Below are 230,686 nucleotides of genomic sequence, written 5' to 3'. Positions count from 1 at the left end.
GCTCGTCGACGCCGGTCGCGTCGTCGTCGGCGCCGCAGACACGGCGGGCGCCTGGTCAAGTCCGCAGGTCGCGAACCTCTCCAGCCCTTCCGGCTTCTCCGCGACCCTGCCGATGGCGGTCTCGATGCGGTTCAGCGCCGCGACCCGCTTGCTCGCCAGCGGGCCGAGGATCGCGTTCTGCACGAAGTTCGGCCCGCCTTCACCGGCCGACGTGCGCAGCCGGTTGTTCGCCTCCGCGATCTGCTTGTCGAGGTTGGCCAGTTCCCGCTGGACCTCGGCCTGCGCCGCGGCCGGCACCGCCGGGACGACCGGCTGCGGGCACGCGATCGCGCCGGTGGCGGTCTCCCCGCCGGCGAGGGCGACGGCCGCGGTCACCGCGGTCAACGTCGCGGCGACGGCGACTCCGGCCACGAGCACCCGCTTGCTCCGTTGCGGTCGTGCATGTGCTCTCGACATATTCGAACCTCACGACTAGGGGACGGTTTGTGCCGGCACAACGGGATACGGACCGGGAAAGCAAAAAGTTCAACCACTTGTGAGCGTTCACAGCTGCTGGCATGCTCTCGACTCATTCCGCAGTACCGCACCTGCGAAGAACCGGGGAACAGCCATGCCATCGGCAGACAGAGTCGTCCACGAGCAGATCCCGTTGCGCGTCCTCGGGGTGAACCTCAAGGTCGCTTCGGTGCGCCGCGGGGGCGTAGACGCACCTGTCGTCTTCCTGCACGGGTTCGGCACGAGCAAGGAGGACTACCTCGACGTCCTCCAGCGGCACGAGTTCGCCGGGCGGCCGTTCCTCGCCTACGACGCACCGGGCTCGGGCGCCACGGAGTGCGCCGCCCTGGGGGAGGTCGACCTGCCGTTCCTGGCGGAGACCGCATGGGCGGTGCTCGACCGCGCGGGCATCGGCCGGTTCCACGTCGTCGGGCACTCGACGGGAGCGCTCACGGCGCTTCTACTGGCGCACAAGGAACCTGGCCGGGTGCTGAGCTTCGTGAACATCAAGGGCGTGCTGGCGCCCGAGGACTGCGTGCTGAGCAGGGAGGCGCTGAACCACCGCGATCCCGGCGACTTCCTGTTCAGGCTCGCAGAGCGCAGCCGGGAGACGCCCTGCTACGGCGGCGGCCTGTACGCGGCGAACCTCCCCGGCAAGATCCGCCGCGGTGTCGTGCCGACCGTCTTCCGGTCGATGGTCGAACTGGCCGACCACGGGAACCTGCTGCAGAAGTTCGTCTCACTGCCCTGCCCGAGGATGTACCTCTACGGGGAGCAGTGCGCCAACCTCTCGTACCTGCCGCTGCTGGACGCGAACGGGGTGGAGCTCGCGGAGATCCCGCACAGCGGGCACCTCCCCATGTACTCCAACCCCGTCGCGATGTGGCGGCAGATCGCCGACTTCCACGCCCGTCAGCTGATTCCCAGTGCCAGGCGGTGGTAGGCGGAGTTCCAGCGCAACCGGTCGGTGAACGAGGCCGGGGTCGTCTCGGAGTCGATCAGCACGAGCTCCGTGGCGGCCATCGTCGCGAAGTCGCGCAGCACCTCGGCCCCGACGGCCTGGGTCATCACCGTGTGGTGCGGGCCGCCCGCGGTGAGCCAGCACTCCGCCGACGTCGACAGCGACGGCGCCGGCTGCCACACGGCCCGCGCGACCGGCAGCTTCGGCAGCGGCTCGTCCGGCGGCACCACCGTGACCTCGTTGGCCACCAGGCGGAACCGATCACCGAGGTCGGCCAGTCCGACCACCACTGCGGGACCGGACGCCGCGTCGAACACCAGCCGCACCGGGTCCTCCCGGTCGCCGATGCCCAGCGGGTGGATCTCGCAGGACGGCCGGTCCGCGGCGATCGTCGGGCAGACCTCCAGCATGTGCGCGCCGAGGATCTTCGGCTCGCCCGGCCCGAAGTGGTAGGTGTAGTCCTCCATGAACGACGTGCCGCGGCCGGTGCCCGCGCCCATCGCCTTCACGGCCGCGAGCAGCGCTGAGGTCTTCCAGTCGCCCTCGCCGCCGAAGCCGTAGCCGTCGGCCATCAGCCGTTGCACGGCGAGACCCGGCAGCTGCCGCAACCCACCCAGGTCCTGGAAGTTCGTGGTGAACGCCCCGAACCCGCCGTCGTCCAGGAAGGACCGCAGCCCGATCTCGATGCGGGCCGCGTACCGCAGCGAGTCGTGCCGCTCTCCCCCGCGCGCCAGCTCCGGCGAGAGCCGGTAGGTCTCGGCGTAGTCGGCGACGAGCAGGTCGATGCTCGCGTCGGGCACGGCGTCGACCACGGCGACGAGGTCGTTGACGCCGTAGGTGTTGACCGAGACGCCGAACCGCAGCTCCGCCTCGACCTTGTCGCCCTCGGTCACGGCGACGTCGCGCATGTTGTCGCCGAACCGGGCCAGCTTCAGGCCGCGCAGGTGCGCGCGGCCGGCGGCGGCACGGGCCCAGCCGTCGATCCGCTCGGCCACCACGGGATCACTCGCGTGCCCGGCGACCGTCTTGCGCGCCACCCCGATCCTGGTCTGCACGTAGGCGAACTCGCGGTCGCCGTGCGCGGCCTGGTTGAGGTTCATGAAGTCCATGTCGATGGTGGACCACGGCAACGCCTCGTTGAGCTGCGTGTGCAGGTGCAGCAGCGGTTTGCGCAGCAGGTCCAGCCCGGTGATCCACATCTTCGCGGGCGAGAACGTGTGCATCCACGCGATCACACCGACGCACGACGGGTCGTTGTTCGCCTCCTGCATGATCGCGCGGATGGCGCCGGAGTCGGTCAGCACCGGCTTCCACACGATCTCCGCGCTGATCCGGCCGGAGTCGGTGAGCATCCGCTGGATCTGCTGGGACTGGGCCGCGACCTGGTCGAGCGTCTCGGGGCCGTAGAGGTGCTGGCTGCCGGTGAGGAACCAGATCTGGGGCTTGTCCGGCATGTGCTCTCCTTCTGGGCTCACTGGCCGTAAACGTTCTGGTAGCGCTCGTAGAGCCGGTCGACGTGCTGTTGCTCGATCACGTCGGGCTTGCCGAGCTGGAGTGCGAAGTGGACGGTGCGGGCGACGTCTTCCACCAGCACCGCGGCTTTGACGGCGGCGCGGGCGGTCGCGCCGACGGTGAACGGGCCGTGGTTGCGCATCAGCACGGCCGGAGACCTGCTGGCGCTGAGAGTCTCCACGATCCCCTTGCCGATCGAGTCGTCGCCGATCAACGCGAACGGCCCGACCGGGATGTCGCCGCCGAACTCGTCCGCGATCATGGTGAGCACGCACGGGATGGGCTCGCCGCGCGCCGCCCACGCTGTCGCATAAGGAGAATGCGTGTGCACGACACCGCCGACGTGGGGCATGTGCCGGTACACGTAGGCGTGGGCCGCGGTGTCGGAAGACGGTGCGAGCTCACCCTCGACGAGGTTGCCGTGCAGGTCGGTCACGACCATCGCGTGCGGTCCCAGCTCGTCGTAGGACACCCCGGACGGCTTGATCACCATCAGTTCCTGGTCGGGCACCCGCGCGGACACGTTGCCCGCCGTCCAGCTGACCAGCTCGTAGCGGGTCAGCTCGCGGTGGAGTTCGGCGACCGTGCGGCGCAGTTCTGCCGTTGCGGACATCAGCTCTTCCCCTCCAGGGCGGCGCGGCGGTACTCGCGCAGCCGGTGCATGACATCGTTGGCACCCCTGCCGAAGTAGTCGTGCAGCTCCAGGTAGTCGTGGAAGAGCCGTTCGTACGCCTCGACGTTCTCCTGAACGGGGGTGAAGACGTTGCGCCGCACCGATCCCATCGCGTCCGCCGCCGCACGGATGTCCTCGTACGCGCCCGCCGCCACCGCGGCGTGCATCGCGGAGCCGAGCGCCGGTCCCTGGGCGGAGCCGATCACCGACAGCGGCAGGTTCACGACGTCGGCGTAGATCTGCATCATCAGCGTGTTCTTGATGAGCCCGCCGGCGATGACGAACTCGGTCACCGGCACGCCCGCGTCGGTGAAGGTGTCGATGATCATCCGGGTGCCGAACGCCGTGGCCTCCAGCAACGCGCGGTAGACGTCCTCGGCCTTCGTGGCGAGCGTCTGGCCGACGACCACACCGGACAGTTCGTGGTCGACCAGCACGGACCTGTTGCCGCTGTGCCAGTCGAGCGCGACGAGCCCGTGCTCGCCCACCTCCTGCCGCGCCGCGAGCTCGGAGAGCAGCTCGTGCACCGTGATGCCGCGCTCGCTCGCCTGCTCGTGGTAGGCGGGTGGGACCTGGTTGCGCAGGAACCACGCGAAGATGTCGCCGACGCCGCTCTGCCCTGCCTCGTACCCCCACAGCCCCGGCACGATGCCGCCGTCGACGACGCCGCACATGCCGGGCACCTCGCGCAGCACGTCTCCGCTCATCACGTGACACGTGGACGTGCCCATGATCGCGACCATCTGGCCGGGGCCGACGGCCTGCGCGGCGGGCGCCGTGACGTGGGCGTCGACGTTGCCGACCGCCACCGCGATGCCCTGCGGCAGCCCGGTCCACCCAGCGGCCTGCTCGGTCAGCCCACCGGCCCGGTCGCCGAGCGCGGACAGCGGGTGGTCGAGCTTGTCCGCGACGAAGGTCGCGAAGTCGGGGTTGAGCTCGGCGAGGAAGTCGTCGCCCGGGTAGCGGCCGTCCTGGTGGATGCCCTTGTAACCCGCGGTGCAGGCGTTGCGCGTGTAGGTGCCGGTGAGCTGCCAGACGATCCAGTCCGCGGCCTCGACCCAGTGCTCCATCGCCGCGTAGACCTCGGGTGCCTCCTCCAGCACCTGCAGGCCCTTCGCGAACTCCCACTCCGAGGAGATCAGGCCGCCGTAGCGCGCGAGCCACGGTTCCTTGCGCTGATGCGCGAGCTCGTTGATCCGGTCGGCCTGCGGCTGTGCGGCGTGGTGGCGCCACAGCTTGACGTAGGCGTGCGGGTTCTCCGCGAACTCCGGCAGGTCGCACAGCGGCGTGCCGTCCGCGGTCACCGGCACCATCGTGCAGGCGGTGAAGTCGGTCCCGATGCCGATCACCTGGTCCGCCGAGATCCCGGCCGCCTCGACCGCCTGCGGGACGGCGGTGCGCAGGACGTCGAGGTAGTCGGCCGGGACCTGCAGCGCCCACTCCGGCGGCAGCGGCCGGCCGGTCGCGGGCAGCACCTGGTCCACCACTCCGTGGCGGTACTCGTGGACAGCGGTGCCGAGCTCCGCGCCGTCGCGGACGCGCACGACCACTGCGCGGCCGGACAGCGTGCCGAAGTCGACACCCACCACGCACGCGTCGCGGTCGATCGTCATGTCAGTCACGACCTGAGTGTTATCGCTAACAATCAGGGAGTCAAGATGTGCCCGATACATCGTGATTTCCCTGCGAGCGCGGCAAATGGGTGGGACGTGAGCGCACGACAAACCGGTCCACGCCGGGACCGGTGCGGGCGCAGGGGAACACCTGGTCGCGCAGCGCCCCGCCGACGTGGGCGCCCAGCTGCCGCGTCACGCCTTCGGCGGGCACCCAACTCCGCCGCGCCCCCTCGCCCGCTTCACGCGGGGGCCTCTACGTGCCGTCAGAACGCACGAAAGCTCCCCGCGTGCGCTCGGGGCGACGGCGTGCCGAGGCCGCGACACGCCGGGCGAGACGGAGAAGGGCAATTGAGCGTCGTCGGCCGCGAAGCGCACGCGGGGAGCTTTCGTGCGCTTCGACCGGACGGAAGGGCCCTGCGTGCGGCAGCCGGGAGCGGGTGCCGAGGCCGTGTCCCGGAAGTCCCGTCGGGCGGCAGTGGCGGCCTAGGGCCCCGGAGACACCGCCCGAACACGCCCAGGCGGCGTCTCCGGGTCTCCCGCCCTGCCACCGGACGAACTCCCGGGACGCTGTCTAGCGGGGTGGCGGCGCCACGCTGTCCCGCTTGACCAGCTTCGGCGCGACGGTCCGCTGCGGCCGGGTCGTCTCCCCGTCGCTGACCTGCTCGAGCAGCAGGCCGAGCGTCTCGCGCGCGACCGCGGCGAAGTCCGGGCGCACGGTGGTGAGCGGCGGGATGAAGTACGCGGCCTCGGGCACGTCGTCGAAACCGACGACACTCACGTCGTGCGGCACCCTCCTGCCGCGTTCGCTCATCGCCCGCAGCACGCCGAGGGCGAGGTGGTCGTTCGAGCAGAACACGGCCGTCACCTCGGGCATCCTGGCGAGCATCTGCCCGGCCCGGTAGCCCGACGCCGCGCTCCAGTCGGCCGCCACGACCGGGGGCACCTCGGCCGAGGCGGCGTCGAGCGCCGCGCGCCAGCCCTCCACGCGGCCCGCAGCGTCGAACCAGTCGGCGGGGCCGGAGACGTGCCAGACCGTCTCGTGGCCCGCGTCGAGCAGGTGCTTCGTGGCGTCGAACGCGCCCGTCGCCTGGTCGACGGTCACGAGCGGTGTGGGACGGTCCGGGTCGCCGTCCACCGTCACCAGCGGGACACCTGCCGGCACGTCGGCCAGGGCGTCGGCCGCCGACGAGTTCGGCGCGATCACCACGATGCCGGCGACGCGCTGGTCGCGGTGCCGTTCCACGGCCGCGGCGATCGAGTCGCGGTCCAGCACCTTCACCCTGCCGACGCTGACCGCGAACCCGGCCTCGCCCGCCGCCTCCTCGAAGGCGGACAGCAACGAGGCCGGGCCGTACAGCGTCGAGTTCTGCGCGACCACGCCGATGAGCTGCGTCTTGCCGGTGACCAGCGCACGGGCCGCGCGGTTGGGCCGGTAGTCGAGCTCCTTGATGGCCGCCTTCACCCGCAGCCGGGTCTGCTCGCGGACGTTCGGGTGGTTGTTGAGCACACGCGAGACCGTCTGGTGCGACACCCCGGCGAGTCGTGCCACGTCGGTCATCGCGGGGTCACGCGACGTCTTCTCCACGAGCGGTCTCCGATCTTCGATCTGAGCCGGTGATGTTAGCGATAACACCAGGTCGGCTTCGATGCAGTGCTCATTGTCCACTTATTCGAGTCGGAATGTGGCACGTCGGCGCGCGTCGCGGTCCCTTCCTGGTCTGGACAACACCACGCGACCGTTGTCGTGGGCGAGATACGTGTCCGCGCCGGCACGCAGCGACACCGCGCCGCCGTCCGCAAGTCCTGGCACACGAACGAAACTCGCCGCGCGGCCGTACGCGTCGGTGTCCTCGAAGGGGTCGATGCGGATCACGTCCCCGTCCACCCGCACGTACCGGTCCGGGAAGTTCACCGACTGCAGCGCGACCGTGCCGCCACCGAGGAATCCCGGTACGAAGCGGAACTGGCTGTCGGCCAGCTCGCGGACGTTGCCGTCGACCCGCAGGCGGTACTCGTAGTGCCGCACCACCAGCGAGGGCGCGTCCACAGGCGACAGCCGCACGATCGGCCCGCCACGACCGACGGGAACACCGAACGACGGTGTGCCGTCCGCGTTCCAGTGGAGCTTCTGCACGCGGGTGTGCCGGTTCGGGTCGAACAGCGGGTCGCCGGTGATGTCGCGGTAGTCGCGGGCGTGGTAGACGAGCACGTCGGTGGAACCCACCGTGGTGAACGAGTTGTGCCCCGGCCCGTACTGCGAGGTCGGCACGTGCGTCGTGAACACCGGGTTCGGCGACTTCGTCCACGACCGCGCGTCGAGGAGGTTCGCGTTCTCGTCGGCGGTCAGCAGGCCCATGCAGTAACGGGCGTCGGTGGCGCTCGCGGAGTACGTCACGAACACCCGGCCGTTGCGGACCAGCACCGCGGGCCCCTCGTTCACCTTGAAGCCCTGCACCTCCCAGGACAGCGTCGGCGTCGCGATCCGCACCGGGGCGCTCTTCAGCGCGAGCGGCGAGGCCATCTCGGCGATGTAGAGGTTCGAGTTGGTGGCGATGCCGGGTTCGCTCTGCGCCCACAGGAAGTAGCGCTTGCCGCGGTGCGCGAAGGTGGTCGCGTCCAGGGTGAACGTGTCCCACGCCGTCACCATCTGCCCGCGCAGCACCCAGCCGCCCTCGCGCGGGTCGGCGTTCGGCGACTCGAGCACGTAGGTGCGGATGCGGAACGGTTCGTCCTTGTCGCCCGCGGCGAAGTAGACGTACCACTTGCCGTCGATGCGGTGCAGCTCCGGCGCCCAGATGTAGCCGCCCATCGTGCCCGACGACGGCCGCCGCCAGATGGTGCGCTCACGGGCGGCGGTCAGACCGTCCAGAGTGGACGCCCCGCGGATGACGACCCGGTCGTACTCGGGCACGGACCCGGTCAGGTAGTACATGCCGTCGGTCGGCGGCGTGATGAACGGGTCGGCGCGCTGCTCGACGAGCGGGTTGCGGGTCGGCAGCCCCGCGCCGGGTTCGGCGGCGGCGGTGGCGGCGGGCGCGGCGGAGCTGAGCGCCCCGGTCGCGGCGAGCACGCCACCCGTGGCCAGCAGAGATCGTCGGGTGATCACGAGCGGCTCCTGATCCGGAGGAACGTGACGGAGTTGGGCGGGAACGTGTGGGTGAAGCTGCTCGCCACCCTGACCTGCTCGGCGCGGGCGCGGATCGGCTGGCTGAACTCGGTGTTCACGTCGTCGGGACGGCCCTGCAGCACGGTCGCCCGCGCCGTCGAGGCCACCGGCACGCCGAGGTCGACGCGCGTGCGGGCGGCGTTGTCCTGCGCGTTGACCACCTTGACGATCAGCTCGCCGGTGGCGAGGTCGCGGGTGACGACCTGGCGGAACGGCTCGGCGAGCTTGTCGTCGGTGAACTCGCCCCACTTCTGGCCGTCGAGGAACAACGCGACGTGGCGTCCGCGGACCTCGACGCGCACGTCGTACGTGCGGCCGGTGTCGATGCGCGTGCCGTTGGTGATCAGCGTGCTCTTGGCGCCGCCGACGGCCTTCTCCACGGCGGACTGGGTGTTGTTCCAGCCACCGAGGTTCCACCAGTAGTGGTTGCCGGTGTCCTGGACGCCGAACGCGACGAGGAAGCCCTCGCGCCCCGACTGCTTCGTGGCCTTGAGGTTCAGCGTGTAGTCGCGCCAGCTCTTGTCGCCCGCCGTGACAAGGGTGTCCTCGGCCGCGGCGTCGGACTGGACGTAGGCGCCGTTCACGACGTTCCAGGCGCCACGGCCGGACTTCGTCCACTGCGCGTCGGTGCCGGAGAAGTCGTCGCTGAACAACGCCTGACCGGACGCGCTGGTGACCTTCACGTCGTCGTAGGAGGCCGCGGTCGCCCAGGTCGAGAGCCCGATCGCACCGGTGATCGGCGCCCGGGTGGAAGGCGTGGCGGACGCGGTGCTCGGCACGACGTGGTCGCCCACGTTGGTCATGAAGAGCTTCTGCACCTCGTAGCTCGCCGAGCCCCACGACGCGTGGTTGTTGAACCAGATCATGTCCGGGCGCCACTGGACGTAGTCCTCGTTGGCCAGCAGCGGCGCGTACGAGGCGAGCTTCACGACGTCGGCGTTGCGTTCCAGACCGGTCATGAACGCCGCTTCGCTCAGCGCGTTGAAGTACTTGTTGTCCTGCGAGGCGTACTCGCCGAGGAACACCTTCGGGCCGTTGCGGTCGTAGGAGTCGTAGCGGTTGTTGTTCTCCAGGAACCAGCTCGGGCTGTTGTAGTAGTGCTCGTCGACCATCTTCACGCCGGCCTGCTTGTTCAGCTGCCACAGGCGGTCGAACGTGCCGCCGGTGTCGTCGGGTCCGGAGTTGCTGACGACCGTGATGTCCGGGTACTTCGCGTTGATGGCGTCGCGGAACCGGGTGAACCGGGCCATGAACTCGTCGGGCAGGTTCTCCTCGTTGCCGACCGCGAGGTGGGTCAGCCCGAACGGTGCGGGGTGCCCCATCTCGGCGCGCTTGCGGCCCCAGGTGGAGTCGGCGGGACCGTTGGCGAACTCGATCAGGTCGAGCGTGTCCTGGACGTGCCTGGCCAGCAACGCCGGGTCGTCCGTGGCGCGGTTCTGGCCGCAGCCGGTGACCAGCGCGGGGACGACGGGCAGCGGCATGGCGCCGATGTCCTCGGAGAACTGGAAGTACTCGTAGTAGCCGAGGCCGTAGGACTGGTTGTAGCCCCAGAAGTTCCAGTTGGTGGCGCGCTGCTCGACCGGGCCGATGGTGTCCTTCCACTGGTACGAGCGGCGGCGCTCGAAGTTCGGCGCGTCGTAGCCGTAGTGGCTGCCGGTGTTGACCAGGCAGCCGCCGGGGAACCGGACGAAGCCGGGCTTGAGCGCGGCGATCTTCTCGGCCAGGTCGCGGCGCAGGCCGTGGCCCTTGAAGGTGTCCTGGGGCATCAGCGAGACCATGTCGAGGCGCAGGGTCCCGGTGCCACCGCCCGTGACCAGCAGCCGGCCGGTCGTCGAGGTCTTCTTCGCGCGGATCGTCCCGGTGTAGCGGGCCCAGCCGTCACCGCGGACTTGGACCTGCACCGGGTCGCCGAGGGCGGCTCCGGCGGGGTCGGTGACCGTGGCGGTGAGCGGGGTGCTCGTCTGGTCGGTGCGCGCCCAGACGGAGAAGTCGTAGCGCTGGCCGCTCTGGATCGCGATGCCGCTGTTGTAGCCGGAGTTGATGACCCCGGCGGGCAGGCCCAGCTTCAGGTAGCGGCGGTTGCGCTCGTTCATCCGGCCGGAGTCGTCGGCGAGGTCCACAATGCCGCTGTGCGGCGCCCAGGAGGTCAGGCCGTGGTAGCCGGCGTTGTCGGCCGGGTCGTACTCGAACGAGCGGTTCTGCACGAGCTCGGCGTACAGGCCGCCGTCGGCCGCGCGGTTGATGTCCTCGAAGAAGACGCCGTACATCGAGTCGTCGATGGACGCGCCCTTCTCGGTGGCGTCGATCTTGAGCGTGTAGTCGGTGTCGGCGGCCGCGCCCGAACCGGGAACGGCGACCAGCAGGCTGGCCGCGAGAGCGGCGCTCAGCAGGACGTGCTTGCGGGGCACGGGTTTTCCTCCCCAAGCTCGGAAGTGAGCGTTAACATAGGGCTGCGAACTCGTTACGAGCAAGACCTTGACGCGACAGTTGTGAGCGTTCACTCTTGTCCACCTGACAACCGCGGACACGCGGTCGAGCTCCGCGACACCGTCGTCACCCCGGAGGAACCCCAGTGCTGAAGAAGATCACGACAGTCGCCAGCGTGGTCCTGCTGAGCGCGCTCACCGCGTGCGGCTCAGGAGGTGGTGGGAGCACCGGTTCGAGCACGCCGGGCGGCACCACCACCATGGGCTTCGCCCAGGTGGGAGCGGAAAGCGGCTGGCGCACCGCCAACACCAAGTCGATCCAGGACGAGGCCAAGGCCGCCGGGATCGACCTGAAGTTCTCCGACGCGCAGCAGAAGCAGGAGAACCAGATCAAGGCGATCCGCTCCTACATCCAGCAGAAGGTCTCGGTGATCGCGTTCAGCCCGGTCGTGGAGACCGGCTGGGACACCGTGCTGCTGGAAGCCAAGCGCGCCAACATCCCGGTCATCCTCACTGACCGCTCGATCGATTCCGACGACACGTCGCTGTACAAGACGTTCCTCGGTTCGGACTTCGTCGAGGAGGGCCGCAAGGCGGGCGACTGGCTGGTGGCCAACGCCTCCGGCCCGACGAACGTCGTGGAGCTGCAGGGCACCACGGGCGCGGCGCCCGCGAACGACCGCAAGAAGGGCTTCGAGGAGAAGATCGCCTCCAAGCCGGACATCAAGGTCGTGGCGTCGCAGACCGGTGACTTCACGCGGTCCGGCGGCAAGCAGGTCATGGAGGCCTTCCTCAAGTCCCAGCCGAAGATCGACGTGGTGTACGCGCACAACGACGACATGGGCCTGGGCGCGATCGAGGCGATCAAGGCGGCCGGCAAGGTGCCCGGCAAGGACATCAAGATCATCACCGTGGACGCGGTGAAGGACGGCATGCAGGCGCTGGCCAACGGCGAGATCAACTACATCGTCGAGTGCAACCCGTTGCTGGGCAAGCAGCTGATGGACCTCGCGAAGAAGGTCGTGGCCGGCGAGCAGGTGCCGGAGCGGGTCGTGACCGAGGAGGGCACGTTCACGCAGGAGCAGGCCAAGGCCGTGCTCCCGCAGCGCCAGTACTGATCTCCCTCGGCTCCACTCCAGACCCCGCGGGGCCCGTCATTCGCGCGCATCCGCGTGACGGGTCCCGCGGCCCCATCGACGAAGGCCAGAGCCCATGACCGAGTCACCGCCACCTGTCGTCGAGATGCGGGGCATCAGCCTCGCGTTTCCCGGCGTGAAGGCGTTGCAGGACGTCGACTTCCGGCTGTTCCCCGGCGAGGTGCACGCCCTCATGGGCGAGAACGGCGCCGGGAAGTCCACCCTCATCAAGACCTTGACCGGCGTGCACCGGCCCGACGCCGGCGAGGTCGTGCTGGCGGGCGAGAACGTGGCGTTCTCCTCCCCCGGCGAGGCCCAGCACGCCGGGATCAGCACGGTGTACCAGGAGGTCAACCTCTGCGCGAACCTCACGGTCGCGGAGAACATCCTGCTGGGCCGGGAACCTCGTCGTCTCGGCGGCATCGACTTCCCGGCGATGCGGCGCCGTGCCGCGGAGGTGCTCGCGCGCATCGGCGTGCACATCGACCCGGCGTCGAGCCTCAGCGAACACCCGATCGCGGTGCAGCAGCTGGTCGCCATCGCCCGTGCGATCGCGGTCGACTGCAGCGTGCTCGTCCTCGACGAGCCGACGTCCAGCCTGGACGCGGGCGAGGTCGCGGAGCTGTTCCGGATCATGCGGGTGCTGCGCGACGAGGGCGTGGCCATCCTGTTCGTGTCGCACTTCCTCGACCAGGTCTACGAGATCTCCGACCGGATGACGGTGCTGCGCAACGGAGCGCTCGTCGGCGAGCACCTCACCGCCGACGTGGACCGGCGCTCGCTCATCGCGCAGATGATCGGCCGCGACCTCGGCACGCTGGAGGCGATCGAGGACGCCGCCGAGAAGCGCAAGCCGGGCGGACCGGCGCTGGTGCAGGCCGAAGGACTCGGCAAGCGCGGCGCGATCGAACCGTTCGACCTCGACATCCGGGCCGGTGAGGTCGTCGGCCTCGCCGGTCTGCTCGGGTCGGGCCGCACCGAGCTCGCCCGGCTGCTGTTCGGCGCCGACCGCGCGGACTCGGGCAGGCTGCTCGTGGACGGCACGCCGCTGCGCCTGCGCGGACCGCGGTCCGCGATCGCGGCGGGCATCGCGTTCAGCTCCGAGGACCGCAAGGGCGAGGGCCTCGTCGCGGACCTGTCGATCCGCGACAACCTGGTGCTCGCGATGCAGGCGGCCCGCGGCTGGACCCGCCCGCTGTCGCGCAGGACCAAGGACCAGCTGGTCGAGAAGTACCTGAAGGCACTGGACATCCGGCCCGCCAACCCGGACGCGCTGGTGCGCACCCTGTCCGGCGGCAACCAGCAGAAGGTCCTCCTCGCGCGCTGGCTCGTCACCGAGCCGCGGCTGCTGATCCTGGACGAGCCGACCAGGGGCATCGACGTCGGCGCGAAGGCCCAGATCCAGCAGCTCGTCACCACGCTCGCCGCGGAGGGCACCGCGATCCTGTTCATCTCCGCGGAGCTGGAGGAGGTCGTGCGCATCGCCGACCGGATCGTCGTGCTGCGCGACCGGCGCAAGATCGCCGAGCTGGACGGTTCGGTGACCGGCGTGGACGAGGTCGTCGAGCTGATCGCGGGCGGGGCCGCACCGGAAAAGGTGGTGTCGTGAACAGCCAGGACCGATTCAACGCCGCTCACGGCCCGACCGCACCGGAAGAGGTGACCCCGTGAAGAACCGGTTGCTGTGGCCGCTGCTGGCGCTGGTCGCGCTGTTGCTGCTCAACCTCGCCGTGACGCCGTCCTTCTTCGCGTTGCGCATGCAGGACGGCCACCTCTACGGCGGCCTGGTCGACGTGCTGAAGAACGGCGCGCCGACCCTGCTGATCGCCCTCGGCATGACGCTGGTGATCGCCACCCGCGGCATCGACCTCTCCGTCGGCGCGGTGGCCGCGATCGCCGGTGCCGTGACGTGCGTCCACATCGGAACGTCCGGCAGCGCCGGCACCGCCTTCGCCGGCATGGCGATCGCGCTGGTGCTGTGTGCGGTGCTCGGTCTGTGGAACGGGTTCCTGGTGGCAGGGCTCGGCATCCAGCCGATCATCGCGACGCTGGTGCTGATGACCGCGGGACGTGGCGTGGCCATGCTCGTCACCGAGGGGCAGATCGTCACGGTCAACAACACCGCCTACCGCCAGGTCGGCGCCGGGTTCGTGGTGCTGCCCATCTCGATCCTGATCGCCCTGCTGGTGCTGGGGCTGGTGGCGTTCGCGACCCGGCGGACGGCGCTCGGCATGCTGATCGAGGCCGTCGGGGTCAACCCCGAGGCCTCGCGGCTGGCCGGGGTGCGGTCCCGCACGATCATCTGGACCGTCTACGTGTTCGCCGCGGTGTGCGCGGGCATCGCCGGGCTGATGATCAGTTCCAACGTCAGCGCGGCCGACGCCAACAACGCCGGCCTGTGGATCGAGATGGACGCGATCCTCGCCGTCGTCATCGGCGGCACGTCGCTCGCCGGCGGGCGCTACTCGCTCACCGGCACGCTGCTCGGCGCGCTGATCATCCAGACCCTCACCACCACCGTCTACACGATCGGCGTCGCCCCGGAGGTGACGCTGGTCTTCAAGGCGGTCGTCGTCATCGTGGTGTGCCTGGTCCAGGCGCCGAAGGCCCGTGCCGCACTGAGCTTCCGGAAGGTGGCCGTCTCATCATGACCACTCTCACCCAACGGGTGCCCTCGCGGTTCCTGCCGGTGCTCGCGACCGTCGTGCTGTTCGTCCTCGCGTTCGGCGCCGGCTCGGCGCGCTACGACGGGTTCGCGTCCGGTCAGGTGATCGCGAACCTGTTCATCGACAACGCCTTCCTGATCGTGCTCGCCGCCGGCATGACGTTCGTGATCCTCAGCGGCGGCATCGACCTGTCCGTCGGCTCGGTCGTCGCGCTGTCCACGATGGTCACCGCCTCGGGCCTGCAGGCCGGGTGGCCGGTGCCGCTGGTGGTCCTCGCGGTGCTGCTCACCGGCTCCACGCTCGGCCTGCTGATGGGCCTGGTGATCCACAAGTTCGACATCCAGCCGTTCATCGTCACGCTCGCCGGCATGTTCCTCGCCCGCGGCCTGTGCTTCCTGATCAGCGTGGAGTCGGTGTCCATCAAGGACAAGACGTTCCGCGACGTCGCCACCGCGGCGATCGAGCTGCCCGGCGGCGTCAACATCACCTACAACGTGGTGATCGCGCTGCTGGTCGTCGCCGCGGCGATGTACGTGCTGCACCGCACCCGCTTCGGCCGCACGGTCTACGCGGTCGGCGGCAACGAGTCGTCCGCGCTGCTGATGGGCCTGCCGACCACCCGCGTCAAGGTGGGCGTCTACGTCATCAGCGGCCTGTGCTCGTCACTGGCCGGCCTGCTGTTCAGCCTCTACATGCTGTCCGGGTACGGCCTGCACGCCGTCGGCATGGAACTGGACGCCATCGCGGCCGTCGTGATCGGCGGGACGCTGCTGGCGGGCGGTGTCGGGTACGTGCTCGGCGGCCTGGTCGGCGTGCTCGTGCTCGGCACGATCCAGACGCTGATCTCGTTCCAGGGAACGCTCAGCTCGTGGTGGACGAAGATCGTGATCGGTGTCCTGCTGCTGGTGTTCATCGCCGTGCAGCGGACTATGGTTCGGCGGTGAGACGCACCCGCCCCCTGCTGTTCGTCCTGCTCGCGTTGCTGGTGGCGGTCGTCGGTGTGGTGGTGCTGCGGGATCCGCAGGGCGTCGCGGGCACCCCCGTGGCGGGCCGGAGCGCCGCGCCCACGACCACGCCACCCGCGACCACCACGACCACGTCCGTCCCGAGCACGACGACGACCACCACCACGACGACCACTCGGGCGGGCGCTCCCCTGGCCGGGAGGATCAAGCCGGGCGAGCCCCGTCAGGGAGTCGCGACGTTCTACGACTCCGACGGCGGCGGCGCGTGCTCGTACGACCCCGGCCCCGACCCGCTGACCGCCGCGATGAACGAGGCGGACTACGAGGGCTCGGCCGCGTGCGGTGCGCACGTGCTGGTCCAGGCCGGCGGGAAGAGCATCACGGTGCGGATCACGAACCTCTGCCCCGCGCCGTGCCGTCCGGGGCAGCTGGACCTCAGCGCGGAGGCGTTCGCCCTGCTGGCACCTCCCGTGAAGGGCGAGATCCCGGTCTCCTGGACCCTCGTCAGCCCGGAGACGTCCAAGCCCCTCGCGATCCGCTACAAGACCGGCTCCAGCCAGTACTGGTGCGGGATCCAGGTCCTCGACCACCGCAACCCCGTGGCCCGGCTGGAAGTCCAGGCGGGCGGGCAGTGGCGGCAGCTGAAGCGCGCCGAGTACAACTACTTCCTCTCCGAGAACGGCGCCGGGTGCGGCGGATCCATCGCGGTCACCGACGTGTACGGCGAGCGCCTGGTGGTGAACGCCCTGCCGGTCAGGCCGGACGCGGTCCAGGCGACGACCCTGCAGTTCGCGCGCGCCGGGGAATGAGACCGGCGCGGAGGTTGTTGATCGCAGACATGGCAGATGTGAAGCTCAGCCCGACCGAGTGGGTCCAGGAGCAGACGAAGAAGATCCTCGAGACCGGGACGACCGAGGGCATCTTGGTCCTCGGCAAGCCGATCGTGCTGCTGACCGTCCGCGGCGCGAAGACCGGCGCCCTGCGCTACACCCCGGTCATGCGCGTGGAGCACGGCGGCAGCTACGCGGTCGTCGCCTCCAAGGGCGGCGCGCCCGAGCACCCGACCTGGTATTTCAACATCAAGGCCCACCCGGAGATCGTCCTGCAGGACGGCACCGAGGTGAAGGAGTACGTCGCGCGCGAGGTCGACGGCGCCGAGCGGGCCGAGTGGTGGGAGCGCGCCGTCGCGGCCTACCCCAGCTACGCCGAGTACCAGGAGAAGACCGACCGGCAGATCCCGGTGTTCGTGCTCGACCCGAAGTGACGGACGGCTACCAGGCTAGGGGAAGCGTGGCGAGGTAGTCGCCGAGCTTCCCCGCGATCAGCCGGTGGTCGCGGGCGGAGAAGTGCCAGTCGCACCCGAGGCGGTCCAGCGCCGGGTCGCTGTAGTTCCAGTGGCGGACCCGGCTGTCGCCCTGGCCGTTGCGGTCCTGCACGACCTGGCGGACCGCGTCGGCGAACGTGCCGGAGGCCTCGGGCACGCTCACGACGATCGTCGTGGCGGGGCCGTACCGGGTGCGCAGCTTGTCGAGGAAGCCCTGGTAGGCGCTCTTGTACGCGGTGACCAGGGCGTCCTGGGTGGGCCACTGCTCGCCGGGGTTGAGGGCGGTGGAGAAGTCGTTGGTGCCCAGGCCGACCACGACCAGCTGCGGCCGCCACGTGCCGGGGTTGCGCCACACGTCGCCCTCGACGTGCAGCAACGCCCGGTCGTAGTAGGTGCGGTAGCTGGTTCCGGGCGTGTGACCGTTGTAGTTGCGCACCACGCCCAGCCCGGAGAACGCGTTGACCTGGTAGTCCGCGTTCAGCGCCTTCGCGGCGAGTGCCCCGAAGCTGATGTCGGTGTTGGTGTTGCGGGTGACGCCGCCGTTGGCCGAGCAGTCGCGGGTGGTCGAGAGGTTGCCGTAGCCCGCGGTCAGGGAGTCGCCGATGAACTCGATCTGGCGGGTCCTTGCGGCGGGCTTGTCGAGGACCGCGCCGCCGGCCGCGGCGACGAAGCCGCCGAACTCCCCCGCCGCCCAGGTGCTCTCGGTCCGCTTGACCAGCCGCACGCGGTGCTCGGCGTCGGCGAGGCCGCGCACCCAGTGCGTCGTCCTGCCCGGCATCACCAGCGTCGCGACGGTCGTGCCGTCGACCTGCACGTCGTAGTCGTTCACCGAGTCGTTGAGGACGATCCCGACGCCGGTGCCCCGGAAGCGGCCCTCGAAGTAGACCCCCGGCCAGGTGTACTGGCCGGACGCGGTGACGCGGCCCGCGGTGTGCGCCTGCGTCAGCGGGTCCGGCGCGGGCGGCGTTCCCGTGCACGCCGTGCCGTTGAGCGCGAAGGCGGCGGGGACGGGGTTCGAGCCGCTCTTGGTGCCGGCGAACCCCAGCCCCGCACTCGCCCCGGTGCCGAGGGAGCCGTTGTGGCCGGCGTTGCCGACCGTCACGTCCGCGCCGGTCTGGCGCACGGTCCCGTTCCACAGGTGGGCGACCGTCTGCCCGGCACCGAACGTCCACGTCAGCTGCCAGCCGTTGACGGCGTCACCGAGGTTGGTGACGGTCACGTCGGCGATGAAGCCGCCCTGCCATTCCTGCGTCACCTGGTAGGAGACCTTGCACCCGGCGGCGGCCCCGGCCTGGGGAGCACCGCCCAGCGCGGCCGCCGCGGTCAGGACGAGGACGGCCGTGGCCGCCGACTTGGACCGGTACACCTGCACCTCCGCGGAAAGTCCACTGTGGACAGGCGAGACCGCCCACCTCCCGAACCTAGCCCAGACACCGCCTCGTTCCTAGACATCGTGCCACCGCAACGGTTTTTCAGCGAATCGACGACGGCATTTCGACAACGGACGCGAATCGATCGACGCCGTTCGACGATTCCGGGCCTCGCTCAGCGTTCTGCCGCCGCGAACACCGGGTTCGAGTAGAACCAGAGGTCCTCCCACGGATCCGACCGACCGGCGACGTCGAGCGCGGGCCCCGCCGGATCGACCGCGGCACCGTGGTGTCCCGGTGCGCTCCGCTTGCCGTCGGTGCCGCGGACGCGGAGGTAGAACGGCCCGTCGACGGTGATCTGGTGGACCAGCTCGACGACACCCGAACGCTGCCGGACGTCCCAGGACTTCACGACCTTCGTGTGCGGTGCGTGCAGCACCGAGCGGTCCGCGGCGGGACCGGTGATCCTGCCTGTGATCAGGTCGACCCTGGCGAGCTCCGGCACGAACCCGGCGAAGTTCGCGCCGTCCGCGAGGTCGATCCTGATCACGACCTCCACCACGGCGCCGCGGCGCACCCGCAGCGTGCCGCCCATCCCGGCACCGGGCTCGCGCGACCCGCGCGGGCGCAGCCGCACGTCCAGGCCCGCCACGAGATCTCCGTGGCAGACCCACATCCGGCCGGCCCGCATCGCCCGCATCACCTCGCGGTGCTCGCGCCGGGTGACGCCGACCCACGTCTTGCTGTAGGCGCCGGGCGGGAACGAGCTGTACTCGATGATCGGCCTGCCGGAGTTGACGGGGTCCGGGAAGCGGCCGGTGCTGGTGAACGTGCGTCCCTCGCTGTCGTACGGCACGTTGTCGTAGGCCTGCTGGTCCAGCCGGTCGACGGGGTTCTTCACCCAGTCCCCGCAGCCCTGGTGGCCGTCGGAGGTGGCGGTGATCCACCACGGTCGCCCTTCGGCCAGCAGGCTGTCCCAGAAGCCTCCGACGGTCGCCGCGGTCCAGTCGAAACCTCCCCAGGTGCGGTAGCTCTCGGCGGGATAGCCGGGGAAGGAGAACTTGCCGGGCGCCGAGTCGTACAACCCCCGGCCGCGGGCCATGCCCGGTGCGGGCAGGCCGGCCGCCTGGTGCCCCGGCGCGCCCTCCATGCCGATCACGACGCCGGGGGCGGTGTCCCGCCAGTTGCGGGTCTCCTGCGGGGAGTTGATGCCGAGCCGGGACGGGTGGTTGGGCAGCACCAGCGCGTCGGCGACACGTCCGGTGGCCACCGCGTCGCGCAGGAACCTCAACGCCTCCAGCGCGATCGCCTCGTTGGCGGGCGTGCCGTCCCTCGTGCCGTTCACCCGCGCGTCGAACCTCGTGACGAACTCCTGGAGGAGGTCGCCCTCGTGGCGTCCCGGAGCGAGCATCAGCGTGGTGTGCTCGCCCGCCGGGATGTTCCACTCCAGCCCGGTGAACACGAGCACGTCCTCGTACTGGCGCCGCGCCGCCGCGATGTCCGCGACCAGCGGAGCAACGCTGTGCGTCGCGAACGGCACGTTGCCGTGGTCGGTGATGGTGAGCCAGCTCAGGCCGTGCTTCGCCGCTCGCCGCACCTGGGCGGCCACCGGGTACATGGCGTCGTTGCTGTACTGGCTGTGGATGTGGTGATCGCCGGCGAGCCAGAGGTAGCCGCCACGACGCTCGTCGTGCGCGTGCGCGTGCGCCGGTGTGCCGCTGAGCACGGCACCGGCCGCGAGACCCGTGCCTTTCAGGAATCCGCGCCGGTCGGTCATCAGGAGGTCCTGGTGTAGATCACGCCGAGCGAGTCGATCTCGTCACCGGAACGGCCGTGAAAACCGGCGATCTGCCAGCCCGCGGGCGCGGTGTGGGTGACGGAAGTGGACGTCTCGCTTCCACCGGCCAGGACGCGGCCCGTGCTGGTCGTGAACCCGGCGCGGAAGATCCTGGTGCGGCCGTTGTGCTGGGCCGAGTGCAGGGTGACCGACTTCAGGTACTCCCCCTGCGCCAGCGCCAGCTGCTGTGCGGTCCCGCCGCCACCGCCGTGGGTGAAGGCCGTGCCGCCGGCGAACGTGAGGCCGACCTGGTCGAGCCTCGATCCCGCGCGGAGACCGACTACGGTGACGCGCTGCCCCAGCGGAACCGAGGCGACGTCGGTGAACGGCGTGCCGTGCGGTCCGCCGAACGGGTCGCTGAGCGACAGCGCGGGGTGGAGCGTCCAGCGGAAGTCCGCCGCGATCGGGTAGTGGTCGGACAGCATCTTGTCGTCGGCGGTGCGGAAGGCCGCGTTCTCGTTGGCGTAGCGGCTCAGGTCGAGCGTGATGTACCGGTTGCCGCGGTAGAGGATCTTGTCCACGACCTCGCACGCGTCGGTGACGTTCTGGTCGTCGCACCCGATCGTCGGGCTGCCGGCCGCCGGCGGCACGCCACCGCGTTCCTCCTCGACCCAGGCGTCCTTGAGACCGTTGGCGGACAGCAGTTCGCGGATGTTGTCGGCGGCGCGGGTGTACCGGGTGTTGGTGTCGCCCGCGATGACGACGGCGTTGCCCGCCGAGTTCGCGGTGACGAACCGGGAGAGCTCGCTGATGTTCGCCCGGCGTGCGGCCAGGTCGGCCTCGGCCGAGCCCGCGTTGGCGTGCACGTTGTAGAAGTCGATCGGCACTCCCTCCGCCACCCGGATCCGCGAGAAGGTGAAGCCCTTGGGGGTCAGGCAGTCGGTGCCGTTGCACCTGTCCCACCTGTCGCGGGCGAGGTCGGAGTACTGGTGGTCCGACAACGTGTTGAGGCCGTCGCCGAAGGGAACGCCGCCGCTGGTCGGCGTGCGGAACGGATGGGTGTTGTTGGCGTAGAGCGAAGCGTGGTAGTTGAAGTCCTCCTGCACGTGGACGACGTCGTACGGCCGGATGCGCTGGCCGATGATCGGCGTGTTCACCCGCGGGTTGCCGCTGGACAGCCCTTCCGGCAGGCCGGCCACGTTGTAGCTGAGCACCGAGAACGTGCCGCTGGACGGGGGTGACGCCGTGGCAGCGCCCGGCACCACCCCCACCAGCAAGCCAACGGCAGCAACGGTTCCGGCCAATCGGACCATTCTCATCGCACGACTCCTGACGCCCGTTCGAGCTGACGTCCAGAGGGTAGGACGATGTGAATCCGATTCACATACCGCCGGAGTGACAACAACATGTACACAAAGCAACGAAAAGGGCGATCCTAATTGGACTGTGTGGCCGCACCGGTGACCGCGCTGCCGGCCTTGGTGACGTGGTAGGTGACCTTGGCGCCGCTCCAGTAGTGGAACGTGAGCGTCACCCGCGCGTCGTCCCTGACAGCGGCGAAGAAGTCCGGCGTCAGAGTCGTGTGGCCGTCGGTGTAGTTCGGCCGGAAGGCGCGGTCGTACTCCTTGAAGGACGTCCAGTCGTGCGGCCCCGCGTTGGTGCCGTCGTCGTACTTCGCCTCCATGGTGGCGAGCTGGTCGCCGCGGAAGGCCGTGGGGATCTCGAACTTCTCCGTCGTCCCCGAGGCGGCGGAGAGCACAGGGGTGTCGTAGGTGATGACGTACAACCGCCACGGCACGCCCCGGGAGAAGCGGGCCGTCAGCACGGCGTTCGTGCCGTAGCCGCGGGACCCGCTCAGCCTCGTCAGCAGCGGCGCGGTCAGGGTGAGCTGGTCGCCCGTGATCGTGTAGTCACGGCCGCGGGTCAGCTTCGTGGAGCCGTGGAAGAGGTCGGTGAACTTCGTGCCGTTGAGGTTGAGCGCGACGGTCTTGGCGGTGATGGGACTCGACTTCGCACTGAACACCTGGTCGGTGTGGGCCGTGCCGGAGCGGGTCGTCCAGCTAGACCTGATCTGCGCGTAGAGCTCGGGGTCGTTCCACTGGCCGGAGGTGCGGTTGAGGTGCTGACCGTTGTCCCACAACATGGTGGTGAGCTGCTTGGCGCGGGCGTAATGGCCGAGGTGCTCGAAGAACTTGAGCTTCTCGCCCTGCTCGATGGTGCCGGTGTGCCGGTCGAACCCGAGCAGCCCGTACTCACCGATGATCACGGGGATGCCGCGGGCGACGAAGCTGTCGTGCACGCGGTCGAACGAGTCGGTCAGGTCCTTCTGCGCGGTCGCGTCGTACCGCGTGCCACCGGCGACGTTCACGCTGAACGGCCAGTAGCCGTAGTAGTGCACGGTCGCGATCAGGTTGGGGTCGGCGAAGCCGCGGATCTGGTCCACGAGCGGGTCGACGTACGTCTGCTCGGACGAGGTGTGCAGGGTCGGCAGGACCAGCAGGCGGGTGGCGTTGTTGCCGCCCGACCGCCGCACGATGTCGTGGAACGACGCGTTCAGCTCGCTGTTGAGCTGGATCTCCTGCGGCTTGCCGGTGCTCCCGGTGAACTGCGGCTCGTTCCAGCTCTCGAAGGTCAGCTTGGGGCCGAACTCCGCGAAGGCGCCCGCCAGCTGCGTCCAGACGGAGTTGAACCGGGCGAGCACGGTGTCGTGGTCCGCGGGCATGGTCGAGATCCATTGCCACGAGTCGTGGTGGATGTTGACCATCACGTACAGGTCGCGGGCCAAGGCCCAGCGCACGACCTCCTTGACACGGGCGAGGTACGCCGGCTCGATCACGTGGTCGGCCCCCAGATGCGCGCTCCACGTGACGGGCAGGCGCACGCTCTTGAAGCCCTGCGCCTTGACGTTGTCCAGCAGGGCTTCGGTGATGCGCGGGTTGCCCCACGACGTCTCGTCGCCGCCCGTCGAGTCGAGCGTGTTGCCCAGGTTCCAGCCCGGCTGCATCGCCGCGGTGTGCTGCATCGCGCTCAGCCGCGGGCCGCCGTGGACGCAGGTGACCCCGTTGAGGGAAAACGACAACGGTGCCGTGTTGGCCTCCGCCCAGGTGCCGCGGAAGCCGAACTTCACCGTCGCACCGGTCGCGATCCTGGCGTTGTGGCCGGCGTCCTCGGCGGTGACCTGATGACCGGACTCGGTGATCCTCGCGTTCCAGCCGTGGCCCGCCTCCTGGCCGGACGGCCACTCCCAGCTCAGCTCCCAGCCGTCGAGGGGAGCGCCGCGGTTGGTCACGGCGACGTCGGCGACGAAGCCGCCCTGCCACTGGCCCGTCGTCGAGTAGGTGATCTCGCAGCCGGTCTCGGCGGCCGCGGACGCTGTCGCCGGCACGACGGCGGCCACCAGGGCCACCACCGCGCCGAGCACTGCCCTGCGTGATCCGTTCATGAGCCCTCGCATTCAGTTGAGCCGCTGGTACTCGAACCAGTCGAAGTGGACGGTCCCCGCCGCGGCGAACAGGCCGATGACGCGGCCGGTGAACCCACCGGCGACCTCGGTCGAGAGGTACTTCCCGTCGAGCGTGGCGAGCGGGGTGAAGGTGCCGTCGGGTTCCTCCACGCCGAACGACAGGGTGTCGGGCCCGGAACGCGCGTCCCGCGGCGTCCGGGCCTCGTCCACCCGCACCGCCAGCACCAGCGGTCCCTCCGGCACCGGCCGGGAAGCGACCACGCTGCACACCGGTCCGACGCGCGCGAGAACCCGCACCTCGCCGTACGCGACCTCGATCTCGTAGTGGTGTTCCTCGTCGAGCCGGACCGCCAGGCCACCGCGGCCCTCCGCCGGGTCGAGCAGTGTGCGGGCGAGGCACGACAAGTGTTGCTGGCGACGCCCGGCGAACACCACGGCGGGATCGTCCATTCCGGACCCGCGGGCGTGCAGGGTGAGCCAGCCCGGCCGTTCCTTCGTGGTGCAGTGCTGCTCGGAGCGGTCGCGCAGGGAGATCCAGCACGGTCGCAGCTCGGCGAGGTCGAAGTCGTCCCGTTCCGGTGCAACGGAACCATGCGCACCGGAGACCAGCTCGCCGACCACCGGCCAGCCGTCGGTCCACGTCACCGGCGCCAGGAAGGTCTCCCGGCCGAGCACGTGCCAGCCGGGTGTGCCGCCGCCGGGCCGCACGCCGAGCAGCACCATCCACCACGCGCCGTCCGGTGCCTGCACCAGATCCGCGTGACCGGTGTTCTGGACGCGCTCGTCGGTGCCGCGGTGGCTCAGGACCGGATTGGCGGGACAGGGCTCGAACGGGCCGTCCGGCGACGAGGCGCGGGCGATCGAGACGCCGTGGCCGCGCTCGGTGCCGCCCTCGGCGATCATCAGGTACCAGTGGTCGCCGATCCGGTACAGGTGCGGCGCTTCCGGTGCCTTGGCGCCGGGGGTGCCGGACCAGAGCGGTCGCGGCTCACCGAACGTCTCACCGGTCGCCGGGTCGACGCGGTACTGCCGCACCCCCGCCACCGTGCACCAGCAGGTGCCCTCGTCGTCCCAGGCCAGGTCGGGGTCGATGCCGGCGACCCCGGGCAGTGGCACCGGGTCGGACCACGGCCCGGCGGGATCGGTGGCGGTGAACACCATGTTGCCGCCGCCGTGGCTCACGCTCGTGACGACCAGCCAGAACCGGCCGTCGTGGTGGCGCAGCGTCGGCGCGTAGATCCCCGCCGACGACGGTGTCTCCGCGGTCAGGTGGAGTTGGCTGGTGCGCTCCAGGGCGTTGCCGATCTGCGTCCAGCTCTTCAGGTCCCGGCTGTGGAAGACGGGGATGCCGGGGAAGTACTCGAAGCTGGAGCACACCAGGTAGTAGTCCTCCCCCACCCGGCAGACGCTCGGGTCGGGGTGCATTCCGGGGATCACGGGGATCGTCACCGGGCAGCTCCTCTGCTCGTGAGCCGGTACAGCACGGCGGAGGGTGGCGCGGGCAGGGTCAGCGCGAGCTCCGCCGTCTCCGGACACCACCTGGCGGCCGACCGCGAGGCAGCCGGGTACAGCCGGTCCACGACGACGTCCACATCGGACAGATGCGGCAACGTCAGCGCCGCGGTGTCCTCACCGCCCCGGCGCCAGACGGTCAGGTAGGTGGTGGTGGCCGTCGACAGGGCGAGCGCCGTCCACGGGTCGTCCCAGCCGGGAAGGCCGAGCGGCCAGGCGGGCACCGCTCGCGGCAGGTCGGCGCGGATGTCCTTGTACACGGCCAAGGCCTCGTGGACGAGCGCGAGCGCCGCCGGCCGGAGCTCGGCGATCCGCCCGGAGAGGTGGACGCGGCCGAGCAGCGCGCTCGCCATGGTGAAGGCGACCTCGTCGAGCGAGTCTTCCGGTTGCGGGTAGGCCCAGACCGCGCCCTGCTCCGGCGTCACGGCGGTCGGCGCGGAGGCCGCGATGGGCGCGTACCGGCCGAGGTTCTGCTGGTCGCTGGTCGACTGGAGCTGCAGTCGCGACAGCAGCGCGTGGTCCATGCGCATGCCCCCGGACGCGCAGTTCTCCAGGACCAGGTGCGGATGCCGGTCCAGCACGCCGTCGAGCCAGTCGAGGTGGGCGCGGTTGTGACCGAGCAGGCCGTCGGCCGGGGTCTCGCCCGCACGCGAACTGGTGCCGGAGCCGGGGTTGATGTTGTGGTCCAGCTTCAGGTAGCCGACGCCGTGCTCCCCGGCCAGGCGGTCCACGACCTCGTCGAGGTGGGCCCTGGCCGCGGGGTGGCGCAGGTCGAGGTGGTAGCGGGCGCTGTCGGTGACGCGCACGCCGTCGCGGCGGAAGAACGCCTCCTCCGGCAGGATCCCGGCGACCGGGCTGCGCACTCCGACGACCTCCGGCTCCAGCCACAGGCCGGGAACCACGCCCCGGTCCCGGATGTGGTCGAGCACGTCCTGAAGGCCACCGGGGAACCGGGTGCGGGACGGCCGCCACGCACCGACGGTGTCCCACCAGCTCTCCCCCTCCTCGGCGTACCAGCCGGCGTCGATGACGAAGTACTCCGCACCCGCGCCGGCCGCGGCGTCGATCAACGGCAGCAGCTTGGCGGTGGTGGGGTCGCCCATGAGGCAGTTCATGTAGTCGTTGAACACGACCGGAAGGCGCTCGTGGTCCGGGTGAGGCCTGCGGGTCACGCGCCGGTACCGGGTCAGCGCCGCGAACGCCGCGTCCGGTCCCCCGTCCTCGGTGAAGGCCAGCGCGACAGGCACGGTGCGGAACTCGTCGCCGGGTACCAGCACGCGGCTCCAGCCGTGGGCGCGGTCCTCCGGCCCGGACAGCGCCACGTACCCCGCACCGTCGTGCTCGCCGCACTCCCAGCGCCAGCCGCCGCCGTTGTGCTCGATCTGCCAGACCCACGTCCGGCCGGTGACGCGGTCGGTGAGCCCGCCCATCGGCAGCCGGCCGCAGCTGGACCAGACACCGCGCCCGGTGACGGCGAACGCCGCCTTGGGCCGGGCCGCGCGGTGCCGCCCGTCCCGGTCCGCGGTGGTCAGCCGCACGGGCTCACGCCGCCAGCGGCACTCCGCGAGCCAGTCGTTCTCCGCCCACAGCACGTCGGCCGCGTCCACCGCCGCGAGCTGTCCCTCGACGAGGGAGGTGACCGACTCCAGGCGCAGCGGTGCGTCCCCCTCGTTGCGCACGAGGACTTCGCAGCGCACCACGGGAATGCCCTCCGGCGACCGGTAGGTCACCTCCACCGCCACGCCGCTCACCTCGTCGCACAACTCGACGACGAGCACCTTCCAGTCCTCTTCGGACGACGACCGGTGGGCCCGGTACCTCAGCCGCTCACCGATCGCCGTGCCGACGAGGTTGTCGCTCGACCAGATGCTGCCGTGGCCGGCGGTCATGACCTCCACCAGCGGCAGGGAACTCCCGGCGCGGCGCACCGCGTCGTCGGTGATCTCGAGGTCCCACGCCAGTGCGCCGTGACCCCAGTGGATCGTGTTCACAGCGGACCTGCCTCCTTCAGCACAGCGCACCCACCGGCCGGCAGCTCCCGCACCGGTGCGCCCGTCAGCACGTCATCCGCGCCTTCGGGCAGGGACACGGGTCCGGTGCGGTGGTTCAGCACGAACTGCCAGCGGCGGCCGTCCTCGCCCTCGCGGACGACGACTTCGACGCCGGGCGGCAGGCCGGGCAGGACCGGGCCGACGCCGGCGGAGTCCAGCAAGCGGGACACCAGTGCCCTGTAGTCCGCGTCGTCGAGCCGCGTGGACAGGTACCAGGCGTCGCCCGCACCGCAGCGGTTCCGGGTCAGCGCGGGAGAACCGGCGAGTGCGCCGTGGGTGTAGGTGGCGACGACTTCCGCACCCTGCGCCCGCACCCACTCGCTCCAGACCGTGCCGTGCGAGGAGTCGGAGAGGACGATCCGTTCCTCGTGCCGCAGCGGCCGGTACTCCTCGACGCGGATGCCCAGCGCCTCGCGCAACGGGGCGGCCGGGTAACCGCCGAGCCGGGCGTGCCCGCGGCTGTCGACGACTCCGCTGAAGTGCTGGACCAGCAGCGTGCCACCGTTGAAGACGTAACGCCGCAGGTTCTCCGCGCCCGCGTCGGAGAGCAGGTACAGCGCAGGCGCGACGACGAGCCGGTACCGGCCCAGGTCCGCTTCCGGGTGCGCGAAGTCGGTGACGACGCCGTTGTCCCACAACGCCCGGTGCGCGTTGCGCAGCGCGGAGTGGTAGTCCAGTTCGGACGAGGGCAGGCCGTCGGAGTTCAGCCCCCACCAGGCGTCGGAGTCGTGCAGCACGGCCACGTCCGCGGTCACGGTCGAGCCCGCGAGCCCGCCGAGCCGGGACACGGCCTCGCCCGTCGCCTTCACCTCGGTGAAGACCCGGCTGTCGGGACCCGCGTGCGGGACCATCGCCGAGTGCCACTGCTCCGCGCCCGCCTTCGACTGGCGCCACTGGAAGAACAGCGCGCCGTCCGAGCCGCGGGCGATGTGGCCGAGCGAGTGCCGCAGGATCTCGCCGGGTTCCTTGGCCAGCGTCCGGCCCTGCTCGTAGACAGTGCTGGTGCCCTGTTCCATCAGCAGCCACGGCCTGCCACCGCCGAACGAACGGGCCCGGTCCGCGGCGAACGCCACGTCCGCCGCGGCGTCGAGACCCGGCCGGTCCGGGTAGTGGTCGATCGCGACCAGGTCGACCTCGCGGCTCAGCGCCCACAGGTCGACGTTCTGGTAGCCGGGCTGCATCATGTTGGTCGTCACCGGCCGGTCGCTGTGCGCGCGGATCGCGTCCCGCTGCTCGGCGTAGGCGGCGACCACCTCGTCGGAGAAGAACCGGCTGAAGTCCAGCGTGAGACCGGGGTTGCGGTGCCACTGGGTGGCACGCGGCGGCAGGACCTGCTCCCAGCTGCCGTACCGCTGGCTCCAGAACGCCGTCCCCCACGCCTCGTTGAGCGCGTCGAGCGAGCCGTGCCGGGCGCGCAGCCAGACTCGAAACGCGGCGGCGGTGTGCTCGCACCAGCACAAGGTCACGTACTCGTTGTGCACGTGCCACAACGCGACCGCCGGGTGGTCGCCGTAGCGTTCCGCGAGCGCGGAGGCGATGCGCCGGGCCGCCGTGCGGTAGGCCGGGGCGCTGACGCAGTACGTGTCACGGCTGCCGTGGACCAGCCTGGTGCCCTCTCGGGTGACCGGCATGGCGTCCGGGTGGGCCAGCGTGAACCACGGCGGCGGTGACGCGGTCGGCGTGGCGAGGTCTACCGCGACCCCGTTGGCGTGCAGGCGGTCCAGGTGCGCGTCGAGCCACGCGAAGTCGTAGCGGCCTTCCTCCGGCTCGAGCAGTGCCCAGGAGAAGACGCCGACCGTGGCCAGGTTGACCCCGGCCTCGCGCATCAGCTCGTCGTCCTCCTTCCACACCCGCTCGTCCCACTGCTCGGGGTTGTAGTCCCCGCCGAAGGCCAGGCCGCCCAGCCGATCCGCGATCACGCCTCCTCCCGCACGGGCAGGCGGGCGCCGTCGCGCAGGAACAGCGGGATGCGGTCGAGCGGGGCCGCGACGGTGACCGTGCGCCCGCCGTCGTGCTCCTCGCCGGTCCACGCGTCGGTCCACCGCGCCCCGGCGGGCAGGTGGACGTCGCGCTCGCGGGCGCCCGCCTCGGTGATCGGGGCCACGAGCAGGTCGGGGCCGAGCAGGAACGCGTCCTCGACCCGCCACGCCGCCGGGTCGTCCGGGAACTCCAGGAACACCGGCCGCATCGGCGGGACACCGGTCTCGGAGGCCGTGCGCATCTGCTCCATGACGTAGGGGCGCAGGCGTTCACGCAGCCGGAGGTGCGCGGCGAGGATCTCGTACGCCTGCTCGCCGTAGGACCAGACCTCGTTGGCGAGCCCGGTCATCGCGGGCTCCAGCACCTGCTCGTCGCCGCGGAACCCGTGCAGGCGGAACAGCGGGCAGAAGGCGCCGTACTGGAACCAGCGCACGAGGACCTCGCGGTAGGCGGGGTCGTCCGGGTCGCCGCCGTGGAAGCCGCCGATGTCGGTCGTCCACCAGGGGATGCCGGACATCATCACGTTCAGCCCGGCCTTGATCTGGGTGCGCAGCGTGGCGAAGTCCGTGCCGATGTCACCGGACCACAGCGCGGCGCCGTACCTCTGCGCGCCCGCCCACGAGGAGCGGTTGAGCGAGATGATCTCGGTCTCCCCCGCCGCGCGCAGTCCGTCGTGGACGGTCCTGGCGTTCTCGCGCGGGTAGAGGTTGCCGACCTCCAGGCCGGGACCCGCGTGGTAGCGCAGGTTGTACTGGTGGCCCGGTTTGAGCTCGGGCTCGCCCGCGTCCAGCCAGTACACGGAGATGCCGAGGTCGTGGTAGCCGCGCCGGATCCGTTCCCAGACGTACTCGCGCGCCTCGGGGTTGGTGGCGTCGTAGAAGGCGACCTGGGCGGAGTAGGCGCCGAGCCCCTTGTCCGGCCAGTCGGCGTGCGCCATCGGCCCGAACTCGGTGCCGACGAACAGGCCCTGGTTCAGCATGGGGTGGTAGTTCTCGCTGGCCGGGCTGACCGAGGGCCAGACCGAGACCATCGGCTTGACGCCCATCTCCTCCAGCTCGCGGACCATCGCCGCGGGGTCGGGCCACTCGGCGGGGTCGAACTTCCACTCACCGAGGTGGGTCCAGTGGAAGAAGTCGCAGACGATGACGGACAGCGGCAGCCCGCGCCGCCGGTACTCGCGGGCGACCTCCAGCAGTTCCTCCTGGGTGCGGTAGCGCAGCTTGCACTGCCAGAAGCCCGACGCCCACTCGGGAAGCTCCGGCGAGTGCCCCGTGACGTCCGCGTAGCGCCGCAGCACGTCGGCGGGCTTGCCCGCGGTGACCCAGTAGTCGATCTGGCGGGCGCTGTCGGACACCCAGCGCGTGCCGGTCTCCGCGAGCTCCACCCGCCCGATCGCGGGCGAGTTCCACAGCAGGCCGTAGCCGCGGTCGGAGACCAGCAGCGGGATGGTGACCTCGGCGTTGCGCTGGACGAGGTCGACGACCGCGCCCTTCTGGTCGAGCATGCCGTGGGTGTGCTGGCCGAGGCCGTAGAGCCGTTCTCCCGGGTAGGCGCGAAAACGCTGCTCCAGGCGGTGGTGCCCGTTGCCCGTCGCGGTGGCGAGCCGCGGCCCCGGCCACCAGAAGTGGGGCGCCTCCTCGGCGAGGAGCTCGGAGCCGTCCTCGGTCCTGCTGAACGTCAGCCTGCCCGCGGAGGCCCCCAGTTCCGGGGTCAGGGCGCCTTCGGTGCCGGCGTCGATCCGGACGGTGAGCGCGCCGTGGACGAGCGTGGCGTGGTGCTCGGAGATCTTGACCTCCACCGGGCCGCCTTCCGGGGGCGTGCCGAGCAACGCGCCGGGGAGGTCGTCGAGCAGCGGACCGCCGGGGGTGGCGCGCACGCGGACCCCGTCGGAACCCCACGCCTCGACTCGGAGCGTCTCGCCCCTGGCCCGCCATTCGAGCGCGGTGCCGAGGTCTCGGAAGTACTGGGGCATGCGGAAGCTCCTCACGTTCCTGGATTAGTGCGGAGAAGGTCAGGGCAGCAGCGGCGCGGGTCCCGTGCTCTCGCGCACGGTCAGCGTCGGGATGAGCAGAGCCCGGTCGTCGTCCGGACGGCCGCCGTCGCCCGCCGCGGCGAGCCTGCCCATGATCTGTTCCACGGCGACCCGGCCGAGCTCCTGCGCGGACCCGGTCACCGCCGTGAGCCTCGGCGCGAACTGCTCGGCGAGCTGGTCCTGGCAGAGCGCGATCACCGAGACGTCCTCGGGGACCGTCCGCCCGCTGGTGCGCAGCAGGGTGAGCAACGGCCCGATCGCGCCCTCGTTCTGCACCACGAACCCGGTGGTGCCGGGACGGTCGGCGAGCACGCGGGCGAGCGCGCCCGCCGTGCTCTCGTAGGTGCCCTCGCAGGTCCGGTGCAGGAAGCGCAGACCGCGCTGCCCGGCCCTGTCGCGGAACCCGGCGAGCGTGCGCTCGGCGTAGCCCGCGTGCCGGTGGTAGACCCCGGACCCGTAGCCGATGAACGCGATCTCGCGGTGGCCGAGATCGGCGAGGTGGTCCGCGCACAACGCGCCGGCCGCGACGAAGTCGTGGTCCACGCAGGACACTCCGCGGGCGTCGTCGGCCAGCCCGATCAGCGTGGCCTGGGTGCCCTGCGCGCGCAGCACCGGGATGCGTTCGTCGTCCAGCTCGACGTCCATCAGGATCAGACCGTCCGCCAGACCGCTGGCGGCGATCCTGCGGACCCCGTCCGGCCCCTCGTCGTTGGTGATCAGCAGGACGTCGTACCCGTGCTGGCGGGCCGCCGTGGTCACCGCGATCGCGATCTCCATCATCACCGGGACGTAGACGTCGGTGCGCAACGGCACCATCAGCGCGATGATGTGCGACCGCCGCGCGGCCAGCGCCCGCGCACCGGCGTTGGGGTGGTACCCGAGCTCCCGCACCGCGGTGCGCACCCGGCGGCGGGTCTCCTCGGAGATCGCGCGCTTGCCGCTGAGCACGTAGCTGACCGTGCTGGACGACACGCCCGCGTGCCTGGCCACGTCGGCAATGGTCACCATGGATGTTCAGCCCTTGATCGCGCCGGTCAGGACGCCCGTGCGGAAGTGCTTCTGCACGAACGGGTAAACGATGAGCAGCGGCACGAGCGTCAGCACCACGACGGCCATCTGCAGCGACAGCGGCGCCGTCTGGGAGAACGCCGTGCCGAAGCCGGAGTTGACCGAGCCCGGCATGCCGTTGCCCCGGTTGACGTACGTGTACAGCACGTACTGCAGCGGCCACTTCTCGCTGTCCGTCGGCATGTACAGCATGACGTTGAAGAACGAGTTCCAGTAGCCGACGCCGTAGAAGAGCGCCATCACCGCGGTCACCGCGCGCGAGGTCGGCAGCACGATCGACCACAGGATCCGCCAGTCCCCCGCGCCGTCGATCCGCGCGGCCTCGATCAGGTCGGCCGAGGTGCTCGAGTAGAACGACCGCAGGATGAGGATGTTGAAGACGGAGATCGCGCTCGGCAGGATCAGCGACCACCACTGGCCGTAGCCGCCCAGCCCCGTCACGACCAGGAAGGTCGGGATCAGGCCGCCGTTGACGAACATGGTGACGATCAACAGGGTCAGCAGGAAGCGGTGCGCGAACGAGCGCGACCGCGACAGGCCGTAGGCGCACATGACCGAGACCACCATCGACACGACGGTGCCAGCCGCGGTGATGCCGAGGCTCACCAGCAGCGCGGTGCGCACCGTGGTGTCCTCCAGCATCACCCGGTAGGCCTCGAACGTCAGTCCGTCGGGCCAGATCACGAGCCCCCCGGCGCGGGTCACCGCGCCCTGGGTGGACAGGCTGGTCACCACGATGATCCACAACGGCACCAGCATCACCAGCAGCACGCCGCCGAGGGTGAGGCCCTTGACCGCCTCGCCGGCGACCGTCGGCGGTTCCTCCCACGCCGGCCGCGTGTTCCGCTTCCTCCTGCGCACCGGCCGCGGCGCGGGAGCTTCCGCGACCTCGCGCATGCGTTCGATCGTGAGCATGTCGGTCATCTCCGGTACAACCCGTCTTCGCCGAAGGCGTGCGCCAGCTTGTTCGCACCCCAGATGAGCAGCAGCGAGATCACGCTCTTGAACAGACCCGCCGCCGCGCCGTAGCTGTAGTCACCGGTCGCGATGCCGTAGTAGAACGAGAAGGTGTCCAGCACGTCCGCGGTGTCGTAGCCCACGGCGTTGCGCTGGATCAGGAACTGCTCGAACCCGACGGTCAGCGCGTTTCCCAGGCGCAGCACCAGCATCAGCACGATCACGCCGCGCAGGCCGGGCAGGGTGATGTGCCACAGCCGCCGCCACCGTCCGGCGCCGTCCGCCGCCGCGGCCTCGTAGAGGTCGGTGTTGACGGCGGCGAGCGCGGCCAGGAACACGATGATCCCCCAGCCCGCCTCCTTCCAGACCACCTGGGCGGAGACCAGCAACGCGAAGGTGTCCGGGTTCGTCATGACGTCCCAGGTACCGATGTCGTTGTTGCGCAGGAAGTGGTTGAGCGCGCCCGCGCCGCCGAGCATCTGCTGGAAGATCGTGATGGCCAGCACCCACGAGAAGAAGTGCGGCAGGTAGACGACCGACTGGATGAAGTTGCGCACCCGTTGGGACAGCACGGAGTTGAGCAGCAGCGCCAGCGCGATCGGCACCGGGAAGAACAGGACGAGCTGGACGAAGCTCAGGTACAGCGTGTTCTGCACCGCGTTCCAGAAGTTCGCGTCGCCGAACAGCCGCTGGAACTGGTCGAGACCCGCCCACGTGCTGTACCAGATCCCGGCCAGCGGGTCGTACTCCTGGAACGCGGTGACGAGCCCGAACAGCGGGACGTAGTTGAAGACCAGCAGCAGCACGACAGCGGGCAGCGTCATCAGGATCAGCGACCGGTCGCGGCGCAACCTCACCCGCCAGTGCGGTCGCGCCGGTCGCGTCCCCCTGTCCGGCCGCGTCGGGGTCGCCGTGGTCACTGCCCGGTGCCGTGCTTCTGCAGGACGTTCTCATCGGTCCACTGGATGAGCTTGTCCCCGCCACCGCTGCTCTTCCAGCTCGCCACGGCGTCCTTCACCTCGGCCACCGACTTCTTGCCGTGGATGCAGTCCCTCATCGCGTCCTCGACCTGCTGCGCGGCGTCCGCGGTGGCCTGCGCCTGGGGCATGCTGATGTTCATGTTCCAGAAGACCGGCTTGGCCAGTGCCTTCACGTTGGCGGCCTGCCAGGCGCAGTAGTCCTGGGTGACGAAGTCGACGCCGGGGCTGTTGACCACCGCAGCGGGCGCGGCCAGGAACGGGTAGGTCTGCGCCTGGACCTCCTTCTTGCCGGCCTCGGTGGCCGTCGGCACGCCGTCGACCATCGTGAAGTGGGTGCCCTCGACGCCGAAGTTGACCATCGTGAACTCGGCGGAGCCGTACGGGGCCGCGAGGTAGTTCGCGACGGCCAGGCACTCCTCGATCTGCTCGGGCTTGAGGTTGATGTTGAGGTAGCTCATGATGCTGGCGCCCGCGCCCATGTCGACGCGCGGCGTGCTCTTGCCGTCGGCGGCGATGATGTTGAACGCCCCGCGCCGGTAGTTCGGGTCGGCGGCCCTGCCGGACTGCAGGTCGGCGAGGTTCCACGTTCCCGTGCCACTGCTGGAGATGAGCGTCTTCCCGCCGTAGAACCGCGTGTTGCCGTTGGCGTTGTCGCCCGCCAGCGCGTCGGGGTGCACGTACCCGGACGTCGCGAGCCGGTTGTTCCAGTCGAGCGCCGCGTAGAACTCCTCGGTCTCGTACAGGTGGACCAGCTTCCCGTTGTCCACCCGCCACTTCAGCGGTGCGCCGAAGGAGGTGTAGAGGTAGCGGTAGACGTCGTCGAACGCCCACACGCCGCTCTTGGCGTCGGTCAGCTCCTTGCCGAGCCTCATCAGGTCGTCGGCGGACTTCACCTGGTCGGCGGTGATGCCCTTGGCGTCGAAGATGTCGCGGCGGTAGTAGAGCGTCCCCGCGATCTGGAAACCGGTGGCGTGGGAGGGAATCCCGTAGAGCTTCTCGCCCCAGGCGCCGGTGCGCCACGCGGCGGTCGGGATGGCCGCGAGGTTGGGGTACTTCTTGATGTTGTCGCCGGACAGGTGGGGCGTCAGGTCCGCGAGCTGGTTCCCCACCAGCCCGCCGACGTTCATCTGGGAGTTCCACCAGGTCGGCAGCTGGATCCAGTCCGGCAGCCGCTTCGAGGCGGTCATCGTCGGGATGATGGTGTTGTAGTTGTTGCCGTCCGCCGGCTTCATCTCCAGCTGGACACCCAGGGCCTTGTTCATGGCCGCGTAGAACGCGTTGTCGGCGGGCGGGATGGTGCCCCACAGCGGCGTGACCGCCGAGTACTTCCCGCCCTTGCCCGGGACGCCGGACACCGTGGCGACCCGGTTCGCCGGGTAGCTGAGGAAACCGGGGCTCGTCATCACGTCGGGGCCGCCCGCGACGGACGGGATGTCCGGTTTGATCGACGTGTTCGGCACGTAGGCCGGTAACACGGCCTTGAGAGCGGCTTCCGAACCGACTCCGGCCCGCTGCGCCGGGCCGCTTCCGCAGGCGGACAGCAGTGGTCCCATCGCGACGAGCCCTGCCGCCGAGACGGCGGCGTTCAGGAAGCTTCTGCGGTTCAACTCGTTGCCCATGGCGGAACCGATCCTTCACCGTTGAAGTGTCGAAGCGCTTAAACAGATGTCGGGGAGGTTAGTGACGCAGGTCGCATCAGACAAGACCGTTGACAGCAGAAACCTCTGCGTGACAACGTCGAAACGCTTCAACGCTAGCTCCGAACTGAGGGGTTGCCACGTGGTTTCCGAGTCCGTGCCCGCCGTCGATCGGCTGCCTTTTCGCGACCCCGCGCTGCAGACGCGCAAGCGCGTCGACGACCTCCTCGCGCGGCTCACGCTCGACGAGCGGATCGCGATGCTGCACCAGTACTCGCCGGCCGTGCCCCGCCTCGGCGTGGCCGCGTTCCGCACCGGCTCGGAGGCACTGCACGGCGTCGCGTGGCTGGGGCAGGCCACGGTCTTCCCCCAGGCGGTCGGGCTGGGGGCGACCTGGGACGAGGAGCTGGTGCGCCGCGTCGCCGAGGCCACCTCGGTCGAGCTGAGGGCGTTCCACTACCACCGCCCGGCCGCCGTCGGCACGGGCAGGAACAGCCTGCAGGCGTGGGCTCCGGTGCTGAACCTGCTGCGCGACCCGCGCTGGGGCCGCAACGAGGAGGGCTACTCCGAGGACCCGCTGCACACCGCGCGGATCGGCACGGCGTTCTGCCGCGGCCTCACGGGTGACCACCACCGGTACCTGCGCGCGGCCCCGGTGCTCAAGCACTTCCTGGCCTACAACAACGAGGACGACCGCTGCGTCACCTCCTCCGGCCTGCGCCCGCGCGTGCTGCAGGAGTACGACCTCGCGGCCTTCCGCCCCGTGGTCGCGTCGGGCGCCGCCACCGGTGCCATGGCGGGCTACAACCTCGTCAACGGCCGCCCGTGCCACGTCACTCCGCTCATCGAGACGGAACTGCGCCGCTGGGCGGAGCCGACGGGGCACGAGCTGTTCGTGGTCAGCGACGCGGAGGCGCCGTCCAACCTCGTGGACCCGGAGCACTACTTCGACGACCACGCCGAGTCCCACGCCGCCGCTCTGCAGGCGGGCATCGACAGCTTCACCGACCACGGCGAGGACAGCGGCGTCCCGATCGGCAGGCTCCGCGAGGCGCTGGAGCGCGGGCTGATCGGCGAGGAGGACGTGAACCGGGCCGTGCGCCGTCAGCTGGAGCTCCGCTTCCGCCTCGGCGAGTTCGACCCCGATCTCGACCCGTACGCCACCATCGGTCCCGAGGTCGTCGACTGCGCCGAGCACCGCGCCCTCGCGCTGCGGTCCGCGACCGAGTCGGTGGTGCTGCTGCGCAACGAAGGACTGCTTCCGCTCGACGCGAGCGAGGTGGCGCGGATCGCCGTGATCGGCCCGCTCGCCGACATGGTGTGCGAGGACTGGTACAGCGGCACACTTCCGTACCAGGTGACCGTCGCGGACGGACTCCGGTCCGTCCTGGGCGAAGGCGGCGAGGTGGTCGTCGCGGACGGCTCGGACCGGATCGCGCTGCGCTCGCGCACGAGCGGTGAGCTGCTGGGCAAGACCGCGTTCGACGTCACCGACTGGGGCGACGGGGTGCTGACGCTGCGATCGGTGGAGTCCGGGCGCTACCTCGGCCTCCAGGACACCTCGCTGGCCGCCGACCAGGAGCGGATCAAGAGCTGGGAGGTCCGCGAGACGTTCCGCCTCGTGCCCGTTGAGGACTCGGTGCTGCTGCAGAACGTCCTCACGGGCCGGTACGCCGTCGTCGACCCCGTCGACGGCCGGGTGAGCATCACCGCGGAGACCGCCGACGTCGCCGAACGCTGGGAGCGCGAGGTCCTGCGGGACGGCACGGCGGCGGCGCTGACCGCCGCGCTGTCGGCGGACGTCGCCGTCGTGGTCCTCGGCAACCACCCGCTGATCCACGGACGGGAGACCGAGGACCGCGCGGGAATCGCGCTCCCGGCCGCGCAGGACGCACTGCTGCGCGCGGTCGCGGAGGTCCGCCCGGACACGGCGCTGGTCGTGATGAGCAGCTACCCCTACGCCCTGGACTGGGCGGACGAGCACCTGCCCGCCGTGGTGTGGACGTCCCACGGCGGGCAGGAGACGGGCCGGGCGCTGGCCGCCGTCCTGCTCGGCGAGGCGGATCCCGCCGGGCGCCTGCCGCAGACCTGGTACCGGGGCGACGACGCGCTGCCGCACCCGCTCGACTACGACATCATCAAGGCGGGCTGGACCTACCAGTACCACCGGGCCGCGCCGCTGTACCCGTTCGGCCACGGCCTGTCCTACACCGGTTTCGCCCACCGCGACCTGATCCTGTCGTCGAACACCGCCACCCCGGACAGCGCCGTCGACCTCTCCGTCACGGTGACCAACACCGGCGGCAGGACCGGCAGCGAGGTCGTCCAGCTCTACGTCCGCGCGCTGCAGGCCCGTTACGAGGCGCCGCAGCTGCGGCTCGCCGACTTCCGCAAGGTCGCGCTGGCGCCCGGCGAGAGCAGGATCCTGTCCTTCCGGCTGCCCGTGGACCGGCTCGCCCACTGGGACGTCGTGACCGGTGCCTTCGCGGTGGATCCCGGCGCCTACGAGGTCCTCGTCGCCCGTTCCGCCGGGGACGTCGTGCTCACCGCCCCGCTCTCGGTGGTGGGACCGGCTCCCTCACCTCGCGCGGGCGTCAGCCGTCTGCGCGCCGCCGACTTCGACGACCACGACAACGCGACCCTCGTCGACGCCACGCGCGTGACCGGTGACGCGGTGACGCCTTCCGACGCGGACCGGCCGGCCACCCTGTGGTTCGGGCGGACCGACCTGTCCGGCACCGTCCGGGTCGAGGCGGAGATCGCCGCGGAGAACCCCTTGGCACGACTGGAGTTCAGGACGGACGAGGGTGTGCTGGCGGAGATCCCGGTACCGGCCACCGGCGGCCGTTACGAGTGGAGGACCGTCTCGGCGGAGCTGCCGTCACCGGTGACCGGGATCCACGACCTGCGGGTGGTCCTGCACGGCTCCTTCCGGCTCACGTCGTTCCGCTTCTGCGCCGCAGAATGAAGATCCGCACGCCGACCCGCCTGGAGGAGCCCCGATGCCGCTGACGGACGCCCCGCTCGACGAACTCGTCGTCTACCGCCCGGAGATGCAGGCGCCACCGGACTTCGACGCGTTCTGGGAGGGGACCCTCGCCGAGGCACGTGCGGCCGGTGGCGCGGTGGAGGCCACCGATGTCACCGACCGGCACCTGCTGCGCACCGTCGAGGTCGCCGACGTCCGCTTCCCCGGCTTCGGCGGCGACCCGGTGGCCGCCTGGCTGCTGCGCCCGCGCGGCAGCCACGGCCCGTTGCCCGTCGTCGTCACGTACATGGGCTACAGCTGCGGTCGTGGCCTGCCGACCGACCACCTGCTGTGGTCCTCCGCCGGGTACGCCCAGCTCGTGGTCGACAGTCGCGGCCAGGGCCACGACACCCCGGACAGCGCGGTGGGCGTGGGCACCCAGTGGGCCAAGGGCTTCATGACCAACGGCATCGACTCGCCGGACGACTACTACTACCGGCGCCTCATCACCGACTGCGTCCGCGCCGTGGACGCGGTCGGACACCTCCCCGGCGTGGACCCGGAACGGGTGGTCGTCACGGGAGGCAGCCAGGGCGGAGGACTGACGATCGCCGTCGCCGGGCTGGCACGCGACCGCGTCGTGGCCGCGCTGCCGGACGTGCCGTTCCTGTGCCACTTCCGGCGGGCGGCCGAGATGGCCGGCGAAGGCCCCTACGTCGAGATCGCGGAGTACCTGCGCTGGCACAGCAGGCATCGGGTCGACCCGGCCTTCTCCACGCTGTCCTACTTCGACGGTGTCCACTTCGCGCAACGCGCCACGGCGCCGGCGTTGTTCAGCGTCGGGCTGATGGACCCGGTCTGCCCGCCGTCCACTGTGTACGCCGCCTTCAACCACTACTCCGGCGAGGACCGGACCATGACGGTGTGGCCGTTCGCCGACCACGGCGGCGGGTACGGGTCCAACCCGGTCACGCAGCTGGAGTGGCTGCGCGACCGGGCTCTGACGCCGTGATCTCCCCGAGCGTCAGCCGAAGGAGACGGAGTAGCTGTTGGTGGTGAAGTTGAGACCGCCGCTGGACGACGTGATCTCGTAGCCGAACTGGACGGAGCCGACCGTGACGTCACCGAACCAGCCGCGGTTGCGGATCCAGTCCATCACGGCCTTGATGTTGACCGTGCCGGACCCGGTGTTGGACGTGCGGACGAACGAGAACACCTGGTTCGAGCCGTTCGAGCCCCGGTGGACGTCCCAGGTGTGGCCGCCCACCGACACCGTCGTCTCCCGCGCCCCGATCGGGCCGACGGGGCCGACCTTGTTCATCCACAGCATGATCTCGTAGGCGTGGTTGTCCGCCCAGATGTCGTAGGCGGTCGTGTAGGCGCCGGAGCCGGGGTAGGAGACGTTGAAGCTGCTCGACAGGTTCCCGAGAGAACTGAGCCTCCGGTTCACCTGCCGTTCCGAGTGCGGGTAGGACTTGATGCCCCCGGTGTTGGGGTGGTTCGCCCAGACGCCCCAGTTGCTGTAGGAGTTGGCCCAGACCGTCTGCGGCCCGTACCCGTTGCCCCAGATGTTGTTGCGCACGGTGTAGCCACCGTTCGACCACGTTCCCCACCTGTCGGAGGAGCTCCAGGTCGCGGCGGACGCGGTGCCGGCCCCGAGGGGGATCGCCAGGACAGCAGCCATCACGACGACAAGTGAACGCACGATTTTCATCTTCGATTGTCCTTCCGCACACCGTTGAACGGAATTCGCACCGCCCGAGAGCCGAAGCGGTTCGTTGAATTCAACCTAACATCGAAATCATCGAACACACCCGCGCGAAAAAATTCGACGAGCATTCGGGAACCGGGCCTGAAAGATCCCGGGGAATGCGCGGGGCGCGCCACGTCGCCTTCGACCAGACGCGGGGCGCTTTCGTGCGGTACGGCGGCAACTCACGCCTCACCCGGCGCGCAGGGGCGGTTCACCGCAGCGCGGCCGCCCCGCCCCGAGCCCGGGACCGGCCTGCCCCGTCCGGCTGAGCAGCGTCGGCGGCAGCAGGGTGAGCGCGGGAGGCTGCTGCCCGTTCAGCTTCGCCATCAGCAGCTCGACCGCGCGCCGTCCCAGCACGTCGGCGGGCAGCCGCACCGAGGTCAGCCGCAGCTGGTCGGCCAGCTCGTCCGGGCAGATCGCGACGACGGTGACGTCCTCGGGCACGCGGCGCCCCTCGGCCCGCAGGCATTCCACGACCCAGCCCAGCACCGCCTCGTTGTGCACGACCAGCGCGGTCATCCGCGCCAGTTCCCCGAGCAGCGTCCTGACCACGGCGCGCACGGCGTCGCGGTGCCGCTCGGCGGGCAGGGCGGTCGAGGCGACTCCGCGCCGCATGGCCGCGGCGCTGAACCCCGCGAGGGTGCGCCGCGCGAACCCGGTGTTGCGCTCGTAGACCGCTCCCGGCGCCCCGAGGAAGCCGATGCTGCGGTGCCCGAGCTCGGCGAGGTGGTCGACGCACCGCGCGCCCGCCGCCTCGAAGTCCAGGTCGACGCAGGTCAGACCGTTGGACACGGTGGGATGCCCGAGCAGGACGGCCGGGCGGCCGAGGTCGCGCAGCACCGGCACCCGTTCGTCGTCGAGCCCCACGTCCATCACGAGGAACCCGTCCGCCCTCGACGTACCGGCCACCCGCCGGAGCCCGGCGGCCCCCTCGTCCGCGGTCACCAGCAGCACGTCCATGTCGTGTTCGCGGGCCGTCGTGACGACCGAGGAGGCGAACCGCATCACCACCGGCAGGTGCACGCCCTCCCGCAGCGGCAGGACGAGGGCCAGCACGTTCGTCCTGCTGCCGGCCAGCGCCCGCGCCCCCGCGTGCGGCTGGTAGCCGAGCTGCCGAATGCTCTCCCCCACCCGCATTCGGGTTTGGGCCGAAACCGGCCGTTTGCCGGTCAGCACGTAGGAGACCGTGCTGGGCGCGACACCCGCGTGCTTCGCCACGTCCACAATGGTGACCACGTCGACACCTCCGGTCCCGAAGCGCCTGAGCAGAATGAAATCGAAGCGCTTCGAACGTGGTTTCAGAATGTGACACAGGCGAAACCCGCACGTCAAGCGCACTGCACCTGTTCGACGGGTTCGACGATTACCGCGCCGGCGTTCGACAGCCGTTCGACCACACTCCTCCCACGCACTACGATGCTCGCGACGAACCGGCGCGAAGGGCGGGCATGATCACGATCAAGGAGGTCGCCCACCACGCCGGCGTCTCGATCAGCACGGTCTCGTACGTGCTGAGCGGCAAGCGCAGCATCTCCGAGGAGACCAAGCGCCGCGTCGAGCAGAGCATCGCGGCCCTCGGCTACCACCCGAACGCCGGGGCGCGGGCGCTCGCCTCGAACCGGTCGCGCGTGGTCGGCCTGGTCGTGCCGCTGCACTCCGATCAGAACATGCCGATCATCATGCGGTTCGTGTCGTCGATCGTGGCCCGCGCCCGGGACCACGACTACGACGTGCTGCTGCTGACCAAGGAGGCGGGCCCCGGCGAGGCCCACCGCGTCATCGCGCGGTCCATGGCCGACGCGATCATCGTGATGGACGTCGAGAGCGCGGATCCGCGCGTGCCGGAACTGCGCGACGTCGACGCTCCGGTCGTCCTGCTCGGCATGCCCGACGACCACGAGGGCCTGAGCTGCCTCGACCTCGACTTCGCCACGGCGGGACGGCAGCTGGCGGGCCACCTCGCGGATCGCGGCCACCGCTCGATCGCGCTGATCGGCTCGCCTCCCGCGGTCTACGCGCGCGGCACGAGCTTCGCCGCGCGGTTGCTGGCCGGGTTCCAGGGCGAGACGGCCAAACGCGGTCTGCTCGCCTCGGTGCACTCCTGCGCGACCGGCTACGACGCGGTGTCCGAGTGCCTGGACGACGTGCTGCACCCGGACCGCGGCACCACCGGGCTGGTCGTGCACAACGAGGCCGCCCTCGGCCCGCTGCTGCTCGAACTGCGGCGCCGGTCGCTCGACGTCCCCGGCGACCTGTCGGTGATCACGCTGTGCCCCGACGACGTCGCGGAGACCCTGCCCGTCCCGCTCACCTCGATCGCCGTTCCCGCGGAGGAGCTGGGGGCGATCGCCGTCGAGATGGTGATGGCCCGCCTGGGCCGTGAGCTCGCGCCCGAGGTGCGCCTCCTCCAGCCGCTGCTCACCGACCGCGGCAGCACCGCAGCCCGCTGAGTTCCCGCCGCCGAGCCGGCAACGTTGTTCACCATTCTCACGCGGGCCGCGCATTCGACGGGAATTCGACTCGAAAGCGTCGAAGAACACTTCTCACCGATGCGAAAGATCTTCCGTGCTCCTCCGAAAGGTCGTAGCCTCCCGGGACCACATCGACCGTTCGGGCGTACTCCTCCCGGTGTTCGCCGCATCCCCGCAGAGGACCAATGACACGATCACGAGGCACGCGGCCCGCTCCGGCGACCCGGTGGCCGGTGATCGCCGCGGCGCTGCTGATCGGCGTCGCCGGCTGCGGCGGTGAGCCCGCACCCCCGGTGGCCACCACGACGCCGCCCGCGTTCCCCTCGATCATCGAACCGCCGCTCAAGACCGCGTACTCCGCGACCGTCCAGGACGTCGTGGACGTCCGGACCGTGCGGCTCTCCGACGGTGAGGAGGTGCGGGTCAAGGGGCTCGCCGCGCCCGACGCGTGCTGGGCCGACGCGTCGGCGACGTTCGCGAGGACGATGCTGCTCCAGAAGCCCGTCGCGCGGACACCGGACGGCGAACCGGTCGTGTCGCTGCGCCTCGCGGACGGCACCGACTACGCGCTGCTCGCCGTCGAGATGGGCATGACCCGCGGCGAGGCCCCCGACGACCGCGCGATGCGGGAGGCGGAGGAGTCCGCGTCCGCCAAGCGGCTCGGGCGGTGGGGTCCGCCCTGCGCCGGTCCCGGTTCCACCCCGCCACCGGCTCCACCGGTTCCCACCGCTCCGGCGCCCACCACGCCCGCCGCCCCGAAGCCGGTGACCGGCTGTTCGGTCGCCTACGTCGTCACCGACACCTGGCCGGGTGGCTTCCGCACCGACGTCACCCTCCGCAACACCGGTGGCGCGGAGATCAACGGCTGGACCCTGCGGTGGACGTTCGCCGGCGGCCAGACGGTCTCCGAGATGTGGAACGCGACCCAGCGGCAGACGGGCAGGGACGTCGCCGCGACCGCGGTGCCGTACAACGTGGTGATCCCGGCGGGAGGGTCACTGCTGATGGGGTTCACCGCGTCCGGGACCAGCACGACGCCCCGTGCCTTCACGCTCAACGGGCACGCCTGCTCGCTCGCCTGAGGTGTCCGCTCAGGCCGCCGCGACGATCCGCCACTGCTGGTTGACGCTGTTGCTGTCACTCCACTGGCCGAGGTTCGCGGCGGCCGACGCGCGCCCCATGCCGTCCAGGTACAGCCCGGTGGCGCGGTTCCTGATGCGCACGTCGTTGCCCCTGCTGGTGCCGGTCAGCACCGTCCACTGCTGACTGGTGGCCGTGCTGCCGGCGCGCTGGGCCACGTCCGAGCCGTTGGCCGTGCGGCCCATGCCGTCGAGGTACAGGCCGGTGGTCGCGTTCCTGATCCGGACGTGCGCGCCGGAGTTCTCGACGACCCACCGCTGGCCGGGGCTCGCACCACCCGAACCCTGTCCCGCCGGGGACTCGGTCGTCCTGCCGAGACCGTCGACGTACCAGCCGGTCGCGACGTTGCGGAGGCCGGTGATCTCGGCACCGGCCTCGCCCAGGCCCCAGGAGTAGCGCAGCCGCTGCAGGCCTGAGCGGTTCGTCAGCGTCAGAGCCGTGCCGGCGCTCCTGGTGGTCAGGCTGTACCAGTCGCCGTCGCGCAGGCCGGGCCAGTACACGCTGCCCATGCCGAGGCTGCGCAGCTTCGCGCTGACTCCCCGGACGTAGTCGGCCATGTACGACCCGCTCGGCACGCTGTAGTCGACCGCGTCGAAGTACACGCCGTTCTTGGTGCCCGGCCCCATCGCGCCGCCCCACTCGGTGGCGATGGTGCGGCTCGCGTAGGCGCCGATGTAGCTCGCGATGTGGTCCGCCCACTGGGTCTCGCTCTCGAACCCGGCGAAGAACGAGTAGTCGTGGACCGCGAGCAGCGTGCCGTTGAGCCTGCTGTCGCCACCGACCGCGGGGACGTTCTGGGCGAGGCCCGCGCCGTCGAGGACGACCCTGCCGCGCGGGACGGCCGAGTACCTGGCGAGCCAGGAGTTGTACATGTTGTTGAGGTCTGTCGTGCTGTAGCCGTGCGGCTCGTTGATGACCTCGAAGTACGCGTTGGGGTGGGCGCCGTACTTCGCGACGACGGTGTCCCACATCCGTTCGAAGGCGGCGTGGTTCTGCGGCCTGCCACCGGTGTGGGCCCAGTACGCGAAGAGCACGTTGCCCTTGCCGAGCGCGGTGTCGATCGCGCCGGTGTAGGTGCCCCAGTAGTTCGCGACGGTCGGCTCGTTGATCGGGATCCGCACCGTGTTGGCGCCGGTGAGCGAGTACAGCTGCCCGACCACGCGGTCCGCGACGGCGGCCGCCGAGGAGTAGGTGTCCGACGCGCTGAGCCCGGACGGGTACAGCACGCCGTTGACGAAGTTGTCCCTCTGGTCGGCCCAGTTCACGCCCCTGAACTGGCTCGTGGACGCCTGCGCGGCGGCGGGGACGGCGGTCGCCAGTCCGGCGGCGAGCAGGAGCGACATCAGCACCCGCAACGCGGTAAGCGCTTTCCAACGACGGCTCATCGGCTGCTCCACTACGTCGTGCCACCCGTCCGGTGGGACCATGGCAGCCTGGCCGAGGCACCGTCAAGGAAATGAGCATGCTCATTCTGCGCGCTGAACTGGAGGTAGATCTTGGCCCTGAACAGCATCGACCTCGCGATCGACGGGTTTGCCTGCTCGTTCGATCCCCGCGTGTATCCTCGTTCGACGCGGAAAAGTCTTACTCATGAAGGAGCCGTCCGGTGGACGTCGATGCCGCTCAAGCACCGCCCGCCTACCGGCCCGGCTACGAGGTCGTGGCGGAGAAGATCCTGGAGCTCATCGCCGAGCTGGAGCTGCGCCCCGGCGACCGCATGCCGACCGAGAACGAGCTGGCCGCCCGCATGGGAACCAGCAGGACCGTCGTGCGGGAGGCCGTGAAGATCCTCTCGGCGCTCGGCAGGGTGCGCGCCCACAAGGGCCGCGGGCTCTACGTGGCCGACGACGAGGGGATGCTCGGCGCGTCCCGGTGGGGCGGGTTCTTCCTGCCCACCGACCTCGACCACGTCTACATGCTCTTCGAGTTCCGCCGGGTGCAGGAGACCGCGGCCGCGAGGTACGCCGCGACCCGCGCCACCCCCGCCGAGCTGCACACCATCGAGGCCGCCGCCGAGATGTGCCGGCAGGGCCACCTCACCGGTCAGGCCGCGCTGTTCGACCAGGGCGACGACGACTTCCACGCGGCGATCGCGGCCGCCTCGCACAACCAGTTCCTCGTCGCGGCGGTGCGCGAGGCCCGCCGCCTGCAACGCCAGTCCAACATCATCGGGCTCCACGGCGAGGTGGGCAGCCACACCGCGGAGGCCGTCGAGGAGCACGCCGCCCTCTACCAGGCCATCCGGCGGGGCGACCCCGAGGCCGCCGCCGAAGCGGCCGCCGTGCACGTGGACCGGACGCTCGACGACTACCGGCGGGAGATCCAGCGCCGCGTGTTCGGCTGACCTGGACCCGTCTTCCGGATGTGTGCTACAACCTTCTCGCTGCTCGGTGTGATGTGTCGCACTGAAACGGCCGGCCACTCCACGTCCAGCCACTCGCCGGAACACCCGGTCGCCCTGCCGTGCCCGCACGGCAGAAGACCGTCCACCGTCCACTGAGGACCTCTCCGGATCGCCGCACCGCCGCCGGCTCCGGACATCGGCCGGCGTGAGCCGTGCCGTGAACTCGAACGACCCTTCTCCCAGGGTCGCGATGTTCGGCAGTCCACCCGCGGCGGCCCGTCAGATCGCTCGCTCGCCGCCCTGACCGGCTAGGAGAGCACCTTGTCCACCACCCCTGACGAGAGCCTGCCGCCGCACCGCCGCAGGATCCGCCGGCGCACGCTGCTCGGCGGAGGACTCGCGGCGTTCGCCGTGCCGAGCCTGGCCACACCGGTGGCGGCTGCCCCGCTCCCGGCCGCGGCGGCGTGGCCCGACCCTCCCAACGGTTTCCCCGAGTGGAACAACAACATCGGGATCTTCGCGGTCAACGCTCAACCGGCGCACGCCACGCTGATGCCGTACGCCGACCTGCAACAGGCGCTGGCGCTGGACCGGACGAACTCGCCGTTCCGGCTCGACATCAGCGGCAGATGGCGGTTCAAGTACGCCAACCGGCCCGCGGACCGCGACCTGAACTTCTGGCGCACCGACGTCGACGACAGCGGCTGGGCGACCATCCCGGTGCCGTCCAACTGGCAGCTGCACGGCTACGACTTCCCGATCTACCTCAACATCACCTACCCGTGGTGGGGAGCCAACGGCCAGAACGAGAACACGCAGCCGCCGTTCGCGCCGTCGCGGGTCAACCCGGTCGGCCAGTACCGCACCACGTTCACCCTCCCGCCCTCGTGGCAGGGGCGGCGGGTCCTGCTGCACTTCGAGGGCGTGAAGTCCGGTTTCTACCTGTGGGTCAACGGAACGAAGGCCGGATACCGGGAGGGGTCGTACACGCCGTCGGAGTTCGACGTCACCGACCACGTCCGCGCGGGCTCGAACCTGGTCGCCGTCGAGGTCTTCAAGTACCCGGACGGGGAGTGGCTGGAGGACCAGGACATGATCAGGTTGTCCGGGATCTTCCGGCCGGTCTTCCTCTACTCGCTGCCGGCCGTGCACCTGCGCGACTTCACGATCACCACGCCGCTGCGGGACAACTACACCAACGCCCACCTCGCGGTCGCGGTGGTCCTGCGCAACAGCGGCGGTCAGCAGGCGGGCACCTTCACGGTGGAAACGCAGCTGTACGACCACAACCGGCAACCGGTGTGGCCGGATCCGTTGCGCACGAGCGTGAACTCCCCCTCCCCCGGCCAGGAGACGACCGCGCGGGGCGCGAAGGCGGTGGCGGCGCCGAGGCTCTGGTCCGCCGAGCACCCGAACCTGTACACCGCCGTGCTCACCGTGCGCGATCCGGCGGGCGCGGTGGTCCAGACGGTGTCGGCCCGCGTCGGGTTCCGCGAGTTCGCCCTCAGGAACGGCCTCATGCGGATCAACGGCCAGCCGGTGTCGTTGCGCGGCACCAACCGGCACGAGATGCACGCGGACCGCGGTACCGCTCTGACCCGCGAGGACCTCGTCCGCGACATCACGCTGATGAAGCAGCTCAACATCAACTCGGTGCGCACGTCGCACTACCCCAACAACACCGCCTGGTACGATCTCGCGGACGAGTACGGCCTCTACGTCGTGGACGAGGCCAACCTCGAGACCCACGGGATCCGCGACACCTACCCGGCCTCCAGGGCCGACTGGACCGCGGCCGTCCTCGACCGGGCGGCCCAGATGGTGCACCGGGACAAGAACCACCCCTCGGTGATCATGTGGTCGCTCGGCAACGAGGCGGGCGGCGGCAGCAACTTCGTGGCCATGCGCGACTGGATCCGCGCGGCCGACCCCACCCGGATCATCCAGTACGAGGGCGACAACCGCCCCCAGGTCAGCGACATCCGGTCCGCCATGTACGAAAGCCCGGCGGGGGTGCAGAACCGGGCGAGGGACACGAACGACACCCGGCCGTACGTGATGATCGAGTACTCCCACAGCATGGGCAACTCCACCGGCAACTTCAAGGAGTACTGGGACGTCATCCGGGCCAACCCGGTGCTGCAGGGCGGCTGGATCTGGGACTTCGCCGACCAGGGCCTGACCTGGAGGACGCAGTCCGGCACCACGTACCTCGCCTACGGCGGGGACTGGGGCGACAACCCGAACGACGGTGCGTTCTGCGCCGACGGGATCGTCACGGCCGACCGGCGGATCACCGGCAAGGCCGTGGAGGTCAAGCAGGTCTACCAGGCGATCACCGTCGCGAACGCGGGCGCTGCCGGCACCGTCAGGATCACCAACGAGAACCTGTTCACCAACGTCAACGAGTTCACCGGCAGCTGGTCCCTGCTCGCCGACGGCGTCGTCGTCCAGAGCGGACAGCTCACGGCGGCGCAGCTCGACGTCCCGCCGTTGTCGAACAGGACTGTGCAGCTGCCCGTGCAGCGCCCGGCCGACCCCGCGCCGGGCGAGGAGCACTTCCTGCAGCTGTCCTTCCGGCTGCGGACCGCCAAGCCCTGGGCGGAGGCGGGTTTCGAGGTGGCCAAGCAGCAGCTGCCGATCGACCTCGGCAGCCCTCCGGTCGTGCCGACCCCCGTCACGTCGGTACCCGTGGTGACGGCGACCGAGACCGGCGACCGCATCACCGTCACCGGTCAGGACTTCAGCGTGACCATCGCGAAGGCGACCGGCCTGATCACCGCCTACGACGCGATGGGCATGCGGCTGCTGAACTCCGGGCCGCAGCCCAACTTCTGGCGGGCACCGACCGACAACGACGTGGGCAACGGCCATCCGACCCGCAACGGCACGTGGCGCAACGCCGGCGCCAACCGGACGGTGTCCCGGGTGACGCTCGACCGGCCGTCCGACCGCGCGGCGCGGATCACCGTCAGCGGCACCCTGCCCACCAGCACGGTGTCGACCTACTCGACGACGTACACGATCTACGGCAACGGCGAGATCAAGGTCGACAACACGCTGCACCCCGGATCGTCGAGCCTGCCGTACATCCCCGAGGTGGGCACGATGCTGTTCCTGCCCGGCGAGCTCTCCCGGCTCCGCTTCCACGGCAGGGGTCCGCACGAGAACCACTGGGACCGCAAGACCGGGTCCGACGTCGGCGTGCACTCCTCGACCGTCGCCGAGCAGTGGACCGGCTACATCCGGCCGCAGGAGAACGGCAACAAGACCGACGTCCGGTGGATCGCCCTCGTCAACGGCAGCGGTCGCGGCCTGCTCGCCTACGGCGAACCGCTGCTGGAGGTGAACGCGTCGTACTTCACGCCGGAGGACCTCTCGAGAGGCGTCCGGCACGACTACCAGCTGACCCGGCGCCAGGACGTGGTGCTGCGGCTGAACCTGCGCCAGACCGGCGTCGGCGGCAACGACAGCTGGGGCGCGCACCCGCTCGACACCTACAAGCTCTTCCCCAACCGGGACTACACCTACACCTACCGGTTGCGGCCACTGCCGAACCTCGCCGAGGCCCAGGCGCTGTCCCGCAAGCCCGTCGGCACCGCGGGCGGCGGCACCGGTCCCGTGCAGACCGGGGTGGACTACCGGCTCGTCGCCCAGCACAGCTCCAAGCTCGTCGACATCAACGGCGGATCCGCGTCCGCCGGTGCCACCGCCATCCAGTGGACGGCCACCGGCGGGCTGAACCAGGTGTTCGACTTCCTCGACTCCGGCGGCGGCCACTACCGCGTCCGGGCCCGGCACAGCGGCCTCGTGCTCCAGGTCGCGGGCTCCGGCACCGGTGCCGACATCACCCAGCAGCCCGACTCCAACTCGCCCGCCCAGCAGTGGCAGGTCGTGGACCACGGCCTCGGCGTGATCAGCCTGGTCAACCGGCAGAGCGGGCTCGCCATGGACGTGTGGCAGGCCTCGACCGCCGACGGCGCCCGCATCTCGCAGTGGACCACGGGAAGCGGACTCAACCAGCGGTTCGGACTGCAGCGGCTCTAGGCACCGCGAGCGGCGGTGGCCGGCGAGCAGGCCACCGCCACTCGCTGTTCACCTCACCGAAGGAGAACGTCCTCTGTAGAGATTCACGTTCGAAGTCCTCGCAGGACCCTTCGCGGTCCTGAACGGACTGTCCTCTGCGCACGTTGCTCCGAACGGACCTGTCCCCCGCCCCGCCGCCGCGACGTAGGGTGAGTCGATCACACGGTCTGCCAGCGGATTTCTGGGGAACACCGGCAGATCGTCGCCGCGCGTGACCGGTCGCGTACTAGGAGAAGCAGCCGCATGGACATCGAGACAGCGCTCAAAGAGGCAATGACGATCACCGGTGCCGTGGGAGCCGCGCTCGTGGACTACGACAGCGGCATGTCGCTGGGCTCGATCGGTGGTGGCGACTGGCTGAACCTGGAGGTGGCCGCCGCCGGCAACACCGAGGTCGTGCGGGCCAAGCAACGGGTGATCTCGGCGCTCAAGCTGAACGACGAGATCGAGGACATCCTCATCACCCTGCACCGCCAGTACCACCTGATCCGCCTGCTGACGACGGGCAAGCGGAGCGACTCGAAGCTGTTCCTCTACCTCGTGCTGGACCGGGAGCGCGCCAACCTCGCGCTGGCCAGGCACCACCTCAAGTCCATCGAAGCCGGCCTCACGGTGTGAACGAGATGTCGTTCGAGGTGACGCAGACTTCCGGCGCACTGCCCCTGCGCCGGCGCGGACCGCTGTCGGAGGCCCCGTCCGCGGCGGAGCGGCACGTGCCCGACAGCGTCGCCGCGAAGCTGATGACCGAGGCGCTGCAGGAGGTCCACGGCAGCTTCGACACCGTGGCGATCAACGGGGTGCTGGTCGCGACGCGGGACGGCCTGGTGCTGTGCGGGGTCACGCGCGGCATCGAGGACGACGGCGTCGCCGCGATGGCCTCGGCGGCCGCGGGGCTCGCGACCCAGTTCACCTCGCAGGCCGGTGTCGGCAGCCCTAGAGCGGTGTTCTTCGAGGGCGAGTCCGGCCAGGTCGGCGTGTTCGGGGTCGACGCCGACACGCTGCTGGTGGTGCTCGGCGAGCGCGACACCACGATGGGCATGTTCAACGTGGTGGCCAAACAGGCTCTGACCCTGTTGCAGCAGGCGGTCGCGGCTCGCCGGTGACCGATCAGTCCTCCAGGCTCCGGTAGGTGAAGCTGCCGAAGTCCGCCCACGACGTGCCCGGAGCGCAGTCGCCGGTCACGTACAGTCCGATGTGGACGCCGGTGAACCCGCCCGCCGCCTGCGTGCTGAGCACCCTTCCGTCGAACGGCTCGCCGAGCGGCCGCCACTCCTGCCCGGTGCCGGCGACCAGGGCCCTGCACTCCTGGCCCACGGCCTCGAAGCACAGCCGCACCGGGCCTTCCGGCAGCCGCGCCGTGCCGAGGAGCTCGTCGCGGCCACCGGCGCGGCGCACGAGGGTGACCTCGCGGCCGGCACCGAGCAGCAGCCGGACGTGGTGGTCGTTGTTCTGCAGCAACACGAGTCCGGCCCACTCGGTCGGGCCCGCACCCTCGAACTCGACCTCGCAGGAGGCGTGGAAGTCCCGGTGCTGCTGGCGCCGGACGACCAGGCTCGGCGTCACCAGGTCGTTGATCGACTCCGGGCGCACCGCCAGCCGGAGGTGACCGGGCCGGTCCGTGAGAGACCAGAACACCTCGTCCGGCGTGCGCAGGAACGACCACTCGGGACCGAGCACCGGCGCGTCGAAGTCGTCGGTCGGACCTGCCTGCGGCCACGGGTGCGCGGGCAGGCGGGGAACGTCGTACCGCGCCTCGACACGGCCGGTGCCCGGGCTGAACACCGGGCCGCCCGCCTCCCAGGACACCGGCACGAGGAACGTCTCGCGGCCGAGGTTGTAGAAGTAGCCGCCGTACGGCCGGGTGGCGAGCAGGACGGCGAACCACTGGTCGTCCTGGGTGCGCACCAGGTCCGCGTGGCCGACGGCCGCGATCGGGTGGTCCCGGCCGAGGTGCCGGTGGGTCAGCAGCGGGTTGAGCGGTGAACCGCGGTACGGACCGGTGACCTCGTCCGCCGTCGCCACGACCACCGAGTGCTCGAAGTCCGTGCCGCCCTCCGCGCACAGCAACACGTACCGTCCGTCCACTTTGTACACGTGCGGCGCTTCGAGCCACACCGAGTCGCGCAGTGCGCCGGTCCACAGCACGTGCTCGTCGCCGACCAGCTCCAGCCGCTCCGGGTCGAACTCGCGCAGGTAGACCTCGGTCTGACCGGGCCTGCCGCCGGGCACCTCGCGGGTGGCCGTCCACCAGGCGCGGCCGGTGTCGTCGAAGAACAGCGACGGGTCGAACCCGTCCGCCTCCGGCAGCCACCGCGGCTCCGACCACTCCCCGGCCGGATCGGTGGCGGTGACGACGAAGTTGCCGCTCTTCGCCGTGCCGCCGACCAGCGTGCACACCACGTAGAACACGCCGTCGTGGTGGCGGATCGTCGGCGCGTACAGGCCGCTGGACGCAGGCACCCCCTGCAACGGCAGCTGGGACGGCCTGTCCAGCACGTGCCCGAGCGGCCGCCAGTGCACCAGGTCCCTGCTGTGGTAGATCGGCAGGCCGGGGAAGTACTCGAAGGTCGACGTGACGAGGTAGTAGTCCGATCCCGCCCGGCACACCGAGGGATCGGGGTGCGAGCCGGGCAGGACCGGGTTCTCGAACTGTGCCAAGTGGGGACTCCCGCTAGGGGTTGAGACGGGCGTAGGCCGGCTTGGGCTTCAGGTTCTCGTCGAACAGGCAGGCCGCGCCCTCACCGGGGAACACGTCCGGCACCCACGAGTGGCGGTCGGTGAAGCCCCACGTGGTGAACTCGACACAGCGCCGCACGGCGTGGCAGGCGTCCCACACCTGGCCGAAGTAGCTCGCCTGCGCGTCCAGCTTCTCGGGCGTGACGGGCAACGGGATCCGCACGTCGGCCTCGGTGATCGCGACGTCCAGCCCGAGCGCGGCGAACCTGGCGATGTTCTCCTTGACGCCCGCCGGGAAGCCGTACATCAGCGACAGGTGCGCCTGGATGCCGACACCGTGGATCGGCACGCCCTGCCGCTTCAACGACTTCGCCAGTTCGTAGACCGCGTCGCTCTTGGGGTTGAGCCCCTCGACGTTGTAGTCGTTGATGTAGAGCTTGGCCTTCGGGTCGGCCGCGTGGGCCCAGCGGAACGCGTCGGCGATGTAGCGGTCGCCGAGCTTCTCCTGGAACACCGTCTGCCTGCGGGTGCCGTCCTCGTTGAAGGCCTCGTTGACGACGTCCCACGCGCGGATCTTCCCGCGGTAGCGGCCCGCCTCGGTCCTGATGTGGTTCTTGACGACGTCCCGCAGCTCCGCCGCCTCCAGGTCGTCGACCCAGTCGGGCAGCTGGCTGTGCCAGACCAGCGTGTGGCCGCGCACGGACTTGCCGGTCTTCTTGGCGTACTTGACGATCTCGTCCGCGCCGGACCAGTCGTACTGGCCGCGCACGGCTTCGACGACGCCCCACTTCATCTCGTTCTCGGGCGTGACGCTGTCGAACTCCCGCGTCAGCACCTTCCTGTAGTCCGCCTCGGCGGTCAGGTGCTGGGCGGCCACCGCACTGCCCACGTACCTGTTCGTGACGCTCTTCAACGGCCCCGCCGCCGAAGCGGGAACGGTCTGGGACAGCACCACCAGAACGGCGATGCCGGCAGCTAATCGGGTTCGCATGATTCACTCCCTTGTGATTCAGCCCTTCACGGAACCGGTGAGGCCCCCGACCATGCGGCGTTCGGCGAGCACGAAGAACGTGAGTGCGGGGATCATGGACAGCGCGGTGAAGGCGAGCACCTTCGCGGTGTCCTGCGTGTGCTCGGACTGGAACATGGCCACGCCGAGCGGAAGCGTGAAGTTCGTGGAGTCGCTGAACACCAGCAACGGCAACAGGTAGAAGTTCCAGCTCGTGACGAACGCGAGCACGGACACCGTGATCAGCGCCGGCCGCGAGAGCGGGAGCAGGATCCGCCAGAAGAAGCCGAGCTTGGCCGCGCCGTCGAGCAGTGCGGCGTCCTCCAGCTCACCGGGGATCGCGTTCATGAACGGCCGCAGGATCACGATCGTGACGGGCAGCGAGAACGCCGCCTCCGGTATCGCGACGCCGAGCGGGTTCTCCAGCAGGTTCAGCTGCCTCAGCCACAGGTACAACGGCAGGGTGGCCACGCCGAGCGGGAACAGCAGGCCCAGCGTGAACAACGTGTAGAACCCCTCGCGGCCCCGGAAGAAGTACCGCGACAACGCGAACGCCGCCATCGACCCGAGCACGACCGCCAGCGTGGTCGCGATCACCGCGATCAGCAGGCTGTTGCCGAGCAGGCGCCAGAACTGCAGCGAGGTCGCCACTTCCCGGTAGTTGTCCCACACGAACGGGCCGGGCAACCCCGCCGGTGAGGCGTTGATCTGGGCTGTGGTGCGGAAACCGCCCAGCACCACGAACAACAGCGGCACCACCGTCACGCCGATGACGGCGAACGCGGCGAGGTAGCCGACGGTGTTACGACGTGACATCTCAGCGCACTCCCGTCAACGCGCCCTGGGTGTCGCGACGCAGAGCGAACCTCTGGTACAGCAACGCGAACAGGAAGCAGATGATGAACAGGATCACCGCGACCGCGCTGCCGAAACCGAACTCGTAGCGCTTGAAGCCGTGGTCGACCAGGTAGGTGGCCATGGTCGTCGACGCGTTGGCGGGACCGCCCAGCGTCATGATCCACACCAGGTCGAAGAGCTGCAACGACCCGATCACGGACAGGAACACCCAGATCCTGATGGTCGGTCCCAGCAGCGGAAGCACGACGTGCCGGGTGGTCTGCCACGCGGTCGCGCCGTCCAGCGCGGCGGCCTCCCGCAGCTCGGGAGGAACGCCCTGAAGGCCGGCCAGCAGCAGGATCACGCCGAAGCCGATGTACTTCCACGTGATCACCAGGAAGAGCGTGTAGAGCACGAGCGACTGGTCGGCGAGCCACAGCTGCACGAGACCGCCCAGGCCCACGCCGCGCAGGATCTCGTCGACGAAACCGCCCGGCTGCAACATGAGCAGCCAGATCACCGCGGTCACCGCCTCGGACAGCACGTACGGCGCGAAGACCACCATCCGCAGGAACGTCCGGCCGCGCAGCTTCCGGTTGAGCAGCAGCGCCAGGCCGATGCTCAGCGGCAGCTGCACGACGATGGAGAGCGTGGCGATGATCAGGTTGTGCCCGATGGCGCTCTGGAACACGTCACCGGAGAACGCCTCGACGTAGTTGCCCAGTCCGACGAAGTCGGTGAGCGGGCCGAAGCCGTTCCAGGAGTAGAGGCTGTAGTACGCCGCCACGCCGATCGGCACCAGCACGAACCCGGTGAACAGCAGCAGAGCCGGGGTCAGCAGGAACGCGAGCTCGAGGCGTTGGCGGAGTCGGGACCGCCGCCGGGTGCCCCCGGCCGCTGGCGCGTGCGGCACGGGGGCGGTCGGCGGCCGCGTGGTGATCGCGGCACTCATCATTTGTTCCCGGCTGCTGCTTCGCTCACCGATTTCACGATGGTGTCGGGTCCGCCCTGGCCCGCGAAGAAGTTCGCGATGGTGTCGTTGAGGGCCTGACCGACCTTGGTCGGGAACGCGGTGTCGAAGTAGAACTGCAGGTGCGACGCCTTGGTCATGGCCTCGGCGATCTGCTTGTGCGGCTCGCTCTTCAGCGCGGCCACCCCGGCAGGGGTCACCGGCAGACCGGAGTTGGTCTCGGCGAGGATCTTCTGCACGTCGTCGCTCACGAGGTGCCCGAGGAACTCGGCACACGCCTTGGCCGCGCGGGTGGTGCAGGAGAACCCGTCACCGCCGCCGAGCAGCACGCTCGGATCGCCCTGCCCGCCCGGCACGCTCGGGAACGGGAACCAGCCGATCTTCGAGCCGAGCTCCTTGTCCTCGGTGAGCGCCTGCATCACGTCGGGATCCCAGTCGCCCTGCAGCTCCATGGCGGCCTTGCCGTTGGCCACCAGGCCCGCCGAGCTGCCCGCCCCCTGCTGAGCGGGCGTCCCGACGAACCCGTCCTGGAACGGTTTCGTGTCCAGGAAGCTCTTGAGGTTCTCGCCCGCCTTGAGGAAGCACGGGTCGGTGAGCTCGGTCTTCTCGACCGCCTTCTTCAGCGTGTCGACCGAGCACTGGCGCACCGCGAAGTAGGCCCAGTAGAACGCGTCGGGCCAGCGGTCCTTGCCGCCGAGCGCGATCGGCACGACGCCCGCGGTCTTCAGCTTCGCGACCGCCGCGTTCAGCTCGTCCAGCGTGGTCGGTGTCGAGGTGATCCCCGCGCTGGCGAAGAGGTCCTTGCGGTACCAGAACCCGACCGCGTGCATCAGGTACGGCGCGCCGTACTGCTTGCCGCCGACCTTCCAGCCGTCGGCGTTCTTGGCCAGCGGGCCGATCCAGCCCGACGAGGCCTGCGTGATGTCGGCGATCTTGCCGGACTTCAGCTGGTCGGCGAGTGCTCCGCCGCCCCACTGCTGGAAGAGGTCCGGCGGCGTGTTGCCCTGCAGGGCGAGCGGCACCTTGGTCTGGAACTGCTCGTTCTGCAGCGGTTCGATCGTGAACGAGGTGTTCGGGTGGGTCTTGTGGAAGTCGTCGGCGATCTGCTGCCACTTCGACTTCATGGGCTCGGTGGTCCGGTTGTGCCACCAGGTGAGGGTGACGGGACCTTCGGCGGAGGCGTCACCGCCGCCGCCGCTGCACCCCGCCAGCGCGAGTGCCGCGGCGGCGAAGAGGGCAAGGGGCTTTCTGGAACGCATTTCGGGTCCACTCCTGACGACGTCGGCCGAGTTGGACTGCCTGTGTTGGGGCCAGAGACTTGCGTGAAATCCGGCTCGTGTCAATCGTTGTCGATAACGTTTTACACGGCTAGCCTGTCCCGGTGCCTCCACGCTCTCGCGTCACGATCAAGGACGTCGCCGCTCAGGCCGGCGTCTCGGTTGCCACCGTGTCCAAGGTCCTCAACCAGCGGTACGGCGTCTCCGCGGAGACGTTCGCGCGGGTCACCGCCGTGATCAAGGACATGGGCTACGAGGCCAGCCTCGTCGCGCAGAGCTTGCGCAACCACCGCACGAACGTCATCGGCATCCTGGTCGCCGACATCGAGCCGTTCAGCACCGAACTGCTCAAGGGTGCGGCGGATGCCATCCGCGGCACCGGTTTCGAGCTCGTCGTGTACTCGGCGGGCGGCCGCACCGGCGACCCCCACGGCTGGGAGCAGCGCTACCTCACCCGGCTGAGCGGCACGCTCGTCGACGGTGCCGTGCTGGTCACGCCGGCCGTCGACCTCGAAGGCCTGCCCGGCACGCCGGTCGTCGCGGTCGACCCGCACACCGGTCGCGCGGCGCTGCCCACGGTCGACTCGGACAACCTGCACGGCGGACGGCTCGCGACCGAGCACCTGCTCGCGCTCGGCCACCGCCGGATCGGGCTGCTCACCGGCCGCGAGGACCTGAAGTCCGCGCAGCAGCGCGAAACCGGCTACCGCGGAGCCCTCGCCAGCGCGGGTGTCGCGGTGGACGAGACGCTGGTCCGGCGCGGTGACTACGACGCGGACGTCGCCGCCGCGTCCGCGCGGTACCTGCTGAGCCGGCCCGACCGGCCCACCGCCATCTTCGCCGCCAACGACACCACCGCCATCGCGGCCATCGACGCCGCCCGCGAGCTCGGCCTGCGGGTGCCGGAGGACCTGTCGGTGGTCGGCTTCGACAACATCCCCGAGTCCGCGCTGTGCACACCGCCGCTCTCGACGGTGCAGCAGCCGATCCGGGAGATGGGCCACCGCGCCGTCGAGTTGCTGGTGCGGCTCATCAACGGCGCCGAGCCCGACGAAACCCACATCACCCTGGGCACCGAACTGGTCGTCCGGCAGTCGACCCGCCCACTGAACCCCTGAGGTTGTTGTGACGACAGAAGCGACCACGCCGGACGAGATCTGGCGGAACCCGCACGCCCCCGTGGCCGACCGCGTGCGCGACCTCGTCGCGCGGATGACCCCGCAGGAGAAGATCGCGCAGCTGCAGGGCATCTGGGCCGGCATCGACGCCGCCGGCGAGATGGCCCCGCACCAGCACGAGTTCGCCGTGGCACCGCAGGACTTCGACGAGCTGACCCGCCACGGCCTCGGCCAGCTCACCCGCGTCTTCGGCACCCGGCCGATCGCGCCGGAGGTCGGCGCCCGCACGCTCGCGCGCACCCAGCGGCAGATCATCGAGGCGAGCCGCTTCGGGATTCCCGCCGTGGCGCACGAGGAGTGCCTGACCGGACTGGCCGCGTGGCAGGCGACCGTGCACCCCTCGCCGCTGTGCTGGGGCGCGACCTTCGAACCGGACCTGGTGCGGCGCATGGCCGCGCGCATCGGCGACTCGATGCGCCGCCTCGGCGTGCACCAGGGCCTGGCACCGGTGCTCGACGTCGCACGCGACCTGCGCTGGGGCCGGGTCGAGGAGACCATCGGCGAGGACCCGCACCTCGTGGGCACCATCGGTGCCGCCTACGTCGCGGGCCTGGAGTCGGCCGGGATCGTGTCGACGCTGAAGCACTTCGCCGGGTACTCGGCCTCCCGCGCGGGACGCAACCTCGCGCCGGTGTCGATCGGGCCCCGCGAACTCGCGGACGTGCTCCTGCCGCCGTTCGAGATGGCGCTGCGCGCCGGCGCCAGGTCGGTGATGAACTCCTACTCCGACAACGACGGCGTCCCCGTCGCGGCCGACCCGGCGATGCTCACCGAGCGGCTTCGCGGCGAGTACGGCTTCACCGGCACCGTGGTCGCCGACTACTTCTCGGTGGCGTTCCTGCACAAGCTGCACGGTGTGGCCGCCGGACGCGAGGACGCGGCGGCCCAGGCCCTGACTGCGGGCATCGACGTCGAACTGCCCACTGTGGACTGCTACGGCGAGCCGCTGCTCGAAGGCCTCCACTCCGGCCGCGTGGACGAGGCGGTCGTCGACCGGGCGCTGTCCCGGGTGCTGGCGCAGAAGTTCGAACTGGGCCTGCTCGACCCCGGCTACTCCCCCGCGCCCGACGCGAACCTCGACCTGGACGACGCCGAGTCCCGTGCGCTCGCCCGCGAGGTGGCCGAACGCTCGATCGTGTTGCTGCAGAACGACGGCGTGCTGCCGTTGGCCGGCCGGCGACTGGCCGTCGTCGGCCCGCGCGCGGACGAGCCCGGCGCGATGATGGGCTGCTACTCCTTCCCGTTGCACGTCGGTGTGCACCACCCGGACGCCGAGATGGGCATCGAGGTCGCCACCGTGCTGGAGGCGCTGCGCGAGGACCACGACGTGGTGTTCGCGCGGGGATGCCCGGTGCTCGGCGGGACCGACGACGAGATCGCCGAGGCGGTCGAGGCCGCGCGGCAGGCGGAGGTCTGCGTCGTGGTGCTGGGTGACCAGGCCGGCCTGTTCGGCAAGGGCACGTCCGGCGAGGGGTGCGACGTCGCGGACCTGAGGTTGCCCGGCCGCCAGGAGGAACTGCTGGAAGCGGTGCTCGGCACCGGCATGCCGGTGGTGCTCGTGCTGCTGTCGGGCCGGCCCTACGACCTGTCCCGGCAGGTCGACCGGCTCGCCGCCGTCGTGTGCGGCTTCTACCCCGGCCAGGAGGGCGCGGCGGCACTGGCCGGTGTCCTCAGCGGGCGCGTCAACCCGTCCGGCAGGCTCCCGGTCAGCTTCCCCGGCTCCGGCTCGACCCAGCCGTCCACGTACCTCAGCGCCCCGCTCGGCACGCGCAGCGAGGTCAGCACGGTCGACCCGACGCCGTTGTTCCCGTTCGGCCACGGCCTGTCCTACGCGTCCGCCACGTGGGTGACGGCGGGGTGCGAGGAACGCGAGTGGCCGACCGACGGCACCTGCGCGGTGCACGTCGTCCTGCGCAACGACACGGACGTCGCGACCGCCGAGGTCGTCCAGATCTACCTGCACGACCCGGTGGCGGAGGTCGCCCGGCCCGTCCGCCAGCTGATCGGCGCGGTGAAGGTGGACCTCGCCGCGGGCCAGACCCGCACGGTCACCGCGCGGCTGCACGCGGACCTCACCTCCTACACCGGCCGCGCGGGCCACCGCCAGGTCGATCCCGGCGACGTCGAGCTGCACGTCGGCACGTCGAGCGCGAACATCCACACCTCGTTGAAGCTCACGATGACCGGCCCCGCCCGGCGGGTCGGGTTCGACCGCGTCCTGACACCCGAGTTCGACACACCCTGACGTCCTGACACCCGCCTCCACCGCCCGGTAACGTCCATTGGGGACGGACCGGGCGGGTGGAGGGACTTGCGGTGCTGGAGATCAGCGGACTGACGTGGGCGACGACGATCGGGGTGATCGTCGCGCTGCTGGCGGTCGACCTCGTGCTCGCGGCGTGGCGACCGCACCGGATCGGCTTCCGCGAAGCCAGTCTGTGGTCGGTGTTCTACATCCTCGTGGCCATCGGCTTCGGCGTGTGGTTCGCGAGCGCGCACGGCGGCGGGTTCGGGGCGGAGTACTTCGCCGGCTACATCGTCGAGAAGAGCCTGTCGGTCGACAACCTCTTCGTCTTCGTGATCATCATGACCACGTTCCTCGTGCCCGAGGAGCACCAGCACAAGGTGCTGACGTTCGGCATCGTGCTCGCGCTGATCATGCGAGGCATCTTCATCGCGGTCGGCGCGACGCTGCTGTCGTTGTTCTCCTTCATGTTCCTGCTGTTCGGGCTGTTGCTGATCTTCACGGCCGTGCAGCTGTTCCGGCACCGCGACGAGGACCCCGACGTCGAGAACAACGTCGTGGTGAAGACCGCGCGCAAGCTCCTGCCCGTGACGGACGACTACGTCGGCGGAAAGATCTTCACCCGCGTCGGCGGCAAGCGGTTCGCCACTCCCCTGTTCGTCGTGCTGGTCGCGATCGGCGGCGTCGACCTGCTCTTCGCGCTCGACTCGATCCCCGCGGTGTTCGGCGTGACCGAGGAGCCCTACATCGTCTTCACCGCCAACGCCTTCGCGCTGCTCGGCCTGCGCGCGCTGTTCTTCCTCGTCAAGGGCCTGCTCGATCGGCTCGTCTACCTGTCGGCGGGACTGGCGATCATCCTCGCGTTCATCGGCGTGAAGCTGATCCTGCACTGGGCGCACGTGGACATCTCCGCGAGCGTGCCCGAGGTGCCGACGCCGCTCAGCCTCGGCGTGATCATCGCGATCCTGGTCGTCGTCACGGTCGCCAGCCTCGTCAAGACGCGCAACGACCCGTCGGCCAAGGCGCACGCCGGTTCGCTGCGCGGCCACCGCGACGAAGAAAAGTAACACTTGACTATTTAGTAACAGCTGTCACACGATCTGGCGCATGGAACTGCGCGAGGTCGAGCCGCCACGCGACCGCCGGGTGCGCCGCACCCGCGCGGCCGTCCTGGCGGCCGTGGTCGACCTGGTGAGCACGCGGGGCACGACGGCGATCACGGTGTCCGAGGTCGCCGAGTCGGCCGACGTCAGCCGGCGGGTCGTGTACCAGCACTTCGGGGACCTCGACTCGCTGCTGCTGGAGGCGGGGCTCGACCTCGCCCGCCGTGAACTGCTACCCCGCCTCTCCGAGATGACGCCGCCCGTGGACGCTCGGGCCGAGACGCTCGCCGTGGCCAGGCACTTCGCCGGCCACCGGGTGTTCTACCGCGCCCTGTTCACCGGGTCGTGCGCGTTCGCGCTGAACCGGGGGCTGATCAGCCTGCTCCTGCCGGTCAACCGGCAGGCCGTCGAACACCTGCGCGGACTCTCCGGCCAGGCCGCTGAGGACCTCGCCGCGTTCATCACGGGCGGCGCCGGATCGTTCGTCACGTCCTGGGTGGTCGCGGGAGCGCCCGATCCCGAGACGTTCACCGACCGCCTGCTGGGTGTGCTCTCCCTGCTCCTGGAGCATCGATGATCAGCCGTCTCCTCCAGCGCGGGCTCAAGCTCTCGCCGCCCCTGACCCGCGACGTCGTGGTGCAGCGGGACCTGCGCGTCCCCATGCCCGACGGCGTCGACCTGCTCGCCGACCGGTGGATGCCGCGCTCGGGTGGCGACGGCCTGCCGACGGCGCTGATCCGGTCCCCGTACGGACGGCGCCTGTTCGGGTCGGTCATGGCGAGGCCGCTGGCCGAACGCGGCTACCAGGTGGTGATCCAGAGCGTGCGCGGCGGGTTCGGCTCCGGCGGCACGTTCGACCCGATGCGCCAGGAACGCGCGGACGGTCTCGCCACCCTCGAGTGGCTGGTGGAGCAGCCGTGGAGCGACGCGATCGTGCTCTACGGGCTGAGCTACCTGGGCCACGTGCAGTGGGCGGTCGCCGACCGGCTGCCACCCCAGGTCAAGGCGATGATCCCGGTGGTGACGGAGTCCGCTCTGACGCTGGAGTTCCTGCGCGCGGACGGCATGTCGCTGGAGACGCCGTTCGAGTGGGGCGTGCTCGTCGGCACCCAGCAGCGCCCGCTCGCGATGCTGCGCAAACCGTTCCAGGACAGGAAGACCGCGCGAGCGCTGCACACGCTGCCGTTGCGGGACGCGGACGTCAAGGCGTTCGGCTCGCGTTCCGACTACGTCCAGGACGTCCTCGTGCACGCCTCGGACTCCGCGCGGTGGCGGGAGTTCGACCACAGCCACCGGGTCGCCGGCGTGACCGTGCCGGTCAGCTCCATCGGCGGCTGGTACGACATCTTCCTGCCCGGCCAGCTGCGCGACTTCCAGGCGTTGCAGGACAACGGCCGCACCGCGCGGCTGACCGTCGGGCCGTGGACCCACACGGAGGTCATGGCCGCGCCGGTCCGCGAAGCCGTGGAGTTCGGCCTGGCGCACGCCCGCGGCGAGGAACCGCCGGAGCGCGCTCCCGTTCAGTTGTACGTGATGGGCGAGGGCGCGTGGCGCCCGTTCGACTCGTGGCCGCCGGCGGGCTACACGCCCACGCGCTTCCACCTCGGTGCGGGCGGTGTGCTCGGCCCGGCACCGGGCGAGTCGTCGGTCGACACCTTCCGCTACGACCCCGCCGACCCCACCCCCGCCTCCGGGGGTGTGCGCCTGGCGCGGGACGGCGGCCGCGTCGACAACACCGCTCTGGAGGCCCGGCCGGACGTGCTCACCTACACCACGCCCGTGCTCGATCAGGACGTCGAGGTGGTCGGTGAGGTCGGCGCCGAGATCTGGTTCTCGTCCAGCCTCGCGCACGCCGACGTGTTCGTCCGGCTGTGCGACGTCGATCCGGAGGGGCGTTCGTGGAACGTCTGCGACGGACTGGTGAGCCTCACATCGGCGGAGGAACCGCAGTGCGCCGCCGTCCGGTTGTGGCCCACGGCGTACCGGTTCCGGCGCGGGCACCGCATCCGCGTGCAGGTCTCCAGCGGCGCGTTCCCCCGCTACGCCCGCAACCCCGGCACCGGTGAACCCCGTGCGACGGCCACGAGGATGGTCGCGGCCACCCAGTCAGTCCATTCCGGACCGGAGCGACCGTCCGCGATCGTGCTGCCCGTGCGCTGACGGGGCGTCAGGCCCCGCCCTTCTTGTCCTTCCCCTTGCCGGACTTGGCCTTGCCGCCCGGTCCGGCCGGAGTGCCCCTGTCCACGACCTCGACCGGTGCCGGTGCGACGACCGGAGCGGTCGGCTGCACCACGACGGGTGTGGGAGCGAACTCCGCCTGGCGCGCGGGGTTGGACGCCGGCGCGTTCGTGGCCGGCGGCTCCGACCCCGTCGAGGTGACGCTGTTCCACGTGCTGAGGCCCGTGCCGACGGCCGAGATCAGCACCACGGCCGCCGCGGCCGCGAGCAGTCCTCGTGACCGGGGTGGCTGGGCCACGACGAGAGTCGGCGGGTCCGCCACCGGAGAGCGCAGTGCCTCGGCGCACTCGCGCGCCGTCGGGCGACGGGCCGCGCTCAGTGCCGTCATCCTGGACAGCAGCCGCACGAGGTCGAACGGCAGTCCGTCCGGCATCGCGGGCGGCCGGTGCAGGCGGGCGACGGCGGCCTCGACCTCCGAGCCCTCGTACTCGCGGTGCCCGGTCAGGCACTCCAGCAGCACCAGTCCCAGCGCGTACACGTCGGCCGCGGCGGTGACCTCCTGACCTCGCACCTGTTCCGGGGCGAGGTAGGCGGCCGTGCCGACAACCTGGTCCGTCTTCGTGATACCGCTGCCGCCCACCATGCTGACCAGGCCGAAGTCGGAGAGGCGGGGGATCTCGTCGTCGTCGAGCAGCACGTTGGACGGCTTGACGTCGCGGTGGACGAAACCACGGGCGTGCACGTGGGCCAGTGCGTCGGCCAGGGCCGCACCGACGCGGCGCACGTCCTCGACGGCCATCGGCCCGTCCGCGACGCGGTCGCGCAGCGTCCGGCCCTCGATCAGCTCCAGCACCACGTACGGCGTCTCGCCGCCCGGATCCGCGTCGTAGACCGTGACCAGGCCGGGATGGGACAGGCCCGCGAGCGCGCAGATCTCGTTGTCGATCCGGCGTGCGTCCGCGAGGTCCTCGCCCGGCCGGAACAGCTTGACCGCGACGTCACGGGCCAGCAGCACGTCCCGTGCCCGGCGCACCTGCGCGACCCCGCCGGTGCCGAGCACCTCACCCAGCCGGTAACGGTCGGCGAGGAGACTCGTGTTCGACATGGGCGCGGCCTTTCCGTTCCGGGCGGGACCGCTCAGGGGTGCCCACCCGATCGGTGATCCAACCGTGGAGCAGGCTCCACCTCGGAACACCAGCAGGCTCGATCGATCGATCCGCGCCGCACGGCCATCCTGATCAGGACAGATGTCCGGCGAACGAGAGAAGATCATGCCCAGCTTGAAACCGGCCCTCGTCCTTGCGACAGGTGCCCTGTGCGCCATGGCGATGACGGGAACCGCGGGTGCCGTCGTCAACGGTGACAACTCCACCGAGCGCTACGAGTTCATGGCGTCGATCCCGGAGACCGTGCCCGCCGCGGGAGGCGCGAAGGGCGTGTGCGGGGCGTCGCTGATCCACCCCCGGTGGGTCGTGACGGCCGCGCACTGCGTCGACCCCGAGGGGACGGGAGCGGTGCCGGACGGGACGGTCCGGATCGGCAGCGACCGCAGGACGTCCGGTGGCACCGTGCGCGCCATCGACCGCGTGGTGCGGCATCCGGGCTACCGGCTCGGGCAGCCCAACCAGCACGACATCGCGCTGGTCCGGCTCGACCGCCCGGTGCGGGAACGGCCGATCCGCGTGGCCGCCAGGCCAGGCCCGGTGGGAACACCGACCCGGCTGCTCGGGTTCGGCACCACGGTGGACACGATCGACATCACCGAGACCGTGTTCGCCGAACGACTCCAGCAGCTCGACGCGCGGCGCGGCGCGGAGTCCGAATGCGCGCCGGGCTTCGCCGACGCGACGCGGTTGTGCACGGTCAGCCGGAGGACGGGCGCGATGGCGTGCGTCGGCGACTCGGGCGGCCCGCAGGTCCAGCGCGGCAAGCACGGCCGGTGGGAGCTGATCGGCACGACGCTGGGCCCTGGTGACACGGACGTCCTTTGCGCGAACGGCCCCGGCCTGTACACGAACGTGCCGGCGCACGCGCAATGGATTCGCGCGACGATCAATGGCCCCTCGCACCGTTGAACACCTCGTGACTAATGTCGGCTTGCGGCCGCATTCCGCTCTTTCCACGAGAACGAGGTGAAAATCGTGCGTGCAATTTCGGCGTTCGTGCTGACCGCGGCCGCTACATTGGCCACCGCATTGCCGGCGTCGGCGGCGCCGGTGGAGGCCGCGATGTCCGTCCAGTCGCAGGCCGAGCTGCAGGCGCGGGGCGTCGCGGTCGTCGTGCCGGTGCGGGTGATGTGCCAGAACGGTGCCACCGGCTCGTTGTGGGTGCAGGTCACGCAGAACGTGCGCGGCGAGCTCGCGATCGGCGACAAGTACACGGCGAACGTTCCGTGCACCGGCGATCACCACAGGATGAACGTGACCGTGGTGGCGCGCACGAAAGCGTTCCGGCCCGGCGTCGCATTCACCTCCGCGTCGCTGAACGTCTACCTCCCGCCGGAAGGTTCGCGCACCGTCGAAAGCGACAGGGAAATCCTGCTCGTCCGATAGCGCGGTTCAGGGCCGCCTTTTGATCGCGGTGGACGCCCGGACCACGAGCTCCGGCTGGAACTTCACGTGCCGGTGCTCGTGGTCCGGCTCGTTCTCCGTCAGCAGCAGCTGGGCGGCGGTGCGTCCCAGCTGCTCGCGCGGCTGGCGCACCGACGTCAGCGGCACGGCGGCCGCCGCGGCGAACTCGATGTCGTCGTAGCCCACGACGGCCAGGTCGTCCGGCACGCGCAGGCCCTGCTGCGTCATCGACTGCAGCAGGCCGAGCGCGAGCAGGTCGTTGGCGCAGAACGCCGCTGTGGGGCGGCGCGAGGCGGGCAGGCCCACCAGCCGCTCCCCCGCACCCCGGCCTTCCGCCACCTGCAGGCTCCTGGTCTCGAGGAACGTGAGCGCGTCCGCGGGCAGGCCGGCGTTCGTCAGCGCTCTCATCGCGCCCTCGCGCCGGTCGCGCACCTGCTGGATGGACAACGGGCCGCCGATCATCGCGATGCGGGTGTGCCCGTTCTCGATGAGGTGCGTGACCGCCAGTTCGCCGCCGAGCACGTCGTCCACGGCCACCGAGCAGCGCGTCCCGTCCGTCGCCTCGCGGTCGACCAGCACGACGGGCGTGCCGCGCTCGGCGATCCGCGCGCTCGCCGCGTCGACCGGCGTGATCAGGATGCCCTCGACGCGTTGCTCGTGCAGCAGTTCCAGGTACTCGCGTTCGCGGCCGCCGTCCGAGGCGCTGTTGCACAGGAACAGCGCGAGACCCGCTTCCCTCGCCGCGTCCTCGACGCCGCGCGCCACGTCCGTGAAGAACGGGTTCGCCGCGTCCAGCACGACGTAGGCGATCACCCGGCTGCTGCCCGCGCGCAGCTGGCGCGCGGACTCGTTGCGCACGAAGCCGAGCTCCTCGATGGCGGCGAGCACCCGTTGCCGCGTGGCGGGAGCGACGACGTCGGGCCGGTTCAGCACGTTCGAGACGGTCGCGTTGGACACGCCGGCGTGCTGCGCGACGTCGCGGATGCCCACTGACGGCTTCACCGGCGGCTCCTTTGTTGAAACGTGACAACGAATCGTACCTCGCGACCCTTGACATCGTGACGTAACACACCCAGAGTGCTCGTAACTCAGGCGTTAAAACGTTTCAACATCGAGGAGATGGACGTGGACCGACCTCCCGTGGTGGCACTGGACGAGGTGAGCAAGTCCTTCGGCGCGGTCCGCGCGTTGTCCGGGGTGTCGTTGCGGCTGCTGCCCGGCGAGGCCCACGCGCTGCTCGGGGAGAACGGCGCCGGCAAGTCGACGCTGATCAAGACACTGGCCGGGGTCCACCGCCCGGACGCGGGCCAGGTGCTGGTCGACGGCGCCGCGCGGCGGTTCTCCGGCCCCGCCGACGCCCTGGCGGCGGGCATCGCGATCATCTACCAGGAGCCGACGCTGTTCGGCGACCTGTCGGTGGCCGAGAACGTGTTCATGGGCCGTCAGCCACTCGGGTTCGGCCGTCGCATCGACGTCACCGAGATGCACGCCCGCACCTCGGAGTTGTTCTCGCGCCTGGGGGTGAAGCTCGACCCGGCACGCCCGGCACGCGGACTGTCCATCGCGGACCAGCAGCTCGTCGAGATCGCCAAGGCGTTGTCGTTCGACGCCCGCGTGATCGTCATGGACGAACCGACCGCGGCCCTGTCCGAGCACGAGGTCCAGCGGCTCTTCGGTGTGGTGCGCGCGTTGCGCGAACAGGACGCCGCCGTGCTGTTCGTCTCGCACCGGCTGGGCGAGGTGTTCGAGCTGTGCCAGCGCGCCACCGTGCTGCGGGACGGCGAGTTCGTGTGGTCCGGCGAGCTCTCCGGTGAGACACCGGACTCCTTGGTGCGCCGGATGGTCGGCCGCGAGCTGTCGCAGCTCTTCCCCAAGCAGGACACGACAGCGGGTGACGTGCTGCTCTCGGTACAGCGGCTGACCCGCGAGGGCGTGTTCACCGACGTGTCGTTCGACGTCCGCGCGGGCGAGATCGTCGCCCTGTCCGGCCTGGTCGGCGCCGGACGCAGCGAGGTGGCGCGGGCGGTCTTCGGCATCGACCGTCCCGACGCCGGTTCCGTGCACGTGGGCGGAAAGCGGCTGAAGTACGGCTCCCCCACCGCCGCGATGGCGGCGGGCATCGGGTTCGTGCCGGAGGACCGCCGTCAGCAGGGACTCGTGATGGACGCGTCCATCGAACGCAACGCCGCGCTGGCCTCGCTGGGCCGGCTGTCGACGTTCGGGCTGCTGTGCCGGCGCTCCGAACGTGCTCTCGCCCAGGACTGGGCGGTGAAGCTGCGGCTGAAGTTCTCGAAGCTGAGCGACCCGGTCGGCGTGCTGTCCGGCGGCAACCAGCAGAAGGTCGTGCTGGCGAAGTGGCTGGCGCGCACCCCCTCCGTGCTGATCGTCGACGAACCCACACGCGGCATCGACGTCGGCACCAAGGCCGAGGTGCACCGGCTGCTGTCCGAACTGGCCGGGCAGGGCGTGGCGGTGCTGATGATCTCGTCGGAACTGCCGGAGGTGCTCGGCATGGCCGACCGCGTGCTGGTGATGCACGAGGGCCGGCTGGTCGAGGAGCTGTCGCGGGCCGAGGCGACGGAGGAACGGGTGGCGATGGCGGCCGCGGGACAGGCGGTGGCGCCATGACCACCCAGCTCACCCCCGCCGTCACCCCACCGGCCCGGCGCACCGCCGCCCGCCGTCTCACCAGCCGCGTCGGCCGGGTGCGCGAGCTCGGCATCGTGGTGGCGCTGGCCCTCGTCGTCCTCCCCACCGCGATCGTCAACCCGAGGTTCGTCCAGCCGCAAAGCCTCCGCGACCTCCTCCTCAACGCCTCGATCGTCGCTCTTCTCGCCGTGGGCCAGACCCTCGTCGTCATCACCCGCAACGTCGACCTGTCGGTCGGCTCGGTCCTCGGCCTGTCCGCCTTCCTCACCGCCCAGCACTTCGCCGACAACCCCGGCACCCCGCTCCTGCTGGGCATCGGCTTCGGCGTCGCGGTCGGCCTCGCCTGCGGGTTCCTCAACGGACTGCTGGTGGCGCTGGGCAACGTCCCCAGCCTCGTCGTCACCCTCGGCACGCTGTACGTGTTCCGGGGCATCGACTACGCGCTGGCACAGGGCGAACAGATCAACGCCGCCAACCTCCCCGACGCCCTGCTGGACCTCGGCAGCAGCCGCGTCCTCGGCGTCCCGGTACTCGTGCTGGTCGCCGTCGTGGTGATCGTGGTCGCCGGCGTGTACCTGCGCTCGTACCGGTCCGGCCGTGAGCTCTACGCGATCGGCTCGAACCCGGAGGCCGCGACTCTCGCGGGCATCCCGGTCGCGAAGCGCACGCTCACGACGTTCGTGCTCTCCGGGCTGATCGCCGGACTGGCGGGCGCGCTGTGGGTGGCCCGCTACGGCACCGTCGACGCGGCCGCGGGCACCGGCCTCGAACTCCAGGTCGTCGCCGCGGTGGTCGTCGGCGGCGTCGCGATCTTCGGCGGATCCGGCACGGTGACCGGGGCCGCGCTCGGCGCGCTCCTGCTGGGCACGATCACGAGCTGCCTGGTGGTGCTGCAGATCCCCGCGTTCTGGCAGCAGGCGATCGCGGGCGCGCTCCTGCTCAGCGCGATCACCGTCGACCGGCTCCTGGCACTGCGACTGGCCAAAGCCCTGCGCACCTCCGAAGGGACCAGCCATGCGTAACCTCCTGCGGTGGGAGACCGCGCTGGTGTTCCTGCTCGTCGTGGTCGCGCTCACCGGCCAGGTCGGCACCGACGGCTCGTTCCTGTCCGGTGGCAACCTCTTCTACCTCGGCCTCGACATCGGCGAGATCGCGCTGATCGCCCTCCCGCTCACGCTGGTGATCGTCGCGGGCGAGATCGACCTGTCCGTGGCGTCGGTGCTGGGCCTGTCCAGCGCGCTGATCGGCTGGCTGTGGAACGCCGGCTGGCCGCTGGAGACGATCCTGCCGACGGTGGTCGTCGCGGGCGCGCTGTGCGGAGCGGTGAACGGCCTGCTGGTCACGAGGCTCGGCCTGCCCTCGCTCGCCGTCACCATCGGCACGCTCGCGCTCTACCGCGGCCTCGCGCTGGTGGTGCTGGGCGACACGGCGGTCGCCGACTTCCCGGCGAGCTACACGTCGTTCGGCACCACCCCGGTGCCGGGCACCGGCATCCCGTACCCGGTCGCGCTGGCCGCGGTCCTCGCCGTCCTGTTCGGCGTCGCCCTGCACGCCAGCTCGTTCGGCCGGTCCGTCTACGCGATCGGCGCCAACGAGGAGGGTGCGCGCTTCTCCGGCATCCGGGTCAAGCGCGTCAAGCTCAGCCTGTTCGTGCTCGCCGGGGCCGTGGCCGCGATCGCGGGCATCGTCTACACGTTCCGCTTCTCCAGCGCCCGCGCGGACAACGGCGTCGGGCTCGAACTGGCCGTCGTCGCCGCCGTGCTGCTCGGCGGCGTGTCCATCTTCGGCGGCAGGGGATCGCTCTTCGGCGTGATCGCGGGCGTGCTGCTGCTGGGCGGCCTGCGCAACCTCCTGATCCTGCAGGACACCTCCACCGAGGTCCTCACCATCGTCACCGGCCTCCTGCTGCTGGTGAGCGTGCTCGCCCCGTCCATCACCCGACGCGTCGGAACCCTACGAAAGGCCGCGACATGAACACACGTCTAGTGCTCGCCCTGGTGATGTCCGGGGCCGTCGCGCTCACCGCCTGCGGTGGCACCACGAAGGACAGCGCCGGTGACCAGACCGGCGGCGCCACCAACGCCGCCAAGGGCGACCCCAGCGCGGCGCTCAAGGAGGGCCTGAAGATCACGTTCCTGCCCAAGCAGGTCAACAACCCGTACTTCACCGTGGCGCAGAAGGGTTCCGAGCAGGCGGGCACGGCGATCAAGGCCGAGGTCAAGGCGACCGGGCCGTCCGACGCCGCCGCCTCCTCCCAGGTCACCTACATCAACACCGCCGCGCAGCAGAAGCAGGACGCGCTGGTGATCTCCGCGAACGACGCCAACGCGGTGGCACCCGCGCTCAAGACCGCGCGTTCACAAGGGCTCAAGGTCGTCACGTTCGACTCCGACGCCGCGCCGGACGCGAGGGACGTCTTCGTGAACCAGGCCCGGTCGAACGACATCGCCGCCGTGCAGGTGAAGCTGATGGCCGAGGCGATCGGCGCGAGCGGGGAGATCGCGATCCTGTCGGCGACTCCCAACGCCACCAACCAGAACGCGTGGATCGAGGTCATGAAGACCGAGCTCGCGAAGCCCGAGTACGCGGGCATGAAGCTGGTGGAGACCGCGTACGGCAACGACGACGACCAGACGTCGTTCCAGAAGACCCAGGGCCTGCTGCAGGCGCACCCGAACCTCAAGGGCATCATCTCGCCGACCACCGTCGGCGTCGCGGCGGCCGCGCGCTACCTCAGCTCGTCCGAGTACAAGGGCAAGGTCAAGGTGACCGGCCTCGGCACGCCGAACCAGATGCGCAAGTTCGTGCAGGACGGCACCGCCGGCTCGTTCGCGCTGTGGGACCCGAGCAAGCTGGGCCAGCTCGCCACCTACGCCGCCGCGGCGCTCGCGTCCGGCCAGATCACCGGTGCCGAGGGCGAGAAGTTCAAGGCGGGCGAACTGGGCGAGTACACCGTGGGCGCCAAGGGCGAGGTCGTGCTCGGTCCGCCGACGGTGTTCAACAAGGACAACATCGACCAGTTCGACTTCTGACATGCGCGTCTGCTTCACGCTGCGGGTCCGCCCGGACCGGCTCGAGGAGTACCGGGCGCGGCACCGCGAAGTGTGGCCGGAGATGCGGGCAGCCCTCACCGAGGCGGGTTGGCACAACTACTCACTCTTCCTCGCCGAGGACGGGCTGCTCGTCGGTTACCTGGAGTGCGACGACTTCGACGCGGCCCTCGCGGAGATGGCGCGCACCGAGGTCAACGCGCGCTGGCAGTCCGAGATGGCGGAGTTCTTCGTCGGCGACGGCAACGCCGACGAACGGATGCGGCCCCTCGACGAGGTCTTCCACCTCGACTGAGTTTTGGGGAGAACCAACATGAGCGTGAAGGACGCGCTGCGCGAGCAGCGGATCGAGACGCCGTCGTGGGCGTACGGCAACTCCGGCACCCGGTTCAAGGTGTTCGCGCAGCAGGGAGTTCCGCGCACGCCGTACGAGAAGATCGACGACGCCGCGGTGGTGCACCGGCTCACCGGTGTCGCGCCGACCGTCGCGTTGCACATCCCGTGGGACAGGGTCGACGACTACGGCAAGCTCGCCTCCTACGCGCGGGACCGGGGTGTCGCGCTCGGGGCCATCAACTCGAACGTGTTCCAGGACGACGACTACAAGCTCGGCAGCGTCTGCCACCCGGACGCGACGGTGCGGCGCAAGGCGGTCGGGCACCTGCTCGAGTGCGTCGACATCATGGACCAGACGGGGTCGCGCGACCTCAAGCTCTGGTTCGCCGACGGCCTGAACTACCCCGGCCAGGACAACATCCGCGCCCGCCAGGACCGGCTCGCCGAGGCGTTGCGGGAGACCTACGACCGGCTCGGCTCCGATCAGCGGATGTTGCTGGAGTACAAGCTCTTCGAGCCCGCCTTCTACGCGACGGACGTGCCGGACTGGGGCACGGCGTTCGCGCACTGCCTGCAGCTGGGCGACCGCGCGCAGGTCGTGATCGACACCGGGCACCACGCCCCCGGCACGAACATCGAGTTCATCGTGTCGTTCCTGCTGCGGGCCGGCAAGCTCGGCGCGTTCGACTTCAACTCGCGCTTCTACGCCGACGACGACCTGATGGCCGGGGCGGCCGACCCGTTCCAGCTGTTCCGGATCATGCACGAGATCGTGCTGGCCGACGCGCTGAAGCCCGCCGCCGGCATCGCGTTCATGCTCGACCAGTGCCACAACCTGGAGCCGAAGATCCCGGCGATCATCCGCTCGGTGCTCAACGTCCAGGAGGCCACGGCGAAGGCTCTCCTCGTCGACCACGGCGCGCTGGACGCGGCCCAGCGGGCCGGTGACGTGCTGGAGGCGAACGCGGCGTTGATGGACGCCTACAACACCGACGTGCGGCCGCTCCTGCGGGAGCTGCGCGAGGACATGGGACTGGATCCTGATCCCATGGCCGCGTACCGGCGGTCCGGGTACGCCGAGCAGATCGTCCGGGAACGAGTCGGTGGCGAGGCCGCCGGGTGGGGTGCGTGATGGAGCAGGTCCAAGCGCTGCTGGGGCGGAGCAACCGGCTCGGTGCCGATCCGCGCAACACCAACTACGCGGGCGGCAACACCTCCGCCAAGGGCTCGGAGACCGATCCCGTTACCGGGCAGCCCGTCGACCTGTTGTGGGTCAAGGGATCCGGCGGTGACCTGGGGACGTTGAAGGAGTCGGGGCTCGCGGTGCTGAGGCTCGACCGGCTCCGCGCGCTGACCGAGGTCTACCTGGGCGTGGAGCGCGAGGACGAGATGGTCGCCGCGTTCGACTTCTGCCTGCACGGCAAGGGAGGCGCGGCACCGTCGATCGACACCGCCATGCACGGTCTGGTGGACGCGGCGCACGTCGACCACCTGCACCCGGACGCCGGCATCGCGTTCGCGACGGCGGCGGACGGCGAGGCGCTGGTCAAGGCGTGCTTCGGCGACCGCGTGGCGTGGGTGCCGTGGCGGCGGCCGGGTTTCCAGCTGGGCCTGGACATCGCGGCGATCCAGCGCGACCACCCGCAGGCGATCGGCGTCGTCCTCGGCGGGCACGGCATCACCGCGTGGGGCGCGACGAGCGAGGAGTGCGAGGCGCACTCGCTGGAGATCATCCAGACCGCGCAGCGCTACCTGGACGCCCACGGCCGCGCCGAGCCGTTCGGGCCGGTGGTCCACGAGCCGCTGCCACCGGAGGACAGGCGGGTGAGGGCGGCCGCACTCGCTCCGGTGATCCGCGGCCTGGCCTCCGCGGACAGCCCGCAGGTCGGCCACTTCACCGACTCCGCCGTGGTGCTGGACTTCCTGTCGCGGGAACGGCATCCGGAACTGGCCGCGCTCGGCACGTCGTGCCCCGACCACTTCCTGCGCACCAAGGTCCGGCCGCTGGTGCTCGACCTGCCGCCGAGCGCGCCGGTGGCGGACGTCGTGGAGCGCCTGCGACGCCTCCACGCGGCCTACCGCGAGGACTACCGGGCGTACTACGAACGGCACGCCGAGCCGGACAGCCCGCCGATGCGCGGCGCGGACCCGGCCGTCGTGCTCGTGCCGGGCGTCGGCATGTTCAGCTTCGGCGGGAACAAGCAGACCGCACGGGTGGCGGGCGAGTTCTACGTGAACGCGATCAACGTGATGCGGGGCGCCGAGTCGGTCTCGCGGTACGCGCCGATCGACGAGCGCGAGAAGTTCCGCATCGAGTACTGGTCGCTGGAAGAGGCCAAGCTGCGGCGAATGCCGAAGCCCAAGCCCCTGGCCACGCGCGTAGCGCTCGTCACCGGCGGCGGTTCGGGCATCGGCCGGGCGGTCGCCGAACGGCTGGCCGCCGAGGGCGCGTGCGTCGTGGTGGCCGACCGCGACGGTGAGAGCGCGCGTGCGGTGGCCGAGGGGATCGGCTCCGCGGACGTGGCGGTGCCGGTGACCGTCGACGTCACCGACGCGGCGGGCATCGCCGAGGCGTTCCGCGCGGCCGTGCTCGCGTTCGGCGGCGTGGACCTGGTGGTCAACAACGCCGGTCTGTCGATCTCCAAGCCGCTCGACGAGACGACCGAGGCCGACTGGGACCTGCAGCACGACGTGATGGCCAAGGGCTCGTTCCTGGTCTCGCAGCAGGCCGCCAGGGTCATGCGCGCCCAGGGCATGGGCGGCGACATCATCTACATCTCCAGCAAGAACGCGGTCTTCGCCGGCCCGAACAACGTCGCGTACGGGGCGGCCAAGGCCGACCAGGCGCACCAGGTGCGGTTGCTCGCGGCCGAGCTCGGCGGGGACGGCATCCGCGTCAACGGCATCAACCCCGACGGCGTGGTCCGCGGCTCCGGCATCTTCGCGGGCGGCTGGGGCGCCCAGCGCGCCGCCGTCTACGGCGTACCGGAGGAGGAGCTCGGCGCGTTCTACGCCCAGCGCACCCTGCTCAAGCGCGAGGTGCTGCCCGGTCACGTGGCCGCTGCGGTGTTCGCGCTCACGGCGGGCGAGCTGTCGCTCACGACCGGCCTGCACGTGCCGGTCGACGCCGGTGTCGCCGCGGCGTTCCTGCGATGACGGCGGTCGCCGCGGTCGACCTCGGCGCGTCCAGCGGCCGCGTGGTGCGAGGGGTCGTCACCGATGGCCGCGTCCGCGTCGAGGAGGTGCACCGGTTCGCCAACGGCCCGGTGCACCGGCGCGGCTCGCTGCACTGGGACCTGCCCGGCCTGCACCGCGAGGTGCTGGCCGGGCTCCGGCTCGCCGGCGAGGTCGGCAGCATCGGCATCGACAGCTGGGCGGTCGACTACGGCCTGCTCGACGCGTCCGGCGAACTGCTGGACGACCCCGTCTGCTACCGCGACTCCCGCACCGACGGGATCAAGCCGGCCGACGGCCTGTACGAGATCAACGGCCTGCAGTTCCAGCCGTTCAACACGATGTTCCAGCTGATGGCCGAACCGCTGCTCCCCCGGGCCTCCCAGCTCCTGCTGGTCCCGGACCTGCTCTCCTACTGGCTCACCGGAGAACGGGGCGCCGAGTACACCAACGCCACCACGACCGGCCTGATCGACGTCCGAACAGGACGGTGGTCGCCCGAGCTGACACGGGACCTCCCGCCCAGCCTGCTGCCCGACCTGCGCCACCCCGGTGACCCCGCCGGCACGCACGACGGCGTCCCGGTCATCGCGGTCGGCTCGCACGACACCGCGTCCGCGGTGGTCGCCGTCCCCGCCGAGACGGACCGGTTCGCCTACATCTCCTGCGGCACCTGGTCGTTGGTCGGCGTGGAACTCCCCCGGCCCGTGCTCACCGCAGAGAGCCGCGCCGCCAACTTCACCAACGAGGGCGGGGTCGACGGCACGATCCGCTACCTCCGCAACGTGATGGGCTTGTGGCTGCTCCAAGAATGCCTGCGCTGCTGGAACACCGACCTCGAACCGTTGTTGCGGGAGGCGCGGCACGCGACCGGATCGGTGTTCGACCCGAACGATCCGGTATTCCGTCCGCCGGGTGACATGCCGGCCAGGATCGAGCGGTGGTGCCGCGAGCACGGCCAGCGCGTGCCCAGGACCAGACCGGAGATCGTGCGGTCCATCCTGGACAGTCTCGCGCTGGCGCACCGGGACGCCGTCGAGGACGCACAACGGTTGTCCGGCAAAGAGGTCGACGTCGTGCACGTGGTCGGCGGTGGTGCGCGCAACGAGCTGTTGTGCCAGCTCACCGCCGACGCGTGCGGCCTGCCCGTGGTGGCTGGTCCCGCCGAGGCGACCGCGCTGGGCAACGTCCTGGTGCAGGCACGTGCCCTGGGTGCGGCGCACGGCACGCTGACGGACCTCAGGAAGCTCGTCCGGCGCTCACCGGAGTTGCGGCGCTATCTCCCACAACGCCGAGAAGTTTCGAAAACCAGGTCGTCCGGCTCGATCGATTGACTCCCGTTCGCGCGCACTCCTAGGTTCGTCTTTCCGCTCCTTTTCGAAAGGACGTGAGAGATGCGCAGGCGTTCGTTCCTCGGTCTGGCCGCCACCGGTGCACTCGTCCCCACCGCCGCCCGGGCTGATGCCAGGGGAGGCGAGCGCTGGGTCACCACGTGGACCTCGATGCCCCAGCTGTGCGAACCGCACAACATGCCGCCACCACCGTTCACGCAGGACGGCCTGGTGCTCGCGGACGCCACGCTGCGCCAGACCGTCAAGGTCACGGTCGGCGGGCAGCGGATGCGGCTGCGGTTCTCCAACGCGTTCGGCGGGGCGGCGCTGCCGATCACCGCGGTCACCGTCGCCCTGCCGGCGGACGGCCGCGCGGGCGTCAGCGCGGTCCAGCCGGGCACGGTCCGGCACGTGACGTTCAACGGCAGGACCTCGGCGACCGCGCCGGTGGGCGCGCTGGTGCTGTCGGACCCGCTCGGCTTTTCCCTGACGCCCAACACGAACCTCACCGTGACCGTGTACCTCGCGAGCGGCCAGGCGTCCAACTCGATCACGTCGCATCCCGGCTCCCGCACCACGTCCCACCTGCTGGCGGGCAACCACGCCGACTCGCCGGACCTGCCGGGCGCGACCCCCACCGACCACTGGTACTTCCTCAGCGCCGTCGAGGTGCGCGTGGACGCCGCCGGCGTGGTCGTGATCGGCGACTCGCTGACCGACGGCCGCGGCTCGACCACCAACGGCAACGACCGCTGGCCCAACCAGCTCTTCGACCGGTTGCGGCGCAACGACATCGCGGTGCTCAACCAGGCCGCGGGCGGCAACCGCGTGCTCAACGACGGCCTCGGTCCCAGCGTGCTGGCCCGGCTGGACCGCGACCTGCTCGCGCAGAGCGCCGTCCGGTGGCTGATCCTCTTCGAGGGCGTCAACGACATCGGCACCGCCGCGGCGGACGAGACCGCCCAGAAGCAGGTGACCGACGACCTGATCGCCGCCTACCAGCAGATCGCCGATCGGGCCCACGCGCACGACATCCGGGTCTACGGCGCCACGCTGCTTCCGTTCGGCGGCAGCGGTTACGACGATCCCGGTGGCCTGCGCGAGTCGTCCCGGCAGGCCGTCAACCGCTGGATCCGCACGAGCCACCGCTTCGACGCGGTCGTCGACTTCGACGCCGCCGTGCGCGATCCGGCCGATCCGCGGCGACTCCTCGCCGCCGCGGACGTCGGTGACCACCTGCACCTGAACCCGACCGGCTACCGGATGCTCGCGGAGGCGGTGCCGGCCCGCCTGTTCCGGTAGCCGATGAGCGCTTCGCGGTGCTCAGGAAGCCGGTACGGCCGTCGCAGCCGCTGCGGCGGTCCCTCCCCCGGTGAACCGCCACCGCCCGTGCGGCACCTTCACCACCGCGACACCGCTGGAATGCGGCACGTGCACCTCGGCGGTCGACCCCACCGGCACCTCGACGGTGAGCCGCAGCACGCCGTCCACCTTCGCCCACGCCACGCTGATGCGTCCGCGCACGCTTTCGAACTCGAACCGCGCCCACGACAGAGCGGTCGCGGAAGGCCGGACCACGAACGTCCGGTAGCCCGCGTCGCCCGGCCGCAGACCGGCGACGTGCTCGTACAGCCACTGCGCGACGGTGCCCTTGAAGTAGTGGTTGCGCGAACGGGTGCCGGTGTCCCACATCTCCCACATCGTGTCGGCGCCGTTCGAGAACCAGTGACCCCAGCTCGGGTACGACCGTTCGGTAGCCATGGCGTGCGCGACGTCGGCGTGTCCGTTGTCGCTCAACGCCTGCAGCAGCACGCTGGCACCGAGGCAGCCGACGTTGACGTGGTTGCCGTTCGCCCGGACCTCACTCGCGAGCCTGTCCGCGACCGTCTGGACGGAGCCGGCGGGCACCATGCCGAACGCGAGCGGGATCGCGTTGGACGTTTGCCGGTAGTCCGGGTCCTTGGCGGTGCGGTAGTAGCCGTCCAGGAACGCCTTGTTGAACGATGACAACAAGCCGGCCGCCACCTCGCGGTACCGCGGGACGGGCTTGCCGATCACGTCGCCGAGCTCGGCGGTGTGCAGCAGGGCCCGGTAGAGGTACGCGGTCGCGGTGAGCCGGGTGTCCTCCGGCGGGATGCCACCGGAGTCCGGTGGCAGGAAGTCACCGAGCGCCGTGACCGCGAGGCCGTCGCGCAACCTGCCGATCTCCCAGTCCAGGTACCGGGTGAGCACCGGCCAGTGCTGCTGCGGCAACCGTTCGTCGCCGTAGATCCGGTACATCTCCCGCAGCACGAACGGGTACACGGTCGTCCACTCGGGAGCGGGCGCGAGTTCGCGGTAACCCCAGCCGCCGCTCGGCACGATCACCGGTAGCTGACCGGCCGCGTCCTGGCTGTCCGCGAGGTCGCCGAGCCACTTCGTGAAGAACTTCGCCATGCCGAACTCGGCGAGCATCGACGGGGCGCCGACCTGGGCGTCGCCCGTCCAGCCGTTCTTCTCGTAGGTCGGGGTGTCGGTGGGGATGCCGTGCAGGTTGTTCGCGACCGTGCGGCGCATCGCGGCGTCGTACTGCTCGAACAACGGCTCGGAGCAGCGGAACGTGCTGACCTGCGGCACGTCCGAGTGCACCAGGCGGCCGACCAGCCTCGGTGCCGCGGTCAGGCCGGTCACCTCGACGTAGCGGAAGCCCTTGTAGGAGAACTTCGGCTCCCACGTCTCCGTGCCGCCGGCGCAGACGTACTCGTCGAGCTGGATCCGGCCACCGCTGACGTGTCCGTTCTCCATGCGAACACTGCCGTCGGAGTTCAGCGTCTCACCGTGCTTGAGCCGCACCACGGTGCCCGCGGGGGCGGTGACGGTGAGCTGCGTCCAGCCGGACATCGTGCGGCCCATGTCGGCCACGAAGACACCGGGCTTGAGCACGCTCACGGTCGGTGTGACCGACTCGATCACGCGGATCGGTTCGTGCTCCTGGGCTTTCAGCGTGCCCCTCGGTGCCGGCCTGACGGAGGCGGGCTGCCAGGCGCCGTCGCCGAATCCGGGTTTCGTCCAGTCGCGCGGCGCGAGGCGGGCGTCGTAGGTCTCGCCGGTGTAGAGCGAGTTCGACACCGTGGGGCCATCGGTCAGGCGCCACCGCTCGTCCGACGTGATGGTCGTGCGCGTGCCGTCCGGGTGGTCGATCTCCAGCTGTGCCAGCAGTTTCGGCTCGTCGTGCCACGGCGGCCGCTCCCACCGCCACACGTTCGGCGTCTTCATGCCGTAGAAGCCGCGGCCCAGTGTCACGCCGATCGCGTTGCGGCCGTTGCGAACCAGGCTCGTGACGTCGTGCGTCGCGTACAGAACCGTGTTGTCGTAGTCGGTGAAGCCGGGGTCGAGCACCCGGTCGCCGACGCGGCGGCCGTTGATCTCGGTCTCGTGGTAGGCGAGGCCGCTGACGTACAGCCGGGCACGCCTGACCGGCTTGGTCAGCGCGAACTCCCTGCGCAGCAACGGCGCCGGCTGCTCCTCCACCGTGACGTTCGCACCCCACGGACCCTGGCCGTACGGGTCGAGCACGGTCGCCGGTGCCCACGCCGAGTCGTCGAAGTCCGGGGTCTGCCAGCCGGGCTGCTCGGTCTCGGCGACCTTCCAGCCAGGACCGGTGACCACCTCGCGCTGGCCGTCGGCGAGATCGACCAGGAGTCGCAGCAGGAACCCGGCCGGCCCCGCCGACCTGTTGGTGGCGCGGGCGGCCAGCACGATCCGCCGGCCGGACAGGCGGGTCACGTCGGCGCGTTGCCCGACCTTCCAGACGTCGACCTGCTCGGGCACGTGCAGGACCTCGGACCCGTTGACGTGCAGGGTGAAGTCGTCGTCCGCCGTCGCGACGAGCCTGGCCCTGACCGCGTCCGCGGGAAGGTCGACGGAGGTGCGGAACCACCGGCTCTCGGCCGGTGTCGTGGCCGACCAGATCCACCGCGCGCCGGTGAAACCGATCGACGTGTCCTCGGCGCCGATCCACCGCGCCTGCCACGGCGTGCCGAGCAGCGCCGTCTCCCACCAGTTCGTGGTGCTCCACGCCGACGGCCGGTTCGCGCCGTCCCACACCCGGACGCGCCAGTGGTAGCGGGTGCGCGGCTTCAGCTCCTCGCCCGCGTAGACGACTCCCGTGGTGCGGTCGGAGCCGACCTTGCCGGACTGCCAGACGTCCGCCCGTCCGGGCGCGGTGCCGACCTCGACCTGGTAGGCGGTCTGCCGGGCACCGGTGCCGCCGGCCGCGAGGACCCAGGCGAGCCGGGGCGCGGTGACGTCCGTGCCCAGCAACGTCTCCGCGTACTCCACGGTCGTGCGCACCACGCGCACCCCACCGGCCCGCTCCGGCGGTGCGGCGTGCGCCACCCCGACCGGCAGTGCGGTGGCGGTCAGCCCGACCGCCGACGTCCTGAGGAACACCCGTCTGCGCACGTCGCCTCCACCTTCGTCGCTGGATGAAACGTTTCAATCACGGCAGCGCGCCCAGCGTCTTGCGTGTGCGGAGGTGTGTCAAGGCACACGACAACAGACTGTCCGCAATCGGACAGCCTGTTGAATCGTGCAAATGCGAACTCAGGCGGTCGTGCAGGCGCTCCCGTTGAGCGTGAACGACGACGGCGCCGGGTTGGTCCCGCTGAACGTGCCGTTGAACCCGATGGTCGTCGACGCGTTCGGCGCCAGAGTGCCGTTCCAGGTCATGTTGGTCGCGGTGACGGCGGCGCCGGACTGGGCGAACGTCGCGCCCCACCCGGGCAGGGTCACGGTCTGGCCGTTGGCGTAGCTGAAGGCCAGCGTCCAGCCGTTGATCGCGCTCGTGCCGGTGTTGGTGATGGCGATGCTGGCGGTGAAGCCGTTGCCACCGCCCCAGTTCTGGCCCGAGTAGCCGACCTTGCAGGTACCGGTGCCGCCACCCGCGCTGGTCGTCGCCGACACGATGCCCGAACTCGCCGACACGTTGCCCGCCGCGTCCTTCGCCCGCACCTGGTACCGGTAGGTGGTCGACGGGGTCAGGCCGCTGTCGGCGAACGAGGTCCTCGCCGTCGTGCCGACCTGCGTGAAGGAGCCGCTGCCCACGGCGCGGAGCACGTCGTAGCCGGTGACGCCGACGTTGTCGGTCGAGGCCGTCCAGGTGAGCGCAAGGCCCATGGACGTCACGCCTGACGCCACCGGGGTGCCCGGCGTCGACGGCGGCTGGGTGTCACCCGGACTGCCGCCGTAGATCGTGGCCTCCTTCGAGGTCTGCCGGATTCCGTTGGCGCCGTTGAGGATCCGCTGGCCCCACGGGGTCAGGTTCGCCGGGTCGAAGGAGTTGACCATGTCGAGGTACGCGACGTCGCTGCTGTTGCCGCTCCACGACCAGCCGAGGTAACCGAGGCCGCGGGCCTGCGCCTGGGCGAGGATCGTGTCCTCGTCCGGGTCGCCGTCGCTGTGGTTGTGCCCGAACTCCCCCACCACCAGCGGCAGCCCCGCCGACTTGAACGCGTCGAAGTAGGCGTTGACCTTGTCCGCGGTGTTGTAGACGCCGTACATGTGGATGGAGAACACGGTGTTGCGCTGCGGATCGGCGTTCAGCACCGACGCCGCGTTGTCGCGCATGATGTTGCCCCAGTCCTGGCCCCACATGGGCGCGTCCGCCATCAGCAGGTGCTGCAGGCCGGCTCCGCGCAGCCGGCTGATCGCGCTGCTCGTCGCACTCGCCCACGTGGCACTGACCTGGGCGTTGTTGCCGAACGGCTCGTTGCCCAGGTTGATGACGACGTAGTTCTCCTGGCCCTTGAGCGCGCTCGCCACGCTGATCCAGTAGCTGGCCGCCTGGTCGAGGGTCGCCGCCCCGCTCTGCTCGCCGTACCCGGTGGTGTCGTGGACCTCCAGCACGCAGATCAGCTTCGACTGCTTGCACAGCCCGATGACGTTCCCGACCTCCGCCGCCGGGGTCGGGCCCCACCGCTGACCGCTGCCGAGCACGACGCGCACCGTGTTGGCGCCGAAGGACTTGATGTCCGCGAACGCCCTCGTCTGCGACTGGTACCAGACGTGCGCGTGGTTCACGCCGCGCATGACGAACGGGGTGCCGTTGCCCTCGACGACCCGCGCGCCCTCGACGTGCAGCCCCACCGCGGCCGGGGGTTCGGACCCCAGCGCGGCCACGAGCGCCGGGTACCAGCGGCTCTCGATCTTCTGGATCCCGGTGGTGGTGTTGGGGTGCACGCCGTCGGTGGTGTCGGCCGCGGTGCTGAACCCGGTCCACTGGTCCACCACCGTGATCGGCGAGGCCGCCGTGCTGTTCGCCCGCGCCCAGCCGGGAATCGCGGCGTTCAGGTCCACCACCCGCTGTCCGCACGCGGAGCAGTTCGCCGGGTTCATCGGGATGATCTGGGCGACGACCAGCTTGATCGCCGGGTTGCTCGCCCGCATCTGACCGAGCAGCGTGCTGTAGGCGCCCAGGATCGTGCTCGCGGGGATGTTGCTCCAGACGTCGTTGGTGCCCAGGTGCATGAGCACGACGTCCGGCCGGGCCGAGGAGAGCCACCCGGGAAGCTGGTTGTCCCGCGCGATGTTCGTCGCGAGGTACCCGCCGTGGCCCTCGTTCTCACCGTCGTAGGTGAAGCCGCACCCCGGCGCGGGCAGCGAGCCGACGAAGTCGACGCCGGTGTGCCCGGTGTCCTGCAGGTGCTTCCAGAGCAGCGCCCGCCAGCAGCCCGGAGAGCCGGTGATGGAGTCACCGAGCGCCATCACTCTGGTGGGAGCGGCGGCGTTCGCCGCGGTGGGAGCGAGGGTCACACAGGCCGCCAGTAGCAGGCCGGTCACCACCGCTCGAAGAAATCGCAAGGTCACGACGACCTCCTGGGAAATGTTCGGCTGACCTGGGTAAGAACTGGGAGCGCTCCCAGAATTCGGACACTAGCCAGCCGATCACCCGAGGACACCGCCGAGTGGCCCACCGCCGGAGCCTGTCCGGTCCGGACAGGCCGCTGACCTCGCGTTTGTCCGGCCGGCAACCTCTGTCACACCGTCGAAGGAATTCGTCGAATCTTTCGCGAACAACCGCCGGGCGGTTGACGGCCCCACTCCGCCAATCCAAGATGTCAGCGCTCACATCATTAGCACAACGCCCTTTCCCTGAAAACACCCTGCAAAGCGGAAAGTGAGCCAGAAACAACGATGTTAACGTTCACACGCTTTCTCGTTCTAGCGGTCGCTCTGAGCGCCGTCACCGCGTTCGGCGGCACCGCGGCCTCGGCGGGGCCAGCCCTCTCCCAGAACCAGGTCCGGGTGCCGTCCGCACCGATGGGCTGGGCCTCGTGGAACACCTTCTTCGAGAACATCGACCACAACGTGATCAAGGCGCAGGCGGACGCACTGGTGTCGTCCGGGCTCGCGGCCGCCGGCTACCGGTACGTCAACATCGACTCGGGGTGGTGGAAGGGAACCCGTGACAGCGCGGGCGACATCACCGTCGACGAGGCCCAGTGGCCCGGCGGCATGAAGGCGATCGCCGACTACATCCACGGCAAGGGCCTCAAGGCGGGGATCTACACCGACGCGGGCAGGAACGGCTGCGGCTACTACTTCCCCACCCCCGGTCCTCCGCACGCCGGCACCGGCAGCGAGGGCCACTACGAGCAGGACATGCTGCGGTTCTCCCGGTGGGGCTTCGACTACGTCAAGGTCGACTGGTGCGGCGCCGACGTCGAGGAGCTCGACGCGCCCAGCACCTACCGGGCGCTCAGCGACGCCGCCGCCAAGGCGAGCGCCACCACCGGGCGCGAGCTCGTGCTGTCGATCTGCGAGTGGGGCAAGAACGACCCGTGGAACTGGGCGCCGGGCATGGCCCCGTTGTGGCGCACCGGAACGGACATCGTCTTCGCGCACGAGACACCGTCGATCGACATGGTCTACGAGAACTTCGACAAGAACCAGCGGCCGACCGCCCAGCACACCGGCTACTACAACGACCCGGACATGATGATGATCGGCATGCCCGGCCTGTCCGCCGCGGCGAGCCGGGTGCACATGAGCCTGTGGGCGGTCGGTGGTTCGCCGATGCTGCTCGGCAACGACCTCACGAAGATGAACGACAGCACGATCTCGGTGCTGACCAACCGCGAGGTGCTGGCCGTGGGCCAGGACCCGCGCGGCCTGCCCGCCGTCGAGGTGGCGGAGGACGTCCGGGACCGGCAGGTCTACGCGAAGGTGTTGTCCGGCAACGGACGCCGGGCGGTGACCCTGCTCAACCGGACGTCCTCGGCGGCCACCACGACGGTGAGGCTGGCCGATCTCGGCCTGGCCGGTCCGACGGCGGCGGCGCGCGACCTGTGGAGCGGCGTGGCCACACCGATCACCAACGGCAGCCACAGCGTCACGGTTCCCGCAGGCGACGCGGTGATGCTGTCCATCACCGGCACGGAGGCGAGCGCCGCCACCTACCCCGTCGTGAACTCCCGCGCCACCGGCATCACCGCCACGGCCAGCGGGCTGGCGGTCGCCACGATCGAGTACACCAACGGCGACCGCGTCGCCCGCCAGAGCACCCTGCAGGTCAACGGCGGTCAGATCCCCACCACGCTCGCACTCCCCCCGACACCCAGGGGCACCGTGTCCGCGATCGTGTCGCTGGCCAGGGGGACCAACTCCCTGACTGTCTCCGGAGCCGGGGTGACGGCGGTCGAGGTGCGCGAGCTCCCCGGCACGGCGGGCACCCAGGTGATCGGCGCGCAGTCCGGCCGGTGCGCCGACATCAACGGCAACACCACCACAAACGGCACGCAGGCCCAGTTGTGGGACTGCAACGGCGGCGAGCAGCAGACGTTCACGCACACCGCGCGCAAAGAGCTCGTCGTCTACGGCACCAAGTGCCTCGACGCCTGGGACCACGGCACCACCAACGGCACGAAGGTGGCCATCTACGACTGCACCGGTGGCACCAACCAGCAGTGGAACGTCAACGCCGACGGCACCGTCACCGGCGTGCAGTCCGGTCTCTGCCTCGACGCCTACGGCGCCGCGACGGCCAACGGCACGAAGCTCGTGCTGTGGACGTGCAACGGCGCCGCCAACCAGAAGTGGACGCGCAACTGATGATCAGACCCCTGCTCCTGATCCCCGCGGTGCTGGCGGCGCTCGTCACGCCGGCACACGCCACCACCGGTGGCAGCTTCGAGGTGCTGACCTACAACGTGGCGGGCCTGCCGGAGCCGCTGTCGTCCGGCGACCCCGCCGTGAACACGCCGTTGATCAGCCCGCGCCTCGCGCCCTACGACATCGTCAACGTCCAGGAGGACTTCAACTACCACGCGGCCCTGTACGCGGGGGACGACCACGCCCACCGCACGCCCACGACCGGCGGCGTCCCGTTCGGCAGCGGCCTGAACACGCTGTCGCACAGGCCGTACAGCGACCTCGAACGCACGAAGTGGTCGTCCTGCAACGGCACGGACTGCCTCACGCCCAAGGGGTTCACCTACAAGCGGATCACACTGGCCGCCGGGGTGACCGTCGACCTGTACAACCTGCACCCCAACGCGGGCACCGAGCCCGCCGACCTCGCCGCGCGCAGGTCGAACATCACCCAGCTGTCCCGCCACATCGCCGCGCACTCGGCGGGCAACGCGGTCATCGTCATGGGCGACACCAACACCCGCTACACCCGCGAGGCCGACAACATCCGCGAGCTGGTCACCACCAACGGCCTGACCGACGCGTGGGTCCAGCTCGAACGCGGCGGCCAGGCACCAGCGGCGGGCGCTCCGGCACTCGTGTGCGACCCGGCCGCGGTCACCGACTCCTGCGAGGTGGTCGACAAGATCCTCTACCGCGGCAACAGGCAGATCACGCTGACCGCGCGGGACTACCGCAACGACGACGCGGCGTTCGTGGACGCCCAGGGCAGACCGCTGTCCGACCACTACCCGATCGCCGCGCGGTTCGACTGGACAGCGGACGAGAACATCAAGCTCAGCGCCGAGGCCGGCGGTCCGCACGGAAGCCCGTTCACCGACATCGCGGCGATCGACCTCGGTGCCGTGCGCACGCTCGCCTTGCGCGGTGGCGGCAGGCTGGACCAGATCGCGGCCACGCTCACGAACGGCACCACGCTCACCCACGGCGGCACGGGCGGCACGGCCACGTCCCTCACGCTCGAGCCGAGTGAGCACTTCGTGTCCGCGAAGCTGAGCCAGGGCAAGTACAACGGTCATACGCGCGTGTTCTCGGCCGCCTTCACCACCAACCGGGGACGCACGCTCTCGGCGGGGCAGCCGACCGGGGAGACGGTCACCGCGACCGCTCCCGCGGGCTGGCGCATCGCCGGGTTCACCGGCCGGGCGGGCACCGAGGTCGACCGGCTCGGCGTGATCTTCGTGCCGGCCTGAGAGGTGCCGCCGCGCACCAGGTGACACCGATGTCCGCGCCCGGCACGCCTTGCCGGGCGCGGACGTTCGTCACCGCGGGACGAGCGTCTCGCCGAGCATCAGCTGGACGTCCGGCCGGACCGTCACCTCTGCCGCACGGCCCTGGCACGTCACGACAACCGTCTTCTCGCCGTGCAGACCTCGCAACCCGACCGCTTTCAACTCCCCTCCGTCCCACCAGAGGTCGACCACCACGCCACCGCGTGCCCGCAGTCCGCGCACGACGCCGGTCGGCCACGCCGAGGGCAGCGCGGGCAGCAGGCGCAGCTCGCCGGTGTGGCTCTGCAGCAGCATTTCCGCGATCGCCGCGGTGGCACCGAAGTTGCCGTCGATCTGGAACGGGGGGTGCGCGCACAGCAGGTTGCGGTACACCCCTCCCCCGTGCGGGCTGCCGTCCGTCGCCTCCGTCAGCAACATCGACAGCAAGGTGTGCGCCCGGTCGCCGTCACCGAGCCGTGCCCACAGCGCGGCTTTCCAGGCCAGCGACCAGCCCGTGCCCGCGTCTCCCCTGGCGACGAGCGCTCGCCGTGCGGCCTCGGCCAGTTCCGGGGTGCGCACGGGATCGATCTGGCTTCCGGGGTAGAGGCCGAACAGGTGCGACACGTGCCGGTGGTCCGGCTCCGCGTCGGGCACCTCGTCGGCCCACTCCAGCAACCCGCCGTGCGATCCGACCGGCGGCGGTGGCAGCGCGACTCTGCGCACCTCGTCCACCACGTCGTCGCGCAGCCCCAGCACCTCCGCGACCTCGACCAGACCGGCGAACAGGTCCGCCGTCAACGCCAGGTCCATCGTCGACCCGACACCGACCGCGACCGGTTCTCCCCCGGCCAGGTAGTGGTTCTCGGGTGACGTCGACGGCGCCGTCGTGAGCACCCCGTCGCGCGAGACCAGCCAGTGCAGGCAGAACTCGGCCGCTCCGCGCAGCACCGGCCAGGCGTGGTCCCGCAGCCAGCCGACGTCACCGGTGAAGGCGTAGTGGTCCAGGAGGTGCCGGCACAGCCACGCCCCGGCCATCGGCCAGTTCGCCCACGCCGGGTCGCCGGCACCGTCGCCGACCGGCGTGGTGAGGCACCACGGGTCGCTGTTGTGGTGCGCCACCCAGCCCGGCGCGCCGTAGAGCGCCTTCGCCGTCGCCGCACCGGGCCCGGACAGTCCTGCGACGAACTCCAGCAGCGGCTCGTGGCACTCGGGCAGTGCCGTGACCTCGGCCGGCCAGTAGTTCATCTGCAGGTTGATGTTGAGCGTGTAGTTGCCGCGCCACGGCGGATCGGTGTGCGGGTTCCAGATGCCCTGCAGGTTCGCGGGCAGCGTGCCCGGCCGGGAGCTGGTGATCAGCAGGTAGCGGCCGTACTGGAACAGCAGCGCGGGCAACGCCCGGTCGGGCCGCGCGATCCGCTCGCCGGTCGGCACGTCCGGCACCGGGCCCAGCTGGAAGCTCACCCTGTCGAACAACGTCCGGTGGGCTTCGACGGCCTGCTCGCGGAACGTCGCCCAGCCCAGCCCGCGGGCCTGCTCGACGCGCTCGACCGCCGCGCGGGAGCACTCGGCGGGGTCGTCCACCGGCGCGGCGTCGGGTCCGCGGTAGCCGACCTCGGTGGTGACGTAGACCGTGTCGCCGTCCACCGCCACGACCGCCGCCCAGGCCGTTCCGGACGGCACCACGCCGCGCACCCCCGCGATGCCGCCGGGCGAGGTGAAGTGCTCGCCGGGCAACGAGCCGCGCAGCACCGGACTCACGCCGGAACCTGTCACCCGCAGCGCCAGGACGTGCAGTCCCGCATGGCACACGGCCTCGCGCCGCACCTCCGTCGCCCCGGTCCGGCAGGAGACCGAGTACACGCCGGTGCGGAGGTCGAGCTCACGCCGGTAGGCCTCGGCCCGCTCGGGGCCGCCTGTGAGCGAGAGGTCGGCCAGCGGCAGGTACTTCGCGGTGTCCGGCCCCTGAACGCGGCGCAACACCTCTTCCGCCGCGCGAGGTGAGCCGGCCAGCACCTGCGACCGGGCCTGCTCCACCAGCGCCGGGTCGCCGGACGGCGCCGGCAGCGGCGATCCCGTCCACAGCCGGTCGTCGTTGAGCTGCACCAGTTCGGTCTCGACACCGCCGAAGCACATCGCGCCGAGCCTGCCGGTGCCCAGCGGCAACGCTTCCTCCCACGCTCCGGCGGGGGCCTCGAACCACAGTCGGGTCACCACGGCACCTCCGAGTGTTGAAGCGTTTCGACAACTTTACGGACCTGACCCGTCCTGCGTTCACAGCGGATCGCGGGAACGCGCGCGTTGACGGTTCACACAAGGGCGATCACGGTGGTTCGACGCGTTCGACACTTCCGCCGTCGAACGCGGCGCTCGATTCGACGACGAAGCTGGAAAACGCTTTCCACATTGCACGCCAAGGCATTCGGGACCTTGTGCCGCGCGGTGGAACGGTTCATCGTAGCCGTCGTGGATCTGCGACGAGGGGTTCTGCTGCCGTTGGTGTTCACAGCCGTCCTGGCGGGGCAGGTGCCCGCCGCCGCGCACTCCTCACCCGGCGAGCGCCTGGACCGCGGGCTCGTCGCCGCCTCCGTCGAGGGCGGTGTGCACCTGAGCTGGCGCCTGCTCGGTCAGGAGGCCACCGGCGCCACCGCCACCGGTCTCTCGGGACCCGACTTCGCGGTCTACCGGGACGGCAGGCGCATCGCGACCGTCACCGACAGCACCACCTACGTCGACACCGGCTCGGTACCTGGCGCGCGGTACCAGGTCGCTCCCGTGCGGCGCGGTGTCCCGCTGGCGCGCAGCAGGCCCGTGACGGCGTGGGCGGCGTCCCACCACGACCTGCCGCTGCGCAAGCCCGCGGACGGCGTGACGCCGGCCGGTGAGCACTACACCTACTCCGCGAACGACGTCAGCGTCGGTGACGTGGACGGCGACGGCCGGTACGAGTACGTCGTCAAGTGGGATCCCAGCAACTCCAAGGACGTCTCGCAGGTCGGCTACACCGGACCGGTGTACCTCGACACGTACCGCCTCGACGGCACGCTGCTGCACCGGATCGACCTCGGCGTGAACATCCGGGCCGGCGCGCACTACACGCAGTTCCTGGTCTACGACTTCGACGGTGACGGCCGCGCGGAGCTGATGACGAAGACCGCGCCGGGCACTCGTGACGGCCGCGGGCGGTTCGTCACGATGCCGCGCGAGGACGTGCGCGCCGGGTACCGCGACACCGACGACCACCGGCTCAGCCCCGAGGGCTACCGCACCCACCTCGTCGGCGTGTTCCGCGGCTGGGACTCCCATCCCGAGGTGGTCGCCGGGCGGTGGCCCGCGACGCTGGAGCAGGCGTTCGGCATCGAGCAGCGGTACACCTACCCCCTGTCGGCCGAGGACGCGACCGCACTGGTCGACCACTTCATCGACGTCTACGCGCCGTCCCGCAGCGCCAACAACAAACTGCGCCAGTTCGCGGGCTTCGTCGTCGACGGCCCGGAGTACCTGACCGTGTTCGACGGCGCCACGGGACGCGAGCTGCAGACCGTCCGCTACGAACCCGGCCGCACCGACGACGGGCTGATGTGGGGCGACTACGCGATGCCGCGCATCGAACCCGGCAACCGCGTCGACCGGTTCCTGTCGGGAGTCGCCTACCTGGACGGCAGGCGCCCGTCCGCGATCTTCGCCCGCGGCTACTACACCCGTTCCACGGTCGCGACCTACGACTGGGACGGCAGGCGGCTCAAGAAGCGCTGGCTCGCCGACAGCGGCCGGGTACCGATGACGAACCCCTTCCGCGACACCCCGCACGGCCGCGACGGCACAAGTCCGACTCATGCCGGGCTCACGACGCAGGGCTCGCACTCGTTGAGCGTCGCCGACGTGGACGGCGACGGCAGGCAGGAGATCATCTACGGCGGCGCGACGCTCGACGACGACGGCTCGTTGAAGTACAGCTCGGTCGGCGTGCTGCCGCCGGGCAGCGTGGAACCGGGAGCCACCGTCCGGGTCGGGCACGGTGACGCCCTGCACGTCACCGACGTCGACCCGAACCGGCCCGGTCTCGAGATCTACATGGTCCACGAGGGCGCCCGCTCCGCGCCGTACGGCTACGCGCTGCGCGACGCCCGCACCGGCGCCACGATCTACGGCGCGTACTCCGGGATGGACACCGGCCGGGGCATGATCGGCGACGTCCGCGCGGACGTGCCCGGTCTGGAGACGTGGGCGTCCATGCCGAACGGCTCGGACTCCGCGGGCACCTGGAGCGCCGACGGCCGGCGGCTCGACACCCGTTCTCCCGGAACGAACATGAGCATCCGCTGGGCCGGTGACCTGACCACCCAGATCGTGACCGGCGCCCAGGACGCGACGCCCGCCGTCGAGGACTGGCGGCGCGGCACGCTGCTCACCGCCACCGGGACGCGCACCAACAACGGCACCAAGGGGAACCCGTCGCTCGTGGCCGACGTGTTCGGCGACTGGCGCGAGGAACTGGTCGTGCGCACGCAGGACAGCTCGGCCCTGCGCTTCCACCTGAGCACCGAACCGACGAACCACAAGATGTACACGCTCATGCACGACCGCCAGTACCGCGTCGAGGTCGCTCGTCAGCAGACCACCTACAACCAGCCGTCGTACCCGGGCTTCTACCTCGCCTCGGACGTCGACTGGTCGCGCGTTCCCCTGCCCTCGCACCGATTGGCCGGACCATGATCAAAGGACTTCTCGCCGCGGTGGTGGTGCTCGTGAGCACCGCGGTCCCGACGGCGTCCGCCGCCACCACGAGCTCCCCCACCGACCCGAACGTCCGGTACTTCGGCCGGTGGAACACGAGCACGTCCAGCGCCTACGTCTCCGAATGGGCGGGCGCCTACCTCGTCGTCGGCTTCACCGGCCGGACCGTGAAGCTCAAGCAGCGCCGCGCCATCGACTTCTTCGTGAGCATCGACGGCGGCCCTGACGTGTCCTACGTGAACCGCACCGGCACGGTCGACCTCACCCCGGCGCCACTGGCCGCGGGCAACCACACCCTCCGCGTCTCCTACCGGCCGATCGCGGGCTCCTACAAGGGTGACGCGGTGTACCAGGGCATCGAGATCGACACCGGCGCGCGCACGTTCGCGCCCACCGTGCCGTCGAAGACCATCGAGTTCGTCGGCGACTCGATCACCGTCGGCCAGCTGTCGTCGAAACAGGCGCTCACCGCGTACGGCTGGCTGACCGGTGAGAAGCTCAAGGCCGGCCACACGCAGATCGCGGTGGGCGGCGCGTGCCTGCACCCGGCGGCGGATGGTTGCCTGAGCATGCGCGAGGGGTTCCTGCGCACCGGCCTGGCGCTGAACGCGCCCGCGTGGAACTTCGGGCGGTACAGGGCGAACGCCGTCGTGATCAACCTCGGCACGAACGACGTCGGCCACAGCGTCACCAAGGACGAGTTCCGCTCCTCCTACGTCACGCTGCTGCGGCGCGCGCGGGAGAAGTACCCGACCGCGGCGATCTTCGCCCTCGCCACGTTCCGCAAGCGGTACGTCCCCGAGACGCAGGCGGCCGTGAAGGCGCTCACCGACGGCGGCGACCGCAACGTGCACTTCGTCGACACGCTGGGCTGGATCGACGAGGCCACCGACACGACGGACAACGTGCACCCCAACGACCAGGGCCACCGCAAGATCGCCGACCGGTTGGCGCCGATCGTGGCGGCCAGGATCTAGGGCGCGCGGTCCGTCAGGCGGTGATGTGCCGGACGACCGCGGCAAGGGCCGACTCGCGTGGTTGAGCGGTGTCCACCGCGAGCGCCTCCCCGCGCCAGGAGGGAAAGCTCGCCAGTCTCCGCCGCACGTCGGACCAGTCGCCGGCGTCGTGCCAGCCGGGGATCGCGCGGCTGCGGCCTTCGACTCTCGCACGGTGGACCTCCGGGTCGGAGCACTGGCACACGACCGCACGGAACTCCGCACCGGCCCTGCGAGCCAGGCTGCGCCAGCGTTCCCTGGTCGCGACCTGTTCCGCGGGGTGGTCGAGGATCGCGGACTGCCCGGCGAGGAGTTGCCGCAGGGCGAGCGTGGTCAGGAGTTCTTCGGCCATCTCCATCGGAGCATCGAAGTGACGACCGCCGAACGGGGTCAGCGCGCCGAGCAGCCAGTCGGTCGCGAAGACCGGGATCCCCAGCTCGGCGCCCGCGGCGTCGGCCAGGGTGCTCTTCCCGCTGCCGGGCACCCCGGAGAACACGACCAGCCGGGCACCCGTGGCGGCGGAAAGCAGGTCGTGGTCGGCGAAGTCGGCCGGCAACCCCGGTGTCAGATCGGCCGGCACCAGGCCGGTGACCCACGTGGAGGCGATCCGATGCGGCGGCGCGGCCTCGACGACGCAGGTGACGACATCGGTTGTGCCGTCGTGGCGGCGGATCCGCGCCCGCGCGGTGGTCTCGCCGACGTCGAGACCGACCACGACGACCGGCGCGTAGTGGGCAGCTCGGCTGCGGGTGACCTCGGCGTACCTCTCGGGCGTGACGACGGAGGCGAACTCGGCCGCGAGCACGTCGGCCGCGTCAGCTCCCCAACCGGGTTTCCCGTCCAGGCCGTCGAGGATCCACTCCAGCCGCGCCAGGGCAGGACTGGCCGCGAGACGGTGCACTGTTCCCCCAGGCGAAGCGGTCGAGGCGAGCCGATCGAGCCTAGCGGGGCTGCCCTGGAACAGATCGGACGTTCGCCCACGACTGAAAAGGGGACCGGACTCGCGGACGGGCACCCCGTCCGCGAGTCCGGCGTCCAGTCGAATCAGGGCGAGGCGAAACTCGGGTGCGGCGGCTGGTTGTAGGCGGTGTTCTGCCACGCCACCGCCTCCCGGTACTGCCGGTCCTCCATCAGCGAGGGCCGCCGGATGGTCGTCGGCTCCGTGGTGGAGTAGATCCGCAACGCCCGGCTGTCCGAGGTCCGCCAGATGACCTCCTCGCGCCAGTCCCCGAGGATGTCCGCCTGCAACGCCGGCGTGGACTTGGTGCCGTTGTTGGAGGCCACGCCCGAACCGGTGAGCAGCCGCGTGTCGCCGTTGGGGCCGTACTTGTCGATCGTGGTGCCGTTGAGCAGCTCGCGCTGCGCGTCGCCGTCCCACCAGATCACGAAGTTGGTCGAACCCGGTTTCCGCGCGGAGACCTGGGCGCCCGTGGTGGCGCTGCGCAGACCCGCGACGGACGACGACCAGGCCTCCGCGCCGGGGTTGCCGGCCCAGACGTCCGCGGCGACCCCTCGGCCGTTGTCGCAGCCGCACGACGGCGCGCTCCAGAGGATCTGGCCGGTGCGCGCGTCGCCCATCCAGTGCGTGACCTCGGTCGTCCACTCCGACGGCTTGAAGACCTCCAGGCCCGGCCTGGACGGGATGAAGTCGCCGACGTGCAGGGCGTCGCCGTGGTGGGTGTTGTTCTGCCACAGGCCGCGGCCGTTGTCGTCGATGGTCATCGAGCCGTAGACGACCTCGTCGCGGCCGTCGGCGTCCACGTCGGCGATCGAGAGGTTGTGGTTGCCCTTGCCCTCCCAGGCCGCGCGGTTCGACTGGGCCGCCGAGTCGAACGTCCAGCGCTGGGTCAGCTGCCCGCCCCGGAAGTCCCACGCCGAGATCACGCTGCGGGTGTAGTACCCGCGGGCCATCACGATGCTCGGCCGCACGCCGTCGAGGTACGCGGTGGCGGCCAGGAACCGGTCGACCCGGTTGCCGTAGCTGTCACCCCACGACGAGACGTTCCCGCGTGGTGGCACGTAGTTCTCGGTGTCGAGCACCGCGCCGTCCGTGCCGCGGAACACCGAGAGGAACTCCGGTCCGGTCAGGACGTAGCCGTCGGCGTTGCGGTGGTCGGCGTTCGCGTTGCCGATCACCTGGCCGGTGCCCGACCGCGTGCCGTCCGCGGTCTTCACCGCCATCTCGGCCCTGCCGTCACCGTCGTAGTCGAAGACCTGGAACTGGGTGTAGTGCGCGCCGGCCCGGATGTTGCGGCCGAGGTCGACGCGCCACAACCGGGTGCCGCTGAGCTTGTAGGCGTCCAGGTACACGTTGCCCGTGCGGCCCGCCTGCGAGTTGTCCTTGGCGTCAGCGGGATCCCACTTCAGGACGATCTCGTACTCGCCGTCGCCGTCGAGGTCGCCGACCGACGCGTCGTTCGCCACGTAACCCGAGCCCGGGCTCTGGATCGGGACGTCCCTGCTCGTCTCCAGGGTGCCGACGGAACGCGTGGCCGCCGCCGATTCCACGTCTCCGCTCACCTGGCGCACCGAGTAGGACGCGGTCGCGGGCGCACCCGCGTCGAGATAGCTCGTCGCCGACGTCACCGGCGCGCGGTTGACCTTCACCCCGTCGCGGTAGACGTTGAACCCCACGTCGGCGGCGTCGCTGCCGAGCAGCCGCCACGACACGAAGTTGCCGTCGCCGCGCACCGAGCGGATGCTCACGAGCCCGCGATCGCCCGGCCCCGCCGGTTCTGCCGCGAGCGCGGGAACGCTGCTCGCGACGAGCACCGCCGCGAGCAGCGCGGACATCGTCGTCCGTCTCATCGTCGATCACCCTCCTGACACCGGATGGTTGTTCCTCAGAAGTGATCCGCGGAATTGAAACGTTTCACTGCGAGAAACGGTAGCGTCGAACAGGTCGAATGCGAGGAGGGCAATTTCTTCGACCTGGATTCGACTCACATCGCAGGCGCCTTCGCCAGCACCTCGATCTCGCCGAGGGTCAGGTATCCGGACGGACGCGCCGTGAGGACGACTCGCACGGCGGTCGCCGGTGGCGAGGGGTTCAGCACGACTTCCGTGCGCAGCGCGGTGACTTCGACGTCACCACTCGCGTCGACCCACGTGCCCTCGACCGTGCGCACCTGGATCTTGAGGCTTTGGGCGATGCCGCCCTCACCGTCGCGGTGGGAGTGCACGGCCACCCGCGTGAGATCACGGAGTCCCGGCAAGGTGAAGGTGATCGTGTCGGACGTGTTCTTGGTGCCGGACCTCCAGTTCGACCACCCCTTCTCCTCTGTGAGGCCGTTGCGCAGCCGTTCCACCGAGTAACCGGACTCGGTGTAGGTCGCCGCGACAGACGCCGTGAGCGCCGCGTTGACCTCGACGGGCTCGGTCACCTGGACGACCGCCGTCGCGGCGACTGTGCTGCCGTCGACGACCTGGGCACGTCCGTTCACCGTCACCGTCCCGACGCGGTCGAACACCGCGGCTTCCCACACCACGGGGAGTTCGGCTCTGCCGCCCCGCTTTCCGACGCCCGTGACGGTGGCCGGCAGCTCGGGCCGCCCGCCGACGTAGGTCTTCGCCTGAGCGGGCAGTGTCGAGGCGATCGTGTCGACGGTGACCACGGCCAGCGCGGGCAGCTTGCGCCCGAGCACGTCCGTCGCCGTGCCGTGCACGCGAACGGTGCCCGGATGCCGCCATTGCCCGTCCGGTGGGAGGTCCCAGACCACGGGAAGAGCGCCTCGCGCTCCGTCCGGGTACACCGGCGTCACGGTCTGCGGCAACCTGGGTCGCAGCTTCGGAACCGTGAACACGGCGGTGTCCTGAACCCGTTGCACGGTCTCGTCGACCGGTGTCCAGCGCTGGCTCGCGCCGGAGGTCGGGGTCTTCGCCGACACGGTCTCGCCGGTCGCCTCGATCAGCGTGCCGGTGGCGGCGTTGACGAACGTCCAGCTGCCGTCGCCGGTCGTCGACATGATCCACTGAGCCGAGGTGTCCCCGGACGGCTGGAGCACGACCGCGTCGCCCGACGCGGCCAGCCGGGTTCCGGTCACGGCGCTGACGATCTCGTAGCGCTCGCGGTTCCCGTTGCCAAGCCCCAGTTTCCGCACCGCCCACAGCTGCCGAGCACTCCCGGTGTCGGTGGCCCGCAGGACCGCTTCCGCCCAGTCGTCGGACGGCTGCAGGGACTTCCCGCCCGCCGTGATCCGGTACACGTGATCCGGCTGGACTAGCGCGGCGTCGCCGGACACCCCCGCCACCCCGTCGACCAGGAACGTGGTGACCGACTTCGCCGGCACCGAGAGCGTCGCCGACTTTCCCTTCACCCGCACCGGTTTGCCGCGCACGAGGGCTCCGGACGCGTCGGTGACCACCGGGGTCACCTTCGCCAGCGGCGAGACGAACCCGAACCGGGACAGGTCCAGCGTCACCGCGCGACCGGTGTTGCCGTTGTTGACGTGCACGACCGTCGTGTCCAGACCGAACCGCTTCACCGCGGCGACGCTCGACGGGTCGTCGGTCTTGACGAACCGGTCGCCCGGCCGGACGAAGTGGGTGAAGTTGCGGATGGTGTGGAACTTGGTGTTGGTCCTGATCGGACAGGACTCCAGCGTGTCGTCCGCCGTGCAGTCGAACGGGATGTGGATGCTGCCCCAGTTCTTGCCGGCGGCCGCCTGTGGTGCGGTGTCCTCGACCGGCTGCCAGAACACCCACGCGGACGGTTCGAGCTCGCGGATGTCCTCGAGCATCCTGGTCGCCATGCCCAGACCGGGTTCCATGCTCGTGTAGTCGGTGGTGCCGTTGCCCCAGGTGCCCTCGACCTCGCTCATCCAGAGCTTCTCGCCGGCGCCTTTGGCGATGTCGCGGACGCTGGTGCGCTGGCTCGTGCCGTAGGTGTGCACGTTGAGCTGGTCGACCACGTCCCGCGCGGGGCCGTAGCCGTTCCAGTTGCGCACGAACGTGCCCGGGTTCGTCTCGTCCATCGCGGACACCTTCACCCGCGACCGCAGCTGGTCGAGTGCACGCCGCGTGGCGAGCAGGACCTCCTGCTGCAACTCGGGTCCGGCGTGCGCACCCTCCTGGCGCCCGCCTGTCGGCTGGCCGTCGGGGCCGATCTGCGTGCCCCAGTAGTTGGTGTTGGGCTCGTTCAGCGGAGCCAGCGTGTCGAACTTGATGCCGTGCGCGCGTTCGATCTCCTGGGTCACGCGCGCCAGGTAGGTGGCGAAGTCCCCGACGCGGTCCCGGCGGATCTGGTCGGTGTTCGCGTCGAACCCGCCGGAGACGTAGCCGCTGACGGTCTGGAACCACGGCGGCGAGTTGCTGAACGCCTCCCACTTCGTGACCTCGCGCTTCACCTGGTCGATCCACCAGCGCTGGTTGGCGTCCGCCGTGAAGTCCCAGTGGTCCGGGTTGCCCGGCCGCCACCAGTCCACGTCGCCGCGCGTGGTGCCGGGAGGGGCTTTCCAGAAGCCCTCCATGGTCGCGCCCCTCTTCATGTAGTCCTGGCGGACGTCGGGCGCGTTGCCGCCGCCGATGTTGTACCGCGCGATGTTCAGGCGCAGCCCGTCCTCACCGAACAGCAGGTCGACGAGCCTGCGGCGGATCGGCTCCGGATAACCACCGGTGACGTTCGCGAACCACACCAGGCTGGTGCCCCAGCCCTCGAACTCCGGTTGCTGGTACGACGGGTCGACGCGAACGGTGACCCCGTTCCGCGGCAGGGGGTCGGCGGCAGCCGGCGTGGCGAGACCGGTGGCGACGAGGACGAGAGCCAGCAGGAGCCGCGCCACGTCAGGCTCCCAGCCGGAAGTCGGCGACGCGGATCGGTGACGGCGTGGTGCCGCTGGAGGTCTGCTGGTACTGCACCGACAGGATCCCCTCGGACGCGACGCGGGACGCGTCCACGTTCACCTCGCCGAACGCCCGCAGTGACGGTCGGTCGAACAACGTCGTCCAGTCCGTCCACCCGCTGGCCTTGCTCGCCGCCACGATCCTCCCGCGCGGCTGCACGAGGTAGGCGTTGTCGTCCCGGTCGAACACGATCTTCGTGCGCTGCGTGTGGTTCGGCGGGACCGGGACCTCCCTCTTGGTCCACCTGCCGTCCGCCCCGCGGAAGACGTGGAAGGTGCGGCCGTACTGCGTGCGCTGCTGCGAGTAGTTCGACACGCACTGGGTGAACCGGCCGGGGACGTAGCTGATCACCACGTGCGGACGGCCCTGGGCGTCCACGGCCTGGCTCTCCTGGTTCATCAGGCCGTGGTTCGGGTCGAGCGGATCGGCCACCAGGCCCGGGGAGTTGACGTGCACCGGTGTGCCGCCGGTGGTGCCCACCGCGGTTCCGGCACCGTTGCGCCACGTCCGGCCGCGGTCGTCGCTGTAGACGTAGCCGGTGTCGTGGTTGGTCAGCCCACCCGAGTTGCACAGCACCCCGGCATTGCCCTCACGCCAGGTGAAAGCGGCGTGCAACCGTCCACTCCGGTCGTACGTGAGGCCGTGCAGGTACATGTTGCGGGTGGTGGACACGACACCGTTCGGTCCGGTGTAAGAACCGGTGGCGGAGGACCAGCCGCCGAGCTTGCGCCAGGTGCCGCCGGAGTACTCGGCCAGTTCGTTGACGCCGTTGCCGGAGCCCCCGGAGCGGTAGCTGAACTGCAGCCTGCCCTCGGGCGTCACGACGAACTGCGGGTACGTCATGGCACCGAGCTCGACGCCGCCGAGTGTGCGCTGCGCGGAACCGAACGCGGCGGCGTTCCACTGCTGGGCACCGGTCGCGAGGCCGGGCTGGGAGCGGAAGTAGAACAAGCGCGTGTTGTGCGTGTCCAGCGCGACGTGGATCGTGTTGTCCTGCGGGGAGATCCCCAGCGAGATCACGTTGTGCGAGTCGTCGGCGCTGAGCTGGTGCGGCAGGACCACGGTCTCCCACCGCGTGCTGCCGACGGATCGCCGCGCGACCACGGCGTTGCGGCTCGCGGTGTACCAGGTCGCATACTGACGTCCCTGATAGGTCAGGATCGCGTCCTGTTGGAACGAGTTGTTGTTCACCACCCCGTCGTAGGACACGAAGTACAGCGCTGAGGCGTCGAGCAGCGTGTCTCCGACGAGGCTGACCGCCGGTGCCGCCGCGGGCGCGCTCACCGCGGTTCCCGGCACGCCCAGCAGCACCGCCGCCACCAGGCTCAGGGCTGTCCTCTTCACGGTTCCTCCGGCTGGTCGCGGTTGGGGCTCGTTCCCGGAGCGTGAGGTCGAACAAAATCGAACGCAAGCGTCGAGTTGTTCGATAACAGCGAGTGTTGTGTGAACGGCACGGACCTCGCGGCCCCTTGTCGCCTCTCCGCCTCGACTGTTCACTTGTGTTCGGTTCTGTCTGAACATGGAGGTTCAGCGTGCGGCGCGCGATTGTTCTTGCCACGGTGCTGTTGGTTGCGGCGGGTTCGATGACACCGGTCGCGTCCGCGGCCGATCCACCTCCGGACGTGCACACCTACCTCGAGGATCCGCGCAGGACCGCCGAGGGGCAGGAGCCGCACCACGCGTTGCTGCTCCCCCAGGCGGACGTCGCGTCGGCCGTGCGCGGGGACGAGCGCACCCCGTTCACGCGGTCGCTGGACGGCAAATGGCGGATCTCCATGGCGGACAAGCCCGCCGACGTCCCGGCGCGGTTCTACGCCGACGACCACGACACGTCCGGCTGGCGCACGGTGACCGTGCCGCACACCTGGCAGACCGACGGCCTGGACCACCCGATCTTCCGCAACATCGCCACGGAGGTGCAGCCGGACGACCCGCCCCGCGTGCCCCGCGACGTGAACCCGACCGGTGCGTACGTCCGCGACTTCGAGGTGCCGGCCGACTGGACCGAGCGCGCGACGTTCGTGCGCTTCGAGGGCGTGACGTCCGGCTACTTCGTGTGGGTCAACGGCACGTACATCGGTTACGACCAGGGTGGGTACACCCCGGCCGAGTTCGACATCTCCTCCGCGCTGCGACCGGGCCGCAACAAGATCGCCGTGCAGGTGCACCGCTGGAGCGCCGGTTCCTACCTCGAGGACTACGACCAGTGGCGGTACTCGGGCATCTTCCGCTCGGTCTCGCTCTACTCGACGCCCGCCACGTTCATCCAGGACGTCGCGCTCAAGACCGACCTCGACGCCACCTACACCGACGCGACCCTCACCGCGGACGTCGAGCTGGGCCACAAGCCCGGCGGCACCACCGGCACCCACCGCGTCACCGCCAGTCTGCGTGACTCCAAGGGCGCGGAAGTCGGTTCGGCGAGCCAGGACACCGATGGCAGCACCGCACGCCTGACACTCCCCGTCCGCAACCCGGCCAAGTGGACCGACGAGACGCCGAACCTCTACACCGTCGTGCTGACCCTCACCGCGCCCGACGGCAAGATCACCCACATCACCAGTGACACCACCGGCTTCCGCGAGATCGAGATCCGGGACCGGACGCTGCTGGTCAACGGCAAGCGCGTGCTGTTCAAGGGCGTCAACCGCGCGGAGACCGACCCCGACCACGGCCGGCACGTCCCCCGCGCTGCGCAGGAACGCGACGTGGCGCTCATGGAGCAGCTCAACGTCAACGCCGTGCGCACCTCGCACTACCCGAGCGACCCGTACTTCTACGACCTGGCGGACAAGCACGGCCTCTGGATCGACGACGAGGTCGACATCGAGACGCACAACCACGAGAACTGCTCCAGGTGGTGCCAGGCCGACCAGCCGGAGTGGCGTGACACGTTCCTGGACCGCTTGATCGGCATGGTCGAGCGCGACAAGAACCACCCGAGCGTCTTCCTGTGGGACACCGGCAACGAGGCCGGGCTCGGTGCGCACCACTACGAGATGGCGCGCTGGCTCAAGGCCAACGACCCGTCGAGGCCGATCTACCACCAGTCCAACAACCCCGACGGCGACGCGCCCTTCGCCGACGTGTGGGGGCCGCGCTACCCGTCGCCGGAGAGGTTCGCCGAGCAGGCGAAGAGCACGACCAAGCCGCTGATCTTCGGCGAGTACGCCCACGCGATGGGCAACAGCCTGGGCAACTTCCGCGAGTTCTGGGACATCATCCGGGCCCACCCGCAGACCCAGGGCGGCTTCATCTGGGACTGGGCCGAGCAGAACATCAAGCAGAAGACCCGCATCGCACCCGACAGTTCGGGCAACGACATCACGGCGTTGTTGTCGGGCGCACCGAAGCTCGTCGACGGCCACCGCGGCAAGGCGCTGTCGCTGTCCGGGCTCGACGACTTCGTCGAGGTCTACCGGGACCGCAAGCTCGACATCACCGGCACCGCGCTGACGCTCGACGCGTGGGTCAAGCCCGGCAGGTGGACGGGCCAGTTCCCCATCATCGCCAAGGGCGACCACCAGTGGACGCTCAAGATGAAGAACGAGACCACGCTCGAGTTCTTCATCCACAGCGGCACGTGGCGCGCCGTGCAGGCGAAGGTGCCCGCCGACTTCTACGGCAAGTGGCACCGGGTCAGCGGCACCTACGACGGCACCGCGCTGCGGCTGTACATCGACGGCGCCGAGGTCGGCACCCTGCCGTTCACCGGCCCGATCGACCACTCGGCGGCGGACGTGAACATCGGCCGCGACTTCGAGATGTCGTGGAACGACCCGTCGACCGTCGGCTGGATGGCCCGCGGTGAGGTCGACGACGTGCGCGTCTACGACCGGGCGTTGCCGGCGGCCGAGCTCGGCGTCTCCTCCGCCCCGTCCGGTGGCGCCGTGCTGGCGCTCGACTTCGACAGCGTGCGGGAGCACGGCACGCACTTCGCGTACGGGTCGACGCTGTCCGGTGTGGATGGACTGATCGGCACGGACCGCAAGCCCCAGCCGGAGACCACGCAGATGGCGTGGGCCCACCAGCCGATCCGGTTCGGCTACTCCGGCGGTGTGCTGTCGGTGACCAACGAGCGGCAGTTCACCGGCACCGACGACCTCACCCTGCGCTGGCGGGTCACCGAAGGCTCACGGGTGGTCAAGAGCGGCGAACAGCCGTTGCGGGTCGCCGCGGCCTCGACCGCGCCGATCTCGCTGCCGGTGCCGGTCAACGACGCCGATCGCGAACGGTTCCTGACCGTCGAGACCGTCACGGCGTCCGCGGCACCGCTGCTGCCCGCCGGGCACGTGCTCGCGCACGACCAGTTCTCACTGGGCGGCAGCCGCGTTCCCGGTCTGGACAGGGCGCCGCTCGACTGGGCCGTCGTGTTCACCCAGGAGGACGCCCAGAAGGTCACCGCCACGGCGGCAGGCGCCACCTACACGGTCGACAAGAAGTCCGGCGCACTGACGTCCATCAAGTCGTGGGGCCGCGAGCTGCTCGCCAGCGGCCCGAAGCTCGACGCGTGGCGTGCGCCGATCAGCAACGAGACCTACACGTGGGGCCGCGCCGAGGGCGAGGACTGGCGCAAGGCGGGACTCGACCGGCTGGAGACCGCGGTGACCGGTGTGCGCGTGGAGAAGGACGGCCACAAGACCACCCGGATCGTCGTGGACAGCAAGGTGGCCGCGCCCGGTGTCAGCGGGGCGTGGTTCGACCAGACGATGGTCTACTCGGTGGACTCGGCCGGCGTGCTGCGGCTCGGGCACCGGGTGACGCCGCAGGGCTCCGTGCGCACCCTGCCGTACCTGCCGCGCATCGGCGTCCAGCTCTCCGTTCCCGACCGCTTCTCCGAGTTCTCCTGGTACGGCAGGAAGGCGGAGAGCTACGTCGACCGCAGGGACGGCACGCCGATCGGCGTGCACTCCACCTCGGTGGCCGACCAGTACGTCGAGTACCACCGCCCGCAGGACCACGGCAACCACACCGACACCCGGTGGGCGTTGCTCACCGACGGGCGCACGTCCGGTCTGCTGGTGTCGGGAGCCCGCGAGGTCAGCGTGACGCAGTACGACGACATCGAGCGTGCCGCGTACCCGTTCATGTTGCAGCGCAACAAGGGGTACTTCACGCTGCACGCCGACCACGCCGTGACCGGTGTCGGTGACACGCCGAACCCGGTGCGGCAGCGCAGCCAGGTCCGTCCCGACAGCACCTACGAGTACACGATCACGATGCGGCCGCTGACGTCGCAGGAGGCCCGGTCGCGCCTTCCGGCGGGGGCCTGACCACGGGAGGTGGCCCCGGTGTCCGACCGGGGCCACCTCCTCTCACGCCCGCGTACGTCCGATGTAGACGTTGCGGGCGCGGTAGACGGTCTCCGCGGTCGGGCCGGGGCTACCGGACGAGCCCTCCATCTGCAGGTTGATGACCACCCAGAGCGGCTTGCCGACGAAGTTCCGCGCGGTGTGCTTGGCGACCCACCTGCCGTCGAGGTAGTAGTGGATGTCGACGTCGGTGCCGTTCACCTTGGTCATCCACGCCCGGTAGGTGTGCCACGAGCCCGGTGAGGACACGCTGACGATCGAGCTCGACACGTCGCTGGACGACCGGAAGGTGTTGAACCAGTTCCGGTTGTCGCCCTTGAACTCCAAGATGTCACTTTCAGGCGGCCAGCTGTTGACGCCGGTCAACCAGAACGCGGGCCAGGTGCCGCGGGTGGAGGGTGCCTGGAAGTCTCCCTTCACCTCCCAGTTCGGGAACTGGTCGTTCACCACGACGTGCTCCTTCGCGTGGATCGCACCGGAGTGGTAGCGGATGGGCAGGTGCGGGTCGGCGCTGCTGTTGCCCTCGTCCCAGGAGATGCGGGTCGCCTTCACCGTCAGCACGCCGCCGGACAGCGACACGTGGTTGTGGTCGCTGGGGCTCGCGTACATCCTGGCCGTGCCGTTGTGGTCGGAGCCCCACGGGTAGCGGTAGTTCCACTCCGACTCCAGCGCGCCGTAGCCGCTGAAGGACCCGGTCCCGATCACCTCTTCCCACGCCGCCGCGTTCGCGGGAGTGGTGGAGGCGGCCGTGAGGACGACGACGAGTGCGCCTGCTGCGATTCTCATCGCCTCACTGTCCAGGACGAACTCGTTGCCGCACAACAGTTCCGCCGATTCGACGGACGGTTCGACGGGTGGTTCGACTCGACGGGTCAGTCGTGCGGTGAGCGTCCGTCGGCCGGGTCGTGGACGTCGAGCCGGCCGCACATGCCGAACCGCCTCGGCCCTTCCGCGCGCACCACGTGGACGTCCGCCTCCGCGAGGTGGCCGATGTCGCCGTCCCGCAGGCGGTCCAGCTGCTCGCCGGTGCGCTCGGCCGAGGCCAGGGCACCGGCCCGCCACCGCTTCTCCCAGTCGCCCAGAACGCCCTGCTTCAGCCGCGCCGCGGAGCGGTAGAAGTCGTCCAGCGCCACGTCCTCGCCCGCCTCGACGCGTCGTCTCAGCTCGAGAAACCCTTCCAGGGCCAGGTCCCTGCGCCGCCGGGCCGACTCCTCGTCACCGGCCCGGGCGTGCGCCGAGTAGTCCTCCGGGTCCGCCAGCACCTCCGGGGGGAACGTGAACACCGCGTCGCCCGCCTCGGGCAGGCCGCTGTTCTGCATCACGACGAGGATCCGCAGGTCGCCGTCGTTGACCAGGCGGTGGATCGTGCCGGGCGTGAACCAGGCGACGGTGCCCTCACGCAGCGGTGTCTCGGCGAACCCGCGGCGGGTCAGGGTCTGGACGCTGCCCTGCCCGCCGACCACGTAGTAGCACTCCGAGCACGCGAGGTGGACGTGCGGCGAGCCGCCGCAGACCCCGTCCACCGCCGGCCAGTCGTACACCCTCAGGCCGGAGATCCCGATCCCACCGGGAAACGGTGTCACCACGGATGTTCCTCCACATGGGATTCCAGTTGCGCCCTGTCCCACTCGCCGTCGGCCACGACGAGCCGGTAGCGCAGGGTCAGCGCCGCACCGGGCGCCAGCTCCACCGTGTCGAAGAACGCGAAGGACGGGTTGACCGCCGCGAACGGCGTGCTGCGCACGAACCAGTGCGTGTTCTTGTTGTCCGGGTGGTCCAGGAACAGCAGCGTCGACGTGCGGTCGACCTCGTCGTGCCGGCCGATGAACGCGAGCCAGCGCGCGGCCTTGCCCATCATCTCCTGCCCTGCTCCCCCGTCGGCGGCGATCACGGTGCCGTCGGTGAATGAACGCGGGCCGCGCCAGAAGAACCCGGTGTACCCGGCCAGCTCACGCCCGTTCGTCGTCGGGCTGCCGAACACCAGCGGCTCGGCACGCAGGTTCGTCAGGGTGGTGGCGAACTCCAGCGTCCACGAGTCTTCCTCGACGTCGCGCACGGCGAACGAACGCGACTCGCCGACCCACCGTTCTTCCTCTTCGGTGAACCAGGACAGCCGCTCGTCGAACCGGGCACCGTCGACCTCGAACTCCTCGTGCCGCATGGTTCCGACGTTCGACAGCGCCGCGTAGCCCCGGTCGCGCACGTACGTGACGCCACCCCAGAAGTTCTCCCCCGACACGTCGGTCGCGGTCATCTGCACGCCCTTGTGCCAGCGGTGGTCGTGCGGCCGGAACGCCGTCACGACGTCGCCCGCCAGCGTGCGCACCGGGTGCAGGTAGGGCTTCGGGCCCTCGAACGCGGGCGTGGACGGCCGGTAGACGTACCGGAAGAGCTCGACGTCGCCCACCGACGCGGTGAGCACCTCCTCGTCCTGCCGCAGGATCACCGAGCGTTCGCCCACGGGGCACCGATTCCTTCCATCGTCGCGTAGAACGGGCTGTCCGGACCGATCTCCCCGGCCTTCACGACGGCGCCGGTGAACGCGGAGGCGTACAGCGCCGCGACGAACTCCATCGTGTTCCTGGTGTCCGCGAGGGTCACCGGTGGCGTCTCGCCGCTGTCCAGCGCGTCCAGCAACGCCGTCAGCTGACCCCGGTGACCGCTCACGACCTCCGGCCGCTCACCGCGCCAGTGGGTCACGACCTCGTCGTGGCCGGGCGCGGGAGTCACGGTCCAGTCCGCGTCGGTGTAGCCGTAGAGGTGTTCGACCTCGACCGTGGCGCGCTCGAAGTCGAACCTCAGCTGCGAGGTCTCCCTGGGCGACAGCAAGGAGTTGATCATCGAGGCGACCGTGCCGTCGGCGAACGTCACCAGCGCCATCGAGACGTCCTCGGTCTGCACGTGCCGCGCCTGCCGGACCGCGACCGCCCGGATCTCCTGCCACGGCCCCAGGACCGACAGCAGCAGGTCGAACTGGTGGATGCCGTGGCCCATCGTCGGGCCGCCGCCCTCGCTGTCCCACGTGCCGCGCCACGGCACGTCGAAGTAGGCGTCGCCGCGGTACCAGAGCGTGTCGCACTTGGCGACGAACGACCTGCCGAGCACCCCCTCGGAGACCAGGCGGCGCAGGCGGACAGCGGCGGGCCCGAAGCGGTGCTGGAACACCGTCGCGACCCGGCCGGTCGAGCCGCGTTCGGCCGCGATCAGCGCGTCGATCCCGCTCAACGACAACGCCGGCGGCTTCTCCACCAGCACGTTCACGTTCGCGGCGAGGCATTCGAGGGCGAGCGGCACGTGCGAGCGCGGCGGCGTGCAGACGTGCACCAGGTCGAGGTCCTCCGCGTCCAGCAGCGCCGCCGTGGTGAGGTGCGTGCGCGGCACGCCCCACTCCTCGGCGAACGCCGTGGCGCGATCGGCGTCCACGTCCACCACGGCCACCAGCTCGACGCGGTCTCCCGCCGCGCGCAGTGCTTCCGCGTGCGCGGCCGCGATCGCACCCGTGCCGACGATGGCGGCCCGCCTCACCTCGCGGCGTCCACTTCGGACTGGACTTCCCTGATGAACCCCGCGGCGGCCGCATCGGGCGTCGTCCGGCCGAACAGCACGTCCTCGGTGTACCGCTTCAGGACGGTGTCGAGGGTGCTGGCCCCGTTCGGTGTGATCCTGGGCGGGTCGCTGACCGGAACGGTGTCGAGGTACTCCTTGGCGGCCTTGTCGGTGTCCTTGAGCTGCCCAGCGATCCCCTCCCGGATCTTCTGGTTGGCGGGCACGCCGCGTTCGGTCAGAAGGACCTTCGCGGCCTCCTCGTCGTTGGCGAGGAAGCTCACGAACGCCGCGGACTCGGCCGGGTACTTCGACCGCGCGGACACCGACCAGAACATCGAGGGCTTGTAGTACGCGCCGGGCGCCGTGCCCTGGGTCTCGCCGGGCAGACGCAGCAGCTTCAGCTTGGCCCCGCTGGCGGCGGTCAGCGCGGTCAGCTGGGTGTTCCACCACAGGCCGAACGCCGCGGTGCCGGTCGCGGTGGCGGACTGGTTCAGCCCGGCGGACGCCTTCTCGATGCTCACCGACGGCGGGGGCGTGACGCCGGACTTGGACAGGTCGAGGATGTACTGCCAGTAGTCGCGCGCGATCTCCTGCGGCAGCACGACCTTGGCGTCGGCGTCGAACATCGCCTTGCCCTGCTGCCGGGCCCGGATGCTCAGCCCCGCCGCGTCGTTGATGCCCGGCGACTGCACGCCGAACACCTGGCCGCCACCGGCCTTCGACACCTGCTCGCCGACCTTCCTCAGGTCGTCCCACGACCACTTCGTGTCGTCGGGCACCGGGATGCCGTACTTCTCCAGCAGGTCGAGGTTGACCATGATCGAGTACATGCCGAGACCGACCGGCAGCCCGTACTGCTTGCCGGCGATGGCGCCGGTCGCGAGCGCCTTCTTGTCGAAGTTCGAGGTGTCGAGGTGCTTGCCTGCCTCGTTCAGGTCCAGCAGCGCGCCGCGCTCGGCGTAGGAGGCGATGTAGAGCTCGTCCATCTGCATGATGTCGGGCGCGTCGTTGGCGGCCATGGTGGTGGCGAGGCTGTCCCAGTACCCGTTCCACTCCTTGAACTCACCTTTGACGGTGATGTTCGGGTGCTTGCGCTGGAACATCTCGATGACCTGCTGGGTGCGCTTGTGCCGGTCGTCCGCGCCCCACCAGGTGAACCGCAGCGTGACCTTCTCCGTCGTCAGGTCGCCACCCGCGTCCGATCCGGACCCGCAGGCCGCCAGCAGGGACGCGGTCAGCGACAGCAGGACCGCCCACGCGGTCCCGCGGCGAACACCTCTGAGCATGAGCTGTCCTTTCGGCTACTTGCCCCCGGTCGTGGCGATCCCCTTGACGAGGAACCGCTGGCCGACGAGGAAGGCGAGGAAGATCGGCAGGAGGGACACGACGCTCATCGCGAACTGCGAGCCCCAGGACGTGGCGACCGTCGAGTCGACGAACGAGCGCAGTGCGACCGGGACCGTGTACATGTCCGGGTCCGTCAGGTAGATCAGCTGGCTGAAGAAGTCGTTCCACGTCCAGATGAACGTGAAGATCGTGGTGGTCGCGAGCGCCGGCGTCATCAGCGGCAGGATGATCTGGAGGAAGATCCGCGGATGGCCGCAGCCGTCGATGCGCGCCGCCTCGTCGAGCTCGCGCGGCAGGCCCCGGATGAACTGCACCATCAGGAAGACGAAGAACGCGTCGGTCGCGAGGATCTTCGGCACGATCAGCGGCAGGAACGTGTTGACCCAGCCGATGTTCGAGAACAGCACGTACTGCGGCACGATGATCACGTGGATAGGCAGCATGATCGTGCCGAGCATGATGCCGAACCACCACCGCTTGCCGGTGAAGTGCAACCGGGCGAAGGCGTAGGCGGCCATCGAGCACGACACGAGGTTGCCGACGATGCAGCCCAGCACCAGGATCGCCGAGTTCAGCAGGTAGGTGCCGAACGACGGCGTCAGGGCGTTCCAGCCCTCGGTGTAGTTCTCGGTCCGGAGTCCGTCGAGGATCAGGCCCGGACTGCGGAAGATCTCGTCCCCCGGCCGCAACGAGCTCGCGACCATCCACAGCACCGGGTACAGCATCACGAACCCGATCAGGACCAGGCCGAGATGCTTGGCGGGAGTGGCGAGTCTTCTAGTCGTCATAGAACACCCAGTACCTCGCCGCCCAGAAGTTGATCGCCGTGAACGCGGCCACGATCAGCAGAAGGAACCACGCCAGCGCCGACGCGTAACCCATGTCGAACCGGCTGAAACCCTGCTGGTACAGGTAGAGCGTGTAGAACATGGTCGAGTCGGACGGTCCGCCGGTGCCGCCGGAGACGACGAACGCCTGCGTGAACGACTGGAACGCGTGGATGATCTGCAGCACCAGGTTGAAGAACAGGATCGGCGAGAGCAGCGGCAGGGTGATCCGCAGGAACCGCGACCACCTGCTCGCCCCGTCGATCGCGGCGGCCTCGTAGTAGACCTCCGGGATCTGTCTCAGCCCTGCCAGGAAGATGATCATCGGTGAGCCGAACGTCCACACGTTCAGCACGATCAGCGTGGACAGCGCGGTGTCCGGGTCGGAGATCCAGCCCCTGCCCTCGACGCCGAAGAAGCCCAGGACCCGGTTCACCAGTCCGTCGGTGCCGAAGACCTGCGTCCACAGCACCGCGATCGCCACGCTCGACCCGAGCAGTGACGGCAGGTAGAACGCCGAGCGGTAGAACGCGAGCCCCCGCAACCCCCGGTTGAGCAGCAGCGCGACTCCCAGCGCGCAGGCCAGCTGCAGGGGCACGGAGACGAGCACGTAGGTGAACGTGACCCGCAGGGCGTTGTGCAGGCGGGAGTCGCTGAGGATGCGCGCGAAGTTGTCGAAACCGATGAACCTGGGCGGCTGGATCAGGTTGTACTTCGTGAAGCCCAGCGCGAAGGACGCGATCACCGGGCCGATGGTGACGAGGAGCAGCCCGGCGAACCACGGCGCGAGGAACCAGAAAGCGGCTTTGTTGTCGCTTTTCCGGACCTGCACACCACCCCGGCGCAGCTGACGCAGTTCGTCTAGAGCGCTCATCTACCCCCGACCTCGCCGTCCGGAAAACGCTTTCCGGAGTCTGCATCGGTGCTTGATGAGCGTCAAGCAAGCTGTCGAATGCCGTCGAACGACCCCGTCGAACGCCGTCGAAACAGCGAAGTCCTTTGTGGAGGCTTGACCGGGAGGGCGTGTCGGGTCACCGGACCTGTCGCCCTCCCGGTTCGCTTCAGGCGTAGGGGTTGCGTCCGGACAGCCCGCCGACCTTGCACGGGCCGTTCGCCGCGTCACGGCAGACGACGACGCCCATGTAGGTGATCGAGTCGCCACTGATCGACCAGGTCAGGTCGTTGTACGACGAGTAGTCCTCCTTGTCGCAGCCGGAGTGGTCGTACCGGCGCGTCGGCGTCGTGTCGGGGTGCAGCGAGCCGTTGTAGAACAGGAAGTAGGCGTAGACCGGCTTGGCGTCACAGCCCCAGTCGGAGACCAGCAGGTCGATGTTCCTGACCGAGCTGCGCCCGGCCCAGTCGAACGTCGCTCCGGCGTAGCCGTAGTCCTGTCCCGAGTAGATGAACTCCTGGTCGGCGGCACCGGCCGAAGGCGTGTTGACGACGACGGCGGAGAGCGCCGCCACGGCGACGGCCGCGACCCGGCCGGCGATCTTGGTGAAGGTTCTAGAAACCATGGCGGCAGTTAACAACGCCCCACCACGGCCGCTGAAGCTTTTGCGCCCCTGCGCAAAGCCTCGCCGGCGCGCGCGAGTCCCCGCTACTCCACCGCGCACTTCACGTTGTTGAGCGAGAACGCGGCCGGCGGGTTCGGACGGCCGCGGGAGGTGCCGTTGAAGCCGAACCGCACCGACGCACCCGCCTCGATCCGCCGGTTGTAGCTCGTGTTCGCGGCGCCGACGACCGACCCGTACTGCCTGCCGGACGCGTCCCACATCTCGCGAAGGCTCTCCCCGTCGGAGAAGGCCCACAGCAGCGACCAGCCGTTCACCGCCGCGGTGCCGGTGTTGCGCACGGTCACGCTCGCCTGGAAACCGCCCTGCCACTGCTCGGTGATCCGGTAGGCGACAGCGCAGGCCTTCGCCGGAGGCGGCGGAGTCGTGGTCGGCGGGGGCGGTGGCGGCGGCGCGGGGGTCGTGGTCGTCGTGGTGGGGGCGGGCTTGGACGTGTCGGAACCCTCGCAGGGCGGGCCCCACAGTCCGCGCTTCGCCGCGGACGCCTCGTCCCGGGCGTTGATCAGCGGTCCGCTCTCGACGCCCTCGGGCTTCAGGGCGCCCTGCTGCACGGCGAGCACCGCGTAGTCGGTGCCGTCCTCCAGCTCCAGGTCGACCAGGCCGATCTCCAGCCCGGTGAACCGGACGGAGCTCGCCAGCAGCGTCGACCTGGCGAAGGAGAGCGAGGCCGCCGCGAAGCACTCCTTCGGTTCCGCCAGCGACGCGACGCGGACCCGCGTGCCGTCGGCGAACTCGACCGTCCGCGCGTCGATGACGTCCCGCACGACGGTGAGCACGTCCTGCGGCGGCACCACCTCGTTGACGAGCGTCGGCGGTTTCAGCGGGGACTGCGGAGAGGGCGACGGTGCCGGGGGTTCCGCCGAGCACGCGCCCGCGAACAGCAACAACATCACCAGCAGGTGCTTGCGCGCCACCGTCACTCCCCTGACCGTCCACCCGACCCGCTGTCCCGTGCGGACGACAGCGCTCACCCGGCTGCTGGAATGTCGGTTGAGCTGATCACCGCGTTACGTCCGGGTCAGACGGTCCTGCCGGGCGGCGCGGAGCAGAACACCCTCGGGGTGCCCCAGGCGTTGTGCGCGTCCCGGCCACCGCGCACGTCGAGCAACGTCAGCCGGTCGACGGCCGAGATGTCGACCTCGACGTGCTGGGGGGCGTCGGCGATGCTCGCCTGCCGGGTGGTGGCCTCCTTCTCGTCCGCCCTGATCACGAACTGCCCCACCCCGTCCTGCTGAGGCGAGGCCGCGTCCTTCCCGACCCACACCGAGAGGCGGGTGCACCTGCCCGCGGTGGACCAGGTGCGGAAGTTCGCCGACGAGCCGGCCGAGCCCCGGATGCTGTGGGAGAACGGCTCCCTGCCCACCCCGATGCTGATCGACGGCACGGTCTCGTGCCCGTCGCCGGACTCGACCGCCTGGTGGGTGGTGAGGTCGTACCAGTCCTCGGCGGGAGGCGCAGGAGCGGCCGGTGACGTGGTGAGCACGGTGGCCGCGGGCTCGTCACCGCTCAGCACCCCGCTGACGAGCAGGGACGTCCCGATCACCAGCACGATGACCACGGCGGCCACGCCAGTGATCCACCGCCTGGGTTTGTGACCTGGCCCACCGGTAGTCATGCCCGGCTTTGTCTGAGACGGGCACCTCTTCGTTACAGGTTCAGCCCCCGTTGAGCCACATGCCGAGCCAGGCGACGACGAGCAGGAACGCGACCACGCCCGCGAAGTGCCACGGCACCAGGTCGAGGCTCTTGCGCACACCACCGCCGCCGGTGGGCGCCGGGCGCGGCCGGTGCCGCTCGATCGCCTCCCGCAGCCGCGCCTGCACCTGGCTCCCCCGCAACGAGCTCGCCGCGGAGAAGGCGCCGACGGCGACGTTGATCCGCTCCCCCGAGGTGGTGACGAGGGTGAGCTCCCGCGTCGCCTCGACCGCCGCGAGGTCGGCCCACGGCACCCAGTACCTGCGGAACCAGTTCACGACCAGGACACCCGAGTCGTGGACCTCCACCACCGCGTGCGCGCCGACCATCCACATGAACCACGTGAGTGGCGCCATGATCGCGATGAACTCCAGCTGGTGCCCGAACCCGTTGCCGGGGAACGGGTTGAGCAGCACGTACGTGCTCGTCGCGAGCGCGCCCAGCGTCACGACCCAGCTGAAGGCGCTGTCGAACTTCCTGCGCAGCACCACTGCCGCCCTGCCCCGGCTCATGCGCACACCCTAGGTCGTGCCCCGGAAGTTCGTCCGGTGGCAGGCGCGGGCGAGAGACCCGGAGACGGCGCCCTCGGCCGCTACTGCCGCCCGACGGGACTTCCGGGACACGGCCTGGATCCGCTCAGCGGACCAGTTGCCCGAACACGGGCGGTTCCTCGGCGGCCAGGTCGTCCGGCAGCCGCAGGCCCTGACGCCGCGGCACCAGCTCCGACTGCAGCACGATCGCCGCGGCGCCGATGGCGGGCGCCGACGCCGCGGAGGGCGACAGCCGCACGGAGATCGGGTGGGCGTCGCGCGCGATGAACGCGCTGTCGAGCTCGGCGCGCAGCACGGGCAGGTAGATCGAGCCCGCGATCGCGAAGCTCGGGCCGGTGAGCACCAGCACCTCCAGGTCCAGCACGTTCGCCAGCGTGCGCGCGGCGGCCGCGAAGTACCGGGCGGACCGTTCGAGCAACGCGACCGCGCGGGTGTTGCCCTGCCTGGCCGCCCTGCTGATCGCCGCGAAGTCGGCCGCGACCGGTGTCGCCGCGCGGGTACGGCCTCCGACGAGCCCTGCCGCACGACTCAGTGCCCGGTCGGCCCGTGCCTGCTCCACGACCGCGGCGGGACCGGCCAGCACCTCCAGGCACCCGCGCGCGCCGCACCGGCAGCGCGGGCCGTCGACGTCGAGGCAGGTGTGGCCGATCTCGCCGGTGTGGCCGCTCGGGCCCCGGTAGGTGGTGCCGCCGAGCACGATGCCCGCGCCGACGTCCGACCCCATGAACAGCGCGGCGAACGTCGACGTCGCGCCGACACCGCCGGACCAGTGCTCGCCGATCGCCGCCGCGGTCGCGTCGTTGTCGAGCACCACCGGCAGGCCGGTCGCCCGCTCGACCGCACGGCCGAACTCGTGGTGCTCCGCCGGACGAGCCGCCACGAGTCCCAGCCCGAGGATTCGATCGCGTTCGACACCCACGCTGTCGATCAGCGCGCCGACCTCACGGGCCACCCTGGCGACCACGGCCGCCGGCTCGTCGGCGCCGGCGCCCGCGCGGGAGATCCTGGCGACGACCGCTCCGCCGAGGTTGGTCAGGACGTAGGTGATCCGCGCGTCGTCGAGGTGCACGCCGACGGCGTAGCGCGCGAAGTGGTTGAGCTGCAGCATGACCCGGCGCTTGCCGCCGGTCGACTCGGCGTGCCCGGTCTCGGCCACCAGCCCCTCGTCGATCAGGCCGCGCACGACGGTGGAGATCGTGCCGCCGGTCAGGCCGGTGGCGTTGACCAGGCCGACACGGCTGATCATCCCGGCCGCCCTGACCAGGTCCAGCACGGCCGCCCTGGTGCTGGCGTGGGTCACCCGCGCCGGTCCGCTCACAGCACTCCTCCGTCGAACGACGAACAGATCCATCGACAACCTCGGGATCAGTAAAGCATCCCGAGGCGTTGACTTTCTTTGTTTAGTAACTGAAGAATCCTCGCCGCGAACCACCCAGCCACGGGAGGATCAACGATGTTCCTGCACAAGCGGCTCTGCTCACTCGGTCTCGCGGTCCTCGTCGCGGCCACCGCTGCCTGCTCCGGATCCGGCGGCGCGGGCCGGGCCCGCGACACGCTCGTCGTCTACACCGGGCAGGCCGGCGACTACCAGCTGAACTTCAACCCGTACGCCCCCACCCAGATCGAGGGGCCCGGGACGATCTACGAACCGCTGTTCTTCTTCAACATCGCGAAGGACGGACCGCCGAAGCCCATGCTCGGCACCGAGTTCGCGTGGAACGCGGACGGCACGGAGTTGTCGATCACGCTGAGAGACGGCGTGACCTGGTCCGACGGCGAGAAGTTCACCGCCGAGGACGTCAAGTTCACGCTCGACATGGTCGCCAAGACCCCCGCCGTCAACAGGACCGGCTTCAAGGGATCGACGACCGCCGTGGACGACACGCACGTGGTCGTCAAGTTCCCCGAACCGTCCTACATGGACGGACCGCAGGTGCTGGGCCAGCTGTGGATCATGCCCGAGCACATCTGGAAGAACTACGCCACGCCCGCGACCGAGGTGAACCCGAGCCCGGTCGGCACCGGCCCGTTCCAGCTCGGCGAGTTCAAGGCGCAGTCGTTCACGCTCAAGGCGAACCCGAAGTACTGGGGCGGCGAGCCGGCGCTGAAGCAGATCCGCTACCTGTCGCTGTCGGGCAACCAGGCGGGCGTCGACGCGCTCAAGGCCGGTTCGATCGACTGGCAGACCGGTCCCATCCCGGACATCAAGGACATCGAGAAGAACTACCCCGGCTACAAGGCGGTCACCCTGCCGCTCAACCAGGTCTCGCTGTTCACGTGCTCCAACGCCCAGCTCGGCTGTCAGGGCGCGCAGACCGACCCGGCCGTGCGCAGGGCGATCTACCACGGGATGAACCGCACCCAGATCAACTCGCTGGCCTTCCAGAACACCGGCAGCGAGATGTCACCCGGCTTCACGCTGCAGCCGCGCGACTCGGCCTTGCTGTCGGGCAAGCTCACCGACCGCATGGCGCCGATGAGCGCCGACGTCGCCAAGGCCACCGAGCTGCTCACGTCCGCCGGGTACGTCAAGGGCGCGGACGGCATCTACGCCAAGGACGGCAAGCCGCTGGCGCTGACCGTCAAGGTGGTCGCCGGCTGGACCGACTACATCACCGCGCTGGAGACCCTGAGCCAGCAGCTGCTCCAGATCGGCATCAAGATCACGCCGCAGCAGCTGTCGTGGAACGAGTGGGCCGACGCGCGCGGCCGCGGCCAGTTCGAGCTGCTGATCGACTCGGTCGAGCAGGGCCCGGCACCGGACCCGTACTACACCTACAGCTACTTCTTCTCGACCGCGACGACCGCGCCGGTCGGGCAGGCCGCCAACCCGAACTTCTCCCGGTTCAGCAACCCCGTCGTGGACGCGGCCCTGGCCGAGCTCAAGAGGACCGACCGCGGCAACCCGGCGCGGCAGGCGCACTACGACACCATCCAGGTCGAGCTCGAGAAGTCGATGCCGTACATCCCGGTGCTGACCGGCGGCGTCCCGAACGAGTACAACGACAAGGCGTTCACCGGCTGGCCGACGAAGGACGACCTCTACGCGTTCCCCGCCGTGTGGAAGCGCCCGGACGCCTCCCAGGTGTACGCGAAGCTCAAGCCCGCCGGGTCCTGACGATGGGCTACCACCTGCGCAAGGTCGCCTTCTACCTGGCGGCGCTGTGGGCGGCGGTGACGCTGAACTTCGTCATCCCGCGGCTGCTGCCGGGCAACCCCGTGGACATCCTGATGGCCAAGCTCCAGCAGCGCGGCGGGTCCGTCGACCCCGCCGCCCGCCAGGCCTACGAGACGTTGCTCGGCACCGGCGGGCGCGAGTCGTTCGCACAGGAGTACCTGGCGTACCTGGGGAACCTGCTGCGCGGGGACCTCGGGGTGTCGGTCAGCGCGTTCCCGGCGAAGGTCTCCGACGTGATCGGCGACTCGCTGCCGTGGACGATCGTGCTGGTCGGGCTCGCGACCCTGATCTCGTTCGTGCTCGGGGTCGGGCTCGGCGCGCTCGTCGGCTGGAAGCGCGGCACCTGGCTCGACGCGCTGGTGCCCGCGACCACGATGCTGTCCGCGGTGCCGTACTTCTGGCTGGCGCTGATCCTGGTCGCGCTGCTCTCGTCGGGGCTCGGCTGGTTCCCGCTCAACGGCGGCTACGACGTGGTCCTGGACCCCGGCTGGAACCCCGAGTTCCTCGGCTCCGCGCTGTACCACGGCATCCTGCCCGCGCTGACGATCGTGCTCTCCTCGGTCGGCGGCTGGCTGCTCGGCATGCGCAACATGATGGTCTCGGCCATGTCGGAGGACTACGTGCTGACCGCGCGGGCCAAGGGCCTGACCGGCAGCCGGGTCATGATCCGGTACGCGGCGCGCAACGCCGTGCTGCCCTCCGTCGCCGGGTTCGCGATCTCACTCGGGTTCGTGGTGTCCGGGTCGATCGTCACCGAGCAGGTCTTCTCCTACCCCGGCATCGGCTCGAAGCTGCTGCAGGCCGTGCAGAACAACGACTACGCGCTCATGCAGGGGATCTTCCTGGTGATCACGATCGCGGTGCTCGGCGCGAACCTGGTCGTCGACCTGCTCTACGGGCTGATCGACGCCCGCACGAGGGATCGGAGCACGGTGTCATGACCTGGTCGGGAAAACTCCGCGCCGGCCTCCTGCTGGCCGGCCTGATCGTCCTGTTCGGACTCGTCGGCCCGCTGCTCACCGGTGATCCCGCGACGATCAGGGACGTCGGCCTCACCCCGCCCGGCGACGGGCACCTGCTGGGCACCACGATCACCGGTCAGGACGTGCTCGCCCAGCTCGCCCACGCCACCCGCGGCTCGTTGTGGATCGGCCTGCTCGTCGGGGTCATGGCGACGGTGCTGTCCGGTGTCTTCGGCATCGTCGGCGCCTACGCGGGCGGTGCCGTGGACGAGGCGTTCTCGTTGTTCTCCAACGTGATGCTGGTGATCCCCGGCCTGCCGCTGGTCATCGTCGTGGCCGGGTTCGTGCCCGCCGACCAGCGCGGCACGTGGACGATCTCGCTGGTGCTCGCGATCACCGGGTGGGCCGCGGCGGCCCGGGTCCTGCGCGCGCAAACGCTGTCGTTGCGCAACCGGGACTACGTGGCCGCGGCGCGGGTGTCCGGCGAGAAGACGTGGCGCGTGATCTGCGTGGAGATCCTGCCGAACCTGTTGCCGATCCTCGCGTCCCAGTTCGTGTTCGCCGTCGTCCTGGCGATCCTGAGCGAGGCGGGCCTGTCGTTCCTCGGGCTCGGGGCGGCCGACTCCTCGACGCTGGGCACGATGCTCTACTACGCGCAGAACGGCTTCGCGCTGCAACGCGAGGCGTGGTGGTGGTTCGTCCCGCCGGGATTGGTCATCGCCCTGTTCGGCGGCGCGCTGTCCCTCGTCAACTTCAGCATCGACGAGATCATCAACCCCGCGCTGCGCGAGCGGGTCCGGCGCGGGCGCGACGTCGTGGCCACCACGCCCGTGGTGGCGCCCGCGGACGAGGACGTGGTGCTGACGGTCAGCGACCTCAACGTCGTCTACCAGGGCGCCACACCCGTGCACGCCGTCAAGGACGTGTCGCTCACGTTGCGTCGCGGCGAGATCCTCGGCCTGGCGGGCGAGTCCGGCTGCGGCAAGACCACCCTCGCCTATGCGGTCAACCGCCTGCACCGGCCGCCGGCCGAGGTCACCTCGGGATCCGTCGTGTTCGACGGCGTCGACGTGCTGGCGCTGGGCCCGGAGGAGCTCCGCCGGTTCCGCTGGGTCAGGTTGTCCATGGTGTTCCAGGGCGCCATGAACTCCCTGAACCCCGTCACGCCGATCAGCGCGCAGCTGCAGGACGTCCTGCGCACGCACCGCCCGTCGATGACCGCGACGGATCGCGCGGCGCGGTGCGCGGAGGTGCTCCGGCTCGTCGGCGTCGACCGGGCCAGGCTCGGCTCCTACCCGCACGAGCTGTCCGGCGGCATGCGGCAACGCGTGATGATCGCCATGGCGTTGCTGCTCGAACCACAGGTCATGATCATGGACGAGCCCACCACCGCTCTCGACGTGCTGGTGCAGCGGGAGATCCTCAACGAGATCAAGCGCCTGCGCGACGAGCTGCGGTTCGCGGTCGTGTTCATCACGCACGACCTGCCGCTGCTGCTGGAGCTGAGCGACCGGATCGCGGTGATGCGCGAGGGCGAGGTCGTCGAGTACGCGACGGCCGAGGAGATGTACCTGCGGCCGCGGCACCCCTACACGCGGCAGCTGCTGGCGTCGTTCCCGAGCCTGACCGGCGAGCGAGGAGCTCTGATCCGATGACCACGCTCGAAGTCCGCGACCTCACGAAGACGTTCCACCGGCACCGCGCGGTCGACGGTGTCTCGTTCACGCTCACCCCCGGCCGGACCGTCGCGCTGGTCGGCGAGTCCGGGTCGGGGAAGTCGACGATCGCGAGGATGATCGCCCGCCTGGTCCGTCCCACCTCCGGCGAGATCACGCTGACCGGCCAGGACGGCGCACCGGTGGCGCGGCGGGCGTATCGCGACCACGTGCAGATGATCTTCCAGGACCCGTTCGCCTCGCTCAACCCGTTCCACACCGTCGAACACCACCTCGCCCGGCCGTTGCTGCTGCACGGACGTTCCCGCGCGGAGGTGCCCCACCTGCTGGAGCGCGTGAGCCTCTCGCCGGACCTCGCCCGCCGCCGCCCGCACGAGCTGTCCGGCGGGCAGCGGCAACGGGTGGCGATAGCCCGCGCGCTCGCACCGGGCGCGAAGGTGATCATCGCCGACGAACCGGTGTCCATGCTGGACGTCTCGATCCGGCTGGGCGTGCTCAAGCTGCTCGACCGGCTGCAACGCGAGGAGGACCTCGCGGTCCTCTACATCACGCACGACCTGGCCACCGCCCGGCACTTCTCCGACGAGGTCCTGGTGATGCACCGGGGCCGCATCGTCGAACGAGGTCCGGGCGACGACGTGCTCCTGCGTCCGCGGGACCCGTACACCCGGCAGCTCGCCGCCGCCGCGCCCGACCCGGAAGCCCGTTTCCGACAAGGAGGACAGCCTTGATCCGCCAGTACCTGCACGACGGCTGGCAGCTGACCGCGGCCACGAACGAGGTGCCGGACAACATCCGGGGCCGCACGGTGCCCGCCGCGGTGCCCGGCAGCACCCACCTCGACCTGCTCGCGTCCGGGCTGATCACCGACCCGTTCCTCGACCGGGCGGAGGAGGAGCTCGCCTGGATGCACCGCGCGGACTGGCGTTACAGCACCACGTTCCTCGCCGCCACGGCCAGGCCGGGACAGCGGGCCGACCTCGTTTTCGACGGCCTCGACACCATCGCCACCGTCGAGCTGAACGGGCACGTGGCCGGGCAGACGGCGAACATGCACCGCGGCTACCGGTTCGACGTCCGCGAGTTCCTGGTGGACGGCGGCAACGACCTGACGGTGTCGTTCTCGTCCGCGCTCGCGCACGCCGAGAAGGCCGAGGCCGCTCTCGGCGCCCGGCCGCACGTCAACGCGCACCCGTTCAACATGATCCGCAAGATGGCGTGCAGCTTCGGCTGGGACTGGGGCCCCGACCTGCAGACCGCGGGCATCTGGCGGCCGGTGCGGCTGGAGCGCTGGCACACCGCCCGGCTCGCGCGGGTCCGCCCTGTCGTCACGGTCGCCGGCACGACCGGGCAGGTCGAGCTGCACGTCGACTTCGAGTGGGCGGTCCCGGAGGACCTGACCCTGCACATCGCCGTGGGCGGCCACGAGCGCACGGTCACCGTCCCGGCCGGACAGGAGGACCTGGTCGCACGCGTCGACGTGCCCCAGGCCGCGCTCTGGTGGCCGGCCGGGCACGGCGCGCAGCCGCTGTACGACCTGGAAGTGGTGCTGCGCGCGAAATCCGGCGTCCTCGACAGCACCTCGAAGCGGATCGGGTTCCGCACGATCACCGTCGACACCGCACCGGACGAGCACGGCACCCCGTTCACCGTCGTCGTGAACGACCGGCCGCTCTTCGTCAAGGGCGCCAACTGGATCCCCGACGACCACTTCCTCACCCGGATCACCCGCGACCGGCTGGCGCGGCGGGTGGACCAGGCCGTGGCCGCGCACGTCAACCTGCTGCGGGTGTGGGGCGGCGGGATCTACGAGTCCGACGACTTCTACGACGTCTGCGACGAACGCGGAGTCCTGGTGTGGCAGGACTTCCCGCTCGCCTGCGCCGCGTACCCGGAGGAGGAGCCGATCCGCGCGGAGCTGGAGGCCGAGGCCCGCGAGAACGTCGCGCGCCTGATGTCCCACGCCTCGCTGGCGCTGTGGAACGGCGGCAACGAGAACGTCTGGGGGTTCGCCGACTGGGGCTGGCCCGAGCAGCTGGACGGCCGGACGTGGGGCCTCGGCCACTACGACGAGCTCCTGCCCGGCATCGTCGCCGAGCTGGACCCGACGCGGTTCTACTGCCCCAGCAGCCCGTACAGCCCGGTGGACGGCGTGCACCCCAACGACGAGCACCACGGCACGCGGCACGACTGGCACGTCTGGAACGAGGCCGGCTACCGGCACTACCGCGACCACGTGCCGCGGTTCTGCTCGGAGTTCGGCTTCCAGGGCCCGCCGGCGTGGGCCACGCTCACCCGCTGGATCCACGACCGGCCGCTGTCCCCGGACTCGCCGAGCTTCCTGGCGCACCAGAAGGCCGAGGACGGCAACGGCAAGCTCGTGCGCGGACTGGCGGCGCACCTGCCCGTGCCGGCGCGGTTCGAGGACTGGCACTGGGCGACGCAGCTCAACCAGGCGCGGGCGGTGAGCTTCGGCGTCGAGCACTTCCGCTCGTGGTGGCCGCGCACGGCCGGCGCGGTCGTGTGGCAGCTCAACGACTGCTGGCCGGTCACCTCCTGGGCGGCGATCGACAGCGAGGAACGGCTCAAACCGCTGTGGTACGGGCTGCGGCACGCCTACGAGCCCCGGCTCCTCACCTTCCAGCCGCGGGGCGACCGGCTCGTGCTCGTCGCCGTCAACGACCACGACGAGCCGTGGGACGCGCACCTCACCCTCGACCGGCAGACGTTCCGGGGCGTCACGCTGCACCTGACTAGACTGCGCCGGACGGTGCCGCCCCGCTCGGTCCTCTGCCTGGACCTGGAGGACGCGCTGCTGCAGCCGGTGAACGACGACGCGGAGGTGATGGTGGCGACCACCGCCGAAGCCCGTGCGATCCTGCCGTTCCGGGAGGACGTCGAGCTCTCCTACGACCCCCGTCCCCTTGCCGCGCAGGCACAGGCGGTGCACGGCGGGTACGAGGTCGAGGTGCGGGCCGGCTCGTTCGCGCGCGACGTCGCCGTCCTGGCCGACCGGGTGGCGCCGGACGCGGTCGTGGACGACTCGCTCGTGCCGATGCTGGCCGGAGAGGTGCGCGTGTTCCACATCCGCACGGACGCCGTCGTCGACCCGGCGGCCTTCACCGATCCGCTGGTCCTGCGCTGTGCCAACGACCTCCGCGCGGTGCCCGATGCCGGGTGAACCGGCGGGCGCGGTGGGCCTGGTGCTCGCGCGGCCCGCACGCCTGCTCGGGGTCGAGCCGTTCTTCATGGAGTTCATCGCCGGGATCGAGGAACGGCTCGCCGAGCGCGACCTGTCCGTCCTGCTGCACGTGGTGGCGGACCACGACGCGGAGATCGCCGCCTACCGGCGCTGGGCGAGCCGCGGCCTCGTGGACGCCGTGGTCGTGGTGAACCCGGTGGCGGACGACCCGCGCCCGGCCGTGCTCGCGGAGATCGCGCTGCCCGCGGTGGTCGTCGGTGACGACCCCCGGCTGCCCTCGGTCCGCACCGACCACGCCGGGCCTGTCGCCGAAGCGCTCGAGCACCTGCTCGACCTGGGGCACCGGCGGATCGCCAGGGTCACCGGCCCCTCCGCGTTGCAGCACACGCGGGCCCGCACGGACGCGCTGCTGGCCGGGTGCGCACGGGCGGGCGTCGAGCCGGTGGTCGTCGAGGGCGACTACTCCGAGGAGGCGGGCGCCAAGCTCACCACCGCGCTGCTGAGCGGGCCGGAACCGCCCACCGCGATCCTCTACGACAACGACGTGATGGCCGTGGCGGGACTCGCCGCGGCCGCCGAGCTCGGTGTCGCGGTGCCGGACCGCCTCAGCCTCGTGGCGTGGGACGACTCGACGCTGTGCCAGCTCGCCTCCCCCGCCCTCACGACGATGAGCGTCGACGTGCACCAGTTCGGCGTGTCGGTGGCGGAGTCGGTGCTGGAGCGGATCGACGGCGGCCCGGTCACGCCGCGCTGGTCACCGACGGCCCGCTACCTCCCGCGCGGCACGACGGCACCCGCGTCCACTTAGGACGGGTCTGCCCAGGGGGTTGCGGGCCTTGGCATGATGGCCGGGTGGCCACCGATGCCGTCGCCCGGTCGATCGTCCTGCGCCGTTACTGGCAGCACCTCACCGAGCTCGCCCTCCTGGTCGTCGCCGCCGTCCTGAGCCTGGTGCTCGGCGTCCTGCTGTCGTTGCCGCTGCTCAAGCTCGGCATGACACCGGAGGTGTTCAAGGTTCTGCCGTTCGCGACGGTGGCCGTGGTGTCGTTCCTCGGGGTGCTGTGGATCGAGGTGTGGTACCCGCACCGGCACGGCGGTTCGACACCGGCGATGCGGTGGCTGGGCCTGCGGATCACCACGCTGCGCGGCGGCGAGCCCTCGTTGCGGGCCTACCTCGTGCGGTGGCTGCTGATGGTCGTGGACGGGTTGCTGCTGGGGCTGGTCGGCGCCGTGCTGATCGCCGTGACGCCCCGCAACCAGCGGCTCGGCGACATGGTCGCCGGCACGGTCGTGGTGCGCCGCGGCGCTACTTGAGCAGGCCGTTGCGCCACGCCCAGATCGCGATCTCGGTGCGGTTGCGCGCGCCGATCTTGCCGCCCGCGTTGGCCAGGTGCGACTTCACCGTCGACAGCGAGACGCGCAGGTGCTCGGCGATCTCCGCGTTGGTCAGGCCGCGTGCCACGGCCAGCACGGCGTCCAGCTCGCGGCCGGTCAGCGGCGTGCCGGGGTGCTCGCGCCCGCCGCCCGCGGTGAAGTGCGCGAGCAGCCGCACCGTCACGGCGGGCGACACCAGCGCCTCGCCCCTCACCGCGGCGTGCACCGCCTCCACCAGCAGCCGCGGCCGGGCGTCCTTGACCAGGAACCCGCAGGCCCCGGCGAGCAACGCGGCGTAGACGTTCGCGTCGACGTCGTAGGTGGTGACCACCAGCACCCGCAGCGGGTCCTCGACGCCCGGTCCCGCCAGCAGCTCGGTCGCCCGCAGGCCGTCCAGCTTCGGCATGCGGATGTCCATCAGGGTCACGTCGGGACGCAGCTGCCGCGCCATCCGCACCGCCGCCTCCCCGTCGGCGGCCTCGCTGATCACCTTGATGCCGGGCTCGGCGTCGAGGACCAGCCGGAAGCCGGTGCGCACGAGGGTCTGGTCGTCGGCGATCAGCACGCGGATCGTCATCAGATCCCCCTCGGCAGGCCGTCGAAGTCGTCCGGCACCCGTGCGATGACCCGCCAGCCACCGTTCCCGTGCGGGCCCGCGGTGAGCTCCCCGCCCACCGCGGCCACGCGCTCGGTCATGCCGATGATGCCGTGCCCGTGCCCGGCCGCGTCACCGGGCGGCACCCCGTCGTTGTCGACCTCCAGCACCAGGAAGCCCTCCTCGGACCGTGCCGCGACCCGCACGAGGGTGGGACGCGAGTGGCGCCGGACGTTGGTCAGCGCCTCCAGCACCACCCGGTGCAGCGCGACGGAGACCTGCGGTGGCAGCGGAAAGGACTCGACGTCGGCGGCCACGTGCACCTGCGCATCCCCTGCCGCCGCGCGCACCACGTCCCCCAGCACGAGGCTCGGGGACGGCAGCGGCTCGTCGCTGCGCAGCACGCCGACCAGGCCGCGCGTCGCGGTCAGCGCCTCCGCCGCGGCGTGTTCGATCTGGTCGTAGACCTCGGCGGGGTCCTGCACCGGTGCCGCCGGGTTCGCGGCCAGCGCCTGGGCCGCGCGGGTCCGCACCACGATGCCGGTGACGTGGTGCGCCACGAGGTCGTGGAGGTCCCGCGCGAGCTGCAGCCTGTCCTCGTTGCGGACGCGTTCCAGCTCGCGGCGGTGCCGGGCGTCCGCGTCGCGCAGGATCAGGCCCAGCACCAGTGCGGCACCCCAGGCGACAGCCGCGGCCACCGGGAACAGCGAGTCGAGGCCGTAGCGCACGACCGGGGCGAGCACGACGGTGACGCAGGCGGCGGTGGCGAGCACCGCCGCCCGCACCGGCGGGAGCCGGCGGCACCCCGCGGCGGCCAGCAGCAGCACCGCCAGCACCTCCGTCACCGGCGGCCGCACGGGAGCCCGTTCCACGAGCCCCGCCACCGCCGTGCCGAGCAGCGACAGTCCCACGGCCGCACCCGCCAGCAGCTCGATCCGCCGGGGGAACCGGCGCCGCAGGACCGCGAGGACCGCGGCGGCCTCACCCGCGTACGGCACGACCACCGCGACGAGCGGTCCCAGGACGCCCCGCGGACCGTCTCCCCCGGCCGCGAGCACCGCGTCCACCGCCACCGCCACGACCAGCGCGGCGACCTCGGCCACGAACACGCTCCGCCGCGCCGGCGTTCCCCCTGCCGTCATAGCGGCATTCTGGCCCCGGTCGTCGTGGACGATCCCGCTACCCCGCCCGCTTGACGGTCTCGATGTAGACGTTGGAGGCGGGCAGGTAGCTCGCCACCACCGACAGCGCGGCGACCGCCGCGCCTGCGTACGCGGGAAGCGTCGCGGCACCCTCGCCGATGAACAGCGCCGCCACCTGGAACACGGTGAACACGGTCAGCAGCACCCTGGCCCAGTTGCGCCCGGACCGGAGCTTGAACGCGAGCCACAGCTGGACCAGTGCGACCAGCACCGCGATGCCCGCCACCAGCACCTGGGTGAACGTGGCCGCGCTCTGCAGCTGTTCCTCGGTCATCGCCGTGCCCGACGCCCTCAGCGCGTCGACGAGGTCGTCCCGCGTGCCCACGAGGACACCCGCGGACGTCACCGCGAAGACGCACGACACGAGGAACCCGACGAAGGCCGCGATGATGGTGCTCGGCGGCGTGGTCCTGCCCGTTGCAGTAGTCATGATCAGGACGTTAGGACGCCGGGAAAGCGGTTGCCGAACGCCGGACGGCCATCTCGTACTTTCGGACGAGAGCCCGGTTGCGGCGGTGCGGCGGGGCCGCCAGCATGCCGGGCTCCTCGTCCGCGCCGTCAGCGGGTCAGCGCCACGCGGGTGAAGTCGACCGGGACGTCCAGGGCGACGTTCACGTAGTTGGTGAACACGTTCAGGGCCACGTGCGCCACCGTCTCGACGATCTCCTCCTGGCTCAGCCCGGCGTCGCGCGCGGCCTGGACGTCGGCGTCGGCGATCTGGCCGCGCTTCTCGACCAGGACGGTGGCGAGCGCCAGCACGGCCGCGGCGCGCGGGTCGTCAGACTTGCCGTTCTGGGCGTCGCTCATCTCCTCGGCCGTGGCACCCGCCTTCTTGCCGAGCATGGTGTGCGCGGAAAGGCAGTAGTCGCACCGGTTCTGGTCGGCGACGGCCACGGCGACCATCTCACCGAGCTTGGCGCCGAGCGCGCCCTTGCCCAGCGCGCCGAACTGCGCCCACATGCTCTGCAGCGCGGCGGGCGAGTGGGCGACGGCCTTGAACATGTTGGGCACGACACCGAAAGCGCCCTTGATCTGCGCCAGGGTCTCGGCGCGCTCGTCGGTGATCTGGTCGGGGTTGGTGAGCTCGACGCGGGACATGGTGGTTCTCCTCTGATGTGGACGGGGTGGATCAGGAACAGGTGCCGTCGATCGCGCAGACGGCGGGCGGCACGGCGTCGTCGAGCAGGCGCGTCACGGCCGAGGCCAGCGCCATGTCGTCGAGCGGGCCGAGTTTCTGGCCGCGCAGCATGCCGTCGCGGTCGATGAGCACCGTGGTGGGCGTGCCCTGCATGCGGTAACGGCTGAAGGTGACCGGCGCCGGGTGCGCGCTGCGCCGCGCGTCGACACCGACCGGGAACGGGATGCGGTACTCGTGCAGGAACGCCTCGAGGCTCGTCGGCGTCATGGCCTGGTGGTGCTCGAACACCGTGTGCAGGCCGATGACGGCCAGTTCGTCACCGAAGGTCCTGGACAGGCGCACGGCCTGCGGCAGGGCGTGGCTCACGCAGCTGGGGCACAGCATCTGGAACGCCTCGAGCACCACCACCCGGCCGTGCAGCTGGGCCAGGTTCAGCGGCTCGCTGTTGAACCATTCGGTTGTCTCCCAAGGCATCGCGGGTGTCAGGAGTCCGCTCGGCGCGGACAGCAGGAGACTCATGTCGCTTCCTTCACGGTGTCGGGGTTCCGCGGTGGGGTGACACCAGACTGCCACAAAGTGGGTAGGACTCCTAACAACTTCTAGGCGCGGGTGACCCACGTCTCACAGCGGCCCGCACGTACGATCGCCGTGCAAAGTCCCACTGGCGAGGCGGATCGCATGACTGACACCGACGGCACGGCCGGGCTCGACCGGCGGCTGGCCGACGCGCTCGAGCGGCTCGGGCACGGCATGCGCGCACTGGCCCAGCGGACCGCGCGGGAGCACGGACTGTCGCCGCTGCAACAGCAGGTCGTGCTGGCACTGGCCCGCCACCCGCAGTCCCGCGGCGAGGTGGCCGCACTCGCCGCCGAGTTCGACGTCACCACCCCGACGATGTCCGACGCGGTGACCGCCTTGGAACGCAAGGAACTCGTGACGCGCTCCCCCGGAACCGACGGACGCCGCCGCTCGCTGGCACTGACCGCCACCGGCGACGAGGTCGCACGAGGACTGTCCTCCTGGGACGATCCGCTGACCGCCGCGCTCGCCGGGATCTCCGAGCAGGACAGGGCGATCACCCTGCACACCGTCCTGCGCGCGATCGCGGACCTGCAGCGCTCCGGCGTGGTGAGCGTGACGCACACGTGCACGACGTGCCGCTTCTTCGGCCGCGACGAGTACCCCGAGCCCGACGCGCCGCACCACTGCCACCTGCTGCGCATCGCTTTGCCGCTGGCGGACCTGCGCACGGACTGCCCGGAGCACGAACCGGCAATCACGCCGGCCCGGCGCAAGCGCGGTTGAGGCCGGTCAGCTCCGCGGGCGGACGATGTCGGGCACCTGGTGATCCCGCGTCGGCCGACGCAAGCACGCCTGCAGACGGGGCGTTTGAGCACGCGACCCCACTGCCCGGCGCAAGCGCGGCTGAGGCGGGTCAGCCCCGCACATGGTCGACATCGGGCACTCGACACAACTCCGCCACAGCGATCGCGCGCCGCGCGGCACACCTGCAAGCGGCCGACGTTGAGCAAGCGACGCTCGCTGCGATCCCGCCGCCTCGACACGAACGCGGCTGAAGCCGGCCAGCCCCGCAGACGGCCAACACTGACCCCCCGAGACACCTCGGCCGCTGCGATCCAGCGCAGCCAGCGCTTCAATCGGCCGACATCGGGCACACGGCACGCGCCTGCCGCGATGATCACGCGCAGCGGCCCGTCCCCGAACCTCAGTGCGCAGCCTGCCGCGAGCCATCCGGCCACAACCCCCCGGCGACACGACCCGCGCACACCCACCGCACCGAGCGAACCCCAAGGGCGTGCAACACCCCGGCAGGCGCCGTCCCCAAACGGCTGTGAACGCTAACAGAACCTGACCGATCAAGGCACCGCACACACCCCCAGTCGCCACATTGCTCAAAGTTAACGCTCACATTGAGCGTTGACCTCCCGGCAACGTCGTGGCTACATTCCGTTGCAGCGCCGCGCCAGCAGTTTCGCCGAGCGACTGGAGCAACCGCATGTCCTCATCGTTGAGTCGACGCAGGCTCTTCCAAGCCGCGGGTGTCGCCGCCCTCGCGACCACGGCGCCGTCACTGGTGCCGGGGTCGGCGCAGGCGGCCTCGGTGCCGCCTGTGCGCGCCGACACCGGTGTGTCGGCCTACCCGTTCGACCTGTCCGAGGTCCGGCTGACGCCGGGCCGGTGGCTGGACAACCAGAACCGGACGCTGTCCTACCTGCGTTTCGTCGACGTCGACCGCCTGCTCTACAACTTCCGCGCCAACCACCGGCTGTCCACGAACGGCGCCGCCGCGCTGGGTGGCTGGGAGGCACCGAACTTCCCGTTCCGCACGCACAGCCAGGGGCACTTCCTCACGGCCTGGGCGCAGGCGTGGGCCGTCCTGGGTGACACGGCGTGCCGGGACAGGGCGAACTACATGGTCGCGGAACTGGCCAAGTGCCAGGCGAACAACGCGGCGGCCGGGTTCAACACCGGGTACCTGTCGGGCTTCCCCGAGTCGGACTTCGACGCGCTGGAGAGCGGTTCCCCCAAGTCCGTCTCGTACTACTCGCTGCACAAGACCCTCGCCGGGTTGCTGGACGTGTGGCGCCACATCGGCAACACGCAGGCCCGCGACGTGCTGCTGCGCTTCGCCGGGTGGGTGGACTGGCGCACGGCGCGGTTGTCCCAGAGCCGGATGCAGTCCGTGCTGAACACCGAGTTCGGCGGCATGAACGAGGTGCTCGCCGACCTGTACCAGCAGACGGGCGACTCGCGCTGGCTGACGACGGCCCAGCGGTTCGACCACGCCGCGGTGTTCGACCCGCTGGCGGCCAGCCAGGACCGGCTGAACGGCCTGCACGCCAACACCCAGGTGCCGAAGTGGATCGGCGCGGCCCGCGAGTACAAGGCGACGGGGACCACCCGCTACCGGGACATCGCCCTCAACGCCTGGAACATCACCGTCGGAGCGCACACCTACGTCATCGGCGGCAACAGCCAGGCAGAGCACTTCCGCGCGCCCAACGCGATCGCGGCCTACCTCAGCACCGACGCGTGCGAGGCGTGCAACACCTACAACATGCTCAAGCTGACCAGGGAGCTGTGGCTGACCGACCCCGGCCGGGCCGCCTACTTCGACTACTACGAGCGCGCCCTGCTCAACCACCTGATCGGCCAGCAGAACCCGGCGGACCCGCACGGCCACATCTGCTACTTCACCGGCCTCAACCCCGGTCACCGCCGGGGCAACACGGGTCCGGCGTGGGGCGGCGGCAACTGGAGCACGGACTACGGCACGTTCTGGTGCTGCCAGGGCACCGGGCTGGAGACCAACACCAAGCTCGCCGACTCCGTCTACTTCCGCAGCGGCACCACCCTCACGGTGAACCTGTACACGCCGTCGGTGCTCACGTGGTCGGCACGCGCCATCACCGTCACCCAGAGCACGAACTACCCGGCGAGCGACACCACGACGCTCACCGTCACCGGCAACGTCGCCGGCTCGTGGACGATGCGGTTGCGCATCCCCGCCTGGACCACGGGCGCGACCGTCAGCGTCAACGGCGTGACGCAGAACGTGACCACGACGCCCGGCACCTACGCGTCCCTGACGCGCTCGTGGACGTCCGGTGACGTGGTGGCGCTGCGGCTGCCGATGCGCGTGGTCGCCCAGCCCGCCAACGACAACGCCGGTGTCGTCGCGCTGACCTACGGCCCGGCCGTGCTCGCGGGCAACTACGGCAACACGACGCTGTCCGGGTTGCCTTCGCTGGACGTCGGTTCCGTCACGCGCACCAGCACGACGTCGCTGGCGTTCACGGCGACGGCGAACGGGACGCGGGTGAACCTCGGGCCGTTCCACGACGCCCACGGCTTCAACTACAACGTCTACTGGAACACCGGCGGCGCGGTCGCGAGCCACCGGCTGGTCAACGCGGGCACCGGCATGGTGCTGGGAATCCAGAACATGTCCACCGCGGACGGTGGCCTGGCCGTGCAGTGGCACGACAGCGGGACGGCCGACCACAACTGGCAGATGATCACCGACGGGTCCGACGTGCGGCTGCGCAACGTCCACAGCGGCAAGGTCCTCGGCGTGGAGAACATGTCCACGGCCGACAACGCTCGCGTCCTGCAGTGGTCCGACAACGGCACCGCCGACCACAGGTGGACCCTGGTCCCCAACGGCGACGGCACCTACAAGCTCCGCAACGCCCACAGCGGAAAGCTGCTCGGAGTCCTCAACGGCTCCACCACCGCGGGTGCGCAGGTGGTGCAGGACTCGGACAACGGCAGCGCGGACAACCGCTGGCGGCTGGTCGCGAACTGAACGCGTGGTGCGTGTCCCCGGAAGCCACCGGGGACACGCACCGCTCCGGCCTTGTCAGCCGAAGTTCACGTCACTGCACCACATGTACGTCTGGTCGAGGTGTGAGGCCTGCCAGATCGTGAACACCACGTGGTGACCGCGGTAGGTGCCGTTGGTCTGGACGTTGAACCTGATGTCCTTGGCCGGAGCGAACCTGCCGGTCTGCGTGATGAGGTCCAGGTTGCCCCAACCCAGCCGCTGGGTGGTCGGGTCGAACCCGTTCTTGCTGATGTAGACGCGCAGGTAGTCAGCTCCGTGACTGGCCTGGTCGTGCAGGTGCATCGAGAAGCTGCTGCCCAGGCTGGTGGTCTTCCAGCGACCCGGCGTGTTCAGCGAGTTGTTGCGCGCCAAAGCGTTGCTGCACAGCTGTCCGTCCGGAGTGGACCCCTGGAAGTTCCCGCGGAGGCCGTCCCGCAGCGCGCTCATCCAGTTCCACATGGTGTCCGCGTTGGCCTGGAAGGCCTGGTAGCACATGGGGTCCTGCTGCTGCATGGCCGGATTCGTGTGCTGGCTGCCCCACGTCTGCCAGCACTGGTAGGCGCGGGTGGCCGGGCCGACGATCGTGCCGTGTGCCGACGCCGTGGGGGTCCACAGGAACGTGCAGACCAGCGCGCTGACGACGAGCGCGATGAAGCCCCGCCGTCTGGTGAGCGACCCGTAGGTGCTGCGCGTGCGCATGAATGAGCCTCCGATCTCCGATGATCGATGTTCAAACAGCAGCGGCGGATTGGGAGCGCTCCCAGAACATCAACCCTACAGATGACTCTCAGAGATCACAAGAGCACGCGGAGTGATCACGACATTCACCCCGAACTGCCTGGCCATCCATCAAGCGAACGTCCTGGGGCGCACTTAGCGTGGAGGCATGTCCCTGATCTTCTCCAGCGTCGTCGACGCTCCCCTCGACGAGGTGTTCGCCTGGCACGCGCGGCCGGGAGCCATCCACCGGCTCTCGCCGCCGTGGCAGCCGGTGGGCGTCGTGAGCGAGGCGAGCACCCTCGACGGGGGCCGCGCGGTGCTGGGGCTGCCGCTCGGACTGCGCTGGGGAGCCCGGCACACCGGCTTCGAGCCGCCGCACCGGTTCGTCGACGAGCTGGACTCCGCGCCGCTGAGCTGGGCGCTGAAGTGGCGGCACTCCCACGAGTTCGCGGCGGAGGGTGACCGGACGCGGATGACCGACCGCGTGGACACGCCGGTTCCCGGTGCGCTGCTTCGGTCGATGTTCGCCTACCGGCACCGCCAGCTCGCCGCCGACCTGGCGGCCCAGGCCTCCGCGCGGAAGGCCGGCGACCGGCCGATCACCGTGGCGGTCACCGGCGGCAGCGGGTTCGTCGGCACCGCGCTGTGGTCGTTCCTCAGCACGGCGGGCCACCGGGTGGTGAAGCTGGTCCGCCGCTCCCCCACCGCCCCGGACGAGCGGCGCTGGGACCCCGACCGCCCCGCGCCCGACCTGCTGTCCGATGTGGACGCGGTGGTGCACCTGGCGGGCGCGTCGATCGCGGGCAGGTTCACCGACGCGCACCGGCGGGCGATCCGGTCGTCCCGGATCGGGCCCACCAGGGCGCTCGCGGATCTGGCCGCCGCCACCGGTGTGCCGGTGTTCGTCAGCGCGTCCGCGATCGGTTTCTACGGCGCCGACCGCGGCGACGAGGAGCTCACCGAGGACAGCGAACGGGGTGAGGGCTTCCTCGCGGACGTGGTCGCCGACTGGGAGGCCGCCACGGCACCCGCCGCGTCGGCCGGCGTGCGGGTGGTGAACGTCCGCACCGGGCTGGTCCAGTCCCCGAACGGCGGCACGCTGCGGCTCTTCCACCCGCTGTTCGCCGCCGGGCTGGGCGGGAGGCTCGGCGACGGGCGGATGTGGCAGTCGTGGATCGGCATGGACGACCTGGTCGACGTCTACCACCGCGCGCTCTACGACACGGGGCTCAGCGGGCCGGTCAACGCCGTCGCGCCCGAGGCCGTGCGCAACAGCACCTACGCCGCCACGCTCGCGAAGGTGCTGCGCCGGCCCGCGCTGCTGCCGGTGCCGTCGTTCGGGCCGCGGCTCCTGCTGGGTGAGCAGGGCGCACGTGAACTCGCCGAGGCGAGCCAGCTGGTGCGGCCCGCCGTGCTGGCCAAGGCCGGGCACCGGTTCCGGTACGCGGACCTCGAACCGGCACTGCGGCACCTGCTGGGCCGCACGAGCTAGACGGATCGGGCGCGCACGAAGACCTCGTCCGCGCCCAGCCTGGTGAACAGCTCCTGGTTGGCCGAGTCGCGGACCGCGGCGACGACGACCGCCGCCGGGTTGAGGCCGCGCACGGCCATGGTGATCTGCAGGCCGTCCCTGTCGTCGGGAACGGCGACGACCACCCGTGCCGCGAACTGCGTGTGCGCCCGCTGCAACGCGCAGATGTCCCGCCCGTCACCCCGCACGACCCTGGCGCCGTTGGCCAGCGCGCCGGTCAGCGCGATCGGGTCGGGGTCGACGACCACCACCTCGGGGTTCTCGACGTGCAACGGGAGGTGTCTCAGCACGTCCAGTGCCGCGTCGCCGTACCCGAGCACCACCGTGAGACCGATCACCGCGACTCCTCGATCGCCCGTCGAGACCGCTGCAGGCGCTGGGGCTTCTCGGCCTTGCGCGGCGGCCTGTCGTTCGCGATCAGGACGGCCATCCACGGCAACGGGACGGACAGCAGGATCAGGGCGAGGGCGAGCCACCAGATCTTCGCGAACAGCACGGCCAGCACGATGCACGGGATGCGCAGGCTCATCATCAGTGCGTACCTGCGGCGCCGTGCGGAGAGCTGGTCCTGGTACGACGGGGCGGCCGAGGTGATCAGCACGGGGTCTTCTCGCCTGGACGAGTTCACAGCAACACCTCCGTATCTACTGGAAGTTCGCATCGGAGGTCGATCGGGTTCGTGTCTCCTGCGTCACGGCGGCTGGTTGACTCCACGCACGGATCACGGCAGGGGGATGCCCAGTGCGACTGAAGTTGAACGACTTCATCGACCCGGAGTTGGCGCGGCACGTCGAGGAGGCCCGCGGCGAGAACGCCCGCAGGGGGATCAGAAGAGGCCCGCGCGACGTGCGCGAGCTGCGGGAGATGAGGCCCGCGCCGCTCGGCGGCTCGACGACGGTCGAGGCGAACGGCCGGCGGGTGCCCGTCAGGATCCACGAGCCGCGGGGCCGTCCGAAAGGCGTCTACCTCCACTTCCACGGCGGCGGCTTCTACCTGGGTGTCACGGCGCAGGACGACGAACGCGACCGGCGGCTCGCGGACGAGCTCGGCGTCGTGGTCGTCGGCGTCGAGTACCGGCTGGCCCCGGAACACCCGTGGCCGGCCGCGCCCGACGACGCCGAGACCGCGGCGCGCTGGCTGATCGACCACGCCGAGGAGCGCTTCGGCACGCGCCGGATGGTCATCGGCGGCTTCTCGGCGGGGGCCGCCCTCGCCGTGACGACGCTGCTCCGGCTGCGCGACCACCCGTTCGCGGGCGCGGTGCTCCAGTTCGGCGCGTACGACCTGAGCGGCCTGACCCCCGCCGGCCGGCTGATCGCGGACGAGTACTTCATCGAGGCCTACGCGGGACACGCCCCCGACCGCACCGTCCCGGACATCTCGCCGATCTACGGCGACCTGCGCTGCCTGCCGCCCCTGCTGATGGTCGTCGGAGCCCTGGACGTCGTGCTGGAGGACAACCTGGCCATGGCGGCACGGGTGGCGGCGGTCGGCGAGGTCGACCTGAAGGTCTACCCGGAGTCGCTGCACGGCTTCACCAACCGCGACACCAGGATGGCGCAGGCGGCACGGGACGACATCGCGCGGTGGCTCGCCGCCCGGTTCTCCTAGACTTCGCGAAACGGAGATCGACACGAGGTGGCGGCATGAAGCTGGGCGATGTCACGCGGACCACTCTGGCCTGCGTCCGGATCTTCAACGGTGCCCTCGGCCTGGTCGCCGCGGACCGGATGGCGAAGAGCCTCGGCGACGAGCTGGGCGACGACAGGAGGTTCGTCTACCCGGCCCGCATGTTCGGCATCCGCACCCTCGTCCTGGGCGTCGACCTGCTGACGCTGAAGAGCGGTGACGCCCACGCCCGCCGGGTCCTGCGCCAGGCCGTGCTGATCCACGCCACGGACACCGCCGCCGCCGTCTACGCCGGCCGGCGCGGCGAACTGCCGCCCGAGGCGGCGAAGCTGACCACGATCATCTCCGCCGTCAACACGGGCCTGGCCGTCGTGTCGCTCCTCGCCTCCGGCAGGGACTGACCGGAGGGCGGCCGTGACGGTCGAGATCGCCCTGCTCGGCGAGGTGGGCGCCCGCGTCGACGGCGTCGCGGTCGATCTCGGGCACGCGCGGCAGCGGTGCGTGCTGGCGGCGCTGGCGATCGACGTCAACAAGGTCGTGACCGTGACGCAGCTGACCGGACGCGTCTGGGGCGCCGACCCGCCGCGGCGGTCGCGCGCCGCCCTGCACAGCTACCTCTCCCGTCTGCGCCAGGCCTTCGGCACCGCGGTGGCGCTCACCGGCCGGGCCGCCGGGTACGTCCTCGTCGCGGACGAGTCCGCCGTGGACCTCGTGCGGTTCCGAAGACTCCGCGACGCGGCCCGCGAACTCACCGACGACGAGGCGGTCGCCCGCGTCCTCACCGAGGCCTTGCGGTTGTGGCGGGGCGAACCGCTGACCGGCATCGGCGGCGACTGGGCCGACGTCACCCGCGACCGGCTGACCGCCGAACGCACCGCCGCCGAGGCCGACCTCCTCGACGCCCGGCTGCGGCTCGGCCAGGGCCCCGGACTGCTCGCCTCGATCTCCGCCCGCGCCGCGCGGAACCCCTTGGACGAACACGGTGCCGCGCAACACATGCGGGCCCTCGCGCAGGCCGGGCGGATCCCCGAGGCGCTCGAGGAGTTCCGCGCCGTCCGCGCCCGGCTCGGCACCGAACCGGGCCGGGAGCTCCGCGACCTGCACGAGGAACTGCTCCACGGCGACCGCGGACCGGCGCCGGTCGTGCCGAGGCAGCTCCCGTCCGCGCCGGCGCGGTTCGTCGGCCGCGACCAGGACCTGGCCGGGCTGGACGAGGTGATGCGCACGGCCGGCGCGGTGACGATCGCGGGCGCGGGCGGCATGGGCAAGACGTGGCTCGCGCTGCGCTGGGCCCACGACAACCTGCACCGCTTCCCGGACGGCCAGCTGTTCGTGGACCTGCGCGGGTTCAGCCCCGACGAACGGCCGATGGACCCTGACGTCGCCATCAGCGGGTTCCTGCACGCGCTCGGCGTCGACGCGAACCGAGTCCCGTCCGGCCAGGACGCCAGAGCCGAGCTGTTCCGGGACGTCATCGGCCGGCGCCGCGTGCTCCTCGTGGTCGACAACGCCGCCGGCGCCGCGCAGATCGCGCCGCTGCTGCCCGGCGGCACCACCTGCCGGGTCCTCGTGACCAGCCGCAACCGGCTGTGCGGCCCCGACACCCTCTGCCTGGACGTGCTCGCCGGCCACGAGGCGGGAACGTTGCTGGCGAGCCTGGTCGGCGCGGCCAGGCTGAGCGCCGACCCGCCCGCCGTGGCACGGCTGGTCGACCTGTGCGGAGGGTTGCCGCTGGCGTTGAGCATCATCGGTGCCCGCGTCCTGACCGAACCCGGTCTCTCGCTCGCCGACATCGCCCGCCAGCTCGACGAGCTCAGGCTGGGCGCGCTCGACGCCGACCCGCGCGTCAGCGTGCCGGTCGTGCTCTCCTGGTCCTACCGCGCGCTGCCCGACCGGCAGAAGGACGTGTTCGCCCTGATCGGCGGCGCACCGGGTGAGGACATCGGCCTGCACGCGGCCGCCGCCCTCACCGGGTTGTCCACAGAGGACACGCGCGACGCGCTGAGAGCGCTGGAGCAGGCTTCGCTGATCTCGATCGGCGACGGTTTCCGCGTCGGGATGCACGACCTGGTGCGCACCTACGCCGCGCAGCTCGACGTCCCAGGCCGTGAGGAGGCGTTGCGGCGCCTGGTCGATCACCACGTGCACACCGCCCACGCCCACGACCGCCTGATCGACCCGCACCGCCCGTTGATCAGCCTCGGCGCACCGCGCGTCCACGTCACCGCCGCCGGGGACAAGGCCGGCGCACTGGCGTGGTTCGACGCCGAACGCGGCACTCGCCGCGCCGTGCAGCAGGCCGCGGCCGCCCGCGGGTGGGACGACGAGGTCGTGCTGCTGGCCAGGGTGTCGCACGCCTACCACCAGCAACGCGGTCATCTCGACGACGAGCTGGCGCTGTGGCGGGCCGCCCTCGGCGCGGCGCGGGACCCGGCGGACCGGGCCGTGGCGCACCGGATCATGGGCGGCGGCCTCGGCCAGGTCCAGCGCCACGACGAGGCGCGGCACCACCTGGGCGAAGCGCTGGTGCTCGCGGAACAGGTCGGCGAACCGCTGCTGCTGGCCGACGTGCACGGCACGCTCGCGTGGCTGTGGGCCAGCCGGTCGGAGCACCTACGGGCCTTCGAGCACGCCAAGGCCGCGCTCCAGCACTACGAGAGCTCCGGCAACAAGATGCTGATCGCCATGGCGCACAACAACATCGGGCACTGCGCGGCGGAGGTCGGCGACACCGGGCAGGGCCGCCTGTCCGCCACGAAGGCCCTCGAACTGCTGCACGAGCTCGGCGACCGGCACGGCGAGGCGACCGCCCACGACACCCTGGCCCGCGTCGAGCACCAGAGCGGTGACCTCACGGCGGCGATCGCCCACTACGAACACGCCGTCGAGCTGTACCGGGCCGCCGCCGACGACTACAGCACCGCCGGCACGCTGACGAACCTCGGCCACACCCACCTGGCGCTCGGCCGGCCGGAACGGGCCGCGGAGCTCTGGCGGCGGGCGCTGGGCATGCTGGAGGCGCAGGGCCGCGACGAGGAGGCGGACCGCCTGCGCGCACACCTGGGACCAGGGAGACTCACGGGCGCGAACGACACCCCGGCCCGGGAAGTCTGACTCCTGCAACAGCAACACGAGGAGCGGACGACATGCCCACCATCACCCTGACCCAGCAGACCACCGCGACGCCCGAGGAGTTCGTCGCCGGGCTCACCGACTTCGGCCCCGGCCGCGCGGAGCTCTTCCCCAACAGCTCCGACGCCGACCTGCGGGTGCACGAGCGGGGCGACACGTTCGCGGACGTGACCGAGGGGTCCGGCGGCATCTGGGAGCGCCTGCACTACGACTGGTCCGACCTCGCCCGGGTCGTGCTGACCACCGTGGACTCCAACGTGTGGGGCGGGCGCTCCGGCCACACCTACACGTTCACGAGGCAGGCCGACGGCACGACGCTCGTCCACGCCGAAGTGGTCCGGGAAGGCAAGAACCTCAAGGGCAAGGTGCTCGGCCTGTCGCTCGGGCTGCTCGGCCGGAAGGTGCTCGGCGGAGCCCTCGCGAAGACCGCCTCCGCCATCGAGGCCAGGGTCAGGTAAGGGTGCCCTGACCGAACGGGCCCGGCGGGAGCTACCGTAGCCCGTTGTGAGCATGGTCGTGGAGCAACGCGGGCGCGAGGCCGCACCGCCCGGGCAGAACCCGCACCGGCGGCGCCGGCTCGGGCTGGCGGGCCTGCTGGTGCTGCTGGCCGTGATGGCGGTGGCGTCGCTGGTGATCGGCACGCGCTCGCTCACCCCGGCCGAGGTGTGGCAGGGGTTGTTCGGTGATCCCGGCGACGACCAGCGACTCGTCGAGATCACGCTGATCGTGCAGACGCTGCGCGTGCCGCGGACGGTGCTCGCGGTGGTGGCGGGCCTCGCGCTCGGCGTCGCCGGCGCGCTGATCCAGGGCCACACCCGCAACCCCATCGCGGACACCGGGCTGCTCGGCGTCAACTCGGGGGCGTCCTTCGCCGTGGTGCTCTCGGTCTACCTGTTCGGCCTGCAGAACCCGGTCCACTACACGTGGTTCGCGTTCCTCGGTGCCGCGGTGGCGGGTGTGGTGGTGTTCGGGCTCTCGAGCCTCGGGCGCGGCGCGGGCAACCCGCTCACGCTCGCGCTCGCCGGGCAGGGCGTCACGGTGTTCCTGGCCGCGATGACGACCGCCGTCGCGCTGGGCGACAAGCAGACGCTCGACGTGCTGCGGTTCTGGAACGCGGGTTCGGTGCAGGGCGTCGGGTACGACGTGATCGCGGTCTCGGCGATCTTCATCGGGGTCGGCCTCGTGCTGGCGGTGGTCAACCTGCCGGTGATCAACCTGCTCAACCTCGGTGACGACGTCGCGCGCGGCCTCGGCGTGAACATCGCGTCCGGCCGCACCGTCGGCGTCCTGGCGGTCACGCTGCTCGCGGGCGCGGCCACGGCGGCGTGCGGGCCGATCGCGTTCCTCGGCCTGATGGTCGCGCACGTCGCCCGGTGGTTCACCGGCCCGGACTACCGCTGGCTGGTGCCGTACGCGGGACTGCTCGGCGCGACCGTGCTGCTCCTCGGCGACATCGCGGGCCGGCTCGTCGCGCGTCCCGCCGAACTGCAGGCCGGCATCGTCATCGCACTCATCGGCGCCCCGTTCTTCGCGGTGCTGGTCTGGCTCGGGAAGTTCAGGCAGGCATGACCATCGCACCGGAAGCACCCGAAATGCACCGCGGTCTCCGCGTCGGCCGCTGGTCCTGGGTCTGGCGGCCGTGGACCGTGCTCGTCACGGTCGTGCTGGCGGCGCTGACGTTCCTGATCTTCTGCGTGTCGGTCGCGATCGGCGACTTCACGATCGAGCTGCCCGCCGTGTTCAGGACGCTCATCGGGCAGGGCGAGCGGGTCGACGAGTTCGTGATCATGGACCTGCGGTTGCCCCGCGCGCTGGTCGGCGTCATCGCCGGCGTCGCGCTCGGGATCTCCGGCGCGCTGACCCAGTCGATCGCCCGCAACGCACTGGCCAGCCCGGACGTGCTCGGCATCACCGGTGGCGCGAGCGCCACGGCGGTCTTCATCGTGACGGCGGGCGGCGGCGCGGCGATCGGTGGCGCGGTCGGGCTGTCCACGGCCGCGCTCGTCGGCGGGCTGCTGACCGGCCTGCTCGTCTACTTCATGGCGTGGAAGAAGGGCATCGACGGGTTCCGGCTGATCCTCATCGGCGTCTCGGTCAACGCGGTCATGCAGGCGCTCACCACGTGGCTGCTGGTGCTCGCCGACATCCGCGACGTGGCCCGCGCGCAGCGGTGGCTCGTCGGGTCTCTCGACTCGCGGTCGTGGACCGAGGTGTGGGCGTCGCTCTGGGTCATGGTCGTGCTGGTCGTCGTCGTGCTGGTCGTCGCCTTCCAGATGCAGCCCATGCACTTCGGCGACGACGTCGCCGCGGGTCTCGGTGTGCGCTACTCGGTCGTGCGCGCCGTGCTCCTGCTCTGCGCGGTGCTGCTGGCCGGTGTGGCGGTCTCCGCCGCGGGTCCGGTGCCGTTCGTGGCGCTGATCGCGCCCCAGATCACCATGCGGCTGCTGCGCTCGCCCGTGCCGCCGGTGATCGCGTCGGGGCTCTTCGGCGCGCTGCTGCTGATCGGGTCGGACCTGATCGCGCGGACCGTGCTGCCCAACGACCTGCCCGTCGGCGTCGTCACGGCCGTCATCGGCGGTCCGTTCCTCGTCTACCTGCTGGTGCGCTCGAACCTCCGACGCGCGGCCTGAGGTAAGCCTCCATTAAGTAAGGTTGGCCTATGACCGCGCTGCGCAACCATGCCGCCCGACTGGGTGCCGAGGGCGTCACGGTCGGGTACGCCGACCGGGTCGTGCTCGACAACCTGGACGTCGCCATCCCGACCGGGGTGATCACCACGGTCATCGGGCCCAACGGCTGCGGCAAGTCGACGTTGCTGCGGACGCTGTCCCGGCTGCTCAAGCCGCGCCAGGGCACGGTGCTGCTCGACGGCGCCGACATCGCGCGGCTCAAGACCAAGGACGTCGCGAAGAGGATGGGCCTGCTCCCGCAGACCCCGATCGCGCCCGAGGGACTCACGGTCGCCGACCTGGTCGCCCGCGGCCGTCACCCGCACCAGAGCTGGGTGCGCCAGTGGTCGAGCGACGACGCGGACGTCGTCGCCGAGGCGTTGCGCATGACCGGCGTCGCCGACCTCGCCCACCGCCCGGTCGACTCGCTGTCCGGCGGTCAGCGGCAGCGCGTGTGGATCTCGATGACGCTCGCGCAGGGCACCGACCTGCTGCTGCTGGACGAACCGACGACCTACCTCGACCTCGCGCACGCGATCGACGTGATCGACCTCGTCGACGACCTGCACGAGGGCGGCTGCACGATCGTCATGGTCCTGCACGACCTGAACCTGGCCGTTCGCTACAGCGACAACCTGATCGTGATGAAGGCGGGATCGATCGTCGCGCAGGGGCATCCCAGCCAGGTGATCACGAGCGAGCTGCTGATGGACACGTTCGGCCTGCAGGCGAAGGTGATCGACGACCCCGTCAGCGAGCGCCCGTTGATCGTCCCCATCGGCCGGACGCATGTGGTACCGAAGAGTGACCAAGACCTTGGTTAGCCTGCCCTAACCGGGTGATAAGGTTCGGCTGTCCTAATTTCCCCCGCCGCGTGGGCAGCGAAGAACGAGGTGCCGAATGGGCCAGAGAACGACCATGACCTGGAAGCGACTGACCGCTGTGGCAGCAGCCGCAGTCGTCGGTGCCAGCGTCCTCGCCGGGTGCGGTTCTTCCACGCCTGAAACGACTCCGGGATCGAACACCGCCGCCGGCGGCACGTTCCCGACGAAGGTCGAGCACTTCTTCGGCACGACGGAGATCAAGGAAGCGCCCAAGCGCGTCGTCTCCCTCGGCTACACCGACGAGCAGACGCTGCTGGCGCTCGGCGTAGTCCCGGTCGGCATGGTGGACCAGTACCCGAACCCCGAGGGCAAGTCGCCCGACATCAACACCCAGTGGGCCTGGGTGAAGGACAAGTGGGGTTCGACCACGCCCGAGGTCGTCATGAAGAACGGCGACACCGAGCCGAACTTCGAGAAGATCGCGCAGCTGCGCCCCGACCTGATCGTCGCCGTCTACTCCGAGGCGACCCAGGAGTGGTACGACAAGCTCTCCAAGATCGCCCCGACCGTCGGCCGCACCAAGGAGGAGAAGGAGCCCTTCTCCGCCAAGTGGCAGGACAACGCGCTGCAGATCGCGAAGGCGGTCGGCAAGGGTGACGAGGGCGCCAAGGCCATCAAGGCGATCGACGACAAGGTCGCCGAGGCCAAGAAGGCCAACCCCTCCTGGGCGAACGAGACCGCGGTCGTCGCCTCCTGGTACAAGGACGCCATCGGCCCGTTCGCCACGACCGACGTGCGCGGCCAGGTCCTCACCGGCCTCGGCTTCAAGGGCAACACGAAGGTCGACGAGCTCGCGGCGGGCAAGTTCTTCGTGTCGTTGTCGCCCGAGCGCATCGACGTGATGAACGTCGACCGCATCTTCATCATCAACGACGAGGCGGACCTGAAGGCGCTCAAGGGTTTCGAGCTCTTCAACAACCTGCCCGCGGTCAAGGCCGGCAAGGTCCACTACATCCTCGACAGCGAGGGCCCGGCGGTCGGCGCCGCGATCTCGCAGGCGACGCTCGCGTCCATGCCGTACGCGGTGGACGAGCTCGTCAAGGCAGCCAAGTCGGTCGGCTGACCTCCTTCTGACACAACAGTTCCAGCGAAAGGCCTCCCCTCGTGACCACGAGCTTGTCCGGCGCGCCCGCGAAGATCCTGCGCACGGCGTCCGGGCGGGAGGCCTCCCGCTGGCTGCTCGACCACTGCCGCTCCGCCCCCGTCCTGCCGATCGCCACCGTGGTGGCGACGGTGGCGGGGGCGGTGCTGCAGATCGTCCCGGTGTTCCTGCTCGGCACCGTGGTGGACGGGATCGTGCAGGGGCGCGACGCGTCGATCCTCTGGTCGATCGGCATCGCGACCGTCGTCTCGGCACTCGCCGGGGCGGTCATGACCGCGTTCTCGACCTACCTCGTCGGCCGGGTGGGCGCGGACATGCTGGCGCGGCTGCGGGAAGGCGCGGTCCGCGCGGTGCTCGGGATGCCCAGTGCGCGCATCGAGGAAGTCGGCCGCGGTGACGTGCTCTCGCGAGTGGGCGACGACGTCGCCGTCATCTCCAAGGGTTTCCGCACGGCGATCCCCACCATCTTCTCCGCGGTGGTCCTGGTCGTCATCGCCACCGCCGGGATGTTCGGGCTGGACTGGCGGCTCGGTCTCGCCGGAGCCTGCGCGCTGCCCGCCTACTGGCTCGCGCTGCGGTGGTACCTGCCGCGCTCGCAGCCGCTCTACCGCGCCCGTTCCGAAGCCCAGGCCGATCGCGCGCAGGCGTTGATCAGCGGCCTCGACGGCATCGCGACCGTGCGCGCCTACCGCCTGGAGAACGCCTTCCGGGACAAGGTGACCGCGGAGTCGTGGCGGGTGCGCAACATCGGCATCGAGGTCTTCCGGTTCTTCGGCCGGTTCATCGGACGGGAGAACCGCGCCGAGTTCATCGGTCTCGGCCTGATCATCGTCGTCGGCTACCTCCTGGTCACCAACGGGCAGTCCTCGCTGGGCCAGGTCTCCGTCGCGGCGCTGCTGTTCCACAAGTTGTTCGTGCCGCTCGGCCTGATCATGGCTTTCTTCGACGAGGCGCAGAAGTCCGGTGCCGGGCTGACGCGGCTGGTCGGCGTGCTCACCGAGTCCGACGGCGACGAGCTCGTGCGCAGCGCGGTGGCCGTGGACCCCGACGCGCGGCCGCTCCCGGTGTCGGTGCGCGGGCTTTCCTTCCGCTACCCCGAATCCGAGCACGACGTGCTGCGGGACGTCGACCTCGAGATCCCGGCGGGAACGTCGCTGGCGCTCGTCGGCGCGACCGGGGCGGGCAAGACGACGCTGGCGGCGCTGGTCGCCGGGACCGGCACGCCGCTGACCGGATCCGTGCACATCGGCGAGTCCGACCTCGCGACCCTCGATGAAGCGGGAGCCCGTGCGCTCGTCAGCATCCTGACCCAGGAAGCGCACGTGTTCGCCGGCCCGCTGGCCGAGGACCTCCGGCTGGCCGCACCGGACGCGACCGACGACGAGCTGGTGGACGCGCTGCGCACCGTCGGCGCGGACACCTGGGTCGAGGCGCTGCCGCAGGGCCTGCAGACCGAGGTCGGTGAGGGCGGCGAACGGCTCGACGTGACCAAGATCGCCCAGATCGCGCTGGCCCGCCTGGTGCTCGGCCGCTCCCCCGTCGTGGTACTGGACGAGTCGACGGCCGAGGCCGGCAGCCAGGGTGCCGCCGCGCTGGAACGAGCCGCGCTCGCGGCCTGCCGGGGCCGCACCACACTCCTGGTCGCGCACCGCCTGACCCAGGCCATCGCCGCGGACCGGATCGCCGTTCTCGACGCGGGTCGTGTGCTGGAACAGGGAACTCACGAAGAACTTGTCGCGCGTGACGGGCGTTACGCGGCACTTTGGGCCGCTTGGCGATTCGGAACGACAAATACTTAGGTTAGGCTACCTTCACCGATCGTGAAGGGATGGCTGAGTCGTCGATGGAACAGATGGCCGAGCACGACGTACTTCTTTCGACCGCCCGGATCGCCTCCGTCCGGCGCCGTGCCGGTGAGTACCCCCAGCGGACCATCGCCGTCGCGAGTGCCGTCGCCCTGCGCCACTGGGCCATCCCCGGTTTCGCGGTCGACGGCTTCGAGCTCACCCCCGCGACGTTGTTCAGCGACCTGCTCGTGTGGGCCGACAAGGGCCAGAACTCCGATGTCACCGAACGGCCCGGCGGCTGGGCGATCCCCGTGCCGCACGGCGTCGACCTGGTTGAGGCGCAACGGGTCCTGGACGACCTGGCCGAGTTCCCCAACCGCACCCTCGGCACGCTGACCTCCCAGACGATCGACGAGCGGCTCGCGGACCTGGCCCGCTGGAACGACAACGAGTTCCCGCGCGACCGCCCGAGCATCGTCGAGCTGTTCCGGGAGCAGGCCCGCGAGCGCCCGGACGCCGTCGCGATCAACGACGGCGACCGCGCGGTCACCTACGGCGAGGCGCTGGCGCGGTCCAACCAGCTGGCCCGCCACCTGATCACCCGCGGCGTCACCACGGAACAGGTCGTCGCCATCTCGTTGCCCCGCTCGGCCGAGATGGTCATCAGCCTGCTCGCCGTGCTGCAGGCGGGGGCCGCGTTCGTGCCGCTCGACCCGCAGTGGCCGGCGTCCCGCCGCGAGTCCGTGATCACCGACGCGCAGGTCGTCCTGCTCCTGGGCACCGGCCAGGAGCAGGAGCCCGAGCCCGAGGCCGTCGCGGTCGACCTCGACGACTGGGCTTTCGGCGAGCACTCCGCCGAGCCCGCCGACGTCGCGATCCGCGGTGCGCAGCTGGCGTACGTGATGTTCACGTCCGGCTCGACCGGCCGCCCCAAGGGCGCGATGATCCGGCACGAGGCGATCAGCGAACGCCTGCTGTGGCAGGTGAACCAGATCCTCCACTTCGGACACTCGGACGCGTCGCTGTTCAAGGCGCCGCTGTCGTTCGACATCTCGATCAACGAGATCTTCCTGCCGCTGGTGTGCGGCGGCCGGACCGTCGTCGTGCGCTCCGGTGGCGAACGCGACCCGCACCACCTGCTCGCGACCATCGCCCGGCACCGCGTCACGTTCGTGTACCTGGTGTCGTCGATGCTGGACGTCCTGCTGAACATCGCGGGCGACGGCGAGCTCGCCAGCCTGCGGCACGTGTGGTGCGGCGGCGAGGTGCTCACTCCTGAGCTGTACGAGCGGTTCCGGACGCAGCTCGACATCCCGATGTACCACGGCTACGGCCCGGCCGAGGCCACGATCGGCGTCTCGCACGTGATCTACCGCGGCGAGGCCGAGCGGCTGTCGACGTCGATCGGCAAGGCCAACCCCAACACCGACCTGTACGTGCTGGACGACCAGCTGCGTCCGTGCCCCGCCGGAGTCGGCGGTGAGCTGTACATCGGCGGGTTCCTGCTGGGACGCGGCTACGTGAACGCGCCGGGGCTCACGGCGTCGCGGTTCGTCGCGAACCCGTTCGCCACCGACGGGTCGCGCCTCTACCGGACCGGTGACCTGGCGCGGTTCGCGCCGGACGGGTCGCTCGACTTCCTCGGCCGCGTCGACAACCAGGTCAAGATCCGCGGCATGCGGCTGGAGCTGGAGGACGTCGAGGTCGCGCTCGCCGAGCACCCCGGGGTCCGCCACACCTGCGTGGTGGTGCGCAAGAACTCCGCCGGCGGCAACTACCTCGTCGGGTACGTCGTGCCCTCGGACGAGGGCCTGACACCGGACGCCGTGAAGCAGTGGGCGACCGAGCACCTCGTCGAGTACATGGTGCCCGCGCACGTCGTGGTGATGAGCGAGTTCCCGTTGACCCCCAACGGGAAGCTCGACCGCCGGGCGCTCCCCGAGCCCGTGGTGGAGACCGGCCCGGTGACCGCCGCCGCCAACGACGACGAGGCCGTGATCTGCGCGGCCGTCGCCTCGGTGCTGCGGGTCGAGCAGGTCGGCGCGGACCAGGACTTCTTCGAGCTGGGCGGCGACAGCATCCTCGCGATCTCGTTGCTCAGCGCCCTGCGGGCGGAAGGCGTGTTCGTCACCGCCACCCAGATCTTCGTCAACCGCACCCCGCGCGCACTCGCCGCCGTCGCGTCCCGTGACGGTGCTTCGGCGGTCGACCACGACGACGTGCCGACCGGCCCGGTGGCGGGTCTGCCGATCGTGCAGTGGCTCGGCGAGACCACGGACGCGATCGACGGGTTCGTGCAGTCGGTCGTGCTCAACACCCCGGCCGAGCTGACTCCCGACGCACTCACGCAGATCCTGAACGCGTTGGTCGAGCGGCACGACATGTTGCGCGCCAAGCTCGTCCGGGGTGAACGCTGGTCGTTCGACATCCCGGCCGACGGACACGCCCTCTGGGAGCAGAGCGATGCCCCGCTGGAGGAGTGCGTCGCGGCGGCCACCGAAGGGCTGAACCCGGACGCGGGCATCATGCTGCGCGCGGTGTGGCGGCCATGGGCGCGGCAGCTCGTGCTCGTGATCCACCACGTGGTGATCGACGGTGTCTCGTGGCGCATCCTGTTCGACGACCTCGCGCTGGCGTGGCAGCAGGTCTCCTCCGGCGCGGCCGTGGAGCTGCGCCCCGTCGGCACGTCGTTCCGGCGCTGGACCCAGTTGCTGGAGCAGGCGTCGTTCTCGGCCGACCGCGCGTACTACGAGCGCGCGCTGCCGGGCGTGGACCAGCTGCTCGGCCGGCGTGAGCTGACCGACGCGGATGTCGTCGCGGGCGAACAGGTTCGCACGGTCACCGTCGGTTCGGCCGCCACCGCCGCGTTGCTGAGCGACGTGCCGGCGTTGTTCCACGCAGGAGTCAACGACGTGCTGCTGACCGGCCTCGCGGTCGCGCTCGCCCGGTGGCGGCGCGACAACGGCCAGGACCAGACGTTCGCGCATGTCGAGCTCGAGGGCCACGGCCGAGAAGGCCGGTTCGTGCCGCGCGACCCCGACCTGTCGCGCACCGTCGGCTGGTTCACGACGCTGTTCCCGGTGACGGTCGACCCGGTCGACGTCGACGACCTGGGCGCGGCTTTGAAGCGCGTCAAGGAAGACCTCGCCAGGGTGCCGAGCAACGGCGTCTCCTACGGCGCCCTGAAGTACCTGGGCGGCGAACGGTTCGACGCGTCGCGCCCGCAGGTGCTGTTCAACTACCTCGGCCGGTTCGCCGGTGGCGCGAACGGGGACTGGCAGCTCGCGGAGAACGCCGGTCAGCTCGGCGAGAAGCGCGACCCGGCGATGCGGCTGCCGCGCGCCCTGGAGTTCAACGCCTCCGCCGAACCCGGTGCCGACGGTGAGCTGGAGCTGGTCACGGTCCTGTCGTGGCCGTCCGGGGTCTTCACCGACGCCGACATCGCCAGGATCGGCGAGTACTTCGTCGCCGCGCTGGAAGGCCTGGCGGAGCTCACCACCGGTGGCCACTCCCCCAGCGACTTCCCGTTGCTGCCGCTCACCCAGGCCGACGTCGACGCCCTGGACTCCCCGGCGTTGCGCGAGATCCTCCCGCTGACGCCGTTGCAGGAAGGCCTGTACTTCCACTCCGTCTTCGACGACGACTCCGCGCACCGGTACGTCGAGCAGCAGCTGCTGACGCTGACCGGCGCCGTCGACGCCCGGCGGCTCGAGGACGCGGCGGCGCGGCTGTTCGAGCTGTTCCCGAACCTGGCCGCGCGGTTCGCGAGCCTCGCCGACGGCAGGGTCGTGTCGGTGCTGGAGTCGGGTGTGCGGCCCGTGTTCACCACGGTGAACGGCCAGGGCATGTCCGACGAGGAGGTCCAGGAGCTCGCCGAACGCGACCGCGTCGCCGGGTTCGACCTCGCGACCGGTCCGCTGATGCGCTTCACGCTGGTGCTCACCGCGCCGCAGCGGTACGTCCTGATCCAGACCGTGCACCACATCATCGCGGACGGCTGGTCGGTGCCGCCGATGCTGCGCGCGTTGCTGGCCGAGTACGACGCGCCGGGATCGGTGCACGTGCGCGGCAGCTACTCCGACTACGTGCGGTGGCTCGTCGAGAGCGACGCGGAGGAGAGCGACCGGGTCTGGGCTCGCGAACTGGAGGGCCTGGCCGGGCCGTCCATCACCGTGCCGGACCACATGCCGTCCGAGCGGTTCGCCGACATGACCGCGGACGCACCGTCCGATGTGGACGAGCGGGTGCGGGCGGCCGGGGTGTCGCTCAGCGTCGCCGTGCACAGCGCGTGGGCCGTGACGCTCGGCGGGATCCTGGGCAGCCAGGACGTCGTGTTCGGCTCGACGGTGTCGGGCCGCGACGCCGACGTGCCCGGCATCGACGAGCTCGCCGGCCTGTTCATCAACACCATTCCCGTGCGCGCCAGGTGGTCCGGTGACACGACCGCCCGCGAGCTGCTGGACGCCGTGCGCGAACACCAGACCGCCGTCCTGCCGCACCAGCACGTGTCGCTGACCAGGATCGGCAAGCTCGCCGGCGCCGGATCGCTCTTCGACACGCTCGTGGTGTTCGACGTCGCGACCGACGTGACCTCGCTGCGCAGCGACTCGTTCGCCATCGCGGACGTCGTCAACGAGGGCGCGCCGCACTACCCGCTGACCCTGGTGGTCGCGCGTCGGCACGACGGCTCGCTGTGGTTCAACCTGGTGCACGACACCGCGGTCATCCGCCCGGCGGGAGCCCGCCGGATCGTGGAGACGTTCACCGGCACCCTCACCGCCCTGCTGGCCGGCGAGGAGCTGCCGGCGCCGAAGGGCGCCGGCTCCGCCGAGGTCGAGCCGGCCACGCTGGCCGAGCTGGTCGACGCGGCCGCGGACCGCTCACCCGGCGCGCGGGCCGTCACGTTCTGCCGGATCGACGGTCCCTCCGAAAGCCTGTCCTACGGCGAGCTGGCCGAGGCGAAGAACCGGCTGGCCCGCGTGCTCGCGAACGCCGGGGTCGAGCCGCACCGGCGGGTCGCGGTCGCCGTGCCTCGGTCCCTGGAACAGGTCGTCTCGCTCGTCGCGGTCGTGTCCGCCGGTGGCGCGTACGTGCCGCTGGACGCGGCCTACCCGGACGACCGGCTCGAGTACCTGATCTCCGACACCGCGCCGCAGGTCGTCCTCGTCGCGCCCGAACAGCGCGACCGCTTCACCGCGATCGTCTCCCGCGCGGGCGGCGCGGCACGGGTCGTCGCGATCGGCGACGAGGTGCCCGGTACCGGCGTGATCACCCCGGCGTCCTGGGAACACCCGGCGTACGTGATCTACACGTCCGGGTCGACCGGCAAGCCGAAGGGTGCGGTGGTCTCGCACCGCAACGTGGTGATGTACCTCGCGAACGTCCAGCCGGACGTGGAGTTCGGTCCCGACGACGTGATTCCGCTGTTCCACTCGTTCTCGTTCGACTCCTCGGTGCTGGAGCTGTGGGGCGCGCTGACCAACGGCGCCGAACTGGTGGTGCCCGATCGCGGGCTGACCCGCTCGCCGGTCGACTTCCACCGGCTGGTGCGCGAGCGCGGCCTCACCTACGTCGTCCAGACGCCGTCGGCGTTCTACCAGTTCATCGAGGCGGACAAGCACTGCGAGCCGGTCACCTCCGTGCGCCGGTTCTCCATCGGCGGTGAGCTGCTGGAGCTCAGCCGGTTGCGCGACTGGGTGGCGCGGTACGGCACGCGCCGGCCGGAGCTGATCAACACCTACGGCCCGACCGAGTCCACCGTGTACACCTCGCGGCACGTGCTCGACGACTCCGACTTCGAGCCCGGCCGTGCCGACGGCTGCCCGATCGGCACACCCGTGCCCGGCCAGCGGACCTACGTGCTCGACGACCGGTTGCGGCCGGTCGGGCCCGGTGTCCCCGGCACGCTCTACCTATCCGGCCCGCAGGTCTCGTACGGCTACTCGAACCGGCCGGGGCTCTCGGCGAGCCGCTTCGTCGCCGACCCGTTCGCGGGCGACGGGTCCCGGATGTACCACACCGGTGACCTGGCGCAGTGGAACCTCGACGGCGAGATCGAGTTCCTCGGCCGCAGCGACGACCAGGTGCAGCTGCACGGCTTCCGCATCGAACTGGGCGAGGTCGAGGCCGCCGTCCGCGAGGTCGCCGGCGTGGTCGACGTGGCCGTGACCGTGGCGGACACGGCCGACCACCTCGTCGCGCACGTCGTGGGCACCCCGGCCGCCGACATCACGTCGGTGCTCGCCGCGAAGCTGCCCCAGCACATGGTGCCGCAGCGGGTCATCCCGCTGGACGAGCTGCCGCTGAACGTCAGCGGGAAGCTGGACCGCGCCGCGCTGCGCGCACGCGCCCGCGAGGACGCAGCACCGGACGGCTCGCCGGTCGTCGCGGCGGACACCTCCGTGCTCGACGCGCTGGTCGAGATCTTCCGCTCCGCCCTGTCGTCGTCCGATGTGGATGCCGACACCGACTACTTCGCCGCGGGCGGTGACAGCATCATCGCGATCGGCGTGGTCAACCGGGCCAGGGCGCTGGGGGTGAGGTTCTCGCCTCGCGACATGTTCCTGCACAAGACCCCGCGAGCGCTTGCGCAGAAGTTCGCCGCGCGGACCGCGGAGCAGACGGCCCCGGCCCCCGAGGAGATCTCCGACGGCCCGGTCGTACCGACGCCGATCGTGTTGCGGCTGCGGGAAGCCGGTGGGTCGCTCGACCGCTTCGCGCAGGCCAGGCAGCTGGAGTGCGCGAGCCTGGAGAACGCCAGGCGCGCGGCGAACGCCGTCGTGGCGGCGCATCCCGCGTTGCGCCTGCGCCTGAACACGGACCACGGCGTGTGGTCGCTGCGCACCGAACCCGCTGCCGAAGCAGACGTCGTGGTGTCGGCCGACGACCCGCAGGAGGCCGCCGAGGCCGCCGCGGACCGGCTCGACGCCGAAGCCGGTGTCATGGCGGCGTTCACGTGGCTGGAGAACAGCCGCACGCTGGTCGTGGTGGTGCACCACCTCGCGGTGGACGCCGTGTCCTGGATGATCCTGCTGGAGGACCTCGCCGTCGCGATGCGCGGGAACGAACCGGCGCCGGTGACGACGTCGTTCGCCTCCTACGCCGCGGCGTTGGCGCTGAACGCCCAGTCCGGCGGCGACCTGCGCCGGTGGGTCGAGACGCTCGACGCCCCGGTGCTCACGCCGCAGCTCGGTGCACGGCGCGAGGTCACCGTCACGCTGGCCGCCGACATCACCGGCCACGTCGTGCGGACCGCGCCGACGGCGCTCGGCATCGGGCTGACCGAACTGCTGTGCGGCGCCCTGCGGACCGCCCTCACCGAGATCCAGAGCACGCCGACGGACCTGGTGATCGACCTCGAACGGCACGGCCGCGTCCCCGCCGCCGAGCACCACGACTACACCCGCACGGTCGGCTGGTTCACCGCGGTCGCGCCCGTGAGGCTCAGCGCCGCCACCGATCCGGTCGCGGCGGCCCTGGAAGTCGTCGCGCGGCAGCCGGACGAGGTCGCGCACGTCGGGTTCGGTCAGCTGCGCTACCTGAACCCGCAGACGGCACCCGTGCTGGCCGCGTTGCCCGCTCCCCAGGTGCTGTTCAACTACCTCGGCCGCGGCAGCGAGTCGCAGGCGCTGCACGTCGATCCCGAGAACCGGCCGAGCCCGTACGCGGTCGAGGTCAACTGCTGGGTCGACGCCACCGGCTCGCTGCGCGCCACGTTCGGGCTGACCGAGGACGTGTCGGACGAGATCGCGGCACGGTGGCTGATGGCACTGGAACGGATCGCGGACGCCTCGGTGACCGTGCGGCGCACCGCGCCGGTCTCACCGCTGCAGCGCGGCCTGTACTTCCAGGCGGAGCTGGCCGGGAGGTCCGGGCAGTACGTGGCGCAGAGCTTCTTCGCGTTCGACCGGCGCCTCGACCCCGACGCGCTCGGCAAGGCGCTCGCGCACGTCATCGCGAAGCACCCGGTCGTCGGTGCGGGCTTCGAGTCCGACGAGAACGGCACGCCGGTGCAGGTGCTGGGAGTCAGCGGCCCGGTGCCCGTGCGGACCGTCGACGTGCTGAACGAGGACGCCGTCGAGGCGTTGCGCGTCGAGGACCGCGCCACGGGCTTCGACCTGACGTCGCCGCCCCTGGTGCGGCTGACGGTCCTGCGGCTGCCGAACGGCCACGACAGGCTGCTGTTCACCAGCCACCTGCTGCTGTGGGACGGCTGGTCGCGCGGGATCGTGCTGGACGACCTGTTCGACGCCTACCGCGCGCTCCTCGCGGGCGAGACCGTCGACTCGACGCCCGCCACGCCGAGTTTCGAGAGCTACACCCGTGCCCTGGCCGGGAAGGACGCCGAGGCGGCGCAGCGGTTCTGGGCCGGCTACCTCTCCGACCTCCCCGGCCCGACGCTCCTCGGCGGAGGGTCCACTTCGGACTCGCTGCCGGCCAAGATCGTGCGGACACTGCCGGTCGAGGCCTCCCAGCGGGTGCGGGAGACCGCGCGCCGGTACGGCGTGACGGTGAACTCGGTGGTCACCGGTGCGCTCGGGCTCGTGCTCGGCCGGGAGACCGGCCGCGGCGACGCGGTGTTCGGTGTGACGGTGTCCGGACGTGAGCAGGAGGGCACCGAGGGCATCGTCGGCGTCCTGCTGAACACCGTGCCGATGCGGGTGACCGCGCGGCCGCACGACACCGTGGGCGAGTTCCTGGCGTCCGTGCAGGCTTCGCGGGTCGCGACGATGGAGCACGAGCACTTCGGGCTCGGTGAGATCCAGCGGGCGAGCGGCCACGACGAGCTGTTCGACAGCCTGTTCGTGCTGCAGAACTTCCTCGACGACGACACGTTCACCGAGTTCAACGCGAAGAACGGGATCACCGCCCACGAGGCGGAGGACTCGACGCACTACCCGTTCACGTGGGTCGTGACGCCGGGCGAGGAGCTCACGGTCAAGGTCGAGTACCGGCCGGACGTCACCGACCCCGCGTTCGCACAGCGGTTGTTCGACGGGTACCTGCGGGTGCTCGACGAGCTCACCCGCGCGGACGGGCTGCTCGGCTCGGTCGGCGGTTCGGTGGTCACGCCGGAGCTCAACCCCGCCAACGACTTCGGCGACCTCACCGTGGTCGACCTGTTCGACCAGGCGGCAGACCGCAACCCCGGCCGGGTCGCACTCGTGGCGCACGGCAGGACGATGACCTTCGCGGAGCTGCGCGACCGGAGCCGGCACCTCGCCGGGGTGTTGTCCGGCAAGGGGATCGGCGTCGAGACGTCGGTCGCCATCGCGGTGCCGCGGTCGATGGACTGGGTCGTGGCGCTGTTCGGCATCCTGCGCTGCGGCGCGGCGTACGTGCCGCTGGAGCTGGACCACCCGGACGAGCGGATCGCCGCGATCATCGACGACGCGCGGCCGTCGTTGGTCATCACGACGAGCGCGGTGGCGCCGAGGATCCAGGGCACCACGTTCAAGCTGGACGAGCCGTGGCCGGACGCGGAGCCGGTGACCACGTTCGCGCCGGACGACCCGAACAGGCTCAAGCACGCGGCCTACACGATCTACACCTCGGGCTCGACGGGCAAGCCCAAGGGCGTCGTGACCGAGTACGCCGGCCTGACCAACATGCTGGTCAACCACCAGCGGCGGATCTTCGAGCCGGTGCTGGCCGAGCACGGGCACCGCACGTTCCGGATCGCGCACACCGTGTCGTTCGCCTTCGACATGTCGTGGGAGGAGCTGCTCTGGCTCGCCGACGGCCACGAGGTGCACATCTGCGACGAGGAGCTGCGCCGGGACGCGACCGGGCTGGTCGAGTACTGCCTGCACCACGAGATCGACGTCATCAACGTGACGCCGACCTACGCGCAGCAGCTGGTGGCCGAAGGACTTCTGGGCGCCGAGCACAAGCCGGCGCTGGTGCTGCTGGGCGGTGAGGCGGTCACGCCGACGCTGTGGCAGCAGCTCGCGGACACCCCCGGCACGATCGGCTACAACCTCTACGGGCCGACGGAGTACACGATCAACACGCTGGGCGTCGGCACGTTCGACTGCGTCGACCCGGTGGTCGGTGTGGCGATCGACAACACCGACGTCTACGTCCTCGACCCGTGGCTGCGGCACGTGCCGGACGGCGTTCCCGGTGAGCTCTACGTGTCGGGCGTGGGCATCGCGCGCGGCTACCTCGGGCAGCCGGGGCAGTCCGCCGAACGGTTCGTGGCGTGCCCGTGGGTGCCCGGTGAGCGGATGTACCGGACCGGTGACCTGGTGATCCGGCGCCCGGACGGCAACCTGCTCTACCTGGGCCGCACGGACAAGCAGGTCAAGATCCGCGGCCACCGCGTCGAGCTGGGCGAGGTCGAGGCGCGGTTCGCGGCGCATCCGGGCGTCCGGTTCGTCGCGGCCGTCGCGCAGGCCGACCCGCAGGTCGACGGCGCGCACCGGCTCGCGGCCTACCTGGTCCTGGCCGACGGCGCGGACATCCCGTCGATCGCGGCGGAGGTCGGGGCCGGTCTGCCGGACTACCTGCGGCCGTCGCACTACGCCGCCGTGGACGCGATCCCGCTCACGGTCAACGGCAAGGCGGACACCGCGGCCTTGCCCGAGGCCCGTCCGCTCGGCACCCTGATGACCAAGACCGAGGACCGCGAGCTGACCGAGACCGAGACGCTCGTCCGCGAGATGTTCGCGGAGGCGCTCGATCTCGACGAGGACGAGGTGGGCATGGCGAGCGGCTTCACCGACCTGGGCGGGCACTCGATGCTCGCGGTGCGGCTCATCGGTCTGCTCCGCCGCGAGTTCGGTCCCGTCGTCACGATCCGCGACCTGCTGTCCCTCTCCACCCCCGAAGCGATTGCGCGCCACGTTGACGAACACTGAAGTCCGCACCGGCAAGGAGATCCTGCGGATCGCCTTGCGCCGCAACCGAGGCGCCATGGCGTCCGGGACCCTGCTCATGGGGTCCTACCAGGCCGCCGAGACCGCCGTGCCCATCCTGCTCGGCGTGATCGTCGAGTACGCGCTGCGCGGGGGTCGGCTCAGCTCCCTCGGGCTGGCGCTGCTCGCGCTCGGTCTCGTGATGGCCACGGTGTCGTACTCGTGGCGCTTCGGCATGCGGATCCTGCAGAAGGCGAACACGACCGAGGCACACCGGTGGCGGGTCGAGGTCGCGAACCGCGGCCTGCAGCCGGTGGCGCGCGAGGTCGACCTGAAGTCCGGCGAGGTTCTCACCGTCGCCACCGAGGACGCCGACCAGACCGCGGACATCATCGAGGTGGTGCCGCTGCTGGTCAGCGCGCTGGTGTCGGTGGCCATCACGGGTGTCGTGCTGGTGGTGATCAGCGTGCCGCTGGGCGTGCTGGTGTTCGCCGGCACGGCGGCGATCCTGACGGTGCTCAGCGTGATGTCCCGGCGGATCGGCAGCAACACCCAGGTGCAGCAGGCGAAGGTGGCGCGGGCCGGGGCGAAGGTGTCCGACCTGATCGCCGGACTGCGGCCGCTGCACGGGTTCGGCGGCAGCTACGCGGCGTTCCAGGCCTACCGCCGGGTGAGCACCGAGGCGAAGCAGCAGTCGATCGTCGTGGCGCGGGTCAACGGCGTCTACGCCGGGCTGGCCCTGGCGCTGAACTCGTTGCTGGCGGCGGCGGTGACGCTGTGGGCGGGCCTGCTGACGTTCCAGGGCGAGATCACCGTAGGCCAGCTGGTGATGGCGGTCGGGCTGGCGCAGTTCCTGATCGAGCCGCTGAAGCTGTTCTCGGAGATGCCCAAGTACGTGATGATCGCGCGGGCCTCCGCCGAACGGATGGCGCTGGTCCTCGCCGCCCCCGCGCGGATGACCCCCGGTGTCGAGGAGGTCGTCTCGGAGAGCGGGCTCGAAGTCGCGGGAGTCACGCACGGAACGTTGCGGGACTTGACTTTCTCGGTGCAGCCCGGTGAGTTCGTGGCCATCGCCGCCTACCAGCCGCAGGCCGCCGCCGAACTGGCCGCCGTGCTTTCCGTCGACGTGCCTCCGGCCTCGTACGCGGGCGTGGTCCGGGTGGGCAAGCAGGACGTCGCGTCGCTGACGATCGAGAGCGTGCGCACCCACCTGCTGGTCAACCCCTCGCACCACGAGGTGTTCGCGGGAACGTTGCGGGAGAACGTCGACCCGGCCGGCACCAGCACGTTGGTGGACGAGGCGGTGTCCGCCGCGATGCTGACCGACGTCGTGGCCCTGCACTCCGACGGCCTCGACTACGCCGTGCGCGACCGGGGAGCGAACCTGTCCGGCGGGCAGCGGCAGCGGTTGTCGCTCGCGCGGGCGCTGGCCGCGAACCCGGAGATCCTGGTGCTGCACGACCCGACGACGGCCGTCGACGCGGTGACCGAGCAGCTCATCGCCCGCAACCTGACCGAGCTGCGCCGCGGCCGGACGACGATCGTGATCACGAGCAGCCCGGCGCTGCTCGACGTGGCCGACCGGGTCGTCGTGCTGGACGGCGGCACGGTCGCGTCCGAGGGCACCCACCGCGAACTGCTCGGCCGCGACTCCTCCTACCAGCTGGCGGTGGCCCGATGACGAGGTTCGAGTGGCGTGGAGGCCCTGCCTCCCTGCGGTTCGAGAGCGTCCTGGACCCGGTCGAGCTGACGCACGAGGAGGACGACCTCTGGTCCGCCGAGGTCGAGATGCCGGACCGGCTGCGCGTGACCTACCACTTCCTCTCGGAGGGCGAGGAGCACGCCGACCCGTCGAACCCCGCCGGGGCGGGCCCGAACCGGTCGATCTTCAGCACGCCGGACCTGGAGCCGCAGCCGCACTGGCCCGTCGTCGGACCGGACGAGGTGCTGGACGTGCCCTCGCTGCGCATCAGGTGGAACGGTGCGCTGGGGCGCAAGACCGTTCGCGTGCACCAGGGCGGTGAGCCGGTCGTGCTGCTGCTCGACGGCGACGACTGGATGTACGCGCATCCTGCCGTGGCGGCGTTCGAGTCGGCGGTGAAGAACGGCGAGATGCCCGCCGCGACGCTCGTTTTCCTTCCCACGCCTCGTGATCGTGATGCCGAGTACAGCTCTTCCGCGCTGTGGCAGGCGATTCGGGACGAGCTGCTGCCGTTGCTCGCCTCGAACGGCGTAGCGGTGGACCTGTCCAGGTTCGTGGTGGCCGGGCAGAGCCTGGGCGGGCTCAGCGCGTTCCGGGCCGCGCTGGACTTCCCCTCGCTGGTGACGCGGGTGGCGTGCCAGTCGGGGTCGTTCTGGTGGAAGCGCGACCTCCCTCAGCACGGCCTGTCGCTCGACGGCCCGGCAGGTGGCGAGATCGCGGAACGCCTCGGGGCGCTGCCGGACCTGTCCGGGCTGCGGGTCGCGTTCGACGTCGGCGAGCACGAGCCGCGGATGCACCGGCACTGCTCGGCCGTGGAAGAGCTTGCGGCGCAGGCGGGTGCGACGGTGCGGGTGAACCGCTCCCCCTCCGGCCACGACCGCGCCGGCTGGCGGCACGCGCTGGTGCGCGACGTCGCCTGGTTGCTGAGCTGACCGGGAGCCGGTGCGCGGACCGGCTCCCCGCGGCCCGACCAGGCTTCCGTTGCCGCGCCGGTGGTCGGCGAACGCGTCCAGGGCGAACACCGGCGCCGCCACCGCTCGCGAAGTCGTCCAGGGCTTCGGAGAGAGATCCCGGAGCGTCGTTCACGGCCGACGCGGGCGATCCCACGCCCAGTCCCGGTCGTGAGCCACGGGATGCCGTGGGGCACGCATCGGCAGGGCGGCTTCACGGACCCGTTCGGCCACAGGTGGTCCGCGGGGGACCGCTCACCCCTCGGCTGACTCGAGCGGCCACACCTCGACGACTCCGCGGGCGACCGCGCACGGAGTCCCCGCCACCATGCGGACGGCCTCGTCCACCGAGTCGGCCTCGATGATCGCGAAGCCCGCGATCGGGAGGTCGGACCTGAGGAACGCCCCCGGCTTCGTGGTCGTGCCGGTGTTGCCCGGATTGCGCACCTGCACGGGCTCCCCGGCGATGCCCATCTCCACCCCCTGAGCGCGCAGGCGGGCGTCGTGCGCGTGTGCCTCGTCCCGAACGGCCGCCGCCGTCCGGTCGTAGTCCGCACGCTCTCCGTAGCCGATCGTCACGAACTTCATCGCTGACCTCCACTGTCCGGACTCTTCGTCCGTACCGACCGCCCCTCGGCCCGGAACTCATCGGTGCGTTCATCGACTGTTCACCTCACGATTGCGACGACCCACCCGGAAACGGCGTCGAAGTGACGAAAGATCTGTTCTCCGGCAGGGCTTTTCGTAGAGGTGGACAGTGAAGAGAACGCTCGGCACAGGTCTCGCGGTCGTGCTGCTGCTCGGCGTCGTGACGGCGATCGTCCTGGGGCAGGGGTCCGGCGAACAGGCCCAGCTCCAGACCGTCCGCGGTGTGATCGGCTCGGAGAAGCTCGCCTTCTTCGCCGACCAGCGGGTCAGGGACGTGTTCGCGAAGCACGGCCTGAAGGTCGAGGTGGATCCGGCCGGGTCGCGGCAGATCGCGACGGCGACGGACCTGAACTCGTACGACTTCGCCTTTCCCTCCTCGGCGCCCGCCGCCGAGAAGATCCAGCGCGACCGCAAGGCCGCGCGGACGTACGCGCCGTTCTCGTCACCGATGGTGGTCGCCACGTTCGACCCGGTCGTCGACCTGCTGACGAAGGCCGGGGTGGTCAAGACCGGGCCGGGCTACCAGACGTTCGACGTGCAGGCCTACCTGGAGCTCGCGGCCAAGGGCACGCGCTGGGACCAGCTGCCGGGCAACACGGCCTATCCCGCGCGCAAGAACCTGCTCGTCACGACGACCGATCCGCGTGACTCGAACTCGGCGGCGATGTACCTGGCGATCACGTCGTTCGTCGCCAACGGCGGGGTGGTGTCGTCGCAGGACGCCGAGGCGAAGGTGCTGCCGGCGGTGTCGAAGCTCTTCCTGGACCAGGGGTACACGCAGAGCAGCACCGAGGGGCCGTTCGAGGACTACCTCTCCGCGGGGATGGGCAAGACGCCGCTGGTCCTGGCGTACGAGGCGCAGTTCGTCGACCGGGTGGTGCGGGGCGACTCGTCGGTCCGGCCGGACATGAAGCTGCTCTACCCGGCGCCGACCGTGCTGTCCAAGCACACGCTGGTGCCGTTGCGCGAGACCGGTGACCGGGTCGGGCAGCTGCTGCAGAGCGACGCCGAACTGGGCAGGCTCGCCGCGACGTTCGGGTTCCGCACGGCCGACCCCAGGCACTTCAACGACATGACCAAGGAGAAGAACCTGACCGTGCCGCAGACGATCGTGGACGTCGTCGAGCCGCCCGCGCACGAAACCCTGGAGCGGATGCTCGAGGCGATCGCGAAGCAGTACTGACGATGAACGACTTCGTCCTGACACCGCCGGATCCCGTCGAGCCCGTGCCGGTCGGCCGCGCGGCGGGGCTCATCCCCGTCGCCGACGAGACCAGGGGTGAGCTGTCGGCGCGCGCCGAGGCGTTCGTCTCGGCCCTGGGCGCCGCCGACCCGCGGTCACCGGACTTCAGCCGGATCGCCGACGAGGCACTGGTGCTCGGCGAGGAGGAGATGCGGCTGGCGGCGCAGATCGCGGGCCGCCTGCTCGACCGCACGCTCGCGTCCGTCTCGTCACCGCACGGCGCGCAGGTCTCGACGAGCCTGGCCGAGCTGCGGCGCTCCGTCCGCGAGCTCGACCCGCAGGACCTGAGCAGGCTGACCGGCCGCAAGATCCTCGGCTTCCTGCCCGGCGGCAACTCGGCCCGCGGCCTGCTGGCACGACTGCGCGCGGCCGACGAGCCGCTCAACCGCATCGTGCTGAAGCTGAGGTCCGGCCAGGACGCGCTGAAGCGCGACAACGCCGCCATCAAGGGCGAGCGGCAACGCCTGTGGGACCTGATGACCGCGCTGTCGCGGGACGCCGCGCTGGCCGCCGAGATGGACGAGGCCGTCGAACGGCAGGTCGCGATCCTGGACCTGTCCGACCCCGCCCGCGCGCAGGCGTTGCGCGCCGACGTGCTTTTCGGCCTGCGGCAACGGCACCAGGACCTGCTGACCCAGCTGGCCGTGTGCGCGCAGGGCTACCTGGCGCTGGACGTGGTGCGCCGCAACAACGACGAGCTGGTCAAGGGCATCGAGCGGGCGGTCGGCACGACCGTCACCGCGCTGCGGATCGGCGTGGCGGTCGCGGCGGCGCTGGCGGGCCAGCGCGAGGTGATCGACCAGGTGGACGCCGTGCGCGGCCTCACCGACTCGATCCTGCGCTCGAACGCGGCGCTGGTGTCGTCGCAGGGCGAGGAGATCCAGCGCATCGCCTCGACCCCGGCCGTCGGCATCGAGGCGGTGCGGACCTCGTTCGACCAGATCTACGCGGCGATCGACGCGGTCGACACCTTCAAGGCCCGCGCGGCCGACTCCCTGTTCAGCACGGTCTCAGCGCTGGACACCGAGATCCGGCGCGCCCACGACCACCTGAGCCGGGTGCGGGAGAGCGGGGACCAGCCTTGACCGGCCGCACCCGCGCCACTCCCCCGCCCGCTCGACCCCTGAGCCATCAGCGCGACTCCCAGGAGCCAGCATGATCCGCCGCCTCGTCCCCGCGGTCGCCGTCGTGGCGCTGCTGGCGGGATGTTCCGACTCGACCGATCCGGACAGACCCGTCGGCGACGCCGCCCCGGGCACCCTGCGCGTCCTCGCGGGCAGCGAACTGGCAGACCTCCAGCCGATCCTCGACGAGGCCGCCAAAGCCACCGGCATCAGCGTGAAGTTCAGCTTCACCGGCACCATCGAGGGTGCCGAGAAGGTCGCGAGCGGCGCGGCCGAGCAGGGCTTCGACGCGGTCTGGTTCTCCTCCAACCGCTACCTCGAACTCGTGCCGGAGGCGCAGAAGCGCCTGGGCACGCCGGCCAAGGTGATGTCGTCCCCCGTCGTGCTCGGCCTGCCCGCGGAGAAGGTGAAGGAACTGGGCTGGGACGGCAGGCGCGTCGGCTGGGCGGAGATCGCCGAAGCCGCGGGCGCGCAGAAGTTCACCTACGGCATGACCGATCCGTCCGCCTCCAACTCCGGGTTCTCCGCGCTGGTCGGCGTCGCCGCGGCGCTGTCGGGTTCGGGCTCGGCGCTCGACGCGGCACGGATCGACGCGGTCGCACCGCAGCTCGAGCAGTTCTTCTCGGCCCAGAAGCTGTCGGCGGGCTCGTCCGGCTGGCTGTCCGAGGCCCACGCGCGGCGCGCCACGGGTGAGGATCCCGGCGCCGAGGTGGACGGCCTGATCAACTACGAGTCGGTGCTGCTGTCGATGCCGCAGCCGTTGACGCTGGTCTACCCGAGCGACGGGGTGGTGACGGCCGACTACCCGCTCACGCTGCTCACGTCGGCGTCGTCGGAGGCCCGTGAGGCGCACCAGAAGCTCTCCGACCACCTCAGGAGCGCCGACGTCCAGCGCAAGATCATGGAGACCACGCACCGCAGGCCCGCCGTGCCGCAGGTGCAGCTGGACGGCCGGTTCGCCGTCAGAGACCTCGTGGAACTCCCGTTCCCCGGCAGTCAGTCCGCTGTGGACGGTCTGATCACCACGTACTTCGACCGGTTGCGCCGGCCGTCCCGCACGCTCTACGTGCTCGACACGTCCGGCTCGATGCAGGGCGACCGGATCGACGGCCTGCGCCAGGCGCTGGTCGGGCTGACCGGCGCCGACGAGTCGCTGGCCGGGAAGTTCAGCCGGTTCCACGGCCGCGAGCAGGTGACGCTGCTGCCGTTCAGCAGCAGTGCGCGGCCGGCGCTGAAGTACGAGGTGCCGCAGGACGATCCGCGTCCCGTCCTCGACCAGATCCGCACCACGGCCACGAGCCTCGACGCGTCCGGTGGCACGGCGATCTACAGCAGCCTCCGCGGCGGGTACGCCGTGCTGCGCCAGCAGATCGACGCCGATCCGGACCGGTTCACGTCGATCGTGCTGATGACCGACGGCGAGAACACCGGCAGCGAGGGCATCACCGACTTCCAGCTGTTCCACCAGAGCCTGACGCCGGACCTCAAGGGCATCCCGATCTTCCCCGTCCTGTTCGGCGAGAGCGCCACGGCCGAGATGGAGCAGGTGGCGAAGATGAGCGGTGGCAAGGTGTTCGACGCTCGCAGCCGTTCGCTCTCGGCCGCCTTCAAGGAGATCCGTGGCTATCAGTAGGTACCTGGCCTCCTGGAGGAACCTGGCCGGCTGCGCGGGCGGGCTGATCGGCCTCGTCCTGCACTTCGCCGGCCTCGCCGGGTCGTACTGGATCGCGGTCGTCATCGGCCTCTACGGCGTCGGCGCCCTGGCCGCGCCACCCGAGCGGATCACCCTGGTGACCGACCCGGAGGAGGAAGCGGGCGCGCTGCGGTCCGAACTGGACGCGCTGGTGGAGCGGGTGCGGACGTTCCGCGTGCCGGACGAGGTCGTGCCGAGGATCGCGGAGGTCGCCGAGGTGCTGCGCGGCATGCTGGACCGCCCCCGCGCCCTGCGCGCCGACCCGGACGCCCTGCACGCCGTCACGAGGCTCGTCGGCACCGACCTGCCGCTGTCCGTGCAGACCTACCTCAACCTGCCGCGGTGGTACGCCGCCGCACGGGGTTCCGGCACGGAACTGGTGCGGCAGCTGGACCTGCTGCACGCCGACGCCGTCCGGACCGCGGAACGGTTCCACGCGGCCGACGCGCAACGGCAGGCCGACCACACCCGCTACCTCGAGGACCGCGAGTAGCTCCGCGACGGTCCCGCGTCAGGCGCCGCAGGAGCTGAACCGGAAAACTTCACCCCTGAATGCGTCTCGACCGCGTACGTGCCGGTCGCCGTCCTCCGCTAGGTTTCCCCAGTCCTGGCCGAGAAAGTGCATTCGAGGGTGAAGCGGTGCTGGTGCCGGAGTCGGCGTTCGAACGGGCGGAACTGGGGTCCGGGCAGCTCTTCGCGGTCGCCCGCCCGCCGGGGGCCGAACGGACGCGGCACCTGGTCCAGGCCGTGGAGCAGGCTCAGGCGCGGGGCCTCGCCGTCGTCTGGGCGACCTGCCGCGCCGACGCTCCGGCGTACTGGCCGTGGCACGCGGTCCTCGCCGGTCTGGGCGGTGACACGGCGGTGCTCGACGCCGAGCCCGAGATCTGCGCGCAGAAGGTCGCCGACGTCCTCAAGCGCACACCCGCGTTGGTCCTGGTGGACGACGTCGACCTGGCCGGCGCGGAAGCGTTCCGGCTCACGCAGCTGGTGGCGGAGAACCTGCACCAGCTGCCCGTCGTCATCGTTGTCACCTCCACCGGCACCACCGCCCTGGACCAGACGGTCCGCCTTGTCGAACGCGCGCACGCCGCGCTGGCCGGCGGCCGGATCGCCGAGGCGCGGGACCTGCTCGACCGGGCCGCGCGCGACGGTGATCCGGAGGCGGCGCTCGGCCTGCCGGGCATGTGGGTCAACAAGTACCGCGGCAGGGCCGATCGCGCGTTGGCGATCGCCCGTCTGCGCGAGGCGCTGGCCTCCCGGCCGTCCGAACCGTTGCGCACCAGGTTGATCACCAGGCTCACCGCGGAGCAGGCCTACGACCGGCGCGAGACCGAGCCCGTGCTGCGGGCGCTGGAGCAGGCCAGGGACACCGGCGACCGGCTGGCCCTGGCCGAGGCGTTGTCGTTGGCGCATCACGCGTTGTGGTCCCCGGAGCACACCGCCTTCCGGTTGGCGCTGGCCGACGAGCTGATCTCCGTCGCGTCGGCTGCGGGCCTGGACCTGCTGGCGCTCAGCGGATTGTGCCGCCGCACGATGGACCTGTTCTGCCTGGGCGACCCGCACGCGGAACGGTCCCAGGCCGAGCTGGCCCGGCGCGCGTCCGGCTGTCCGGGGCTGCTCTTCTTCCACGCCGCGATGGACGTGATGCGCACGATCCGCGCGGGCCGGTTCGCCGAGGCCGAGCAGAAGTCCCTGGCCTGCCTGCGGATCGGGGTCGAGGCGGGTGACGTGGACGCGGAGACGTTCCACAGCACGCACCTCTTCGCGATCCGGTGGCTGCAGGGACGCGGCGGCGAACTGGTCGACCTCGCCGAGCAGGTCACGCACTCCCCCACGCTGCCGGACCTGGAGTTCAGCTTCGAGGCCGCGCTCGCCTTGCTGGCGCTCGAGGCGGGCCAGCGGGACCGCGCGCGGTCGGCGTTGCACCGGCTGACCCTCAACGGCCTCACCGCGGTCCCGCTGTCGAGCACCTGGATCACGTGCATGTTCTGCGTGGTGCACGTGGCGGCGGAGCTGGGCGAGGCGGACATCGCCCGCGAGGCCTACCGGTTGCTCGAACCGTTCGCCGCGCTGCCCGTCGTGCCGGCCACCGCGATCGTCTGCTTCGGCTCGGTCGAGCTGCTGCTGGGCATCGCCGCCACGACGTTCGGCGACGCCGCTCTCGCCACCGGGCACCTGGAACGCGCCGTCACCACCAACATCCGGCTCGGCAACCTGCCGATGACCGCGTACGCCCGCGCCACCCTCGCCCGGACCGTCGGCGGCGAGCGGGGCAGGGCGTTGTTCGACGTCGCCGTCGACGACGCCAACGCGATCGGCATGACGGCACGCGCCGCGACGTGGGCACGGGCCCGTGACGGGCTGTCCGGCCGGATCGTGATCCGCAAGGAGAACGGGTGGTGGGTCGTCTCCCACCACGGCAGGGAGATCCGCGTCGAGGACCTCGTGGGCATGCGGTACCTCGCGCGGCTGGTGGCCGCCCCCGGCACCGAGATCTCCGCTCTCGACCTCGTCGGCGGCGAGGACAGCGGCAACCAGCCGGTGCTCGACCCCGTCGCCCGCGCCGCCTACCTCACGCGCATCCGCGACCTGCGCGCCCGGCTCGACGACGATCCGTCACCGCGCCTGGAGGCCGAGCTGGAGGCGTTGCTGAGCCACCTCGAACGCGAGACCGGCGTGGGCGGGCGTGGGCGGAACTTCGCGGGCCCCGCCGAACGCGCCAGAACCGCGGTGCGCAAGGCGATCCGGCGTGCCATCGACACGATCGCGGCGACCGAGCAGTCCACGGCGGACGCGCTGCGCGACGCCGTGACCACCGGCTACCGCTGTTCCTACCGGCCCGGCTGATCCCGGCCACCGCACGGCCGCCGGTTCGCCACCGCCGGCCGCCAGGATCGGGGACCGGGTCCCGGCTCGCACCCCCCAGGGCGAGCCGGGACCCACCCCGGGCCGGTACCTCCGAGGGGGAGGCACCGGCCGGAGGCTGAGGGGCTGCGGCCCGCACCCCCGACACGGGCCGCAGCGCCTCAGCCGGCCAGCACCGCGGCCTCCCTGCGCCGCAACGCGCTACCGGGCTCCATCCCGAACTCCTCGACGAGCAGCGTCCGCACCCGCCGGTACGTCCGCAACGCGTCGCCCGCCCGGCCCGCGCGGTGCTGGGCCTCCATCAGCAGGTCCCACAACGACTCCCGCAGCGGGTACAGCGCGACCAGCCGTTCGAGCTGCGCGATCGCCTCGGCGTAGCGCCCGTCCAGGCAGAGCGCCGCGGCCTGGTTCTCCTCGGCGAACGCCAGCGCCTCCCGCAGCCGCACGATCTCCGCGCCGGCCCAGCCCTCGACCGGGCAGTCCGCCAGCGGGTCACCGCGGTGCAGGGCGAGCGCCTGCGCGTACCTGCCGCACCGCAGGTGCTCGTCGAACTCCTCGACGTCGACGGCGACCTGCGTGACGTCGAGCAGGTAGCCCGGTTCACGCGTCAGCACCACGCCGTCCGCGCCGGCCAGTTCCAGCGCCCGGCGGACCTTGGCCACGTGCCCCTGCAGCGTCTTGGTCCCGGTGGGCGGCACGTCCTCGCCCCACAGGCCGTCGACCAGCGCGGATCTGGACACCAGGCGGCCCGTTCTCAGCGCCAGCAACGCGAACACGGCCCGCCGCCGCGCCCCGGTGAAGAGCACCGGCCCGTCCGGCCCGCGGACTTCCAGCGGCCCGAGCAGCCGCACCTCGACCTTCATCACCATTCCCCTCCCCTTGGACACAAGAAGAGGCGTGCCGCGGATGTGCCGCGCGGCGGCACATCACGGCGCGATAACCGAACGGTAACGGCAGGACATACCGACCGAGTGCTCGGTCGGTGCTTCTGGTCTGCTCGAGGACATGGACATCGAGAAGGCGATCGCCGGGCTGGACCTGCCGCGGAAGGTCCGGCTGCTCACCGGTTCCGCGCTGTTCGCGCTGCACGCGGAGCCGGAGATCGGCCTGGCGTCGCTGAAGCTGTCCGACGGACCGACAGGTGTCCGCGGCGCCGAGCTCAGGGGCGGCACGATCGCGTGCGTGCTGCCGAACGCGACGTTGCTCGCCCAGCACTGGGACGTGGCGCTGGCGCACGAGGTCGGCGAGGTGCTCGCGGACGAGGCGGCGGCACAACGGGTCCACGTCGTGCTCGGCCCGACGATCAACCTGCACCGCACGGCGCTCGGCGGCCGGCTGTTCGAGGCCTACAGCGAGGACCCGCTGCTCACCGGCCTCATCGCGGCCGCCTACGTGCGCGGCCTGCAGGGCAAGGGCGTCGCGGCGACGCCGAAGCACTACGTGGCCAACGAGTCCGAGACCGAGCGGCGCACGGCGAGCATGGTCGTGGACGAGAAGACCCTGCGCGAGGTCTACCTGCTGCCGTTCGAGATCGTGGTCCAGGACTCCGCGCCGTGGGCGGTCATGGCGGCCTACAACAACGTCAACGGCGTCCCCGCCACCGAGCACACCGAACTCGTCGAGGGGGTGTTGAAGGGCGAGTGGGGGTTCGACGGCCTGGTCATGTCGGACTGGTTCGCCACGAAGTCGACCGCGGCGAGCGCGAACGGCGGCCTCGACCTGGTCATGCCCGGCCCCGGCGGCCCGTGGGAGGACGAGCTGGTCGCCGCCGTGCGGGCGGGCGAGGTCGCGGAGCCGGTCATCGACGACCACCTGCGCCGGTTGCTGCTGCTGGCGTCGCGTACCGGCGCGTTCGGCGACCAGCGCTCGTGGCCCGGCGACCTGCCCGCGCCCGGCAGCGCGCTGCGCCGTGAGCAGCTGCGCAGGTTCGCGGCGGGCGGCATGACCGTGCTGAAGAACTCCGGCGTGCTGCCGTTGCGGGACTCCCGCGTCGCGCTGATCGGCCGGCACGCGCTCGACACCGTCGCGCAGGGCGGTGGCTCCGCCGGTGTGCGGCCGCCGCACGTCATCAGCATCGCGGACGGCCTGACCTCCGCACTCGGCGACTGGGTGTCCGTTGTGGACGGTGTGGAGGTCCGCCTCCGGCACACCGCTCCCGCCGCCGGGGTGCTGAAGGACGTCCGTGCCACGACGTACGACGCGGACGGCGGGGTGCTGGCGACGCGCGACATGGAGATCGCCGAGCTCGCGGCGTACGGCGGCTGGGCGCAGGGCGCCGCGTCGATCGAGCTGTCCGGCGAGGTCGTGCTGGACGAGCCGGCGCGGATGCTGGTCGGCGTGCGCGGCTTCGGCGACTGGACGATCGACGTCGCCGGACAGCGGCACGCCACCGTGCTGGCCTGGGCGGACGGCATCGTCGAGGAGGCGCTGCTGAAGCCGCCGCACTGGACGGCCGAGGTGCTGCTGTCGCCCGGTGACCGGATCACGGCCCGCGTTCGCGGGGCCAGCGCGCTGGTCGGCCTGATCACCCAGCCGGTCCCGCGGGCTCCCGCCGACGCGATCGGTGCCGCGGTGCGGGCCGCGCGCGAGGCGGACGTGGCGGTCGTGGTCGTCGGCCTCACCGAAGAGCAGGAGACCGAGGGCTTCGACAAGACCACGCTCGCGTTGCCCGGCGAGCAGGACGCACTGGTCGAGGCGGTGGCGGCGGCCGCGCACCGCACCGTCGTCGTGGTGAACGCCGCCACGCCGGTGCTCATGCCGTGGCTCGCCCAGGTCGACGCGGTGCTGTGGGCCGGGCTGCCCGGTCAGGAGGCCGGTGACGCGGTGGCCGCCGCGTTGCTCGGGCACGTCGAACCGGCCGGGCGCCTGGTGACGACGTTCCCCCGCTCCGACTCCGGTGCCTTGCCGCTGACTCCGTCCGGCGGCGAACTGGTGTACTCCGAAGGCACCGCGATCGGCTACCGGGGCGCGTCCGACCCGCTGTTCTGGTTCGGCCACGGACTCGGCTACACGACCTGGGAGTACGGGGAGGCACGCGCGTCCACTGTGGACGGCGTGCTCGCCTCGGTCTCGGTGGAGCTCACCAACACCGGTGAGCGGTCCGGCCGGGAGGTCGTGCAGGTCTACCTCCGCCCGCGGGACGAGACCGTCCGTCTCGTCGGCTTCGCGGTGGCGGACGTCGAGGCCGGGCGGACCGTGCGGGTCGACGTGCCGTGCGACGCGCGGGTCCAGCGGACGTGGGCGGACGGCTGGCACCCCCTGACCGGCGGCGAGGTGCTGCTCGCCCGAGGGCTCGGCGACGTCCGCGTCACCCTGCCCGCCGACCAGGGGTGAGGTGACGCGATGTCGGTCCCGCCGAGGTACCGGACCAGGTCGCGGGTGGACGTCTCCGGTGAGGAGTCAAGGGCCAGAGCGGTGGCCGCCGCGACGGAGTTGTTCGCGCTGACGGGCTTCAAGGGCACGTCGGTGGCGGCGGTGGCGGCCAGGACCGGGCTCTCGCAGTCCGGCCTGCTGCACCACTTCCCGAGCAAGGCCGCGCTGCTGACGGCCGTGCTGGAGGAACGCGACCGGCAGGACGGCGACTTCCTGACCGGCGGCGGAGGTCCGCCACTGGGCTGGGCGGCGTTCGACGCGCTGGCCGCCCTGGTGGCGCGCAACTCGGCGCGGCCGCACCTGGTCGGCCTGTTCGTGCGGCTGGCCGCCGAGGCGACCGAACCCGGTCATCCCGCACACACCTGGGTGCACCGGCACTACACCGGGCTGCGGCGATGGCTGGCTAATGCCGTGCGCACGGGTCAAGAACGAGGAGAGATCGCCGCGGACGCCCCGGTCGACTCGGTGGTGCGCACGACGATCGCGGTGATCGACGGGTTGCAGCAGCAGTGGCTGCTCCAACCGGACGAGGTGTCGATGACGGCGGAGTTCGAGGAGTTCACCCGAACCCTGCGAGCCCGCTGGGCGGGCTGACGGCTGAACGCAAGGTGGTGGCCCGGTGCAGTCTGGGGGACCCGTCCGGGCCACCGGTCTTGCGGTAGGTGGCCGACGTGCGCGGTGACTTTCACACGCCGGCCGGGTTCTGGGGGAACCGGATCCGGCAACTGCGCCGACCCCCACTCCCGGGGAGTTCTCGGGCCCGGCGGCGCAGGTACCGGATCTGGACACAAAGATGTCAGGGGACGTGCACAGATTTCGCCCAGGCCGTGCACAGACCGTCAGGAAGTGCGCGAGTATGGCTGTGCACCCCAACGCCTGGATCATCGAGGAGCGATCGACCTGTGGAGTTCCTGCTGCTCGGCTCGCTGGCGGTACGGCGGGAGGGCACATCGCTGGACCTGGGCGGCCCACGGCAACGAGCGGTTCTCACCATGCTGTTGCTGCACGCCAACGAGGCGGTCAGCGTCGCACAGCTGACGGACGCGGTTTGGGATTCTCCGCCGGTGTCGCCCGAATCGAACCTCCGCACGTACGTCGCCGGGCTGCGCAAGGTCCTCGGCGAGAGGCTGAAGACCCGGGCCGGCCACGGCTACCAGCTGGTGGTGGAGCCCGGCGAACTGGACCTTGACGCGTTCGACCAGCTGGTGCGCGAGGGCGAGAACGCGCTCTCCGACGGCGACACGGAGGCCGCGGCGGACCTGTTCGGCCAGGCCCTGGCCAGATGGCACGGCGTCCCGACCGCCGAGCTGAACGCGGGACCGTTGCTGCGCGCGGAGTTCACCCGGATCCAGGAACGCCGGCTCACAGCCGTCGAGCGGTTCGCCAAGGCGTCGCTGGAGCTCGGCCGGTTCGACGACGCGATCGACCGCCTGCGGCGGGAGACGGCGCTGCACCCGTTGCGCGAGGAGTTCTGGGCGCAGCTGATGCTCGCGCTGGACCGCTCCGGCCGCCGCAGCGAGGCGCTGGAGGCCTACGCGGCGGCCCGCAAGCACATGATCGAGCAGGTAGGCGTCGAACCGGGCTCGCGGTTGCGCCAGTTGCAGCAGGTGGTCCTCGAAAGCCGGGTGCCCTCGCCCGCGGCTTTGAACGCGCACCGGCAGCTGCCGATGGACATCGCCGAGTTCACCGGGCGCGAGTCCGAGCTGCGGCGGCTGTGCGAGCCGGGCCCGCAGACCACCGTCGTGATCTCCGCGATCGAGGGCATGGCCGGTGTCGGCAAGACGAAACTGGCTGTGCGCGCGGCCCACCGGCTCGTTCAGCGTTATCCGGACGTGCAACTGTGGGCAGACTTGCACGGCTTCGACGCCGACGAGCTGCCCGCCGACCCGTCCGCCGTGCTGGAGAGCTTCCTGCGGCTGCTGGGCGTGCCCGGCGGGCAGATCCCGGAGTCGCTGGAGGAACGGGCGGCGCTCTACCGCGACCGGCTGACGGGCAAGCGCGCGCTGGTGCTGCTCGACAACGCCGCCGGCGAGGACCAGGTGCGGCCGTTGCTGCCCGGCGGCTCCACCTGCATGGTGCTGATCACCAGCCGGCGCACGCTGCTGCGGCTCGACGGCGCCAAGTCGGTCTTCCTCGACGTCTTCACGCCCGGCGAGGCGCTCGCACTGCTCGCCCGGATCGCCGGTGAGGACCGGGTGCGCGCCGATCACGAGGCCGCGGAACGGATCGCGGAACTGTGCGGGCACCTGCCGATCGCCGTCGCGCTCGCCGCGAAACGCCTGGCCCGGCGTCCGCAGTGGACGTTGCAGGACCTGGTGGACCGGCTCGAACGGGGAGGAGGCCTCGGCACCCGGGGCGTGTTCGACCTCTCGTACCAGGCGTTGCCGGAGAACCAGAGGCGCCTGTTTCGGCTCCTCGGACTCCACCCCGGGGAGGACCTCACCGCCGACTCGGCCGCCGCACTCGCCGGGCTGACCGCGTACGAGGCGGGCGACCTGCTGGAGACGTTGCTCGACGAACACCTGCTGCAGCAGCACACGCCCGGCCGCTACAGCCTGCACGACCTGTTGCGCGCGTACGCCGTCGAGCAGGTCATGGCCGCCGAACCGCCGCCCGCCCGCGCGCTGGCGCGGCGCCGGGTGCTCGACTGGTACGTGCACACGTCCTGGCACAGCGCGCAGCAGCTCAACCCGCAGCGCAGGCTGGAGATCGCTCCCGCCGACCCGGCGGTGCACCCGCGCACGTTCGAGGACCGCGACGCGGCCCTGCTGTGGTGCGACACCGAACGCGCGAACCTCGTCGCCGCGATCCGCGACGCCGCCCAGCACGAGTTGCCCGAGCAGTCCTGGAGTCTCGCCCAGTGCCTGTGGGACTTCTTCAACCTGCGCAAGCACTGGGCGGACTGGATCGACACGCACGGCGTCGCCCTGGCCGCCGCCCGCTCGGTCGGCGACCGCAGCGCCGAGGGCCGGATGCTGATCACGCTGGGCATCGCGCTGCGCGAGGTCCGCCGGCACGACGAGTCCATCGAGTACAACCAGCAGGCGCTCGCGATCTTCCGCGCGACCGGTGACAAGTCGCGCCAGGTACCGACGCTCAACAACCTCGGCATCGTCCACATGGTGCAGGGCCGGCCCGATGACGCGCTGGCGTGCTACGAGCAGTGCGCCGAGATCGCCCGCGAGCTGGGCGACCTGCACACGGAAGCGGTGACGCTGAACAACATCGCGCTGCTGCACGCCGACGCGGGCCGGTTCGACGTGGCGTTGTCGCGGTACCTGCGGGCGCTGGAGATCCGCGAGGACATCAAGGACCCGTACAGCGAGGCCATCCTGCTCAACAACATCGGCGAGGTGTACCGGGGGCTGCTCGACTTCCCCGAGGCCGTGTCGTACGTCGAGCGGGCGCTGGAGACGTTCCGGGCGATCGGCGACCTCTACGGGCAGGCCGAGTCGCTCGACAACCTCGGGCTAGCGCTGGACGGGCTGGGTGACCGCCGTGGCGCGGAGAAGTGCTGGCTGGAGTCGGTGACGTTGTTCGAGGAGCTGGGCGAGCCCAAGGCCGACGAGGTCCGTTCACGTCTGTGAGCGGCCGATCAAGCAAAGTGCGATCGGTGCCGTATCGCGTTTCTCCAGCCTGTTCCGAACAGCCCCTGGGCGAGTTCGCCACAACTGAAGACGTGAGGACACGGCATGAAGGATCTCTCGTTCGACCCTGACGACCTGGAGCTCGGCGACCTCGCGGTCACCTCCCTGCGCGACTCGGTCGCGCTGCCGGAGTCCGGTGCGTCCGGCGGCGCGTCGTCGTGCTCGTGCGGCAGCTCGTCGTGCAGCAGCTGCACCCAGCCCCAGCTTCCCGCCCAGAACGCATGAGCGATCGCGTGCAGGGAGAAACAGCGCCATACGCACTCGTGCGCCTGGCGGCCCTGCCGCACCCGGACGGCGCTGCGGCGGCAGCGCCGTTCCGGCGGGCGGTGGAGGCACTGGCCGCGGTGGAGGCCTCGCTGGTGTCGCTGGCCGGACCGGTGTCGGACCTGTTGCACGACAGCGCCGGCACGCACCCCGACTCCTACCACCGCGCCGTCGTGCTGCCGTTGCGCCGCGACGTCCACAACGGACGGATGCCCCGCCCCTCGCTGCGCGGTGAGGCCGACGCGCTGGTGTCGCGCTTTCCGCAGCTCGGCGACTGGCTGTCGGCGGTGGAGCAGCGGGCCGCGCTGACCGAGGACGTCGAGCGGCTCCTGCCGGACGCGCTCGCCGCCGAACGCGAGGTGCTCGCGTCGTTGTGCGGCACCGAGTCCCTGCGCAAGGCCGCCGTCCTCAGCGGCCGCGACCTGTGGCAGGGACTCGCACGGGCCGGCGCCGGTGACAAGCGCTCCCGCAAGGCCGAACCGGCCGTGCTGCGCTACGCCCTGCGCGCGACGTCGAAGACCAGTCCCCTGTCCTGGTACGCCGCCGTCGGCTGGGCCACCTGGTCCCCCGACGCGCCCACGCCCGACTGGGGCACGCCGGTCGCCGTCACGCGGGTCAACCAGGTGCTGCTGTCGCGGCTGACCGCCGCCCTGCTCGCCGACCGCGCGCACCTCTTCGACCACCCGCACCGCCTCGCCCCCGACGTGCACCTCGACGACGGCCGGCTGAAGTTCCGCCGCGACGTTCCCGCGCGGGGTCCGTTGCGCGCGTACGTCGGCATCCAGGAGGACGTCGAACTGGCGTCGAGCGCGCCGTTGCAGTTCCTCGTGGGCCTCACCGGCGCGAACCCCAAGGGCATCAGCCCCGCCGAGCTCGCCAGCGCGCTCGCGACCCGGCTGCCTGACGGCGAGTCCGATCGCGCGCAGCACTACGTCGCGTTGCTGCTCGACATCAAGCTGCTCGTGCCGGTCCTGCCGGTGGACCCGCAGGACCCCGCCGCCTGCCCCGCGCTGGCCTCGTGGCTGCGCGACACCGGCCGTGCCGAGCTCGCCGACCGCGTCATCTCGATCTACCGCGACACCCTGGCGTTCGCCGACACCGACGCCGCCCAGCGGCCCGCCGCGCTCGCCGCCCTCTTCGCGGCCTGGGAGGAACTGGGCTCGATCACCGGGGCGGACCTGGGCCGCGTGACGCCGTTGAGCGAGGACGTCGTGCTGCCCCAGCCGTTCCGGCTCGGCCGCGCGCACGGCTACGACGGCGTGCGGTCGCTGGCCGGCCTCACCCCGCTGCTGATGCTGTTCGACCGGCACCTCGCGATCCGGCGGCACTCGCGCGACCTGTTCGTCACGAAGTTCGGCCACGGCGGATCCGCCCGCCTCGCCGAGTGCGCGCCGCTGATGCACGAGGCCATGTCCGGTGCGCCGACCGGTGGTCTGGGGGCGAGCCGCGCCCAGGTCGCCGATCTGGTGCGCGACGGCGTGATCACCGACGAGGTCGTCACCGCCGCAGCGGACCTGCTGCCCTCGTGGATGAAGACCAGGCCGGTGTCGTACTCGTTCTTCGCCCAGCCGTCACCCGACGGCCTGGTGGTGAACCACGTCTACGACGGGTTCGGACGCTTCCCCGGCAGGTTCCTCGACCTGCTGCCGCCCGAGGCCTACGCGACGGTCCGGGCCACGCTGGACGGCGTGTTCCCGCGCGGTTTCGCGGAGTACCGGCCGGTGCAGGGCTTCAACCCGAACCTGCACCCGCTGCTCGGGCGAGCCGAGATCGGCGAGGACCCGCACTGGGCCGACCACACGCCGGACGCGCTGGAGATCTTCCACGACCAGGAGAACGACGAGCTGCGGCTGCGGCGCCGGGACAACGGCGCCGTGCTGGACGTGCTGTACCTCGGCTACCTCATGCCGATCTCGCTGCCCGACCGCGCCGCCGCCCTGCACGCGGACCTCTCGTGCGGTGCGGCCGACCTCTCGCCGCTGCAGCCCGTCGAGGTCCGCGGTGACGTGCGCGTCGCCGATCGGCTGCGCTACCGCGACGTGGTGCTCGGCCGGCGTTACTGGGACTTCCCCGCCGCCGCACTGGAAGAGGCGTTCTCGTCCGCGGCCGGTGCGACCGCGCTGCGCGCCCGCTACGGCATGCCCGCGCAGCTGTTCGCGGGCATGGGCGGCGTGATCACCTCCCGCGAGGACTTCGAGGCGCGCGTGAACGGCCCGAAACCGCAGTACGCCGACCTCACCAACGCGCTGCACCTGCGCTGCCTGCCTCGCCTGACGCCCCGCTACGGCGACCACGTCCGGCTGACCGAGGCGCTTCCGGTGCCGTCCGGACAGGTGCTGGAGGTCGTCGCGGAGACCTACCGGAGGGCTGGATGACCGACGTCGTCTGCTACTACCACGACCCGATCAAGGCACCGCTGCTGCGCGACGGCGTCCTGCCCGCTCTCGCCGCCACCGAAGCCGCCTTCTCCGACGTCATGGGCCACGTGGAACGCCACTGGCTGCACGGCCCGCACGTGCGGGTCGTGCTGTCCGGTCCGTCCGCGCCGACGGCGGCATTGCTGCTGGCCACCCTGCTCCGCTCCTACCTGGCCGCACATCCGTCCACTGTGGAGCTTGACGAGGCATCACTGCTCGCCCACGCCGAGTCCGCGGCCGTCGCCGAACTGCTCCTGCCGCCGTTCACCCCGTTCCACCCCAACAACTCCGTGCACATCGAGCCGACCGACGACACACGGCTGCGCTCGCTCCTGCCGGAAGCGCACATCGCCGTGCGTGCAGAAGGGCTCCGGTTGGGCATTCCGGCCTTGCGCCACTCCTTCTCCGTGCCGCGCGCGACCCTCGCGCTGACCGCGATGGCCGTCCACGCCAGCCGTTACCCGGCCGGCCTGCGCTACGGCTACCACTCGTTCGTCTCGCACGTGGAAGATTTTCTGCTGGCCAGCGACGCCGACGGCACCGTCCGGTCCAAACTGGACTCGATCTGGACCGCGAATGCCGCCACCGCCTGCGCCCTGGTCGAGCAGGTTGCGCTGGGCCACCCCACCAGCCACCTGGAAGCGGCCTGGCAGACCTGGACCATCGCCCTGCGCCTGACCGCCGAGGAACGCTACGACGCGGGCCTGCTCACCGCGGACCCCAACCCTCGCCACGGCGAACGCGCGTACGAGATCGGCGACGCGGACGCGATCCGCCGCTACAACTACGGCGAGCGGACGAAGTTCAGCGACTACCACACCGCGATGTGGACCGTGGACCTCTCCGATCCGGCGATCGCCCGCTCGATGGCCGTCCACCGCATCGGCACGAACGTCCTCTACCAGCTGCTGGCGATCTGCGACGTCACCCCGATGGAGCGCTACGCCGCGGCCCACCTCCTCGCCAACGCGGCGCAGCAGGTCCTGGGCACCACGTGGGCCGAGCAGTTCGCGGCACTGCCGAAGGTCGGGTGAGGCGCGTGCTCGTACGGCTGCGCCCCGTCGTCCAGGCCACCCGGACCGCCGACGGCCTGCACCTGCGCGGCTGGGCGTCGAGCTGCACGCTCTCCGGCGGATCCGGCCTGTGGAAGGTGTGGCAACGCCTGGCCCCGCAACTGGAGGCGGGGATCCCGCGAACTTCCCTGGAGGTGCCCGAAGGCACCGCCGCGGCCGTGCGGGCCGCGGTCTCGCTGATCCTGGAACAGTTGTGGGAGCACGACATGCTGGTCGAGATGCCGTCGTGGGGTGCCGACGCGCCTGCTCCGGAGGTGGCCGCCTGGCTGGAGTCGGCGGCCGGGGAACCGGTGGAGGCCTGGCGGCGGCTCCGTGCGGCCACCGCGGTCATGGCCGGGCACGGGGTGCTGCAGGACGCGGCCGTCCGGGCGGCGGAGGCGGTAGGACTGGCGGTGCGTCGGTCGGAGGCGGCCGGCAGCCGCGAGCTCGTCGCGTCCGCGGGGGACCTCGTCGTCCTGGCGGGGTGCGGAACCGACGCCGGCTACGTACTTCCGCCGACGGCCAGAGGACTGCTTTCGGTCAACACTGAAACCACTATGCAAATCGCTGCGCGGCTCGGTGTCACGGGCGATCCGCCCGCGATCCTGTCCGCCCTCATCGGATCCGCGGCCGTGCACCGCCTGGTCTGCGCCCTCGCCGGCCTGCCGGACCCGGCCGCCGGACTCGCCACGGGCACCTACCCGATGGTCCTGACCGCCCACGCCGATCCGCTCACCGCCACCTACCACCCGCTGCTGCAGGGCCCTCCCGCGCCGGACCCGTGGCAGGCGCTCGACGCCCTCACCGACGACGAGCTCGGCCCGGTCGACGCTCCGGTCCTCGGTGCCCTCCCCCAGGTCCCGGCCAACCTCGCCACCTCGGGAGACGCGCTGGGCATCGGCACCACGGCCGACAGCGCCCGCCTCAACGCGGCCCTCCACGCCCTCAAGACCGACGGCGTGCTCGGCATCGACGAGACCCACGCCAAAGGCGCCGCACTCCGCCTGGCCGCGCGTCACCACCGGGGCGAGCCGGCCGACGCCCACGAGTGGACCGGCGACCCGACCGCGCACCGGTGGTGGAAGGCGCTGACCGCGAGGTTCGGCATCCCCGCGGTGGTCCGCGTGGAGCGCCTCGCACCGGGCGTCCACAGGGCGGAGATCGGCAACGGCCGGCAGGTCCTCGCGTGGGCGGTCGAGGCGACGGCCGCGGACGCCGTGGCCTTCGCCGCCCTCGCCGCCACCGGGTACGCCCAGGCAGGCCGCGCCGGTACCGCGCACCTCAACGGCGCCGCTCCGCTCAAGCCCGCCGACCACCCGGACTGGGTCACCCGCCAATGGCACTGGCCCGCCGACGTGCGGGACCGCGAAGAACGCCTCCAGCAGGCGATCGCGAGGCTGCCCGGCGTCAGGATCCGGCCGCTCCGGCTCGACCCGGAACTGCGCGCCGCCGGCCTCAGGGCGTACCGATGACCCGCGTGGACGGCGGGCTCACCCTCCTCGGCCCGACCGCGGGCGTCTGCGTCGCCTGCGCGGAGACAGCACGGCTCGCCACGGCCAAAGCGCCTCGCGACGCGCGGCTGAGAGGTCTGACCGCACCGGCGTTCCTGCCCTTGGTGGCCGCACTCGAGAACCGGGAACACGACACGGTGATCGCGATCCGCACCGACCTGGGGCTGGTGTCCACCCACCGCGTCACGCCCGGCGACTGCTGCTCCCCGACGCCCGAGCCCAACGAGGACACCAAGACGCCCCGTGGCGAGCTCCGCACGCCGAACAGGAGCACCGGCGTGAGGGACGCCGTGGTCGACTTCCGGCACGGACCGGTCACCGCGCTGTTCCGCACGGGAGACCTGCCTCTCGCCACGGTCACCGCCGAGCTCGACTCCCACACCGCCGGCTACGGCCGCGCCCCGTCGTTCGAAGAGGCCGAACGCGTCGCCCTCTTCGAGGCGGTCGAACGCCGCAACGGCATGCGCCCACGCCACCCGGACCCGAGGGAGGCCTCGTTCGCCGAACTGGGACCGGACCGCGCGCTCGACCCGCAACGCCTGGGCCTCAACGACTTCGGCAACGCCTACCACCCGGACCTGAGGATGCGCTGGGCCGAAGGCTGGTCGTACACCGGCAGGAAGCCGATCCTCGTACCGGAGCAGGTCGCGTACTGGGCGGCGGACACACCGGCGGAACAGCGGTTCGTCCACGAGACGTCCAACGGCTGCGGGCTCGGCAACAGCCTGACCGAGGCCGTGCTGCACGGCCTGTTCGAGGTGGCCGAACGCGACGCGTTCCTGATGGCCTGGTACGCCCAGACGCCGCTGACGAGGATCAAGCTCCCGCCCGACCCGCTGCTGCACCACCTCGCCGACCGGCTCGAAGAGCTCGGCTACGAGCTGCTGTTCCTCAACGCCACCAACGACCTGGGCATCCCGGCCGTGCTGACCCTCGCCAGGACCACCAGACCCGGCCTGCCCCAGGCGTTCTTCGCCGCCGGCGCCAGCCCGGACCCCGCGAAGGCCCTGCTGTCGGCCGCCGTCGAGCTGGCCGTGGACGTCGAGGCGTTCGCCGACCGGGCCAGGGCGAACCCCGGGAACTACCGCAGGGAACGCCTGCTGGAACTCCTGCACGACCCGGCGCAGGTCCGGAGCATGGACGACCACGTCGCCGTCAACACCCTGCCGGAGGCCCGGGAGCGGTACGCGAACCTGGTCAGCGACGACCCACCCGAGGTCCTCCCCGATCAGCGGAACCACACAGATCTGCGCGAGCTGCTCGACCGCTGCACGGAAGACCTCCGCGGCCGGGGCCTGGAGCTGATCGCGGTCGACCAGTCCGACCCGCACACCACGAACACCCTCGGGCTGCACTGCGCCAAGGTCGTCGTGCCGGGCACGCTGCCCATGACGTTCGGCCACCTGCACCGCCGCACGACGGGCCTGCCCCGCCTGCCCAGGTCCACCGGCCACCCCCACCCGTTCCCCTGAACCACCGTTGGAGCAGCTGTGACCTGGACCGGCCTGCACTGCAGGGTGAACTGGAACCGAGCGGACCTCGACGCGTTCATCGCCGACGCGCTCGCGCCGGAGATGGCTGGCGAGGAGTGGTACTTCCTGCGCTACTGGGAGACCGGCCCGCACCTGCGGGTCAGGATCAGGAACGCGCAGAACGCCGACAAGCTCGAGGTGCGGCTGCGGGAGCTCATCGCGGCCCAGGACTTCGAGCAGGCTCGGGGAGAACCGGACTGGCTCCCGCACGGTGACGTCCGCGAGGTCGAGTACGTCCCGGAGACCGAGCGGTACGGCGGCCCGCGGGCACTGCCGATCGCCGAGGAGGTCTTCTGCCACAGCACGGAGGTGGCGGTCGCCGTGCTCAAGGCGACCCGCACGGACAGCGCCCGTCTCACCGCCGCCATCGACCTCACCATCGCGACGGCGAAAGCGCTCGACCTGACCCTGCCGCAGGCCGCGAGCTGGTTGCGCAGCCTGGGTTCCGGCTGGCGCAACGTCCAGGAGCAGGCGCCCGTGCCCACCATCGGGTCCCAGCACGCCGCCCACCAGCTCATGGCCAAGCGCGGCCGCGACCTGGCCGCGCGCTGGCACCGGGAGCCACGCGGCGCGGTCGCCCACTGGCGGAGCACGATCAACGAGGCCAAGCAGCGCATCGACGTCTGGCTGCCCCACGTGTGGGCCTCGCAGCTGCACATGCTGCTCAACCGCCTGGGCATCACGCCCAACGAGGAACGCATGATCTGCTGGACCACCGCGGCCGCCGCCATGTCCCCGAACGGCCTGACCGACTTCCACGACGACGGCGAGACCGCACCGGACCGCCGGTACCTGGAGGCGAGCAAGTTCCTGCCGGGCTTCGCCGACCAGCTCCCCCGCAGGGCCGCGCCGGCCCGGCAGCAGTGGCCCGCCACCACCTCCCTGCCGTCCACAGTGGACACGGACACGCTCAGGGCGCGGCGAACCAGCCGCGACCTCACCGGTGACCTGAACGCCGAACAGCTCGGCACCCTGCTGTGGAACTCCATGTCCCCCAAGGACGGCAGGTGGCCGTACCCGAGCGCCGGAGCCCAGTACTGCGCCAGGATCAGGCTCATCGCGCTGAACGTCGACGGCCTGCCCCGGGGCCGGTACGAGGTCGACGAGGTCGAGCGGGCCCTCACCTGGTTCGGCGAGGCGCCGCCGATCGAGGACCTGGAGGCGACCTCGATGTGGTTCGGCCCCGGCACCACCGAGCTCTCCGGCACCCCCGCCGTGCTGGCCCTCTACATCAGACTCGGCTCGCTGCGGCAGACCTACGGCCTGCGGGCGCTGCGGTTCGCGTTCACCGAGGCCGGGCACCTCGCGCAGAACCTCACCGTCACGGCGGCGAACCTCGGCATCCGCACCGGACTGGTCGGCGGGTTCTACGACGACATCGCCCACGACGTCATCGGGCTCGACGGCGTGGACGACGCTCTCGTCTACTTCCTGCCGCTGGCCTCAAATCCCGACTGAGTCCAGCAGCTGCCCGACCGTCGGCTCGATCGCGGCCGCCGCCCGCGCGTCGCGGAACCGGCGCTCGATGCCGAGGTCGCGGCGGAAGGCCGCGTCCCCGCACACCTTCATCGCCAGGTCCGTGACCGCCACCGCGGCCTCGGTCGCGGTGACGGCGAGCAGCCGGACGCGGTCGGCCGACCGTTCCGGATGCCACGTCACCGCGGACAGGGTGTCGTTGTAGAGCACCCGGACCGCGTCGGTGCGCAGCCGCATCCGGGCCAGGTCGGAGCGGGTGCGCGGATCACCGCCACCGAGGTGCCCGACGGCCGCCGCCAGCGCACCCTCCATCAGTCCCAGCGACACCGCGGCCCCGAGCACGACGAACCACGGGAACGCGAGCTCCTCCGACCACAGCCGGTTGGACGCGGGCACTCGCACGGGATCGGCCTCCACGCAGGTGGCGACGGTCCCCCGCAGACCCATCCCGGCGTGGTCGGCCGGGACCAGCAGCCCCGGTGCCTCGGCCGGGACGAGCCACAACGCCGGGCCGCACGACCAGACGTAGCTGTCCGCCTCCCCCGCCGCGATCACCCAGCTCTTGCGCGCCCGCACCTGCACGACGTCGCCGTGCGCCGACATCGCGCCCGGCGAACCGAAGGCGGCCAGCGTCGACAGGTGCCGGCCCGCCGCGATCTCGGTCCGCAACCGGTGCGGGCCCGAGCGGTCCAGCACGGCGGCCGCGGAGTAGTGCGAACGCAACACCGAGGCCGTGGCGCCGCAGACCTTCGCCACCTCCTCGACCACCCTGCCGGCCGACCGCACGTCCTGGCCTCCCCCGCCGACCGTGCGGGAGATCGTCATCCCGAGCAGGCCGCGGGCGCCCAGGGCGTTCACGGCGGCGCGCGGGAACCTGGCGTGCTGGTCGACGTCCGCGGCGTTCGGCGCCACCACGGTCTGCACGACGCGGAGCAGGTCCGCCCGGTACGTCACGTGGGCGGGTAGAGCGAGTAGGAGGGGAAGTTGCCGTACGGCCGTTCGTCGGGCGGGCCCTCGGTGACGGCGTGGACCAGCAGCGAGCCGCCGACGAACGCGCCGCGCCAGGAGGCACCGCGGCCGCCGAACACCTCGTCGCGGTCACCCCTCGACCGGGGCTTGTTGATGCCGACCTTGAACGCCTGCAGGTCCGCGCTCAGCCGCCGCGCGGTCGCCTCGTCGTCGCACGCCAGCGACGCGACCAGGGCACCGTTCGAGGCGTTCATCGCGGCCAGCAGCTCCGCCTCGGTGTCGACCAGGACGATCGTGTCGACCGGCCCGAACGGCTCCGCGTGGTGCAGCACCGACGAGCGCGGCGGGTCGAGGATCGCGACCGGCGCCAGGTACGCGGCGGTCTGCTGGCCCGGCAGGAACCGGCCGGAGTCCACCGATCCCCGGTACAGCGGCACGCCACCGGCCCGGATCGCCTCGTCCACGACGTCGCCGAGCTCCTTGGCCTTCGCGTCGTTGATCAACGGCCCGAAGTCCAGCTCCGGCAGCTCGTCGCCCGGTGCGGCGACGGCGAGCGGGTGCCCGAACCGCACGTCCCGCACCGCGGGCAGGTAGACGCTGAGGAACCTGTCGAACAGCGACCGCTGCACGACGTAGCGCGGGTACGCGGTGCAACGCTGCTTGCCGTAGTCGAAAGCCTTGCGGATCTGCGTGCCGAGCACGTCCCAGGAGTCGGTCTCCCAGACGCCCCAGCAGTTCAGGCCCTCCTGCTCCAGGACGTGCCGCCGGTTCGAGTCGACCAGGCGCGCCGCGATGGCGCTGCCGACGTCACGACCGCCCACGAAGGACACGCAGCCCAGGAACGACGACCCGGCCAGCACCGGCGCGAGCTCGCTGCCGCTGCCGGACACGAGCGTCAGCGGCAGCCCCGACCGGACGGCCAGCGCGGTCGCCAGCGTCAGGCAGCTGACGCCGCCGTCCGTCGGCGCCTTGGCGATGACGGCGTTGCCCGCCAGCGCCTGCACCAGCATCGCGTGCATCAGCACGCTCATCGGGTAGTTCCACGAGGCGATGTTGCTGACCGGGCCGGTCAGCGACGACCGGCCGGCCAGCATCGAGTCGATCTCCTCGACGTACCAGCGGACGCCCTCGATGCAGCGGTCGACGTCGGCCGTGGCGAGCCGCCACGGCTTGCCGATCTCCCACACCAGCAGCAACGACAGCAGGTCGCGGTGCTCGGTGAGGGCGTCCAAGGCCTCCGAGACGCGCGCTTTGCGTTCCGCGAGCGGCACGGTGCGCCACTCGATGTGCTGGTCGACGGCCGCGACGACCGCCCGGCCCGCGACGTCGAACTCGAGGAAGGGCGGCCCCGCGGTGGTGGAACCGTCGACCGGGCTGGTGGCCGGCACCGGTTCGCCGGAACGACTCCACTCGCCGCCGAAGTGGTTGAGCAGCCGATCGTCGTGGAACGCTTCGGGTGCGGCCTGCACGCACCGCGAGTACGCGTCGTGCCACGACGTGCCGGGCTTGAGGATCAACGACATTGGGCGGTCCTCCACTCCGGAAGAGAGGTCACTGCTCAGCGGTTTTGCACGTGCTGCCAGCCGAAACGGCCCTTGATGCACAGGTTTCCGTGCGTGACCGTGCTGTCGTGCGGCGACGTGACCTTCACGATCTCGTTGTCCTGCACGTGCAGGGTGAGGTTGCACCCGACACCGCAGAACGTGCAGATGGTCGTGGTCTGCGTCTGGGCCTCTTCGTCCCAGGTGCCGTCCTCGCGCTTGTCGTACTCGCGCTTGAAGCTCAGCGCGCCCGTCGGGCAGACCTCGATGCAGTTGCCGCAGTAGACGCAGGCGCTGTCGGGCAGCGGGGTGGAGAACTCCGTGGAGATCCGCGAGTCGAAGCCGCGACCGGCCACCGAGATCGCGAAGGTGTTCTGCCACTGGTCGCCGCACGCGTCGACGCACTTGTAACACAGGATGCACTTGCCGAGGTCGCGGACGTAGAGGGGATTGTCCACTTTGGCCGGCTGCCGCACGGTGGCGGCGGTCTGGCCGTCGGGCTCCTCGTGCTCGCCCGGACGGCGGTCGTCCCGGTCGGCCGACGGCGGTGCCGGCGGGCCGAAGCGGGAGGGGTCGGCACCGCACGCGGACATCCACTCGTCCACGTGCGGCGTGGTGGAGAGGTCCGTCGCGGACCCGAGGAGTTCCAGAACCAGCTTGCGGCTGTGCAGCGTGCGCTCGGACTCCGTGTGCACGACCATGCCCGGCTCGACCTTGCGCGAGCACGACGGCACGAGCGTGCGGGAGCCCTCGACCTCGACCATGCAGACGCGGCAGGCGTTCGCCGGCTTCAGGGTGTCGCCGTAGCAGAGCGTGGGGATCGACTTCCCCCTGGCGGTGCAGGCGTCCAGGATCGTGGCGCCTTCCGGCACGCGCACGGACTCGCCGTCCAGGGTCAGCTCGACCAGTCGTTTCGGAAGGCCGATCTCGACGATCGTCATGATGCTGCCTCCTCTGCATAACCCAGGCGGTCAAGGGCTGATTCGATGGCGTTCCAAGCGGTCTGGCCCAGACCGCAGATGGACGAGTCGCGCATGACCTGCCCGACCTCGCGCAACAGCCGGAGGTCCTCCGCACTGGTGCTCAGCGGGCGCCTGCCCACCAGACGGGCCATCGCCTCCTCCTGGCGCACCGTGCCGATCCGGCACGGCACGCACTGCCCGCACGACTCGTCGCGGAAGAACGCGGCGATGCGAAGCAGGAAGCTGCCGAGGTCCGCCGTGTCGTCGAGCACCAGCACGACTCCGGAGCCGAGCGTGGTGTTCGCCGCCCGCGCGTCCTCCATGGTGAGCGGCAGGTCGAGCTCGTCCGGGCGGACGAACCCGCCTGCCGCCCCGCCGAGCAGTACCGCTCGCAGCTCCCGGCCTGGCGGCACGCCACCCGCCAGGTCGAGGAGCTCTCCGAGCGTGGTGCCGAACGGCACCTCGTACACGCCCGGACGACTGACGTTGCCCGACAGGCAGAAGAGCTTCGGGCCCGCCGAGCCCCCGGTGCCGATGCGGGTGTAGGCCTCGCACCCCTCCGTGAGGATCACCGGCACGTTGACCAGCGTCTCCACGTTGTTGACCACCGTAGGTCTGCCGAAGAGCCCCGACTCCACCGGGAACGGCGGCTTCGAGCGCGGTTCACCGCGGAAGCCCTCGATGGAGTTGAAGATCGCCGTTTCCTCGCCGCAGATGTACGCACCCGCGCCGCGGCGGATCTCGATGTCGAACGAGAAGCCTTCGTGGCCCATGATGTTCTCGCCGAGGAAGTTGCGTTCCTTGGCCCGTGCGATGGCGTTGCGCAGCAGGTGCAGCGCCGTGGGGTACTCGCCGCGCAGGTAGAGGTAGCCGCGCGAGCAGCCGGCCGCGAACCCGGCGATGGTCATCGACTCGATGACCGCGTACGGGTCGCCCTCCATCAGCAGGCGGTCCTTGAACGTGCCGGGCTCGCTCTCGTCCGCGTTGCACACCAGGTAATGCGGGCGCACGGGCTGGCGGGCGGTCGCGTCCCACTTGCGTCCCGTCGGGAACGCCGCACCGCCGCGGCCCATCAGCTTGGCGTCGGTGACCTCGCGGATCACCCCGGTCGGCCCCAGGAGGAGGGCCGTGCGCAACGCCGCGTAGCCGCCCGTCGCCCGGTAGTCGTCGAGCGACTCCGGATCGACGACGCCGACCCGCTTCAGCAGCCGCAGGCCAGTGGACCCCGCCTGCGGCACCTCCGCGCGCCCACCGTCCACAGGAGAGGGACCGGCGGCCGCCACCGCGATCACCTCGTCCGCGATGGCGGGCGCCAGGAGCTGCTCCTTCGCCACCTCCCCCGCCTCGAACGCGAGTGCGGCCGGAGCCTTCTCGCACACCCCGAGGCACGGGCTGCGCAGCCAGCCGCTCTTCGCGCCCGCCGGCCCCAACTCGCTGGTCAGCCTGTCGCACAACGATTTCGCGCCGTTGACCTGGCAGGCCAGGTCGACGCAGACGTGCACGACCTTCGCCGGTCGTTCGGTCAGCGAGAACAGCGAGTAGAAGCTCGCCACCCCGTACGCCTCGGCCGGCGGGACGTGCAGGACGCGGCAGATGTGATTCAGCGCACCCTGGCTGATCCAGCCGACCCGGTCGTTGACCGCGTGCAGGGCGGGCAACAGCTGGTCCCGGCCCATGCCGGTGAACAGGTCCACGACGACGCGTTCGGCCTCGGACGGCTCCACGTCGAGCAGTTTGAGATCCACTCAGCCCACCTTCACCGGAAGCTTCTCGACGCGGACAGCAGCGGCCTTGTACTCGGCGGTGCCCGCGATCGGGCAGGTCGCCTCGATCGTGAGGACGTTGACGTCGATCTCGTCCGGGAAGTGGAACGTCATGAACACCAGGCCCGGCGTCAGTCCGTCGTCGATCCGCACCGGTGCCACGATCTGCCCGCGCCGGCTCGTGATCCTCACCTCCTCGCCCGCGACGACCCCGAGAGCCTCGGCGTCCTGCGGGCACAGGTCGAGCGTCTCCCCGACGCGCAGCGGCGACTCGAACCCGTGCGACTGCACCCCGGTGTTGTAGGAGTCGAGCCGCCGCCCGGTGGTGAGCCGGAACGGGAAGTCCTCGGTCAGCTCGTCGACGGGCGGGCTGTGCGGCACCGGCGAGAACGTCGCGGGCATGCCGCGCTTGACCGGGTCGTCCTCCCACAACCGGCCGTGCAGGAAGCTGGGTTCGAGGGAGTTCTCGTCCGGGCACGGCCACTGGATGCCGCCGAGCTGCTCGAGCCGGTCGTAGGTCATGCCGGTGTGGATCGGCGACAGGCCGCGCAGCTCGTCCCACACGTCCTGGCCGGTCTTGTGCTGCCAGTCCGCGCCGAGCCGGGTCGCGATCTCACCCATGATCTCGATGTCGTCGCGCGCGCCCTCGGGTGGTGTCAGGGCCTTGCGCACGCGCTGCACCCGGCGCTCGCTGTTGGTGAAGGTGCCGTCGGTCTCGCACCAGGCCGCGGCGGCGGGGAGAACGACGTGCGCGAGCTGCGCGGTCTTGGTGAGGAAGATGTCCTGCACCACGACGTGGTCCAGGTTGGACAGCCGCTTGATCGTGTGCTCGCAGTCGGCCTCGGACTGCACGGGGTTCTCGCCGATGATGTACACGGTGGTCATGTCACCGCGTTCCATCGCCTCCAGCATCTGCGTGAGGTTCCAGCCCTTGGCCGCCTTGAAGTTCGAGCCCCACGCGTCGTTGAACTTCTTGGCGACAGCGGGATCCGTGATGTCCTGGAAGCCGGGCAGCCGGTCGGGGATGGCGCCCATGTCGCCGCCGCCCTGCACGTTGTTCTGCCCGCGCAACGGGTTCAGCCCGGCGCCGTACCGCCCGACCTGACCGGTCAGCAGCGCCAGGTTGATGAGGCTCAGCACGTTGTTCGTGCCGTTGTGGTGCTCGGTGATGCCGAGCGTCCAGCTCAGCTGTCCCCGGTCCGCCCTGGCGTAGGCGTGCGCGAGCTCGCGGATCAGTTCGGCCGGCACACCGGTCTCCAGCTCGGCGACCGGCAGCGTCCACGGCTCGACGGCCTTCACGAACTCCCGGAAGCCCTCGGTCGCCCGCTCCACGAACGACATGTTGGTGAGGTTCGAGGCGATGATCTCCCGCGCGATCGCGTGCGCCAGCGGGATGTCCGTGCCGACGTTGAGCCGCAACCACCTGTGCGCCCACTTGCCGGTGCTGGTCAGCCGCGGGTCGACCACGTACAGCTTCGCGCCCTTGTTGACCGCCTTCAGCACGTGCTGGAAGAAGATCGGGTGCGCCTCCCGCGCGTTCGACCCCCAGAGCACGATCAGGTCGGCGTCCTCGATCTCCTGGTAGGAGGAGGTACCGCCACCGCTGCCGAACACCTTGGCCAGCCCGGCCACGCTCGGGGCGTGGCAGGTGCGGTTGCAGCTGTCGACGTTGTTCGTCCCGATCACGGCCCTGGTGAACTTCTGGGCCATGTAGTTCATCTCGTTGGTGGCCCGCGCACAGGAGAACATGCCGAACGCGTCCGGGCCGCCGCTGGCCACGTTCCTGCGGAAGCCCTCTGCTGCCTTGTCCAGCGCCTCGTCCCAGGTGGCCGGTCGCAGGACTCCCGCGTCGCGCACCAGTGGCTGGGTCAGCCGCACGTAGGGCTCGGTCTTCTTCCGCCTGCTCATCGTCTGCACCTCCTAGGCACATACTGTATGCAATCTTCTGTGTGCGCTAGCCCCCGTTGCGGTTTCTCGTCGTCCGGCGGACCGGGATCACCGACGCGGTGCGGACCGCGATCAGCGTGGTGGCACAGGAGATCGGCGCACCGGTCGAGCATTCACGCGGGACCGGCCGCTCGTCCAAGTGGCGGCGGCTATCAGCTCATAGACCGCGTCTGTCGGAGGTCGAGCGGGTCCTCGACCGACCGCAGCGCAGAGCGGCTTCGCGGCGTGCGCCGGGCGGCAGCGCGAGCGTTCGACAGCGCGCCGACGACGGTGGCGTTCACCGGGGTCCGGGACGCCCAGCACACCGAACTCCCGGCTGAACTCCTCGATCACCACCCGCTCCGGGGCGTGCGCCGACGGGACAGGGCGCGCTCCGGCTTCGAAGCGCGCCCTGTCCGAGGAGCAGCGGTTACGCCTTGACGAACGCCGGGACGAAAGCCGGCAGCACGGACGCCAGTTCGGTCCCGGCCGCCTCCTTGGTCTGACCGAACATGACCACCTCCGAGATGAGCGTGCCGCGGCCCATGAACGCGTGGCACACGAACGGGGACACGGACGGGTCCAGGGTCGCCTCGCAGTACGCGTAGAAGTCGTCCACGCCCGCCGGCTTGGCGAGCGTCGCGAGCTGCTCCACGCCGCGGGTGCTCGTGCAGGCGGCGAGCCCGGTCTCCACGCTCTTGACCAGCACCGCCGCCGGACGGTCGGCCATGGCGTGGACCTGCTGGAAGACGGTCGTGCGCCCCGTCCAGAGCCGGGACCGCATCACCGAACTGCCGTCCGCGTGGATCTCGCGGCCGCCGCAGATCATGGCCACGGCCTGGCCGTCCGCGCCGACCTCGGCGTCGGTCGCCGGCACGTTCGTCTTCACCTGGCCACCGGCCGCGGCGAACGTGTCGGGCGCCGCGATCGCTGCCTTGGCCCGCTCGTTCAGCTCGGCCGGCGTCGGTGGCGCCGTCGTGGTGGTCGTGGTCGTGGTCGGCGGCGGCGTGGCGGCAGGTTCACCGGCACACCCCGCCACCAGGGCGGCCAACGCCACGACGGCAGCACAAATACGCATGTTCAACTGACTTCCCCCAGGTTCGCGCCCTCGTCCGGGCGTCGGAGGAAGAGTAAAGCAAACCGCTCACAGCTCCCGGCGATCCAGGTGCTCGTGCAGCAGGCGGTCCAGCTCCCCGCGCACGTCGAGCCCGCGGGTGAGCCCCAGCATCGCCCGCGCCAGCATGGAGACCTGCTCCCCCACCACGAGCCCGATCCGCGGCACGCGCCGGGGATCCTCGATGCGCACCACGCGCATCCCCTCCGGCGTCCCGAACATCTGCGGCCACGCGTGGGCGATGACGCTCGACCACTTCCGCGTCGCCACGTGCCCACAACGTCGCCACGGTGCCGGCCTCGATGACCGGCACGGGCTGCACGCCCGCGTCGGCGAAGACCGAGTCGAGAATTCGCCGGTTGCGCATCCTGGAGGTCAGCAGGCACAACGGGAGTGCGGCCACGTCGGCCCAGCGCGCCACCGGACGGGAGGCGATCTCCTCGTCGGCGGGCGTGAGCAGGACGTAGCGCTCCTCGTACAACGGCATCCCGCGCACCGAGTCGTCGGCGTACGTCATGGCGATGTCGAGCTCGAACTCGTCGAGACCGCGGGTGATCTCCTGTGAGGACAACGATTCCAGCGTGACGCGCACGTGCGGGTGGCGTTCGCAGAACGGCGTCGTCAGCAGAGGCGCGACCGGGAGCGCTGTCGGGATGGCCCCGATCCGGAGCACTCCCGACAGCGACTCCCTCATGCGGGACAGGTCGTGCCGCAGCGCGTCGCGGTCGGCGAGCATGCGATGCGCCCACAGCAGGACCCGTTCCCCCTCCGGCGTCAGCGCCTCGAACCGGCGGCCCCGGGACACGATCGGCACCCCGAGCTCGCGTTCGAGCTTGCTGATCGCCGCCGACAGCGACGGCTGGGACACGTGGCAGGCCTCCGCGGCGCGCGCGAAGTGGCGTTCACGGGCCAGGGCGACCAGGTGCTCCAGCTGCCGCAGCAGCAACTCAGGACACCAGCGACGTGCGCGAAAGCAGGTCGATCGCCGCGTAGACGTGCCGCAACGTCGGCGCCGGCACGCGGGTGAGCCCGGCGATCTCCACCACGGCGCCGATGATCGCGTCGATCTCCAGCCGCTTCCCGGCTTCCAGGTCCTGCAGCATCGACGTCTTGTGGTGCCCGACGCGGCGGGCGCCGTCGATGCGCTTGTCGACGGAGATCCGCGGGTCGCAGCCCGCGGCCCGCGCGATGGTCAGGGTCTCCTCCATCATCTGGGCCACGAGGTCGCGGCTGTCGTCGTGGTCGCAGATCTCCACCATGGTCGCGCGGGTCAGCGCGCTCAGCGGGTTGAACGCCACGTTGCCCATCAGCTTGATCCAGATGTCCTCGCGGACGTCCTTCTCCACCGGGCACTTCAGCCCGCCCGCGATCATCGCCTCGCTCAGCGCGACGCACCGCGCGGAGATCGACCGGTCGGGCTCGCCGATCGAGAACCGCGTGCCCTCCAGGTGCCGGATCACACCCGGTGACTCGATCTCGGTCGAGCAGTAGACGACGCAGCCGATCGCCCCTTCCGCGGGCAGCACGGCGGTGACCGACCCGCCGGGATCCACGGCCTCGATCCGTTGTCCTTCGAGAGGATGTCCGGTCAGGCCGTGGAAGTACCACCACGGGATCCCGTTCTGCGCCGCGATGACGGCGGTGCCCGGGCCCATCAGCGGCGCCAGCAGATCACCTGACGACGCGTAGGAGTACGCCTTCAGGCCGAGGAACACGTAGTCGACCTCACCCACCTCGGCGGGATCGGAGGTCGCATGTGGATGCGCGGTGAAATCACCGCGCGGGCTCAGCACCCGCACGCCGTGCTCGCGCATTGCGGCGAGATGGGCTCCACGCGCGATCAGGTGGACTTCCACGCCCGCACGGTGCAAAGCCGCACCGACGTAGGCACCGATCGCTCCGGCTCCGAGAACAGCGATCTTCATAGCACGCCCCGCTCGCTAATAATGCATACAGTATACGGATAACACGCCCAAATCCCCACAAGTGCTTTTTGTATGCGAAAATCTGTATTCTGTCCGGCATGACCCCTTTGCCCAGTGGCCGCCGGGCGCCCCGCGGCTCACTCAGCGCCGCGGCGACCCGCCGGGTCGAACGGCCCGCACCGCTGCGTCAAGCCGTCTACGACGCCCTGCTCGAACTCATCGTCAACCGCACCCTCGCCCCCGGCCAGCACCTCGTCGAGGCAGAGCTGGCCGAGTACCTGGGCGTGAGCCGGCAGCCGGTGCGCGAGGCCCTGCAGCGGCTCCAGACCGACGGCTGGGTCGACCTGCGCCCCGCCCAGGGCGCCTTCGTGCACACCCCGACCGAGGAGGAGGCCGACCAGCTGCTCGCCGTGCGCAGCGTGCTGGAGACCTACTCGGCCAAGCTCGCCGCCGAGCACGCCACCGCGTCCGACGTGAAGCTTCTCAGGAAGCTGCAGAAGGCCGGCGAGGAGGCCCTGGCCAGCACGAACGTCGAGCGCCTGGTCAAGGCGAACGCCGACCTGCACGCGGCCGTCGCGGAGATCGGCCGCAACAAGGTCCTCGCCGAGATGATCGGCCTGGTCGACCGCCGGGTGCGCTGGTACTACACCCCGATCGCCCGCCCGCGCAGCCGCGACTCCTGGAACGAGCACGCCGAACTGGTCGCGGCCATCGCCGACGGTGACGCCGAACGGGCCGGCGAGGTCATGCACCGCCACGCGGAGCAGACCCGCCAGACCTATCACGACCGCAAGGCACCCGAGGACTCCACGGACAGCGACTGACGCCTCACCCGCGGATCACCCAAATCGGTCATTTGGTACCGTACGGGTGATCCGCGACACGATGGCGGACGATTGCATACAAAACTCAGTATGCTGGATTCCGACAGGGACGGGGTCAACGGAGACCCGCGAGAGGTTTCCCACCGGGTACCCGCACGACGGACGTCCGGTGGAGCAAACCCCGGCCGCAGCCCTGTTCCTCCCGTGCCGCAGTGCCTGTCAGGTCTCTGCGCGCCCTGGGAGCCACCATCGACAGGAGGAAGACCATGTCCCGCTTGAAGAACTTCGTCCGTTCCCTCACCGAGCCGCGCGGCGGTGCTTCCGCTGACGGCCGCGCGCTGGGCCTCGGGCTGTCCACCGCGCTGACGGAGCAGCGCAAGGACGCCGAGGCCCAGGCGGCCGTGGCCAAGACGCTCCGCAAGGACGCCGAGGGCCACACGATTCACGGCTGAGAGTCCTTCACGGGAGCGTCTTCCTCGCTCCTGCGCGCACTCTCGGCATCCTCCACGGCGGAGCGGGCAGCCCGCCGCGAGGTGTGCAGGCTCCAGACCGTCGTGACGGTGAGAGTCGCCACGATGACCCCGAGGGACACCACGATCGGGATCTCCGGAGCCCACGGGACACCGTGGTGGTGCAGCGCCTCGAAGATGAGCTTGAACCCGATGAACGCGAGCACCACCGCGAGGCCCTTGCTCAGGTGCACCAGGCGGTCCAGGAGACCGCCCACCAGGAAGAAGAGCTGGCGCAGGCCCATCAACGCGAACGCGTTGGCGGTCAGCACCAGGTACGGCTCCTTGGTGAGGCCGAAGATCGCCGGGATCGAGTCCACCGCGAACAGCAGGTCCGTGGTGCCCACGGCGACCATGACGATCAGCATCGGCGTCACGACGCGCTTGCCGTCGACCCGCGTCGTCAGAGCCGCGCCGTGGTAGACCGTGGTCGCCGGCAGGAACCTCTTCACCGCGCGCAGGGCGGCGTTCTCCGGGACGTCGGCCTCCTCGGTCTCGTCCTGCCTCACCAGCTTCCACGCGGTGAAGATCAGGAAGGCACCGAAGAAGTAGAACAGCCAGTCGAACCGCGAGATCGCCTGTGCTCCCAGAGCGATGAACACAGTGCGCAGCAACAGGGCCAGGACGATGCCGACGACGAGCACCTTCTGCCGGTACTCCCTCGGCACCGCGAATCTGGCCATGATGATCACGAACACGAACAGGTTGTCGACGCTCAGCGAGTACTCGGTGATCCAGCCGGCGAAGAACTCCCCGCCGTGGCCGGGCCCGGCGAACACCGTGACGCCGAGTCCGAACAGCACGGCCAGGCCGACGTAGAAGAGCACCCAGTACAACGACTCGCGGAACGACGGTTCGTGCGGTTTGCGTGCCACCAGGTAGAAGTCGAACGCGATGACGGCGGCGATGCCGCCCATGGTCGCGATCCACACCCAGACGGGCAGATCCAACATCCTTGGGCTCCTTCGGCGGAAGGGGGTCAGCGGGAGGCGGCGGCTCGCAGTCGCACGGAGATGCGTTCGTGCAGCCACAGGAAACCGATGGCCCAGCCGACGCTCACGATCCCCTGGTAGGCGAGGAAACCGGCCAGGTCCGGGGGCAGCCGGACCTGGCCGGTGAGCACGAGGCCCACGGTGGTCTCGTGGACCAGCCTGGCCAGCGGGAACGCCACGAGCCAGTACAGGGCCACTGGTGCGAACCGGCCGACCGGCAGCCGGCCCGCCACCACCAGCAGGCCGAAGCCGCCGCCGAACGCGCCCAGCGGCAGGCCGAGCGCCACCGTCGTGACGAGTGCCCACCCGAGCGGCTGGCCGACGAGCGCGGCCAGCCCTCCCGCGATGAGCCCGGCGGCGAGACCGACGAACGCGCCGGGCACCGCTTCGGACAGACTGCCTTCGCGGATGATCGCCATCTCAGCCCACCACTACTCCGAACTTGACGAGACTGAAGAACAGCATTCCCAGGTAGAACACCGCGCCGAAGCCGATGATGACGTTCGTGACCAGCTTGGGGCGGATGGGTTTGGGCAACATGCGGTTGTTCACCAGCAGGAGCACCACGCAGTAGGCGCCCATGGCGAACGTCGACAGGAACGCGAGCACGTCGAGGATCGCGCCCGGTCCGTCGGCCGGTCCGAACAGCAGGATCAGGATGCCGAAGGTGATGACGCCCCAGAGGAACCCCGCGTAGAGGTGCGACATCCGGAACTTCTTGGCGCCCTTGACGAAGTGGTAGGTCATGTCGGCCTGGCCGCGCGAGAACGAGTCGAACAGGCCCAGGGTGGCGTTCAGGCCGATCAGCGCGATGAACCCGAGGAACACCGCGCCGAGCACCGGTCCGCCCGCGGACGCGAAGGCGTCCGACATGGCGTTCAGCGCGGCCTCGCGCTCACCGGACTCGATGAGGGCCTTGACGTCCGGGCTCGTGCGGCTCGCCGACTGCGCGAGGACCGTGAAGGAGACCGTGACGAGCATGGTGATGCCCCAGAAGAGCAGCAGCGCGTCGAACGTGACCCAGCGCCGCCAGCCCTTCCACTTCGCGAGCTCCGCCTTGTCGTCGGTGTCGAACATGAAGCCGCGGGCCGGCATCTTCTCCTCGTCGCCCGCGTGCCTCAGGCCGCGGACCTTCGGGATGTGCGCGCCCATGCCGGCGCCGCTGTCGCGCAGGTGCAGCGTGTACCACATCTGCTGCATGCCGGACGGGCCGGCGAACGCGATAGACCCGACGATGATCGGGAACCACTCCGGCGACAGGGCCTGCGCCGGGAAGTACCCGAACTGGAACATGCCGGAGACCGTGCTGGTCAGGTCTCCCCACGTGCCGACCATCGCCGCCACCACGGCCGTGCTGACGACGAGCAGTCCGATGAGGATGGACAGCAGGTTCTCGAGCAGGTTGTAGATGACCTTGGCGAGGCTGAACAGCACCCCGACCAGGACCAGGCCCACGCAGGCCGACACCGTCCAGGGTATGCCGGTGATCTTCTCCAGGGCCGCCGCTCCCGCGGAGAGGTGGCCCGGCCAGATGTAGACGAGCATCGCGACCACGAAGAAGAACCACATGATCGGTTTGAACACACGGGCGGCGCCGAAGAAGATGCTCTCCCCCGTCGCCATCGCGTACCGCGCCATCTCGAGCATGACGACCGCCTGCAGCGTCACGCCGATCAGGAAGAGCCACCTGATGTCCGGTCCGAAGACCAGCACCAGGCGTGGCCACATGTAGGACTCGCCCATGCCCACGCCAAGAGCCACCAGGAACACCGTGGGACCGAGCAGGTGGATCGACGGTGGTGCGTCGGGGAGTTTCCTGATGGGCATCGCTTCCAGCTTGCCCGCGGCCCAGACGCGCTCGTCCTTCTCAGGTGGCGAACTGGTTTCCGTGCGAGCGACCAGATTTGGATCATCCACGGGTAACGACCTCCAGAGGACCGGCTGTCTTCGTTGACCTCCCTGGCGGGTTCGCGACCGCGGGCGTGTCACGGTCGCGGACGGGCCATCTCTCTCCTTGCACGCCGCTGGCGGTTTCCGTTCACAGTCAACGGAAACCGCCAGCGACTCAGTTACAGCAAGCCGGCGGCACGGGCCCACCGGTACTTGGCACCCAGTACTGCGACAGGTTTCTCCGTCGTGTACGGATGAGCAACCACTCCGTTCCGGTACAGGTACTCGCTGGCCTCCTCGACCTCGACGTCACCCGCGAGCGACGCGACGACGGGTTTGTGGATGCCGTTCGCCCGGTACTCCTCCACGACGTCGACCACGAGCTTCGCGAACACCATCGGCGGCGTGACGATGGTGTGCCAGTAGCCCAGGATCAGCGAGTGGATGCGGTCGTCGGCGAGACCGAGCGCGATCGTGTTCCGGTACGTCGAGGGCGGTTCCCCGCCGGTGATGTCGACGGGGTTGCCCGCCGCGCCGAAGGGCGGGATGAACTTCCGGAACGCCGCGTCGAGGTCGTCCGGGATGCTCATGAGGCTCAACCCGTTGTCCACACAGGCGTCCGAGAGCAGCACACCCGAGCCGCCCGCGCCGGTGATGATGACGACGTTCTCGCCCTTCGGCGTGGCCAGCAGCGGGATCCCGCGGGCGTACTCCAGCAGGTCGTTCAGGCCGGGAGCGCGGATCACACCGCTCTGCCTGAGGATGTCGTCGTAGACCCGGTCGTTGCCGGCGAGCGCGCCGGTGTGCGAGCTCGCGGCCTTGGCGCCCTGGTCGGTCCGTCCCGCCTTGAGCACGACAACCGGTTTCTTTCCCGAGACGCGTTTCGCCGTTTCCGCGAAGGACCGGCCGTCCTTGAGGTCCTCCAGGTGCATCGCGACGAGCTGGGTGTTCGGGTCGGACTCGAAGAACGTCAGCAGGTCGTCCTCGTCGATGTCGGCCTTGTTGCCCACACCCACGATCGACGAGACGCCCATGCCCGCGGAACGGCTGAACCCGAGGATCGCCATGCCGATTCCGCCGCTTTGCGACGTGAGGGCGACGCCGCCCTTGACGTCGTACGGCGTGCAGAACGTCGCCGAGAGGTTCTCCGGTGTGTAGTAGTAGCCGTAGATGTTCGGACCGAGGATGCGCACGCCGTGCTTGCGCGCGATCGCCACGATCTCGTCCTGCAGCTCGATGTTGCCCGTCTCGCCGAAGCCGGACGGGATCATGATCGCGCCGCCGACGCCCTTCTTGCCGGCCTCCTCGAGGGCGGCGGGCACGAACTTCGCCGGGATCGCGAACACCGCGACGTCGACGTCACCCGGGACGTCGGCGATGCTGGCGAACGCCTTGCGGTCGAGGATCTCGTCCGCCTTGGGGTTGATCGGGTGGATCTCGCCCCGGTAGCCGCCGTTGACGAGGTTCTTCATCACCGAGTTGCCGATCTTGCCCTCTTCGTTCGAGGCACCGATCACGGCGACGGCGTTCGGCCGCATGATCCGGTTCATCGAGGCGAGGATCTCGTCCTGGGTGAACCTGTGCGGCTGCTTGGCCGCGTCCTCGTCGACCAGGATGCGGACGTCGACCGCGGTGGCCCCGGAAGGCGTTGCCAGCACGGGGTTGAGGTCGACCTCCGCGAGCTGCGGGAAGTCCGTGACCAGGTCCGACACGCGGTGGATCAGGTCGGCGAGCTTGCCCGCGTTGACGCCCTGCGCGCCGCGGACTCCGCGCAGGATCTCCGCCGCCGCGATGCCGTCGACCATGGAGAGGGCTTCGGCGGGGCTGGTCGGCGCCAGCCGGAACGTGACGTCCTTGAGCACCTCGACCAGGATGCCGCCGAGGCCGAACGCGACGATCTTGCCGAACGTCTCGTCGGTGGTGGCGCCCACGATGACCTCGTGGACCTCTTTCCCGGTCGGCAGCTGCTGCTGGACCTGGACGCCGGTGACGTCCGCGTCCGCCTTGTGGTTGCGGGCGTTGTGGATGATCTTGCGGTAGCCCTCGGCGACCTCACCGGCGTTGCGCAGGCCCACCAGCACACCGCCGGCCTCGGTCTTGTGCAGGATGTCCGGTGAGACGATCTTGAGCACGACCGGGTAGCCGATCTCCTCGGCGAACGCGACGGCGCCCTCCGACGACTTCGCCAGCGCCTCGGCCGGGGTCGCGATCCCGTAGGCGTCGCAGACCCGTTTGCCCTCCGGCGCGGTGAGCGACGACCGCCCCTCCGCCCGCACCTTCGCGAGTACGTTCTCGACCGCGGCGCGGTCGTAGCCGTTGTCCGGCATGAGATCTCGTCTCCCTGAGGTTAGATGACGCCGGCCGCGCGCAGGCCGGCCAGCCGGTCCGCGCTGTAGCCGAGCGCGCCGAGGACCTCGTCGTTGTGCTCACCGAGCAACGGCGGGCGCTGGATCTCGACGACCGAGTCCGAGAGCTTGAGCGGGTTGCCGACCGTCTTGAACGCGCCGCGCTCGGGGTGCTCGACCTCGACGACGGTGCCCAGTTCGGCCAGCGTCTCGTCCTCGATGATCTCCTTGGTGGAGAGGATGGGTCCGCACGGGATGTTGTGGGAGTTGAGCTTGTCCATCACCTCCCACTTGGTGTGCTTCTCCGTCCACTCCTCGATCAGCGCGAACGCCTTGTCCAGCTTGGAGAGCCTGACCTCGGGCGTGGCCCACGCCGGGTCCTCGGCGAGCTCCGGCCTGCCGATCAGCTCGGTCAGCGGGGCCCAGCCGACGGGCTGGATGATCACGTAGATGTAGTCGTTGGGGCCGCCGGGGGCACAGCGCACCGCCCAGCCGGGCTGGCCACCACCGGATGCGTTGCCGGAGCGGGGCACCTCGTCTCCGAACGTCTCGTTCGGGTACTCCCCCAGCGGCCCGTGGGTGAGCCGCTGCTGGTCGCGCAGCTTCACCCGGCACAGGTTCAGGACGGCGTCCTGCATCGCGACCTGGACGCGCTGCCCGCGCCCGGTGCTGGTCCGCTGGTACAGCGCGGCCAGGATCGCGGCCACCAGGTGTATGCCGGTGCCCGAGTCGCCGATCTGCGCGCCGGTGGCGAGCGGCGGACCGTCCTCGAACCCGGTGGTGCTCATCGAGCCGCCCATCGCCTGCGCGATCACCTCGTACGCCTTGAAGTCGGCGTAGCGGCCGGGGCCGAAGCCCTTGATCGACGCGTAGACGAGCTTCTCGTTGAGCGCGTGCAGCTTCTCCCACGGGTAGCCGAACCGCTCGACGACACCGGGGCCGAAGTTCTCGACGAGGACGTCGACGTCGGCGATGAGCCTCTCGAAGACCTCCTTGCCCTCGGGGGCCTTCATGTTGAGGGTGATGCTCCGCTTGTTGCAGTTGAGCATCGTGAAGTAGAGACTGTCCACTTCGGGCAGATCGCGCAGCTGGCCGCGGGTGATGTCGCCCCGTCCCGGCGTCTCCAGCTTGATGACGTCGGCGCCGAGCCAGGCGAGCAGCTGGGTCGACGACGGTCCGGACTGCACGTGCGTCATGTCGAGGACTTTGACGCCCTCCAGGGCCTTGGCCGGTGTTTTACCCATTTTGGTCAGCTCACCTACTTGTACATCGTCTGGTTCATGGTTCCGGGCGCGTACACGTCCGGGTCGATCCACACGTTGATCAGCGAGGGCTTGCCGGACTCGCGGGCGCGCCGCAGCGCCGGCCCGATGTCCTCGGGGTCGCGCACCTCCTCGCCGTAGCCGCCGAGCATCTTGGCGAACTGGTCGTAGCGGACGTCGCCGAGCGTGTTGCCGACGCGCTCGCGCTCCAGCCCGTACTTGGCCGCCTGGCCGTAGCGGATCTGGTTCATCGACGAGTTGTTGCCGACGACGCCGACGAACGGCAGGTCGTAGCGGACCAGCGTCTCGAAGTCCCAGCCGGTGAGGCTGAACGCGCCGTCGCCGAACAGGGCCACGACCTCCTTGTCCGGCCTGGCCAGTTTCGCGGCCAGCACGAACGGGATGCCGACGCCGAGCGTCCCGAGTGGACCGGGGTCCATCCAGTGGCCGGGCGACTTCGGCTGCACGACCTGGCCGGAGAACGTCACGACGTCGCCGCCGTCGCCGATGTAGATCGAGTCCTCGGTGAGGAAGTCGTTGATCTCGCTCACCAGCCGGTACGGGTGGATCGGCACGTCCTCGGAGAGCAGGTGCTCGGCACGCTTCTGCCGCGCCTTCTCCTCGACCGCCTGCAGTTCCTCCAGCCACACCTTGCGGCCCATCGCCCCGTTGTCCTCGCGGCCCGACGCCGCCTGCGCGACGCTCGACAGGACCAGGTCGGCGTCACCGACGATGCCGAGGTCGATGTCGCGGTTCTTGCCGACGGTGCGGTAGTCGAGGTCGATCTGGACGACGGTCGCGTTCGCGGAAAGCCTGCGGCCGTAGCCCATCCGGAAGTCGAACGGGGTTCCGACGATCACGATGACGTCGGCGTTGTCGAAGGCGTAGCGGCGCGACAGCTGGAAGTGGTGCGGGTCGCCGGGCGGCAGGGTGCCGCGGCCCGCGCCGTTCATGTAGGCGGGGATGTTGAGCGTGCGGACGAGGTCGGCCGCGGAGTCCGTGGCCCGCGTCGTCCACACCTGGCTGCCCAGCAGGATGGCGGGCTTGCGGGCGTGCACCAGCAGGTCCGCGAGCTTCTCGATGTCCGCCGGGTCGCCGACGCTGCGCGTGGAGGCGCGGTAGTGGCCCGCTTCCGGTACTCGGGCGGTGCTCACCGGCACCTTGGCGTCCAGCACGTCGCGCGGGATCTCCAGGAACGAAGGGCCCGGTGCGCCGGCGTTGGCCTCGCGGAACGCCATCGACACCATGTCCGCGATGCGGGCGGTGTGCGGGACGTTCGCCGCGAACTTGGTGATCGGCGTCATCATGTCGACGTGCGGGAGGTCCTGCAGCGAGCCCATCTTGTGCTGGCTCAGCGCACCCTGGCCGCCGATCAGCAGCATCGGGCTCTCCGCGCGGAACGCGTTCGCGACGCCCGTGACGGCGTCGGTGGTGCCCGGTCCCGCGGTCACGACGGCGCAACCGGGCTTGCCGGTGATCCGCGCGTACCCGTCGGCCGCGTGCGCCGCGACCTGCTCGTGCCGGACGTCGATGACGGCGATGCCCTCGTCCACGCAGCCGTCGTAGATGTCGATGATGTGCCCGCCGCACAGCGTGAAGATGGTGTCGACGCCCTCGGCTTTGAGTGCCTTCGCCACCAGGTGGCCACCAGAGATGGACTCGGGAATCGACTCCGGCTCCGCGGAACTCGTCATCGGCGATCAGCTCCCCTTGGCGCTTCGACTGTAGATTGCATACCGTATGAGGTAGGCATATCGTTACTCCGCTACCAACCGGATGTCCATAGACGGCCGCAAGTTTTCGGCGAGAGGACGTAGACGGTGGATCTTTTCGAACACGAGGCGCGGGACCTCTTCGAGCGGTACGGGGTGCCCGTTCCGCGTGGTTTCGTGGCGGGCACTCCTGACTCCGCGCGCGAGGCCGCCGCACGGCTCGGCGGCACGGTCGTCGTGAAGGCCCAGGTGAAGACCGGCGGCCGCGGCAAGGCCGGCGGCATCAGAGTCGCTTCGACGCCGGACGAAGCAGCGGCGGCGGCCTCCGCCGTCCTGGGGATGGACATCAAGGGCCACACCGTGCACCAGGTCCTGGTCACCGAGGCGAGCGAGATCGCCGAGGAGTACTACCTGTCGTTCCTGCTCGATCGTGCCAACAGGACGTTCATCGGCATGGCCTCGGCCACCGGTGGCGTGGAGATCGAGGAGATGGCGGACTCCATCACCCGGATGCCGGCTTCGGCCTTCGACGCATCGGCGGTGTTCCCACCGGAGATCGCCGCGGAGGTGAACGCCGTCGCCGCCGCCCTGTGGCAGGTCTTCGTCTCCGAGGACGCCACCCTGGTCGAGGTGAACCCGTTGGCGCGCACCGAAGACGGCCGGATCATCGCATTGGACGGCAAGGTGACGCTGGACGACAACGCGTCGTTCCGGCACGCCCGGCTCACGGACAGCGCCTCCGGTGACCCGCTGGAGGTGCGGGCCGCGGAGAAGGGCCTCAACTACGTCAAGCTCGACGGCACCGTCGGTGTCATCGGCAACGGCGCGGGACTCGTCATGTCCACTTTGGACGTGGTGGCGCTGGCCGGTGCCGCGCCGGCGAACTTCCTCGACATCGGCGGCGGCGCCTCGGCCCAGGTGATGGCCGACGGCCTCGACGTCATCCTCTCGGACCCGTCGGTCCGCAGCGTGTTCGTGAACGTGTTCGGCGGCATCACCGCGTGCGACGCGGTGGCCGACGGGATCGTGCAGGCCCTCGGCATGCTCGGCGATCGCGCCGACAAGCCGCTGGTCGTCCGCCTCGACGGCAACAACGCCGAAGCGGGCCACCGCATCCTCGACCAGGCACGGCACCCGCTGATCACCGTGGCGCACACGATGGACGACGCGGCGGGCCGTGCCGCCGCCCTCGCCGGCAAGGAGTCCTGATGGCCATCTTCCTCGACGAGAACAGCCGCGTGATCGTGCAGGGCATGACGGGTTCGGAGGGTGTGAAGCACACCCGGCGGATGCTCGCGGCCGGCACGAAGGTCGTCGGCGGCGTCAACGCCCGCAAGGCCGGCACGTCCGTGGACTTCGACGACGTGACCCTGCCGGTGTACGGCACGGTCGCCCAGGCGATGGCGGAGACCGGCGCGACCGTGTCGGTGCTCTTCGTCCCGCCCGCGTTCACCGGCGACGCGGTGGTCGAGGCGATCGACGCGGGCATCGGCCTGGCCGTGGTGATCACCGAGGGCGTCCCGGTCCACGACACCGCACGGTTCTGGGCGCACGCGCAGGGCGGGTCCACGCGGATCATCGGCCCGAACTGCCCCGGCATCATCAGTCCCGGCAAGTCCAACGCGGGCATCATCCCCGCGGACATCACCAAACCGGGGTCGATCGGCCTCGTGTCGAAGTCCGGAACGCTGACGTACCAGCTGATGCACGAGCTGAAGGACTTCGGCTTCACCACGTGCGTCGGCATCGGCGGCGACCCGATCGTCGGCACCACGCACATCGACGCCATCGCGGCGTTCGAGGCGGACCCGGAGACCGAGCTGATCGTGATGATCGGCGAGATCGGCGGCGACGCGGAGGAACGGGCGGCGGAGTTCGTGCGGGACAACGTGTCCAAGCCCGTGGTCGGCTACGTCGCCGGCTTTACCGCGCCCGAGGGCAAGACGATGGGCCACGCGGGCGCCATCGTCTCGGGGTCCTCGGGCACGGCGGAGGCGAAGCGGCTGGCCATGGAGGCGGTGGGGATCAGGGTCGGCAGGACGCCGTCCGAGACCGCCGCGCTCGCACGGGCGATCCTGACCGGCTAACCGGAGCAGATCGCCCGGTCGGCCACGTCGACGGCCGAGGGCTTGCCGGAGCCCTGCCAGTTCGTGTTGGTCACGACCGACGCGAACCGGCCGTCGTCGGTGGTCAGGGTGAACGAGTAGTGCCCGGTCATCAGGGCACCGTTGTGACCCCACGCGACCACACCGCACGACAACGGCATCTTCACCAGGCCCAGGCCGTAGGCGTCGGCCGGGCCGAACGTGCGCCTCATCTCGGCCAGCGCCGCCGGGGAGACGAGCCTGCCGCCGGCCAGCGCGCGGTAGAACCGCTGGAGGTCGTCCAAAGTGGACTCCATGGCACCGGCGGTGCTCCAGGCCGACAGCTCGACGGTGGTGGTCGCCTCGGTCCAGAAGAAGAGCTGGCCGAGGCGGCCGCCCAGGTAGCCGTTCAGGAAGGGCGCCTTCAGCGCGCGGTCACCGGGTGCCGGAAAGCGCGTCTCGGTCAGGCCGAGCGGCTGGACGACCCGCTCGGTGATCGCGTCACCGGCCTGCCTGCCGGTGAGGCGTTCGATCAGCAGTCCCAGCACCAGGTAGCCGACGTTCGAGTAGTTCTGGGCCGCACCGGGAGCGTTCTGGGCCGGTTCGTCCATCGCCGAGCGGACGAGCTCGCCCAGCGCGTACGTGCCGCCGGGACCCGCCTTGGCGTCGCGCACGTCGCGGACGAGACCGCTGGTGTGCTGCAGCAGCTGGCGAACGGTGATCACGTCACCGTCGTAGTTGCCGGTGACCACGCCGGGCAGGTACCGCGAGATCGGCGCGTCCAGTTCGGCCCGGCCCTCGTCCACGAGCTGCAGGACGACCACGGCGGTGAACGTCTTGGTCTGGCTGCCGATCCGGAAGTGGTCGGCGGCCGTGATCGGGCGCCGCTCGTGAAGCTTCCCGGTGCCGGTCGACCGCGTGCCGGACCCGGTGTGCACGGCGGCACCCGGTCCCGCCTGCAGCAGGTACTGGTCGAGCACCGTCTGCACGGCGTCGTCGGCCTTCGCCGGCGTGGTGCCGAGGAGCAGGAGCGCGCAGACGAGCGCGGCGAGGCGCTTCACGCGGTCACCTCCTCGGCGGTCGGCAGCTCGGCCGAGCCCGACGCCTTGTCCCCGATCACCGACATCGCCTGTTTCACGATCTTCAGCACCGCCTGCGCCCCCTCGACCAGCTTGACCAGGTTCTCCCCGCTCGTCAGCAGCTCACCGAGCTTGGCCGCGATCTGCCCGCCGCACTCGACCGCGATCTGCACGCACTGCGGGATCGCCGCGGCGATGCTCTGCCCGAACGTCACCGCCGCCGCGGCGATCGCCTGCGTCATGATCGGCACGATCTTCCCGACCGCCTCGGTGATCAGCCGCGTCACCTCGGCGGCCACCCGGGCGACCACCTCGCCCGCCTTGATCAGCGCGGTGGCGTTCGTCAGCGCCGTCTCGGCCACGGAGAGCACGCCGTCGACGAGTTCCTTGCCCGTCTTCGCGTACTCCGCCGCGCTCTCCCCGGTCCAGCCGTCGGTCTCGCTGCCCGCCTTGGCGCCGTACTCGCCGGCGAGCGCGGTCGCGGCCTTGCTCGCGTCCTCGAACTCCCCCGCGCCCCGCTGGACGCCGTCCGGGTCGCCGCGCAGCTCGTTCAGCGGCTCCTCCAGGAACGAGATCATCGGCGTGAGGAAGCCGGCGCCCGCGCTGTCCAGTGCCTGCAACGGTTTCCCGTCCGAGGCCAGTTCGCTCAGCGGGGCCTTCGGGGTCTGGGCGAGGCCGGACGACAGCCACTCGTCGCCGGTGACGGCGTTCGTGGTGGCGCGGAGCTCGTTCAGCAGGCCGGCGATCGTGCCCGCGTCGGTCACCGTCATCGGTCCACTCCCGTGATGTCCGCGGCGTTGCGCTCGTCGGTGCGCTGGTAGTTCTCGGCGGTCCGCCGGATGCCCTCGCCCACCTGGTCCATCGTGGACGCGATCTGGGCGAACGCTCCCGCCGTCTCGCCCATCGGGCCGCTCAGGCCGGAGCTGAGGAACTGGGCGAACGACCCGAGCGAGGACTGACCGACCTGGCCCGGCAGCCGGGATCCGGTGCCGGACAGCCGGTCGGCGTACCCGGTCAGGGTCCTGGCGTGGCGGCGCAACTGCTCGTGGTCCGCGGTGAAGCTCATCGCACGGCCTCCGGCAGGTTCTTCGTGATCTGGTGCAACGCGTCGCTTTCGCCGAGGTAGTCCGCCATGACCTCGGTCATCCGGGCGCTCGCCAGCCGTTGCGCCTCCCGCGCGGTGCTGACGATCAGCATCGCGAGCGTGTCGACGTCGAGCTTGCGCGCCGACGGCGTCAGCGCGACGTCGCCGAGCACGCCGCCCGCGTTCACCGTCACGGTGACCTCACCGCGCGGCGAGGTCGCCTTCGCCCCCACCTCGGCCAGGCTCGCACTCGCCGACCGCGCGCTGTACGCGACGCGTTCCAGGCGTTCCTGGTAGTCCGCCAGCCACTGTGCTGGATCCACTTCTCTCCCCCTCCATCAGGCTCGCGCGATCGCGGCGAGCTCACCGATCACGCGGACCAGGTCGTGGTGCCTCAGCGGGTTGACGCTCACCCAGCCGTCATCACCGGCGTCGACCCTGACCCGTCCGCTCGCACTGTCCAACCAGGACACTTCCTGCCGCTGCCCGCCCCTGACCACGCCCGCCTGCCCCTGTCCGGTGACCTCCAGGTCGAGTCCGGCACCGGGTGGCAGCGTGATGGGCATGAGCTGCGCGGGCCGGGCGTGCGGGACCAGCGCCACGAGCTCGTCGCCGAGCGTCTCCGCCTCGACCCGCGCCGCCCGGACCGTGCTGCCGGACTGCGTGCACACCACGGCCTGGTCGCCGAAGACCATCGCGACCGCGCCCGTGCCGGGCACGACGAGGTCGACCACGGCGGTGTGCTCGTGCAGCGCGGTGACGAGTGCCGCGGCCATGCCGACGGGTCCGTGCGCCTCGGCCAGTCCGCGCGCCTGCAGCCCGTGGCCCGCCTCGGCGAGGAGGCGCGCGCGTTCGTCCGCGAGCTTGCCGAACGACGGCACCCGCAGCGGGAACGGCCAGCGCACCCCCGCGTGCGTGGCGAGCAGGTCCATCTCCACCAGGTCGAAGGCGGTCACCGGGCCACCCTGCGCGCCTGGTCGGCGTCGGTCTCGGTGTAGGTGGACCTGATCTCGGCGAGCATCTGCCGGAACTCACGCACCTCGCGTTCGGCGGCACCCACCTCACCGGCGAGCCCCGACCCGGCGTCCTTGAGCCGGCGCGACAGGTCCTGGGCGGGTGGCGCGGTCCCGAGCAACGGCTGCCGCTCGGCCAGCCTGCTCGCCGTCGTCACCAGGTCGGCGGTCAGCTCGGCCAGCCTGCTCAGGGTCCTCACCCGGTCCTGCAGCTGGTCTGGCGCGACCTCGTAGCCGGTCACTGCTCCTCCCCGATCACGGCCGGAGACACCCGCTCGGTCACCGCGAACAGGTCGTGGTCGAGCGTCGGCATCTGGTTCTCGTGCTCCTGGTCCTCGTCCTTGCGCGCCGCTCCCGCCGCAGGTGCGCCCATCGCGGTGTTCTGGCCGGACGGGCGCGTGTCGGCGGTGAGGGTGCCGGTCGCGGTGATTCCGCCGTGCTGCCCGAACACCACCCCGGCCCGCATGCCCGGTGCGAGCTGCTGGCTGACCGGGGTGGCGGCGCCGACGACCGGGGTAGCGGCGCCGGTGACCGGGCCACGCGTGGCCGTCGCCGCCGAACCGCCGCCCACCAGCCGTTGCCACGGCACGCCACCCGAACTGGGCGTCTTCACCTGGGCCGCGGGCGCGGCACGGGGCGCCGGCGCGGCCTGCGGAACGTTGCTCCTCGCGTCGTCGATGAGGCGGCCGCTGCCGTTGAGGCTCGACTCGTAGGTCTGCATCGCCCGGACCGCCTGGGCCTTCTGCTGGTCGGCCGAGGCGGCGCCGAAGTAGAAGTAGAAGCCCGAGGTCGCTCCGGCGGGCAGGGTGGGCGCGCTCGGCAGGGCCATCGGGGCGGGTGCGCCCGGCAACGCGAAGGCCCCTGGCGTGCCGGGCAGTGCGAACGGTGCGGGCGCGGCGGGCAACCCGAACGGTGCGGGCGCCGCGGGCAACGCGAACGGCGCCGGTGCGGCGGGCAACGCGACGGACCCCGGCGCGCTCGGCAGCCCGGCGAACGCCGGCACCGTCGTCCCCGGCCCCGGTGGCGGCGGCATCGCGGCGCGGGCCGCCGCCAGCGCGTCGGCCGAGTCCTGCGCGGCCTTCTGCCCCGCCGCGGCCAGTTCGCTGATCTTCCCGATCCGCTCGGCCAGCGCACCGAGCCGCGCGGCGGCCTCCTCCGCCGCGGCCCCGGCCCACCCGTCGAGCAACGCCGCGCGCTGCTCCCGGAGCACCTCGGCGTGCGCGTCCAACGCGGCGCGGTGACGCGTCCACTCGTCGGCGACCGTGCTCACGTCCGCGACATCGGCGTCCTGCCACAGCATCCGGTGCAACTCTTCGTGGCTGTACGCCTCCCAGTTGATCTCACCAGGCGACACCCCTCGACCCCCTTCGTCCGTCCCGCCGAAACGATCACAGCGGGACCAAACGAAGGACAGGCCAGACGACCGGCCACTTGTGGCCGGTGCATCTGATCAGCGCAAACGCGCGAAATGATCCTGCAGGCGCGCGTGCCGGAACTGGTAGACAGCACCCGCCCGGCGCAGCACGCCACGCCGGTAGGCGTCGTCGAGGAACGCCGGCAGCCCCCACGGCAGCTTCCCGGTCAGCGGCAGCCAGACGCGCGCGAACACCACCCACTGCCCCCACGCGGTCAGGCTCAGCACGTACGCCAGCCCGCCGCCGATCCCGCCGACGAGCCCGAGCGACAGAGCCGTCGTCGGGCTCCACACCACCTCGAACCGCAACGCCGTCAGCCCGCTCGCGACGACCCCGGTGGCGCCGGCGACGAACACCGCGAACACCGGCACCATCATCGCGACGAGTCCGAGCACCGCACGGCGGTTCGCCGCCAGCAGGCCGTCGGGACTGCCCGCCGACCGCACGTCGAGCGGCGCCTCCATCGCGGCGGCGACGGTGAACACCATCCCCGCGCCGATCCCGAACACCAGACCGAAGACGCCGATGTCGACCAGCACCCCGGCCGTCATCTCGAAACCGGGCGTGACGAGCCAGTACGCCATCGCGCGCACCAGCCCGTACGCGGCACCGACCGCGCCGCCGAACGCCAGCCCGAGCAGTCCGCGCGCCCACACCCGCTTCCCGGCGCGACCGCGCAGCCGCAGCCGGGTGCGCACGGGTTCGATGGGCGTCCTGCGCACCACGTACCGGTGCGCCGCCCCGAACAGCACGCCGGTGACCAACCCGATCATCACCGCGAACAGCACGCCCCTGGTGCTCATCCCACCCACCAGCACGCCCTCCAGCACCAGGTCCGCGACCCCGACCGCCACTCCGACGGCCAGGCCGGTGACCACGGACGACGAGCCGAAGCGCCACCACGCCAGGTCGTGCGTGCCGAGCCCGGTCAGGTGGCCGGCGAGGTGACCGAGCCACGGCTGCACGCGGCCGGCGTCCGCGCCGTACACAGCCGGTATGAAGCTGCCGAGCAGGTGGCGTTCGATCTCGTCGGGCTCGGAGAAGGCCAGCAGTGCGATCGGGTCGTGGTCCGGGGTGTCGCTGTAGATCCGCCGCGCCAGAGCCACCATCAACGGTGTCGTCAGCACCTCTGCCAGCGGACCGCCGTGGCGCACCTCGTCCAGCACGGGCTTCCAGGCGTTGCCGCCCGGCCCGGTCTTGCGGGTGGTGCGCGGCAGGTAGTCCGCCAGGTCGTCGCACGTCAGGTCGGCCAGCACGACCGCGGCGGCCGCCGTCAGCACGTCCGTGCCCTCGACCGCGTCGCGGTACTCGTCCACGCGGCTGGTCAGCAGCAACGGCAGAGTGGTGCTGTTCAGCGCGGTGAGCGCCTGCCGGTGCAGCCCGGCCGCGATCTCGTCGAAGCCGTCCAGCACGGGCAGCACCCGCTGCGAGTCGACCAGCGCCGCCGCCAGCGTGCCGCCGCCGGGTCCCGGCGCCGCGAGGAACGGGTGGTCGCGCGTCAGCTGGCCGGCGAGCCAGTCGCGGAGCCCGAGACGTCCGGGATGCCACGCACCGAGGTGGAAGATCACCGGCACGGGGTCGGCGGGGTTGCGCGCGCCGAGCAGGTCCAGCACGAACCGCGTGGTCAGCACCGTCTTGCCGGACCCGGCCCGTCCCAGCACGACCAGCCGCCGCGACCCGACCCCGCGGTAGACCTCGACGACCTGGTCCAGGCGTCCGCCGAGCGCGGCCCCGGCGCCGATGTTGAGCCGGCTGTCCATCCACGTCGCGGGTGCCTCGTCCCACCGCACCGGCAGCGGCACCGGGTCGTGGACCTGCCGCTGCTCCTCCTCGCGCCGCCACCGGGCCTCGACCGCGACCTTCAGCGTCTCGGCGGCCTCGTGCAGGGGGTCGAACCGGACCGGCTCCGCGACCGGCGGTTCGTCGCGCCCGGCGGAGGAGAACAGTTCGGCCCGTTCAGCGCCGGTGAGCTCCAGAGCGTCCGCCAACGCGCGCACGGTGCCCATGCGGGGATCGGTCCGTTCGCCGGTCTCCAGCCCACGCACCGTGCGAATGCCCACGGCGGCGCGCTGAGCGAGCGCTTCCTGGCTCAATCCCGCCCGCTGCCGCCATTGACGCAGCAGTAAGCCGAACTGGCTCGCCACAACCGCCCCCTCGTCCAGATGATCAGCAGAGTACCGAGACGGCCGTGTCTCGTGGCCGATCCCATCCGGTTGGAGGAAGATCACGGCTGTGCTGACCGAGTGGCTCCACGCCGTTCCACCGTTGCTGGTCTACGTCGTCGTGGGCGTGGTGGTCGGGGTCGAGAGCATGGGGATCCCGTTGCCGGGCGAGGTCGTGCTCGTGGCGGCGGCGCTCATGGCCTCGCACCACGACGGCGTCTCACCGCTCTGGGTCGGCGTCGCCGCGTCCGCCGGCGCGATCATCGGCGACAGCGCCGGGTACGCGCTGGGCAAGCGGTTCGGGCCGCGGATCTTCGGCTGGGCGGGCGAGAAGTTCCCCCGCCACTTCAGCGAGGACAAGATCGGCCGCGCCCAGGCGCTGTTCGAACGGCACGGCGCCTGGGCGGTCTTCTTCGGCCGGTTCGTGGCGTTGCTGCGGATCCTGTCCGGGCCGCTCGCCGCCACGATGGGCATGCACTACGGGAAGTTCCTGCTCGCCAACGCCGCCGGCGGCGTCCTGTGGGCCGGCGGCACGACGGCCGCGGTCTACCTCGTGGGCGAGGCGGCCGAGCGCTACCTCGCGGAGTTCTCCTGGATCGCACTCGTGGTCGTGCTGCTCGCCGTCATCGGGTTCAGCGTCCGAGCCCGGCTCCGCCGTTCACCCCGATGACCTGGGCGGTGATGTGCCCGGCCTCCGGTGAGGTGAGGAACGCGATCGTCGCGGCGACGTCCGCCGGGGTGCCCGCGCGGCCGTTCGCCGTGTTGCCGACGAGCACCCTGCGCCGTTCCTCGCTCAGGGTGCCGCCGAAGAACTCGGTGTCCTCGGTGACGCCCGGCGACACCACGTTGACCGTGATCCCCCTGCCTCCCAGCGAGAACGCGAGATCCGCGGTCCACGCCTCGACCGCGGCCTTGGCCGCACCGTAGGAACCCGAACCCCGCCGGCCCGCGATCGAGCCGACCGTCACCACCCGTGCGTTGTCCGCGAGCCGCGGCTCCAGCGCGGTCGTCACGAGCACGGCGCTGACCACGTTGGCCTCGTAGCTCGCGATCCACAGGTCCCGCACCTCGGCCAGGTTCTCCGGCGCGGGACGACGCCGCGCCACGTTGCCGCCCGCGTTGTTGACCAGAACGTCCACCTGCGGAGGAAGATCGTCCAGCGCCGCCCGCACCGCCTCCGGGTCCGCCGCGTCGAACGCGACCGCCCGTGCGCCGATCTCGCCGGCCGCCGCCTTCAGCACGTCCTCCCTGCGCCCGGTGATCACCACGTCCAGACCCTGCTCGACGAGCCGGGCCGCCACCGCCTTGCCGATGCCCGTACCGCCGCCGGTCACCACTGCTGTTCGCGTCATGCGAGCCTTGATACCAGTGGTGAACATGCAGGTCGATCGGTTAGTCGGCCCTCGGAGGTTCACGTCTGTGACTAGGCTGCTCAGACCCGAATCTCCTGGGGAGACAGCATGGAAACTCACGTTCTGGAAACAGACGGCGCCGCCATCACGTACGACGTGAGCGGTTCCGGTGGCCGTCCGCTGATGATGATCGGCCAGCCGATGGACGCCAGCGGCTTCGTCGCGTTGCGCGCGCAGTTCCCCGACCGCACGGTGATCACCTACGACCCGCGCGGCATCGGCCGGAGCACCCGTTCGGACGGTCGCACCGACAACACCCCCGAGACCCAGGCCGCGGACGTGCACGCGGTGATCGAGGCCGTCGGCGGCCCGGTCGACCTGTTCGCGTCGAGCGGTGGCGCGGTCACGGCCCTCGAACTCGTCGCCGCGTACCCGGACGACGTGGTCACGCTCGTGGCGCACGAGCCGCCGATCATCGACGTGCTGCCCGACGCGGCCGCCGCTCGCCGGGCGCGCGACGCGTTCATGGACGCCTACCAGGCCAAGGGCCAGGGCGCGGGCATGGCGGCGTTCATGCAGATGAGCTCGTGGCAGGGCGAGTACACCGACGAGTACTTCGCGCTGCCCCTGCCGGATCCCGCGCAGTTCGGGATGCCGTCCGAGGACGACGGCAGGCGCGACGACCCGTTGCTCGGGAACTCCTCGCTCGCCATCACCGACTACTACCCGCGGGTGCAGGAGCTGGCCGCCGCGCCGACCCGCGTCGTGATCGCCGTCGGCGAGGAGACCGGTGACGCGTTCACCGGCCGCACGGCCGTCCACACGGCACGCCTGCTCGGCCAGGAGGCCGTCGTGTTCCCCAGCCACCACGGCGGGTTCCTCGGCGGCGAGTTCGGTTACGCGGGCAAGCCCGAGGAGTTCGCCGTCAAGCTCCGCGAGGTGCTCGGCTGAGGATGACGTCGGCCGCTCGCTGAGCGCCACCGGCGTCGGCGATGGCGGCACGCATCCGGTCGAGGTTGCGCCGGATCGTGCCGTCCGCCGAGACCCGATCGACGGCCGCGCGCAGGTCCGCGTGGTCGTCGACCTGTTCGCCCAGGCCGAGCTCGACGACGCGGCGGGCGTTCCCGGCCTGTTCCGGGGTCTGCGGCACGACCACCAGGGGCACTCCCGCGTGCAGCGCCTCCATGACGGAGTTCATGCCGCCGTGGGTGATGAACGCGGCCGCGTGCTTCAGCACTGCGGGCTGCGGGAACCACGGCCGCACTTCGGCGGTGTCCGTTCCGCGCACGTCGCGGGCCGTCATCGCCACCTGCCACCGGCCGTCGGCGAACTGGTCGAGACACGCCTGGTAGAAGGCCTGATCGCTCATGACCGAGCCGAGCGAGACGTAGAGCAGCGGCAGGTCCGTGCGGCGGGGCGCCCACTCCTCGTCGGCCCGGCGTCCCAGCACGGGGCCGACGAAGTGGAACGACGCGTCGAAGGTCTCCCCGGACGGCTGGTACTCCCGCGGCACGAACACCACGCTGCAGGCCTCCAGTGCCTCGACGGTGCTCCACGGGTCGAGCTCGACGTCGTGCTCGACGGCGAACCGCGCGGTGTCGCCGGCGAGGTACCGGTCCAGGTCGACGTCCATGACCCTGTGGTGCTCGTTGGACGCGACGTGCGGCACGGTCCGCACCGCGGGGACACCGAGCCGCCGCGCGACGAGGCGTGCGGGCCAGTTGGTCGCGTCGTAGCAGATCAGGTCCGGGCGAGCGGTCCGGCAGTGGCCGAGCAGGACCGGGTAGGTCGCGGCCATCGCCCTGAAGTAGTGCGGGAACCACTCGTCGATCGGGTTGCCGGTGACGGGCCGGAAGGCGGGCAGCGCGGGGAGTTCCACCCATCGCGCGCCCGCCCCGGTCACCGCCTCGGCGTGCTCGGCTCCGGTCGCGTACTCGACCTCGGCGCCGCGCGCGGCCAGTTCCTCGACCACGGCGAGGGTCGGCGTGACGTGGCCATGTCCCGCGAGCGTGACGAACAGGATCCCCATTGCTCCGATCCTGCCGAACGCGCGCAAGCGGATTACCGCAGGAAGGCCTCGACCACCTCGGCCACGCGCTGCCCGCTGGCGAAGTCCGCCAGGTCACGCGGGTGCTCGCCCCGCACGGCCTGCGCGAACAGCGTGAGCCGCGAGTAGTCGGAGCCGGTCTGCTCCAGCGCCACCGGTTCCCACGCTCCCCCGTCCGAAGTGGACAGCAGGGCCCACTGGTCCAGGCGCAGCGATCGTTTCGTGCCCCAGGCGGTCCACTCGTAGACCTCGGGCCCGGCCAGGCCGGAGAACGCCGACACGTGCACCGGCACGCCGCTGCCCCGCAGCACGCCGCGGGCCGCCACCTCGGCCGCGCCGGGTTCGGGGAAGTCCGACGACACCGACTCGACCGCGAGCGGCCCGAGCATCCGGTCGGTCAGGTAGACGAAGTGCGACAGCACCTCGCGGACGAACCCGCCCTGCTCGGAGCGCGACAGCCAGGCCGCCTCCGCCTGGAACGCCCTGGGCCAGCGCGGGAACTGCAGCCGGATCTCGACGCCCCGCAGCGTGCCCAGCTCGGGCAGCCGCCGTTCGATCTCGACGGTCGCCACCATGTCGGACAGCGCGAAGTTGACCGCGTTCGGGCGGCCCCGCGCGGCCTCGGCCATCGCGCGGGCCTCGCCCAGGTCGACGGCCAGCGGCTTCTCGCAGAACACCGCCTTGCCCGCCTCGAAGGCCTTCAGGACGAGCCCGGCGTGCGAGGCGGGTGGCGTCGAGACGTACACGGCGTCCACATCGGACAGCACCTCGTCCAGCGTCGTGACGACCGGGACGTCGAGCGCGCGGGGTGCGACGTCGACGCCGGCGACCACGGTGAAGCCGGGATGCTGCCGCGCCGCCGCCAGCATCCGGGTGCCCATGGCTCCCAGGCCGACGACGGCGAGGCGAATCGGATCAGCGGTCATGGCCCTATTCTGCAGGTGCCCAGGCCTTGGACAGCTTCACCCGTGCTCCGGTCTGCAGCAACGAGCCGGTGTAGAGCCGGGACGCGACCAGCAGGATCGTCACCACGGTCGCCGCGAGGACGCCGAGCGACAGGATCGCCTCCCACGGCTGTGCCTGCTGCGCGAACAACCGCACCGGCATCGCGACGCCGGCCGTGAAGGGCACGAACGACATCCACTTCAGCACCACGGGGTTCTCGAAGAAGAACTGCACGCCGAAGTACGGTCCCATCACCGCGATCATGACCAGGCCCATCGTCGAGCCGAGGTCCTCCTGGCGGCTGACCAGCGCGCCCGCGACCGCCCACATGGACGAGATCAGCACGAACCCGAGCATCAGGAACGGGATGAACCAGCCCAGCGCGGGTGCCACCACCCCCAGCAGTTCGCCGAGTCCCGCGACCCGCAGTGCTATCGGTGCCGCGAGCGCCAGCACCACCACCTGGCCCAGCGTGAGGATCGTGTGCCCGAGGATCTTGCCGGCGAGCAGCGCCCGCACCGGCACCGTCGAGACGAGGATCTCGACGATCCGCGTCTGCTTCTCGGTCACGGTGCTCTGCGCGATCGCCGCGCCGCCCATGCCGAACATCAGGAACACCAGCCCGAACACGAGGACCGTGACGAACCGCTGGCCGGAGTTCACCGCCGAGGCGTCCAGCAGCTCCACCGGGGGTGCCTGGACGAGCTGGCTGACCACGTCGCTCGGCGCGTCGTTGAGCGCGAGGACCTTGATCCCGCCGCCGTCCGGCACGATCGCGGCCTCGACCTCGTCGGCCCTGACCAGGTCGGCGGCTTCCTCGACGGTGCCGACCTCGCGCACGTCGAGTTCCTTGCCCTGCACCACCTGCACGGCCGAGCCGACGGCGGCGACCTTGGGGTCGTCGCCGCCGAACACCGTCGGCAGCACGGTGAGCGCGAACAACCCTACGATCGTGAAGGCGAACCCGATCCAGAACCCCTTGGTGGTGACCAAGGTCTTCATCTCACGTTCGGCGACGAGCCACGTCGCCTGGCTGAAGGAGGCCCGAGCCATGTCAGATCACTTCCCTGAAGATCTCGTCCAGCGTGGGCACGACGGGCGTGAACGAGCGGACCTCGCCGCGGTCGAGCGCCGCCCTGAGCACCTGCTGGGGTTCCGCCTCGAACACCGCGCGCGGCCCGTCGAGCTCCAGGATCCTGGCGCCGGGCACGTCGCGGACCCAGCCCGCGTCCTCCGCGACGACGATCTCGTAGCGGCTGCCCGCGTGCCTGGCGCGCAGCTCCTCGCGTGACCCGTTGGCCACGACCCGTCCCTTCGAGATGATCACGACGTCGTCGCAGAGCCGTTCCACGATCGCCAGCTGGTGGCTCGAGAACAACACCGGCACCCCGCCGGCGGCCCGCTTGCGCAGCACGTCCAGCACGGTCTCCACGGCGAGCGGGTCGAGCCCGGAGAACGGCTCGTCCAGGATCAGCACGGCCGGCTCGTGCACCAGCGCGGCCGCGATCTGCACGCGCTGCTGGTTGCCGAGCGACAGCTCCTCGAGCCGGTCCCCGGCCCGTTCGGTCAGCTCCAGGTCGTGCAGCAGCGCGTCGGTGTTGCGCTGCGCGGTCTCCCTGTCGACGCCGTGCAACCGCGCCAGCCACGTGATCTGGTCGCGCACCTTCATCTTGGGGTAGAGCCCGCGTTCCTCCGGCATGTAGCCGAAGTCCGGCCGCGTCTGCGCCGTGACCTCCTGCCCCTGCCAGCTCACCGTTCCCCCGTGCGCGGCGAGCACCCCCAGCACGATGCGCATCGTGGTCGTCTTGCCCGACCCGTTGGCGCCCAGGAAGCCCGTCATCCGGCCGGGCCGGACGTCGAAGCTCACCTCGTCGAGCACCTTGTGATCGCCGAAGCTCCGGCTGATCCCCCTGACAGTCAACATGGGAGGAACGGTAGGTCGTCGCGTTCAAGATCGCGTCCGCCGCGCGGCATCATCCTCGCGGAGGACGCCTTACGGGCTAACGTGCCCGCATGACGACCTTCCGGCTGGCCGCCTACGCCGTGAGCATCGAGAACGACCGCGTGCTGCTCGTGCGTTGCGCGTCAGCGTTCGACGAGGGCCACTGGTCGCTGCCCGGCGGTGCCGTGGAGCACGGCGAGGACCCGTTCGACGCCGTCGTCCGCGAGGTCGCCGAGGAGACCGGGTGCGCCGGCGAGGTCGAACGCCTGCTCGGCGTGGACTCCCGCTTCATCCCCGCGGCCGAGCGCCACTTGCCGGAGAAGGGGCCGCACCAGAACGTCGGCGTCTTCTACCGCGTCCGGATCACCGGCGAACCGCGGCCCGAGCCGAACGGGGCGACCGCCGATCCTGTGTGGACACCGCTGGCCGACGTCGCGGGGCTGCGCCGGTCCTCGCTGGTCGACGTCGGCCTGGCTCTCGCCAGGGAGACGCCGCCGACCGGGCACGTCGCCGCGGTCCCGGTCGGCGGCCTGGTCCTGCACTAGCGGACTCGGGCCGTGACCCCCAGCCGGTGGCCGCCCGTGTAGACGTTCATCGACGTCCCGCGCAGGAACCCGACCAGCGTCACGCCCATCTCCTCGGCGAGGTCGGCGGCCAGCGACGACGGCGCGGACACGGCGGTGAGCACCGGGATCCCGGCCATGACCGCCTTCTGCACCAGTTCGAACGACGCCCGCCCGCTCACCATCAGCACGGTGCCCGTCAGCGGCAGCCTGCCCCCGCGCGTCGCCCACCCGACGACCTTGTCGACCGCGTTGTGCCGGCCGACGTCCTCGCGCAGGCACAGGAGGTTGCCCCCGGCGTCGAACAGCCCGGCCGCGTGCAGGCCGCCGGTGCGGTCGAAGACCCGTTGCGCGGCACGGAGTTTCGCCGGGAACTCCGTGATCGTCCCCGGGTCGAGGCGGATCGGGTCGTCCGCCACCCGCCAGGTCGCCACGGTGCGCACGGCGTCCAGGCTGGCCTTGCCGCACAGACCGCAGGACGAGGTGGTGTAGAAGTTGCGTTCGATCGAGGGGTCCGGTGGTGCGACGCCCTCCCCCAGGCCGACGTCGAGCACGTTGTAGGTGTTGCCCCCGTCGGCCGTGGCGCCCGCGCAGTAGCGGATCGACGCGATGTCGGACGGCGCGCGCACGACGCCCTCGCTGACCAGGAAGCCCGCGGCCAGGTCGAAGTCGTCACCCGGCGTGCGCATGGTCACGGCGAGGGACTTGCCCCGCACGCGGATCTCCAGCGGTTCCTCGACCGCCAGCGTGTCCGGCCGCACGGTGGCCGCGTCGTCCACCAGCCGCACCACGCGACGCCTGCTCGTCACTCGTCCCACGCGTTGCCTCCCTGCAGATCGCGACGCACTCGTCGAGCAGGCGCCGCAACACCTCGTCCCCGGACATCGCCCTGACGGCCCTGGTCACGACCCAGCCGCGCGGCCACCACCGCGGCGCGACGATCCCGGCCCTGGTCGCGCAGTGCGCGACCAGGCGTTCGGCGGGCGCCTTCTCCGTGCCGATCACCCTGACGGCGAACGGAAGGAGCTTCTGCCGTCCGTCCTCTGTGGACTGGTCGTTGACGCACCGCGCCACGCACGCCAGCACCGGCTGCACACAGGCGGGCCGGTCCGACCACACCTCGCCCGCGAGCACGGACGTCAGCTCCATCAGGCAACAGCCGTCCGCCGGCGTCCGGTGCCAGCCCTTCGCGAGCCGCGGCACGCGGCTCACAGGCGCGGCCTTCCCGGGTGCGACAGGTGCGCGGTGAGCACCGCGCCCGCCAGTCCGAGCACACCCGCCGCGACGAACGCGAACGCGGGCCCCTGCGAGGCGAGGACCACGGCGGCCAGCAACGCGCCGGCGGCCTTGGCGGTGTAGAGGACGCCGAAGTTCTGGGCGCCGTTCGTCTCGCCGAAGTACTCCCTCGTCACGCCGACCAGCAGGGAGTAGCAGCACCCGGTGCCGAGGCCCGCGAGCGCGGCGCCGGAGAGCAGTCCCGCGACGTTCTGGGAGTACAGCAGCACGAACTGCGCCAGCCCGCCCGTCGCGAGCGTCCACACCAGAGCCTTCCTGCGCCCGACCCGGTCCGAGATCCACCCGACCAGCACGCGCCCGGTGCCCGTCGCCGCCGCCAGCGTGGCCAGCGCGACGACCCCGAGCACCTCGTCGCCGACGAACAACGGCAGGTACGCCAGGTCGTAGAGGGACACCGCCGCCGCGAACGCGACACCGCCGTACAGCCACCAGAACGTGCCGCACCGCATGGCCTCGCGCGTCCGGAACTCCTTGAGCGCGGACCGGTTGGGCACGCGCGCCCGGTCGAGCGCCCACTCGCGGGGCGGGACGTGCGGCGGCCACCAGTGCTCGGGCGGGTCCTTCACCACCGCGCCGGCCACGGCCACGACGACGGCGATCACGATCCCGGCCCGCAGGAGGAACCCGCCGCCGAAGAACAGCCCGGCGGCCAGCACGAACGGCACCGACCCGTACGCGAACGCCCCGCTGACGAACGCGACCTTCCGCGTGACGCGCTCCGGGTACCACCGCACGACGACGCCGAGGCACGTGGCGTAGACCAGCCCGGCGCCGATGCCGCCGAGGATCGCGTACCCGACCAGCTGGCCCTGCCCGAGCGTCAGCAACCCGGCGCCGCACAGGACCGCCCCGATCCACATCGCGCCGGTGGGCGTGAGCCTGCGCCGCTCTCTCAACCAGGCCGCCGGGAACGCCGTGCCGGCCTGGCACACGGTCCACAACGCCAGTGCCCAGAACAACTCCGGCACGCTCCACCGGTCCTGCAACTGGGGGATCAGCGCCCCGAACCCGTACTGCCCGATGCCGGCCGCGAGCATCGCCGCCCAAGCGGCCCACAGCACCGTGCGACGCGAACGCCCCGACGCCTCGACGTCGGTCTCCCCCACCCGGTAGAGCCTGCCGGCGTGATCACGTACGTAAGTCGCGACTGGCATGCCCTTCACCCCGTCCCGAGGATTGCATACAGTATTCGGTAGGCTATACCACGGGAGCCACGATGACCATGCCCTGGAAGCTCGCCCGCCAGACGGCACGCGATGCCGTTAAGCCGTTGGAGGCGACCGAAGCAGTTCTGTCCGACGCCCTGGGCCTGGCGCTCGCCTCGGGCGTGCGGGCCCTCACCGACCAGCCGACCTGCGACACCTCAGCCATGGACGGCTACGCGGTGACGGGCACCGGCCCGTGGCGGATCACCGGCAGGGTGGCGGCCGGAGACCCGGTGCCCGGGGTGGTCCTGCGGTCAGGCGAGGCGTTCGGGGTGGCCACGGGCGCACCGGTGCCGGACGGCTCGGATCTCGTGGTTCCGGTGGAGCTCTGCTCCACCGACGGCAAGGTGCTCCACGTCGTCGACGAACGCCGCCCCGCCCCACCGGGCAGGCACATCCGCCGCCGCGGCGAGGACTGGCCGGCAGGCAGCGAACTCGTGCCCGCCGGTTCCCCCATCACCCCGGCCGTCCTGGGCCTCGCGGCGGGAGCGGGCCACGACACCCTCCTGGCCCACCGCCGCCCGAGGGTCGCCGTGATCGTGACCGGGGACGAACTCCTCCACACCGGCCTCCCCCACCCAGGCCGGGTCCGCGACGCCCTCGGCCCGATGCTGCCCGGTCTGCTCACCAGGGCCGACCTCCTGGGCACCACCCACCTGCGCGACGACCCGTCCGCGCTGACCGGCGCCCTCGCGTCCGGCCAGGCCGACGTCCTCGTCACGTGCGGCGCCACCTCGGCGGGCCCGGCCGACCACCTGCGCCGGGTGCTCGCGGGCCTCGGCGCCGAGATCCGGATCAGCGGCGTGGCGTGCCGGCCGGGTCACCCGATGCTGCTGGCCGTCCTGCCCGACGGCCGCTGCGTCGTCGGCCTGCCCGGCAACCCGTTCGCGGCGCTGGCCGCCGTGGTGACCCTGCTCCACCCGCTGCTCGACGCCCTGGGCGGCCACGCCGCCCGCCCGCCGGTCACGGCCTGGCTCCCCGACGTCGGCGCCCACCGCGCGGACACCCGCCTGGTCCCGGTCACCCGGTCCGGCGGCCTGGCCGCGCCGGTCGGCCACGACCGTCCCGGCTCCCTGTGGGGCGCCGCGCTCGCCGGCGCGCTCGCGGTCGTCCCGCCCGGTCACCGGGGCGGGGAAGTGGAGGTCCTGACGTTCTGACTCAGCCGAGACCGAGTGCGGCTCGGTGCTGCCAGGCGAGGCGGAGACATGCTTCTGTGTTCGGAGAAACGTTGTGCGCGCGGCAGTAGCGTTCAACGGTCGCCTCGTCGAACGGAAGGCCGGTCCTGTGATCACCAGCGATGACGGTGCCTTCCTCGTTGCGCGCCGGGACGGGTGCGAAAACCTCGTCGAACACCTCCGCGTCGATCACGCAGACGGTGAGGAGCTCGGTTTTCCACGGGAGCGGATCGATTCCCAGGCCAAGGATCTTGACCTGGAGTTTTCCCGTCACACGTGCCATCTCCAGTTCCCGGTACGGCGACTCTGACGCATAGTCGATCCAACGGCCGCCCTGTCCCTGCGCGTCCGGTACGCCGAGCATCTCCTCGGCGTACTCACGCATGATGTTCCGCCACAGACTCAGGTCGCGGAACACCGCTTCACTCGACACGTCAGACGGCGTGAACTCACCCGCCGGTATCAAGCCGATCATCGAGGCGTTGTTCACGACGTTCGTCGGATCCCGTTGGTGCAGGAAGAAACCCGCCTGATCACCGTTGCGGCGAATGGTCAGGGTGTCGATGCCGAGGCCGGCCACCCTCTTGCGGAAGTCGAACGGGTCCCGCAAGCGACGCCGATACGGCCGCCGTCGAGATGTCTGTGCTTCGAAGGCGAGCACCTCGCTCGTGTCGAGATCGGCGAAGTAGCTCGCCTTGGCGAACACCATCCGTTTCGTGTCCTCGGTGAGCTCCACCTCGATGAGCCGGTAGATCACACCGTCGAAAAGCCTGGTCAGTCCGATGATCTCGATCAGCGCGGTGCTGTACCGGGTGATGGGCGCAATCTGCATCTTCGCCAGCACCTTGGACGACTGACGGCGGAACTTCGCGATGTCGTCGAGCTGCTCGTCCAACCATTCGATCTTCACATCGGCCAGGTCGAACGGCGCAAGGCTTGCCCACTCCGGCTTTGCCAGCACAGGCAGGTCCGGCTGCTTCAGGTGCTCGGGACTCACAGCCAGCATTCGACGGGTCAGGTCTCGCTGGTTGTCACGCAAAGATCGCAGCTGATCGCGGAACCGGTCTCTGCCGCCGGACCGCTTCGACGTGCGCCACATGGACCAACCTGCCCATGTCGCCGGTATGGCCACAAGGATCGCGCCGATTGCCAGGTAGTCCGTCAAAGTCATGTCGCCTCCCGCTCGACACGTTGTCGTCGCGGGCGGCGGATCCCGTTACCTGCGGGAGCGCCAGCTGACCTTCGACGACCCCGCCTCCGGCGCGTCCTTCACGACCGTCCGCACCGGCAGCCCGAGGAAGTCGCCGAACCGCGCGGTGTGCTCGGCGAGCCGGTCGACGTCGAAACCCGGCAGCGGCCGCAGTTCCACGTCGACCGACGTCTTCTTCATGACCCGCCGCCACAGTCCGGCGACCTGGCCGTCCTCGATGATCGTCGCGTGGAACATGCCGTTGTAGGTGGAGATCGGGATCTCGTCGTAGCGGGTGAAGTGCGCGCTCCGGTCCTTGTAGCCGATCAGCATCTCGTCGTAGGCGGGCAGCACGAACGCGCCGGAGCCCGGCGTGAGGTCCGGCGGCAGCCAGTACTCCTTGCCGTCGAACTCCTCGCGCACCAACGAGTCCTTCACCGCCTCCAGGCCGCGGGAGGCCTCGCGCACGCCGATGCCGCACCAGTTCGCGAAGTCCGCCAGGGTCGCCGGGCCGTGGCTGCCGAAGAACCGCGACGCCAGCACGGCCATCGCCTCGTCGCCCTCCAGCGAACGCTGCCGCGGTGCCCACTCGTCCAGCAGGACGAACGTCTGCTCCTTGCCGCGCGGCGGGCCGGGCACCACCAGGCCCTCCTGGGCGAGGTGGATGAACGTGAAGTAGCTCTGCTGCCGGTCGTCCGGGATGCCGACGCCCGCCATCAGGTCGATCATCTCGCGCCGGGTGAGGCAGCCGCCGCCGGTGAGCGCCTCCACGAAAGTCTTGCGCGCCAGCGACATCAGCTCGGGCGTCATGTGGTGGTACTGCCACGCCTTGGGTGTCAGCCGGGCGAGGTCGCGGGCGCCGAACAGGCCGAGCATCCACCGGACGTCCTCGGCCAGGACGTAGTGGATCGTGCCGCGCATCAGCCACGTGCGGACGACCCGTCCGGCCTGCAACGCCTCCTCGACGTCGGCGACGCGGGCCGCGGCGGTGCGCAGCCCGATCGCCCACAGCGACTGGCCGTAGTCCTGGCCCTGCACGGCCCCGAGCGAGCGGACGACGTCCTCCGCCGACCGGAGCCTCCCGATGTTGCCGAGGCGCAGTGCCGCGATGTCCATCGGGACAGTCTCGGCGACCGCGCTCCAGCCCCGCTCAAGCGGGCCAGCAGCCGGTGTAGCCCTCGGCCAGGTACCTCGATCCGGCCTCCGAGCCGACGACCGAGGCCAGCTCGCCGAGTTGCCTGCGCACGTCGAAGTCCGTCGCGGCGGGCAGGGCGTGCAGCATCGTGGTCATCCAGTAGGAGAAGTGCTGCGCCTTCCACACCCGTTCCAGGGCGCGCGGGCCGTACTCGTCGAGCGCGTCCGGGTCGTTCTTGAGCAGCGCGCGTTCGACCACCTCGCTGAGCACGCTCACGTCGGCCAGCGCCAGGTTGAGGCCCTTGGCGCCGGTCGGAGGCACGGTGTGGGCGGCGTCGCCGGCGAGCAGCAGGTTGCCGTGGCGCATGGGTTCCGCGACGAACGACCGGAAGCGCAGCACCGTCTTCTCGGTGATCGGGCCCTCGTTGAGCGTGAACCCGTCCGGGCCGGCGACCCGCGCCTGCAGCTCCTCCCAGATCCGGTCGTCGGACCACGCCGCGGCGTTGGTGTCCGGGTCGCACTGGAAGTACATGCGCTGGTGGGTCTCGGTGCGCTGGCTGATCAGCGCGAACCCGCGCGGCGAGTGCGCGTAGACCAGTTCGGGGGCGCTGCGCGGCGCCTCGGTGATGATGCCGAACCAGGCGAACGGGTACTCGCGGGAACTGTGCCTGCGCAACGCCTCCGGCACCTCGGCGCGGCAGGTCGAGCGGGAGCCGTCCGCGCCGACGAGCAGGTCGCAGCGCACCTCCCGCGGCACGCCGTCGCTGTCGGTGAACCGCATCGCGGGCCCGGTGATGTCGACCGACGTGTCGCTGACGCCGAACCGCACGTCGCCGCCGTCGCGTTCGCGCGCGTCGGCGAGGTCCACGAACACGTCGGTCTGCGGGTAGAGCCAGACCGACTCGCCCACGAGGGCGCGGAAGTCGACGCGGTGGCTCTCGCCGCCGAACCGCAGGTCGATGCCCTCGTGCGGATGTCCTTCGCGCAGCACCCGGTCCGACACGCCGGTGCCGGCCAGCAGACGTGCGCTGTCGGCTTCCAGGATGCCCGCGCGGACCGTGTTCTCGATCTCGAAGCGTGTCCTGTTGTCGATCACCACGCTGTCGATCCCGTTGAGGGACAACAGGTGTGAGAGCATCAGCCCCGCCGGTCCCGCGCCGACGATGCCGACCTGGGTGCGCGTCATCAAAGCTCCTTCGTGAGCGGGACGGGAAGTGGAGAGATCCATCGCACCATCGAGCGGACGTTCACACGCCCTCCTTCAAAACCTGACGTGCCACCGCGAACGCGTGGTTCGCCGCGGGCACACCGCAGTAGATCGCGCTCTGCATGATCACCTCGGCGATCTCCGCCTCGCTCAGCCCGTTCCGCACGGCCGCGGCGACGTGCAGCTTGAGCTCGTCCCAGTGGCCGTGCGCGATCAACGCCGTGAGCGTGATCGCGCTGCGCATCCGGCGGTCGAGCCCGGGCCGGGTCCAGATCTCGCCCCACGCGTACTCGGTGATGAACTCCTGGAAGTCGCGGGTGAACTCGTCCGGCTTCGCCCGGTCCACGTGCGCGTCCCCGAGCACCTCGCGCCGAACCTTCATGCCGTCGTCGTAGGACACCGCATCTCCCTGAGCACCTCGATCACCGTTCGCGCCACCGCCGCCGGATCCTCCGCGGGCGGCAGGTGGCCACATCCCGCGAGCACCACGTCCGCGCCGTCCGGCGCCACCACGACGTCGTGCTCCCCCACCAGCGTCCGCAGGGGCCTGACCGCCTCGCCGGCCTCGAACGACGCCAGCGCCTCACACGCCAGCGCGTACGACTCCCGGTCGGTCTCCGCCAGCGCCGTGAGCAGTCCTCCGGCTACCCGCGGCGCCCGCTCGACGAACCCCGGTGCGAACCAGCGCCGCATGGAGCCGTCCACCATCACCGGTGTCCCGGCCCGCCGCACCAGCGCGGCCCGCTCCCGCCACATCTCCGGCTCGCCGATCCGCGGCGCCGCCCCGATGCACACGACGGCCTCGAACGGCCCTTCGCGCCGGGCGGCCAGCTCGAACCCGACGGCGCCACCGAACGACACCCCGGCGTAGGCGCACGGCCGTCCGCCGGCCAGGGCGTCGACGCGCTCCGCCAGCTCGTCGGCGATGCCCGGCACGGTGAAGGCCTCCTTCGCCGGCTCACCGCCGCCGTGCCCGGGCAGGTCCCACCCGATCACCTCGAAGCCGTCACCGAGCGCCGCAGCGCAGTCCCGCCACAGCAGGCTCACGGAGGTGCCCAGCGAAGGCCCGACCACCAGCAGCTCCCCGGACCCCTCGGCCCCCGCCAGCCGCGTCAGGCTCAGCGAAGTCGTCATTTTCTGTCAGACCTCTTTGAGACGATGGGAGTGGGGGCTTCGCGCTCCCCCCGGAGGGGGCCCAGTCGGGATCGATTCCGACGGAGCGCCTCGTCCACGAACGCCTCCGCCGCCCCGAGGTACGAGGCCGGGTCGGTGCCGCCGCCCCGCTCCGCCAGCAGGTCCGCGGCGGCCTCGTCGGCCCGGCGCGCCATCACGTCCGCGCGCACTTCGAGTCCCTCCGCCAGTTCCGCGGCCTGCGACGCCGCCACCACCGCCAGCTCCAGCAACGCCCGCAACGCGGGCCATTCCGCGTGCCAGGCCCCGTCCGGCCGCTCGTCCACCGCCCGCGCCGCGCACAGGTGCAGCTGCGCACCCAGGCCGGGAGCCCGCAGGGCCGCGCTGTTCACCAGCACCGACAGCACCGGGTTCCGCTTGTGCGGCATGGTCGAAGACCCACCGCGCCCCGCCACGAACCCCTCGCGGACCTCACCGATCTCCGGCCGTCCCAGCGTCAGCAGGTCCGCCGCCATCACCCCGAGCGCGTCGCAGCACCGCACCACCGCGTCGCCCAGCCGCGTGATCGGCGCGCGGTAGGTGTGCCAGGGCATCCCCGGCCACACCAGTCCCAGGTGACCGGCGAACTCCGATGCCGCCGCGAGCGGATCCGGCACACGCGACAACGTTCCCGCCGCACCCCCGCACTGCACGGGCAGAGTGCGCGCCACGATCTCCAGTTCGTCCACGGAGTCGAGCACGCCCACGAGCCACCGCGCGGCCTTGAGCCCGAACGTGATCGGCACGGCGTGCTGCGTCAGCGTCCGCCCCGCCATCACGCTGGACCGGTGCTCGCAGGCCAGCCGGGCCAGCGCGCCGGCGACCCGGCCCAGATCCGCCGAGACCCGCTCCAGAACATCTCGCGCGAGCAGCATCAACGCGGAGTCGAGCACGTCCTGACTGGTCAGTCCGGTGTGGACGGTCTCGGAGACCTCGTCCCGCAACGCGGAGACCAGCGGCAGCACCGGGTTGCCGGCGGCCTCCACCTCGGCCGGATCCAGAGACGGAACCCAGTCGCCGAGCGAGAGCGACACGCCGAGCACGCGCGCCCAGGCGACCTCCACCTCCAGCATCGCCCGCACCAGCGCGGCGTCGTCGACGAGGCCGTCGGCGCGATGAGAACCGGGCAGCACGATCACGTCCGCGGGAACTTGAAGAACACCGTCTCGGACGGCCCCTGCAGGTGGATGTCGAACCGGAGGCGCCCGTCGGCCTCCCGCGAGGCGACCAGACCGTCGACCGCGCCCTCGGCGCCGGGCAGGTAGATGCGGGTGAACAGCCGGTCGAGCAACCCGCGCGCGAACACCGTCACCGCGAAGAACGGCAGCCCCGGCTCGACGGTGCTGAACCAGTAGTGCCCGGCGCCGTCGGTGCAGGAGCGGCCCCAGCCCGTGAAGCCGGCACCGCGCCGTCGCAACGACCCGCCCGCCCGCGGCACGACACCGGAGGCGTCGGACTGCCGGATCTCGATCATCGCGTCCGGCACGGGCTCACCGGCTCCGTCGTGGACGTAGCCGTGCAGCACCACGGATCCGGCCGCGCCGAACGGCACCAGCTCGGAGTCACCGGGGAACGCGAGCGCGTGGTGGAAGAACGGGCCGATGGTCTGGCCGGGAGTCGTTTCAGTCATCGGACGGCTCCAGGTAGGTCGCGTGGCTGCCGGTCAGCACTATGTCCCAGCGGTAGCCGAGCAGCCACTCGTGCTCGGACCGCGAGTGGTCGTACGACGCGATCAGCCGCGCCAGCGCGGCCGGGTCGGTGATCGACTGCGCGATCGGGTCCAGCGCCAGCAGCTGGTCGCCGGGGAAGTACATCTGCGTGATCAGCCGCTGCGTGAAGTCGGTGCCGAACAACGAGAAGTGGATGTGCGCGGGCCGCCAGGCGTTGTGGTGGTTGCGCCACGGGTAGGGGCCCGGCTTGATCGAGGTGAACGAGTACCAGCCGTCGTCGTCGGTCAGGCACCGGCCGACGCCGGTGAAGTTCGGGTCCAGCGGCGCCGGGTGCTGGTCGCCCTGGTGCGAGTACCGGCCGGCGGCGTTGGCCTGCCAGATCTCGACGAGCTGGCGGCGCACCGGGCGGCCGTCGCCGTCGAGCACGCGGCCCTGCACGCGGATGCGTTCGCCGATCGGCTCGCCACCGCGCTGCACCGTCAGGTCGGCCTCGACGGCGGCGACGTCGGAGTTCCCGAAGACGGGCGCGAGCAGCTCGGCGCCCTCGGGGTCGACGTGCCTCGGTTCCTTGGTGGGGTGGCGCAACGTCGTGCTGCGGTACGGCGCGAAGTCCAGCAGCGGCGCACCTCTCGGTGAGTCGGCCTGGATCTTCGCGATCTCCTCGCTGATCTCTTGCTGGCTGCTCGTCACGCGAAGGAACGCTAGGCAAACGTCGCATAGGAGTCGACCGGACCTTTCCACTGAACGGAAAGCCTCGTGTTAACTTGACGCACCCGAGACGACCGCTCATATTGACGGGATGGCCAGGGCAAGCGTGCGGGAGCAGATCGTCGACGCCGCGTTCGAGCAGTTCCACAGGCACGGCTACAACGCGTGCGGCGTCAAGCTGATCACCGACAGCGCCAAGGTGCCCAAGGGGTCGTTCTACAACCACTTCGAGAGCAAGGAAGCACTCGCCCTCGTCGTGATGGACCGCTACGGCGAGACGCGACACCTGGACGAGCTGCGGGCACCGAAGACCGCGCCGCTGACCCGGCTGCGCCGCCACTTCGAGGCTCTCGCGCAGGACATCGTGGACTTCGGCTACGAACGCGGCTGCGTCTACGGCAACTTCAGCACCGAGGCGGCCGACCACATCCCCGCGATCCGCGCCGGCGTCGAAGCCGCCTTCGACCACTGGGCGGGCGCGATCACCACCACGCTTCGCGAGGCCGTCGACGACGGATCTCTCACCACCACCCAGAGCCCCGAGACCCTGGCGCGGTTCCTCCTCAACTCCTGGGAGGGTGCCATCGTCGGCGAACGCGCCGCCAAGGACGGGTCGTCCTTCGCCGCCTTCTTCACGGTCGTCTTCGAGGTCGTCCTTCACTGAGACCGGTCAGACAGAACTGCGCGCCGCGTTTCCTTGACGAAGTTCAAGACGACCGGTCATATTGAAGTCATGAGTGACATCCACCCGAGGTTCCGCACCATCGACGGCTTGTCGATCCGTTACGCCGTGAGCGCGAGCAGCAAGCCGTCGGCCCTGCTGCTCAGCCCGTGGCCCGAGAGCATCTACGCCTACGACGCGACCTGGGCGAAGCTCGCCGCGCACGCAAGCCTCGTCGCGGTCGACCTCCCCGGCTTCGGGCACTCCGAAATGCGCGAGGACCTGTTGTCCCCCAGCCGGATGGGCGAGTTCGTCGTGCGCGTCGCCGACGCGTTCGAGCTCGACCGCCCGCACGTCGTCGGCCCCGACATCGGCACCAGCGCGGTCCTGTTCGCGGCCGCCCGGGCGCCGGGCCGGTTCCGCAGCATCGTGATCGGCAGCGGCGGCTCGGTCTCCCCGACCGACCTGGGCTCGCCGCTGCACGACTGGGTCCACGACGAGGACCTCGCGCCGTACCGGGCACTGGGCCCCAAGGACGTGGTGACCGCCGCCATGGACGCCATCGAGGGCTACCAGCTGCCCGACTTGGTGCGGCAGGACTACCTCGCCGCGTACCAGGGCCAGCGGTTCGTCGAGCAGATGGCGTACGTGCGCGCGTACCCGGCGGAGCTGCGGAAGCTGAGCGAGCTCCTGCCGGGCATCACCACGCCCGTCCAGCTGATCAACGGCGAGCGCGACCCGGTGGTGCCGGTCTCCAACGCGGAACACCTGCACGAGCGGCTGCCGAACAGCAGGCTGGACGTCGTGGACGCCGGGCACTTCGTGTGGGAGGAGAACGCGGACGAGTACGCCCGCATCGTCACCGACTGGTGGCGGCGGCACTAACCCGTGGTGCAGGCCGCTCCGTTGACGCTGAACGAGCTCGGCGGCGAGCTCGGACCGGTGGCGGAGCCGTTGAACCCGAACGTCACCGAGCCGTCCTTGACGATCAGCGCGTTGTAGCCGGCGTTGGTCACGCTCACCTCGGCGCCGGACTGGGACACCGTGCCGTTCCACAGCTGCGAGACGGTCTCCCCGTCGGCGAACCGCCAGCGGACCGTCCAGCCCTCGACCAGTGCGCCGCTGACGTTGCGGATGGTCACGTCGGCCTGGAACGCGCCGGGCCACTGGTTGGTGATCCGGTAGACCACGATGCACGGCGCGGGCGGCGGCGCGGCCGTGGTGCTGGTCGACGTGGGACAGTCGCCCTGAGCCCACAGGCCGAGTTTCGCCTTCGCCGCCTTGCTCTCCGCCTCGACCAGCGGGCCACCGTCCACGCCGGAGGTGCGCAGGAAGCCGTACTGGACGGCCAGCAACGCGTAGTCGGTGCCGTCCGGCAGCGCCAGCGAGACCTCGCCCGGGGTGATGCTGCTCACCCGGACTTCCTTGTCCAGCAACGCCTTCCTGGCGAAGTCGAGGGCGGCGGGGGCGGCGCACGCCGTCGGCTCGGCCAGCATCGAGATGCGGGCGCGCGTCCCGTCGGCCAGCTCGACGGTGCGGCCGTCCACAACGGTCCGCACCTTTGTGGACGGCTCTTTTGCTGCCGTGTCGGAAGAAGAGGCGCGGGGTGCGGGGAAAGGCCTGCCGTCCTGCGGGGCCGTGCACCCGGCCACGAGCAAGGTCAACAGCACCAACAAGTGCTTTCGTGCTGCCATTGGACAAATCTATCGCCGGAGGAAGCATCCGCAATCGGCTGTTCGGAGTTGATCAACTCGGGCGTTCAGAGTCGTGAACGGCCGGAGCCGTGCGCGGGGGTGGCCCGATGTGCGAGCGTGGGGCGGCCACAGTTGCCCGGATGGTTCCCTGCCGTTCATCAGCTCGTGGTGATCAACCGAAAAGATCACGACGTTCCTCGTTCCCTGCCGATGGAGGTCTGAAGTGCACACCCTGCAACCGCACCGGACACGTCGCCTGTTCGCCGCTCTCGCCGTCGTCGCGTCCGTCTTCGGCGTGACCACGGCCGTCTCCCCTGCGGCCGATGCCGCCGTCTACGGCTCCTGCACGCAGACGCGCTGCGAGGCGGCCCGCTCCGCCAGGTCGATCTGGTCGGGCAAGGGCTATCCGAGCACGCGCGGCTGGAACAGCTGGCCGAACGGCCAGTGCAACTTCGCTGGCGGTGTGCACCAGAACCGCGAGGGCCAGCTGCCGGCCGGCCACAGCTACCTGGAGTTCGACGTCTACCCGCGTGCCTGCGGCGCGTCCCGGGACGCGTACCGGATCATCGTCGACCGCACCGCCGGCACCGTCTACTTCTCCCCCGACCACTACGCGAACTTCTACCGCCTCTGAGGGTTTCACCCGGCGCGGGGGGGGGGGCCCCCCCCCCCCCCCCCCCCCCGGGGGCGGGGCGCCCCCCCCGCGGGGGGGGCCCCGCGCCGGGGGGGGGCGGGGGGG

At 70.9% G+C, this 230,686-nt stretch carries 179 protein-coding genes (1 of these 179 running past the window's edge); 83 read left to right on the top strand and 96 right to left on the bottom strand.

The window, feature by feature from the left end:
* Positions 1-417, bottom strand: the 5' portion of a protein-coding gene (locus ORI60_RS25920; RefSeq protein ID WP_266040517.1) for a hypothetical protein. Its footprint begins 312 nt before the window's first position; only the first 417 of its 729 coding nucleotides appear in the window; it begins with the start codon at positions 415-417; its stop codon lies beyond the left edge, outside the window.
* A gap of 193 nt (positions 418-610) precedes the next feature.
* On the opposite strand from ORI60_RS25920, the gene ORI60_RS25915 reads away from it, so the two are divergent.
* Positions 611-1,438, top strand: a complete 828-nt coding sequence (locus tag ORI60_RS25915) for an alpha/beta fold hydrolase (RefSeq protein ID WP_266040516.1) — start codon at positions 611-613, stop codon at positions 1,436-1,438.
* On the opposite strand, the gene araA is transcribed toward ORI60_RS25915, so the two are convergent.
* The 6 genes from araA to ORI60_RS25885 form a co-directional block, all read right to left on the bottom strand.
* Entirely contained in the window at positions 1,408-2,910 is a 1,503-nt protein-coding gene (araA, locus tag ORI60_RS25910) for an L-arabinose isomerase (RefSeq protein ID WP_266040515.1), read from the bottom strand. The genes ORI60_RS25915 and araA overlap by 31 nt on opposite strands.
* Before the next feature lie 17 nt (positions 2,911-2,927).
* Positions 2,928-3,581, bottom strand: a complete 654-nt coding sequence (locus ORI60_RS25905; protein ID WP_266040514.1) for an L-ribulose-5-phosphate 4-epimerase — start codon at positions 3,579-3,581, stop codon at positions 2,928-2,930.
* On the bottom strand, positions 3,581-5,254 hold the full coding sequence (gene araB / locus ORI60_RS25900) for a ribulokinase (protein WP_266040549.1): 1,674 nt from the start codon (positions 5,252-5,254) through the stop codon (positions 3,581-3,583). Before araB ends, ORI60_RS25905 begins: the two co-directional genes overlap by 1 nt.
* A gap of 574 nt (positions 5,255-5,828) precedes the next feature.
* The gene (locus ORI60_RS25895; RefSeq protein WP_266040547.1) at positions 5,829-6,815 is read right to left on the bottom strand and encodes a LacI family DNA-binding transcriptional regulator; all 987 of its coding nucleotides are present in this window, start codon (positions 6,813-6,815) and stop codon (positions 5,829-5,831) included.
* Positions 6,816-6,923: 108 nt separating this feature from the next.
* Positions 6,924-8,363 carry a family 43 glycosylhydrolase gene (locus tag ORI60_RS25890; protein ID WP_266040513.1) on the bottom strand — a complete coding sequence of 480 codons (1,440 nt, stop codon included), beginning with the start codon at positions 8,361-8,363 and terminating at the stop codon, positions 6,924-6,926.
* Complete coding sequence (locus ORI60_RS25885) at positions 8,360-10,831, bottom strand: alpha-L-arabinofuranosidase C-terminal domain-containing protein (protein WP_266040512.1); 2,472 nt, start codon at positions 10,829-10,831, stop codon at positions 8,360-8,362. Before ORI60_RS25885 ends, ORI60_RS25890 begins: the two co-directional genes overlap by 4 nt.
* 164 nt (positions 10,832-10,995) lie before the next feature.
* Here ORI60_RS25885 and ORI60_RS25880 point away from each other — a divergent pair, with 164 nt between their 5' ends.
* From ORI60_RS25880 to ORI60_RS25855, 6 genes are all read left to right on the top strand, one after another.
* Complete coding sequence (locus ORI60_RS25880; RefSeq protein WP_266040511.1) at positions 10,996-11,967, top strand: ABC transporter substrate-binding protein; 972 nt, start codon at positions 10,996-10,998, stop codon at positions 11,965-11,967.
* A 94-nt stretch (positions 11,968-12,061) separates the two neighbouring features.
* Positions 12,062-13,594 carry a sugar ABC transporter ATP-binding protein gene (locus tag ORI60_RS25875; protein ID WP_266040509.1) on the top strand — a complete coding sequence of 511 codons (1,533 nt, stop codon included), beginning with the start codon at positions 12,062-12,064 and terminating at the stop codon, positions 13,592-13,594.
* A 58-nt stretch (positions 13,595-13,652) separates the two neighbouring features.
* On the top strand, positions 13,653-14,636 hold the full coding sequence (locus ORI60_RS25870) for an ABC transporter permease (protein WP_266040507.1): 984 nt from the start codon (positions 13,653-13,655) through the stop codon (positions 14,634-14,636).
* Positions 14,633-15,595 (top strand): galactofuranose ABC transporter, permease protein YjfF, encoded by a 963-nt coding sequence (yjfF, locus tag ORI60_RS25865; protein ID WP_266040505.1) that lies wholly within the window; start codon positions 14,633-14,635, stop codon positions 15,593-15,595. The genes ORI60_RS25870 and yjfF overlap by 4 nt, the downstream gene beginning before the upstream one ends.
* Complete coding sequence (locus tag ORI60_RS25860) at positions 15,592-16,425, top strand: expansin EXLX1 family cellulose-binding protein (protein WP_266040504.1); 834 nt, start codon at positions 15,592-15,594, stop codon at positions 16,423-16,425. Before yjfF ends, ORI60_RS25860 begins: the two co-directional genes overlap by 4 nt.
* A 29-nt stretch (positions 16,426-16,454) precedes the next feature.
* Complete coding sequence (locus tag ORI60_RS25855) at positions 16,455-16,880, top strand: nitroreductase family deazaflavin-dependent oxidoreductase (protein ID WP_266040502.1); 426 nt, start codon at positions 16,455-16,457, stop codon at positions 16,878-16,880.
* A 7-nt stretch (positions 16,881-16,887) separates the two neighbouring features.
* Here the strand turns inward: ORI60_RS25855 and ORI60_RS25850 are convergent, their stop codons facing one another.
* The 12 genes from ORI60_RS25850 to ORI60_RS25795 form a co-directional block, all read right to left on the bottom strand.
* A complete protein-coding gene (locus tag ORI60_RS25850; RefSeq protein ID WP_266040500.1) occupies positions 16,888-18,306 on the bottom strand; it encodes a cellulose binding domain-containing protein in 1,419 nt (472 codons plus the stop codon).
* Positions 18,307-18,485: 179 nt separating this feature from the next.
* The gene (locus ORI60_RS25845; protein ID WP_266040498.1) at positions 18,486-20,087 is read right to left on the bottom strand and encodes a PHP domain-containing protein; all 1,602 of its coding nucleotides are present in this window, start codon (positions 20,085-20,087) and stop codon (positions 18,486-18,488) included.
* Positions 20,087-21,349: a jacalin-like lectin gene (locus ORI60_RS25840; RefSeq protein WP_266040496.1), complete on the bottom strand. Its 1,263-nt coding sequence runs from the start codon at positions 21,347-21,349 to the stop codon at positions 20,087-20,089. Before ORI60_RS25840 ends, ORI60_RS25845 begins: the two co-directional genes overlap by 1 nt.
* Before the next feature lie 173 nt (positions 21,350-21,522).
* A complete protein-coding gene (locus tag ORI60_RS25835; protein ID WP_266040495.1) occupies positions 21,523-23,529 on the bottom strand; it encodes a cellulase family glycosylhydrolase in 2,007 nt (668 codons plus the stop codon).
* A gap of 12 nt (positions 23,530-23,541) precedes the next feature.
* Positions 23,542-24,999, bottom strand: coding sequence for a glycoside hydrolase family 43 protein (locus ORI60_RS25830; RefSeq protein WP_266040494.1), 1,458 nt, complete (start codon positions 24,997-24,999; stop codon positions 23,542-23,544).
* Positions 24,996-27,053: an alpha-galactosidase gene (locus tag ORI60_RS25825; protein ID WP_266040493.1), complete on the bottom strand. Its 2,058-nt coding sequence runs from the start codon at positions 27,051-27,053 to the stop codon at positions 24,996-24,998. The genes ORI60_RS25830 and ORI60_RS25825 overlap by 4 nt, the downstream gene beginning before the upstream one ends.
* Entirely contained in the window at positions 27,050-29,032 is a 1,983-nt protein-coding gene (locus ORI60_RS25820) for a beta-galactosidase (RefSeq protein WP_266040492.1), read from the bottom strand. The genes ORI60_RS25825 and ORI60_RS25820 overlap by 4 nt, the downstream gene beginning before the upstream one ends.
* Positions 29,029-31,065: a glycoside hydrolase family 31 protein gene (locus tag ORI60_RS25815; RefSeq protein WP_266040491.1), complete on the bottom strand. Its 2,037-nt coding sequence runs from the start codon at positions 31,063-31,065 to the stop codon at positions 29,029-29,031. The genes ORI60_RS25820 and ORI60_RS25815 overlap by 4 nt, the downstream gene beginning before the upstream one ends.
* A gap of 39 nt (positions 31,066-31,104) precedes the next feature.
* Entirely contained in the window at positions 31,105-32,133 is a 1,029-nt protein-coding gene (locus tag ORI60_RS25810) for a LacI family DNA-binding transcriptional regulator (protein WP_266040490.1), read from the bottom strand.
* Between the two features lie 6 nt (positions 32,134-32,139).
* The gene (locus ORI60_RS25805; protein WP_266040489.1) at positions 32,140-33,108 is read right to left on the bottom strand and encodes a carbohydrate ABC transporter permease; all 969 of its coding nucleotides are present in this window, start codon (positions 33,106-33,108) and stop codon (positions 32,140-32,142) included.
* 5 nt (positions 33,109-33,113) lie between these two features.
* Positions 33,114-34,007 carry an ABC transporter permease gene (locus ORI60_RS25800; RefSeq protein ID WP_266040488.1) on the bottom strand — a complete coding sequence of 298 codons (894 nt, stop codon included), beginning with the start codon at positions 34,005-34,007 and terminating at the stop codon, positions 33,114-33,116.
* 59 nt (positions 34,008-34,066) lie between these two features.
* Entirely contained in the window at positions 34,067-35,749 is a 1,683-nt protein-coding gene (locus ORI60_RS25795; RefSeq protein ID WP_266040487.1) for an ABC transporter substrate-binding protein, read from the bottom strand.
* Between the two features lie 160 nt (positions 35,750-35,909).
* Here ORI60_RS25795 and ORI60_RS25790 point away from each other — a divergent pair, with 160 nt between their 5' ends.
* Positions 35,910-38,735: a glycoside hydrolase family 3 protein gene (locus ORI60_RS25790; protein ID WP_266040486.1), complete on the top strand. Its 2,826-nt coding sequence runs from the start codon at positions 35,910-35,912 to the stop codon at positions 38,733-38,735.
* Positions 38,736-38,769: 34 nt separating this feature from the next.
* A complete protein-coding gene (locus ORI60_RS25785; protein WP_266040485.1) occupies positions 38,770-39,747 on the top strand; it encodes an acetylxylan esterase in 978 nt (325 codons plus the stop codon).
* A gap of 12 nt (positions 39,748-39,759) precedes the next feature.
* Here ORI60_RS25785 and ORI60_RS25780 read toward each other — a convergent pair whose 3' ends face one another.
* Positions 39,760-40,449 carry a glycoside hydrolase family 12 protein gene (locus tag ORI60_RS25780; RefSeq protein WP_266040484.1) on the bottom strand — a complete coding sequence of 230 codons (690 nt, stop codon included), beginning with the start codon at positions 40,447-40,449 and terminating at the stop codon, positions 39,760-39,762.
* A gap of 228 nt (positions 40,450-40,677) precedes the next feature.
* A complete protein-coding gene (locus tag ORI60_RS25775) occupies positions 40,678-41,724 on the bottom strand; it encodes a LacI family DNA-binding transcriptional regulator (RefSeq protein ID WP_266040483.1) in 1,047 nt (348 codons plus the stop codon).
* Between the two features lie 212 nt (positions 41,725-41,936).
* Between ORI60_RS25775 and ORI60_RS25770 the strand changes: the two genes are divergently transcribed.
* The gene (locus ORI60_RS25770) at positions 41,937-42,938 is read left to right on the top strand and encodes a LacI family DNA-binding transcriptional regulator (RefSeq protein WP_266040481.1); all 1,002 of its coding nucleotides are present in this window, start codon (positions 41,937-41,939) and stop codon (positions 42,936-42,938) included.
* Between the two features lie 206 nt (positions 42,939-43,144).
* Positions 43,145-44,041, top strand: coding sequence for a cellulose binding domain-containing protein (locus ORI60_RS25765; RefSeq protein ID WP_266040480.1), 897 nt, complete (start codon positions 43,145-43,147; stop codon positions 44,039-44,041).
* Positions 44,042-44,050: 9 nt separating this feature from the next.
* On the opposite strand, the gene ORI60_RS25760 is transcribed toward ORI60_RS25765, so the two are convergent.
* Complete coding sequence (locus tag ORI60_RS25760; protein ID WP_266040478.1) at positions 44,051-45,484, bottom strand: RICIN domain-containing protein; 1,434 nt, start codon at positions 45,482-45,484, stop codon at positions 44,051-44,053.
* Between the two features lie 221 nt (positions 45,485-45,705).
* Here ORI60_RS25760 and ORI60_RS25755 point away from each other — a divergent pair, with 221 nt between their 5' ends.
* From ORI60_RS25755 to ORI60_RS25740, 4 genes are all read left to right on the top strand, one after another.
* Positions 45,706-46,443 (top strand): FadR/GntR family transcriptional regulator, encoded by a 738-nt coding sequence (locus tag ORI60_RS25755; RefSeq protein WP_266040476.1) that lies wholly within the window; start codon positions 45,706-45,708, stop codon positions 46,441-46,443.
* Between the two features lie 321 nt (positions 46,444-46,764).
* Positions 46,765-50,490, top strand: a complete 3,726-nt coding sequence (locus ORI60_RS25750) for a glycoside hydrolase family 2 TIM barrel-domain containing protein (RefSeq protein WP_266040475.1) — start codon at positions 46,765-46,767, stop codon at positions 50,488-50,490.
* A 282-nt stretch (positions 50,491-50,772) separates the two neighbouring features.
* Positions 50,773-51,147 (top strand): hypothetical protein, encoded by a 375-nt coding sequence (locus tag ORI60_RS25745; protein ID WP_266040474.1) that lies wholly within the window; start codon positions 50,773-50,775, stop codon positions 51,145-51,147.
* A gap of 5 nt (positions 51,148-51,152) precedes the next feature.
* Positions 51,153-51,632 carry a roadblock/LC7 domain-containing protein gene (locus ORI60_RS25740; protein ID WP_266040472.1) on the top strand — a complete coding sequence of 160 codons (480 nt, stop codon included), beginning with the start codon at positions 51,153-51,155 and terminating at the stop codon, positions 51,630-51,632.
* A gap of 4 nt (positions 51,633-51,636) precedes the next feature.
* Here the strand turns inward: ORI60_RS25740 and ORI60_RS25735 are convergent, their stop codons facing one another.
* From ORI60_RS25735 to ORI60_RS25715, 5 genes are read right to left on the bottom strand one after another with little or no spacing between them, the layout of a single operon-like run.
* The gene (locus ORI60_RS25735; RefSeq protein WP_266040471.1) at positions 51,637-53,187 is read right to left on the bottom strand and encodes a glycoside hydrolase family 43 protein; all 1,551 of its coding nucleotides are present in this window, start codon (positions 53,185-53,187) and stop codon (positions 51,637-51,639) included.
* Positions 53,188-53,200: 13 nt separating this feature from the next.
* Positions 53,201-54,196, bottom strand: coding sequence for an endo-1,4-beta-xylanase (locus ORI60_RS25730; RefSeq protein ID WP_266040470.1), 996 nt, complete (start codon positions 54,194-54,196; stop codon positions 53,201-53,203).
* An 18-nt stretch (positions 54,197-54,214) separates the two neighbouring features.
* Positions 54,215-55,030: a carbohydrate ABC transporter permease gene (locus tag ORI60_RS25725; RefSeq protein WP_266040468.1), complete on the bottom strand. Its 816-nt coding sequence runs from the start codon at positions 55,028-55,030 to the stop codon at positions 54,215-54,217.
* A gap of 1 nt (position 55,031) precedes the next feature.
* The gene (locus ORI60_RS25720; RefSeq protein ID WP_266040466.1) at positions 55,032-56,003 is read right to left on the bottom strand and encodes a carbohydrate ABC transporter permease; all 972 of its coding nucleotides are present in this window, start codon (positions 56,001-56,003) and stop codon (positions 55,032-55,034) included.
* The gene (locus tag ORI60_RS25715; protein WP_266040464.1) at positions 56,003-57,280 is read right to left on the bottom strand and encodes an extracellular solute-binding protein; all 1,278 of its coding nucleotides are present in this window, start codon (positions 57,278-57,280) and stop codon (positions 56,003-56,005) included. Before ORI60_RS25715 ends, ORI60_RS25720 begins: the two co-directional genes overlap by 1 nt.
* 122 nt (positions 57,281-57,402) lie before the next feature.
* Here ORI60_RS25715 and ORI60_RS25710 point away from each other — a divergent pair, with 122 nt between their 5' ends.
* The 5 genes from ORI60_RS25710 to ORI60_RS25690 all read left to right on the top strand — a co-directional run bounded on the left by ORI60_RS25710 (position 57,403) and on the right by ORI60_RS25690 (position 63,984).
* Complete coding sequence (locus ORI60_RS25710; RefSeq protein WP_266040462.1) at positions 57,403-58,416, top strand: LacI family DNA-binding transcriptional regulator; 1,014 nt, start codon at positions 57,403-57,405, stop codon at positions 58,414-58,416.
* A 7-nt stretch (positions 58,417-58,423) separates the two neighbouring features.
* Positions 58,424-60,721 (top strand): beta-glucosidase, encoded by a 2,298-nt coding sequence (locus tag ORI60_RS25705; protein ID WP_266040461.1) that lies wholly within the window; start codon positions 58,424-58,426, stop codon positions 60,719-60,721.
* 71 nt (positions 60,722-60,792) lie between these two features.
* A complete protein-coding gene (locus ORI60_RS25700) occupies positions 60,793-61,788 on the top strand; it encodes a TerC family protein (RefSeq protein WP_266040545.1) in 996 nt (331 codons plus the stop codon).
* Positions 61,789-61,828: 40 nt separating this feature from the next.
* On the top strand, positions 61,829-62,401 hold the full coding sequence (locus ORI60_RS25695) for a TetR/AcrR family transcriptional regulator (protein ID WP_266040460.1): 573 nt from the start codon (positions 61,829-61,831) through the stop codon (positions 62,399-62,401).
* Positions 62,398-63,984: a CocE/NonD family hydrolase gene (locus tag ORI60_RS25690; RefSeq protein WP_266040458.1), complete on the top strand. Its 1,587-nt coding sequence runs from the start codon at positions 62,398-62,400 to the stop codon at positions 63,982-63,984. Before ORI60_RS25695 ends, ORI60_RS25690 begins: the two co-directional genes overlap by 4 nt.
* A 7-nt stretch (positions 63,985-63,991) precedes the next feature.
* Here ORI60_RS25690 and ORI60_RS25685 read toward each other — a convergent pair whose 3' ends face one another.
* A complete protein-coding gene (locus ORI60_RS25685) occupies positions 63,992-65,107 on the bottom strand; it encodes a serine/threonine-protein kinase (RefSeq protein ID WP_266040457.1) in 1,116 nt (371 codons plus the stop codon).
* Positions 65,108-65,324: 217 nt separating this feature from the next.
* Between ORI60_RS25685 and ORI60_RS25680 the strand changes: the two genes are divergently transcribed.
* Complete coding sequence (locus tag ORI60_RS25680) at positions 65,325-66,077, top strand: S1 family peptidase (RefSeq protein WP_266040456.1); 753 nt, start codon at positions 65,325-65,327, stop codon at positions 66,075-66,077.
* A 66-nt stretch (positions 66,078-66,143) separates the two neighbouring features.
* On the top strand, positions 66,144-66,554 hold the full coding sequence (locus ORI60_RS25675; protein ID WP_266040455.1) for a hypothetical protein: 411 nt from the start codon (positions 66,144-66,146) through the stop codon (positions 66,552-66,554).
* 6 nt (positions 66,555-66,560) lie between these two features.
* Here the strand turns inward: ORI60_RS25675 and ORI60_RS25670 are convergent, their stop codons facing one another.
* On the bottom strand, positions 66,561-67,574 hold the full coding sequence (locus ORI60_RS25670) for a LacI family DNA-binding transcriptional regulator (RefSeq protein WP_266040454.1): 1,014 nt from the start codon (positions 67,572-67,574) through the stop codon (positions 66,561-66,563).
* Positions 67,575-67,691: 117 nt separating this feature from the next.
* Between ORI60_RS25670 and ORI60_RS25665 the strand changes: the two genes are divergently transcribed.
* The 9 genes from ORI60_RS25665 to ORI60_RS25625 are packed head-to-tail and all read left to right on the top strand — an operon-like array spanning position 67,692 to position 78,414.
* Positions 67,692-69,200, top strand: coding sequence for a sugar ABC transporter ATP-binding protein (locus ORI60_RS25665; protein ID WP_416234488.1), 1,509 nt, complete (start codon positions 67,692-67,694; stop codon positions 69,198-69,200).
* Positions 69,197-70,243, top strand: a complete 1,047-nt coding sequence (locus tag ORI60_RS25660) for an ABC transporter permease (RefSeq protein WP_266040452.1) — start codon at positions 69,197-69,199, stop codon at positions 70,241-70,243. Before ORI60_RS25665 ends, ORI60_RS25660 begins: the two co-directional genes overlap by 4 nt.
* Positions 70,236-71,195, top strand: coding sequence for an ABC transporter permease (locus ORI60_RS25655; protein WP_266040451.1), 960 nt, complete (start codon positions 70,236-70,238; stop codon positions 71,193-71,195). Before ORI60_RS25660 ends, ORI60_RS25655 begins: the two co-directional genes overlap by 8 nt.
* Complete coding sequence (gene rhaS, locus ORI60_RS25650) at positions 71,192-72,253, top strand: rhamnose ABC transporter substrate-binding protein (protein WP_266040450.1); 1,062 nt, start codon at positions 71,192-71,194, stop codon at positions 72,251-72,253. The genes ORI60_RS25655 and rhaS overlap by 4 nt, the downstream gene beginning before the upstream one ends.
* Position 72,254: 1 nt before the next feature.
* The gene (locus ORI60_RS25645; RefSeq protein ID WP_266040449.1) at positions 72,255-72,566 is read left to right on the top strand and encodes an L-rhamnose mutarotase; all 312 of its coding nucleotides are present in this window, start codon (positions 72,255-72,257) and stop codon (positions 72,564-72,566) included.
* Between the two features lie 18 nt (positions 72,567-72,584).
* Positions 72,585-73,739, top strand: a complete 1,155-nt coding sequence (gene rhaI, locus ORI60_RS25640) for an L-rhamnose isomerase (RefSeq protein WP_266040448.1) — start codon at positions 72,585-72,587, stop codon at positions 73,737-73,739.
* Positions 73,739-75,763: a bifunctional aldolase/short-chain dehydrogenase gene (locus tag ORI60_RS25635; RefSeq protein ID WP_266040447.1), complete on the top strand. Its 2,025-nt coding sequence runs from the start codon at positions 73,739-73,741 to the stop codon at positions 75,761-75,763. Before rhaI ends, ORI60_RS25635 begins: the two co-directional genes overlap by 1 nt.
* Positions 75,760-77,115, top strand: a complete 1,356-nt coding sequence (locus ORI60_RS25630; protein ID WP_266040446.1) for a rhamnulokinase — start codon at positions 75,760-75,762, stop codon at positions 77,113-77,115. The genes ORI60_RS25635 and ORI60_RS25630 overlap by 4 nt, the downstream gene beginning before the upstream one ends.
* Positions 77,116-77,175: 60 nt before the next feature.
* Positions 77,176-78,414: an SGNH/GDSL hydrolase family protein gene (locus ORI60_RS25625; protein ID WP_266040444.1), complete on the top strand. Its 1,239-nt coding sequence runs from the start codon at positions 77,176-77,178 to the stop codon at positions 78,412-78,414.
* 21 nt (positions 78,415-78,435) lie between these two features.
* Here ORI60_RS25625 and ORI60_RS25620 read toward each other — a convergent pair whose 3' ends face one another.
* Both ORI60_RS25620 and ORI60_RS25615 read right to left on the bottom strand, forming a co-directional pair.
* Positions 78,436-81,555: a family 78 glycoside hydrolase catalytic domain gene (locus ORI60_RS25620; RefSeq protein WP_266040442.1), complete on the bottom strand. Its 3,120-nt coding sequence runs from the start codon at positions 81,553-81,555 to the stop codon at positions 78,436-78,438.
* A 141-nt stretch (positions 81,556-81,696) separates the two neighbouring features.
* Positions 81,697-83,958, bottom strand: coding sequence for a cellulase family glycosylhydrolase (locus ORI60_RS25615; RefSeq protein WP_266040441.1), 2,262 nt, complete (start codon positions 83,956-83,958; stop codon positions 81,697-81,699).
* Between the two features lie 327 nt (positions 83,959-84,285).
* Here ORI60_RS25615 and ORI60_RS25610 point away from each other — a divergent pair, with 327 nt between their 5' ends.
* The gene (locus ORI60_RS25610; protein ID WP_266040439.1) at positions 84,286-86,202 is read left to right on the top strand and encodes a ricin-type beta-trefoil lectin domain protein; all 1,917 of its coding nucleotides are present in this window, start codon (positions 84,286-84,288) and stop codon (positions 86,200-86,202) included.
* Positions 86,202-87,494 carry a jacalin-like lectin gene (locus tag ORI60_RS25605; protein WP_266040438.1) on the top strand — a complete coding sequence of 431 codons (1,293 nt, stop codon included), beginning with the start codon at positions 86,202-86,204 and terminating at the stop codon, positions 87,492-87,494. Before ORI60_RS25610 ends, ORI60_RS25605 begins: the two co-directional genes overlap by 1 nt.
* 69 nt (positions 87,495-87,563) lie before the next feature.
* On the opposite strand, the gene ORI60_RS25600 is transcribed toward ORI60_RS25605, so the two are convergent.
* Positions 87,564-89,723 (bottom strand): glycoside hydrolase family 95 protein, encoded by a 2,160-nt coding sequence (locus tag ORI60_RS25600; RefSeq protein ID WP_266040437.1) that lies wholly within the window; start codon positions 89,721-89,723, stop codon positions 87,564-87,566.
* A gap of 252 nt (positions 89,724-89,975) precedes the next feature.
* Between ORI60_RS25600 and ORI60_RS25595 the strand changes: the two genes are divergently transcribed.
* Together ORI60_RS25595 and ORI60_RS25590 are read left to right on the top strand one after the other, a co-directional pair.
* The gene (locus tag ORI60_RS25595; RefSeq protein ID WP_266040436.1) at positions 89,976-92,225 is read left to right on the top strand and encodes a rhamnogalacturonan lyase; all 2,250 of its coding nucleotides are present in this window, start codon (positions 89,976-89,978) and stop codon (positions 92,223-92,225) included.
* Positions 92,222-93,223 (top strand): SGNH/GDSL hydrolase family protein, encoded by a 1,002-nt coding sequence (locus ORI60_RS25590; RefSeq protein ID WP_266040434.1) that lies wholly within the window; start codon positions 92,222-92,224, stop codon positions 93,221-93,223. Before ORI60_RS25595 ends, ORI60_RS25590 begins: the two co-directional genes overlap by 4 nt.
* A 13-nt stretch (positions 93,224-93,236) precedes the next feature.
* Here ORI60_RS25590 and ORI60_RS25585 read toward each other — a convergent pair whose 3' ends face one another.
* From ORI60_RS25585 to ORI60_RS25570, 4 genes are all read right to left on the bottom strand, one after another.
* Positions 93,237-94,142: an AAA family ATPase gene (locus tag ORI60_RS25585; protein ID WP_266040432.1), complete on the bottom strand. Its 906-nt coding sequence runs from the start codon at positions 94,140-94,142 to the stop codon at positions 93,237-93,239.
* 143 nt (positions 94,143-94,285) lie between these two features.
* Entirely contained in the window at positions 94,286-96,049 is a 1,764-nt protein-coding gene (locus tag ORI60_RS25580; protein WP_266040431.1) for a rhamnogalacturonan lyase, read from the bottom strand.
* Between the two features lie 134 nt (positions 96,050-96,183).
* Positions 96,184-99,021 carry a glycoside hydrolase gene (locus ORI60_RS25575; protein WP_266040430.1) on the bottom strand — a complete coding sequence of 946 codons (2,838 nt, stop codon included), beginning with the start codon at positions 99,019-99,021 and terminating at the stop codon, positions 96,184-96,186.
* A gap of 1 nt (position 99,022) precedes the next feature.
* A complete protein-coding gene (locus tag ORI60_RS25570; RefSeq protein WP_266040428.1) occupies positions 99,023-100,426 on the bottom strand; it encodes a BNR repeat-containing protein in 1,404 nt (467 codons plus the stop codon).
* 215 nt (positions 100,427-100,641) lie between these two features.
* On the opposite strand from ORI60_RS25570, the gene ORI60_RS25565 reads away from it, so the two are divergent.
* Complete coding sequence (locus ORI60_RS25565; protein WP_266040426.1) at positions 100,642-104,355, top strand: glycoside hydrolase family 2 TIM barrel-domain containing protein; 3,714 nt, start codon at positions 100,642-100,644, stop codon at positions 104,353-104,355.
* 42 nt (positions 104,356-104,397) lie between these two features.
* On the opposite strand, the gene ORI60_RS25560 is transcribed toward ORI60_RS25565, so the two are convergent.
* From ORI60_RS25560 to ORI60_RS25505, 12 genes are all read right to left on the bottom strand, one after another.
* Positions 104,398-105,180 (bottom strand): family 16 glycosylhydrolase, encoded by a 783-nt coding sequence (locus ORI60_RS25560; protein WP_266040425.1) that lies wholly within the window; start codon positions 105,178-105,180, stop codon positions 104,398-104,400.
* An 86-nt stretch (positions 105,181-105,266) separates the two neighbouring features.
* The gene (locus ORI60_RS25555) at positions 105,267-105,980 is read right to left on the bottom strand and encodes a cupin domain-containing protein (RefSeq protein WP_323055940.1); all 714 of its coding nucleotides are present in this window, start codon (positions 105,978-105,980) and stop codon (positions 105,267-105,269) included.
* Positions 105,974-106,855, bottom strand: coding sequence for a PmoA family protein (locus ORI60_RS25550; RefSeq protein WP_266040423.1), 882 nt, complete (start codon positions 106,853-106,855; stop codon positions 105,974-105,976). Before ORI60_RS25550 ends, ORI60_RS25555 begins: the two co-directional genes overlap by 7 nt.
* Positions 106,837-107,919 carry a Gfo/Idh/MocA family protein gene (locus ORI60_RS25545; RefSeq protein ID WP_266040422.1) on the bottom strand — a complete coding sequence of 361 codons (1,083 nt, stop codon included), beginning with the start codon at positions 107,917-107,919 and terminating at the stop codon, positions 106,837-106,839. Before ORI60_RS25545 ends, ORI60_RS25550 begins: the two co-directional genes overlap by 19 nt.
* Positions 107,916-109,226: an ABC transporter substrate-binding protein gene (locus tag ORI60_RS25540; protein WP_266040421.1), complete on the bottom strand. Its 1,311-nt coding sequence runs from the start codon at positions 109,224-109,226 to the stop codon at positions 107,916-107,918. The genes ORI60_RS25545 and ORI60_RS25540 overlap by 4 nt, the downstream gene beginning before the upstream one ends.
* 15 nt (positions 109,227-109,241) lie before the next feature.
* Complete coding sequence (locus ORI60_RS25535) at positions 109,242-110,075, bottom strand: carbohydrate ABC transporter permease (RefSeq protein WP_266040419.1); 834 nt, start codon at positions 110,073-110,075, stop codon at positions 109,242-109,244.
* Positions 110,065-110,988, bottom strand: coding sequence for a carbohydrate ABC transporter permease (locus tag ORI60_RS25530; protein ID WP_266040418.1), 924 nt, complete (start codon positions 110,986-110,988; stop codon positions 110,065-110,067). The genes ORI60_RS25535 and ORI60_RS25530 overlap by 11 nt, the downstream gene beginning before the upstream one ends.
* Before the next feature lie 187 nt (positions 110,989-111,175).
* Positions 111,176-111,631 (bottom strand): hypothetical protein, encoded by a 456-nt coding sequence (locus ORI60_RS25525; RefSeq protein ID WP_266040416.1) that lies wholly within the window; start codon positions 111,629-111,631, stop codon positions 111,176-111,178.
* Positions 111,632-111,714: 83 nt separating this feature from the next.
* Positions 111,715-112,659, bottom strand: coding sequence for a cellulose-binding domain-containing protein (locus ORI60_RS25520; protein ID WP_266040415.1), 945 nt, complete (start codon positions 112,657-112,659; stop codon positions 111,715-111,717).
* A gap of 47 nt (positions 112,660-112,706) precedes the next feature.
* On the bottom strand, positions 112,707-113,255 hold the full coding sequence (locus tag ORI60_RS25515) for an NPCBM/NEW2 domain-containing protein (RefSeq protein ID WP_266040414.1): 549 nt from the start codon (positions 113,253-113,255) through the stop codon (positions 112,707-112,709).
* Positions 113,256-113,343: 88 nt separating this feature from the next.
* On the bottom strand, positions 113,344-113,895 hold the full coding sequence (locus ORI60_RS25510; protein ID WP_266040413.1) for a PH domain-containing protein: 552 nt from the start codon (positions 113,893-113,895) through the stop codon (positions 113,344-113,346).
* Positions 113,896-114,019: 124 nt separating this feature from the next.
* On the bottom strand, positions 114,020-115,252 hold the full coding sequence (locus ORI60_RS25505) for an ROK family protein (RefSeq protein WP_266040412.1): 1,233 nt from the start codon (positions 115,250-115,252) through the stop codon (positions 114,020-114,022).
* Positions 115,253-115,387: 135 nt separating this feature from the next.
* Between ORI60_RS25505 and ORI60_RS25500 the strand changes: the two genes are divergently transcribed.
* The 7 genes from ORI60_RS25500 to ORI60_RS25470 are packed head-to-tail and all read left to right on the top strand — an operon-like array spanning position 115,388 to position 124,266.
* Entirely contained in the window at positions 115,388-117,052 is a 1,665-nt protein-coding gene (locus ORI60_RS25500; RefSeq protein WP_266040411.1) for an ABC transporter substrate-binding protein, read from the top strand.
* A gap of 2 nt (positions 117,053-117,054) precedes the next feature.
* On the top strand, positions 117,055-118,053 hold the full coding sequence (locus ORI60_RS25495) for an ABC transporter permease (RefSeq protein ID WP_266040410.1): 999 nt from the start codon (positions 117,055-117,057) through the stop codon (positions 118,051-118,053).
* On the top strand, positions 118,050-119,729 hold the full coding sequence (locus ORI60_RS25490; protein ID WP_266040408.1) for a dipeptide/oligopeptide/nickel ABC transporter permease/ATP-binding protein: 1,680 nt from the start codon (positions 118,050-118,052) through the stop codon (positions 119,727-119,729). The genes ORI60_RS25495 and ORI60_RS25490 overlap by 4 nt, the downstream gene beginning before the upstream one ends.
* On the top strand, positions 119,726-120,481 hold the full coding sequence (locus tag ORI60_RS25485; protein ID WP_266040407.1) for an ABC transporter ATP-binding protein: 756 nt from the start codon (positions 119,726-119,728) through the stop codon (positions 120,479-120,481). Before ORI60_RS25490 ends, ORI60_RS25485 begins: the two co-directional genes overlap by 4 nt.
* On the top strand, positions 120,478-122,931 hold the full coding sequence (locus ORI60_RS25480) for a glycoside hydrolase family 2 protein (RefSeq protein WP_266040406.1): 2,454 nt from the start codon (positions 120,478-120,480) through the stop codon (positions 122,929-122,931). The genes ORI60_RS25485 and ORI60_RS25480 overlap by 4 nt, the downstream gene beginning before the upstream one ends.
* Complete coding sequence (locus tag ORI60_RS25475) at positions 122,921-123,760, top strand: LacI family DNA-binding transcriptional regulator (RefSeq protein ID WP_266040405.1); 840 nt, start codon at positions 122,921-122,923, stop codon at positions 123,758-123,760. The genes ORI60_RS25480 and ORI60_RS25475 overlap by 11 nt, the downstream gene beginning before the upstream one ends.
* Before the next feature lie 44 nt (positions 123,761-123,804).
* Positions 123,805-124,266: an RDD family protein gene (locus ORI60_RS25470; RefSeq protein ID WP_266040403.1), complete on the top strand. Its 462-nt coding sequence runs from the start codon at positions 123,805-123,807 to the stop codon at positions 124,264-124,266.
* Here the strand turns inward: ORI60_RS25470 and ORI60_RS25465 are convergent.
* The 5 genes from ORI60_RS25465 to ORI60_RS25445 all read right to left on the bottom strand — a co-directional run bounded on the left by ORI60_RS25465 (position 124,259) and on the right by ORI60_RS25445 (position 127,780).
* A complete protein-coding gene (locus ORI60_RS25465; protein ID WP_266040401.1) occupies positions 124,259-124,903 on the bottom strand; it encodes a response regulator in 645 nt (214 codons plus the stop codon). The two genes, ORI60_RS25470 and ORI60_RS25465, sit on opposite strands and share 8 nt — an antisense overlap.
* Entirely contained in the window at positions 124,903-126,063 is a 1,161-nt protein-coding gene (locus tag ORI60_RS25460; protein WP_266040399.1) for a sensor histidine kinase, read from the bottom strand. Before ORI60_RS25460 ends, ORI60_RS25465 begins: the two co-directional genes overlap by 1 nt.
* A gap of 37 nt (positions 126,064-126,100) precedes the next feature.
* Positions 126,101-126,553, bottom strand: coding sequence for a hypothetical protein (locus ORI60_RS25455; protein WP_266040398.1), 453 nt, complete (start codon positions 126,551-126,553; stop codon positions 126,101-126,103).
* A 128-nt stretch (positions 126,554-126,681) separates the two neighbouring features.
* Positions 126,682-127,221, bottom strand: coding sequence for a carboxymuconolactone decarboxylase family protein (locus tag ORI60_RS25450; protein ID WP_266040397.1), 540 nt, complete (start codon positions 127,219-127,221; stop codon positions 126,682-126,684).
* A gap of 31 nt (positions 127,222-127,252) precedes the next feature.
* Positions 127,253-127,780, bottom strand: coding sequence for a redoxin domain-containing protein (locus ORI60_RS25445; protein ID WP_266040396.1), 528 nt, complete (start codon positions 127,778-127,780; stop codon positions 127,253-127,255).
* Positions 127,781-127,939: 159 nt separating this feature from the next.
* On the opposite strand from ORI60_RS25445, the gene ORI60_RS25440 reads away from it, so the two are divergent.
* Complete coding sequence (locus ORI60_RS25440) at positions 127,940-128,566, top strand: MarR family winged helix-turn-helix transcriptional regulator (RefSeq protein ID WP_266040395.1); 627 nt, start codon at positions 127,940-127,942, stop codon at positions 128,564-128,566.
* Positions 128,567-129,278: 712 nt separating this feature from the next.
* Positions 129,279-131,591 (top strand): beta-L-arabinofuranosidase domain-containing protein, encoded by a 2,313-nt coding sequence (locus ORI60_RS25435; protein WP_266040393.1) that lies wholly within the window; start codon positions 129,279-129,281, stop codon positions 131,589-131,591.
* Between the two features lie 54 nt (positions 131,592-131,645).
* On the opposite strand, the gene ORI60_RS25430 is transcribed toward ORI60_RS25435, so the two are convergent.
* The gene (locus ORI60_RS25430) at positions 131,646-132,308 is read right to left on the bottom strand and encodes a lytic polysaccharide monooxygenase auxiliary activity family 9 protein (RefSeq protein ID WP_266040392.1); all 663 of its coding nucleotides are present in this window, start codon (positions 132,306-132,308) and stop codon (positions 131,646-131,648) included.
* Between the two features lie 187 nt (positions 132,309-132,495).
* Here ORI60_RS25430 and ORI60_RS25425 point away from each other — a divergent pair, with 187 nt between their 5' ends.
* Complete coding sequence (locus ORI60_RS25425; RefSeq protein ID WP_266040391.1) at positions 132,496-133,821, top strand: TIGR01777 family oxidoreductase; 1,326 nt, start codon at positions 132,496-132,498, stop codon at positions 133,819-133,821.
* Here the strand turns inward: ORI60_RS25425 and ORI60_RS25420 are convergent.
* On the bottom strand, positions 133,818-134,198 hold the full coding sequence (locus ORI60_RS25420) for an NAD(P)-binding protein (RefSeq protein WP_266040390.1): 381 nt from the start codon (positions 134,196-134,198) through the stop codon (positions 133,818-133,820). The two genes, ORI60_RS25425 and ORI60_RS25420, sit on opposite strands and share 4 nt — an antisense overlap.
* Positions 134,195-134,521 (bottom strand): DUF3099 domain-containing protein, encoded by a 327-nt coding sequence (locus ORI60_RS25415; RefSeq protein WP_266040389.1) that lies wholly within the window; start codon positions 134,519-134,521, stop codon positions 134,195-134,197. Before ORI60_RS25415 ends, ORI60_RS25420 begins: the two co-directional genes overlap by 4 nt.
* Positions 134,522-134,601: 80 nt before the next feature.
* Between ORI60_RS25415 and ORI60_RS25410 the strand changes: the two genes are divergently transcribed.
* The 12 genes from ORI60_RS25410 to ORI60_RS25355 all read left to right on the top strand — a co-directional run bounded on the left by ORI60_RS25410 (position 134,602) and on the right by ORI60_RS25355 (position 158,556).
* Positions 134,602-135,471, top strand: a complete 870-nt coding sequence (locus ORI60_RS25410) for an alpha/beta hydrolase (RefSeq protein ID WP_266040388.1) — start codon at positions 134,602-134,604, stop codon at positions 135,469-135,471.
* Positions 135,472-135,506: 35 nt separating this feature from the next.
* Entirely contained in the window at positions 135,507-135,890 is a 384-nt protein-coding gene (locus ORI60_RS25405) for a hypothetical protein (protein ID WP_266040386.1), read from the top strand.
* Between the two features lie 13 nt (positions 135,891-135,903).
* Complete coding sequence (locus ORI60_RS25400) at positions 135,904-138,603, top strand: AfsR/SARP family transcriptional regulator (protein ID WP_266040385.1); 2,700 nt, start codon at positions 135,904-135,906, stop codon at positions 138,601-138,603.
* A gap of 32 nt (positions 138,604-138,635) precedes the next feature.
* The gene (locus ORI60_RS25395; RefSeq protein ID WP_266040384.1) at positions 138,636-139,079 is read left to right on the top strand and encodes a hypothetical protein; all 444 of its coding nucleotides are present in this window, start codon (positions 138,636-138,638) and stop codon (positions 139,077-139,079) included.
* Between the two features lie 52 nt (positions 139,080-139,131).
* On the top strand, positions 139,132-140,190 hold the full coding sequence (locus ORI60_RS25390; RefSeq protein ID WP_266040543.1) for a FecCD family ABC transporter permease: 1,059 nt from the start codon (positions 139,132-139,134) through the stop codon (positions 140,188-140,190).
* On the top strand, positions 140,187-141,251 hold the full coding sequence (locus ORI60_RS25385; protein ID WP_266040382.1) for a FecCD family ABC transporter permease: 1,065 nt from the start codon (positions 140,187-140,189) through the stop codon (positions 141,249-141,251). The genes ORI60_RS25390 and ORI60_RS25385 overlap by 4 nt, the downstream gene beginning before the upstream one ends.
* A 29-nt stretch (positions 141,252-141,280) precedes the next feature.
* Positions 141,281-142,114 carry an ABC transporter ATP-binding protein gene (locus ORI60_RS25380; protein ID WP_266040381.1) on the top strand — a complete coding sequence of 278 codons (834 nt, stop codon included), beginning with the start codon at positions 141,281-141,283 and terminating at the stop codon, positions 142,112-142,114.
* Between the two features lie 94 nt (positions 142,115-142,208).
* Positions 142,209-143,237: an iron-siderophore ABC transporter substrate-binding protein gene (locus ORI60_RS25375; protein WP_266040380.1), complete on the top strand. Its 1,029-nt coding sequence runs from the start codon at positions 142,209-142,211 to the stop codon at positions 143,235-143,237.
* A 41-nt stretch (positions 143,238-143,278) separates the two neighbouring features.
* Positions 143,279-145,075, top strand: coding sequence for an ABC transporter ATP-binding protein (locus ORI60_RS25370; RefSeq protein ID WP_266040379.1), 1,797 nt, complete (start codon positions 143,279-143,281; stop codon positions 145,073-145,075).
* Positions 145,076-145,104: 29 nt separating this feature from the next.
* A complete protein-coding gene (locus ORI60_RS25365; RefSeq protein ID WP_266040378.1) occupies positions 145,105-155,925 on the top strand; it encodes a non-ribosomal peptide synthetase in 10,821 nt (3,606 codons plus the stop codon).
* Positions 155,912-157,603 carry an ABC transporter ATP-binding protein gene (locus tag ORI60_RS25360; RefSeq protein ID WP_266040377.1) on the top strand — a complete coding sequence of 564 codons (1,692 nt, stop codon included), beginning with the start codon at positions 155,912-155,914 and terminating at the stop codon, positions 157,601-157,603. Before ORI60_RS25365 ends, ORI60_RS25360 begins: the two co-directional genes overlap by 14 nt.
* Positions 157,600-158,556 (top strand): alpha/beta hydrolase-fold protein, encoded by a 957-nt coding sequence (locus tag ORI60_RS25355; protein WP_266040376.1) that lies wholly within the window; start codon positions 157,600-157,602, stop codon positions 158,554-158,556. Before ORI60_RS25360 ends, ORI60_RS25355 begins: the two co-directional genes overlap by 4 nt.
* A gap of 273 nt (positions 158,557-158,829) precedes the next feature.
* Here ORI60_RS25355 and ORI60_RS25350 read toward each other — a convergent pair whose 3' ends face one another.
* Positions 158,830-159,162 (bottom strand): YciI family protein, encoded by a 333-nt coding sequence (locus ORI60_RS25350; RefSeq protein ID WP_266040375.1) that lies wholly within the window; start codon positions 159,160-159,162, stop codon positions 158,830-158,832.
* Positions 159,163-159,331: 169 nt separating this feature from the next.
* Between ORI60_RS25350 and ORI60_RS25345 the strand changes: the two genes are divergently transcribed.
* From ORI60_RS25345 to ORI60_RS25325, 5 genes are all read left to right on the top strand, one after another.
* Entirely contained in the window at positions 159,332-160,405 is a 1,074-nt protein-coding gene (locus ORI60_RS25345) for a hypothetical protein (RefSeq protein ID WP_266040373.1), read from the top strand.
* 2 nt (positions 160,406-160,407) lie between these two features.
* The gene (locus tag ORI60_RS25340; RefSeq protein ID WP_266040372.1) at positions 160,408-161,550 is read left to right on the top strand and encodes a toxic anion resistance protein; all 1,143 of its coding nucleotides are present in this window, start codon (positions 160,408-160,410) and stop codon (positions 161,548-161,550) included.
* A gap of 70 nt (positions 161,551-161,620) precedes the next feature.
* Positions 161,621-163,222: a substrate-binding domain-containing protein gene (locus ORI60_RS25335; protein ID WP_266040371.1), complete on the top strand. Its 1,602-nt coding sequence runs from the start codon at positions 161,621-161,623 to the stop codon at positions 163,220-163,222.
* Positions 163,209-163,775 carry a hypothetical protein gene (locus ORI60_RS25330; RefSeq protein WP_323055939.1) on the top strand — a complete coding sequence of 189 codons (567 nt, stop codon included), beginning with the start codon at positions 163,209-163,211 and terminating at the stop codon, positions 163,773-163,775. Before ORI60_RS25335 ends, ORI60_RS25330 begins: the two co-directional genes overlap by 14 nt.
* Positions 163,776-163,921: 146 nt before the next feature.
* A complete protein-coding gene (locus ORI60_RS25325) occupies positions 163,922-166,129 on the top strand; it encodes a hypothetical protein (RefSeq protein ID WP_266040370.1) in 2,208 nt (735 codons plus the stop codon).
* A gap of 179 nt (positions 166,130-166,308) precedes the next feature.
* Here ORI60_RS25325 and ORI60_RS25320 read toward each other — a convergent pair whose 3' ends face one another.
* Positions 166,309-167,016, bottom strand: coding sequence for an AfsR/SARP family transcriptional regulator (locus ORI60_RS25320; RefSeq protein ID WP_266040369.1), 708 nt, complete (start codon positions 167,014-167,016; stop codon positions 166,309-166,311).
* 136 nt (positions 167,017-167,152) lie between these two features.
* On the opposite strand from ORI60_RS25320, the gene ORI60_RS25315 reads away from it, so the two are divergent.
* From ORI60_RS25315 to ORI60_RS25275, 9 genes are all read left to right on the top strand, one after another.
* Positions 167,153-169,480, top strand: a complete 2,328-nt coding sequence (locus ORI60_RS25315; RefSeq protein ID WP_266040368.1) for a glycoside hydrolase family 3 protein — start codon at positions 167,153-167,155, stop codon at positions 169,478-169,480.
* Between the two features lie 9 nt (positions 169,481-169,489).
* Positions 169,490-170,113 carry a TetR/AcrR family transcriptional regulator gene (locus ORI60_RS25310; RefSeq protein WP_266040366.1) on the top strand — a complete coding sequence of 208 codons (624 nt, stop codon included), beginning with the start codon at positions 169,490-169,492 and terminating at the stop codon, positions 170,111-170,113.
* A gap of 308 nt (positions 170,114-170,421) precedes the next feature.
* Positions 170,422-173,106, top strand: a complete 2,685-nt coding sequence (locus ORI60_RS25305; protein ID WP_266040364.1) for an AfsR/SARP family transcriptional regulator — start codon at positions 170,422-170,424, stop codon at positions 173,104-173,106.
* A 105-nt stretch (positions 173,107-173,211) separates the two neighbouring features.
* Positions 173,212-173,391, top strand: coding sequence for a thiazolylpeptide-type bacteriocin (locus ORI60_RS25300; protein ID WP_266040363.1), 180 nt, complete (start codon positions 173,212-173,214; stop codon positions 173,389-173,391).
* Positions 173,388-175,805, top strand: coding sequence for a lantibiotic dehydratase (locus tag ORI60_RS25295; RefSeq protein ID WP_266040360.1), 2,418 nt, complete (start codon positions 173,388-173,390; stop codon positions 175,803-175,805). Before ORI60_RS25300 ends, ORI60_RS25295 begins: the two co-directional genes overlap by 4 nt.
* Entirely contained in the window at positions 175,802-176,881 is a 1,080-nt protein-coding gene (locus ORI60_RS25290) for a lantibiotic dehydratase C-terminal domain-containing protein (protein ID WP_266040359.1), read from the top strand. The genes ORI60_RS25295 and ORI60_RS25290 overlap by 4 nt, the downstream gene beginning before the upstream one ends.
* A gap of 5 nt (positions 176,882-176,886) precedes the next feature.
* Positions 176,887-178,371 carry a hypothetical protein gene (locus ORI60_RS25285; RefSeq protein WP_266040358.1) on the top strand — a complete coding sequence of 495 codons (1,485 nt, stop codon included), beginning with the start codon at positions 176,887-176,889 and terminating at the stop codon, positions 178,369-178,371.
* Positions 178,368-179,882 carry a YcaO-like family protein gene (locus ORI60_RS25280; protein ID WP_266040357.1) on the top strand — a complete coding sequence of 505 codons (1,515 nt, stop codon included), beginning with the start codon at positions 178,368-178,370 and terminating at the stop codon, positions 179,880-179,882. The genes ORI60_RS25285 and ORI60_RS25280 overlap by 4 nt, the downstream gene beginning before the upstream one ends.
* 18 nt (positions 179,883-179,900) lie before the next feature.
* A complete protein-coding gene (locus tag ORI60_RS25275) occupies positions 179,901-181,400 on the top strand; it encodes a thiopeptide-type bacteriocin biosynthesis protein (protein ID WP_266040356.1) in 1,500 nt (499 codons plus the stop codon).
* Here ORI60_RS25275 and ORI60_RS25270 read toward each other — a convergent pair.
* The 8 genes from ORI60_RS25270 to ORI60_RS25235 all read right to left on the bottom strand — a co-directional run bounded on the left by ORI60_RS25270 (position 181,386) and on the right by ORI60_RS25235 (position 191,618).
* A complete protein-coding gene (locus tag ORI60_RS25270; protein ID WP_266040355.1) occupies positions 181,386-182,372 on the bottom strand; it encodes an acyl-CoA dehydrogenase family protein in 987 nt (328 codons plus the stop codon). The two genes, ORI60_RS25275 and ORI60_RS25270, sit on opposite strands and share 15 nt — an antisense overlap.
* Positions 182,369-183,910 (bottom strand): aldehyde dehydrogenase family protein, encoded by a 1,542-nt coding sequence (locus ORI60_RS25265; protein WP_266040353.1) that lies wholly within the window; start codon positions 183,908-183,910, stop codon positions 182,369-182,371. The genes ORI60_RS25270 and ORI60_RS25265 overlap by 4 nt, the downstream gene beginning before the upstream one ends.
* A 35-nt stretch (positions 183,911-183,945) precedes the next feature.
* Positions 183,946-184,869 (bottom strand): 2Fe-2S iron-sulfur cluster-binding protein, encoded by a 924-nt coding sequence (locus tag ORI60_RS25260; protein WP_266040352.1) that lies wholly within the window; start codon positions 184,867-184,869, stop codon positions 183,946-183,948.
* Positions 184,866-186,635, bottom strand: a complete 1,770-nt coding sequence (locus ORI60_RS25255; RefSeq protein WP_266040350.1) for an NAD(P)H-dependent oxidoreductase subunit E — start codon at positions 186,633-186,635, stop codon at positions 184,866-184,868. The genes ORI60_RS25260 and ORI60_RS25255 overlap by 4 nt, the downstream gene beginning before the upstream one ends.
* A complete protein-coding gene (locus ORI60_RS25250) occupies positions 186,636-188,561 on the bottom strand; it encodes a molybdopterin oxidoreductase family protein (protein WP_266040348.1) in 1,926 nt (641 codons plus the stop codon).
* A gap of 448 nt (positions 188,562-189,009) precedes the next feature.
* On the bottom strand, positions 189,010-189,636 hold the full coding sequence (locus tag ORI60_RS25245) for a hypothetical protein (RefSeq protein WP_266040346.1): 627 nt from the start codon (positions 189,634-189,636) through the stop codon (positions 189,010-189,012).
* Positions 189,599-190,639: a LysR family transcriptional regulator gene (locus ORI60_RS25240; protein WP_266040345.1), complete on the bottom strand. Its 1,041-nt coding sequence runs from the start codon at positions 190,637-190,639 to the stop codon at positions 189,599-189,601. The genes ORI60_RS25245 and ORI60_RS25240 overlap by 38 nt, the downstream gene beginning before the upstream one ends.
* A gap of 1 nt (position 190,640) precedes the next feature.
* Complete coding sequence (locus ORI60_RS25235) at positions 190,641-191,618, bottom strand: 2-dehydropantoate 2-reductase (protein ID WP_266040344.1); 978 nt, start codon at positions 191,616-191,618, stop codon at positions 190,641-190,643.
* A gap of 98 nt (positions 191,619-191,716) precedes the next feature.
* On the opposite strand from ORI60_RS25235, the gene ORI60_RS25230 reads away from it, so the two are divergent.
* Complete coding sequence (locus ORI60_RS25230; protein WP_266040343.1) at positions 191,717-192,442, top strand: GntR family transcriptional regulator; 726 nt, start codon at positions 191,717-191,719, stop codon at positions 192,440-192,442.
* A gap of 266 nt (positions 192,443-192,708) precedes the next feature.
* On the top strand, positions 192,709-192,894 hold the full coding sequence (locus ORI60_RS25225) for a hypothetical protein (protein ID WP_266040342.1): 186 nt from the start codon (positions 192,709-192,711) through the stop codon (positions 192,892-192,894).
* On the opposite strand, the gene ORI60_RS25220 is transcribed toward ORI60_RS25225, so the two are convergent.
* From ORI60_RS25220 to ORI60_RS25195, 6 genes are all read right to left on the bottom strand, one after another.
* Positions 192,885-193,901: a TerC family protein gene (locus ORI60_RS25220; protein WP_266040541.1), complete on the bottom strand. Its 1,017-nt coding sequence runs from the start codon at positions 193,899-193,901 to the stop codon at positions 192,885-192,887. The two genes, ORI60_RS25225 and ORI60_RS25220, sit on opposite strands and share 10 nt — an antisense overlap.
* 29 nt (positions 193,902-193,930) lie before the next feature.
* The gene (locus tag ORI60_RS25215) at positions 193,931-194,362 is read right to left on the bottom strand and encodes a hypothetical protein (RefSeq protein WP_266040340.1); all 432 of its coding nucleotides are present in this window, start codon (positions 194,360-194,362) and stop codon (positions 193,931-193,933) included.
* Position 194,363: 1 nt separating this feature from the next.
* Positions 194,364-195,770 carry an Nramp family divalent metal transporter gene (locus ORI60_RS25210; RefSeq protein ID WP_266040339.1) on the bottom strand — a complete coding sequence of 469 codons (1,407 nt, stop codon included), beginning with the start codon at positions 195,768-195,770 and terminating at the stop codon, positions 194,364-194,366.
* Between the two features lie 242 nt (positions 195,771-196,012).
* On the bottom strand, positions 196,013-198,160 hold the full coding sequence (locus ORI60_RS25205; protein WP_266040338.1) for an acetate--CoA ligase family protein: 2,148 nt from the start codon (positions 198,158-198,160) through the stop codon (positions 196,013-196,015).
* Between the two features lie 20 nt (positions 198,161-198,180).
* Positions 198,181-199,422, bottom strand: a complete 1,242-nt coding sequence (gene frc / locus ORI60_RS25200) for a formyl-CoA transferase (RefSeq protein ID WP_266040337.1) — start codon at positions 199,420-199,422, stop codon at positions 198,181-198,183.
* A gap of 14 nt (positions 199,423-199,436) precedes the next feature.
* On the bottom strand, positions 199,437-201,134 hold the full coding sequence (locus tag ORI60_RS25195; protein ID WP_266040335.1) for a thiamine pyrophosphate-binding protein: 1,698 nt from the start codon (positions 201,132-201,134) through the stop codon (positions 199,437-199,439).
* A 126-nt stretch (positions 201,135-201,260) separates the two neighbouring features.
* Between ORI60_RS25195 and sucC the strand changes: the two genes are divergently transcribed.
* Complete coding sequence (gene sucC, locus ORI60_RS25190; protein WP_266040334.1) at positions 201,261-202,361, top strand: ADP-forming succinate--CoA ligase subunit beta; 1,101 nt, start codon at positions 201,261-201,263, stop codon at positions 202,359-202,361.
* Positions 202,361-203,239, top strand: coding sequence for a succinate--CoA ligase subunit alpha (sucD, locus tag ORI60_RS25185; RefSeq protein ID WP_266040333.1), 879 nt, complete (start codon positions 202,361-202,363; stop codon positions 203,237-203,239). The genes sucC and sucD overlap by 1 nt, the downstream gene beginning before the upstream one ends.
* Here sucD and ORI60_RS25180 read toward each other — a convergent pair.
* From ORI60_RS25180 to ORI60_RS25145, 8 genes are all read right to left on the bottom strand, one after another.
* The gene (locus ORI60_RS25180) at positions 203,236-204,297 is read right to left on the bottom strand and encodes a serine hydrolase domain-containing protein (RefSeq protein ID WP_266040332.1); all 1,062 of its coding nucleotides are present in this window, start codon (positions 204,295-204,297) and stop codon (positions 203,236-203,238) included. The genes sucD and ORI60_RS25180 overlap by 4 nt on opposite strands.
* Positions 204,294-205,085 (bottom strand): hypothetical protein, encoded by a 792-nt coding sequence (locus ORI60_RS25175; protein ID WP_266040331.1) that lies wholly within the window; start codon positions 205,083-205,085, stop codon positions 204,294-204,296. Before ORI60_RS25175 ends, ORI60_RS25180 begins: the two co-directional genes overlap by 4 nt.
* A complete protein-coding gene (locus ORI60_RS25170) occupies positions 205,082-205,381 on the bottom strand; it encodes a type VII secretion target (RefSeq protein ID WP_266040330.1) in 300 nt (99 codons plus the stop codon). The genes ORI60_RS25175 and ORI60_RS25170 overlap by 4 nt, the downstream gene beginning before the upstream one ends.
* Positions 205,378-205,722, bottom strand: coding sequence for a YbaB/EbfC family nucleoid-associated protein (locus ORI60_RS25165; RefSeq protein ID WP_266040328.1), 345 nt, complete (start codon positions 205,720-205,722; stop codon positions 205,378-205,380). The genes ORI60_RS25170 and ORI60_RS25165 overlap by 4 nt, the downstream gene beginning before the upstream one ends.
* 15 nt (positions 205,723-205,737) lie before the next feature.
* Complete coding sequence (locus ORI60_RS25160) at positions 205,738-206,355, bottom strand: ESX secretion-associated protein EspG (protein WP_323055938.1); 618 nt, start codon at positions 206,353-206,355, stop codon at positions 205,738-205,740.
* Positions 206,352-206,654 carry a hypothetical protein gene (locus ORI60_RS25155; RefSeq protein ID WP_266040326.1) on the bottom strand — a complete coding sequence of 101 codons (303 nt, stop codon included), beginning with the start codon at positions 206,652-206,654 and terminating at the stop codon, positions 206,352-206,354. The genes ORI60_RS25160 and ORI60_RS25155 overlap by 4 nt, the downstream gene beginning before the upstream one ends.
* Positions 206,651-207,766, bottom strand: a complete 1,116-nt coding sequence (locus ORI60_RS25150; protein ID WP_266040324.1) for a hypothetical protein — start codon at positions 207,764-207,766, stop codon at positions 206,651-206,653. The genes ORI60_RS25155 and ORI60_RS25150 overlap by 4 nt, the downstream gene beginning before the upstream one ends.
* 96 nt (positions 207,767-207,862) lie before the next feature.
* Entirely contained in the window at positions 207,863-209,971 is a 2,109-nt protein-coding gene (locus ORI60_RS25145; RefSeq protein WP_266040323.1) for an XRE family transcriptional regulator, read from the bottom strand.
* Between the two features lie 88 nt (positions 209,972-210,059).
* Here ORI60_RS25145 and ORI60_RS25140 point away from each other — a divergent pair, with 88 nt between their 5' ends.
* The gene (locus ORI60_RS25140; RefSeq protein ID WP_266040322.1) at positions 210,060-210,659 is read left to right on the top strand and encodes a DedA family protein; all 600 of its coding nucleotides are present in this window, start codon (positions 210,060-210,062) and stop codon (positions 210,657-210,659) included.
* Here the strand turns inward: ORI60_RS25140 and ORI60_RS25135 are convergent.
* Positions 210,622-211,341: an SDR family NAD(P)-dependent oxidoreductase gene (locus ORI60_RS25135; RefSeq protein WP_266040321.1), complete on the bottom strand. Its 720-nt coding sequence runs from the start codon at positions 211,339-211,341 to the stop codon at positions 210,622-210,624. The genes ORI60_RS25140 and ORI60_RS25135 overlap by 38 nt on opposite strands.
* A 108-nt stretch (positions 211,342-211,449) precedes the next feature.
* Here ORI60_RS25135 and ORI60_RS25130 point away from each other — a divergent pair, with 108 nt between their 5' ends.
* The gene (locus tag ORI60_RS25130; protein WP_266040320.1) at positions 211,450-212,292 is read left to right on the top strand and encodes an alpha/beta fold hydrolase; all 843 of its coding nucleotides are present in this window, start codon (positions 211,450-211,452) and stop codon (positions 212,290-212,292) included.
* Here the strand turns inward: ORI60_RS25130 and ORI60_RS25125 are convergent.
* From ORI60_RS25125 to ORI60_RS25110, 4 genes are read right to left on the bottom strand one after another with little or no spacing between them, the layout of a single operon-like run.
* Positions 212,267-213,370 carry a macrolide family glycosyltransferase gene (locus ORI60_RS25125; protein ID WP_266040318.1) on the bottom strand — a complete coding sequence of 368 codons (1,104 nt, stop codon included), beginning with the start codon at positions 213,368-213,370 and terminating at the stop codon, positions 212,267-212,269. The genes ORI60_RS25130 and ORI60_RS25125 overlap by 26 nt on opposite strands.
* Positions 213,371-213,402: 32 nt before the next feature.
* Positions 213,403-214,314, bottom strand: a complete 912-nt coding sequence (locus ORI60_RS25120) for a Gfo/Idh/MocA family protein (RefSeq protein WP_266040316.1) — start codon at positions 214,312-214,314, stop codon at positions 213,403-213,405.
* A gap of 4 nt (positions 214,315-214,318) precedes the next feature.
* Positions 214,319-215,386, bottom strand: coding sequence for an ABC transporter permease (locus ORI60_RS25115; RefSeq protein ID WP_266040314.1), 1,068 nt, complete (start codon positions 215,384-215,386; stop codon positions 214,319-214,321).
* A gap of 1 nt (position 215,387) precedes the next feature.
* Entirely contained in the window at positions 215,388-216,257 is an 870-nt protein-coding gene (locus ORI60_RS25110; RefSeq protein WP_266040312.1) for an ABC transporter ATP-binding protein, read from the bottom strand.
* An 89-nt stretch (positions 216,258-216,346) separates the two neighbouring features.
* On the opposite strand from ORI60_RS25110, the gene ORI60_RS25105 reads away from it, so the two are divergent.
* Positions 216,347-216,820 (top strand): NUDIX hydrolase, encoded by a 474-nt coding sequence (locus ORI60_RS25105; RefSeq protein ID WP_266040311.1) that lies wholly within the window; start codon positions 216,347-216,349, stop codon positions 216,818-216,820.
* Here ORI60_RS25105 and fdhD read toward each other — a convergent pair.
* A complete protein-coding gene (gene fdhD / locus ORI60_RS25100; protein ID WP_266040310.1) occupies positions 216,817-217,656 on the bottom strand; it encodes a formate dehydrogenase accessory sulfurtransferase FdhD in 840 nt (279 codons plus the stop codon). The genes ORI60_RS25105 and fdhD overlap by 4 nt on opposite strands.
* A 390-nt stretch (positions 217,657-218,046) precedes the next feature.
* Positions 218,047-219,288, bottom strand: a complete 1,242-nt coding sequence (locus ORI60_RS25095) for an MFS transporter (RefSeq protein WP_266040308.1) — start codon at positions 219,286-219,288, stop codon at positions 218,047-218,049.
* Between the two features lie 62 nt (positions 219,289-219,350).
* Between ORI60_RS25095 and ORI60_RS25090 the strand changes: the two genes are divergently transcribed.
* Positions 219,351-220,496 (top strand): molybdopterin molybdotransferase MoeA, encoded by a 1,146-nt coding sequence (locus tag ORI60_RS25090; RefSeq protein WP_266040307.1) that lies wholly within the window; start codon positions 219,351-219,353, stop codon positions 220,494-220,496.
* Between the two features lies 1 nt (position 220,497).
* On the opposite strand, the gene ORI60_RS25085 is transcribed toward ORI60_RS25090, so the two are convergent.
* The 8 genes from ORI60_RS25085 to pcaH form a co-directional block, all read right to left on the bottom strand.
* Complete coding sequence (locus tag ORI60_RS25085) at positions 220,498-221,685, bottom strand: hypothetical protein (RefSeq protein ID WP_266040306.1); 1,188 nt, start codon at positions 221,683-221,685, stop codon at positions 220,498-220,500.
* A gap of 45 nt (positions 221,686-221,730) precedes the next feature.
* Complete coding sequence (locus tag ORI60_RS25080) at positions 221,731-222,819, bottom strand: winged helix DNA-binding domain-containing protein (protein ID WP_266040304.1); 1,089 nt, start codon at positions 222,817-222,819, stop codon at positions 221,731-221,733.
* Between the two features lie 34 nt (positions 222,820-222,853).
* Positions 222,854-224,023, bottom strand: coding sequence for a 4-hydroxybenzoate 3-monooxygenase (locus tag ORI60_RS25075; protein WP_266040302.1), 1,170 nt, complete (start codon positions 224,021-224,023; stop codon positions 222,854-222,856).
* A gap of 61 nt (positions 224,024-224,084) precedes the next feature.
* The gene (gene pcaC / locus ORI60_RS25070; protein WP_266040538.1) at positions 224,085-224,426 is read right to left on the bottom strand and encodes a 4-carboxymuconolactone decarboxylase; all 342 of its coding nucleotides are present in this window, start codon (positions 224,424-224,426) and stop codon (positions 224,085-224,087) included.
* Positions 224,423-225,178 carry an alpha/beta fold hydrolase gene (locus ORI60_RS25065; RefSeq protein ID WP_266040300.1) on the bottom strand — a complete coding sequence of 252 codons (756 nt, stop codon included), beginning with the start codon at positions 225,176-225,178 and terminating at the stop codon, positions 224,423-224,425. Before ORI60_RS25065 ends, pcaC begins: the two co-directional genes overlap by 4 nt.
* Entirely contained in the window at positions 225,175-226,353 is a 1,179-nt protein-coding gene (locus ORI60_RS25060) for a lyase family protein (protein WP_266040298.1), read from the bottom strand. The genes ORI60_RS25065 and ORI60_RS25060 overlap by 4 nt, the downstream gene beginning before the upstream one ends.
* Positions 226,350-226,844, bottom strand: coding sequence for a protocatechuate 3,4-dioxygenase subunit alpha (locus ORI60_RS25055; RefSeq protein WP_266040296.1), 495 nt, complete (start codon positions 226,842-226,844; stop codon positions 226,350-226,352). Before ORI60_RS25055 ends, ORI60_RS25060 begins: the two co-directional genes overlap by 4 nt.
* Entirely contained in the window at positions 226,837-227,574 is a 738-nt protein-coding gene (gene pcaH, locus ORI60_RS25050; protein ID WP_266040294.1) for a protocatechuate 3,4-dioxygenase subunit beta, read from the bottom strand. Before pcaH ends, ORI60_RS25055 begins: the two co-directional genes overlap by 8 nt.
* 109 nt (positions 227,575-227,683) lie before the next feature.
* Here pcaH and ORI60_RS25045 point away from each other — a divergent pair, with 109 nt between their 5' ends.
* Together ORI60_RS25045 and ORI60_RS25040 are read left to right on the top strand one after the other, a co-directional pair.
* A complete protein-coding gene (locus ORI60_RS25045; RefSeq protein WP_266040292.1) occupies positions 227,684-228,256 on the top strand; it encodes a TetR/AcrR family transcriptional regulator in 573 nt (190 codons plus the stop codon).
* 69 nt (positions 228,257-228,325) lie between these two features.
* On the top strand, positions 228,326-229,138 hold the full coding sequence (locus ORI60_RS25040) for an alpha/beta fold hydrolase (RefSeq protein ID WP_266040290.1): 813 nt from the start codon (positions 228,326-228,328) through the stop codon (positions 229,136-229,138).
* On the opposite strand, the gene ORI60_RS25035 is transcribed toward ORI60_RS25040, so the two are convergent.
* The gene (locus tag ORI60_RS25035) at positions 229,135-229,947 is read right to left on the bottom strand and encodes a cellulose binding domain-containing protein (RefSeq protein ID WP_266040288.1); all 813 of its coding nucleotides are present in this window, start codon (positions 229,945-229,947) and stop codon (positions 229,135-229,137) included. The two genes, ORI60_RS25040 and ORI60_RS25035, sit on opposite strands and share 4 nt — an antisense overlap.
* Positions 229,948-230,170: 223 nt before the next feature.
* Here ORI60_RS25035 and ORI60_RS25030 point away from each other — a divergent pair, with 223 nt between their 5' ends.
* The gene (locus tag ORI60_RS25030; protein ID WP_266040286.1) at positions 230,171-230,581 is read left to right on the top strand and encodes a ribonuclease domain-containing protein; all 411 of its coding nucleotides are present in this window, start codon (positions 230,171-230,173) and stop codon (positions 230,579-230,581) included.
* The last annotated feature ends 105 nt before the right edge of the window (positions 230,582-230,686 follow it).

Source organism: Lentzea sp. NEAU-D7, assembly GCF_026242055.1.
Lineage (GTDB): Bacteria > Actinomycetota > Actinomycetes > Mycobacteriales > Pseudonocardiaceae > Lentzea.
The sequence above is the reverse complement of the archived record's forward strand: the minus strand, read 5'-3'. Positions and strand labels throughout refer to the sequence as shown.

Bases quoted from the DNA above. Each gene is read 5' to 3' on its own strand.
- ORI60_RS25915 (WP_266040516.1), top strand. From the start codon at position 611: ATGCCATCGGCAGACAGAGTCGTCCACGAGCAGATCCCGTTGCGCGTC.
- araA (WP_266040515.1), bottom strand. From the start codon at position 2,910: ATGCCGGACAAGCCCCAGATCTGGTTCCTCACCGGCAGCCAGCACCTC.
- ORI60_RS25905 (WP_266040514.1), bottom strand. From the start codon at position 3,581: ATGTCCGCAACGGCAGAACTGCGCCGCACGGTCGCCGAACTCCACCGC.
- araB (WP_266040549.1), bottom strand. From the start codon at position 5,254: ATGACGATCGACCGCGACGCGTGCGTGGTGGGTGTCGACTTCGGCACG.
- ORI60_RS25895 (WP_266040547.1), bottom strand. From the start codon at position 6,815: ATGACCGACGTGGCACGACTCGCCGGGGTGTCGCACCAGACGGTCTCG.
- ORI60_RS25875 (WP_266040509.1), top strand. From the start codon at position 12,062: ATGACCGAGTCACCGCCACCTGTCGTCGAGATGCGGGGCATCAGCCTC.
- yjfF (WP_266040505.1), top strand. From the start codon at position 14,633: ATGACCACTCTCACCCAACGGGTGCCCTCGCGGTTCCTGCCGGTGCTC.
- ORI60_RS25855 (WP_266040502.1), top strand. From the start codon at position 16,455: ATGGCAGATGTGAAGCTCAGCCCGACCGAGTGGGTCCAGGAGCAGACG.
- ORI60_RS25845 (WP_266040498.1), bottom strand. From the start codon at position 20,087: ATGACCGACCGGCGCGGATTCCTGAAAGGCACGGGTCTCGCGGCCGGT.
- ORI60_RS25835 (WP_266040495.1), bottom strand. From the start codon at position 23,529: ATGAACGGATCACGCAGGGCAGTGCTCGGCGCGGTGGTGGCCCTGGTG.
- ORI60_RS25815 (WP_266040491.1), bottom strand. From the start codon at position 31,065: ATGCCCCAGTACTTCCGAGACCTCGGCACCGCGCTCGAATGGCGGGCC.
- ORI60_RS25810 (WP_266040490.1), bottom strand. From the start codon at position 32,133: ATGGTGACCATTGCCGACGTGGCCAGGCACGCGGGCGTGTCGTCCAGC.
- ORI60_RS25805 (WP_266040489.1), bottom strand. From the start codon at position 33,108: ATGCTCACGATCGAACGCATGCGCGAGGTCGCGGAAGCTCCCGCGCCG.
- ORI60_RS25795 (WP_266040487.1), bottom strand. From the start codon at position 35,749: ATGGGCAACGAGTTGAACCGCAGAAGCTTCCTGAACGCCGCCGTCTCG.
- ORI60_RS25785 (WP_266040485.1), top strand. From the start codon at position 38,770: ATGCCGCTGACGGACGCCCCGCTCGACGAACTCGTCGTCTACCGCCCG.
- ORI60_RS25780 (WP_266040484.1), bottom strand. From the start codon at position 40,449: ATGAAAATCGTGCGTTCACTTGTCGTCGTGATGGCTGCTGTCCTGGCG.
- ORI60_RS25770 (WP_266040481.1), top strand. From the start codon at position 41,937: ATGATCACGATCAAGGAGGTCGCCCACCACGCCGGCGTCTCGATCAGC.
- ORI60_RS25765 (WP_266040480.1), top strand. From the start codon at position 43,145: ATGACACGATCACGAGGCACGCGGCCCGCTCCGGCGACCCGGTGGCCG.
- ORI60_RS25760 (WP_266040478.1), bottom strand. From the start codon at position 45,484: ATGAGCCGTCGTTGGAAAGCGCTTACCGCGTTGCGGGTGCTGATGTCG.
- ORI60_RS25745 (WP_266040474.1), top strand. From the start codon at position 50,773: ATGGACATCGAGACAGCGCTCAAAGAGGCAATGACGATCACCGGTGCC.
- ORI60_RS25740 (WP_266040472.1), top strand. From the start codon at position 51,153: ATGTCGTTCGAGGTGACGCAGACTTCCGGCGCACTGCCCCTGCGCCGG.
- ORI60_RS25730 (WP_266040470.1), bottom strand. From the start codon at position 54,196: ATGCGAACCCGATTAGCTGCCGGCATCGCCGTTCTGGTGGTGCTGTCC.
- ORI60_RS25725 (WP_266040468.1), bottom strand. From the start codon at position 55,030: ATGTCACGTCGTAACACCGTCGGCTACCTCGCCGCGTTCGCCGTCATC.
- ORI60_RS25720 (WP_266040466.1), bottom strand. From the start codon at position 56,003: ATGAGTGCCGCGATCACCACGCGGCCGCCGACCGCCCCCGTGCCGCAC.
- ORI60_RS25715 (WP_266040464.1), bottom strand. From the start codon at position 57,280: ATGCGTTCCAGAAAGCCCCTTGCCCTCTTCGCCGCCGCGGCACTCGCG.
- ORI60_RS25695 (WP_266040460.1), top strand. From the start codon at position 61,829: ATGGAACTGCGCGAGGTCGAGCCGCCACGCGACCGCCGGGTGCGCCGC.
- ORI60_RS25690 (WP_266040458.1), top strand. From the start codon at position 62,398: ATGATCAGCCGTCTCCTCCAGCGCGGGCTCAAGCTCTCGCCGCCCCTG.
- ORI60_RS25685 (WP_266040457.1), bottom strand. From the start codon at position 65,107: ATGTCGAACACGAGTCTCCTCGCCGACCGTTACCGGCTGGGTGAGGTG.
- ORI60_RS25680 (WP_266040456.1), top strand. From the start codon at position 65,325: ATGGCGATGACGGGAACCGCGGGTGCCGTCGTCAACGGTGACAACTCC.
- ORI60_RS25665 (WP_416234488.1), top strand. From the start codon at position 67,692: ATGGACGTGGACCGACCTCCCGTGGTGGCACTGGACGAGGTGAGCAAG.
- ORI60_RS25660 (WP_266040452.1), top strand. From the start codon at position 69,197: ATGACCACCCAGCTCACCCCCGCCGTCACCCCACCGGCCCGGCGCACC.
- ORI60_RS25655 (WP_266040451.1), top strand. From the start codon at position 70,236: ATGCGTAACCTCCTGCGGTGGGAGACCGCGCTGGTGTTCCTGCTCGTC.
- rhaS (WP_266040450.1), top strand. From the start codon at position 71,192: ATGAACACACGTCTAGTGCTCGCCCTGGTGATGTCCGGGGCCGTCGCG.
- ORI60_RS25645 (WP_266040449.1), top strand. From the start codon at position 72,255: ATGCGCGTCTGCTTCACGCTGCGGGTCCGCCCGGACCGGCTCGAGGAG.
- rhaI (WP_266040448.1), top strand. From the start codon at position 72,585: ATGAGCGTGAAGGACGCGCTGCGCGAGCAGCGGATCGAGACGCCGTCG.
- ORI60_RS25635 (WP_266040447.1), top strand. From the start codon at position 73,739: ATGGAGCAGGTCCAAGCGCTGCTGGGGCGGAGCAACCGGCTCGGTGCC.
- ORI60_RS25630 (WP_266040446.1), top strand. From the start codon at position 75,760: ATGACGGCGGTCGCCGCGGTCGACCTCGGCGCGTCCAGCGGCCGCGTG.
- ORI60_RS25625 (WP_266040444.1), top strand. From the start codon at position 77,176: ATGCGCAGGCGTTCGTTCCTCGGTCTGGCCGCCACCGGTGCACTCGTC.
- ORI60_RS25610 (WP_266040439.1), top strand. From the start codon at position 84,286: ATGTTAACGTTCACACGCTTTCTCGTTCTAGCGGTCGCTCTGAGCGCC.
- ORI60_RS25605 (WP_266040438.1), top strand. From the start codon at position 86,202: ATGATCAGACCCCTGCTCCTGATCCCCGCGGTGCTGGCGGCGCTCGTC.
- ORI60_RS25590 (WP_266040434.1), top strand. From the start codon at position 92,222: ATGATCAAAGGACTTCTCGCCGCGGTGGTGGTGCTCGTGAGCACCGCG.
- ORI60_RS25580 (WP_266040431.1), bottom strand. From the start codon at position 96,049: ATGAGACGGACGACGATGTCCGCGCTGCTCGCGGCGGTGCTCGTCGCG.
- ORI60_RS25560 (WP_266040425.1), bottom strand. From the start codon at position 105,180: ATGAGAATCGCAGCAGGCGCACTCGTCGTCGTCCTCACGGCCGCCTCC.
- ORI60_RS25540 (WP_266040421.1), bottom strand. From the start codon at position 109,226: ATGCTCAGAGGTGTTCGCCGCGGGACCGCGTGGGCGGTCCTGCTGTCG.
- ORI60_RS25535 (WP_266040419.1), bottom strand. From the start codon at position 110,075: ATGACGACTAGAAGACTCGCCACTCCCGCCAAGCATCTCGGCCTGGTC.
- ORI60_RS25530 (WP_266040418.1), bottom strand. From the start codon at position 110,988: ATGAGCGCTCTAGACGAACTGCGTCAGCTGCGCCGGGGTGGTGTGCAG.
- ORI60_RS25525 (WP_266040416.1), bottom strand. From the start codon at position 111,631: ATGGTTTCTAGAACCTTCACCAAGATCGCCGGCCGGGTCGCGGCCGTC.
- ORI60_RS25510 (WP_266040413.1), bottom strand. From the start codon at position 113,895: ATGAGCCGGGGCAGGGCGGCAGTGGTGCTGCGCAGGAAGTTCGACAGC.
- ORI60_RS25500 (WP_266040411.1), top strand. From the start codon at position 115,388: ATGTTCCTGCACAAGCGGCTCTGCTCACTCGGTCTCGCGGTCCTCGTC.
- ORI60_RS25495 (WP_266040410.1), top strand. From the start codon at position 117,055: ATGGGCTACCACCTGCGCAAGGTCGCCTTCTACCTGGCGGCGCTGTGG.
- ORI60_RS25490 (WP_266040408.1), top strand. From the start codon at position 118,050: ATGACCTGGTCGGGAAAACTCCGCGCCGGCCTCCTGCTGGCCGGCCTG.
- ORI60_RS25485 (WP_266040407.1), top strand. From the start codon at position 119,726: ATGACCACGCTCGAAGTCCGCGACCTCACGAAGACGTTCCACCGGCAC.
- ORI60_RS25475 (WP_266040405.1), top strand. From the start codon at position 122,921: ATGCCGGGTGAACCGGCGGGCGCGGTGGGCCTGGTGCTCGCGCGGCCC.
- ORI60_RS25465 (WP_266040401.1), bottom strand. From the start codon at position 124,903: ATGACGATCCGCGTGCTGATCGCCGACGACCAGACCCTCGTGCGCACC.
- ORI60_RS25460 (WP_266040399.1), bottom strand. From the start codon at position 126,063: ATGACGGCAGGGGGAACGCCGGCGCGGCGGAGCGTGTTCGTGGCCGAG.
- ORI60_RS25455 (WP_266040398.1), bottom strand. From the start codon at position 126,553: ATGACTACTGCAACGGGCAGGACCACGCCGCCGAGCACCATCATCGCG.
- ORI60_RS25450 (WP_266040397.1), bottom strand. From the start codon at position 127,221: ATGTCCCGCGTCGAGCTCACCAACCCCGACCAGATCACCGACGAGCGC.
- ORI60_RS25445 (WP_266040396.1), bottom strand. From the start codon at position 127,780: ATGAGTCTCCTGCTGTCCGCGCCGAGCGGACTCCTGACACCCGCGATG.
- ORI60_RS25440 (WP_266040395.1), top strand. From the start codon at position 127,940: ATGACTGACACCGACGGCACGGCCGGGCTCGACCGGCGGCTGGCCGAC.
- ORI60_RS25435 (WP_266040393.1), top strand. From the start codon at position 129,279: ATGTCCTCATCGTTGAGTCGACGCAGGCTCTTCCAAGCCGCGGGTGTC.
- ORI60_RS25430 (WP_266040392.1), bottom strand. From the start codon at position 132,308: ATGCGCACGCGCAGCACCTACGGGTCGCTCACCAGACGGCGGGGCTTC.
- ORI60_RS25425 (WP_266040391.1), top strand. From the start codon at position 132,496: ATGTCCCTGATCTTCTCCAGCGTCGTCGACGCTCCCCTCGACGAGGTG.
- ORI60_RS25415 (WP_266040389.1), bottom strand. From the start codon at position 134,521: ATGCGAACTTCCAGTAGATACGGAGGTGTTGCTGTGAACTCGTCCAGG.
- ORI60_RS25405 (WP_266040386.1), top strand. From the start codon at position 135,507: ATGAAGCTGGGCGATGTCACGCGGACCACTCTGGCCTGCGTCCGGATC.
- ORI60_RS25395 (WP_266040384.1), top strand. From the start codon at position 138,636: ATGCCCACCATCACCCTGACCCAGCAGACCACCGCGACGCCCGAGGAG.
- ORI60_RS25390 (WP_266040543.1), top strand. From the start codon at position 139,132: ATGGTCGTGGAGCAACGCGGGCGCGAGGCCGCACCGCCCGGGCAGAAC.
- ORI60_RS25385 (WP_266040382.1), top strand. From the start codon at position 140,187: ATGACCATCGCACCGGAAGCACCCGAAATGCACCGCGGTCTCCGCGTC.
- ORI60_RS25380 (WP_266040381.1), top strand. From the start codon at position 141,281: ATGACCGCGCTGCGCAACCATGCCGCCCGACTGGGTGCCGAGGGCGTC.
- ORI60_RS25375 (WP_266040380.1), top strand. From the start codon at position 142,209: ATGACCTGGAAGCGACTGACCGCTGTGGCAGCAGCCGCAGTCGTCGGT.
- ORI60_RS25365 (WP_266040378.1), top strand. From the start codon at position 145,105: ATGGCTGAGTCGTCGATGGAACAGATGGCCGAGCACGACGTACTTCTT.
- ORI60_RS25355 (WP_266040376.1), top strand. From the start codon at position 157,600: ATGACGAGGTTCGAGTGGCGTGGAGGCCCTGCCTCCCTGCGGTTCGAG.
- ORI60_RS25350 (WP_266040375.1), bottom strand. From the start codon at position 159,162: ATGAAGTTCGTGACGATCGGCTACGGAGAGCGTGCGGACTACGACCGG.
- ORI60_RS25340 (WP_266040372.1), top strand. From the start codon at position 160,408: ATGAACGACTTCGTCCTGACACCGCCGGATCCCGTCGAGCCCGTGCCG.
- ORI60_RS25335 (WP_266040371.1), top strand. From the start codon at position 161,621: ATGATCCGCCGCCTCGTCCCCGCGGTCGCCGTCGTGGCGCTGCTGGCG.
- ORI60_RS25320 (WP_266040369.1), bottom strand. From the start codon at position 167,016: ATGGTGATGAAGGTCGAGGTGCGGCTGCTCGGGCCGCTGGAAGTCCGC.
- ORI60_RS25315 (WP_266040368.1), top strand. From the start codon at position 167,153: ATGGACATCGAGAAGGCGATCGCCGGGCTGGACCTGCCGCGGAAGGTC.
- ORI60_RS25310 (WP_266040366.1), top strand. From the start codon at position 169,490: ATGTCGGTCCCGCCGAGGTACCGGACCAGGTCGCGGGTGGACGTCTCC.
- ORI60_RS25300 (WP_266040363.1), top strand. From the start codon at position 173,212: ATGAAGGATCTCTCGTTCGACCCTGACGACCTGGAGCTCGGCGACCTC.
- ORI60_RS25295 (WP_266040360.1), top strand. From the start codon at position 173,388: ATGAGCGATCGCGTGCAGGGAGAAACAGCGCCATACGCACTCGTGCGC.
- ORI60_RS25290 (WP_266040359.1), top strand. From the start codon at position 175,802: ATGACCGACGTCGTCTGCTACTACCACGACCCGATCAAGGCACCGCTG.
- ORI60_RS25280 (WP_266040357.1), top strand. From the start codon at position 178,368: ATGACCCGCGTGGACGGCGGGCTCACCCTCCTCGGCCCGACCGCGGGC.
- ORI60_RS25265 (WP_266040353.1), bottom strand. From the start codon at position 183,910: ATGTCGTTGATCCTCAAGCCCGGCACGTCGTGGCACGACGCGTACTCG.
- ORI60_RS25260 (WP_266040352.1), bottom strand. From the start codon at position 184,869: ATGACGATCGTCGAGATCGGCCTTCCGAAACGACTGGTCGAGCTGACC.
- ORI60_RS25250 (WP_266040348.1), bottom strand. From the start codon at position 188,561: ATGAGCAGGCGGAAGAAGACCGAGCCCTACGTGCGGCTGACCCAGCCA.
- ORI60_RS25235 (WP_266040344.1), bottom strand. From the start codon at position 191,618: ATGAAGATCGCTGTTCTCGGAGCCGGAGCGATCGGTGCCTACGTCGGT.
- ORI60_RS25230 (WP_266040343.1), top strand. From the start codon at position 191,717: ATGACCCCTTTGCCCAGTGGCCGCCGGGCGCCCCGCGGCTCACTCAGC.
- ORI60_RS25225 (WP_266040342.1), top strand. From the start codon at position 192,709: ATGTCCCGCTTGAAGAACTTCGTCCGTTCCCTCACCGAGCCGCGCGGC.
- ORI60_RS25215 (WP_266040340.1), bottom strand. From the start codon at position 194,362: ATGGCGATCATCCGCGAAGGCAGTCTGTCCGAAGCGGTGCCCGGCGCG.
- ORI60_RS25210 (WP_266040339.1), bottom strand. From the start codon at position 195,770: ATGCCCATCAGGAAACTCCCCGACGCACCACCGTCGATCCACCTGCTC.
- ORI60_RS25205 (WP_266040338.1), bottom strand. From the start codon at position 198,160: ATGCCGGACAACGGCTACGACCGCGCCGCGGTCGAGAACGTACTCGCG.
- frc (WP_266040337.1), bottom strand. From the start codon at position 199,422: ATGGGTAAAACACCGGCCAAGGCCCTGGAGGGCGTCAAAGTCCTCGAC.
- ORI60_RS25195 (WP_266040335.1), bottom strand. From the start codon at position 201,134: ATGACGAGTTCCGCGGAGCCGGAGTCGATTCCCGAGTCCATCTCTGGT.
- sucD (WP_266040333.1), top strand. From the start codon at position 202,361: ATGGCCATCTTCCTCGACGAGAACAGCCGCGTGATCGTGCAGGGCATG.
- ORI60_RS25175 (WP_266040331.1), bottom strand. From the start codon at position 205,085: ATGACGGTGACCGACGCGGGCACGATCGCCGGCCTGCTGAACGAGCTC.
- ORI60_RS25170 (WP_266040330.1), bottom strand. From the start codon at position 205,381: ATGAGCTTCACCGCGGACCACGAGCAGTTGCGCCGCCACGCCAGGACC.
- ORI60_RS25135 (WP_266040321.1), bottom strand. From the start codon at position 211,341: ATGACGCGAACAGCAGTGGTGACCGGCGGCGGTACGGGCATCGGCAAG.
- ORI60_RS25130 (WP_266040320.1), top strand. From the start codon at position 211,450: ATGGAAACTCACGTTCTGGAAACAGACGGCGCCGCCATCACGTACGAC.
- ORI60_RS25125 (WP_266040318.1), bottom strand. From the start codon at position 213,370: ATGGGGATCCTGTTCGTCACGCTCGCGGGACATGGCCACGTCACGCCG.
- ORI60_RS25120 (WP_266040316.1), bottom strand. From the start codon at position 214,314: ATGACCGCTGATCCGATTCGCCTCGCCGTCGTCGGCCTGGGAGCCATG.
- ORI60_RS25115 (WP_266040314.1), bottom strand. From the start codon at position 215,386: ATGGCTCGGGCCTCCTTCAGCCAGGCGACGTGGCTCGTCGCCGAACGT.
- ORI60_RS25110 (WP_266040312.1), bottom strand. From the start codon at position 216,257: ATGTTGACTGTCAGGGGGATCAGCCGGAGCTTCGGCGATCACAAGGTG.
- ORI60_RS25105 (WP_266040311.1), top strand. From the start codon at position 216,347: ATGACGACCTTCCGGCTGGCCGCCTACGCCGTGAGCATCGAGAACGAC.
- ORI60_RS25095 (WP_266040308.1), bottom strand. From the start codon at position 219,288: ATGCCAGTCGCGACTTACGTACGTGATCACGCCGGCAGGCTCTACCGG.
- ORI60_RS25090 (WP_266040307.1), top strand. From the start codon at position 219,351: ATGACCATGCCCTGGAAGCTCGCCCGCCAGACGGCACGCGATGCCGTT.
- ORI60_RS25085 (WP_266040306.1), bottom strand. From the start codon at position 221,685: ATGACTTTGACGGACTACCTGGCAATCGGCGCGATCCTTGTGGCCATA.
- ORI60_RS25080 (WP_266040304.1), bottom strand. From the start codon at position 222,819: ATGGACATCGCGGCACTGCGCCTCGGCAACATCGGGAGGCTCCGGTCG.
- ORI60_RS25075 (WP_266040302.1), bottom strand. From the start codon at position 224,023: ATGACGCGCACCCAGGTCGGCATCGTCGGCGCGGGACCGGCGGGGCTG.
- pcaC (WP_266040538.1), bottom strand. From the start codon at position 224,426: ATGAAGGTTCGGCGCGAGGTGCTCGGGGACGCGCACGTGGACCGGGCG.
- ORI60_RS25065 (WP_266040300.1), bottom strand. From the start codon at position 225,178: ATGACGACTTCGCTGAGCCTGACGCGGCTGGCGGGGGCCGAGGGGTCC.
- ORI60_RS25055 (WP_266040296.1), bottom strand. From the start codon at position 226,844: ATGACTGAAACGACTCCCGGCCAGACCATCGGCCCGTTCTTCCACCAC.
- ORI60_RS25045 (WP_266040292.1), top strand. From the start codon at position 227,684: ATGGCCAGGGCAAGCGTGCGGGAGCAGATCGTCGACGCCGCGTTCGAG.
- ORI60_RS25040 (WP_266040290.1), top strand. From the start codon at position 228,326: ATGAGTGACATCCACCCGAGGTTCCGCACCATCGACGGCTTGTCGATC.
- ORI60_RS25035 (WP_266040288.1), bottom strand. From the start codon at position 229,947: ATGGCAGCACGAAAGCACTTGTTGGTGCTGTTGACCTTGCTCGTGGCC.